This window comes from Streptomyces sp. 7N604, from assembly GCF_052245475.1.
Taxonomy (GTDB): Bacteria; Actinomycetota; Actinomycetes; order Streptomycetales; family Streptomycetaceae; genus Streptomyces.
The window spans coordinates 1-196,635 of the sequence record NZ_JBQQBX010000015.1; the positions used below are offsets into that span (position 1 = coordinate 1).

Genomic DNA, 196,635 nt, shown 5'->3' on the forward strand with positions numbered 1-196,635 from the left:
CCCAGACCATCACGGCCCGGAGACGGGGTATCAACATATCTGGCGTTGACTTTTGGCACGCTGTTGAGTTCTCAAGGAACGGACGCTTCCTTCAAAACCGTTTCACCGGTTTCTCCGGGCGCTTCCCTTCGTGTTCACCACTCTAGCGGATTTCCCCGGCGACTCATAATCGAGCTCTTTCGGACCGAATTTCGGCATGCCGAAATCGTTCCCGATTAGGGAGTTCCTCGTAGTGATGGCTACGCCGCTTGCGGGGATTGGCGTCTGGCCTTTCGGCCGTCGCGGCTCTGCCCGTGTCAAGCGGCTCGGGCTACGTTATGCGGTTCCGGACTGAGAGTCAAGTTGCCTTCTGGCGACGGCGACGAGGCGTATGAACCCGATACGGGCTCACAGTTGGGTCGCCGTCGATCCAGAAGCGCCAGGGGTGGACGGCGCCGTCGCCGCTCACGCCCGTGCGCGGGCCGTTGCGGATGCGGCCTGCGGCCGCGGGCTCGCCCTCGAGGACCGTCAGAAGGGCCTCCGGACCTGCGCAGATGTCGGATCCGTTGAGCGAGCGGTCGATGTCGAGGGCCGTTGCGAGCCGCGCGGGGCCCTTCGCCAGTTCGTTCTCCTTGCGCGCCGTCGGGCGCCGCTTCTGTGCCAGTTCGAGGCCTGTCCTGATTTCACCTGCCCGGAGTAGCACGGCACTCGCGTTGTCCACGGGTCCGCAGACCAGGTTCAGCGAGAACCACATGCCGTAGATGAAGTAGACGTACGCGTGTCCGGGAGGTCCGAACATCGAGGCGTTGCGTGCCGTGCGGCCCCGGTACGCATGGGAGCCGGGGTCGGTCGGGCCGTCGTATGCCTCGACCTCCGTCAGCCGCAGTTCGATCGGACCGTCGGGAGTCGTACGGACGAGGGTGCGGCCGAGGAGGTCCGGGGCAACCTCAAGGACGGGCCGGTCGAAGAAGTCGCGGGTGAGCGGCGTACGGTGCGGCATGCGCTCCGAGCGTAGTGCACGGGGTACGGGCCGGCGGCTGGCCACGGGCGTCCTCTTGCCGCGGTGAAGGCACGGAACCACCCGGGGCTGTGGGGCGTATCTACAGGTCAAGAGCGATCAAGGCGAGACACGGGCTCGCCCGGGGAGGAAGAACCATGGGCTTCAAGAAGCTGCTCGCGAGCTTGGGTGCCGGCGGTGCGTCCGTCGAGACGGTGCTGACCGAGGCGAACGTCGTGCCGGGTGGCGTCGTACAGGGTGAGGTGCGGATCCAGGGCGGGTCGGTCCCCCAGCAGATCGAGGGACTGTCCGTAGGCCTCCAGGCGCGGGTTGAGGTCGAGGGGGGTGACCAGGAGGTCAAGCAGGACATCGAGTTCACCAAGAAGCGGCTGGGCGGCGCCTTTGAGGTGCAGCCGGGTGCGGTGCACGCGGTGCAGTTCGGTCTCGAGATCCCGTGGGAGACGCCGGTCACGATGTTCCTCGGGCGTCATCTGACGGGGATGAACGTCGGTGTGACGACGGAGCTGGAGATCGCGCGGGCCGTGGACTCGGGCGACCTGGACCCCGTCAATGTGCACCCGCTGCCGGCGCAGCAGGCCATTCTGGACGCCTTCGGCGCGCTGGGCTTCGGCTTCAGGAGCGCTGACCTGGAGCGGGGGCACATCCGCGGGACGCGGCAGCGGCTGCCCTTCTACCAGGAGATCGAGTTCTTCGCCCCGCAGCAGTACCGGGGTCTGAACCAGGTCGAGCTGACCTTCGTCGCGGATGACCGGGAGATGGACGTCATCCTGGAGATGGACAAGAAGCCCGGCCTGTTCACCGAGGGCAGCGACTCGTACCGGGCGTTCACCGTCAACCTCCAGTCCTTCCAGGAGACCGACTGGGCCGCCTACCTCAACCAGTGGCTCGCCGAAGTCGGCGGGCGCCGCAACTGGTTCTAGGTTCCAGGTTCTAGGCTCGGAGCGGCAGAGATCCAAGGCGATCCATCCGGACCACCCGATCAGGAGGTTTCGACGTGACCGAGCTCAAGAGGCCGCCGCTTCCGCATGACTTCCACCCTGCGGTGCCGTCGTTCACCGTGGTGAGCGATGACGTGGCGCCGGGGGCGACGCTGGGCGATGCCCAGGTGCTCGCGGCGGGGAACACCTCCCCCCACCTCCGGTGGGAGGGGTTCCCTGCGGAGACCAAGAGCTTCGCGGTGACGTGCTTCGACCCGGACGCGCCGACCGGGAGCGGCTTCTGGCACTGGGTGCTCTTCGACATCCCGGCGACGGTCACGGAACTGCCCGCGGGCGCCGGGAGCGGCAAGTTCGAGGGGCTGCCCGAGGGGGCCGTGCACGTACGGAACGACTACGGGACGCGGGACTTCGGCGGGGCCGCTCCGCCGCCCGGGGAACTGCACCGGTACGTGTTCACGGTGTACGCCGTGGACTCGGAGAAGCTGGGCCCCGACGCGGACGCGTCACCGGCCGTCGTCGGCTTCAATCTGCGGTTCCACACGATCGCGCGGGCCCAGCTGATCGGCGAGTACGCCGCCGCCGACTGACGTCCCGGCGCCCTTTGCGGAGCCGGAACACCGGGAATTGAAACCCGTCTGCCTTGCCACACATTGCGTGGCGGGGCCGGCGGGTTTTCACGTCTTCACTCCCGCGCCCCCTCGCGTACAGGAAATTGCGTTGTTCAGACCGGTGGGCGCCGACAGAGTTGATCCCGGCCCGCCACGGGGGTGGGAGGCCCCGCCGCGGAGCGGCGGATCAACGACTGCCGGGAGGTGGGCCGGGATGCGCGAGACGCTGGTGCTCAACGCGAGCTTCGAGCCGCTGTCGACGGTGTCGCTGCGGCGTGCTGTGGTGCTGGTCATGCAGGACAAGGCGGTCGTCGAGCAGGCCCACCCCGGGCTGCGTATCCGTGCGGCGGCAGTGGATGTTCCGGTGCCGCAGGTGATCAGGCTCTGCCGGTACGTACGGGTGCCGTTCCGAAGACAGGCGCCGTGGTCGCGGCGCGGTGTGCTGGTACGGGACCGGCACCGGTGCGCGTACTGCGGGCGCCGGGCGACGACCGTGGACCACCTGGTGCCGCGTTCGCACGGTGGTCGGGACACGTGGCTGAATACGGTCGCTGCCTGCGCTGAGGACAATCACCGCAAGGCGGACCGTACTCCGGAGCAGGCGGGGATGCGGCTGCTGCGCAAGCCGTTCGAGCCGACGCCCGCTGATGCGCTGGTGCTGGCGCTCGGTGGGTCGGGCCAGGAGGCGCTGCCGGAGTGGCTGGCGCGGCCCGGTGACCGCGTTCCGGCCTGAGACGCCTGAGAGGGGCTTGCTGACGGGCCCGTGGCCGTTCTGCTGACGGGTCGTCCATCTGCTGCTCAGGTGAGGAGCAGATGGACGATCGCGGTGATGCCGACCGCGACGATGACGGCGCGCAGCGCGGTGGGCGGGAGGCGTCGGCCGACGGTGGCGCCGAGCACGCCGCCGAGTGCGGAGCCCCCTGCGATGAGCAGGACGGCGATCCAGTCGAAGTCGGCGACGAAGAGGAAGAAGAGGGCCGCGACGCCGTTGACGAGGGCGGCGAGGACGTTCTTGACGGCGTTGGTCCGCTGGAGGTCCTCGTCGAGCAGCAGGCCCATCAGAGAGAGATAGAGGATTCCCTGAGCCGCGCCGAAGTAGCCGCCGTACGCGCTGGCGAGGAGCAGTCCGCCCAGGAGTACGGGTCCGCCGTCGTGCCGGGCTCCGGTGCCGTTGCGCTCGCGATGGCGCTGGACGGCCCGGGACAGCCAGGGCTGGAGGGCCACCAGCACCACGGCCAGGCCGACGAGGACCGGCACGATGCTGTCGAAGGCCTCGGAGGGCAGGGCGATCAGCAGGGCCGCCCCGGCGAGTCCGCCGATGAGAGCGGTGGTGCCGAAGCGCAGGACGCGGCGGCGCTGGCCGGCGAGTTCACGGCGGTAGCCGATGGCACCGCTGATCGAGCCGGGGACCAGACCGAGGCTGTTGGAGACGTTCGCGGTGATGGGCGGCAGCCCCACGGCGAGCAGCACCGGGAAGGTGATCAAGGTGCCGGAGCCGACGACGGTGTTGATGGTGCCGGCTCCGATGCCCGCCGCGAAGACGGCCAATGCCTCCCACGTGCCCACGCTGCCCCTTCCGGTGATCTGTGCCTACAGCACCGATCATGCCGGACGCGGCCGGGCGCCGGTCGGTCCGTCAGTCGAGCGGGGGCTGCTCGCGGCGCGGGGCGGGGGGCTTGGGGGCCGCGGAGCCCGGTACGGAGCCGCCGCCACCGGCCATCGGGCCGAAGTTGCCGATCGCGCCGCTGAGCCCCTTGAGCGCGTCGCCGATCTCGCTGGGGACGATCCAGAGCTTGTTGGCGTCGCCTTCCGCGATCTTCGGGAGCATCTGCAGGTACTGGTAGGACAGCAGCTTCTGGTCCGGGTCTCCGGCGTGGATGGACTCGAAGACCGTACGGATCGCCTGGGCCTCGCCCTCGGCGCGCAGGGCGGCCGCCCTGGCCTCACCCTCGGCCCGGAGGATCGCCGACTGCTTCTCGCCTTCCGCGGTGAGGATCTGCGACTGCCGGATGCCTTCCGCGGTGAGGATCGCGGCGCGCTTGTCCCGGTCGGCGCGCATCTGCTTCTCCATCGAGTCCTGGATGGAGGTGGGGGGCTCGATGGCCTTGAGCTCGACGCGGTTGACGCGGATGCCCCACTTGCCGGTGGCCTCGTCGAGGACTCCGCGGAGGGCTGCGTTGATCTCCTCGCGCGAGGTGAGGGTCCGCTCGAGGTCCATGCCGCCGATGATGTTGCGCAGGGTCGTGACCGTGAGCTGCTCGATCGCCTGGATGTAACTGGCGACTTCGTAGGTGGCGGCCCGGGCGTCGGTCACCTGGTAATAGATGACGGTGTCGATGTTGACGACCAGGTTGTCCTGGGTGATGACGGGTTGTGGCGGGAACGGGACGACCTGCTCGCGGAGGTCGATGCGGTTGCGGATCGAGTCGATGAACGGGACGACGATGTTGAGGCCCGCGTTGAGGGTTCGGGTGTAGCGGCCGAAGCGCTCCACGATGGCGGCGCTGGCCTGGGGGATGACCTGCACCGTCTTCATGAGTGCGATGAAGACGAGCACCACCAGGATGATCAGGACGATGATGATCGGTTCCATGGATGCTCCCCGTTACCCCTTCGGTTGCTTGATGATCGAGTCTGGCAGAGCGCGGCCCGTCTCGGGCGGAATCCAGCCACCTGACGAGCCGTCATGCGCGGCTGAGGGCCATCACATCACGACGGCTGTCGCCCCGTCGATGTCGACGACATCGACCTGCTGGCCCACCTCGCACACCTGGTCCGCGTCGAGCGTGCGCGCCGACCAGACCTCCCCGGCGAGCTTGATCCGGCCCCCGCTGCCGTCGACCCGCTCGAGCACGACGGCCTGACGCCCTTTCAACGCATCGATACCGCTGGCCAGTTGCGGCCGCTGGCTGCGGTGCCGGGCCGCGACCGGGCGTACGACGGCGATCAGTGCGACCGATACGCCGGCGAACACGAGCACTTGCGTGACCGTCCCGGCGCCCAGCGCGGCGGTCACGGCGCCCGCCACGGCTCCGACCGCGAACATCCCGAATTCGGGCATCGCGGTGAGTACGAGAGGTATGCCAAGCCCGACGGCGGCGATCAGCCACCACACCCATGGATCCACGCGCTCATGGTAGGCGTGATGCCCTCATCGCCGACAGTGGCCGACAGGACAGAGTCGATCAGGGCAGTTGCCCAGTCAGGGTTGATCAGTTCGATCAGGACAGCGGCAGGCCCTGGGCGGTCCAGCGGTCGCCGTTGCGCTCGACGATCAGCGGCAGCCCGAAGCACAGCGACAGATTGCGGGAGTTGAGCGTCGACTCGACGGGACCGGCCGCGAGCACCTTGCCCTGACGGATCATCAGGACGTGGGTGAAGCCCGGCGCGATCTCCTCGACGTGGTGGGTCACCATGATCATGGAGGGCGCGTACGGGTCGCGGGCGAGCCGCCCCAGGCGCCGTACGAGATCCTCCCGGCCGCCGAGGTCGAGCCCGGCCGCCGGCTCGTCCAGCAGCAGCAGCTCCGGGTCGGTCATCATCGCGCGGGCGATCAGGGTGCGCTTGCGCTCGCCCTCGGAGAGGGTGCCGAACTTGCGGTCCAGGTAATCGTTCATGCCGAGCCGGTCGAGGAAGGCGCGGGCGCGCTCCTCGTCCACGGCCTCGTAGTTCTCGTGCCAGTGCGCGGTCATGCCGTACGCGGCGGTGAGCACGGTCTCCAGGACGGTCTGGCTCTTGGGGAGCTTGTCGGCCATGGCGATGCCCGCCATGCCGATGCGGGGGCGGAGCTCGAAGACGTCGACACTGCCGAGCTTCTCGCCGAGGATCTGAGCGGTGCCCGAGGTGGGGAAGAGATAGCTGGAGGCGATGTTGAGCAGCGTGGTCTTGCCGGCGCCGTTGGGGCCGAGGATCACCCAGCGCTCGCCCTCGGCGACCGACCAGGAAACCTGGTCCACCAGAGCCCGGCCCTCGCGGACCACGGATACGTCCACCAGCTCCAGTACATCGCTCATGAGCGCGTTGTCTCCCATGCAATCTCGGATCTCGAGTGCGCCTGTGGGCGCAGCCCCGAGGGAAAACCTACGCCACCGGTCGGCGGCGTCCTTCCTTAGGCTGGTCCCATGCTCACCGAACCGCGTTCAGGGCGCCTGGCCGCCTGGGGAAATGCCCTCATTGCCGGACTCATCTCCCCTGATGAGGCGGTGCACCGGATCGTCGCGGGCGATGCCCGGCACCGGGTCGAGGGGCTCCCGGGCGAGGCGGATCCGGTCGGCCTCAGCCTGGGGCTCGGGCGGCTGCGGGCGCTCGGTGCCACGGGGCTGCGGGTGGCGCTGCCCGCGCCGGGGCATCCGCTGGGGCTGAGCGGGCCGCCGGACTTCAACGCGCGGGCGCTGGAGGCCGAGGAGGCGGTGATCGCCTCGGGCGGGCAGCCGCTGGGGCTCGTACCGGAGGTCTTCGAAGCGGGGCCGGACGGTGATCTGCACGTGGAGGTGGTGTGGCACTGCCTGCCCGTACGGGATGCGCCGCCCGCGGACGTGCCGTCGCTCGGCGAGGCCGAGCGCGAGCTGGCGGAGGCGCTGCGGGAGGCGACCGAGCTGCTGTCCCGGATGGATGTGGCGGGTTCGGGTCCGGTGGCTCAGGCGGCGCTCGAGGCGTACCGGGAGCGGGCCGCCCGCGGGCGGGAGGTGCTGGCGCCGGGCTATCCGCCGCGTGCGGTGCGGGTGCTGGAGCTGGCGCAGCGGGTCGGTGCGCTGATCGCCATCGCGCATGGTCCCGACGGGGCGGGCGGTGGCGGGCGCGAGCATGGGGCGGCGGTGAGTGCGTCGCAGATCGCGGCGCGGGCGGAGGCGCTGCGGCCGGTGGAGCGGACGGCGCGCAGGGCGCAGGTGGCGGCGTACAACGCGTATGTGGAGCACCGGGAGCGCGGCTGATCGCGCTGCGGGCCGCCGATCATGGGGCCGTCGGGGCATGGGACCGTCGGGGCATGGGACCGTCGGGGCATGGGGCGGCCGAGCATGGCAGCGGCCCCCGGGACGTCTCCCGGGGGCCGTGGGCGCTACTTGACGAGGCTGCGCGATCAGAAGTTGGCACTCTCGTTGCCGAAGGTCGGGTTCAGGACCCCAATCACGTTCGCGGAGTTGCCGGTGGCGTTGACCGGCACGTGGACCGGCGCCTGGACCTGGTTGCCCGACCCGGTGCCCGGCGAGAACACGGTCTCGCCGTAGGCGTTCGCACCGTCGGTGGCGGACGCGACGCCGGCACCCGCGGCGACGATTCCACCGGCGATCATGGTGACGACAGCGGCCTTCTTCAGGTTCTTCACGTTCTGGACCCTCCTAGCTTTGCCACGGGCCAATCGCCGCAGCACGCCATGGAGAACGGGCCACCACCGATCCGGTTGCGCCAACTGGGCGACATGCACCCGACAGTATGAATCTCGGCCCGGAACGGAATGGTCCGCCCTCAGCCGGTCACGCCGTGGCGTACCGCCCAGAGGGCCGCCTGGGTGCGGTCCGCGAGGTCCAGCTTCATCAGGATGTTCGAGACATGGGTCTTCACCGTTTTCTCGGACAGCACCAGCGCGCGGGCGATCTCCCGGTTGGACCGGCCGTCGGCGATCAGGGCGAGCACTTCGCGCTCCCGCTCGGTGAGCGAACTGCCCCGTCCCTGGCCGCCTGTCGCCTCCTCCTGGGAGAGCAGGGCCCAGGCCACCTCGGGCTGCAGCAGCACGTGCCCGGCGTGCACGGAGCGGATGGCACCGGCCAGCGCGTCCGGGTCGATGTCCTTGTACACGTATCCGGCGGCGCCGGCCCGGAGTGCGGGCACGACCGTGCGCTGCTCGGTGAAGCTGGTGACGACCAGCACCTTGGCGGGGCTGTCGAGGGCCCGGAGTTTGCGCAGGGCCTCGATGCCGTCGGTGCCGGGCATCTTCACGTCCATGAGGACCACGTCGGGGTGCAGCTCCTCGGCGCGCGCGACGCCTTCCGCGCCGTCGGCCGCCTCCCCCACCACCTCGATGTCGTCCTGCACCTCGAGGAACGTCCGCAGGCCCCGCCGCACGACCTGGTGGTCGTCGACGAGCAGCACGCGGATGCTGCGGCTGCCGCGGCCGGTGCCGTGAGGTTCAGCCACCGGGCACCTCCAACTCGATCACGGTGCCCTTGCCGGGCACCGATTCCACGGTCAGGCTGCCGCCGGCCCCGCTCGCCCGGTCGCGCATCGACACCAGGCCCAGGTGGCGGCCCGCGCGGCGCACCGCGGACGGGTCGAAGCCCTGGCCGTCGTCCTCGACCCGGAGCACCGCGCCCAGGCCGCCGCGTGTGAGGGACACCTCGACCGCCGCGGCGCCGGAGTGCCGCAGCGCGTTGTGCAGCGCCTCCTGGGCGACCCGCAGGACCGCTTCCTCCTGGGCCGCGGGCAGGGCCCGCACGCTCTGCGAGGCGAAGGTGACCTTGGCGGTGTGGGCACGGTCGAGGACCTGGATCTGGGTGCGGAGAGTGGCGACGAGGCCGTCCTCGTCCAGGGCCGCGGGCCGCAGCTCGACCACGGCGGCGCGCAGTTCGTCGGCCGCCTCCGCCGCGAGGTCCGCCACCTGCTGCAGCTCGCCCTGGGCCCGTACCGGGTCGCGGTCGACGAGGGCGGCCGCGGCCTGGGCGGTGAGGCGGAGCGAGAAGAGCTTCTGGGAGACGGCGTCGTGGAGCTCGTGCGCGAGCCGGGCCCGCTCCCCCGCGATGGTCAGCTCGCGGCTGCGCTCGTACAGCCGCGCGTTGGTCAGGGCTATGGCGGCGTGCTGGGCGAGGATGCCGAGCAGCGCCTGGTCCTGCTCGGTGAAGCCGCACCTGCCCCTGGGCTTGGCCGGTGGCCTGGCACACCGCTTGTTGGCCAGGAAGAGCGCGCCGAGGACCTCCTCGCCGTCGGCGACCGGCAGGCCGATGAAGTCGGAGAGCTCCGGGTGGGCGCGCGGCCAGCCCTCGAAGCGGGGGTCCTCGCGGACGTCGGCGAGCCGCTGCGGGGTGGCGTCCTGGAGCATCGCGGCCAGGATGCCGTGCTGCCGGGGCAGCGGGCCGATGGCCTTCCACTGCTCGTCGCTGACTCCGTCCACCACGAACTGGGCGAATCCGCCGTGGTCGTCGGGCACCCCGAGCGCCGCGTACTCGGCGTCCAGCAGCTCGCGCGCCGACGCCACGATCGTCTGGAGCACATCGCGTACTTCGAGGTGTCTGCTCATGGCGAGCAGCGCGGCGCTCACCGCGGCGAGGCCCGATTCGGGTACGGAGCCGGTGGTCATGGCCTCACCGTACCGGCGGGGCGACCGTGCCGGGGGCTTCGAAGGGGCTCGGCCGGGCACTGGCGGAGGCGCTGGCCGGGCGGGGCTGGGATGCCCGCGCTGCTGCACCGGTACGGGCACCCGATCCGCTACGCGTACACGGAGCGCGATCAGCAGCTGTCGGCGTACCAGACGGTGTTCGCGGTGGAGTCGCCGGACGGGGACGGCTCGGCGGAGATGCCGAGCGCGGCCAGGCCGTTCACGGCGCCGCTGGTAGCGGAGCTGGTCAGCAGGGGGTGCAGATCGCGCCGGTCACGCTGCACACGGGGGTCGCGTCGCTGGAGGCGCCCGAGCCGCCGCATCCGGAGCGCTTCGCCGTGCCCGAGTCGACGGCGTGGCTGATGAACGCGGCGCGGGTCGGTGGGGGCCGCATCGTGGCGGTGGGGACGACGGCGGTACGGGCGCTGGAGACGGCCGCCTCGCCGGCGGGGTGGTCCGGGGGTCTCGCGCTGGACGGATCTGGTGGTCACGCCCGAGCGAGGGGTGCAGGCGGTGGATGGGCTGCTGACCGGGCTGCACGAGCCGGAGGCCTCGCATCTGTTGATGCTCGAGGCGGCGGGCCGGGAGGCGCCGGCCCGTGGTTACGAGGCAGCTCTGGCGCGCCACTATCTATGGCACGAGTTCGGGGACATCCATCTCGTTCTGCCCGCTGCACCGCGCTGACCTGCTAGTTCACTGCCCGACGGCTCTCCGACCGCGCTTCGGAGGCCCCTTTCACGCCTCACAGGCTGTCCGATTTGACCCAGAAATGGCTTTTCCGCAGGTCAGGGCAGTTTTAGCGTTGTGCACGCTATGCGCTCCAGTGAATTCAACGGGTGAGACCGATGGCCGTCCGATGTGAGCCCGCCCATGTAACGCATATCACTTACGACCTCTCCTAGTGGAACCGAAAAACCGCTTTGAGCGGGGAGAAAAGGCTCTGGATCACGTTTCAGGGGTTCCCCATTCCACGATCCTGCGTAGTACGTCACACCTTTGCCAGGGCCTTTTTCCGCCGCTAAGAATTCTTCACGTCGCACGGCGCCGCAGATCGAACGCGGCGCTTTTGCCGGAACGGCGAGCGCATCTACCTCCACCGCTCGGGGGGATTCGCGCGCCTTTCACAGATCCGGCCTCTGCGGCACCGAGCGATTGGAAGAGGTCCACGTCATGCCCGTCCCCACGTTTTCCGGTTATCGCCGTCTGACCAAGACCCACAAGCTGTCGGCAGCGGGTATAGCCGCTGCAGGCGCCGCGGCCCTGGCATTCGCGGTCGTACCCGGTTCCGCCGGTGCGGAGCAGGCACCAGAGGCCTCCCAGGCGCTCTCGGCCAAGCCGGTCGCCGAGCTCAAGACCGACAGCGTCGGCAAGATCCAGAAGGACAGCGCGACGCAGAAGTCGGTCGAGGCCGCGAAGAAGGCCAAGGCCGAGGCCGAGAAGAAGAAGCTTGCCGACCTCGCGGCGAAGCAGAAGCAGGCCGCCGCGGAGATGGCCAAGAAGAAGGCCGCGTTCGCGGCCAAGGCCAAGGCCGAGGCCAAGGCGAAGGCCGACAAGGAGCGCGCCGCCAAGGAGGCCGCGAACCGGTCGGCAGCCCGTAAGGCCGCTGCGGCTGCCGCTGCGCCGAAGCAGTACCCGAACAACCTCGACGGCTGGATCCGCGAGTCGCTGGACATCATGAAGAAGCACAACATCCCGGGCTCCTACGAGGGCATCCACCGCAACATCATCCGTGAGTCCGGCGGTAACCCGAACGCCATCAACAACTGGGACATCAACGCCCAGAACGGCGTTCCGTCGATCGGCCTGCTCCAGGTGATCAAGCCGACCTTCGACGCCTACCACGTCCCGGGCACCGCGAACTCCCAGTACGACCCGGTGGCCAACATCGTCGCGGCCTGCAACTACGCTGCCGACCGCTACGGCTCCATGGACAACGTGAACTCCGCGTACTAAGAGACGCTGAGCTCCACCCCAGATCCAAAATACGCACGGGGCGGCGGCACCCCGTGAGGGTGCCGCCGCCCTGGCGGCTTTCCGGCCTCCGGCCCGGCTCGCTGCCGGGCACCCATGCGCCGGGCGCCGAGCGCCGAGCGCCGCGCCTGAAGCAAGCTACTTGCGCATGACCTCCGGCTCGTGCCGTCGCAGCAGCCGGGCCACGGCGAAGCAGCACGCGACACCGATCGCGATCAGCACGGTCATGTTGATGCTCCACTGTGCCGCCGTGTGCTCCCACACCGGGTCCAGATCGTTCGGCTTCTGCGGATCCCACGGCGCCATGAGGTGTGAGAGATCCAGCGTCGCACCGGCCGCACCCAGGGCCCAGCGGGACGGCATCAGCCAGGCGAACTGCTCCAGGCCGGGCTTGCCGAAGATCTGGAACAGCACCCCGGTGAAGACGAGCTGGACGATCGCGAACATCACCAGCAGCGGCATGGTCTTCTCCGCGGTCTTCACCAGCGACGAGATGACCAGGCCGAACATCATCGAGGTGAAGCCGATCGCGATGACCGACAGGCACAGCTCGGCGGCCGGGGAGCCGGTGATGACCAGGCCTTCCTCGGGGAGCTTCCGGGTCGAGAAGCCGATGGCGCAGATGATGACCGCCTGAAGGGAGGTGGTCACACCCAGCACGATCACCTTGGACATCAGGTACGCGGAACGGGACAGGCCGGTGGCGCGCTCCCGCTCGTAGATCACCCGTTCCTTGATCAGCTCACGGACGGAGTTGGCGGCGCCCGAGAAGCACATGCCGACGACGAGGATCATCATGATCATGCCCGCGCCGCCGTTGAAGCGGTCTCCGCCCGTCGGTGCCGCAAGACCGTGTTCCGCCGGGATGACCACGCTCACCCCGCCGAGGATGGCGGGGAGGAGCACCATCAGCCCGATGAAGCCCCGGTCCGAGGCGATCACCGAGACATAGCGCCTGACCAGCGTCCACAGCTGCGAGCCCCAGCCCTGCGGCTTCGGCGGGCGCATCTGCTGCGGCGGCGGCATGTGCACCGACTGCGGGGCCACGGCGTCGATGTCCGCCGCGTACATCTGGTAGTGCTGCGAGCCGCGCCAGCGACCCGACCAGTCGTAGTCGCGGTAGTTCTCGAACGCCGAGAAGACGTCCGCCCAGGTCGAGTAGCCGAAGAAGTTGAGCGCCTCCTCCGGCGGACCGAAGTACGCCACCGAACCGCCCGGGGCCATCACCAGCAGCTTGTCGCAGAGCGCGAGCTCGGCCACGGAGTGGGTGACCACCAGGACCGTACGGCCATCGTCGGCGAGCCCGCGCAGCAGCTGCATGACGTCGCGGTCCATGCCCGGGTCGAGGCCCGAGGTCGGCTCGTCGAGGAAGATCAGCGACGGCTTGGTCAGCAGCTCCAGGGCCACCGACACGCGCTTGCGCTGGCCGCCGGAGAGGGAAGTGACCTTTTTCTCCTTGTGGATGTCGAGCTTGAGCTCGCGCAGCACCTCGTCGATGCGGGCTTCGCGCTCGGCCTCGGTGGTGTCCGCGGGGAAGCGGAGCTTGGCCGCGTACTTGAGCGCGGTCCTTACGGTCAGCTCCTTGTGCAGGATGTCGTCCTGTGGGACCAGGCCGATGCGCTGACGCAGCTCCGCGAACTGCTTGTAGAGATTCCGGTTGTCGTAGAGAACATCGCCCTGGTCGGCGGGGCGGTAGCCGGTGAGCGCCTTCAGCAGCGTGGACTTGCCGGAGCCGGACGGGCCGATGACCGCGACGAGCGACTTCTCGGGGACGCCGAAGGAGACGTCCCTGAGGATCTGCTTGCCGCCGTCGACCGTGACGGTCAGGTGGCGGGCGGAGAAGGAGACCTCACCGGTGTCGACGAACTCCTCGAGCCGGTCGCCGACGACGCGGAAGGTCGAGTGGCCCACGCCCACGGTGTCGTTGGGGCCGATGAGCGCGGAGCCGGACTTGGGGAGCGGCTGACCGTTGACGTACGTGCCGTTGTGGCTGCCGAGGTCGCGGATCTCGAAGCGGCCGTCGGGCGTGGACTGGAACTCGGCGTGGTGGCGCGAGACTTGGAGATCGGAGACGACCAGCTCGTTGTCCAGGGCACGGCCGATGCGCATCACCCGGCCGACGGCGAACTGGTGGAAGCCGGTCGGACCGCGGTCGCCGGGGCCCTGCGGAACTCCCCCGCCATGGAGAGGGTTCACGGAGGGCTGGTGGTGGGCGCCGGCCTGGTGCGGTATGTGGGCGGCGGGGGCCTGCTGTTGCGATATGTGGGGAGTCGACGCCTGCTGTTGCGGCTGTTGCTGCTGCTGCCAGGGCGCCTGATGGGGCTGCTGATGGGCCTGCGGGGGCGGGGCCTGCGGGGCCCAGCCCGCGGGGGCCCGCTGCGGTGCCGCTTGCGGTGCCTGCTGCGGTGCGGCCATCGCGGACTGCGCGCTGGGGGCCTGGGCCGCCCCGGCGGCCGAGCCGGAACCGGCACCGGAGACGGAGCCGGAGACGGAGACGGTCAGCCGCGGGCCGTCGGTCGCGTTGCCGAGGTGGACGGCCGAGCCGGGCCCGATCTCCACCTGCTGGATGCGCCGGCCTTGCACATACGTGCCGTTGGTGCTCCCCTGGTCCTCGATCACCCAACTGCGGCCGCCCCAGTGGACGGTGGCGTGCCGCCACGAGACTCTGGCGTCCTCGACCACCAAGTCGCCCTGCGGATCACGGCCGAGCGTGTACGACCTGGACGAATCGAGCGTCCAGGTCTGTCCGTTCAATTCCAGTACGAGTTCCGGCACTCCATGCCCCATTAGTTGTCCCCCGAGTTACCCCCTGCACAGGGAGTCTAGGGATGGCGAACATCGTGAGGAACTATTTCAGGCTCAGTCGCCGAATCGAAAGCCGGGCCATGACAAGTCCGCGCCCGCGCGCTGTTGACGCATCCAAAACGGATCGGAGAGTAGCAACTGCCCACGGATAGCCATGGGTCACGAGCAATCAGGGCAACTTGCCGTAATGGGTGGGGCGCTGTGATGTGTGCGAGTCGGAGGAGGGATGCCGTCGGGGCGGTGTGCTGCTGCGCTCGGTCGACCTGCGGTGAACTGGTCGTTCATGGCGATGGCGGGCAGCGTGGGGGCGTGCTGCGGTGGGGCGGCGTCGGGCTCCACGGCGGCGGCGGCCGTGGGGCTCGCGGTGAACGGGCGGGGACCCCGGCGGCAGAGGTGGCGGTGTTCGCCGCGGAGCGCGTGGGGGCCGGGCTGCCGTCGATATCACGCCACCGGCAAGGTGCCGTACGGGGCCGGCTGCACCCGCCGGCCCCGGAAGCAGCCAGGCCGGGGCCGGCCTCCAGCCAGCCGCCTCCCACCGGCCGCTTCCGGGGGCTCCACCGGCACCCCCCACCAGGCCCCCACCGGCACCTCCACCGGCACCTCCACCGGGCGCGAAGCGCCCGGTGATTTCCCACCTACCCGCCCTTTTCAGGGCGGGTAGGTGGGAAATCCGCGCCGTAGGCGCGGGGACAGGGCGACGGGGGCGTCGCCGGGTGTACCGACGCCGCCGCACGGCCTCCCGGCGGGACCTGCGCGCGGGCGCCGCCCGCCGTCCTCCCCGCGTGCGGAGGCGCAGGTTGCGCCCATGGGGCGTGCGAGCCGGATGCCCGCCCCGGCGCCCGCCCGGCGGCCCCCGGCGGGCACCCACCGCACCCGCCGGCGTCCGCAGTGCGGGACTGGTGCGCCGGGGGCGCGCGTGTGCGGATACGGTGGAAGAACCATGAGCGCATCGCAGAAGCCGCCCCCCGTCCCGCCTGCCACCGCCATACCGGGCGACGACGTCCCCACCCTCCTCGTCAAGATCTTCGGGAAGGACCGCCCGGGCATCACGGCCGGGCTCTTCGACACCCTCGCCACGTTCTCCGTCGACGTCGTCGACATCGAGCAGGTCGTCACCCGGGGCCGGATCGTGCTGTGCGCCCTGGTCACGGCACCGGCCGCGAAGGGCGTCACCGAGGGTGAGCTGCGCGCCACGGTCCACAACTGGGCCGAGTCGCTCAAGCTGCAGGCGGAGATCATCTCCGGCCGTGGCGACAACCGCCCCCGCGGCACGGGCCGTTCGCACGTCACCGTGCTCGGGCACCCGCTGACCGCCGAGTCAACGGCCGCGATCGCCGCCCGTATCACCGAGGCGGGCGGCAACATCGACCGGATCTTCCGGCTGGCGAAGTACCCCGTGACAGCCGTGGAGTTCGAGGTCTCGGGCGCCGAGACCTCGCCCCTGCGCACCGCCCTCGCCATCGAAGCCGCCGCCCGCGGCGTGGACGTCGCCGTCGTCTCCTCGGGCCTCCAGCGCCGCGCGCAGCGTCTCGTCGTCATGGATGTGGACTCGACCCTCATCCAGGACGAGGTGATCGAACTCTTCGCCGCCCACGCGGGCGTCGAGACCGAGGTCGCCGCGGTGACCGCCGCCGCGATGCGCGGCGAGCTGGACTTCGAGCAGTCGCTCCACGCGCGCGTGGAGCTGCTCGCGGGGCTCGACGCGTCCGTGGTCGACAAGGTGCGTGCCGAGGTCCGGCTCACCCCGGGCGCCCGTACCCTCATTCGCACGCTGAAGCGCCTCGGCTATCAAGTCGGCGTCGTCTCGGGCGGTTTCACCCAGGTCACCGACGACCTCAAGGACAAGCTCGGCCTGGACTTCGCCTCCGCCAACACCCTCGAGGTGGTGGACGGGAAGCTCACCGGCCGGGTGGTCGGCGAGGTCGTGGACCGGGCGGGCAAGGCCCGGCTGCTGCGCCGGTTCGCGGCCGAGGCGGGGGTGCCGCTCGCCCAGACGGTGGCCATCGGCGACGGCGCCAACGACCTGGACATGCTGAACGCGGCAGGCCTCGGCGTGGCCTTCAACGCCAAGCCGGTCGTCCGCCAGGCCGCGCACACCGCCGTGAACGTCCCCTTCCTCGACACCGTGCTCTACCTGCTGGGCATCACGCGCGAAGAGGTCGAGGCCGCGGAGACCCACGCCGACTGAGCGCATCAACACCGCGTGGTCACCACGCGGTCACCACGCAGACACACAGAGAGCGGACACATACAGAAGGGCCCCGGCGCGGCTTCCGCGCCGGGGCCCACCGTCTCCGTGCCAGTAGTGGCCCAGCAGGGGCCGACCGTGGCCTAGTCGTGCGGCGCCCAGTACTCCAGCAGCTTCCCCACGTCGTGTTCCACGGACTTCCACGAGCCGTTGAAGCCGACCACGGCTATCGCCGCCGTCGGAAAGCCGCCCCGGCTCATGCGCGCCCGGGAGTCCCCCTCCGCCTCGCCCGCGAGGGCGTCGGCCAGCGCGTGCATGCCCGGGTTGTGCCCGACGAGCAGCAGATCCCGCACGTCGTCGGGGGTTTCGTTCACCAGCGCGATGAGCTCGCCGAGGGATGCCTCGTACAGCCGCTCCTCGTATACGGTCTTGGGCCGCTGCGGCAGCTCGTGCACGACGAGCTTCCAGGTCTCGCGGGTACGGGCTGCGGTCGAGCAGAGGGTGAGACCGGGGCTGATGCCGGTGCCTGCGAGCCAGCGGCCCGCGATCGGAGATTCCTTCCGGCCACGCTCGGCGAGCGGACGGTCGTGATCGGACACCTGCGGCCAGTCGGCCTTGGCGTGCCGGAGGAGAACGAGTCGGCGAGTCTCCGAGGTTCCTGGGTTGCTTTCCGGGGAAGTTGCAGCGACGCTCATGCGTCCCAGCTTCGCATGAAACCCGCGGCCTGGCGCGGGGTGTTGAGACCCTCTCCGTGACGGATGATCCGCGCTGCGACCCGCGCGTCCGCGCCCCGACCAGCCCGGCAGCCTCACCGGCTCACCGGCTCCGGTGGAGCAGAACCTCCTGGACCCGGTCCAGTACGTGGACGAGTCCCGGCTCGGAGCCGACCGCGGCGTGCGCGTCGGACGGGCCTGCCATGAGGAGCAGCAGCGCGGCGAAGGCGATGGCGGGGAGGGCGATGGCCCACCACGGGAGCCGCATCTCGTACGAGCCCCGCGCCGGGGTGGTCCAGCTCTGCGTACGGGCCGACATGGGGACGCCTCCGTGGGTCGGGGGGGGGCGACGCGGCCGCCTGCCACGGTCGCGTCCACCGCTCCTTCGCGGTCACCGATGAACCTACGGAGCGGGGGCGGCCGGGCCCATCCGGTGATCCACCCACTTCACCCTGACCCCGGCCCCCTAGGGGGAAGTGGTGCTGGCCCTACCCCGCCCCTGCCCGCTGCCCGCTGTCCGCTCATGGCGAGGCGATCGTCGCGACCACGCCGATGACGACGGTGACGAGGAGCATCACACCGAGGATGGTGAGCAGCTTCTTGTGGCTGTTCTGCGGGTTCGGGTCGAGCACTGGCATGCGGACCAGTCTCGCACCCTCGCCGGGTCGCCCGGCACCGCGGGTCGTGCGGCCCGGCACCGCGCCGCGGGTCGTGCGGTCCGGGCCTCTGGGCGCGTTCAGCCCCTCGCCGCCCCGCACTCGTCCTCGACGACCCGGTTGCGCCCGGCGAGGACGCCCAGCGCGATCTGCGGCACCATCAGCGCGGCCATCAGCGCGATCGGCAGCCCCCAGCCGCCGCTGTGCTGGTAGAGCACGCCGATCAGCAGCGGCCCCGGAATGGAGATCAGGTAGCCGGTGCTCTGGACGAAGGCGGACAGCCGTACCTCTCCGGTGCCGGTCCGCGTGCGCATCCCGATCAGTGTGAGGACCAGCGGGAAGGCGCAGTTGGAGACCCCGAGGAGCAGCGCCCAGGCCCACGCGCCCGCGACCGGGGCGAAGGAGAGGCCCGCGTAGCCGGTGAGGCCGCAGACGCCGAGGGCGACGGCGATCAGCCCCTGGTGACGCATGCGGGCGGCGATCTGCGGCAGCACGAAGGAGAGCGGGACGCCGAGCCCCATGGTCGTGGCGAGCAGGACCCCGGCGGTGGAGGCGGGAACTCCGGCGTCCCGGAAGATCTGCGGCAGCCAGCCCATGGTGATGTACGCCGCGGTGGCCTGGAGGCCGAAGAAACAGGCGAGCGCCCAGGCGGTGGGGCTACGGGTGATCCGGACGGCCGGGGGATCCTGCGGGCGCGGCGTGGCCGGTTCCGCGGCCGATCCCGCAGCCGATCCCGCCACCGGTTCTGCGGCCGATTCCGCGGCGGATGCCGATGCGCCGCCGCGGTCGCGCATCAGCGGCAGCCAGGGCAGTACGGCGAGCGCCGCGGGCACCGCCCAGAGCGCGAGCCCGGTGCGCCAACTGCCGCCCGCGGACTCGGCCATGGGGACCGTGACGGCCGCGGCGAGCGCGGTGCCGAGGGCCACGGCCATCGAGTAGAGGCCGGTCATCGAGCCGACCCGGTCGGGGAACCAGCGCTTGACGATCACCGGCATGAGGACGTTGCTCACGGCGATGCCCGCGAGGGCGAGCGCGCTGGCGGCGAGGAAGCCGGCCGTGCCCCCGGCCCACGGCCGTATCAGCAGTCCGCCCGCGATGGCGGCCATGCCTGCGCACACGACGGCGCCCGGGCCCCAGCGGCGCGAGAGACGGGGCGCCGCGACGCCGAACACGGCGAAGCAGAGCGGCGGCACGGAGGTCAGGAGCCCGGCGACGCTGCCGCTCATGCCGAGGCCGGCACGGACCTCTTCCAGGAGCGCGCCGAGGCTGGTGATGGCCGGGCGCAGATTGAGGGCGGCCAGGACGAGCCCGACGACCACGAGCCAGGTCAGCCGGCCGGGGACCGCCCCCGCGGCGCCGGCCGCCTCCGAGGCCGCGCTCCCTCTCGTACGGGTACGCGAGGCCGTACGGCCACGGGCGCGGGTCATCGTCTGGGTCTCGTCGTCGGCCATGGCAGCCACCATAGAATCATGGGATGATTGCCTGTCCAATCCGTTTACGATGTATCCGATGCCGCCGCATCCGACGACGCGTCCCTCGCCCTGGAGAACCATGCCGCTGACCACCACCCGCCGCTCCGCGCTGTCCGACCAGGTGATCACGGCGCTCCGGAACCAGATCACCTCGGGCGAGTGGCCGGTCGGCTCCCGGATCCCGACCGAGCCCGAACTGGTCGAGCAGCTGGGCGTGGCCAGGAACACGGTCCGTGAGGCCGTGCGCGCCCTCGCGCACAACGGCCTGCTCGACATCCGGCAGGGCTCGGGCACGTACGTCGTCGCCACCAGCGAGCTCGCCGGGGTGATGCACCGGCGCTTCGCCGACGCCGACCCGCGCCACATCGCCGAGCTGCGCAGCACCCTGGAGTCCGCCGCCGCGCGGCTGGCCGCCGAGCGCCGCACCGAGCGCGACCTCAAGCAGCTCGACGCGCTGCTGCAGCGGCGCGAGGAGGCGTGGGAGTCGGGGGACGCGGAGGCGTTCGTCACGGCCGACTCGACGCTGCACCTCGCCGTCGTGGCCGCCTCGCACAACGAGGTGATGACGGCTCTCTACGCGGATCTGGGCGATGTGCTGCGCGACTGGCTGCGCAGCGACGTCGGCCGGGAGCTGCGCCCGGAGCGGCATATGGACCACGCGCGGCTGGTGGACGCGATCAGGGCCGGGGACGCGGACACGGCGGGCGCCGAGGCGGCGAGCTACGCGCTCAAGTGCCTGAGCGGTGGTGAGTGACCCGGGCCGGAAAAACGGGCGACGCCCCGGTCCCATGAAGGGCCGGGGCGTCGCGTCGTGCGCGAGGGGTCAGGCGCCGATCGCGTGCAGGCCGCCGTCGACGTGCACGATCTCGCCGGTGGTCTTCGGGAACCAGTCCGAGAGCAGCGCAACGACGCCGCGCGCCGCCGGCTCCGGGTCGGCCAGGTCCCACTTCAGCGGGGCACGGCTGTCCCACACCTCCGCGAGCTCCTCGAAGCCCGGGATGGACTTGGCGGCCATCGACTTGATCGGGCCCGCGGAGATCAGGTTGCAGCGGATGTTCTTCTCGCCCAGGTCGCGGGCGAGGTAGCGGGAGGTGGACTCCAGCGCCGCCTTCGCCACGCCCATCCAGTCGTACTTCGGCCAGGCGACCTGCGCGTCGAAGTCCATGCCGACGACCGAGCCGCCGCGCTTCTCCATAAGGGGAAGAAGCGCCATCGTCAGCGCCTTGAGGGAGTACGCCGAGACCTCGACCGCCGTGGCGACCGACTCCCAGCCGGTGTTGAGGAAGTTGCCGCCGAGGGCGTCCTGCGGCGCGAAACCGATGGAGTGCACGACGCCGTCGAGCGAGGCGTCGGGCCCGAAGTGCTCGCTGACCTTGGCGGCCAGGCTCTCCAGGTGCTCCTTGTCCTGCACGTCCAGCTCGATGACCGGTACGGGCTTGGGCAGCCGTCTGGCGATCCGCTCGACCAGGCTCAGCCGCCCGAAGCCGGTGAGGACGACGTCGGCGCCCTCCTCCTGGGCGAGCTTGGCGACGTGGAAGGCGATCGAGGAGTCGGTGAGGACCCCGGTGACGAGGATGCGCTTGCCGGCGAGGATTCCACTCATATCGGTCAGTGACCCATGCCCAATCCGCCGTCAACCGGAATGACGGCTCCAGTGATGTACGAGGCGTCGTCCGAGGCGAGGAAGCGCACCGTGGCGGCGATCTCCTCGGGCTGCGCGTACCGGCCAAGCGGAACCTGGCCGACGATGTTCTGCCGCTGTTCGTCGGTGAGCGCCTTGGTCATATCGGTGTCGACGAATCCGGGCGCGACGACGTTGAAGGTGATGTTGCGGGAGCCGAGTTCGCGGGCGAGCGAGCGGGCGAAGCCGATCAGACCCGCCTTGGACGCGGCGTAGTTCGCCTGGCCCGCCGAGCCGAGCAGCCCGACTACGGAGGAGATCAGGACGACACGGCCCCTCTTCGCGCGCAGCATGCCCCGGTTGGCCCGCTTGACCACGCGGAACGTGCCGGTGAGGTTGGTGTCGAGGACGGCCTGGAAGTCCTCCTCGGTCATCCGCATCAGCAGCTGGTCCCGGGTGACGCCGGCGTTGGCCACCAGCACCTCGACCGGGCCGTGCCGCTCCTCGATCTCCTTGTAGGCCTGCTCGACCTGCTCGGGGTCGGTGATGTCGCACCTGACGGCCAGGAAGCCCTCTGGCGGCTCACCCGAGCGGTACGTTATGGCGACCTTGTCGCCGGAATCGGCGAAGGCGCGGGCGATGGCGAGGCCGATGCCCCGGTTTCCTCCGGTAACGAGAACCGAGCGGCTCAACAGCGATCACCCTTTCAGTAGTGGTCAGGTACCACGAAAACTATCGGTCCCCGGCCCGTTACGGAGAATCGAGGCCCGACAGGGGCATCCGACACACACTGTCGGGTCCCTACAGAAATCTCCGTGCGGTCGCCGCGGCGACAGGACATGATCGGGGGCGACGACTACGGGAGGATGCCGTGCTCCATTCCATCGACGAGTCCTTCACGGCGTTGCCGCTGCGCGCGCTCGCCGACGCGGCGCTCGCGCGAGCGCGATCGCTGGGCGCCGACCACGCCGACTTCCGCTTCGAGCGGGTGCGCAGCGCCTCATGGCGGCTGCGGGACGCCAAGCCCGCGGGCTCCTCCGACACCACGGACCTGGGGTATGCGGTGCGGGTGGTGCGCGGCGGCACATGGGGCTTCGCCTCCGGCGTGGACATGACGCCGGACGCGGCGGCGCGGGTCGCCGGGCAGGCGGTTGCCATGGCGAGGCTGTCGGCGCAGGTGATCGCGGCCGCGGGGTCGGACGAGAAGGTGGAGCTGGCGGAGGAGCCGGTGCACGCGGACCGGACGTGGGTCTCCTCGTACGAGATCAGCCCGTTCGACGTGCCGGACGCCGAGAAGAGCGGGCTGCTGACGGAGTGGAGCAGGCGGCTGCTGGCCGCCGCGGGCGTCGACCACGTGGACGCCTCGCTGCTGACCGTGCAGGAGAACAAGTTCTACGCGGACACGGCCGGCACCTCGACCACCCAGCAGCGCGTACGGCTGCACCCCCAGCTCACGGCGGTCGCAGTCGACCCGGAGAGCGGTGAGTTCGACTCGATGCGGACCATCGCCCCGCCGGTGGGGCGCGGCTGGGAGTACATGACGGGCACCGGCTGGGACTGGGACGCGGAGCTGGCGGAGATCCCTGAGCTGCTGGCCGAAAAGATGCGGGCGCCGAGCGTCGAGGCGGGCGCGTACGACCTGGTCGTCGACCCGTCGAACCTGTGGCTGACGATCCACGAGTCGATCGGCCACGCCACGGAGCTGGACCGGGCCCTGGGGTACGAGGCGGCGTACGCGGGCACGTCGTTCGCCACCTTCGACCAGCTGGGCAAGCTCAAGTACGGCTCCGAGATCATGAACGTGACCGGGGACAGGACCGCGGAGCACGGGCTCGCCACCGTCGGCTATGACGACGAGGGCGTGGCCGGCCAGTCCTGGGACCTGGTCAAGGACGGGGTGCTCGTCGGCTACCAGCTGGACCGCAGGATCGCCCGCCTCACCGGCTTCGACCGCTCCAACGGCTGCGCGTACGCCGACTCCCCCGCCCACGTCCCCGTACAGCGGATGGCGAACGTCTCGCTGCAGCCCGCGCCCGGCGGCCCGTCCACCGAGGAGCTGATCGCCGGGGTCGAGCGGGGCATCTACGTCGTCGGGGACCGCTCGTGGTCCATCGACATGCAGCGCTACAACTTCCAGTTCACCGGGCAGCGCTTCTTCCGGATCGAGAACGGCAGACTCGCGGGCCAGCTGCGCGACGTCGCCTACCAGGCCACGACCACCGACTTCTGGGGCTCGATGGCGGCGGTCGGCGGCCCGCAGACATACGTGCTGGGCGGCGCGTTCAACTGCGGCAAGGCCCAGCCGGGACAGGTCGCGGCCGTCTCGCACGGCTGCCCGTCCGCGCTGTTCCGCGGCGTCAACATTCTCAACACCACGCAGGAGGCCGGACGATGACCGCTGTGACCAAGCCGCATGAGGTCGTCGAGCGCGCCCTCGAACTGTCCCGGGCCGACGGCTGCGTGGTGATCGCCGACGAGGAGTCGACCGCCAATCTGCGCTGGGCGGGCAATGCGCTGACGACGAACGGCGTGACCCGCGGCCGTACGCTCACCGTCATCGCGACCGTCGACGGCGCGGAGGGCACCGCGGCCGGTGTCGTCTCGCGGACCGCCGTCACCGTCGACGAGCTGGAGCCGCTGGTGCGGGCCGCGGAGGCGGCAGCGCGCGACGCGGGCCCGGCCGAGGATGCCCAGCCGCTCGTCGAGGGCGTCCCCGCGTCGCCCGACTTCACGGACGCGCCCGCCGAGACCTCCTCCGAGGTCTTCTCGGCCTTCGCGCCCGCGCTCGGGGAGGCCTTCGCGCGGGCCCGCGCCGGGGGCAGGGAGCTGTACGGATTCGCCAACCACGAGCTCGTTTCCAGCTACCTCGGCACCTCGACCGGGCTGCGGCTGCGCCACGACCAGCCCAGCGGCACGCTCGAGCTGAACGCCAAGTCCCCGGACCGTACGCGCTCGGCGTGGGCGGGTCAGGCGACGCGCGACTTCAAGGACGTCGACCCGGGGGCCATGGACGCGGAGCTCGCTCAGCGGCTGGCCTGGGCGGAGCGGCGGGTGGACCTGCCCGCGGGCCGGTACGAGACGTTGCTGCCGCCGACGGCCGTGGCCGACCTGCTCGTCTACCAGATGTGGTCGTCGTCGGCGCGGGACGCCGCCGAGGGCCGTACGGTCTTCAGCAGGCCAGGCGGCGGCACGCGCGTGGGCGAGAAGCTCTCGGAGCTGCCGCTGACGCTGCGCAGCGACCCGGGCGAGCCGGGCCTGGAGTCGGCGCCCTTCGTGCTGGCGCACTCCTCGGGCGATGGGTCGTCGGTCTTCGACAACGGCCTGCCGCTCGGGACGACCGAGTGGCTGCGCGAGGGCGAGCTGCACCGGCTGCTCACCACGCGGCACACCGCGGGGCTCACCGGCCTGCCCCTGGCGCCCGCCATCGACAATCTGATCCTGGAGGCGGGCGGGGCGCGCTCGCTCGAGGAGATGGTCGCGGGTACGGAGCGCGGGCTGCTGCTGACCTGCCTCTGGTACATCCGGGAGGTCGACCCGGCGACGCTGCTGCTCACCGGGCTGACCCGGGACGGCGTCTACCTCGTGGAGAACGGCGAGGTCACCGGCGCGGTCAACAACTTCCGGTTCAACGAGTCACCAGTGGACCTGCTGTCCAGGGCCGCCGAGGCGGGCCGCACCGAGCGGACACTGCCGCGCGAGTGGAGCGACTGGTTCACCCGGGCCGCGATGCCCGCCCTGCGTATCCCGGACTTCAATATGAGCTCCGTCAGCCGGGGCGTCTGACCTCATGAATGACCAAATAGAATGCCGGTCATGACACGGCTCGGCGACTCCGTACAGCGCACCAGTGAGCTTCTGGGGCAGGACCTCTCCTCCGACAAGACCGTGGAGCAGCTGCTCTCGGAGACGAAGGCGAGGCGCTATCTCGACCTGTCGGACCTCCCGGCGAAGGAGCAGGCGGAGCTGATCGCCGCCCGCACGGTCGAGGTGCTGCCCGCGGTCGCCAAGCTGGCCGAGCGGATCGAGGAGCGCCGGGCGCAGGGCAAGGGCCTGAGCATCAAGCTCGGCATCGACCCGACCGGGGCCGATGTGCACCTCGGACATGTGGTGCCGATGATCGTCCTCAACCGCTTCCAGCGCATGGGCCACGACGTCACCCTGCTCATCGGCGACTTCACGGCCAAGATCGGCGACCCGTCGGGCCGTACGGCGGAGCGCCCGCCGCTGACCGACGAGGACATCGCCAGGAACCTCGTGGGCTACCGCGAGCAGGTCCGGCCGTTCTTCGACTTCGAGAAGGTGTCCTTCCGGCAGAACAGCGAGTGGCTGGCGCCGTACACCTTCCCCGAGCTGCTGGGCCTGCTCGCCCAGGTCCCGGCCTCGCAGCTGCTGCAGCGCGATGACTTCCGCAACCGGCTCGCGGAGGGCTCGGGCCTGACGATGTCGGAGCTGCTCTACCCGATCGCCCAGGCGCTGGACTCGGTCGCGCTGAACTGCGATGTCGAACTGGGCGGCGCGGACCAGCTGCTGAACCTGCAGATGGGCCGCAAGCTGATGGAGCTGAAGGGCCAGCAGCCGCAGCTGGTCGTCACCATGCCGCTGATCGAGGGCACGGACGGCACCGGCGCCAAGATGTCCAAGTCCAAGGGCAATTACGTGGGTCTGACCGCGTCAGCCGACGATGTCTTCGGGAAGATCATGTCCGTGCCGGACCGGCTGATGGAGCCGTACCTGAAGGCCTGGACCGAGTGGACCGACGAGGAGATCACGCTCGCGCTGGCCCGGATCGAGGACAGGTCGCTGCACCCCATGGATCTCAAGAAGGTCCTCGCGGGCGAGGTCGTGGCCGCGCTCTACGACGTGGACTCCGCGATGGCGGCCCGCGCGGCCTTCGTCGCGCAGTTCTCGAAGAAGAGCTTCACGGAGGTCGGGTCGCTGCCGTCGGTCGACGCCGCGCAGCACGGCGCGGAGAGCGTGGCGGCGGTGCTGACGAAGGTGCTGGAGTTCACCCCGAGCGCGTCGGCCGCCCGCCGGATCGCCAAGCAGAACGGCCTGAGGCTGGTCGTCGAGGCGGACGGCGGCCAGCAGGCGTTCGTGCTGGACGAGGCCGCGGCGACCCGGCCGCTCGCCGAGGCCGTGGCCCAGACCCTCGCCGGCGCCGGTCTCGCCGCCGGATCGGGCAGCGTCTACCTCAAGGCGGGGCGGAAGATCGCCGAGCTGAAGGGGCTGTAGAGGCAGCGGCGCCGCACCGCCCGGCCCGGTCTCGTACGCGGCTGACCAGCGGCGTACGGTGGAGGTGTCCGGGACCGGGCGGGACCGGCTCGAGTCGCAGGTGGTGGAGCGGATGCGGAAGCACAGCGGCCCCCAGGTCTTCCGGATCACCGGGGCGCGCGCGGGGCTGGCCGACGATGTGCGGCACCGGCAGCGGCGCTATGTCATCTCGATGACCGTCCGCACCGTGTCGTTCCTGCTGGCCGTGGCGCTGTGGAACGTCGAACGGCATGTGGCGATCGTCGCCCTTGTGCTGGGCTTCATCCTGCCGTATATCGCCGTGGTGATCGCCAACGCGGGCCGGGAGAACGCCCCTTCAGTCCCCGACTCCTTCATCGCGACGCCCACCGGGCGCATGCTGGGCTCCGGATCGGAGGACGGCTCGCACGAGCGCGTCCCGGAGACGACAGGGGCCGATGAGAACGAGCGGTCGCGTGACCAGAGCTGATTTCGCGCGGGTGTGACCGTAGTCTGCAAAGCTCAAGAAAAGCTCAGATCAATCGTGTGGATCCAGTGCACTGGCCAGGGTCCCCCGTGACATACTGCGTACGCGCTCCGCATCCCCCGTCGGAGCGACGGACCGACGCCGGGCGGCTCCCCCCGTGGCTGCCCGGCGTCGCCATGTCCGGGCCCTGTTTACTGGTGCCTGTGAACGCCGAATCGAACGCCTCGCACGCCGGATCACCGATCTGCTCGGCCAAGGGCTGCCGTGCCTCCGCGGTGTGGGTGCTGGCCTGGAACAACCCGAAGATCCACTCGCCGGAGCGCCGGAAGACCTGGCTGGCCTGCGAGGAGCACCGCGAGCACCTGTCGCAGTTCCTCGGCGTACGGGGGTTCCTGAAGGACGTCGTGCCGTTCGAGGAATGGGAGCGGAAGTCAGCCGCCGATCGCTGACATCGGGCGGTCGGGCTGCAGGAAGGACGGGTCGTCCAGACCGGAACCGGCCTTTTTGCCCCACATCGCGAGCCGCCACAGCTTCGCGATCTCCTCGTCGCCCGCGCCGGACCGCAGCGGACCGCGCAGGTCCGACTCCTCCCTGGCGAACAGGCACGTACGGACCTGGCCGTCCGCGGTGAGCCGGGTGCGGTCGCAGGCCCGGCAGAACGGGCGGGTGACGGAAGCGATGACTCCGACCCGGGCGGGGCCGCCGTCGACCAGCCAGCGCTCGGCAGGCGCGGAGCCGCGGACCTCTTCGCCCTCGGGGGTGAGGTCGAAGCGGGTGCGCAGGCTCGCCAGGATGTCCCCTGCGGTGATCATGCCGTCACGCTTCCAGCCGTGCTGGGCGTCGAGCGGCATCTGCTCGATGAAACGCAGTTCGTAGTCGTGCTCCACGGCCCAGGCGAGCAGGTCGGGGGCCTCGTCGTCGTTGAGCCCGGGCATCAGCACCGCGTTGACCTTGACCGGGGTGAGGCCGGCGGCGCGGGCCGCGTCGAGTCCGTCCAGCACGTCCTGGTGGCGCTTGCGGCGGGTCAGGGCCTGGAAGACGTCGGGCCTGAGGGTGTCCAGCGAGACGTTGACCCGGTCCAGGCCCGCGTCCTTCAGGGCCCGCGCGGTGCGCTGGAGGCCAATGCCGTTGGTGGTCAGCGACATTTTCGGCCGCGGCTCGAGGGCGGCGCACTGCTCGACGATGGAGACCAGTCCGGGGCGCAGCAGGGGCTCGCCGCCGGTGAAGCGGACCTCCGTGACACCGAGGCCGGTGGCCGCGATACGGATCAGCCGGACGATCTCGTCGTCCGTGAGCAGGTCGCTCTTGCCGAGCCACTGCAGGCCTTCCTCCGGCATGCAGTAGGTGCAGCGGAGGTTGCACCGGTCGGTGAGCGATACGCGCAGGTCTGTGGCCACGCGACCGTATGTGTCAATGAGCACTGGGCCCCTCCCCGCTCCGGCAGCAGCAGTTCTTGCGATTCCTCGAGCCTACGCGACGGCTGTGACATCAGCATCGGCCCGATGCCACAAGCAGCGGCGCGGCCGCGTCGTAGATCCCTACGAGCGGCCGCGCACGGAGGGTGACCGAGCTGCTCAGTGGGCTCCCGATCCGGTGAGGGAGCGGACCTCCAGCTCCGCGTACTTGCCCTCGTCCGGCTGCTCCTTGGACAGGACGGAGCCGAGCCAGCCGAGCAGGAAGCCCAGCGGGATCGAGATCAGGCCCGGGTTCTCCAGCGGGAACCAGTGGAAGTCCACGCCCGGGAACATCGAGGTCTCCTTGCCCGAGACGACCGGCGAGAAGAGAACCAGCAGCACGGACGAGGCGAGACCGCCGTAGATGGACCACAGCGCGCCCTGGGTGGTGAACCGCTTCCAGAACAGGCTGTAGAGGATGGTCGGCAGGTTGGCGGACGCTGCGACCGCGAAGGCGAGCGCGACGAGGCCCGCCACGTTGAGACCGCGTGCGAAGACGCCGAGGACGATCGCCACGGCCCCGATCCCGATGGCCGCCCAGCGCGCCGCCGCGACCTCCTCCTTGTCCGAGGCCTGGCCCTTGCGGATGACGTTCACGTACAGGTCGTGCGCGAAGGAGGACGAGGAGGCGAGGGTGAGTCCCGCGACGACGGCGAGGATCGTCGCGAAGGCCACCGCCGAGATCACCGCGAGCAGGATCGCGCCGCCGGTCGAGTCCGCGCCGCCGCCGATCTCCTGGGCGAGCAGCGGAGCCGCCGTGTTGCCCGCCGGGTTGGACGCGATGATCGTCTCCTGCTTGATCAGTGCGGCCGCGCCGAAGCCCAGTGCGAGGGTCATCAGGTAGAAGGCGCCGATGATGCCGATCGCCCAGTTCACGGACTTCCGGGCGGCCTTGGCCGTGGGCACGGTGTAGAAGCGGATCAGGATGTGCGGCAGGCCCGCGGTGCCGAGCACCAGCGCGATGCCGAGCGAGATGAAGTCGATCTTCGAGGTCGCGCTGACCCCGTACTTCAGGCCAGGCTCCAGGAAGGCGGCCCCCTTCCCGCTGTTCTCGGCCGCCGCCCCGAGAAGGGTGGAGATGTTGAAGTTGAACTTGAGCATCACCAGGAACGTGATGAGCAGCGTGCCCGCGATCAGCAGCACCGCCTTGACCATCTGCACCCAGGTGGTCCCCTTCATGCCGCCGATGGAGACGTAGAGGATCATCACGACGCCGACGAGGACGACGATGAGGATCTTCCCGGTCTCGCTGGTGATGCCGAGCAGCAGCGAGACCAGGGCACCGGCGCCGGCCATCTGGGCCAGCAGGTAGAAGATGGACACCACGATGGTGGAGGTGCCCGCGGCCGTACGCACCGGGCGCTGCCGCATGCGGTACGCGAGCACGTCGCCCATGGTGAACCGGCCCGAGTTGCGCAAGGGTTCGGCGACCAGCAGAAGGGCCACCAGCCAGGCGACGAGGAAGCCGATGGAGTAGAGGAAGCCGTCGTAGCCCGCGATGGCGATGGCGCCCGCGATGCCGAGGAAGGACGCCGCCGACATGTAGTCGCCGGAGATCGCGAGGCCGTTCTGGAAGCCGCTGAACTGGCGCCCACCCGCGTAGAAGTCCTCCGCTCCCTTGGTCTGGCGCCCGGCCCACACCGTGATGCCGAGGGTCGCGGCGACGAAGACCGCGAAGAGCGTGATGATGAGGCCGCGGTGCTCGCCCGCGCCCTCGGCGGCGAGCTGGATCGTCGGGCTCATGACGCGTCACCCTCCAGGCGGGACGTGGTGGCCTCGCCGCCCTCCAGGCGGGACTTGATGGCTTCGGCGCGCGGGTCGAGCTTGGCGGCGGCGTGCCGCGAGTACCACCACGCGATGAGGAAGGTGGTGGCGAACTGGGCGATGCCGAAGACGAAGGCGACGTTGATGTTGCCGAGCACCTTGGTACCCATGAAGGCGCCCGCGTAGTTGGACAGCAGGACGTACAGCAGGTACCAGACGATGAAGGCCACCGTGAGGGGGAAGGCGAAGGAGCGGTAGGTGCGGCGCAGTTCCGCGAACTCGGGGCTCGCCTGCACTTCGCGGTACGGCTCGGCGCCTGACGTTCCCTCCCCTGCGGGACTTGAGTCGGTGTACAAGGGATCTCCCGTGGATGCGGCTCGGTTGAACTCGGTTGACGGAGCTTGGTCGTTGCGGCTTGCTGCTGGGGTGAGCTTGGTCACGCACCGGGTTCGGCATCGTAGGCCCGTGTGGCGTGATCCGGCAGGGGGGTTGGTTGAACTCCACAGGATCGGTCGATCGTGACCGACACCCGCCGCTTTCCGGTTCGTTGACCCCGGTGTGAGCGATCCGTCGAACCTCCCGTCCCCCGCGCCCGCCCGCCGGCCTTATGGCATGGTGCGGCTGCCCGGTCCGGTCGCGGTTACACGGACCGAGCCGCGCATCGGGGCGGGCGAGCTCGGCAGGTGGTACGGCCCCCGGGTCCCGCTGCCGCCGCTGAGCATCGAGGCGCTGCAGCGCCCGCCTGTCGATCCGTCAGGTCGCTGAAGTCGCAGCGGACTCGACGCGTCCGCATGGGTGACGTTTTCAGCCGAACGGGCCAGGGCCAAGCGGAATCCGGGCTTTTCACCGGAATCCATTGATCAGATCACCGCATCGGCGCTAGCTTCCGTCGTCATGTACCCGTCCATGCGCACACCCGTGCGTGGACGGTCTCACGGATGATGTGGAGAACCCATGGCTCCTCTCCGGTCCAGACGCACGCGCGCGCTCGCCGTGCCGGTCGGGCTCGCGCTCACCGCCTCCCTCGGCTTCCTTCCCGGCTCCGCCACGGCCGCCGCCCCGCAGACCGCGGACGCGCCGGCCCCCACCGCCGCTGAAGCCGGGCCCGAGCTCTCGTACGTGGTGAACACCGAGACCGGCGCCGGCACGGTCGGCAAGGTGAAGAAGGCCATCGCCAAGGCAGGCGGCACGGTGGTCACCGCCCATGACCGGATCGGGGTGATCGTCGCCCACTCGACGAACCCCGACTTCGCCAAGACCATGCGCACCGCCGAGGGCGTCCAGTCGGCGGGTGCCACCCGCACCGCGCCGCTCAAGCCGGCCGGCACCACCGAGGTCGGCAAGCCCGAGAAGGTGCGGGAGCCACGCTCCGCCGCCGCCCTCGCGGCCGCCAGGGCCTCCGGCCAGGAGCCGCTCGAGTCCCTGCAGTGGGACATCGCGGCCATCAGGGCCGACAAGGCGGCGGAGGTGAACCCCGGCAGCCGGAAGGTGACGGTCGCGGTCATCGACACGGGCGTCGACGACACCCACCCGGACCTCGCGCCGAACTTCTCGGCCAAGCAGTCCGCCAACTGCGTCGGCGGCGTCGCGGACACCGGCAAGGGGGCCTGGCGGCCGTACACCGAGGACGACTACCACGGCACGCACGTGGCGGGCGAGATCGCGGCGGCCCGCAACAACGTGGGCGTCGCGGGCGTCGCGCCGGGCGTGAAGGTCTCCTCCATCAAGGTGAGCGAGGCGGAGACCAGCCTCTTCTACGCCGAGGCCGTCGTCTGTGCCTTCATGTTCGCGGCCGACCAGGGCATCGAGGTCACGAACAACAGCTATTACATCGACCCGTGGATGTTCAACTGCAAGGACGACCCCGACCAGGGAGCCATCGTCGAGGCGGTGAGCAGGGCGGCGAAGTTCGCCGGCCGTAAGGGCGCGATCCATGTCGCCTCCGCGGGCAACTCCGGCTTCGACCTGGCGGCCAAGTCGCTCACCGACACCTCGAGCCCCAACGACACGACACCCGCCGAGCGCACCGTCGACCCGTCGAAGTGCCTGGACATCCCGACCCAGCTGCCGGGCGTCGTGACGGTCTCCGCGACCGGCCCGAAGGCCCTCAAGTCGTATTACTCCAACTACGGCCTGAACCAGATCGACGTGGCAGGCCCGGGCGGGGACAAGTACCAGGTGCCCGAGGCCCCGGCCAAGGACGGCCGGATCCTGTCCACGATGCCCGGGGGCGACTACGCGTACCTGCAGGGCACCTCGATGGCGGGGCCGCACGTCGCGGGCGTCGCCGCGCTCGTCAAGAGCAAGCGGCCGGACGCGAGCCCGCAGGAGATCCAGTGGCTGCTCAAGGCCCACGCGGACAACCCCGGGTGCCCGACGGAGCCGTACGACCCGGACGGTGACGGCAAGGTCAACGCCGAGTGCACGGGCACGCAGCACATCAACAGCTTCTACGGCTTCGGCATCGTCGACGCGCTCGACGCGGTCGAGAAGTGACGCGCCCCGCACCTCCCACCTCCATTGGCACGACCTCCCACGACCGAAGTGGAGAAACCATGACGCCGCGCCCCGCAGCACGCTCGCGCCGCGCAGCCGCGATACCCGTCAGCATGGCCCTGACCACCGCGCTCGCCTTCCTCCCCGCAGCCGCGTCCGCCGCGCCGCTGGAGGACTCGGCCACCGACCCGGGCACCACCGCCGCCGCGGCGCCGGCCGCCACCGCGGACGGTGAGCAGCTCAGCTACGTCGTCAACGTCCGCCCCGGCTCCAGCACATCCCCGTCCCTGAAGAAGGCGATCGCCAAGGCCGGCGGAACGATGGTGCAGGCCTACGACCAGATCGGCGTGATCGTCGTCCACTCCGCCAACTCCGGCTTCGCCAAGGAGATCCGGAAGGTGCGCGGGGTCTCGTCCGCGGGCGCGACCCGTACGGCGCCGCTGCCCGCCCAGGGCACGACCGACACCGGCACGCCGAAGGTGCTGACCGCCGAGCAGGCCAGGGAAGCCGCCAAGCTGGCCGAGGCGGGCCAGGACCCGCTGCAGCCGCTCCAGTGGGACCTGCCCGCCATCAAGGCGGACAAGGCGCACGAGAAGTCCCTGGGCAGCCAGAAGGTCACGGTCGCCGTCATCGACACGGGCGTGGACGACACCCACCCCGACATCGCGCCCAACTTCGACCGCGCCGCATCCGTCAACTGCGTGACGGGCAAGCCGGATACGGCCGACGGCGCCTGGCGCCCGGGAGCCCAGGAGAGCCCGCACGGCACGCACGTGGCGGGCGAGATCGCGGCCGCGAAGAACGGCGTCGGCGTCACCGGCGTCGCCCCGGGCGTCAAGGTCTCCGGCATCAAGGTGTCGACCGAAGCCGGGTTCTTCTACACCGAGGCGGTCGTCTGCGGCTTCATCTGGGCCGCGGAGCACGGCGTGGACGTGACCAACAACAGCTATTACACCGACCCGTGGTACTTCAACTGCTCCGACGACCCGGACCAGAAGGCGCTGCTCGAGGCCATCACGCGGGCCACGCGGTACGCGGAGCGCAAGGGCGCGGTGAACGTCGCCGCGGCGGGCAACGAGAACTACGACCTGGCCGCCGACTCCATCACCGACCCGGTGAGCCCCAACGACACGGCGCCGGTCGAGCGCGAGATCGACCCGAGCGAGTGCCTCGACATACCGACCCAGCTGCCGGGCGTCGTCACCGTCTCCGCAACCGGCGCCAAGGGGCTGAAGTCCTCGTTCTCCAACCACGGCCTGGGCGTTATCGACATCGCAGCCCCGGGCGGCGACAGCACCCGCTACCAGCCCCCGGCCCCGCCCGCGGTCAGCGGCCAGATCCTCGGCCCGCTGCCGGGCGGCACCTACGGCTACATGGCCGGGACCTCCATGGCGTCCCCGCACGTCGCGGGCGTCGCCGCGCTCATCAGGAGCACCCACCCGAAGGCCTCCCCGGCCGTGGTCAAGGCCCTCCTGAAACTCGAGGCCGACGACCGCGCCTGCCAGGACCCGTACGACATCGACGGCGACGGCACGGCGGACGCGGTCTGTGAGGGCAGCGAGGGCGACAACGGCTTCTACGGGGCCGGGATCGCGGACGCCCTGGACGCGGTCGAGAAGTGACGTAGGCAGCGATGGGTGGGCGGTACCCTGCGCTTCTGGGGTGCCGCCCATCGCGCTGGGGGAGTTGTACGGGTGCAGGGTCTCGATGTCGTCATGACACGGCTGGCCACCACGGTCGTGAGCGCGCTGGCGAAATCGCTGCTGACGAAAAGGCCGGGGGCCGGGCTGGCGGAGAAGCCCGCGAGCCCGGGTGGGATCGGGCGCAGGCCCGCTCGCCTGAGTGAGAAGGAGACAGGTCGTCTCGTCGACTCCCTGGCCGGCCGCCTGGGCGAGGTGTGCGGGGAGGCGTGCTCGGAGGCGCCTGAGCACGAGCGGTCGGCCGCGGTGGCGGCCGTCGGCGACGTCTTCTCCGCGGCCGGTCCGCTGGATCAGGACCTGTTGCTGGAACTGGACCTGGAGCCACGCGAGTTACGGGACCACGTGCTGGCCCGTGCGGACGGCGTACGGTCCGGTGCCGCGCTCGGCGAAGCCGGGAATGCGCTCTTCGACCGCCTCCTGGACCTGTGCTGCCTTCATGTCGTGGAGTACGCATCCTCACTGCCGACGTTCCCGGCCCGGAGCCAGGTGGAGTTGGTGCGCCGTACGGCCCGTACGGAGCAGGCTGTGGAGGAGGTGCGGCGGCGTCTTGGCCCCGGCCCGGCGGGCGAGGCGGCACGGTTCGAGTCGCGCTACGCCGATGTCGTGGTGGCCACGCACAGCAGGCTGCAGCTGTTCGGAGTGACGCTGAGCGGCGCCGGAGCCGAGTGGGCGCTCGACACGGCGTACATCAGCCTCGGCGTGAACAATGAGGCCCCCGAAACGGCGTTCCGCCGTGAATTCGCGGCCCCGACGGTCCGTATCGAAGAGGCCCTCGCGGACTCCTCACGGCTACTGCTCCGCGGCCCGGCGGGCTCGGGCAAGAGCACGCTCGTGCAGTGGCTCGCGACGAACGCCGCGCGGCGCAGCTTCGGGACGCAGCTCGCCAACTGGAATGCGTGCGTACCGTTCGTCCTGCGGCTGCGGGCCCTGGGCGGCCGGGATGCGCTGCCGCTCCCCCAGGACTTCCTGACGGCCATGGGCAACCCGCTCGCAGGAGCGGCCCCGGCGGGGTGGGCCGAGGATCTCCTCTCCTCGGGCCGCGCGCTCGTGCTCGTGGACGGCGTGGACGAGGTGCCGCAGCGACTGCGGAAGCGTACGGAGGACTGGCTGCGCACGATGGTCGCGGCATTCCCCGACGCACGGTACGTGGTGACCACGCGGCCGTCGACGGTCCCGGAGGACTGGCTGGCGCAGTGCGGATTCCGCGCGCGCTCACTGCTGCCCATGACGCGCGAGGACGTCCGCTCCTTCATCACCCACTGGCACGACGCGGCGCGGCAGGAGTGCGGGCCTGGCGGTGATCGGGAGACGCTCGACACGTACGAGGAGTCCCTTCTTCAGGCCGTCGGCACCCGCCGCGAACTGGGCAGGCTGTCGACCAATCCGCTGATGTGCGCCCTGCTGTGCGCGCTCAACCGCGACCGCCGGATGCATCTGCCGCGCGCCCGCAAGGAGCTGTACGACGCGGCGCTGGACATGCTGCTCGTACGGCGTGACACGGAGCGGGAGATCGCGGGGGTCGAGGGCGTCGAGCTGACGAAGGACGAACAGACGCTGCTGCTCCAGCAGTTGGCGTACTGGCTGATCAGGAACGGCCAGGTCGAGGCCGAGTGCGGCGAGGCCATCGAAATGATCGACGAGTCGCTGACCGCGATGCCGCAGGTACGGCAGCAGGGCAGCGCGGAACAGGTCTTCCGGCACCTGCTGATCCGCAGCGGCCTGCTGCGCGAGCCGGTCCCGGGCTCGGTGGGCTTCGTGCACCGCACGTTCCAGGACCACTTGGCGGCGAAGGCGGCGGTGGAGGCGCGTGACTTCGGCTTCCTGGTGGGCAGGGCCCACGACGACCAGTGGGAGGACGTCATCCGCATGGCGGTGGGCCACGCCCGCCCGGCGGAGCGGGTACGGCTGCTGCGCGGAATCCTGAAGCGAGCGGACCGCGTGAAGCGGTTCCGAAACCGCCTGAACCTGCTGGCGGCGGCGTGCTTGGAACACGCGCCGCAGCTGGATCCGGAGGTCCGGGGGGAGGTGGAGGGACGGCTGGCTGAGCTGATCCCACCGTGGAACGACGAGGAGGCGGAGGAGCTGGCGAATGCGGGTGAGCTGGTCCTCGATCTGCTGCCCGGACCGGAGAGTGTCGAGGACGAGTGGTCCGCACGGGCCGTTGTGCGAACGGCCGCGCTGATCGGTGGAACCGCCGCCATGGCACTGATTGCCAGATTCTGCGGCGACGAGAGAGTACGAGTCGCTGTCACCCGGGCGTGGAGCCACTTCGACACCCACGCCTATTTCGACGCTGTGCTGTCCCGTGCAGCACTGCGGGATGTATTCCTTACGGTGGATTCGCAAGAGCAGTTGGAAGTCCTACCCCGACTCCCCCAAGTCAATTGCGTAACCGCATATGGTGACCTGCAACCGTTCGATCACCTCGGGAAATTCACCGAGTCTTTGCACATCATCAGGAACAAGGCAATCAGCGACCTGTCTTTCGTCCAGCGGTTCCCGGTGCTGCGCGGTCTCTCGCTGACGCAATGTCCCGAAGTTGCTGACCTCGCCCCGTTGGAAGCCACGAGCATCGAGACTCTGCATCTCCAAGGCTTGTGCCCGTGGCTGAGCTTGGATCCCCTGCGCCCGATCAGCAAACTGACCCGTCTCGACCTAAACTTCGAGGTTCCGATGAGCAGTCTGGAGTCTCTTCCGGTCGGCCCGCAGCTCACAGGCCTCGGGCTCTACACCATGGCCGAGCATGTACGGCTCCATGGCATCGAGCGCTGGCCGCATCTGAATTGGCTCACGCTCACGGGTGAAAGACAGGGCTCCCAACTGGCCCTGCTCGAGGGCATCAGCCAACTTGAACTGCTCCAGTTGTGCATCCTGCGCGATCTCGACCTGGAAGACGTCACCTCTCATCAGCGGCTCGGCACTCTATGGCTGGTGGGCTGCACGATCCCCCGTGGACTCGCGCCGCTGCAGAACCTTCCCCTGCTCGTGGACCTCTCGCTCTCCGCGTGCGAAGGGCCGGACACAGCCCCGCTCGATCTCGCGCCGCTGGCGGAAATGCCCAACTTAGTCATCTCCATCACCGGCGGGACCAAGGTCCTGAACGCCGATCTCATCCCGCCCGAGCGTCTGGTTACCCCAGGCCCCCCGCGCCGCATCAGTTCCTGACCAGCACCTTCAGCGCCGTCCGCTCGTCCATCGCCTTGTAGCCGCCCGGGACGCCCTCCACGTCGACCGTCAGGTCGAAGACGGGCGACAGGTCGATCGTCCCGTCCAAGATGTCCGGCAGCAGTTCCGGGATGTACGTACGGACCGGGGCCAAGCCGCCCCGCAGTGCGATGTTGCGGCCGAACATCACGCCCTGACACCCGCCGACGCGTCCGGGGCGGAGCGGACCATGACTCGGCCGAGTTTGGCCTGACGCGCCGTCATACCAGTTCCCCCGCACGGCGGGCAGCCCGTCAGAGCCTCTGTCAGAGGCGGGCCGTATTCTCATGGACCATGCTCGAAGACCGCACGGCAACCGCACCGTCCATCGCGCAGCAGTCCGCGCCCCCGGTGCCGCGGCCGATGCCGGTGCCGGTGCCTGAAAGCGCGCCCGTGCCCGTACGCGTGCCCGTGCCGCAGTCCGTACCGGCGGACGCGTGGCCGGAGGCGTATCCGCGGGGGTACGCCGTCGTGGACGTCGAGACGACGGGCCTCGCGCGCGACGACCGGATCGTCTCGGCGGCGGTCTACCGGCTCGACGCGCAGGGCAATGTGGAGGACCACTGGTATTCGCCGGTCAACCCGCTGCGCGACCCGGGCCCGGTCTGGATCCACGGCCTGACGAGCGATGTGCTCGCCGGCGCACCGCTCTTCCCCGAGATCGCCGACGCCCTCGCCGAGCGCCTCGATGGACGCGTGCTCGTCGCGCACAACGCCGTCTTCGACTGGTCGATGATCGCCCGTGAGTACGCCCGCGCCGACCGCACGGCCCCCGTCCGGCAGCGGCTGTGCACCATCGCCCTCGCCAAGGAGCTCCGGCTCCCCCTCCCCAACCACAAGCTGGAGTCGCTGGCCGCGCACTACGGCGTCGTGCAGCGGCAGGCCCACCACGCGCTGGACGACGCGCGCGTGCTCGCCGAGGCGTTCCGGCCGAGCCTCCATCTCGCGGCGGAGGCGGGGATGCGGCTGCCGCTGCTGGGCTGCCAGCCGCTCACCGAGTGGTCGGACGCCCCGCGCGCACACGGCCACCAGCGCTCGTACCGCCCGGGCAGCTGGCGTCCGAGCCGCCGGCGTCCCGCGTGCCCGTACCCCAACCCGGGGCGGTACGAGCCGGGCAAGCGGCTCGTCCAGGGCATGCGGGTGGCGTTCTCCGGCGACACCTCGGTCGACCGCGAGCTGCTGGAGGACCGCGCCTTCGACGCGGGGCTGCACATCGCCACCAGCGTCTCCCGGCTCACCAGCCTGCTGGTGACCAACGACCCTGACTCGGGCACCTCCAAGGCCGACAGAGCCCGCGCCTTCGGCACCCCTGTGGTCGACGAGGCGGCGTTCATGCAACTGCTCCAGGACGTGGCCCCGGCACCCTCGTCCGAGTGAACGGCGGACGACGCGCCCGCCGCCCGCTCCCCCTCCGGCGACCCGCACCCGCACCCTGTGGCGCATGGCACGATGTGAGGTTTGCGGAAACGACTATGGTCTGGCCTTCGAGGTCCACGCGCAGGGCGCGGTGCACGTCTTCGACTGCTTCGCTTGCGCCATCCACCGGATGGCCCCGATCTGCGAGCACTGCAATGTGAAGATCATCGGCCAGGGCGTGGAGGCCGAGGGCCACTTTTACTGCTGCGCCCATTGCGCCCGCGAGGAGGGGAAGGTGGGAGTCGTCGACCACGTGTGAGCAGTCCCGGCCCTCCGGCAGCTCCGGCCCTTCCGGCCCCGGCCCCGGACCCCGGCCGCAGGAGAACCCCCACCCGACATGCACCCCACGACCGAGTTGTACGGTCGTGGGGTGTACCGCTTCCTGTTGTCCCGGCAGTGGGTGATCCTCACCCTCGTTGCGCTTGCGCTCATCCCCGTGATGATCGAGCTGGGCTTCTGGCAGCTGCACCGCCACGAGCACCGCGTCGCCCGGAACGGGCAGGTCGCCCGGAGCCTCGACGCCCCGGCCGTCCCGGTCGGCAGGCTCACCTCCCCTGGCCACGAGGTGCCCGGCTCCGACACCTGGCGCACGGTCACCGCCACCGGCTCGTACGACACCGAGCACGAGGTCGTGGTCCGCCAGCGGACCGCCGCCGACGAGCAGACCATCGGCTACTACCTCGTCACCCCGCTGATCATGAAGGACGGCCGGGCGGTCCTGGTCAACCGCGGCTGGATCCCGGCCGGCGGCGATCTCACGAAGTTCCCGAAGGTGCCGGCGGCGCCCCGCGGGCAGGTCACGGTCACCGGCCGCCTCATGCCCGACGAGACGGCCGCGAACAGCGGCATCAAGGACAAGCAGGGCCTGCCGCCGCGTCAGGTCATGATGATCAACAGCAGGGAGCGGGCCGGGGTGCTCCCGCAGCCGCTCCTCGGCGGCTACGTCCAGCTCACCAAGACCTCTCCGAAGGGCCCGGCCGGCCGGCCGGAGACAGTGCCGGCGCCGGACCACAGCGGCATCGGCCCGCACATGGCGTACGCGATCCAGTGGTGGCTGTTCGCGGCCGGCGTCCCGGTCGGCTGGGTCGTCCTGGTCCGCCGCGAGCGCAAGGACCGCCTCGCCGCGCAGCGGAAGCCGGCGCAGGAAACGGCATCCGTCCCCGTCTGACCGACCCGGGCGGGCCCGGTGAACACGACCCTGTGAACACGGCCCTGTGAACACGGCCCTCGCGCCGTCCCGGACCGATAGGACACCATAAGGGCATGGATCTTGAACTGAAGGACCGGGTGTACGTCGTCACCGGGGCCACGCGCGGGCTCGGCCTCGCCGCGGCGCGCGAACTCGTCGCCGACGGGGCGAAGGTGGTGCTCAGCGGCCGCGACGAGGAGGCCGCCACGGCTGCGGCTGAGGTCCTCGGACCGAACGCGGCCGGCCTTGCCGCGAACAACGCAGACCCGAGTACGGCCGACCGCCTCATCGCGACGGCGCGCGCCCGCTTCGGCGGCTTCGACGGCATCCTGATCAGCGTCGGCGGGCCGCCGCCCGGGATGGGCGCTGACAACACGGACGAGCAGTGGCAGGCGGCCTTCGAGTCCGTCTTTCTCGGAGCGGCACGGCTTGCGCGGACGGCCGCGGCCGAGCTGCCGGAGGGCGGCGTGATCGGTTTCGTCCTCTCGGGGTCCGTCTACGAGCCGATTCCCGGGCTGACGATCTCCAACGCCCTGCGGCCGGGGCTCGCGGGCTTCGCCAAGTCCCTTTCTGTGGAGCTGGGGCCGCGGGGCATCCGGGTCATCGGACTCGTTCCGGGGCGTATTGACACGGACCGCATACGCGAGCTGGACGCGCTTTCCGGCGATCCGGACGCGGCGCGGGCGCGCAGCTCGGCCGCGATTCCGCTGCGGCGCTATGGGAGGCCGGAGGAGTTCGGGAAGGCCGCGGCGTTCTTCCTGTCGCCGGCGGCGTCGTACGTCACGGGTGTGATGCTCCAGGTCGACGGCGGCGCCCGCCACGGCTTCTGACCACCTCCGCGGTCATTCGCCCACCGGCGCACGCCGCCGCCCCCGGGCCTCCGGCCGGAACTTGGATCCCCACCCGCCCTTTCAGGGCGGGTGGGCGGGAGGGCCAGCACGGTGCGCGGCACGCGCGCCGCCGGGGCGGCGTCGGGCTAGAGGACGCGTTCTGCCGGGTGGCGGGCCGCGCGGAGGTGGAACTCCGCCGGGAGTTGGTCCAGGCCCGCCGACTCGCGCGCGTGGGTCAGGGCCTCCCCGGTCAGCCGGGCCAGTGCGTCGGCCGGCGCCGCATGCGGTTCCAGCAGGAGCGCCACGCGCGCCTCTGGCGCCGTTCGACGGCGGCCCGTCAGCAGGACGTTCGCCCTGGAGACGCCGTCCAGCGACTCCGCCTCCGCGGCCATCACACCCTCCAGCGCACGCCCCCGCAGCAGCGCCCCCGCCCCGTCCCCGCTGTCCACGAGAACCTCACCGAGGCGGTGCCGCCGCAGCTGGGCGAGGAACCACCACAGCATCAGCACGAGCAGCACGGTCAGCACCGCGAAGACGGTCGGCCACCACCAGCCGTCGTCGCGGAAGCGAGTGCGGCCCTCGTCGCCCAGCACGACGTCGTCCGGCCCCCTGAAGGGCCACCAGCCCGGGAGGTCGAACCCCCAGTGCCGCGACAGGTCGATCGAGCCGATCAGCACCGCGCCGCCCAGAGCGAAGAGCCCGAGCCCGGCCAGTGCCAGCAGTACGCGGTTGACGGTCCTGAGCATGGGTCAGGTCACCTCTTCGCCGGGCGTCGTGCGCGCACGGACAGGTCGAGCTGCCGGACCAGGCCCAGCTCCCCGATGCCGGAGGCCATCGCATCGTCCAGGTCGCGGCGCACCTCGTCGAGGTCGCGGAAGTGGGCCAGGGCGCGGGCCCTGACCCGGCGGCGGCTGACGTCGACCCGTACCGACTGCACGCCGGACACCTCCATCGCCCGGTCGCGCAGCACGAGCGCGGCCGCGGAACGGTGGAGTCCGGCCCGGACGTCAATGGCGCCCGCGACCCCCGAGGGCCGCCGCATGGTCAGCAGCCCGCGCAGTCCAGGGGAGAGCGCGAGCAGCAGCAGCCACAGCCCCAGCACCATCGCGACCGCGGCGCCGCCGATCATCCAGGGGTTGTCCAGCGGGCGCTCCGCCAGCTCGTCGGCGAGCCGGCGGCGCCATTCCATCGCGGTCCGGCCCGCCCGCACCGCGGCGACGTCGTAGAGGAGCAGCCCCAGGCCCGCGGTCGCGAGGGCCGCGACGATCCCCGCCGGGACGCGCCGCTCGGACCAGAAGCGCCGCGGCTGGCCTTCGCCGCCCCCGCCGTCGAAGTCCGCGGCCGACGCGGACTGCTCGAGGTCGGACGACCCGCCGCCCGAGGCCGGTTCGCGCTCCACCGTGGGCATCCGCTGCGTACCGCCGTCGCCGCCCTTCGCGTCCGGATCGTGGTCGCTCATGTGACCCTCCCCTGCTCCGCCGCCCGCGACTGCTCGGAGTGCAGCCGTTCCACAGATACGGACACTTCGGGCACATCCATGCCTGCCAAGGCGCGTACCCGCTCGGAGACCTCATGACGCACAGCGCCGCACCGCGCGCCGATGTCACAGGGGTAGCCCAGCTCCACCGCCACCCGCACGCGCGCCTCGGCGAACGGGGGCCGGGCGCCGCCCTGACCTGGCGCCGGCCGTACGGACACCGTCGCGTGCGGCCAGCGGCCGGCGGGCACGTGGTGCGCCTCGGGCACATCGCGCAGCGCCTCCCTGGCGGCCCGGGCGGCGATCTTCGCGACGACCCGGTCCGCGATACGCGTGGCCCCCCGCTCGCCCGCGGCCACGGGCTCCGGCTCGGGCACCGGCGCCGCCACCGTGGCGGCATCCTCGGGCACCGGCGCTCACCGCCGCCGTTCGCCGCGCTCGCGGGGGCGGAAGAAGTCGCCGAGCTCCAGGTCGCCCTCCAGCAACCGCCCGACGACGAATCCGACGGCGCCCAGCGCCGCCACCAGCAGGAAGGCGCCAAACCCGCCGAAGTACCCGGCGAAGCCCAGCGCCATGCCGGCGATCAAGCCGACCACGGCCATGCTCATCGTGCGCTCCTTCTCTTGCGCCTGTGCCGCCCGGTCCAGTCCGGTCCCCTTCGGCTTCGGCTACTGGATGCGCGGTCCCTCTTCTTCCTCTTCCTCGTCCGGCAGCTTCACATCGCTCACCGCGATGTTGACTTCCACGACGTCGAGGCCGGCCATCCGCTCGACCGCGGAGATCACGTTCTCCCGTACGGCCCGTGTGACGTCGGCGATCGAGACGCCGTAGTCGACGACGATCTCCAGGTCCAGCGCCGTCTGCACCTCGCCGACCTCGGCCCTGACTCCGCGGGTGACGGCGGGCCTCCCGCCCGGCACCCGGTCCCGCACGGCCCCGAAGGTGCGGGAGATTCCGCTGCCCAGCGCGTGGACGCCGACGACGTCGCGGGCGGCGAGCGCGCCGATCTTCTCGACCACGCCGTCGGCGATGGTGGTACGGCCTCGGATCGCGGGATCTCCTCCGCCGCGCTTGGCGCCCAGGGTCTTCCTGGGAGCCTCGCCGACGGAGGGGGGTTCGGGCGTCTCGGGCCGGTTCCGCTGTGCGGTCTCGGACATGGCCGGTCGTCCCTTCGGAGGAGAGAAGCGGCATTCCGCTCCGTTGCCCACACTAAGTGTGAATGCCCCACGCCGCTCCAGGGATGCGGCAGGCGTGGGACGGCACGCTGTGTGGAGCATCCTGGATCGTGGGGACAGCCGGGAAGGGGTGAGCACCGGTGGCCACAGAAGGATGGGCGGACGCCGTACGGCAGCAACTCGGTCTGGGCCGACTGCTGCCGCTGGGCAGCCCCGCGGACGGCGCCTGGATCACGGAGCGCGCCGCGAGCGAGGTGCTGCGGCGGGCGGCGACCCGGCTGGACGACGTACGGCTCGGCCGGCTCCGGATCGGCCTCGCGGACCCGGCGAAGGCAGCCACGCCCGCGGTCCCGCGGCCCGCGAGCGCCCTGCCGCCGGGACCGCTCCGTATCGACGCGGAATTCGCGGCATGGACGCGGCTGCCGCTGCCGGAGTCGGCGGAGCGGCTGCGCGAGATGCTGCTCGGGGCGGCGGAGCACAGCCTCGGCCTGGAGACGACGGCAGTCGATCTGCGGGTCACCGACCTGCTGGAGGTATCGCACGCCGCGGAGGGCATGCGGGAGCCGGAAGCGGCCGGGGAGGGGGCGGCGGACCGGAGCCGGGGCGCGGAGCCCGGCCCGTACGGCCACGTGGCCGACGCGGTGACCGCCGTCCCGGGCGTGACCCGGCTGGCGCCCGTGCTCGGCAGGCCCGCCCGGCCCGTGCGGATCCAGGACGAGGACGCTCCCGAACGGCGCCACGTCGAGGTGCAGTTGGCGGTCGCCGCCAGTCACCGCGCGCTGGAGGTCGCCCGCGCGGTACGGGCAGCCGTGACCGCGGCGGCGGCCGCCGACACGGCCGCGCCGGTGACGGTGGCAGTCGTCGTGACGGCGGTCGAGCAGCCGTGAATCCCGGCCAGGAGTCGCTCGCGCGGCGGCGGCAACCCGAGCCGGTCCGGACTGAGGCCGACCCGCGCCGGACCGAGGCCAACCCGGGCCGGTCCGGGGCAAGCCCGGGCCGGACTCAGGCCGGAGCCCGAGCCGGGGCCCGGGGAGAGCGGCGGCAGCGCCCTCGTCAGTCGGCCGTCAGTCGGCCGTCAGTCGGCGATGCCCGCGAGATCGCGGAGTCGCCGCGCCTGCGCGCCCCGCTCGGCCGCCCGCTGCTCCTCGTACGTGCGGTCAGCGGCACCGCGCAGCAGTGCCTTCGTCTCGATCACGGCGTCGCGCGGGGCGGCGAGCAGAGCCGCGGCCAAGTCCGCGACAGCGGCGTCGAGTTCCGAGGCGGGTACGACCAGGTTGGCGAGGCCGGTCCGCTCGGCCTCCGCGGCCTGGACGTACCGCCCGGTGACGCAGATCTCCAGCGCCCTGGCATAGCCGACGAGCCCGACGAGCGGGTGCGTGCCGGTGAGGTCCGGGACCAGTCCGAGGCTGGTCTCGCGCATGGCGAACTGCACGTCGTCGGCACAGACGCGCAGGTCACAGGCGAGCGCGAGCTGGAAGCCCGCGCCGATCGCATGTCCCTGCACCGCCGCGACGGAGATGAGGTCGTTCCGCCGCCACCAGGTGAACCCCTCCTGGTACTCGGCGATGGCCGCGTCCAGCTCCGCGTCGGAGCCGCGCGCGAGCTCGATGAACGACGGCTCGCCGTCGAAGCCCTCCGGGGTGAAAGCCTGCCGGTCGAGCCCCGCGGAGAAGGACTTGCCCTCTCCGCGCAGCACGGCCACGCGTACGCTCCCCGGCAGCAGGCGCCCCGCCTCGGCCAAAGCGCGCCACAGTGCGGGCGACTGGGCGTTGCGCTTGTCGGGGTTGGCCAGGGTCACCGTGGCGACGGTTGCCGCGTCGTCGACGGTGAGCCGTACGCCGTCCTTGTCCAGCAGGGTCATGGGTGCCTCCGGATGGGCCGCAGTCATGCGGTCGACGAGTTCGCCGTCGACCTTACTGCACAGTAACCACCCGGGCGATCACCGGATCGACCGGGTGGTACTGCCCCACTTCTGCCGGGAGGTGCCTCGTCAGGACGCAGGAGCCTTCTTTCCCCGTGTGGCTCCGCCGCGACCACGGAGGGTCACCCCGGACTCGCTCAGCATCCGGTGAACGAACCCATACGAGCGGCCGGTCTCCTCGGCCAGCGCCCGGATGCTCGCACCGGAGTCGTACTTCTTCTTCAGGTCAGCCGCGAGCTTTTCGCGCGCGGAGCCGGTCACCCGGCTGCCCTTCTTCAGAGTCTCGGCCACCCGTGCCTCCTCATGGGAAGTGCGCTCTGGACTCTCATGATCACCCCTTGAGGGCGTCCTGGCCACCCATTCGGCAAGGTCCGTGCGACAACCTTTGTCCCGCAGAGCCGCACGGACACATCTGGACGCTTCGATTCCGTACGGTCCCGGAATTCGTCACTGTGCGCAGCCGACGGCGAAGGTCCAGGTCAGCGCGGCGCCCGCGCTCCGGAGACGGGCCGGAGACGAGTCGGCGGGTGTATACATCACGAAGTCGGGACCTCGCGGCTGCGGCACGCCGAGGTACGACCCCGGCTCACTCAGATGATGGATCACGCATCGGCCGAATGATCCAGAAGAAGTGGATCAGGTGACAGGACAGAAGTGGATCAGGCAAGCGCGACGAGATCCGCGTAGTCGTCGCCCCACAGGTCCTCGACTCCGTCCGGCAGCAGAATGATGCGTTCCGGCTGGAGCGCGTCCACCGCGCCCTCGTCGTGCGTCACCAGCACGACCGCACCGCTGAAGGTGCGCAGCGCGCCGAGGATCTCCTCGCGGCTGGCCGGGTCGAGGTTGTTGGTGGGCTCGTCGAGGAGGAGCACGTTCGCGGAGGAGACCACGAGGGTCGCGAGCGCGAGCCGGGTCTTCTCACCGCCGGACAGCACACCCGCGGGCTTGTCCACGTCGTCGCCGGAGAAGAGGAACGACCCCAGCGTCTTGCGGATGTCGACCAGGTCCATGTCTGGCGCGGCGGAGCGCATGTTCTCCAGGACCGTACGGTCCGGGTCGAGGGTCTCGTGCTCCTGGGCGTAGTAGCCGAGCTTGAGGCCGTGCCCGGGCGTCACCGCGCCGGTGTCGGGCTGCTCGACCCCGGCGAGCAGCCGCAGCAGCGTCGTCTTGCCCGCGCCGTTGAGGCCGAGGATGACGACCCGGGAGCCCTTGTCGATGGCCAGGTCGACGTCGGTGAAGATCTCCAGCGAGCCGTACGACTTGGACAGACCCGCGGCGGTGAGCGGGGTCTTGCCGCACGGCGCGGGGTCGGGGAAGCGCAGCTTGGCGACCTTGTCGGACTGCCGCGCCTCCTCGAGGCCCGAGAGGAGCTTCTCGGCGCGGCGGGCCATGTTCTGGGCGGCCACGGTCTTGGTGGCCTTCGCCCGCATCTTGTCGGCCTGGGCGTTGAGGGCCGCCGCCTTCTTCTCGGCGTTGGCGCGCTCGCGCTTGCGGCGCTTCTCGTCGGCCTCGCGCTGGAGCTGGTACTGCCTCCAGCCCATGTTGTAGATGTCGATCTGCGACCGGTTGGCGTCCAGGTAGAAGACCTTGTTGACGACCGTCTCCACCAGCTGGATGTCGTGGGAGATCACGATGAAGCCGCCGCGGTAGGTCTTGAGGAAGTCCCGGAGCCAGAGGATCGAGTCGGCGTCGAGGTGGTTCGTCGGCTCGTCGAGCAGCAGGGTGTCGGAGTCCGAGAACAAGATCCTGGCCAGCTCGACGCGGCGCCGCTGGCCGCCGGAGAGGGTGTGCAGCGGCTGACCGAGGACCCGGTCGGGGAGGTTGAGGCTGGCGGCGATGGTCGCGGCCTCGGCCTCCGCGGCGTACCCGCCCTTGGTCAGGAACTCGGTCTCCAGGCGCTCGTACTTCTTCATCGCGCGCTCACGGGTGGCGCCCTGGCCGTTCGCCATCCGGTCCTCGTTCTCGCGCATCATGCGCAGCACGGTGTCCAGGCCGCGCGCGGAGAGGATGCGGTCCCGGGCGAGCACGTCGAGGTCGCCGGTGCGCGGGTCCTGCGGGAGGTAGCCGACCTCTCCGGTACGGGTGACGGTGCCCGCGGCGGGGATGCCCTCACCGGCGAGGACCTTGGTGAGCGTGGTCTTGCCTGCGCCGTTGCGGCCGACGAGGCCGATGCGGTCGCCCTTGGCGATACGGACGGAGGCGGACTCGATGAGGATGCGGGCGCCTGCGCGCAGCTCGAGGCCGGTGGCGGTGATCACGGAAAGACTCCAGGGCAGCAGATGAGGGCGTCGGGACGGACGTGCGGGCGTACGGGTCGGCGACGCCGCCTAATGCACAAGGAGAATTGCCATGACACGGAGTCTAGCGGGGGCGTGCAACCGCATTTTCGCGGTGGGCGACGCGATCCCGCAGGCAGCGCGGCTCCCCGCCGCCGTGCGCAGCAGGACGAGGTGACGCACTTCACCCATACTCGTGGGTGGGCAGCGCGCATCCAGGAGCGGTTCCACAGGTTCCGGAGGAGTGAACGTCATGGCAGACACCGGTGCGGCCCGGCCGACGATCTACCCGACGCTGCTGTACGAGGACGCGCAGGCGGCGATCAAGCTGCTCACGGAAGCCTTCGGCTTCAAGGCGGACGCGGTCTACACGGGCGAGGACGACATCGTCGCCCACGCGGAGCTCAGTTACGGCAACGGCGTGGTCATGCTCGGGTCGAAGGGCAGAGCGGGCGTCTTCGCGGAGACCATGCGGAACGCCGGGCCCGTCGGCATCTACGTCGTCGTCGAGGACGTGGACGCGCACCATCGCAAGGCCGCCTCCCACGGCGTGGAGATCCTGATGCCGCCGACCGACCAGGACTACGGCTCGCGGGACTACATGGCGCGGGATGCCGAGGGCAACGTGTGGAGCTTCGGCACGTACGCCCCGGCCGGCCGGACCCCGGCCGGCGGCGCGGGGTAACTGCGAGGGCTCTTGGGGCGTGACGGCCGGTGCTCCTGCCGCGTCTCCTGGGCGTGACTGCCGGGCTCCTGCGGCGTGGCTGCCCGAGCCCTTCAGGCCTCTCCCGTGTGCACCTGGAAGGCGGCCCGGCGCACGGCCTTGGCGAGCGCCGGGTCGGGGTGGGCGGCCGCCAGGGCGACGAGGACCTGCACGGTGCGCGGGTGGCCGACGGCCCGTACCTCGTCGAGCAGCGCCGGAACCGTGCCCTGCACCGCCGAGTCGAGATGGCGTACGAGCAGCGGGGCTTCGCCGTGGTCGGCGACGGCGGCCGCGGTGTCGACCCACAGCCACGTGGCCTCTTCACGGGTGAGCACCGCCAGCGGGTCCTCCGGGTCGCTGCCCTCCTGCTCGGCCAGCCACAGGAGGGCGTACGGGCGCAGGCGCGGCTCGTCGACGACCGACCGTACGGCGGGCTCGGCGGGCCCGCCGACCACACGCAGCGCCTCGAAGGCGAGTCCGCGCAGCAGGGCGTCGTCGCCGCGGGCGGCGTCGAGGAGTTCGGAGACCGCGGCGGCGGCCGGGCGGGCGGCGAGCCAGGCCCGGTACTCGTCGCGGGCCGGGCCCGGGGTGAGGCGGGCGCAGCCGCGCAGCATGTCCTCCGCGGACCACTCGATGTTCCCTGCGGGGCTCTGCGCAGCCACGCAGATCTGCTCGAGCTTGACCCACACGGCCCAGTTGCCGAGCGGGGTGAGCGTGGCCTGGCCGTCCCCGACGGTCAGCGCGCCGACGGAGGCGAGAGCGTCGAGCGCCCAGTCCAGCAGGGCGCCGGGCCGAGGCCCGTCGGCGTGGGACAGCTCGGTCTCGGGGGTGCTTGTGTCGGGGGTGCCCGTGTCTGGGGCGCTCGTGTCTGGGGCGCTCGTGTCGGGGGCGCTCGTGTCGGGGGCGCTCGTGTCGGGGGCGCTGTTGTCCGGGTAGGGCACCTCGCAGCGCTCGGTGCGCAGTTCGGCGACGCGCTTCTCCAGCAGGTCCTGAAGGGCGGAGACCGGGACGGCGCCGTCCGAGAGCTGGAGGAGCGACAGGAGCTGGGGCGCGGCCTCGACGACTTCCGCGACGGGGGTGGGTGCGAAGGCCGAGGGCGCGGGGTGGGCGAGCGACCACGCGTCGAAGAGCGCGACCCAGCCGCGCAGCGCGGCGCTGTCGTCCCGGTCCCAGGCCTGCAGCCGCCAGCCGGGACGGGCGGTTTCGCCGTACAGCTCGATGAGCCCGGCGAGCCGCGCCCGGTCCCAGTCGGCCAGTACCTGATGTGAAGTCAGGTTCAGTGCGGCCGCGGCGCTTTCTGCGGCGTCGCGGCTGAGCGCGCCGCTGCCGCCGGGCCGCAGGCGGGCACCGCGGCCGCGCTCCGCGTCCGCCCAGCGGGCGATCCGCACGGCTCCGGCGAGCTCCGTCCGTGCCTGGCGGGCGAGTTCGGCCCGCGGCGGCGTGCCCTCGGGCGGCCTGGGCGCGGGCCTGGCGCGCCGGTTAGTCACGGCCCGGCGGGCGGCGGACATCGGTCGTCGGGGGACAAGGCGGAGCCGGGAGTCGCGCGGGGTACGGGACGTCACGGGAGCAGTCTTCCCGTTGACGGCCCGAAAGCCCAATCGGAATCCGCTCGCGCGGATTCCTCACGACCTCGGCCCTGGATGGACGGGGCTCCGCGCCGCGCGGAGGCTGACCACCACGACGGCCGTCCTCCACGCCTGCGGTGCGCAACTTCCCACCCGCCCGCCCATAAGGGGGCGGGCGGGAGCCCCGGCCCGGCACCCCGGGCGGCGGCATCCCTGGGCGGCGGCGCCGCGCGGCGAGCCGCAGTCGGGGCACCCGCGTGGACGCCCGCGTGGCGCAGCCCGCCCCGTGCCGCGCCTGCGGCGCGTGACTTCCCGCCCCTGAAGGGGCGGGGGGTTGGGAACTGCGGCCAGCCGACCGGCCCTAAAGGGTGGGAGGCTACTGCGGCCGTCCGACCCGGGTGGTAGGGACGGGCGGGCGTTCGCCCGTCCCTAAAGGGGGCGGGTGGGGGCGGGGCTACATCAGGGGGGTGAGGAAACGGCGGAGGGCTTCCTCGTAGGACTCGGGGTCGGCGTTCCACATCGACGCGTGGGGGGCGTGTTCGACGGGGAGCAGCGTGACCAGATCCGGGCGGCGTTCCGCGAGGGCGCGCGAAGCGTCCCACGGAGCGATCGTGTCGTCCGGGCCGTGCATGATCAGCACCGGTACGGACAGCCGGTCGGGGTCGGCGGACGCCGAGAGGCGCCCGCTGCCCAGACCCGTACGCCCCTGCGCGGCCCGTACCGCCAGCGGCAGCAGCGGCCGCGGCGCGCCGTCCGCGGCGGCGAGAGCCCGTACGGCCGCCTGCCAGTCCAGGATGGGCGAGTCGAGGACGAGGCCCTTGATCCGGTTCCGCAGGGCGGACTCGGCCGCGGCGTGCAGCGCCATCGTGGCGCCCGTCGACCAGCCGTACAGCACGACCGTCTCCGCCCCGTACCGCACCGCGTAGCGGATCGCCGCGTCCAGGTCGCGCCACTCCGTGTCGCCGAGGTGGCCGATGCCGTCCGGGGAGCGGGGGGCTCCGAGGTCGCCGCGGTAGGCGAGGTCGAGGATCGGGAACCGGTGCCGGTGCAGGAAGGGCATGATGACCATGGGGTGTTCGCGGCTGGTGCCGAGGCCGTGCACGGTGATCACCCAGGTGTCACGGGCGCCGGGTACGAACCACGCGGGCAGCGCGCCGAGTTCGCCGGGCACGTCCACGTCGGCGTGGTCGAGTCCCAGGGCGTCGCGCGGGTTCCCGATGTAGACCTGCGGGGTGAGCCACATCCGGTCGCCGGGCTCCAGCGTGCCGTATGTGACCCGCTCGAGGCGGCGGACGACCGAGTCCGCGGGGTGCGGCGAGTTCCTCAGGACCGCCCCGACGATCGCGTGCCGGTCGCCGCCGGTCAGCCCGTACGTGCCGGGCCGCAGCGACGCCAGGCTGCGGGTGAGCGTGATCTGGTCGGCGGCCGAGGCGTGGACGGTGAGCTGCGGGTCGGTGGGCAGCGGCCGGACGCGCGAGGGTTTCAGGGCAGCGTCACAGGCGTACCGCCCGGCCGCCACGGCGGCCGCGCCGGCACCGAGGAGGGTGGCGGCCGCCACGGCCGCCGCTGTACGCAGGCGCATCCGTACCAGTGTGGTCGGGTGCCAGGCGAGCGGCCAGCGGGCGGACACCGTACGCGTACGCGGATCCGGGACACCTTCGCGGGTCCGGGACGCGGCGGGGTCAGCTCCGCTCGCCGTCGCGCCGGCCGTCGCCCTCGCCATCGCCGTCGCCCTGGCCGTAGCCGCGGAGCTTCTCCGCCACCTCCGCGAGCTGGTCCGGGGACAGCAGGCTGGGTTCACGCCCGGGTACGGCGTGCGCGGCGAGCCAGAGCCTGCACATCCACTCCAGCTGCGCGGTGCGGTCGTACGCCTCGTCGAGGCTGTCGCCGTGGACGACGGTGCCGTGGTTCTGCAGCAGGCATCCGCTGCGGTCGCGGAGTGCGCGGAGCATGTTCTCGGCCAATTCGTCGCTCCCGTAGAGCGCATATCGGGCGACGCGCACCGGTCCGCCGAGCGCCGCCGTCATGTAGTGGATGGGCGGAAGCTCGGGGACGAGGGTGGAGACGGCCGTGGCGTGGACGGCGTGGGTGTGGACGACGGCCGCGGCGCGGGTGTTGCGGTAGACGGCGAGGTGCATGGGCAGCTCGCTGGTCGGCTTGAGTTCACCGAGGACCTGGCGGCCAGAGAGGTCGACGCCGACGGGGTCGTCCGGGGCCAGCCGGTCGTACGGCACGCCGGTCGGGGTCACGAGAACGGTGTCCCCGACGCGGGCGGACACGTTCCCCGAGGTGCCCACGACCAGGCCGTCGGCCACCGTGCGGCGGGCCGTGGCGACCACGTCGGCCCAGGCCTCCACCAGGGGCGCCGAGGGGCTTTGCAGCGACTCCAAAGTTCACCTCAAAGACAGTGATCTGTTTCACAGAATTCAGTGGGGGCGGCACCACCGGTCGGTTTGTGCCGCTCTGCGCCTCGCCGAGATCCAACCTCCATGGATACGACAGCACCCCAACGCCCCATCCAGTTCACCTTCCGTTCACTCAGCATCCCTACGGTCACGGCAGCCACTGACCACCAAACTGATTGCCTGGGTGAATGGAACACATCACGCTTCTCATCGGGATCGTGATCATCACGGCCTTGGTGTTTGACTTTACGAACGGCTTCCACGACACCGCCAACGCCATGGCCACCACCATCTCCACCGGGGCTCTCAGGCCCAAGACCGCGGTGGCGATGTCGGCGGTCCTCAACCTCGTCGGGGCGTTCCTCTCGGTCGAGGTCGCGGCGACCATCTCCAAAGGCATCGTCGATGAATCCGGCATCCAGCCCGAAGTGATCTTCGCGGGTCTGGTGGGTGCCATCGTCTGGAATCTGCTGACCTGGCTGGCCGGTCTCCCCTCCAGCTCCTCGCACGCCCTCTTCGGCGGCCTGATCGGCGCGACCGTCGCCTCGGCGGGCCTCGGCGCCGTCCACGGCGACGAGGTCGTCATGAAGGTCCTGATCCCGGCCGTCGCCGCGCCGGTCGTCGCGGGCATCGCCACCCTGCTGGCGACCCGGCTGTCCTACCGCGCCGCCCGGAACGCCGACCCGGAGGCCACCGCCAAGGGCTACCGCGCCGGGCAGATCGCCTCGGCCGCGCTGGTCTCCCTGGCCCACGGCACCAACGACGCGCAGAAGACCATGGGTGTGATGACGCTGGCGCTGATCACCGGTGGCGCGCTCGCCCCGGACGCCGCCCCGCCGCTGTGGGTCATCGCCTCGGCCGGTCTCGCCATCGCGCTCGGCACCTACCTGGGCGGCTGGCGGATCATCCGCACCATGGGCAAGGGCCTCACCGACATCCAGCCGCCGCAGGGCTTCGCCGCCCAGACCGGCGCCGCGGTCACCATCCTGGCCTCCTCCCACCTCGGCTTCGCCCTCTCCACCACCCAGGTCTGCTCCGGCGCCGTGATGGGCTCCGGGCTCGGCCGCAAGGGCGGCGTGGTGCGGTGGTCCACGGCTGGCCGGATGTTCGCGGCCTGGGGGCTGACCCTGCCGGCCGCGGGTGTGGTCGGCGGCGCCGCTGCGCTGCTGGCGAAGCAGGGCACCGCGGGTGTCGCCGGTGTCGCCGTGCTCGCGCTTGCGGCCTGTGCCGCTATCTGGATCGCCTCGCGCCGCAGGCCGGTCGACCACACCAACGTCAACGACGTCGACGGCGTCGAGGGCGCAGAGCCGGAGGGCGTCGTCACGGCAGCCATCAAGTCCGTCTCCCCGCCGCCGGTGGGCACGGCCGCCGCCGGAGCCCAGGAGTCGGCCGGCCCGCCGCCCCAGTCGCAGTCCAAGTCCCAGTCCGCCACCACCAAGGTCACGGCCTAGGCCCCGGGATCAATCGGGATCAATCGAGATCGGTCGAGAGAAGCAAGAAGGAAGCATCCGCATGGACATCGACTGGGCAGCACTCGGCCAGGTCTTCGGCGTCAGCCTCCTGGTCACCGTCGGGATGGTCGGCCTGTTCACGCTCGGCATCGTCGGCAGCTCCAGGAAGGCGCAGCCGCAGCCGGACGGCACGGTCGCCGCGACCGGTGCACCGCCGGTCCTCGCGCGCGGGGGCGCGTACGCCTGCTACGCGCTGTGCGCTGCGGCCGTCGCGTACGGGATTTACCTGATCGTCGCCTGACGGAGCCCCGCGCCGCTCGCCATGCGCCCATGCGAGCACCGCTCGTCATGCGCCCCACGCGCGCGTGGGCACGTGGGGCGGCGGCAGCGGGCCTCCGCTTCCGTCTCCGCGCAGGGACAACGATGGCCCCACCCGCCCCTGTTGGCGGCAAGCCCTTCGTGCCCGCGGCCGGGGAACGATCGCAGTCGTTCCCCGGCCGCGGGCGTGTGAGGTCCTGCCGCAGGTCAAGGGGCAAGTTGACGGGCGTTCGCGGGCCGTGGTGGACTGCCGGAGCCAAACGGCGGCAGGAGAGGAAGCCGGTGCGAATCCGGCGCGGTCCCGCCACTGTCACCGGGGAGCGCTCCCCCACCCCAGAAGTCACGGCCCTTAACAACGGGTTGGAAGGCCGGGGGAAGCGCCGATCCGGGAGCCAGGAGACTCTCACCGCCGGTCACGTCGAGCCAGGGCGCGGACCCTGAGTGAGGACATATCGCCATGCCCGGCTGCCGCCGTACGCGCCGTTCGCGTCATACCCGCCGTTCCCCAAGAACCGCCGTCGCGCTTTCCCGCCGCCCGTGTTCCCCACGGCCGTGTTCCCTACGCGCGCGTGCCCCCCGCGCGCGTTCCCTCCGAGGCACGACGGCGTCCTGATCCGATGCGTGCCGAACACGCCTCTTTCGTGTACGGCGCCGCGCTGGGCTTCGCCTGCGACCTCGTCGCCGGCGATCCGCGGCGCGGTCACCCCGTCGCCGCCTTCGGGCGGGCCGCGGCCGCCGTCGAGCGGCGCTTGTGGCGCGACCACCGCGCGTACGGCGCCCTGCACGCCGCTGTGTGCGCGGGCGGCGCCGTGGCCGCGGCAGCAGCGCTGTCGCGCGCCGTACGCCGCTCCCCCGCGGCAGCCGTGGCGCTGACCGCCGTCGCCGCCTGGTCGGTGCTGGGCGGCACGTCGCTCGGCCGCGAGGCGCGGGCCGTGGGCGGCGCGCTGGCGGCAGGCGACATCGAGGTGGCCCGCGACCGCCTCCCACACCTGTGCGGCCGGGACCCGCAGGCCCTGGACGAGCGGCAGATCGCGCGCGCCGTCGTGGAGTCCGTCGCCGAGAACACCTCGGACGCGGTCGTGGGCGCCCTGGTCTGGGGCGCGGTGGCGGGCGTGCCGGGGCTGGTGGGGTTCCGGGCGGTCAACACCCTTGACGCCATGGTCGGTCACAAGTCGCCGCGCCATCGGCGCTACGGCTGGGCCTCGGCCCGCCTCGACGACCTCGTGGGCTTCCCGGGCTCCCGGCTCACCGCGGCGCTGGCCGTACTGGCGGGTCCCGACCCGCGGGGCGCGTGGCGCGTCCTGCGCCGCGATGCGCGCAAGCACCCCAGCCCCAATGCCGGTCCTGTGGAAGCCGCGTTCGCGGGCGCGCTGGGCGTACGGCTCGGGGGCACACTCGCGTACGGCGGCCGGGTCGAGCACCGTCCTGTGCTGGGGGAAGGCAACCGCCCGGTGGCGGTGGAGGACATCGAGCGTGCGGTACGGCTTTCGCGGCGCGTGAGCACACTCGCGCTGGCGGCGTGCGTGGCCGCACGGCTGGCGTGGGCTGCCGGCGCACCACCGGCGCCGGGCGCGCTCCGGACCGCGCTGCGCGCCACGTCCGCCGACGCAGCGCGCATCCGCGCGAGAGACCGGCGCGCGGCGAACACCGGCTCTGCGGCACGGTTTTCCCACCCGGACGCCCCTTTCAGGGCGGGCGGGTGGGAAAACCCGGACGCGGAACGCCTGGGGACGGAGGGTCCGGGGCTGAAGGGTCCGGGGCCGCAGCGGCCGGGCGCGGAGGGGCTGGTACCGGCGCGGTCGGAGGCGGGGTTGCCGGGGAGCGGGGTCGTACGGCGGCTTGGGCTCGCGGGGCGGCTCGGTCGGGGCGCGCGCGTTCCCGGGGCCCGGAAGGAGCGGTCATGAATCGCAGGGGCGGCGGGCTGCTGGTCGCCGGGACCACATCCGACGCGGGCAAGAGCGTCGTCACGGCCGGCATCTGCCGCTGGCTGGCCCGCAAGGGCGTATCCGTCGCGCCCTTCAAGGCGCAGAACATGTCACTGAATTCGTTCGTGACACGCGAAGGCGCCGAAATCGGGCGGGCCCAGGCCATGCAGGCCGCGGCCGCCCGTATCGAGCCGACGGCCCTCATGAACCCCGTACTGCTCAAGCCCGGAAGCGACCGCAGCAGCCAGGTCGTCCTGCTCGGCAAGCCGGTGGGCGAGCTGAGCGCCAGCCGCTACCACGGAGGGCGGCAGGAGGAGCTGCTCGGCACCGTCGTGGCGTGCCTGGAGGAGCTGCGGGGCACGTATGACGCAGTGATCTGTGAAGGGGCCGGGAGCCCGGCCGAGATCAATCTGCGGCGCACCGACATCGTCAACATGGGGCTGGCGCGGGCCGCTCGGCTGCCGGTCGTGGTGGTCGGGGACATCGACCGGGGCGGCGTCTTCGCCTCCTTCTTCGGCACGACGGCGCTGCTCGGCCGCGAGGACCAGCCGCTCGTCGCCGGGTATCTGGTCAACAAGTTCCGCGGCGATGTCGCCCTCCTGGAGCCGGGGTTGGAGATGCTGCGCGGCCTGACCGGGCGGCGGACCTTCGGTGTGCTGCCGTACGCGCACGGGCTCGGCATCGACGAGGAGGACGGCCTGCGCGTGTCGCTGCGGGGCGCGGTGCGCGAGTCGGTCGTCGCCCCGCCGCACGGCGAGGACGTGCTGCGGGTGGCGGTCGCCGCGGTCCCGCTGATGTCCAACTTCACCGACGTGGACGCGCTGGCCGCGGAACCGGGCGTGGTGGTGCGGTTCGTCGACCGCCCGGAGGAGCTGGCCGACGCGGATCTGGTCGTGCTGCCCGGCACCCGCGGCACCGTGCGCGCCTTGGAGTGGCTGCGCGAGCGCGGTATCGCCGCCGCCGTCGCCCGGCGTGCCGCCGAGGGCCGCCCGGTGCTCGGCGTCTGCGGAGGCTTCCAGATGCTGGGCGAGCGCATCGAGGACGACGTCGAGTCGCGGGCCGGGGCGGTCGACGGGCTCGGGCTCCTGCCCGTACGGGTCCGCTTCGCGCCGGAGAAGACCCTCGCGCGGCCGGTGGGCGAGGCGCTGGGCGAGCGCGTCGAGGGCTACGAGATCCACCACGGCGTGGCCGAGGTGACCGGCGGAGACGAGGCGTTCATCTCCGATGGCCAGGGCCGCGGTCTCGACGGCTGCAGGGTCGGGTCCGTCTGGGGCACGCACTGGCACGGCTCGCTGGAGAGCGACGGGTTCCGGCGCGCCTTTCTGCGGCGCGTCGCGGAGGCGGCCGGGCGCCGCTTCGTACCCGCTCCTGATACGTCGTTCGGGGCGCTGCGCGAGGAGCAGCTGGACCGCCTGGGCGATCTGATCGAGGAACACGCCGATACGGACGCGCTGCTGCGGCTGATCGAGGACGGCGCGCCGTCCGGGCTGCCGTTCGTTCCGCCGGGGATGCCAGGTCACAGCGTTCCGCCGGGGGCGCCATGAAGGACAACGCACGAATCGAAGGGGCCACCGTGAGCACTGTGCTGCTGCTGTCCACCGCCGATACGGATCTGCTGGCGGCTCGCGCCTCCGGCGCCGCGTACCGGATCGGCAACCCCGCGCGCGTGGATGCCGAGGCCGATCTGCCGGGCCTGCTCGACGGCGCGGACATCGCCGTCCTACGGCTGCTGGGCGGCAAGCGGGCCTGGGAGGACGGGCTCGCGGCGCTGCGCGCCTCGGGCGTGCCGACCGTGCTGCTGGGCGGTGAATCCGTGCCGGACGCGGAGCTGATGGCCGAGTCGTCGGTCCCGGCCGGTGTCGTGGCCGAGGCGCTGCGCTACCTCGTGGAGGGCGGCCCGTCGAACCTCGCCGAGCTCGCGCGGTTCCTGTCCGACACCGTGCTGATGAGCGGTGAGGGCTTCGAACCGCCGCGGCAGATGCCGACGTTCGGCGTGCACACAGCAGGCGCACAAGGGGAGCGCGCGCACGATGCCGCACGCCCCACGGTCGCGGTCCTCTTCTACCGGGCCCACCATCTGTCCGGGAACACCGCCTTCGTCGATGTGCTGTGCGATGCCATCGAGGCGAAGGGCGCCAACGCGCTTCCCGTGTACTGCGGTTCGCTCCGGGGCGCGGACCAGGGCCTCTACGAGCTGCTGGGCCGGGCGGACGCGATCGTGGCGACCGTGCTGGCGGCGGGAGGCACGCGCGCGAGCGACGCGTCGGCCGGGGGCGACGATGAGGCGTGGGACGTGGGCGCGCTGGCGGAGCTGGATGTGCCGGTGCTGCAGGGGCTGTGCCTGACCTCCTCGCGGGCCGCGTGGGAGGAGTCGGACGCCGCGCTGTCCCCGCTGGACGCGGCCATGCAGGTCGCGATCCCGGAGTTCGACGGGCGGCTGGTCACCGTGCCGTTCTCCTTCAAGGAGACGGGCGAGGACGACGTACCGGTGTACGTCGCCGACCCGGAGCGCGCGGCCCGCGTCGCCGGAATCGCCGTACGCCACGCGGCGCTGCGGCACAAGCCGAACGCGGAGAAGAAGCTCGCGGTCGTCTTCACCGCCTACCCGACGAAGCACTCGCGGGTCGGCAACGCCGTGGGCCTGGACACGCCCGCCTCGGCGGTACGGGTGCTCGACGCGCTCCGGGACGCCGGGTACGCGGTCGAGGGCCATCCCGACCAAGGCGACCAGTTGATTCATCGACTTATCGCCGCGGGCGGCCACGACGTCGAGTGGCTGACCGAGGAGCAGCTCGCCGCCGCCCCCGCGCGCGTGCCGCTTGCGGACTACCAGGAGTGGTTCGCGCAGCTGGAGCCCGAGCTGCGCGACAGCATGCTGGAGCACTGGGGAGAGCCGCCGGGCTCGCTCTACGTCGACGGCGACGAAATCGTTCTCGCCTCGCTCCAGTTCGGCAACGTCGTGGTGATGATCCAGCCGCCGCGCGGCTTCGGCGAGAACCCGATCGCGATCTACCACGACCCGGACATGCCGCCCTCGCACCACTACCTGGCGGCCTACCGCTGGCTGGAAAACACCTACCGGGCCGACGCCATCGTCCACATGGGCAAGCACGGCACCATGGAGTGGCTGCCCGGCAAGGGCCTGGGCCTGTCCGCGTCCTGCGGCCCGGACGCCGTCCTGGGTGACCTGCCGCTGGTCTATCCGTTCATCGTCAACGACCCGGGCGAGGGCACCCAGGCCAAGCGCCGCGGCCACGCCACGGTCGTCGACCACCTCGTACCGCCGATGGCGCGCGCCGACACCTACGGCGACCTCGCCAAGCTGGAGCAGCTGCTCGACGAGTACGCGCTCGTGAGCGATCTCGACCCGGCCAAGGCACCGGCCGTGCGGGCGCAGATCTGGACCCTGGTCAAGGCCGCGGAGCTGCACCACGACCTGCACGTCGACGAGCAGCCGGACGACGACGAGTTCGACGAGTTCGTCATGCACATCGACGGCTACCTGTGCGAGATCAAGGATGTGCAGATCCGCGACGGGCTGCACATCCTGGGCGGCGGGCCGGCCGGCGAGGCCCGCGTCAACCTCGTACTGGCCGTGCTGCGCGCCTCACAGGTGTGGGGCGGCAGGGCAGAGGCGCTGCCTGGCCTGCGGGCCGCGCTCGCCCGGCACTTCGGGCTGGTGGAGAAGGAGCTGCTGGCCGAGCCGGGCGGGGCAGTCAAGGTGCCGGTGGAGCTGACGGAGCTGGTGGACGGGCCGTCCCGTACGGCCGCGGACGCGATCGACCTGCTGGAGCAGCTGTGCCGCCGGCTCGCGGAGGGCTTGGAGGCGCGCGGATGGGATGCCGCCGCGGCCCCCGGTCTGGTCTCCGAGGTCCTGGGCGGGCCTGCTGTGGTTTCTGGGGAGGCACCGCCCGGCCCCTCCTGCGCGGACGCCGTGGCCGTGCTGGAGTTCGCCTGCCGCGAGGTCGTGCCGCGGCTGGCCCGTACGACCGACGAGATCGGCAACGTCCTGCACGCCTTGGAGGGCGGCTACGTCCCGGCCGGGCCTTCGGGATCGCCGACGCGTGGTCTGGTCAACGTGCTGCCGACCGGCCGCAACTTCTACTCGGTCGATCCGAAGGCGATCCCCTCCCGGCTCTCCTGGGAGGTCGGCCAGTCGCTCGCGGACTCGCTGATCGCCCGCTACCTGGCCGACACGCGCGCGTACCCGAAGTCCGTGGGCCTCACCGTCTGGGGCACGTCGGCGATGCGTACGCAGGGCGACGACATCGCCGAGATCCTGGCGCTGCTCGGCTGCCGCCCGGTATGGGACGACGCCTCGCGAAGGGTGACCGGCTTCGAGATCGTGCCCCTGGAGGAGCTGGGCCGGCCGCGCGTGGATGTGACCGTCCGGATCTCCGGCTTCTTTCGCGACGCCTTCCCCCATGTGGTGGGGCTGATCGACGACGCGGTACGGGCGGTCGCCGAGCTGGACGAGCCCGCGGAGTCCAACTACGTACGCGCACACGCCGACGAGGACACCGCGCAGCACGGCGACCGGCGCCGGGCCACGGCCCGTATCTTCGGCTCGAAGCCGGGCGCGTACGGGGCCGGCCTGCTGCCGCTGATCGACGCGAGAAACTGGCGCTCGGACGCGGATCTGGCCGAGGTGTACGCGGTGTGGGGCGGCTACGCGTATGGGCGCGGTCTTGACGGGCGCCAGGCGCGGGGTGATATGGAGACCGCCTTCCGCCGCATCCAGGTGGCGGCGAAGAACGTCGACACGCGCGAGCACGACCTCGTCGACGCCGACGACTACTTCCAGTACCACGGCGGCATGGTCGCCATGGTCCGGCACCTGGCGGGCGGCTCCCCCGAGGCGTACGTCGGCGACAGCGCGGTGCCGGACCAGGTGAAGACGCGGACGCTGGGCGAGGAGACGCACCGGGTCTTCCGGGCCCGGGTGGTCAACCCGCGCTGGATGGCGGCGATGCGGCGGCACGGCTACAAGGGCGCGTTCGAGATGGCCGCGACCGTGGACTACCTCTTCGGCTACGACGCGACGGCCGGCGTGGTGGACGACTGGATGTACGAGAAGTTGTCGGCGGAGTACGTCTTCGACCCGGAGAACCGGCAGTTCATGGAGAAGTCCAACCCCTGGGCGCTGCGCGGCATCACGGAGCGGCTGCTGGAGGCCGCGGACCGCGGCCTGTGGGCGGAACCGGACCCGGAGACGCTGGAGCGCCTCCGGGAGACCTACCTCGCGCTCGAAGGCGATCTGGAGGGCGACGCATGAGCACCACGACACCCACGACGGCCGGCGCCGGTGTCCCGAACTACCCGTTCACCGCGATCGTCGGGATGGACGACCTGCGGCTCGGGTTGCTGCTGAACGCGGTCTCCCCCGCGGTGGGCGGGGTGCTGGTGCGCGGCGAGAAGGGCACGGCGAAGTCGACGGCCGTACGCGCCCTGGCCGCGCTGATGCCGCCGGTGGACGTCGTGCCGGGCTGCCGGTTCTCATGCGATCCGGCGGCTCCGGACGCGGCGTGCCCGGACGGGCCGCACGAGGCGGGGCCTGGTGTCGCGCGGCCGGCCCGGATGGTCGAACTGCCGGTCGGCGCCTCCGAGGACCGGCTGGTCGGCGCGCTGGACATCGAGCGGGCACTGTCGGAGGGCAAGAAGGCCTTCGAGCCGGGCCTGCTGGCTGACGCGCACCGCGGCGTGCTGTACGTGGACGAGGTCAATCTGCTCCACGACCACCTGGTGGACCTGCTGTTGGACGCGGCCGCCATGGGCGCCTCATACGTCGAGCGCGAGGGCGTGTCGGTGCGGCACGCGGCCCGCTTCCTGCTGGTCGGGACGATGAACCCGGAAGAGGGCGAGCTGCGGCCGCAGCTGCTCGACCGGTTCGGCCTGACGGTGGAGGTGGCGGCCTCGCGCGAGCCGGACGCGCGCGTGGAGGTCGTACGGCGCCGGCTCGCGTACGACGAGGACCCGGCCGCCTTCGCCGCCCGCTGGGCGGGTGAGGAGCAGGCGCTGCGGGAGCGGATCGCGGCGGCGCGCGCGCTGCTGCCCGCCGTGCGGCTCGGGGACGGGGCGCTGCGGCAGATCGCGGCGGTGTGCGCGGCGTTCGAGGTGGACGGGATGCGCGCGGACATCGTGACGGCGCGGACGGCGACGGCGCTGGCCGCGTGGGCGGGGCGTACGGACGTGCTCGCGGAGGACGTACGGCAGGCGGCGCTGCTGGCGCTGCCGCACCGGCGGCGGCGCAACCCCTTCGACGCGCCGGGCCTCGACGAGGACAAACTCGACGACACGCTCGAGCAGTTCAGTGGCGGGGACGACTCGGATCCGGACCCGGACCGGGGGCCGGACGGGCCGGAGGGCGGGCCCGGCGGCGGGGGCGGACAGCCGCTGCCGGACCAGGACGCGGGTCCGCCGTCCGGCGAGGACAGCCGGTCCGCCGATCCGCCGGTCCCGGAGCCGCGCACGGACGCGGGCTCCGACCACGACAGCGCGCGGGAGCGGCCACACGCGCGTGGCACGGGGGCCGACGCGGAGGGGTCCGACGACGGCGAGCCCGGCTCGGGCCAGGGCCGCGAGCAGGCGGCGGTCGGCGCAGCCGAGCCGTATCGGACGCGGATGCTCAGCGTGCCCGGGATGGGTGACGGCGCGGCGGGCCGACGCTCCCGGGCCCGTACGGAGTACGGGCGCACGACCGGTGCGCGCCGCCCCCAAGGGGCCCTGACCAAGCTGCACTTGGCGGCCACCGTGCAGGCGGCCGCCCCGCACCAGCACGTACGGGGCCGGTCGGGCCCGGGGCTCGTCGTACGGCGGGACGACCTGCGGCAAGCGGTGCGCGAGGGGCGGGAGGGCAATCTCGTGCTGTTCGTCGTGGACGCCTCGGGGTCGATGGCGGCGCGGCAGCGGATGAGCGCCGTCAAGGGCGCGGTGCTCTCACTGCTGCTGGACGCCTACCAGCGCCGCGACAAGGTCGGCCTGATCACCTTCCGGGGCAAGGCCGCCGACCTCGTCCTACCGCCGACCTCATCCGTGGATGCGGCGGCGGCCCGCCTGGAGTCGCTGCCGTCGGGCGGCCGGACCCCACTGGCCGCGGGCCTGCTGAAAGCGCACGAAGTACTGCGGATCGAGCAGCTCCGTGACCCCTCCCGGCGACCGTTGCTGGTCGTGGTCACGGATGGCAGGGCAACTGCTGCGGGCGGAGGCAGCGCTCGCGGCACGGCATCGGACGGCGCGGCATCGGGCGGCGCAGGTTCGGGCGGCGCACCGGGCGGCTCGGCTTCGGGCGACTCGGCTTCGGGCGGCGCGGCTTCGGCCGGCGCACCGGCCAGCTCTGGGCAGCCAGGCGATCCCATCGCACTCGCGCGGCGCGCCGCCCGCCTCCTGGCCGCCGGGGGAACGGCGTCGGTGGTCGTGGACTGCGAGTCGGGGCCGGTGCGGCTGGGGCTCGCGGGTGCGCTGGCCCGCGATCTGGGCGGCACGGCCGTGACCTTGGACGATTTGCGCGCGGACAGCGTCGCGGCGCTGGTCCGCGATGTACGGGGAGCCACAGACGGACGGAGGGCCGCGTAATGCCGCAGGGGAAGCCGAGTGTGGTTCCGGACGATGGGCTGACGACGCGTCAGCGCCGCAACCGGCCGCTGGTCATCGTGCACACCGGGATCGGCAAGGGGAAGTCGACGGCGGCGTTCGGGCTGGCGCTGCGGGCATGGAACCAAAGTTGGCCGGTCGGTGTATTCCAGTTTGTAAAGTCCGCGAAATGGCGGGTCGGCGAGGAGCGCGCGCTGCGCGTTCTCGGCGACTCGGGCGAAGGGGGGACCGTCTCATGGCACAAGATGGGCGAGGGCTGGTCGTGGGTTCAGCGCGACATCGAGTCGAGCGAGGAGGCCGCGAAGGAAGGCTGGGAGCAGGTCAAACGCGACCTGGCCGCGGAGACATACCGGCTCTACGTACTGGACGAGTTCGCGTATCCGATGCACTGGGGCTGGGTCGACACCGACGAGGTGGTGTCGGTGCTGCGGGACCGCCCTGGCACGCAGCACGTGGTCATCACCGGGCGTAACGCTCCGGAGAAACTGGTCGAGGCCGCCGATCTGGTCACCGACATGTCCAAGGTCAAGCACCCGATGGACGCGGGGCAGAAGGGCCAGAAGGGCATCGAGTGGTGACTTCGCCCGGCTCTGCCGTCCCGCGGCTGGTGATCGCCGCACCGGCCTCCGGCAGCGGCAAGACCACCGTTGCCACGGGCCTGATGGCGGCCTTCGCGCAGCGCGGCCTCACCGTGTCACCGCACAAGGTGGGCCCGGACTACATCGACCCGGGCTATCACGCGCTGGCGACGGGGCGGCCGGGCCGCAACCTGGACGCGTACATGTGCGGTCCGGAACTGATCGCACCGCTCTTCCTGCACGGTGCGACAGGGGCGGACCTCGCCGTCGTCGAGGGCGTGATGGGCCTGTACGACGGGGCTGCTGGTCAAGGGGAGCTGGCGTCGACCGCACATGTCGCCAAGCTCCTGCGTGCGCCGGTGGTTCTTGTCGTCGACGGCTCGTCACAGTCGCGGTCGGTGGCGGCGCTGGTGCACGGCTTCGCCTCCTGGGACCCGGAGGTGCGCATCGGCGGGGTGATCCTCAACAAGGTCGGCTCCGAGCGGCACGAGACGATGCTCCGCGAGGCGCTGGACGGGGCGGGCGTGCCGGTGATGGGCGCCCTGCGCCGCGCGGAACAGGTCCGCGCCCCGTCGCGGCACCTGGGCTTGGTGCCGGTGGCCGAGCGCCGCTCGGAGGCGGTCGAGTCGGTGACGGCACTGGCCGAGCGCATACGAGTGGCCTGCGACCTGGAGGCACTTCTACGGCTGGCGCGCAGCGCCCCTGCGCTGACGGCATCCGCCTGGGACCCGACGGCCGAGGCCGCCTGCGGCGAGCCACTCCCCCGTCCCGCCCCTTCCCGGAACCGGGGCTCCGCCCCAGACCCCATTCGGGCGCGGGCCGGTGGCCGGATTGTGCCCACCCTCCCGCAGAGCTTCGAGTGGGTGGGGGTGCCCCCGGCGAAGCCAGGGGGAGTACCCCAAGCCCCGCGGAACGACTGCCCACAGCCCGGGGACCTGGGGCGAAGCCCCAGCTCCGGGAAGGGGCGGCGCCCGCAGGCGGAGCTCGCTGTTGGACAGGAGCGGGGAGCGGCTCGCCGCAGGCGGCCCGTCGTGGCCGTCGCGGGCGGCCCGGCCTTCACCTTCTCGTATGCCGAGCATGCGGAGTTGCTGACCGCGGCCGGGGCCGACGTGCAGACCTTCGACCCGCTGCGAGACCAGGAACTCCCGCCCGACACCGCCGGATTGGTGATCGGCGGCGGCTTCCCGGAGATCTACGCCCCGGAGCTCTCGGCGAACGAGCCCCTCCGCAAGGCCGTCGCCGCCCTGGCGGCATCCGGTGCGCCCGTGGCGGCGGAGTGCGCAGGGCTGCTGTATCTGGCCCGGTCGCTGGACGGCAAGCCGATGTGCGGCGTGCTGGACGCGGAGGCGCGGATGTCGGAGCGGTTGACGCTGGGCTACCGCGAGGCCGTTGCGGTCTCGGACAGCGCGCTGGCCCCGGCAGGAACCCGCCTGCGCGGGCACGAGTTCCACCGGACGGTGATCGAGCCGGGCGCGGGCGCCGCACCTGCGTGGGGCCTGCCCGGGCTCGACGGGGCCGAGGGGTGCGAGGAGCGCGCCGGGCGTGACCGTCGCTTCGGGCGGCGCTTCGAGGGATTCGTCCAGAAGGGGGTGCACGCCTCGTACATCCACGTGCACTGGGCTGCTTCACCGGGCATGGCCCGGAGGTTCGTCGAAAGGTGTGGAGCATGCAGCAGCAGCGTCGTACAGATGCCTGCCGGTTGATCGGGGTCGGGGTCGGCCCCGGTGATCCGGAACTGGTGACCGTGAAGGGTGTGAACGCGCTACGGGACGCCGAAGCCGTCGTCGTACCGGTCATGGAGGACGGCGGCACGGGCCGCGCCGAGGCGACCGTGCTGCACTACGTCGACCCGGCCAAGGTCGTCCGCGTGGTCTTCGCGCTGAACGAGCGCAGCGACCGGACCCGTCGCGAGGCCGCGTGGGACGCGGCGGGCGACCGGGTGGCCGAACTGCTGCGCACGCACGGCACGGTGGCGTTCGCGACGATCGGCGACCCCAATGTGTACTCGACCTTCACCTATCTCGCGCAGACCGCAGGGGCGCTGATACCGGACCTGGTCGTCGAGACGGTGCCCGGCATCACGGCGATGCAGGACCTCGCCGCGCGCAGCGGCGCCGTGCTCACCGAGGGCACGGAACCCCTGACACTCGTCCCGGTGACCGCGGGATCCGCCGTCCTCAAGGAGGCTCTGGAAGGGCCGGGGACGGTGGTGGCGTACAAGTTCGGGCGGCTGGCGGGCGAAGTCGCGGCGGCGCTGCAGGCGACCGGCCGTACGGACGGCGGGGTGTGGGGCTCGGCTCTCGGCCTGCCGGAGGAGTCGATCCGGCCGGCGGCGGAGCTGGAGTCCGGCCCGCTGCCGTATCTGTCCACGCTGATCGCGCCCGCGCGGCGCGACAGCGGACGCGGAGGAAAGCTGTGAACCCCGAGATCCCCCCTGACACTCACGGCGACATGCCCGGTGACACTCCCGACGATCCCCACGCTGACATCCCTGGTGACACCCCTGGTCACACCCCTGGTCACACCCCCGCTGCCCAAAGGAGCCATCCCATGCCCGCCGAGACGACCGGCAAGGTCACGTTCGTCGGCGCGGGCCCGGGCGCAGCCGACCTGCTGACCTTCCGCGCGGCCCGTGCCATCGCCGAGGCGGACGTGGTCATCTGGGCGGCCAGCCTGGTGCAGGCGGAGGTTCTGGAGCACGCCCGCGAGGAAGCGGAGATCCTGGACTCCGCAGCGATGTCCCTGGAGGACGTCCTCGTCGTCTACGAGCGCGCGGTACGGGACGGCCTGCTGGTGGCGCGCATCCACTCCGGCGATCCCGCCCTGTGGGGCGGCACGCAGGAGCAGCTGGACCGGTGCGTCGAGCTCGGCCTCGACGTCGAGATCGTGCCGGGGGTCTCGGCGTTCTCGGCGGTGGCGGCCATAGCCCAGCGGGAGCTGACCATTCCGGAGGTCGCCCAGTCGGTGATCCTCACCCGCCTCGGTGGCGGGAAGACACCGATGCCGCCCGGCGAGGAGGTGCGGGAGTTCGCTCGGCACGGCACGACGATGGCGGTCTTCCTGTCGGCAGCCCGCTCCGGGCAGCTCGCGGTGGAACTGCTGGAGGGCGGTTACCCGACCGAGACACCCGTGGTCATCGCCTACCAGGCGACCTGGCCGGACGAACTGGTCCTGCGCTGCACCATCGGCACGCTGGAGGAGACGGTCAAGGCCCACAAGCTCTGGAAGCACACGCTGTTCCTGGTGGGGTCGGCGCTCTCCGCCTCCGGCACGCGCTCGCACCTCTACCACCCCGGGCACTTCCACGGTTTCCGCCGCGCGGACCCGGCCTCGCGCCGCGCCCTGCGCGCGGCGGCGCAGACGGCGGCACCGGTTGAGGGCTGAACCGCACTCCCCGCAGCCCCCAACTGCCCAGCGCTGAACATCGACCACCCGCCAGCTGAGCACCCCACCACCCGCCACCGATCACCCCGCCACCCACTACCGATCACCGACTCACCGACCGAGAGGAGGAGGTCTCCATGGCCACCGCCGCATCACCGTGCTGTACGGCGCCGTCCGCCGCCGGGACCTCGGCGCGCGCCGGTTCGGCGCGGGCCGGCTCCTCGGCGCACGGCCGTGCCCGGGTATCCCTTGCCCGGTACCGCGCGAGCACGAACCACCACCCCAAGCCCGCGAGAAGCGGCCCGGACAGCCACGCCGGACTTCGGGAACGGCTCGGGCATCCTGCGGCACAGCGCGCGGCGGCCACACGAGCACGACGGGGGCAGATCGCATGATCACGGTCATCGGCACGGGCACGGGCGCGCCCCTTTCCCCTGAATGCCGTGCAGCCCTCGAAACCGCCGAACTCGTGGTCGGTGCCCGCCGCCACCTCGAGGCGGCCGAACTGCCCCCGCAGGCTGCCCGCGTAGTCCTCGGCCCCCTGTCCCCGGCCCTCGACCTGATCGAGGAACACCTCGCGAAGACACCGTCGCCAACCGGTCAGCTGGGCAAGCCAGTTGGCGACAGGAACCAAGGAGCGGCCGCGCGCGAACAACAGCCCGCCGCGGCCCGTGCCGAGGCCCGCCTCGCCTCGCAACTCCCGAAGACCACCGTGCAGGCACCCCTGTCAACCGGTCTCGAACCGAACCTTCGCCCTCACACCGAGGGCCTCGAAGCCACCGGCTCTCCCGGGCGGGCCCGCGCCATCCCGGCCGAGTCCACGGGCGACACCGCATCCCACACCGCATCCGACACTGCATCCCAAGACGCGGAGCAGCCGTCGGCGACCGAGCACATGACGTCGCACACTGAAGCAGCTCACGACCACCCTGCCGCCGTCTCTGGCGGAGCGGCCGCGGCGGCGAGCGTCGTCGTTCTCGCGTCAGGGGACCCCGGGTTCTTCGGGATCGTGCGGGTGTTGGCCGAGCGGTTCGGCGCGGGGGCGCTGGATGTGCGGCCTGGCGCGCCGTCCGTGGCCGTCGCGTTCGCCCGTATCGGGCTGCCGTGGGACGACGCCGTCGTGGTCAGTGCGCACGGCCGCGACATCCGGACCGCCGTCAACGTGTGCCGTGCACACGCCAAGACCGCTGTGCTGACCGGCCCGGGGGCGGGCCCCGCCGAGCTCGGTGCCGCCCTGATGCGCGCGGGTGCGAGGCGGACACTCGTCGTCGCGTCCGCGCTCGGCTCACCCGGCGGCGAGAGCGTGGAGCGGCTCTCGCCCGCCCAGGCCGCCGCGCGCGACTGGCCCGGCACCGTGAGCGTCGTGCTCTGCCTGGACGAGGACCGTGCGCTGTCCCCCGGCCTGCGGACCATTGCAGGGTTGCCGGGCAGCCCGGGCCAATGGGCGCTGCCCGAGGCGGAGTTCGAGCACCGGGACTCGCTCATCACGAAGTACGAGGTGCGGGCGCTCGCGCTGGCCCGGCTCGGGCCCCGCGCGGGCGACCTGGTGTGGGACCTCGGCGCCGGTTCCGGCTCCGTGGCCGTGGAGTGCGCCCGGCTGGGCGCGGCGGCGGTCGCCGTGGAGAAGACCGCCGACGGCGTGGCGCGTATCCGGGCGAACGCCGCGGCCCACGGCGTGGACGTCCAGGCCGTGCACGGCACCGTGCCGGATGCGCTGGATCAACTCCCGGAGCCCGACGCCGTGTTCATCGGCGGTGGGGGCGGCGAGCTGCCCGCGATCGTCGCGGAGTGCGGGCGGCGGGCGCGGCGCAGCGTCGTCGTCACGCTCGCCGCGCTGGACCGGGTGCCCGCGGTGCGGGCCGCGCTGGCCGACGCCGGGCTCATACCGGACGGCGTACTCCTGCAGTCCTCCCGCCTCGCACCCCTGCCCGGTGGAGTGACCCGGCTCGCCGCGACCAACCCCGTCTTCGTGCTGTGGGGCACGCGCCCCACAGGCATCGCTGTCGAAGGAGCACCAACGTGATCGGCCTCATTTCTGCCACCGCGGCGGGCACCGCCGCGCGCGACCGGCTGGCGGCCGCCTGGCCGGACCGCACGCGGGTCTACGAAGGCCCGGTGCGGGAAGCCGTGGAGCGCGCCTTCGAGGAGTGCGAGCAGCTGGTGTGCTTCCTCGCCACCGGCGCGGTCGTACGGCTGGTCGCTCCGCTGCTCGCCGGCAAGGCCGTCGACCCGGGCGTGGTGTGTGTCGACGAGGCACAGCAGCACGCGGTGGCCCTGCTGGGCGGGCACGGCGGGGGCGCGAACGCGCTGGCGCGCGCCGTCTCCGACGCGCTGCCGGGCTGCCGCCCGGTGGTGACGACGGCGACCGACGCGGCCGGTATCCCCGGCCTGGACACGCTGGGTTGGCCCGTCGAGGGCGCGGTCGCGGCCGTGACCCGCGCGATTCTCGACGGCGACCCGGTCGCCCTCCACGCGGACGCCCAGTGGCCGCTGCCCGCCCTGCCGCCCAATATCCGCTCGGCGGCGACCGATCCTGCGCCGGGCCCCGGCTCGGGCACCTCGGGGGACGTGCCGCCCCCGCCCCGGGCGGAGCGGCCGACGCCCGTGGCCACAGTCGCCGGTCCAGGGTCCGATGCGCCCGGCGCAGCTGACGGACTCGCTGCGGCCAGTGCCCCCGCCGTCGACACCACGGGGCCGGCCGACACAACCAGCGCGGCAGTTACCGCAGTAACCGCTGATACCACCGTCGTCGCCGATACTGCCGCGGCCCGGGCGACCGGCGCGGCCCCTGCCTCCCGTACCGCCGACGCCACCAGCACCGCCGTCCTGTGGGTCACGGACCGCACCGTCCCGCTCGGGGAGCGGGCCGCCGTGCTGCGGCCGGCGTCGCTGGCCGTCGGGGTCGGGGCCAGCCGCGGCGTCGGGGCCGAGGAAGTGCTGGAGCTGATCCGCGAGGCGCTGGCGGAGGCCGGGCTGTCGGCGCGGTCCGTCGCCGAGTTGGCGACCGCCGACGCGAAGGCGGACGAGGCCGGGCTCGTCGAGGCGGCGCAGCGGCTCGGCGTGCCACTGCGGACGTACGCGGCCGACGCGCTGTCCGCCGTCGACGTACCCAACCCGTCCGGCGCCCCGCTCGCCGCCATCGGCACGCCCAGCGTCGCCGAGGCCGCCGCGCTGCTGGCCGCGGGCCAAGGCGCCGAACTCCTCGTGCCCAAGCGGAAGTCCACGCCGGAGAACCGCCCGGCCATGGCCACGGCGGCCGTGGCCCGGCGCCGCCCGCGCGGCAGGCTCGCCGTCGTCGGACTCGGTCCGGGGGCCCGGGATCTGCTCACGCCGCGGGCCCGCGAGGAGCTGCGCCGCGCCTCGACGGTCGTCGGCCTCGACCAGTACGTGGACCAGATCCGCGACCTGCTGCGTCCCGGCACCCGCGTCCTCGAGTCCGGGCTCGGCGCCGAGGAGGAGCGGGCCGGTACGGCGGTCGCCGAGGCGCGCGCCGGCCGGGCCGTCGCGCTGATCGGCAGCGGTGACGCGGGCGTGTACGCGATGGCCTCGCCCGCGCTCGCGGAGGCGTCCGACGACATCGACGTCGTGGGTGTGCCGGGCGTGACGGCGGCGCTCGCCGCGGCCGCGATCCTGGGCGCACCGCTGGGCCACGACCACGTGTCGATCAGCCTGTCCGACCTGCACACGCCGTGGGAGGTCATCGAGCGCCGGGTACGGGCCGCGGCCGAGGCCGACATCGTGGTGACGTTCTACAACCCGCGCAGCCGCGGCCGCGACTGGCAGCTGCCGAAGGCGCTCGGCATCCTGGCCGAGCACCGCGCGCCGGCGACGCCGGTCGGCATCGTGCGGAACGCGTCACGGGCGGACGAGAGCAGCCGCCTGACGACGCTTGCCGAACTGGACCCGGCGACCGTCGACATGATGACCGTCGTGGTCGTCGGCAACACCTCGGCCCGCGAGGTGGCGGGCCGCATGGTGACCCCACGCGGCTACCGGTGGCAGACGTGACGCCCGCCGACGGGCAGCGGCCAGGCGCACGACCTGCCCCAGGAGGGGGCGGCTGCACCCGCCGGCAAGGCCGACGGCGCGCAAGGCCGTCAGCCACCGCGAGGCACCGTACAGCCGGGCCCAGCTCAGCACCGCTCAGGCAGCCCAGCCCGCCCAGCTCAGCTCAGCCCGCGCTCAGCCAGCCCGCTCAACCCGCCCGCCCCGCTCAGCCCAGCCAGCGGCATTGCCCTTCCCCGAGCCTTCAGTTGGTCACGGCGCGCTCCTGCCTCCTGGCGGCCTCCCCGCGCCTCCGGCGCGGTCTTCCCACCCATTGGCGCCTTTCAGGGGCGGGCGCGAGTGGAAAGGCCGGGGGCGCAGAGCGCCGCGGCGGGGGCGGCGCTCCGCCGGAAGTCCGCGCTGCGTTCGCGGCGCACCCGCCCTCGCCGCACCCGCACCCGCTCCCGCCGTCCCCTCCGGAGGAGGACCACCCCGTGACCCGCACCGTCCACCCCATCGAAGAGAAGTCGTTCCGCATCCTGCGGTCGCGGCTCGACACCAGCCACTTGCCGCCGCTCACCCGGGCCGTCGTCGAGCGGGTCATCCACTCGAGCGCCGATCTCGAGTACGCCACGGACCTGGTCTGCGACGAGCGATCCCTCGAGGCCGCGCATGCCGCACTGCACGCCGGGGCCCCGGTCGTCGCCGACGTCGAGATGGTGGCGGCGGGCATCACCTCCCGTAAGGCGGTCTGCCGACTGGGCGAGGCGAAGTCCGGCCCCGGTCTTACGCGATCCGCCCACGCCGTGCGCCTGGCGTACGAGAGGGTGGGACCCGGGGCGCTCTGGGTGATCGGCTGTGCCCCGACGGCCCTCGAGGAGCTGCTCGTGCTCGGCGCCGACCCCGCGCTGGTCATCGGCCTGCCGGTCGGTTTCGTCGGGGCGGCGGAAAGCAAGGCGGCCCTGCGTGCGAGTGGTCTGCCCGCCGTCAGTAACGTCTCGGAGAAGGGTGGTTCCGCGGTCGCGGCGGCCGCCCTCAATGCGCTGCTGTACACAGAACCCACCAGATCGGTCAGCCCCGTCCCTACGACCACCCGTAAGACCACCCGCGCCGCCACCCCCCGCACCACAACCACCCGCACCACCCCCCGCACGACCAAGGAGAACTCGTGACCACCCCGCCCGCGCTGCTCATCGCCGGCCACGGAACCCGTGACGAAGCGGGGGCCGAGGCCTTCCGCGACTTTGTACGCGAGCTGGGCCGGCGCAACCCCGGACTGCCCGTCGCGGGCGGGTTCATCGAGCTGTCCCCGCCGCCGCTGGCGGACGCGGTGGCCGAGCTCGTCGAGCAGGGCGTGCACCACTTCGCGGCCGTGCCGCTGATGCTGGTGTCGGCCGGGCACGCGAAGGGTGACATCCCGGCCGCGCTCGCCCGTGAGAAGGAGCGGCACCCCGCGATCTCGTACCAGTACGGCCGCCCGCTCGGCCCGCACCCGAGCCTGCTGAAGGTCCTGGAGCGGCGGCTCGACGAGGCACTGGGCGCGCAGCCGCGTACGCCCGCGGACCGGGCGGAGACGACCGTACTGCTGGTGGGCCGCGGCTCGACCGACCCGGACGCCAATGCCGAGGTGCACAAGGCCGCCCGACTCCTCTGGGAAGGCCGCGGCTTCGCGGGCGTGGAGACCGCCTTCGTGTCGCTGGCCGCGCCCGACGTGCCGTCAGGGCTCGACCGCTGCAAGAAGCTCGGCGCGCGCCGCATCGTCGTGCTGCCGTACTTCCTGTTCACCGGCATCCTGCCCGACCGGGTGCGGATGCAGACGGAGGGCTGGGCGTCGGCGCACCCCGAGATCGAGGTGCTGTCGGCCGATGTCATCGGGCCGACGGACGAGTTGCTGGAGCTGGTCATGGAGCGCTACCGGGAGGCGGTCGAGGGCAACCTGCGGATGAACTGCGACTCCTGCGTCTACCGCATCGCCCTGCCCGGCTTCGAGGACAAGGTGGGCCTGCCGCAGCAGCCGCACCACCACCCCGACGACCCGTCCGGCGACGGTCACGTCCACGGAGAACACGGGCATGCGCACGGGCACGGACATGGCACCCAGCACCATCACCACGACGGCCATGCCCACGCCCACTGACCCGCACCGGGTGCGGGCGGACGCGCCCGCACCCGACTTGCGCCATCACGGCGACGCGGAAATACGGGATGCCGGCGCCGGACTGACCGATCTCGCGGTCAACGTCCGGGCCGGCACCCCACCGGCCTGGCTCAAGGCCCGGATCGCCTCGTCTCTGGACGAGCTCGCCGTCTATCCGGACCCGAGGTCGGCGCGCCAGGCCGTGGCCGTACGGCATGGGCTGCCGGTGGACCGTGTGCTGCTTACGGCCGGGGCTGCGGAGGCGTTCGTGCTGGTGGCACGGGCCTTCCGGACCCGGAGGCCGGTGGTCGTGCACCCGCAGTTCACAGAGCCGGAGGCCGCCCTGCGGGATGCGGGCCACCGGGTGGAGCGGGTGCTCCTGGACGTGCGGGACGGCTTCCGGCTGCGCCCGGACACGGTCCCGGAGGATGCCGACCTCGTCGTGGTCGGCAACCCCACCAACCCCACCTCCGTACTGCACCCGGCGGACGAACTCGCCCGGCTGGCCCGCCCCGGGCGCGTCCTCGTCGTGGACGAGGCCTTCATCGACGCGGTGCCGGGCGAGCGCGAGTCCCTGGCCTCGCGCGCGGACCTGCCGGGCCTGGTCGTGCTGCGCAGCCTCACCAAGACCTGGGGCCTGGCGGGGCTGCGCATCGGCTACGTCCTGGCCGAACCCGAGCTGATCGCCGCACTGGAGCGGAACCAGCCGCTGTGGCCGGTGTCCGCTCCCGCGCTGACCGCCGCGGAGGCGTGCAGTGCGCCCCCGGCGCTCGCCGAGGCCGCGCACGCCGCGCACCGCATCGCCGCCGACCGCGCCCATCTGCTGTCCCGGCTGGCCGAGTTCGATGGCCTGTACGCGTGCGAGCCCGCCGCCGGGCCGTTCGTCCTGATACGGCTGGCGGGCGCGGATGACGTACGGAACCGGTTGCGCGAGGTGGGGTTCGCGGTCCGCCGCGGCGACACGTTCCCGGGCCTGGGCCCCGACTGGCTGCGGGTGGCCGTGCGCGACCGCGACACGACCGACCGTTTCGCCGAGGCCCTGGCGAAGGTCCTCGCCCAACGCTGAGCGGAGGCGCGGCCCGGGTCCCTGTCCCGGAGGGACCCGGCCCCGGGCTCGAGACCCGGGCCGGGACGGGGACCCGGGCCGAGACGGGGTCCCGGCCCGGGCCGCGAACCCGGCCGTCCGACACCGGATCGGGCCCAGCGGCATCAGCTCCGGCGGCGCCGGCGGGTCAGAATCAGCGCCCCGCCGCCCGCGGCGATCAGTACGGCCGCGCCGCCCGCGAGATACGGCGTCGTGGAACTGCCGCCGGTCTCCGCGAGGTTGTCCTTCTCCTTGACCTCGCTGGTCTGGGTGCTGACGCCGGGCTTCTCCTCCTGCGGCTTCTCGTCCCCGGGCTGCGGCTCCTCGGGCTTCGGCTCCTGCGGCTGCTCCTCACCGGGAGCGGCGGCGGGGCTCTCGCAGGTGGCCTGGACGAGCGTGACCCGGCCGTCGACCTCGGCGACGTTCTGCTTCAGCGGGTCGACGGAGACCGACAGTTCCAGGGCTGTGGCCGCGGCCGTACGCGAAGTGGTCGCGGTCTTCGACAGGTCGAGCTGCACCTCGCCCACGTTGGGCACATCGACCCTGGTCGTGCCGGACGCCTTGAGCGTGACCTTCTTGCCGAGCACGAGCACGGTGCCGAGCACGTTCGACTCCGCCGTGGGCTGCTTACCGGCCTCGCACACCGCCTTCGACGTGACCTGCTGGACCTCGATCAGCGACAGCAGTGGCAGACCCGGCACATGGACCTTGGCGTGGACGAGATTGGCGTAGCCCTCGGCCTTGTGCCGGTCCGTCGTAGCGCGGGCGGTGGCAACATCGGCGCGCAGCACGCTGACCGGCCTGCCCTGGTCGACTCCGTCGAGCGTCACGGACAGCGCGGTCTTCTCGGCGCTCTCGGGCGCGCGCACCTCGTTGAGCGAGGCGTTCAGCGGGACGTTGGCCGTCTTGTTTTGCAAGTTGACGTCCAGACCGGTGCGGAGCACGACCGCACCGGCCTTTCCGTCGCCGCCGTCCCCGTCGGTGGCGTGCGCGGGCACGGCGCCGAGAAGGGCCGCGGGGCCTGCGGCCAGGGCGGTGGCGGTCAGCACGGCGGCGGCACGGCGCACGGGCATGCTGAAGGCAGAGCTGTTCACGGTGAGAAAACCCCCACAAGAGACATGGAGCCGACGGCGCCGCCAATGGGGGACACCAAGAGCGCCGACGGCCTCGGTGCCCGCCATCTTCACGCACTGAGGGTGAACAGGCACGCACCTGACGTGAGTTCATCCCAAAGGGTGGTTTCCGTACCTCGTATTCGAATCCGAGGACACAGACGTTCCCGTGCGTCACCCCTGCAACACAAACCGGACCCCGGGCCGCAAACAAGAAAAACGACGCGCGCCCCAGCCGAGTAACGCTCTGTCAACCGCCCGTCGGGCCCCCGGACCCGGCCCCGGAGACCCTCGACCCGGCCCCCGGACCCGCCCGGCCCCCGACCCACGAACTGACCCTGACCCCCGCCCTCCCCGAGACCCCTCAGCTGATCACTCGCCCCCGCAGCACGATGTGCCGCGGAGCGGTCAGTACCCGTACGTCCGCCCGCGGGTCGGTCTCGTAAACCACGAGGTCGGCCGGTGCCCCCTCGGTCAGCCCTGGCCGTCCCAGCCACTCCCTGGCGCCCCAGGTCGCCGCCGACAGCGCCGCGGTGACCGGAATACCGGCCTTGACGAGCTCCTCGACCTCGGATCCGACGAGGCCGTGCGGGAGCGAGCCGCCCGCGTCCGTGCCCGTGTAGACCGGGATCCCGGCGTCGTACGCGGCGCGCACGGTGTCGTAGCGGCGGGCGTGGAGCTGCCGCATGTGGTCGGCCCAGCGCGGGTACTTCGCCGCGCCGCCGTCCGCGAGCGCGGGGAACGTGGCGATGTTGACGAGGGTCGGGACGATCGCGACGCCCCGCTCCGCGAACAGCGGAATGGTCTCCTCGGTCAGCCCCGTGGCGTGCTCGATGCAGTCGATGCCCGCCTCCACCAGGTCGGCGAGGGACTCCTCGGCGAAGCAGTGCGCGGTGACCCGGGCGCCGAGCCGGTGGGCCTCGGCGATGGCCGCCTCAACCGCCCCGCGCGGCCAGCAGGCGCTCAGGTCACCGGTGCCGCGGTCGATCCAGTCCCCCACGAGCTTGACCCAGCCGTCGCCGCGGCGGGCCTCCTGCGCGACGTAGGCGACCAGGTCCTCCGGCTCGATCTCGTGCGCGTAGTTGCGGATGTAACGCCTGGTGCGGGCGATGTGGCGCCCGGCACGGATGATGCGCGGAAGGTCCTCGCGGTTGTCGATCCAGTGGGTGTCGGCGGGGGATCCGGCGTCGCGCAGCAGAAGGGCGCCCGCATCCCGGTCGGTCAACGCCTGCTTCTCGCTGGTCGATTCGTCGACGGCGCCATGGGCGTCCAGGCCGACGTGACAGTGTGCGTCGACCAGCCCCGGCAGTACCCAGCCTGAAGTCGCCCGTACTTCCCGCGCGCGGGTGGGCCGCTCGTACGAGACCCTCCCGTCCACGACCCACAGCTCGTCCCGGACCTCTTCGGGGCCGACCAGAACCCGCCCCTTGATGTGCAGCACCGCGCTCTCACTCATGGCACGCACTGTACGAGCCCCCTGCCCGGCGCGGCACCAGGCCACCGGGCCACCGGGCCACCGGGCCACCGGGGCGCTGGGCGGCGCTGGGCGGCGCTGAGTCACCGGCGCTGGGCCACCAGTCCACCGGGTCTTCCCCGCAACCGGAAATCCGGATATCTTCTCCGGACGCTATTCCAATTCCTCAGAAGCGTAGCTTCCCGTATTCTTCTGCCCGCTTTTCCGCAACCCAAACACCAAACTTCCACTAGCGTGAAGCACCGTAATTCGGGCGGATCTCGCAGCCGTTACAGACGCGTGACACACTTCACAAGGTGTCCGCTTCGTCCCAGAATTACAGGGCAAACCGCCACGATTCGCAACTGCTCAGCGCGCACGCGCGCCCCCGCGCGATACCACAGACCGGCGCGTAGCGGAACCCCGCCTGGCGATGCATTTTCCAATTGCACTGGGTAAATTGAATCTGCATGACCGCCGCACAAGCAGACCTTGCAGGCGCCCATAGTGAATTCCTCGAAATGCCGGAGGGGATCGTGATCGACACCCCGCGGGTCGAGGACGGAGCCGCGATCTGGCGCATCGCCCGTGACTCCCAGGTGCTCGACCTCAACTCCTCGTACAGCTACCTCCTGTGGTGTCGCGACTTCGCGGCCACGTCGGTGGTGGCCCGTGGCGAGGGTGACGAACCCGTCGGGTTCGTCACCGGCTACATACGTCCCGAGCGCCCGCAGACCCTCGTCGTCTGGCAGGTCGCCGTCGATCACGCGCAGCGCGGCCGCGGTCTGGCCGCCGCGCTTCTCGACGGGCTGACCGCCCGGGTCACCCAGCAGCTGGGCGTGCGCCGCGTCGAGACCACGATCACGCCCGACAACACCGCGTCGAACCGCCTGTTCACCTCGTATGCAGAGCGGCACGGCGCCCAGGTCGACCGCGAGGTGCTGTTCGACGGCGGGCTGTTCCCCGACGGCGGCCACGAGCCCGAGGTGCTGTACCGGATCGGCCCCATCGCGGCTCCAGCGCCCCAGCGCTGACCTCCCCCGGACTTCCCGACCCCAGACTTCCGAGCCATCCCGAGACTTCTTCTTCTCCCCCACTCATCTCCCAGGAGCATGCTGTGACCATCACCCAGCCCGACCTGAGTGTCTTCGAGACCCTGGAGTCGGAGGTGCGCAGCTACTGCCGCGGCTGGCCCACCGTCTTCGACCGCGCACAGGGCAGCTACATGTACGACGAGGACGGCCACACGTACCTCGACTTCTTCGCCGGCGCGGGGTCCCTCAACTACGGCCACAACAACCCGGTGCTGAAACGCGCTCTGATCGACTACATCGAGCGCGACGGCGTCACCCACGGCCTGGACATGTCCACCACGGCCAAGCGGGCCTTCCTCGAGGCCTTCCAGAACATCATCCTGCGGCCGCGGGACCTCCCGTACAAGGTCATGTTCCCCGGCCCGACCGGCACCAACGCCGTCGAGTCGGCGCTGAAGCTGGCCCGTAAGGTCAAGGGCCGCGAGGCGATCGTCTCGTTCACCAACGCCTTCCACGGCATGTCGCTCGGCTCGCTCGCCGTCACCGGCAACGCCTTCAAGCGCGCGGGCGCCGGCATCCCGCTGGTGCACGGCACCCCGATGCCGTTCGACCACTACCTCGACGGCCAGGTGCCGGACTTCCTGTGGTTCGAGCGCCTGCTGGAGGACCAGGGCTCCGGCCTGAACCAGCCGGCCGCCGTCATCGTCGAGACGGTCCAGGGCGAGGGCGGCATCAACGTCGCACGCGCGGAGTGGCTGCGCGAGCTGGCCGACCTGTGCGAGCGCCGCGACATGCTGCTGATCGTCGATGACATCCAGATGGGCTGCGGCCGCACCGGCGCCTTCTTCTCCTTCGAGGAGGCGGGCATCGTGCCGGACATCGTGACCGTCTCGAAGTCCATCAGCGGCTACGGGCTGCCGATGGCGCTCACCCTGTTCAAGCCGGAGCTGGACATCTGGGAGCCGGGCGAGCACAACGGCACCTTCCGCGGCAACAACCCGGCCTTCGTCACGGCCGCCGCGACCCTGGACACGTACTGGGCCGACGGCCAGATGGAGAAGCAGACCCTCGCCCGCGGCGAGCAGGTCGAGCAGGCCCTGCGCGCCATCGTCGACGAACTCCCGGAGGAGGCCGAGTACCGCGGCCGGGGCCTGGTCTGGGGCATCGAGTTCGCCGACAAGGAGCGCGCGAGCGCCATCGCGGCCCGCGCCTTCGAACTCGGCCTGCTCATCGAGACCTCGGGTCCCGAGAGCGAGGTCGTCAAGCTGCTCCCCGCGCTGACCATCAGCCCGGAGGAGCTGGACGAGGGGCTGCGCACCCTCGCCCGTGCGGTGCGCGAGACGGCCTGACGGCCCTTGGCCGGCGGCCAGGTAACGCCGTCCTTGACCGCCGGCCCCGTACCGCCGACCGTAGAGACAGAAAGGCACCATCACCGTGATCGTCCGGTCCTTCAAGGACATCGAGGGCACCGACCGGCATGTCAAGTCCGCGTCGGGCACCTGGGAGAGCAAGCGCATCATCCTCGCCAAGGAGCGCGTCGGCTTCTCCCTGCACGAGACCGTCCTGTACGCGGGTACGGAGACCTCCATGTGGTACGCCAACCACATCGAGGCCGTGGTCTGCGTCGAGGGCGAGGCCGAGCTCACCAACGACGAGACCGGCGAGAAGCACATCATCACGCCGGGCACCATGTACCTGCTCGACGGGCACGAGAAGCACACGATGCGGATCAAGCAGGACTTCCGCTGCATCTGTGTCTTCAACCCGCCGGTCACGGGCCGCGAGGACCACGACGAGAACGGTGTGTACCCGCTGCTCACCGAGCCCGCGGACAACTGAACTTCCCCTTGGGGAACCGAGAGATCCCCCATGGGGAGCAGAAAGACAGGGCCGGTACGAGAGGAGAAGGAGCACCACCATGACCATCGCACCCGAGCGAACGGCCGATCTCTATCCGACGCGTGGCGCGACAGAGGTCAGCACCCCGCGTCTGGACCCGGTCGTCTGGTCGGAGCCGGGGGCCCCTGGCCCCATCCAGCCGTCCGAGCTGCGCGACTTCGACCACGACGGCTTCCTCGCGATCGATCAGCTGATCACCCCCGACGAGGTCGCGACGTACGCCGCCGAGCTCAACCGGCTGATCTCCGACCCCGCCATCCGGGCCGACGAGCGCTCCATCATCGAGCCGAAGTCGCAGGATGTGCGGTCGGTCTTCGAGGTGCACAGGATCAGCGAGGTGTTCGCGGAGCTCGTGCGCGACCCGAGGGTGGTCGGCCGGGCCCGCCAGATCCTCGGCTCCGACGTGTACGTCCACCAGAGCCGGATCAACGTCAAGCCGGGCTTCGGAGCCTCGGGCTTCTACTGGCACTCGGACTTCGAGACCTGGCACGCCGAGGACGGCCTGCCCCGGATGCGCACGGTGTCCGTCTCGATCGCGCTGACCGAGAACTACGACACCAACGGCGGCTTGATGATCATGCCCGGGTCGCACCGGACGTTCCTCGGCTGCGCGGGGGCCACGCCGAAGGACAACTACAAGAAGTCGCTGCAGATGCAGGACGCGGGCACGCCGTCGGACGAGGCGCTGACGGGCTTCGCGAGCCGGCACGGCATCAAGCTGTTCACGGGCAAGGCGGGCTCCGCGACCTGGTTCGACTGCAACTGCATGCACGGCTCGGGCGACAACATCACGCCCTTCCCGCGCAGCAACGTCTTCATCGTCTTCAACAGCGTGGAGAACGAGGCCGTGGAGCCGTTCGCGGCGCCGATCCGGCGCCCGGAGTTCATCGGCGCGCGCGACTTCACGCCCGTGAAGTGACGGTGAAGTGAGCGCGACGTGGTGATTGCGGTGACTGCGGTGACCGCGAAGTGAGGCCATAGCGCCACAGCGCCACAGCGCCGCGTGGAACGCGGGAGCCCCGTCCGGCCGTGGGTGCGTCAGCCGGACGGGGCTCCCGTTCGTTCAGGGGCGCTCTTGCTCTTTCACGGGCGGACGCCGGACAGCACGTCGAGCAGACGGTCCACGTCCGCCGAGGTGTTGTAGAGGTGGAAGGCGGCGCGGAGGTTCCCGGCGCGGGCGGAGACGTACACCCCGGCCTCGGCGAGACGCTCCGCGGCGTGGCCGAGGCCGGGCACCGCGACGATCGGCGACCCCGGCGCCGGCACGGGCTCGTGCCCGAGCCCCAGTCCGAGTCCGGCGAGGCCGGTGCGGAACCGGTCGGCGAGAGCCGCGTCGTGGGCGTGAATCGTCTCCGGCCCGAGCTCCTCGACGAGCTCGAGGGAGTGCCGGGCGGCCACGTACGAGAAAGGGCTGGGGCTCTCGTCGAAGCGGCGGGCGGATTGGGCGAGTTGCCCGACTGGTCCGTAGCAGCTGTCCCAGGGCTCCTCACCCGCGACCCACCCCGCGAAGACGGGCGTGAGCCCGCCGAGGTCCTCGGGGACGGTGAGGAAGGTGACGCCCCGCGGGCACATCAGCCACTTGAAGGCCACGGCCACGGTGTAGTCGAAGTCAGCGGCGGTGAGCGGCAGCCAGCCCGCCGCCTGGGAGGCGTCGACGAGCGTACGGGCCCCGTGGGCACGGGCCGCGGTCCGTACGGCCTCCAGGTCCGCGATCCGGCCGTCCGCCGACTGGGCGGCGCTGACGGCGACGAGCGCGGTGGACGGGCGTACGGCATCGGCCAGGTCCTCGAGCGGCGCGCTGCGCACGGTGAGGTCGCGGCGGACGACGAAGGGGTTGACGAGGGAGCTGAAGTCGCCGTCGGCGACGAGGACTTCCGCGCCGGAGGGCAGCGAGGTCGCGATCAGCCCGGCGTACACGGCGACCGAGGCCCCGGCGGCCACGCGGGTGACCGGCACCCCGGCGAGGCGGGCGTACGTGGCGCGGGAGGCCTCGACAGCCTCGAAGCCCTCCTGCGGCTTGCCCGCGGCCGCGTCCTCGACGGCGGCGCGCATGGCGGTGACGGAACGGGCGGGGATGAGCCCGCTGGAGGCGGTGTTGAGATACGTCGTCTGCGGCGCGAACTCGGCGCCGCCGAGGCTCTTCTCCATGCCCCTCACTATGGGCCCCGGCGATCTCCCCGTCCATCGCTCATCTTTGACGGAATTCCCCAAGCGATGCTTATGCATGGGGTCTGACCTGCGGGGCAGCCGGGAGGAGCCGGACCAGCCGGCGCAGCAGCCGTACGTACGGACTCCAGCGGGCGGGGCTCGCGACGTCGCCCGTGCAGGCGCGCGCGGCGCGGTCGAGGCCGTCCTCGATGACGGCGTCGTGGAGGGGGCGGTAGAGCAGCGGCCAGGTGAGGCGGGCTGGGCCACGCGCGGTCATGGCGAGCGTGTGGCGCAGGACTGCCGTGCTGCCCTCCTGGCCGGGGTGGACGCTGTACGAGTGGAAGCCGTGGAAGCCCCGCGGCCCGCTGAAGGCGAAGCGCACCCACTGGCCGGGCGCATAGGCCGTGACCTCATAGCCCCCGGCGCACCGGCAGCACCGCAGAGGCGCGGCCGTGCGCCGGGGCGCGGCCGTGCCCCGCTGGCCCGTGTTCTGGCGGCCGCCGCGTCAGGGCTCTTGGTGGCCGTTTACGCGGCGCGGGAGGCCCAGCGGGTTGGTGTCGCGGAGTTCCGGAGGGAGCAGTGCCTCAGGCGTGGCCTGGAAGGTGACCGGGCGCAGCCAGCGCTCGATCGCCGTGCCGCCGACTGACGTGGACGTCGAAGTCGTCGCCGGGTACGGCCCGCCGTGGTGCTGGGCAGGGGCCACGGCGACGCCCGTCGGCCAGCCGTTGACCAGTACCCGCCCGGCGAGCGGCGTGAGTTCGGCCAGCAGCCGCGCCGCCAGTCCGTCGCCCTCCCCCGCCTCGCCCGCTCCGAGGTGAACGGTCGCGGTGAGATTGCCCGGCAGCCGTCCGAGGACCGCCGTGATCTCGGCCTCGTCCTCGTACCGCGCGACGACCGTCACAGGCCCGAAGCACTCCTCCAGCAGCAGCCCATGCTCGCCCCCATCGGCGAGCCGCCCCGCCGGGACGGTGAGGAAGCCCGCGGCCACGGCATTCTCGCCGGTCTCGCCTGGCGTGACCGGGCTCTCGACACCCGTGAGCGCCGTCCGCGCCCGTACGCCCGCCACGAACGCGTCCCGCATCCGCGCGTCGAGCAGCACGCCCTCCGTGGTGTCGCTGACGGCCTTGGTCAGGGCCTTGACCACCCGGTCCCCCGCCGCGCCCGCGGGCGCGAGTACCAGCCCGGGCTTGGTGCAGAACTGGCCCGCGCCGAGCGTCATCGACCCGGCGAGATCCGCGCCGATCTCCTCCGCGCGCTCCTGCGCCGCGGCCTCCGTGACGACGACCGGGTTGAGGCTGCCCAGCTCGCCGTGGAAGGGGATGGGCACCGGGCGGGCGGCGGCCGCGTCGAAAAGCGCGCGCCCGCCGCGAATCGAACCGGTGAATCCGGCCGCGGAGATCAGCGGGTGCCGCACCAGCTCGACGCCCGCCTCGAAGCCGTGCACCAGACCCACCACGCCCTCCGGCAGGCCGTGCCGCCCCGCGGCCATGCGCAGCAGGGCGGCGCACAGCTCGGAGGTGCCGGGGTGGTCGGGGTGCGCCTTGACGACGACCGGGCAGCCCGCGGCGAGCGCACTCGCCGTGTCGCCGCCGGGGACGGAGAAGGCGAGCGGGAAGTTGCTGGCGGAGTAGACGGCGACGACGCCGAGCGGCACCTTGTAACGCCGCAGGTCGGGCCGGGGGACGGGGCCCGCGGAAAGAGGTGCGCGCGAAGCGCTCGTTGGAGGGGTGGTGGCGGGCGACGGGTGGGAGTGGTCGATGACGATGTCGAGGAACGCGCCCTCGTCCACGACGTCCGCGAACGCGCGCAGCTGGTACGTCGTACGGGCCAGCTCGCCCGTGAGCCGGCCGGGCCCGAGTGCGGTCTCCGCGTCGGCGGCCTCGATGACGTGGTCACCGGCCTCGTCGAGCAGGTCTGCGGCACTCCGCAGGAACGCTGCGCGCACGGCCCGGTCGGCGAGGGCTCCGCGCGCGGCGTGGGCAGCGCGCACCACCCGGTCGACCTCCTCCGCAGTGGCCTCGACCGCAACCTGCTCCCGCTGCTTCCCGGTTCGGGGGTCGACACTCCAGACTGGTGCTGCTGGTGCTGCCACCGCGGATCCTCCTGCTTGCCGCTCACAGGGCATTGTTCGATATGCTGAACATTGTCCCTGATGATGAACTCTTCCGGGACCCTATTTCCGGTCGAACGAAGGGGTCAAGGGCGATGCCGGTTGCGGAGTCGGGCGGGGCCCAGGTCAAGTCGGCGGTACGGACCGTGGAGTTGCTCGAGTTCTTCGCCGGGCGGCCGGGCATGCACAGCCTGGCCGCGGTCCAGGAGGCCGTCGGCTACCCGAAATCCAGCCTCTACATGCTGCTGCGCACCCTGGTGGAGCTGGGCTGGATCGAGACCGACGCGACCGGCACGCGCTACGGCATCGGCGTCCGCGCGCTGCTCGTCGGCACCTCGTACATCGACGGCGACGAGGTCGTGGCCGCCGCCCGCCCGACCCTGGACCGGCTCTCGGACGACACCACAGAGACCATCCACCTCGCCCGCCTCGACGGCACCAACGTCGTCTACCTCGCCACCCGGCAGTCGCAGCACTACCTGCGCCCCTTCACCCGCGTAGGCCGCCGCCTCCCGGCCCACTCCACCTCCCTCGGCAAGGCGCTCCTCGCGACCTACTCCGACGAGCAGGTGCGCAAGCTGCTCCCCGAGACGCTGAGCCCGCTCACCGAGAACACCATCACCGACCGCGAGAAGCTCATCGAGGAGCTGCGCGTGGTCCGCGAGCAGGGCTACGCGGTGGACCGCGAGGAGAACACGATCGGCCTGCGCTGCTTCGGCGTCGCGATCCCCTACCGGACGCCGGCCCGGGACGCGATCAGCTGCTCGGTGCCGGTCGCCCGGCTGACCCCGGCCCACGAGCAGACGATCAAGGACGCGCTGTTCGACGCCCGCGACCGGCTCACCCTCGCGACGCGCCGCCTCTGACGCCGCCTCTGACGCCGGCGCGGATGAGGCGCGCCTCCTCCGCTCGGCGGAGGCGGATCGCCGTACGGGCTGAGGCGCGGTCCGGGAGCCCGGCGGAACGCTGGTGGGCATGGCACAGACACCGCTCGCTTCCACCGCATCCGGCTCCCACGCCTCACAAGGCTCCCCCGCCTCGCCAGGCTCCCCCGGCTCCCCGGGCGACCCCGTACGCACGAGCATCGCCCGCCGGGCTCTCCGTACGGCCGCCATCGCCGCCTGCCTCCCGTATCTCTCGCTCAAGATCGCTTGGATCTCCGGCAGTCACCTCGGCATCCCCGAGGGCAGCTCGCTGCGCAACGCCGGGACCGGCATGGCCCTCGCCAACGGCCTCACCGTCCTCATGGACGGCTGCGTGATCGTGCTCGCGCTGCTGCTCACCCGGCCGTGGGGGCAGCGGACCCCGGCCTGGCTGCTGCTCCTGCCCGTGTGGGTCGGCACCGGGCTGCTCGTGCCGATCATGACCGGATATCCGCTCCAGCTGCTGGTCAAGGCACTTGGCGGATCCGTGAACACGGGCACGGCCACCGCTACGGGCGCCAAGGACCCGTTCCTCGACGAGTGGGTCTTCGGGGTCGTCTACGGCGGCTTCATCGTCCAAGGACTCGCTCTGGGCGCCCTGTTCGTGCTGTACGCGCGGGACCGCTGGGGCCATCTGTGGCGCGGCCCGCTCGGGGACCTGCCCGCGAGCCCAACCCGGCCCGCACAGCAGGCCGCCGCCGTCGCCGCCGCGCTGCTCGCCCTGCTGCCCCTGACCATGCACCTGCTGTGGGCCTGCGGCTCGAACGCCGGGCTCAGCGAGTCCCGGGCCGGGGAGAGGGCGAGCGACTTCTACGCCCTGGAAGCGGTCTTCGTCCTCTTCGCGCTCGGCACGGTCGCGGGCACGCTCATGCTCGCCTTCCGCCTCGGGCGCACCGTACCGCTGCGCGTGCCCCTGGCCCTGGCATGGACCGGATCCAGCGCGCTCGCCTGCTGGGGCGGCTGGCTGACGCTCTCCGCGGCGGTCGCGGACGACCCGGCGAAGGAGGTCCCGTACGCCATGAGCCTGACCTACGCTGTCCAGGTGATCGTCGGGATGCTGGTCGCCACCATCGGCGCCTACTTCCTCGCCGAGGGCGCGGGCGGACGCGGAGGCGAGGGCGGAGGCCAACGACAGGGCCAACGCGGAGGCCCGCGCGGCGGCGAAGGCAGGGGCCGGCGCGGAGGCCGGCGCGGCTTCGAGCGCGCCGCGGCCGCGCAGCGCCGCACGCCGTGAGCGCTCTGCGCCGGACGGCCCGCGCCTTGATCGGGCGGCGTGCCCGGCTGCGCTGGATCCATCTGGTGCTCGGCGGGGCGTTGTTGATGCCGTACTTCCTGCTGGCGAGCGTTGCCGTGGGCCCGCTCGCCCCGGACCGGAACGTCTTCACCGCCCTGCCGCTGCAGCTCGCCGCATACGCCCTGGCGCTGCCGGTCGCCGCGCTGACCGCCTTCTTCCCGCTCGTACGGCCGCTGTCGGTGGCCGCGGTCCGGGCGCTGTGCGGTGTCCCGGCGGAGAGCCTGGCGGGCGGACCGGCGCAGTCACGCGCGGCACGGATCCGCACCGCGGTCTGGTACACCCTGCATCTCGCGCTCGGCGGGGTGATCAGCGGAGCCACCCTGGCCGTACCGCCGTTCTCCGCCGTCCTGGTGGTGCTGCCGCTCTTCGCCGGGCTGCGCGACTCCCGGCTGGGCGTCCCCGAGGTCTTCGACGGCGCGGGCCTGGCGCTCGCGCCGGTCGCGGGCGTCGCCGTACTGATCGCGCTGGCGGCCGTGGCCGCGGCTGCCGGGGCGCTGCTGGCCCGCTGCGCGCCCGCGCTGCTCGGCCCCACGCCCGCCGACCGGCTCGCCGTCGCCGAGGAGCGGGCCGCCGCGCTGGCGCAACGGAACCGGGTCGCCCGCGAACTGCACGACTCCGTGGGCCACGCGCTCAGCGCGGTGAGCCTTCAGGCGAGCGCGGCGCGCAAAGTCCTGGACGCAGACCCGGAGTTCGCCCGGGAAGCGCTGGCCGCCATCGAGGAGACCGCGCGGCGTACAGTCGGCGAGCTCGACACCGTACTGGGCCTGCTGCGCGAGGGGGAGGACCGCGGGGGCGAGGACGACGAGGGCGCGCGGGCTCCCGGACCCACGCTCGCCGAGCTCGGCGGGCTGCTGGACCGGACGCGCGCGGCGGGAGCCGCCGTCGAGCCGACCACGCTCGGGGAGCTGGGCGGGCTGCCCGACGTGGTGTCCCGCGAGGCGTACCGGATCGTGCAGGAGGGGCTCGGCAATGCGCTGCGGCACGCGGGGCAGGTGCCGGTGCGGCTGCGGATCGCCCTGGACGAGGGGGAGTTGGAGATCAGGATGGAGAACCCGGTGGTGGCACGGCGGGATGAGGCGGGGCGCGCTGAGGCCGACCGCGCAAAGGCCGACCGCAGCGCAAAGACCGGGCGCTCAGAGGGGGGCGGTGGACGCGGCCTGCGCGGCATTGCCGAGCGAGCCGCGCTCCTGCACGGCAGCTCGTCGGCCGGGGAGGACGGTGGCGTGTGGCGCCTCACCGTACGGCTGCCCGTGGAGGCCGCCCGGTGACGCTGCGGATCGTGCTCGCCGACGACGAGCGGATGGTGCGGACCGCGCTCCGGGCGATCCTGGAGGCCGAGCCCGGTCTCACGGTCGTCGGAGAGGCGGCGACCGGCGCCGAAGCCGTACCGCTGATCCGCGAACTGCGCCCGGACGTCGTGCTGATGGACGTACGGATGCCGGAGATCGACGGCATCCGCGCCACTGAGCAGCTGCTCGGGTCGATGCCGGAGCCCCCGCGCATCATCGTGGTGACGACCTTCGAGAACGACTCCTACGTCTACGAAGCGCTGCGCGCAGGTGCCAGCGGCTTCCTGCTCAAGCGCTCGACCGCCGACGAACTCGTCCAGGGCGTACGGCTGGTGGCCCGCAGCGACTCGCTGCTCTTCCCCGCCGCCGTCCGCTCCCTGGCCGCCGAGCACGCGACCGCCGTCGGCCCGCGCCAGGCACCGCCCTGGCTCGCCCGGCTCACGGAGCGTGAGGAGGCGGTGCTGCGGCTGATGGCCTCGGGGCTGTCGAACGCGGAGATCTCCGAGCGACTGCGGGTCGGCCCGGCGACCGCCAAGACCCATGTGGCGGCGGTGCTCGCCAAGCTCGGCGTCCGCGACCGCACCCAGGCGGTGATCGCCGCCTACGAGTCCGGCTTCGTACGGCCCCGATGAGCGGTCTCCGGCGCCGCAACGCCAACCCGCCCGAACAACCCGCCCGGACCACCCGCCCCAACGGCCGCCCGAACATGAAGACTTCCTGAGAAGAGCCTCATGCGGGAACGCCCGGCTCTGCCCGGTTCGTCTTCTCCATGATGAACAAGACGATCAGGCGCGCCGCGGCCTTCTGCCTGCTGCTGGCCTTCGCCGTGCTCCTGCGGGCCACGTGGGTGCAGGCTGTCCAGGCCCGGGCGCTCGCGGACAGCTCCGACAACCGGCGGAAGGTCATCGCGCAGTACGCGCAGCCGCTCGGGGACATCATCGTGGCCGGAGAGCCGGTCACCGGGTCGAGGAGGACGGAGAGCGGAGACCTCGCCTACGCGCGCACGTACACCGACGGAGAGCTGTACGCGCCGGTGACCGGCTACAGCTCCCAGGTCTACGGCGCGACGCAGCTCGAGGGCGTCTACCAGGACGTCCTGGACGGCACCGACACCCGGCTGAAGAACCCGGCCGATGTGCCGACCGGCAAGGAGACCGAGCCGGGCGATGTCCTCACCACCATCGACCCGGCTGTGCAGAAGGCCGGTTCCGAGGCACTGGGCAGCAAGAAGGGCGCGGCTGTGGCGCTGGATCCCGCCACCGGCGCCGTCCTCGGCATGGTCAGCACGCCCGGCTACGACCCGGGGCGGATCACCGGCGGCTCGGCGGCGGACACGCGGGCGTGGCGGGAGCTGACGGAAGGCGAGGACAAGCCGATGCTCAATCGCGCGCTGCGGCAGACCTATCCGCCCGGCTCGGCCTTCAAGCTGGTGGTCGCGGCCGCGGCGCTGGAGGACGGGCTCTACGGGTCGGTGACCGAGCCCACCCGCAGCCCGGACCCGTACACCCTGCCGGGCTCCAGCAAGGTGCTGACGAACGAGAACCCCTCGGCGCCGTGCGAGAACGCGAGCATCCGCACCGGACTCCAGTACTCCTGCAACAACGTCTTCGCCAAGATGGCCGTCGACCTGGGGCAGGACAAGGCGAAGGCGATGGCGGAGAAGTTCGGCTTCAACACCGACAAGATGGACATACCCGTGCGGGCCGCCAAGAGCGTCTACCCGTCGGACATGGACAGGGCGCAGACGGCCCTCTCCGGTATCGGGCAGTTCGATGTGACCGCGACCCCGCTGCAGATGGCGATGGTGACCGTGGCCCTCGCGAACGGCGGCGAGCTGGCCGCGCCGCACATGGTGGACCGAGTGACGGACGGCGACGGGAACAGCCTGGAGGACCACTCCGGCCCCGAGACGTCCCGGGTCGTGAGCTCCGGCACCGCAGAGCAGCTGCGGGACGCGATGGTGACCGTCGTGGAGCGCGGCACCGGCAGCAACGCGCGGATCGGCGGCACCGAGGTCGGCGGCAAGACCGGCACGGCGCAGAACGGCGTCGACAACAGCCGGAAGCCGTATGCCTGGTTCGTCTCCTACGCGAAGGCGGACGACGGGAAGCAGGTGGCGGTCGCGGTGGTCGTCGAGGACTCGGACGCGGCCCGCTCGGAGGTCAGCGGCAACGGCCTGGCGGCCCCCATCGCCAGGAAGATGATGGAGGCCGCGCTGACCTAGGTTCGGCGGCCGGGGGGGATCAGCCCGTCACTTGACGCCGAGCAGTTGCTCGACCGGGTCGATCGCGAAGTAGACGGCGAAGAGCACAGACGTCCCCCACAGCAGCGGGTGCACCTGGCGCGCCTTGCCGAGCACCGTCTGGATGACGGCGTAGGCGAGGAATCCCGCGCCGATTCCGTTGGTGATGGAGTACGTGAACGGCATCACGGCGATCGTGAGGAACGCGGGGATCGCGATCTCGTACCGTTCCCAGTCGATGTGCCGGACCTGCGACATCAGCAGGAAGCCGACGACGACCAGCGCGGGGGCCGCGGCCTGGGCCGGGACGACGGTGGCGAGCGGCGTGAGAAAGAGCGCGCCCGCGAAGAGTGCGCCGGTGACGACGCTGGCGAATCCCGTACGGGCGCCCTCGCCGACACCCGCGGCCGACTCGATGTAGCTGGTGTTGGAGGACGCGGAGGCCGCACCACCCGCGACGGCCGCCGCGCCGTCGATGAGCAGCACCCGGCCGAGGTTCGGCACCTTGCCCTTGTCGTCGAGGAGCCCGGCCTCGTTGCTGATACCGACGACGGTGCCCATCGTGTCGAAGAAGTCGCTGAGCACGAGCGTGAAGACGAGCAGCACCAGCGTGATCAGGCCGATCTGCTCGAAGGCCCCGAAGAGGCTGAAGGATCCGATGAGCCCGAAGTCGGGGGCGGACACGATGTCGTCGGGCACGGTCGGCGCGGTGAGGCCCCAGGCGGCCGGCTTGATGGCCGCGATCTCGTTGATGACGATGGCGACGACCGTCATGGCGACGATGCCGAGGAGGATCGCGCCGCGCACCTTGCGGGCCACGAGCGCGACGGTCAGCAGCACGCCGAGACAGAAGACCAGCACGGGCCAGCCGGCCAGTCGGCCGCCGTCCCCGAGCTGGACCGGCACCGCGCCGGTCTCACCTGGGATACGGGTGGCGAAGCCCGCGTCGACAAAGCCGATGAAGCCGATGAAAAGGCCGATGCCGACACTGATCGCCTGCTTCAGCGGCTGCGGGATGGAGTGCATGACCGCCTCGCGCAGGCCCGTCACGACGAGCAGGCAGATGACGAGACCTTCCAGGACCACCAGCCCCATCGCGTCCTGCCAGCTCATCAGCGGTGCGAGCTGGAAGGCGACGACGGCGTTGAGCCCGAGTCCGGCGGCGATGGCCAGCGGAAGGTTGCCGCCGACACCCATGGCGACCGTCATCACGGCCGCCACCAGCGCCGTCGCGGTGACCAGTTGCGGCCCCGACAGGTGGTGACCGAACTTGTCGGTCGCGCCACCCAGGATGATCGGGTTCAGCACCAGGATGTACGCCATGGTGAAGAACGTGGCGAAGCCGCCGCGTATCTCGCGAGCGAAGGTGGATCCGCGCTCGCTGATCCGGAACCAGCGGTCGACCGGCCCCGAGGCGGGGGCCGGCGGCGCTGCGGGCTTGTCGGTGACCTGTCCGGACATGGCACTCCTCGGCGGACGGGCGGGCGGGGTAGCTGGATTGTTCCCGCAGTTGGACCGTTTCAGGTTGTCAACGTGTTACGGAACGACCATCAACCCCATCACGCCACCTCAGCCGCTTCAGCCTCCCTCGGCCCGCCGCACCCCTCGTCACCCCGCGTGCGGCTGAGCACCTCGCCCGGCCGGGGCACCGGGCAGGTCGGGCCGACGCCGCGGACCCGGCCGGGTCGGGCCGCGGGCGGGCGGGGGCGGGCCCCCTCGCCGTCGGCCCCCGGCGCTGTCAGGGGCGTGTCAGGCGAGGATCGACTCGACCATGTCGAGGTCGGCGTTGGATGCCAGTCCGGCGTGGTAGAGGCGGAGTTCGGTCGCGCCGAGTACGCGGGCGTGGGCCGCGTCGACCGCCAGCGTTGCCGGGCTGCCGCCCATCCCGGTGACGACGGTGAAGTTCGCGGCGAGAGTGGTGCGTTCGGTCGCCTGTGCCGCGAAGGGGGCGAGTACGGCAGTCCGTTCTGCCGGCGGCCCCGTGCAGGGGAGTACGGCCCCGTCGGCGTGGGCCAGAAGGCTCGACGGGTCGGTGCCGGCGTTGGCGCCGCAGCGGTGGACGGCCGGGTCGGCGTGCAGCAGTACACGGAACTCCGGCCCGGCCGCCTCCCGTACCGCCGCGACGGCGCCCCTCTGGAAGTCGTCGGCCATCCTCCCGCGCCACGCGCGCGTGGCGGCGGCCAGGTCCGTCCCGAGACGTTCCTCGACCTCGGCCCACTCCCCTGCCCGGTCGCCCGGCCCGGGGCCCGGTTCCCCCGACCACAGCGGCGCCAGCGCCCGTACGACGGCCGCCCGCAGCTCGTCCGGGTCCGCGCCTGCCGCCGCGTACCCCTCCCGGCACACCGCACAGAAGCAGAGCGACATCAGGTACTGGCCCGCGCCGCCCAGCCGCACCCCGGCGGTCTTGTCGTGGGCGTGCAGGTGAGCGAGGCCGTACCAGCCGCAGGACTCCAGCTCCGTCCCGCTCGTGCCGGACCGTACGGCGGCCTCCGCGGCGAGCGTGACGGCGTACTCCCGCACCTCGGGGCGGGCGATGCAGGGCGCCCAGGGGTAGCGGTCGCCGTAGACGTTGCGCACGGAGGTGTCCGGATGCTCGGCGCCGAGCCGGGAGTTGTGGGCGAGGACCACCCAGGAGTGGACCTCGAGCCCTTCGTCCGCGAGGGCTGCTGCGGCCTCGCCGTACGGGTCGGGGCCCGGCACCCAGCTCTGCTCGTACGGGCGCAGCGTCCGGCCCGCCCAGCGCGCCCGGTCCGGCGGGTAGAGCACGGCCGCGTGCTCGGCGGTGACGATCCGGTGGCGGGGGTGGCGCGGTGTCAGGGCGCGGGTGGAGTGGTAGGCGGAGGCGAGGGTGACCTGCCGGACGCCGAGGCGCGCGATGCGGCGCGCGGCGTGCGGGTCGCCGACGACGTCCCAGGGGTAGAGGAAGGCGGAGGCTCGCACATCGGCTCCCGAAGCTCTCGGAGGCGGGTCAGCGGAGGTCGGTCAGTGGTGGCCCAGTCGGTGGAGGTCACGCTCGGTCAGGGACAGTCGGATGGGGCTCGAAGGCTGCCCGGACCGCGCTCAAGTGGAATCAGAGGCCGGTCAGTCGGCGGCCGGCAGAGCCAGGCCGTGCTCGATCAGCTCGGCCAGCGCCTTGATGTGAGCGGGGCTCGGCTCACTGAGCGGGGGCCTGACCTCGCCGACATCGGGGCCGCGCAGCCGGACTCCCGCCTTCACGAGCGAGACCGCGTAACCGCGGCCCTGCCGGCGCAGCTCGACGAGCGGCCGGTAGAAGCCGTCCAGCAGGCGGTTGACCGTCTCGTCGTCGCCGGAGTTCAGCGCCTTGTGGAAGGCGAGGGCGATCTCGGGGACGAAGCAGAAGACGGCCGAGGAATAGAGCAGGACGCCGATGCCGCGGTAGGCGAGGCAGGTGAGCTCGGCGGTGGGCAGGCCATTGAAGTAAAGGAAGTCCCGGCCGGGCAGCTCGGTGCGGACGGCGCTCATGATGCGCTGCATGAGGTCAAGGTCGCCGAGGCCGTCCTTGAGGCCGATGATCCGCGGGATACGGGCGAGTTCGACGACCGTCTCCGGCTCGAAGACGGCGTTGTCGCGCTGATAGACGATCAGGTCGAGGGAGGTGGCGTCGGCGAGCGCGGCGTAATGGCGCAGCAGGCCACGCTGGTCGGGCACGACGAGATACGGCGGCATGGCGAGCAGCCCGTCCGCGCCCGCCACCTCCGCGATGCGCGCGTACGTGACGGCGAGCGCGGTCCCGTAGCCCGCGCCCGCGACGACGGGCACACGGCCGCCCGCCTCCTCGACCGCGGTGTGGACGCAGAGCCGGAACTCCTCGGTGTCGAGCGCGTGGAACTCGCCGGTGCCGCAGCAGACGAAGACGGCTGCGGCACCCGCGTCGATGCCGTTACGGATGTGGGTGCGGAGGACGTCGAGGTCGAGCCCGCCGTCGGGTCCGAAGGGGGTCACGGGGAAGAAGAGCAGGCCGTCGAGGCGCTCGGCGAGTGAGGCTGAGGTCACGGACTCTCCCTGGAGTGCGGCCATGCAGGGCGTACGGCACTCGTACATGTTTCTGATTGACATCCATATCCCTGAACATCGCCACGCTATGGCAGCGCGCTCCCGCAGGTCAAGGCCCAATATCCCCAGCCCGAAGGGGATTTCCCGGAGCCGGAGGCGCCCTTGACGAAGATCGGCAGCGCTCCTTACGTTGTCCATTGTCCATGCACATGAATTGTGTTTACGGATGGGGCCGTGGATGGCCCGCACAGAGCCCGCCGGGCCCGCCGAGTCCGCTGAACCTCCGAGCCCACTGCGTCCGCTGAGTCCAGGCACGAAACCGAGCCGCCCGAGGAGAGACCTTCGATGCCCGCTCCCCGCACCGTTCTGCTCACCGGCGCCGCCGGCGGCCTCGGCACCCTGATGCGGCAGCGGCTCCCGGCGTACGGCTACCGGCTGCGCCTCTTCGACCTCGTCCCGGTCGAGGGCGAGCCCGGCGCGATCACCGCCGACCTGGCCGACACGGACGCGCTGTGCGAGGCCGTGCGCGGCGTCGACGCGATCATCCACCTCGCCGGCATCTCCCTGGAGTCCACCTTCGACAAGATCCTGCACTCCAACCTCCAGGGCACGTACAACCTGTACGAGGCCGCGCGCACCGCGGGGGGCGTGCGCCGGATCGTCTTCGCCTCCAGCAACCACGCAGTGGGCTTCACCCCGCGCCCCGCGGAGGGCGACCCGCTCATCCCCATCGACACCCCGCACCGCCCCGACACCCTCTACGGCCTCTCCAAGTGCTTCGGCGAGGACCTCGCCTCCCTCTACTGGGACCTGCACGGCCTGGAGACCGTCTCGATCCGCATCGGCTCCTGCTTTCCCGAGCCGACCTCGGTCCGGATGCTCTCGGTCTGGATGAGCCCCGACGACGGTGCCCGGCTGCTGCACGCCGCGCTCACCGCCGAGGACGTGGGCCACACGGTCGTCTACGGCAGCTCGGCGAACACCCGGCTGTGGTGGGACCTGTCGAGCGCGCGCGCCCTGGGGTACGAGCCGCAGGACGACTCCGAGCCGTACGCGGCGAAGCTCATCGCGGAACAGGGCGAACTGGACCCCGCCAACCCGGACCACGCCCACCTGGGCGGCCACTTCTGCACCCGCCCGCCCATCTGGCCGCACTGATCCGGAGGTAATGGAACTGCAAAGCGGGGCCGCTCGTTACCCGAGGCATGACGGCAATGACCCCTGGTTCGAACATCCCGCTGCCCGTCGCGCGTGTGACGGTGGACGTCGCCGCACCCGTGCGGCTCGATGTGTCGGGCCTGCTGCTCTCCGGCTCCGGCAAGGTGCGCTCCGACGACGACTTCATCTTCTACAACCAGTCGGCGGGCCCCGGTGTCAGCTACCGCTCGGGCGGCGGCACGGCACCCGACGCGATCACCGTGGACACCGCGGCCGTGCCCGCCGACATCGAGAAGATCGTGATTACCGCGAGCCCCGACGCGGCAGGCCAGACCTTCTCCGGCATCGAGCCGACCGCGACCATCCGCAACGCGGACGACGGCAGCGCGATCGCCACCTTCACACCGCCGCGGCTGGGCAGCGAGACGGCGCTGGTCGTCGTCGAGGTGTACCGGCGCGGCGGAGCGTGGAAGGCCCGCGCCGTCGGGCAGGGGTACGCCAACGGGCTCGCAGGGATCGCGACCGACTTCGGCGTGACCGTCGAAGAGCCCGCCGCCACGCCCGCAGCACCGGCCGCCCCCGCAGCGTCGGCCCCCGCCACACCTGCAGCACCGGCCGCACCCACCTCACCCCCGGCCCCGCCCGCTCCCCAGCAGCCGCCCGCGCAGCCCACCGCTCCTCCCCCGCAGCCCGCGGCTGCTCCGGCCGCTCCCGCCTCGTCCGCACCCGCGCCCGCGGCCGCCCCGGCCCCCGCCCCCGGTGCCGGGAAGATCAGCCTCGACAAGGGCCGGGTCAGCCTCCAGAAGAACCAGACCGTCTCCCTCGTGAAGGGCGGCCGCCCGTTCCTCACGTCCGTGAAGATGGGCCTGGGCTGGGAGCCCGCCTACCGCGGCAAGGACATCGACCTCGACGCATCCGTCATCGCGTACGGCCCCGACCGCAAGAAGATCGACGCGTGCTACTTCGGCAAGCTGGTCATTCTGGGCGGCGTCATCCAGCACTCCGGGGACAACCTCACCGGCGAGGGCGGCGGCGACGACGAGGTCATCACCGTCCACCTGGGCGACGTGCCGCCGAACGTCACAGGGCTGGTCTTCACCGTCAACTCCTTTTCCGGACAGCGGTTCACCGAGGTCGCGAAGGCGTACTGCCGCCTCCTGGACGCCGGTTCCGGCCAGGAACTCGTCCGATTCGACCTCACCGGAGCCGAGCCGCGCACGGGTGTCATGATGTGCAAGCTGATCCGCCAGTACTCCGGGGAGTGGGAGATGACGGCCCTGGGCGAATACGTTGATTCGCGCACCGTGCGTGGCATGGTGAAGCCGGGCGGGAAGGCTCTCTGATGAGGTGACAGCAACGAAGCGAGGGCCGCTCATGGCGCATGAGCCGCGCATACCGGGCCAGGTCGACACGATCTACGGGTCCTGGGATCTCAGCAGCGTGCCCGCGTTCACGGGCGGATTCATCAACTTCGGCTACTGGCGGGGCATCCCGACGGGCCAGCCGCTCACCGAAGGCGACCGGCTGCGCTCCGAGCAGCAGCTCTACCGCGTCGTCCTGCAGGAGTTGGGCCGTACCGAAGGCCTCGACGCCGTCGAAGTGGGCTGCGGTATCGGCCTGGGCTGCGCCCTCGCGCTCCGGGAGTTCGGCTTCCGCGAGGTGTGCGGCATCGATCTGCACCCGGCCCAGCTCGACCGGGCGCGGATCGCCAACGCCGACGCCATGACCGAACACCCCGGCCGGCTCCGTTATGTACGCGGAGGGGCCGAGGCCATGCCCCTGCCAGACTGCTCGGCCGACTGCCTGTACTCGGTCGAGTCCGCACAGCACTTCCCCGACGTGCCGGGCTTCGCCCGCGAGGCGGCCCGCGTGCTGCGCCCGGGCGGGCGGATGGCCCTGGCCACCTTCTTCGCCCGCGACGGGCGCGCGGCCGAGGCGCTGCCCTGGCTGCTGCCCACGTACGCCGACGGCCTCGATCTCCCGCACGTCGTGGGACGCTTCGCCGAGACCCTGTCCTGCAGCGGCTTCACCGGCATCCGGACCCTGTCCATCGGCGAGGACGTCTGGGCGGCCTACGACCGCTGGCTCGCCCGGACGCCGCTGAAGGACCTCTGGCCCCGCCGCTTCCTCGAGGCGTACGAGACCGGACTCCTCGACTACTTCCTGGTCACCGCTGACGCCGCCACGGACCGGTGATCGCCAGCATGATGCCGGGGTCCTGGATGTTGGCGTAGAGGGTCCGCCCGTCCTGCGAGAAGACGACGCCGGTGAACTCGCTGAACTCCGGCTCCGCCTCGGTGCCGATGTTGAGGTCGTTGCGGGCGATCGGGTACGTCCGGCCGTCGTCCGTGGCCCCGAAGAGGTGCTGGATGCCCTCGCCGTCCTCGGCGATGACCAGCCCGCCGTACGGCGACACGGTGATGTTGTCGGGGCCGTCAAGGGCGCCGTCCTTGGACGGGTCCGGGTTGACGCCGAGCAGCACCTTGAGGGTGAGGGTCCGGCGGCGCGGGTCGTAGAACCACACCTGGCCGTCGTGGGCGACCGGGCTCTCCTCGCGGGCGTAGGAGGACACGACGTAGGCGCCGCCGTCGGCCCACCACATGCCCTCGAGCTTGCGGGCCCGGGTCACCTCGCCGATGTCGAACTGCTCGCGCACCGCCACCTCGCGCGCGTCCCGGTCGGGCACGTCCACCCAGTCCACGCCGTAGACCGTGCCGATCTTCGTGGCGCGCGAGAGGTCGTCGACGAACCGGCCGCCCGAGTCGTAGCACTTGGGCGCCTGGAGCACACCGGCGTCGTCGGCCAGCTTCCGCAGCTGCCCGCGGCCGTGCTTGAAGCCGTGCGGCGGCACCCAGCGGTAGAAGAGGCCGTTGGGCTCGGCGTCGTCCTCGGTGAGGTAGAGGTGGCCGCGCTTGGGGTCGACGACCACGGCCTCGTGGTCGTAGCGGCCGAGCGCCTTGATCGGCTGCGGGTTCCGGTTGGCCCGGCGGTCGTAGGGGTCGACCTCGAAGACGTAGCCGTGGTCCTTGGTCATGCCGTTCTCGCCGGCCCGGTCGGAGTTCTCCTCGCAGGTCAGCCAGGTGCCCCAGGGGGTGCGCCCGCCGGCGCAGTTGGTGGACGTACCGGCGATGCCGACCCACTCGGTGATCTGCCCGCCCTGCCGGTGAACCTCGACGATCGTGCAGCCGCCGGAGGCTGCCGGGTCGTAGACCAGGCCCTCGGCGAGCGGCACCGGGTACTTCCACTTCGACCGCGGGCCCTTGAGCTCGTGGTTGTTGACCAGCAGGGTCACATCGCGCGGGCCCTCGAAGGCGGCCGTGCCGTCGTGGTTGGAGGGGGTGAACTCGCCCGATTCCAGCTTGGTGACTCCGCTGTGGGTGATGATCCGGTACGAGAAGCCCGCCGGCAGCGCGAGGATGCCGTCCGGGTCCGGCTCCAGCGGGCCGTAGCCGAACTCGTGGCCACCGTGCCGCTCGGTGCCCTGCTCGTCGCCGTCACCCGCCTCACCGGCCTCCGATCCGATGGCCCCTGCGGTGGACAGCACGCCGACGCTGCCGACGAGGGCGACGCCCGCGCCGGTGTACGCGGAGCGCTTCGCGAAGTCTCTGCGGGTGAGCGGCATCTTCATCTCCTGGATGGCAAGGTCGGTCCCCATCTGTGCTGCGTCAACGGTGCCGCGCCCCGCCGAACTGCGGTTGAACACAACGCGACAGCAGGGGACCGATTGGAGAAGCCGTTCACTGTTCCACAACATCATCCCCGTTGGGCGAGACCGCAAAGAATCATGGCAAACAAGGTCATCAGTGCCATTCAATCAACAAGGCATGATTTACCACCAATCGGCTTGACATGCACCGGGCCAGGGCAATAGACATGCCCTACCTGCATCGCCCGTAAGAGAACGCGGGCCCCCCACGGCTGACCACCGTTATCACCGGCCGCCCGCCGACGCACTGGGGGCCGGCCGCAACGACGGCCGCGCTCCGGCTCAAGGACAGGTCCCGCGCAACGCCCCCCTTGGTTCCGTGCGCCCCAAAACGCGCGAGGCCGCCCAGGCGGAGCCCGGCGGGACCCCTACCGGGAAGAGGTGTTCTGGCATGAGCCAGCCCGAGATGATGCGAGGACCGACCGGGGGTCACGTCAGTGATTCCTCCCGTCAGCAGGCACTCTCCGACTTCCTGCGTCCGCACGCGCCCGTCTCCAACGTCGTCGGCTTCGGCCACGGCGTGAAGTGGACCGACGGGCAGCCGACCGGTGAGGAAGCCGTACTCGTCTTCGTGACCCAGAAGGTCCCCGAGTCGCTTCTGACCGAGCGGGATATGATCCCGCGTCACATGGACGACGGCACCCCGACCGATGTGGTCGCCGTCGGCCAGATCACCGCCCAGCGACAGCAGCACCGGTCCGCGCGTCTCGAGCAGCGGGACATGCCGTACCGGGCCGACGGCAGCCTGTCCGAGCAGCTGACCCCGCCGCTGCTGGAGGAACTGCCGCAGCTCGGCGCCTACGAACCGCAGCTCCTCAGGCGCAGGCTGCGCCCGGCCCCGTCCGGCTTCTCGGTCGGGAACGTACGGGTCACCGCGGGCACGCTCGGCAGCGTGGTGTACGACTTCCAGCCGGGTGCGACCACCGACCCGCCCGGGCCCGGCATCGGCGTGCCGTCCCGCTTCTACATCCTCAGCAACAACCATGTGCTCGCCGACTCCAACCGGGCACAGCTGGGCAGCGCGATCGTGCAGCCCGGGGTGTTCGACGGCGGCACGGACCCGGCCGACCGGATCGCCACACTGGCCCGCTTCGTCACCATCCAGTTCGCGCCGCAGATCCCGCTGGAGCAGCACAACAACGTGGTGGACGCGGCGCTCGGCACCGTGGAGTTCCAGGACGCCACCCGCGAGCAGTACTTCAGCGGCGCACCGCGCGCGTGGCGGCGCAAGTCCAATGTGGCGGTCGGCGACCTGGTGAAGAAGAGCGGCCGGACGACCAACATCAGCCTGGGCCGGATCATCTCGGTCGACGCCACGATCGATGTGAACTACGGGACGGCCGGCACGGCGCGGTTCAAGGACCAGATCCTGACGACGAACATGTCGGCGGGCGGCGACTCCGGCTCGCTGGTCACGAGTTACGACAACGTCGCGGTCGGTCTGCTGTACGCCGGCTCGGCGGTCGTGACCGTGCTCAACCACATCGAGAACGTCCGCACGCTGCTGCGCGTCGAAATCGCCGAGCAGCTGGCCTAGACCGGAGGACGAGTCATGACGACGACCGCACGGAAGAAGAGCCAGACCGAGCACCGCTATCTGAACGCGCAGGGCGCCGAGGTCAAGACGCGCGACGAAGCCTTCGCGACCCCGCTCGGTGCCTCCCCCGAGGCCGTCTCGGCGGAGTGCGCGCTGACCCTGCACAACGGCGCCGTCACCTTCGCGCTGAAGGTGCGGTACAACCCCAACTCCTACCCGCACGTGGTCACTGGGGGCGAGATCACGTCCGGTATCTGCGGCGCTCCGTGGAACATCACGGGCGGCTTCCTCGGCGAGCAGATCAGGATCGACGCGAAGCGGGCGGGCCAGGGCTCGTGCGCCAACACCATCACGATCGTCGGGGAGTTCCAGAACCCACCCGCCTATCGCGGCACCTACGGCTTCGACGGGGCCGCGTCCTCCTTCATGCACACCACGAGATACGAGTGCTGATCCGAAGCTGATCGCCCTCGACCCCAGGTTGATCGCCCTCGACCCGAGGTTGATCGGCCGCGGGGCCCCGGACGGCGGGGCCATGGCGACCCCCGCCGTCCGGCGGTCTTCCCCTCGGGTGGTCAGACTCGGAGTCGTCAGCCTCGGGGTCGTCAGCCTCGGGGTCGTCAGCCTCGGAGTCGTCAGCCGCCGGAACTCGGCTTCGAGCGGGCCTTGAAGGCCGCCTTGCGCGCCTCCTTGGCGATCTTCCTGTCCGGGTGCAGGCGCCCCATCACCTCCAGGACGTCCGCGGTCGCCGGGTGGTCCACCCGCCAGGCCGCCTCGAAGAAGCCGCTGTGCTGCCCGGCGACCCCTTGGATCAGCTCCCGCAGCTCCCCCGCGTCCTCCGCGCTCCCGAGCTGCGCCGCGATGGTGTCGATGGTCAGCCAGAAGACCATGTCCTGGGACGGCGGCGGCACATCCGTCGCGCCGCGCTCCGCGAGCCCCACGCGGGCGAGCCCGCCGAGCCGGGGGTCGTCGAGCACCTCCCGCAGGGCGGGCCCCGCCTCCGCGCCGACCAGCAGGAGCGCCTGCTGGCACGCGAGCCGCCGCCTCGGCGCGTGGGCGTCGTCGCCGCGCGCAGCGGCGAGGAGTTCCCGAGCGGCTTCGGCGGGCTCGCGCCGGGCGAGCCACTGCTCGGCCTCGGCCTGCGCCATGGCCTCCGGGTAGCCGGGCAGCCGGTCGAGCAGGACGTCGGCGCCCTTGTCCGCGAGGTCGCCGACGGCCGGGGCGTCGACCCCGTCGTCGAGCAGCCGGGCCCGTACGCCGTACACCCCGAGCTCCGTCAGCCGGACCATGCCGTAGCGCGAGACCTCCGCCTCGTCGACCTCCTGCGCGCCCTTCCGGGCCCCGCCCTCGCCGCCCCCGCCCGCGGTCTCCTCGCTCTCGTCGAGCTCCTCGATCAGCGACTCGTCCACCGGCTGGTAGTCGACGAGGCCCATGGTCGCGAGCAGCCGGAACTGGTCGTCGAGCCGCATCATCGCCGCGGAGACCTGCTCGAGGACGTCGTCCGTGGGCTCGTCCATGTCGTCGGGGACGATCACGGACGCGGCCAGGGCGGGCAGCGGCACCGCGGACTCGGCGGAGCCGCCTTCGAGGACGGTCAGCAGATAGAGGTTCCGCAGCACACCGTCCAGGAACCCGGCCTCTTCCTCAGGGTTCCAGTCCAGCGCGCCGAGGTCGGGGGCCCCGCCCTCCCCCGCCGCCTCGCCGATGCTCTCGAGAAGGTCGGCGAGGTCGGGCGCCACGGCGTCCCCGAGTACGGTCTCGAGCCCGCTCAGCCAGATGCCGAGTACGTCCTGGGGGCTGCCGGCGGTGATGAGCGCCGCGTCCTCCCCGGCCGTGGCGGTGCCGATCGCGGCGTCGTCCGCCTCGTCCGCGGTCTCGTCCTCGGTGATCTCGACGAGCCCGGTGTCGACGGCGAGCTGCCAGGCCTCGCTCGCGTCCGCCGCAGCGTACTCGTCGCCTTCGAGCCCGAGGTGGACGACCGCCTCGCGGACTCCCTCCTCGAGCAGCTCGCCGCCGGCCCCGACGCGGGTGCGGGGTCCGGCCCAGCGGGCGAGCCGTACGGCACGGGCGAAGAGGGGCGCGGCGAGAGCGTCCCGTGCCAGCTCGGCCTCCGGGGGCAGACGCACCGGGGGCATGGTGGGGCGTTCTCCGGACATCAGCAGGTTCTCCTCGGGACGGGGGCTTCAGCCGCGGGGCCGTGCGCTGCCCAAGCCTAGACGGATATGACCCCAACACCCGGTTCATGTCCCTGTCAGAAGCCGTACATCGGCCATCCCTTGACAACTCCCTTGCGCACACAGGAGATTGACGCGCGTAGAGCAGCAGTCGACACTCAGCATCGGCCGTGCGCCGACGTACGCCTCCGCGCGCCCCTCTACGCCCCGGTACGCCTCCGTCCCTCACCCCCTTCCGGAGACCTCGATGCCCTGGATACCCGCCCGTCCCCTCCGCAGCCCCGTCACCGTGGGCGCCGTCGCCGCCGCCGCCCTGGCGGCCGGACTGCTCGCCGCGCCCGGGTCGGCGACCGCCGCCGAGGTGCGTATCCACGACATCCAGGGCGACACCCGGGTCTCCCCGCTCGCCGGGAAGAAGGTCGCGGACGTCCCCGGCACGGTCACCGCGATACGCGCCTTCGGCTCCTCGCGCGGCTTCTGGGTGCAGGACCCGAAGCCGGACCGCGACCAGGCGACGAGCGAGGGCATCTTCGTCTTCACCGGGTCGAAGACCCCGGCCGTCACGGTCGGCGACTCCGTGCTGGTGTCCGGCAGGGCTGCCGAGTACTACCCGGGCGGAGCCTCCGCGGGCCTCCAGTCGGTCACCGAGATCACCCAGCCCGAGTGGACCGTCGTCTCCTCGGGCAATCCGCTGCCCGCGGCGTTCCGGCTCAACTCCTCGACCGTGCCGGATCGTTACGCCCCGACCGCTCAGGACGCCCCGACCGCCCAGGACGCGGACGGCGGCAGCATCGAGGCCCTGCCGCTGCGCCCGCGCTCGTACGCCCTCGACCGGTACGAGTCGCTGGAGGGCATGCGCACCCAGGTCTCGGATGCCCGGGTGGTCGGCGCGAGCAGCGAGTTCAACGAACTGTGGGTGACGGCGGAGCCGCACCGGAACCGTACGGAGCGCGGCGGCACGCTCTACGCCTCCTACCGCGACCAGAACGGCGGCAGGGTCAAGGTCGCCTCCCTCATCCCCTTCGCCGAGCGGCCGTTCCCGAAGGCGGATGTCGGCGACGAGCTCGACGGCGTCACGGCCGGCCCCCTGGACTACGACCAGTTCGGCGGCTACGAGCTGCAGGCCACCGCACTCGGCGAGCGACACGACAACGGCCTGGACCGGGAGAAGACCAGGAAGCAGGCCGAGTCCGAACTCTCCGTCGCCACCTACAACGTGGAGAACCTCTCCCCGAAGGACTCCACGGCCAAGTTCGAGCGCCTCGCCGAGGCCGTCGTCGCAAACCTCGCCTCGCCCGACATCATCGCCCTGGAGGAGGTCCAGGACGACAACGGCCCCACCAACGACAAGGTCGTCTCCGCGGGCGACACCCTGAAGAAGCTGACCGCGGCGATCGCGACCGCCGGCGGCCCCTCGTACTCCTGGCGCCAGATCGACCCGGCCGACGACCAGGACGGCGGCCAGCCCGGCGGCAACATCCGGGTCGCCTTCCTCTTCAACCCGGAGCGGGTCTCCTTCACGGATGTGGCGGGCGGCGACGCCACGACACCCGTGACGCCGGTCCGCGGGGAGGACGGCGAGGTCACGCTCTCCGCCAACCCCGGCCGTATCGACCCCGCGAACCAGGCCTGGCAGAACAGCCGCAAGCCGCTCGCCGCCCGGTTCACCTTCCGCGGCGAGCCGGTCTTCGTCGTCGCCAACCACTTCAACAGCAAGGGCGGCGACCAGGGCCTGGACAGCCGGTTCCAGCCCCCGGCCCGTACGTCCGAGACCCAGCGCACCGCCCAGGCGACCGCCGTGAACAACTGGGTGAAGTCGCTGCTCGCCCTCGACCCGAAGGCCAGGGTCGTCGTCGCGGGCGACATCAACGACTTCGACTTCTCCCCCGCCCTGAAGACCCTCACCGCGGACGGCGCCCTGACCGACCTGGTCACCCGCCTGCCGCGGAACGAGCGCTACGGCTACGTCTTCAACGGCAACTCCCAGGTCCTGGACCACGTCCTCACCAGCCCGGCCATCCGCCGCGCGGACTACGACATCGTCCACATCAACGCGGAGTTCGCCGACCAGGCGAGCGACCACGACCCGCAGGTGCTGCGGATCCGGCCGTGATCGTCGGGCCGGTCGGGCCGTGCCCGGGCACGGCCGGACCGGCCCGGGCCCCCGGCCTCAACACAAGCCGCATCATCCGTTCGGTCGCACCCCGCATCCGCTCCTCGCGGCGCTCGCGGGACACGACGGCGGCCCGGCAGGCGGAGGGCCGGCCGGGCCGTCGTCGAGGATGCGCCTTGCGCGGGCGCGCGGAGCTTCAGCTGAGCTCAGTTGTGGCTGTGCAGGATCTCGTTGAGGCCGCCCCAGGTCGCCTTGTTCGGGCGGGCCTCGACCGTGCCGGTGGTCGAGTTCCGGCGGAAGAGGATGTTGCTGGCGCCCGACAGCTCCAGCGCCTTGACGACCTGGCCGTCGGGCAGGGTGACACGGGTGCCCGCGGTCACGTACAGCCCCGCCTCGACGGTGCACTCGTCGCCGAGCGCGATGCCGATGCCGGACTCCGCGCCGAGCAGGCAGCGCTCGCCGATCGAAATGATCTGCTGACCGCCGCCGGAAAGGGTGCCCATGGTGGATGCGCCGCCACCGATGTCGGAGCCGTCGCCGATGACGACGCCCGCGCTGATCCGGCCCTCGACCATGGAGGTGCCCAGCGTCCCGGCGTTGAAGTTGACGAAGCCCTCGTGCATGACGGTGGTCCCGGACGCGAGGTGCGCGCCGAGCCGGACGCGGTCGGCGTCGCCGATCCGTACGCCGGACGGGACGACGTAGTCGGTCATCCGCGGGAACTTGTCGATGCTGGTCACATTGAGGCCCAGCCCCTCGGCGCGGGCCGCGAGCCGGGTCTGCTCGATCCGGTCCACGGGCACCGGACCGAGGTTCGTCCAGGCGACGTTGGCCAGCAGCCCGAAGATGCCGTCGAGGCTCTGGCCGTGCGGCTTGACCAGGCGGTGGCTGAGCAGGTGCAGCCGGAGGTAGGCGTCGTGCGCGTCGAGCGGCTTGTCGTCCAGGGAGGCGATGACCGTCCGTACGGCAACGACCTCGACACCGCGCCGGGCGTCCTCGCCCAGCGCCTTGGGCGCGGCCGCACCGAGCAGCTCGGCGGCGCGCTCGGGCGTCAGCCGCTCGGTCCCCGCCGGGCCGGGCTCGGGGGCGAGCTCGGGGGCCGGGAACCAGGTGTCGAGTACGGTGCCGTCGGCGGCGACGGTGGCAAGCCCGGCGGCGACGGCGCCGGTGGTACGGGTAGCGGTAGCAGCATCGGTCATGGTCGAACGCTAACCGGAAGCGGGCCGCCGAGGCGAACCGGTCTCATCGACCAGACGGACGCCGGGGGTGCGCCGGGAGCGGCCCGCACCCTCGTGGCGGGCCGCTCCCTTCAGCGCTGCTCAGGGCCGCTTCCCCCGCTCGCCGACGAGGGCGGCCTCCTTGATGGCCGTGCGCGACGATATCGGCGTCGTCATCGGCCGGTGGTGGTCCGGTCACAGGATCTCCGTATCTGCCGTCCGGCTGAGGGTGTCGCCCTCTGTTGCCCGCAGGAGCACATCCGGTTCACGCAGTCCGGCAGCCGATGACACGGGCCAGCGCCTCGCGGGCCTCGGCTCGGTCGAACGGACGGCCGGTCAGCAGGAGTTGCAGCAGCAGGCCGTCCATCAGGGCGATGAGGGCGCGCGCGGTCGCGGGATCCGCGGTGTAGCCGCTCAGGATCCCGACCGCCGAGTCGAGCCACTCCGCGGCGACCGGCTGCAGCGCCGCGCGGCGCAGGGCCGCGAGGTAGAGCTCGTACTCCACCCGGATGCGGCTGCGGTCGCCCGCCATCACCTCGTCGAGGAGGCCGGCGAGCCGGTCCGCCAGGGGCCCCTCCCGGCCGAGGTGGCGCCGCCAGTCGTCGAGGGCGGTCTGCGGCTCGAGGCACACCTTCCGCAGCGCCGCGACCAGCAGGTCGTCGAGCGTGGCGAAGTGGTACGTGGTGGAGCCGAGGGGGACGTCGGCCTCTGCGGCGACCGACCGGTGGCTGAGGCCGTCGATGCCGCGGTCGCTCACCACCCGGATCGCGGCGTCGATGATCCGCTGCCGGCGGTCGGGGTCGTACCGGCGGCCCATCAGTGCGCCGCCCCTCCGAGGTTGAGCACGAGGACCCCGACGATCACGAGCGCGATGCCGATCAGCTTGGCGGCGGACGCCGCCTCACCGAGGAAGATCATGCCGATCGCGGCGATGGCCGCCGTACCGACACCGGACCAGACGGCGTACGCGGTCCCGACCGACATCGTCTTGAGCGTCTGGGCGAGCAGCGCGAAGGCGACGAGATAGCCGGCCGCGGTGGCCAGTGACGGCCACAGCCTGGTGAAGCCGTCGCTGTACTTCATCGCGGTGGTGCCCAGAACCTCGGCGAGGATCGCGCCGGACAGCATCAGCCACATCATGCGTACGAGCGTACACAACGTTGCGTACGCCCGTACGCAAGCTGGGGCACAGCCGCGGGCGGGATCAGGCGGTGAGCGACCCCTTCGGCCGCAGCACGCAGAACGCGTTGTCCTCCGGCACGGGCAGGAACACGATTACGGGCCAGGCGTTCTCGTCCGCCCCGATGACGATCTCCTCCGGGTCCTCGAAGAGCATCTTCCAGTCCGGGACCTGGCACCAGAAGCTGGCACGACCCGGCAAGTCGTGGGCATGGACTGCGATCTGATACAGCGAAAGAGCCATGCCCGCCGGCGTGCCTGGAATGCAACACCGTCGCCCGCCAGGGCGCCCCTTGAGGGCGGTGGCGGGCGACGGGCGGGAATGGCTCAGTCAGTGCGGCGTACGTAGCCGCGTCCTGGTTGTCAGACGTTGAAGCCGAGGGCGCGGAGCTGTTCGCGGCCGTCGTCGGTGATCTTGTCCGGGCCCCACGGCGGCATCCAGACCCAGTTGATCCGCAGCTCGTTGACGAGGCCCTCGGTCGCGGACCTGGCCTGGTCCTCGATGACGTCGGTCAGCGGACAGGCCGCGGACGTCAACGTCATGTCCAGGGTGGCGACGTTGGCGTCGTCGATGTGGACGCCGTAGACCAGCCCGAGGTTGACGACGTCGATACCCAGCTCGGGGTCGACGACGTCCATCATGGCCTCGCGGACCTCTTCCTCGCTGGCGGGCTTGGTGGTGGTCTCGCTCATACGGTCTCCTTCACAGCGCCGCCGCCCAGAGCCTGGGCGGTGGCGTCCTTCCATGCCATCCAGCTCAGCAGAGCACACTTCACGCGGGCCGGGTACTTGGAGACGCCGGCGAACGCGACACCGTCCTCCAGCACCTCCTCCATCGCATCGTCCGGCTCGATCCGGCCCTTGGACTGCATCAGCTCCAGAAAGGTTTCCTGGATCTTCTGCGCCTCGGCGAGGTCCTTGCCGACCAGCAGCTCGTTGAGCACGGAGGCGCTGGCCTGGCTGATGGAACAGCCCTGGCTCTCGTACGAGATGTCGGCGATGGTCTCGCCGTCGTACCGGACCCGGAGGGTGATCTCGTCGCCGCACGTCGGGTTGACGTGGTGCACCTCGGCGTCGCCGTCCCGGAGCCCCCGCCCGTGCGGGCGCTTGTAGTGGTCCAGGATGACGTCCTGGTACATCGAATCCAGCTTCACGAGCGTCAGCTCCTACCCGAAGAAGTTCCGTACGTGCTCGAGGCCGTCGACGAGGGCGTCGACCTCGGCCGGCGTGGAGTACAGATAGAACGACGCTCGCGTGGTCGCGGGAATTCCGTACCGCAGGCAGACCGGCCGCGCGCAGTGGTGGCCGACCCGGACCGCGATGCCCTGCTCGTCGAGCACCTGGCCCACGTCGTGCGGGTGGATGTCGCCGAGCGTGAAGGAGATCGCGGCGCCGCGGTCCTCGCCCGTCGCCGGGCCGATGATCCGCAGCTCGGGGACCTCCAGGAGCCGCTGCACCGCGTACTCGGTGAGGGCGTGCTCATGGGCCTGTATGGCCTCCATGCCGACCGAGGAGAGGTAGTCCACGGCCGCGCCGAGGCCCACGGCCTGCGCGATCGGCGGCGTACCCGCCTCGAACTTGTGGGGCGCCGGGGCATACGTCGAGGAGTGCATCGAGACGGTCTCGATCATCTCGCCGCCGCCGAGGAAGGGCGGCAGATCCTCGAGGAGCTCCTGGCGGCCCCACAGCACGCCGATACCGGTCGGGCCGCACATCTTGTGGCCGGTGAAGGCCACGAAGTCGGCCTGCAGCGCCTGCACGTCGAGCGGCATGTGCGGGGCGGCCTGCGAGGCGTCGACGACGACCAGCGCACCGACCTCCTGGGCCCGCCGGACGATCTCCTCGACCGGGTTGACCGTGCCCAGGATGTTGGAGACCAGCACGAACGAGACGACCTTGGTCTTCTCGGTGATGATCTCGTCGATGTTGGACAGGTCGAGGCGGCCGTCGTCGGTGAGGCCGAACCACTTCAGCTTCGCGCCCGTGCGCTGCGCGAGCAGCTGCCACGGCACGATGTTGGAGTGGTGCTCCATCTCCGTGATGACGATCTCGGTCTCGCGGTCCACGCGGTAGGGCTCGTCGGCCCAGCCCAGCATGTTCGCCACGAGGTTGAGGGACTCGGAGGCATTCTTGGTGAAGATCACCTCGTCGCGGCTCGGCGCGTTGATGAAGCCGGCGACCGTGTCGCGGGCACCCTCGTACGCGGCCGTGGCCTCCTCGGCGAGAACGTGCACACCACGGTGCACGTTGGCGTTGTACCGCTCGTAGTACGCGCTGAGCACGTCGAGCACCTGGCGCGGCTTCTGCGAGGTCGCCGCATTGTCCAGGTACACGATCTTCTTCCCGTCGTGGACCAGGCGGTCCAGGATGGGGAAGTCCTTGCGGATCGCCTCGGTGTCGAGGAGGCCCGGCAGCTCTGTCACTCGGATGCGCCACCCTTCGTGTAAGCCTCGTAGCCCTCGTCCTCCAGCTTGTCGGCGAGCTCGGCGCCGCCGGACTCGGCGATCCGGCCGTGCGCGAAGACATGCACGTGGTCGGGCTTGATGTAGCGCAGAATGCGCGTGTAGTGGGTGATCAGCAGGGTGCCGACCTCCCCGGTCTCGCGGACCCGGTTGACGCCCTCGGAGACGATCCGCAGCGCGTCGACGTCCAGGCCGGAGTCGGTCTCGTCGAGGATCGCGATCCGCGGCCTGAGCAGCTCCAGCTGAAGGATCTCGTGGCGCTTCTTCTCACCGCCGGAGAAGCCCTCGTTGACGTTGCGCTCGGCGAAGGAGGGGTCGATGTTGAGGCGCTCCATGGCCTGCTTGACCTCCTTCACCCAGGTGCGCAGCTTGGGGGCCTCACCGCGGATGGCGGTCGCGGAGGTGCGCAGGAAGTTGCTCACCGAGACGCCGGGGACCTCGACCGGGTACTGCATGGCGAGGAAGACACCGGCCCGCGCGCGCTCGTCGACGGACATCTCCAGGACGTTCTCGCCGTCGAGCGTGACGGTGCCGCCGGTGACCGTGTACTTCGGGTGACCCGCGAGCGAGTACGCGAGGGTGGACTTGCCGGAGCCGTTCGGGCCCATGATGGCGTGCGTCTCGCCCTGCTTCACGGTCAGGTCGACGCCGCGCAGGATCTCGCGGGGGCCGCCTTCGGCTTCGACGGAGACGTGCAGGTCGTGGATCTCAAGCGTTGCCATGGGTGCCTCAGGACTCCTGGGTGACGGAGACGAGCACGTCGTCCCCTTCGATCTTTACGGGGTATACGGGGACAGGACGCGTCGCGGGCAGGCCGGACGGCTTGCCGGTGCGCAGGTCGAAGCGCGACCCGTGCAGCCAGCACTCGATGGTGCAGTCGTCCACCTCGCCCTCCGACAGCGAGACGTTCGCGTGCGAGCAGATGTCGTAGATCGCGAAGACGTCATCGTCGGTGCGGATAACCGACACCGGCGTGCCCTCGAGCTCGACACGCTTGGGCATGTCCTCCTCGAGCTCGCTCAGCGCGCAGACACGGACGAAGCCTTCGGCTGTCATGCGACGGACGCCTCCAGCTCGGCCTCGATCTTGGTGAGCAGGCGCTCCTGGAGGTCCGGCAGGCCGATCTGCTGGACGAGCTCGGCGAAGAAGCCGCGGACCACCAGGCGGCGGGCCTCCTCGGACGAGATGCCCCGGGACATCAGGTAGAAAAGCTGCTCGTCCTCGAAGCGGCCGGTCGCCGAGGCGTGGCCGGCGCCGACGATCTCACCGGTCTCGATCTCCAGGTTCGGGACCGAGTCGACGCGGGCGCCGTCGGTGAGGACCAGGTTGCGGTTCAGCTCGTAGGTGTCCGTGCCGGTGGCGCTGGCCCGGATCAGCACGTCGCCGATCCACACCGCATGCGCGTCCTGGCCCTGCAGCGCGCCCTTGTACGCGACGTTGCTGCGGCAGTTCGGCGCCTGGTGGTCGACGAACAGCCGGTGCTCCTGGTGCTGGCCGTTGTCGGTGAAGTACAGGCCGTAGAGCTCGGCCTCGCCGCCGGGGCCCGCGTACTGCACGCGCGGGTGGAGACGTACGAGGTCGCCGCCGAAGGTCACGACGACGGACTTGAAGGTGGCGTCGCGGCCGACGAGCGCGGTGTGCTGCCCTGCGTGCACCGCGGTGTCGTCCCAGTCCTGGACGGAGACGACGGTCAGCTTGGCGCCGTCGCCGAGGTGGTACTCGACGTTGGCGGCGAGCACGGCGTCGCCGGTGTGGTCGATCACGACGACGGCCTCGGCGAACGCGCCCAGCTCGATGACCTGGTGGCCGAAGGCGGTGCCGCCCTCGCCGTGCACGGCGATCCGGACCGGCTCGGCCAGCACGGCCTCCTTGGGCACCGTGACGACCGAGGCCTTCTCGAAGCCGGAGAACGCCTGCGCGGCGACCCGGTCCACGGGCTTGCCGGCCTTGCCCACGCGGGCGTCGTCGCGGCCCACGGTCTCGACCGTCACGCCCTCGGGCGCGGTGACCTCGACCTTGATCCCGCCGCCGTCCGCGACGGCGGTGCCGTCGTGGAGCCCCTTCAGCCGCTCGAGCGGGGTGAAGCGCCACTCCTCCTCGCGGCCGTGAGGCACCGGGAAGTCCGCCACGTCGTAGGACGGCGGCGCACTCATCCGGGTGGCGGTGGTGGACTCGGCGGCCACCGCGATGGATCCGGAGGTGGTGGAACCCGCCGGAATGTTCTGAGGCTCGGCCATGGCTGTCGTCGTGCTCACTTTCTGAAGAGGTGCAGCCTGCGTCAGAGAACAGTGCTGCTCGTGGTACGGGCGGGGGGCGTCAGCCGACCGCGCCCTCCATCTGCAGCTCGATCAGCCGGTTGAGCTCCAGCGCGTACTCCATGGGCAGCTCGCGCGCGATCGGCTCGACGAAGCCGCGCACGATCATCGCCATGGCCTCGTCCTCGGAGAGGCCGCGGCTCATCAGGTAGAAGATCTGGTCGTCGCTGACCTTGGAGACGGTCGCCTCGTGGCCCATGGACACGTCGTCCTCGCGGACGTCCACGTACGGGTACGTGTCCGAGCGGGACATGGTGTCGACCAGCAGCGCGTCGCAGAGCACGTTGGACTTCGAGCCCTCGGCGCCCTCGCCGATCTCGATCAGACCGCGGTACGAGGTGCGGCCGCCGCCTCGCGCCACCGACTTGGAGACGATGTTCGACGAGGTGTGCGGGGCCATGTGGACCATCTTGGCGCCGGCGTCCTGGTGCTGGCCCTCGCCAGCGAAGGCGATGGACAGGGTCTCACCCTTGGCGTGCTCGCCCATCAGGTAGACGGCCGGGTACTTCATCGTGACCTTGGAGCCGATGTTGCCGTCGACCCACTCCATGGTCGCGCCCTCGTAGGCCACGGCGCGCTTGGTGACCAGGTTGTAGACGTTGTTCGACCAGTTCTGGATGGTCGTGTAACGGCAGCGGGCGTTCTTCTTGACGATGATCTCGACGACCGCGGAGTGCAGCGAGTCCGACTTGTAGATCGGCGCGGTGCAGCCCTCGACGTAGTGCACATAGGCACCCTCGTCGACAACGATCAGCGTCCGCTCGAACTGGCCCATGTTCTCGGTGTTGATCCGGAAGTAGGCCTGGAGCGGGATCTCGACGTGCACGCCCTTCGGCACGTAGATGAAGGAGCCGCCCGACCACACGGCGGTGTTCAGCGAGGCGAACTTGTTGTCGCCCGCCGGGATGACCGTGCCGAAGTACTCCTTGAAGAGCTCGGGGTGCTCCCGGAGACCGGTGTCGGTGTCCAGGAAGATGACGCCCTGCTCCTCGAGGTCCTCGCGGATCTTGTGGTAGACGACCTCGGACTCGTACTGCGCGGCGACACCGGCGACGAGGCGCTGCTTCTCGGCCTCCGGGATGCCCAGCTTGTCGTAGGTGTTCTTGATGTCCTCGGGGAGCTCCTCCCAGGAAGCGGCCTGCTTCTCGGTGGAGCGCACGAAGTACTTGATGTTGTCGAAGTCGATGCCGGAGAGGTCGGAGCCCCAGTTCGGCATGGGCTTCTTGTCGAAGAGACGCAGGCCCTTCAGACGCAGCTTCAGCATCCAGTCAGGCTCAGACTTCTTCGCGGAGATGTCGCGGACGACCTCCTCCGACAGCCCGCGCTTCGCGGAAGCGCCGGCGAGGTCGGAGTCGGCCCAGCCGTACTCGTAGGTGCCCAGGCCCTCGAGCTCAGGGTGGGCAGTCTCCGTGGGGAGAGTCATTCGGGGTTCCTCCCGGCCGTGCTTGCAGATGCTGTGGTGGTCTTGGTGGTGCGCTTGCCCGGCGGCTGGGGGCCGTGGCCCGCCTTCGGGACGAAGGTGGTGCAGACCCCGTCGCCGTGGGCGATCGTGGCCAGCCGCTGCACATGGGTGCCGAGCAGGCGGGAGAAGACCTCGGTCTCCGCCTCGCACAGCTGCGGGTACTGCTCGGCCACATGGGCGACCGGGCAGTGGTGCTGGCAGAGCTGCTCGCCGACCGGTGCGCTGCGCGCCGTAGCAGCGTACCCGTCCGCAGTCAATGCCTTGGCCAGCGCCTCGGTGCGATCCTCGGGAGCGGCGCTCTCGACGGCTTCGCGGTAGGTCTCGGCCTGGGCGGCGAGGCGGGCGCGGGCGAACGCCGCGACCGCGGCGTCGCCCATCTCACCTCCGCCTGCGGACTGCGCGATCCAGCGCAGGGCGTCGACGGCCAGATTGTCGTAGGCCTGCTCGAAGGCGTCCCGCCCGCAGTCGGTGAGGGCGAACACCTTGGCGGGGCGGCCGCGGCCCCGCGAGCCGTAGACCCGCTGTTCGCGGGGCTCGACGACGCCGTCGGTGACCAGCGAGTCCAGATGCCGGCGGACCGCGGCCTGGGTCAGTTCGAGCCGCAGGGCGAGTTCGGCAGCGGTGGAGGGCCCGTGGTCGAGGATCGACCTGGCCACCCGGTTACGGGTGCTGCGCTGGCCTTCGTCGCCGAACGGCGCTGCGGGCGCGGGCACGCTTGACGCGGCGGTCGCTTCGACCGCCGCAGCCCTCTGAGCCTCGCTCGCGTATTTCACAACGCCATTGTTGCGTAATTCCCTGGGCTGCGACAAGCGGAGATCCATTCGGCCGGGGGTGTGCTCGGTCACTAAGGGTTACCTAAACGGCGAGGTCCGGGCTGCGCACTGGCCGGATCCCGCCGGGCTTTCGCCCCTGACGGCGGCGCGCCCGGCCCCGGTTCGTAGACTTCCCGGCATGCGCAGTGTCCTCCCGGGGGGCGACCCTCCCCCAGCTCATGCTGGGGGCGCCGCCAGGCCCCCCGGCCAAGAGCCCGTCGTCCAGGTCCAAGGGCTGGTCAAGCGGTACGGCCGGAAGACCGCGGTGGACGGCCTCGACCTCTCCGTCGGGGCAGGCACGATCACCGCGATACTCGGCCCCAACGGCGCCGGGAAGACCACCACCGTCGAGACCTGCGAGGGCTACCGGCGGCCCGACGCGGGGAGAGTCCGGGTCCTCGGACTCGACCCGGTCGCCGACGCCGCCGCCCTGCGCCCGCGCATCGGCGTGATGCTCCAATCGGGCGGGGTTTATCCCGGCGCCCGCGCAGAAGAGATGCTGCGCCACATCGCCAAACTGCACGCCCACCCCGTGGACGTCGGTTCGCTCATCGAGCGCCTCGGCCTCGGCGGCTGCGGCCCTACGGCCTACCGTCGGCTCTCCGGCGGCCAGCAGCAGCGGCTCGCGCTCGCCATGGCCGTCGTGGGTCGGCCCGAGCTGGTCTTCCTCGACGAGCCGACCGCCGGACTCGACCCGCAGGCCAGGCACGCCACCTGGGACCTGGTGCGCGAGCTGCGCTCCGACGGCGTGACCGTCGTCCTGACCACCCACTACATGGACGAGGCCGAGCAGCTCGCGGACGATGTCGCGATCATCGACGGGGGGAAGGTCGCGGCACAGGGCAGCCCCGAGGAGCTGTGCCGGGGCGGCGCCGAGAACACCCTGCGCTTCACCGGGCGGCCCGCCCTCGATCTCGCCACGCTCCTCAAGGCGCTGCCCGCCGACACCGTGGCCGCCGAGCTCACGCCGGGCACGTACCGGGTCACCGGCAGGGTCGACCCGCAGCTGCTGGCCACCGTCACCTCCTGGTGCGCACAGCACGGCGTGATGCCGGACCGGATCTCGGTCGAACGGCACACCCTGGAGGACGTCTTCCTGGAGCTGACCGGCAAGGAGCTGCGCGCATGACCGCCACCGGCACGACCGGCGCGACCGGCACGGCCCCCGGCACGTTCGCCCCGCAGCCGGGCCGGGCGCCGCTGGCCCGGATGATCGCCGCGCAGACGGCGCTGGAGACCCGGATGCTGCTGCGCAACGGCGAGCAGCTCCTGCTGACCGTCGTCATCCCGACCCTCCTGCTGACGCTCTTCGGCGCGGTCGACATCGTCGATACGGGTGAGGGCGAGGCGGTGGACTTCCTGGCACCGGGGGTCCTGGCGCTGGCCGTGATGTCCACGGCCTTCACCGGGCAGGCCATCGCCACCGGCTTCGAGCGGCGGTACGGCGTCCTCAAGCGCCTCGGCGCCTCGCCGCTGCCGCGCTGGGCGCTGATGACCGCGAAGACGGGCTCGGTGCTGGTCACCGAAGTGCTGCAGATCGCGCTGCTGACGCTGGTGGCCTTCGCGCTGGGCTGGTCGCCCCGGGGCAATCCGCTGTACGTCCTGCTGCTGCTCGTCCTCGGCACGGCCGCCTTCTCGGGGCTCGGCCTGCTGATGGCGGGCACCCTCAGGGCGGAGGCGACCCTGGCGGCGGCGAACCTGGTCTTCCTGCTCCTGCTGGTCGGCGGCGGGGTCATCGTGCCGCTGGACAAGTTCCCGGAGGCGGCGCAGGGCGTGCTGGAGCTGCTGCCCATCTCGGCGCTGTCGGACGGGCTGCGGGATGTGCTCCAGCACGGAGCCCAGATCCCCTTGGGCGACCTGGGCATTCTCGCGGCGTGGGCGGTGCTCGGCCTGGGCGCCGCGGCCCGCTTCTTCCGCTGGGAATGAGCGCATCCCTCCGGGAATGAGCGCCTCCCTCACGGACCGCCCGCCGTGCCGGCGGCGTGCGGGGGTGGTTGTGAAGCCGTGCACAAGCGCCGCCTACGATAGGCCCGTGCCGAATCTGCTCGAAGTCGTACGCAACCCCGTCGCGTACATCGCCGCCCGCTGGACACCCACCCAGCGCACCGTGGAACGTGCCACCCTCACCGCGCTGCTGATGAGCGTGTTCATCGTCGTCACCGGCGGCGCCGTCCGGCTGACCGCATCCGGACTGGGCTGCGACACCTGGCCGAAGTGCTCGGACAACAGCCTGATCGCCACCTCGGAGATGGGCATCCACGGCGCGATCGAGTTCGGCAACCGGATGCTCACGTACGTGCTGTGCGCGGCCGTCGGCTGGGCGATCATCACGGTACGCGCCGCCAAGCGGCCGACCCGGGGGCTGTCGCGGCTGGCCTGGTCGCAGTTCTGGGTGGTGATGGGGAACGGCGTGATCGGCGGCGTGACCGTGCTCACCGACCTCAACCCGTACACCGTCGCCGGGCACTTCCTTGCCGCCACCGTGCTGCTGACGGTGGCCACGCTGACCTGGCTGCGCTCCCGCGAGGGCGACGCCGAGCCGCGACCGCTGGTCGGTGTGTCGGTGCGGCGGCTGGCGCGGGGGCTCACCGTCTGCGCCGGGCTGCTGATCGCCGCGGGCACGGTCGTCACCGGGTCGGGGCCGCACCCGGGGGACAACAGCCAGGTGCCCCGGATGTTCGAGGACCTGAAGCTGGTGGCGCAGGTCCACGCCGCCATGGCGTGGATCGTCGTCGCGCTCACGCTCGGCCTGTGGATCGTGCTGAAGGCCGTGGACGCCCCCGACGGCCCGCGCCGCCGCACTCGCGATCTCGTCCTGGTCCTGCTGGCGCAGGGCGCCATCGGCTACGTCCAGTACTTCACCGAGCTGCCCGAGGTCCTGGTCGGGCTGCACATGCTGGGCTCGGCCCTGGTGTGGATCGCCGTGCTGCGCGTGCTGCTGTCGCTGCGCGAGCGGCCGGTCTCCGAGCCCGGTGTGCCGGGGCCCGGTCCCGCCCAGGAGGGTTCAGCCGTTCCGGCCGCCGCCGTCTGAGCGGCCCGCCGGGTCCGTGAGCCCGTACACCCGGCGGGCGTTGCCCGCCGCGATCAGCCCCGCGACCCTCCCCGCGTCGGCCCGCGACCACACGCCCTCGGCCACCCACTCGGTCAGCAGCCGGCCCAGCGCCTCGTGGAAGAGCCGCGCACCCACCACGTGCAGCTCCGGCAGCCCGTGCCCGCCGGTCGAGAAGAGCAGCTTCCCGAAGGGCGCGAGCTCCAGCGCCTCCGCGAGGACGGTACGCGCGCGTGGCCCCGTACGGGCGAGCGCGGGCCCGAGGTCCGCGTACACATGCGGGAAGACGTCGGCCAGGCAGGCCGCCTGCCGGTGGTACGGGTAGCCGTGCAGCAGCACCAGATCCGTACCGAGCCCGGCGGTGGCCCGTACGAAGTCGGTCAGCAGCATCGGATCCGTGCGGTCGATACGCAGCTCGGCGCCTCCGACACCGCCGTGCAGCTGGAGCGGCAGCCCCGTCGCGACCGACGTCCAGAGCAGGTGGCTGAGGAGCACGGGGTCGGTGAGGCGGTCGCCGACCCGGCGTCCCGACAGCCAGCGCCCGGCCGACCGGCGCACCCCGCCGGGGCCCGGCGGCTCGGGCGCGAGCGCGAGGCCGTCCCGGCAGCCGGCGACCGAAGCGAAGCCGACGGCCGACTGGGCGGCGCCGTGCACCGCCTCGGCGAGGTTGGTCAGGAAGCCGTCGGCGGTGCCCGAGGTGTCGGCGACCTGCTCCGCGAGCAGCTCGAGGCGCACGATCTCGTGGGCCGCGGCGTCCCCGGCGGCGGCCAGCTCGGACGGCTCCGTGAGGTCCCCGGTCAGCCCGGTGTCCACCAGGTACGTGCCGATGCCGGTGGAGCGCAGCAGCCGCCTGCCCGCCTCCAGGACGCCGAGTTCGCGGCGCCGCGCGAGGTAGCGGGCGGGCATGCAGTGCGGTTCGAGGCCGAGCAGCGGCGGGCACCAGCGCCGGACGGCGAAGCCGGTCTGGGTGTCGAAGAAGGTGGTACCGGGTGCGGCGGGCGAGGCGGACTGGGTGAGGTGCGTCTCGAACGTGCCGAGGCCGAGCTCCGTGCGGAACACGCCATGGCAGTGCTGGTCCACCAGCGGTGGCAATTCGATCACAGCGCCCGCCCTCCGTCGTCAGCCGTCGCACGGTCTAACGGGCGGTGGCGCCTCAGGTGTTGCTCGGACCGCCGACCTGGATGCCCGCCATGCGGGACCACTCGTACGGGCCGGTGCGGACCTTGGCCGCGAGGTCGCCGTCGAAGGACTCGTGGAGGGTGATGCCGGCCTGCTCCGCGGCGCGCTGTGCTATCGCGTGGTCGGGGGCCACGAGGTCGCCCCAGGCGCCGTCCTCGCCGACCAGCACGATGCGGGTGCCCCTCTGGCCGAGGTAGGCGAGCTGGCCCTCGGCGCTGCCGCCGTGGCTCCGGGCGAAGTGCTTGATCTGCTTCGCGAGCCTGCCCGCCTTGCGCTCGGCGCGGGCGTCGTCCCGCTTTGTCTCGTCGACCTGCTGCTGAGTCTCTGCCATGCCTGAATGCTACTCGCCGGTACCGCGTTTTAAGAGGGCGCCCCTCAAAACCGCCGGGTGAGGGCCGCCTCAGCGCGAAACCAGCGCCGCAGCTAACGCAGGAAGGGGTCCACGGCGATGGCCACGAACAGGATCGAGACGTAGGTGATGGACCAGTGGAAGAGCCGCATCTCCTTGAGCTTCGCGCCCGTGATACCGGCCTTGGCGCGGGCCCGCAGCGCGTGCGCCTCCTTGAGCCACCAGGCGCCCGCCACGACCGCGATCAGGGGGTAGAACCACCCGACGTACCCAAGCGGCCAGAGCGCGAGCGAGACGCCCACCATGACCCAGCTGTAGAGCACGATCTGCCGGGCGACCACGGCGTTGGAGGCGACGACAGGAAGCATCGGCACGCCCACGCGCGCGTAGTCCTCCTTCACCTTCATCGACAGCGGCCAGTAGTGCGGCGGCGTCCAGAAGAAGATGACGAGGAAGAGGACCAGCCCGGCCCAGGAAACGGAGTTGGTCACGGCGGACCAGCCGATGAAGACCGGCATGCAGCCCGCGATGCCGCCCCACACGATGTTCTGTGCGGTACGGCGCTTCAGCCACATCGTGTAGACGATGACGTAGAAAAGCAGCGCTGCGAGCGAGAGGGCCGCCGACAGCCAGTTGACCAGAAGGCCGAACCACAGCGTGGAGATCACGGCCAGCGCGAGGCCGAAGACCAGGCTCTCGCGCGGCGAGACCATCCCGGTCACCAGCGGCCGCTGCGAGGTGCGGTCCATGAGCGCGTCGATGTCGCGGTCGATGTACATGTTGAGCGCGTTCGCGCCGCCCGCGGAGAGGTAGCCGCCGACGCAGGTGGCGAGCACCAGCCACAGGTTGGGCACGCCCTGTTCGGCGAGGAACATCACCGGGACCGTGGTGATCAGCAGCAGCTCGATGATCCGCGGCTTCGTCAGCGCCACAAAAGCCTTGGCGCGGGCCCCGAACGGCCGGTGACCGGGAACTTCCGCGAGCTCCCCCACAGCCCTTCGGGCATGGGAGGTGCCCCCTCCCACAGCCCTTCCGGCATGGGGGGTGCCCCCACCCGCAGGACGGGAATCGACGGCCGTCACGCACACCCCTGTAAAGCGACCTCAGCGGCTTGCGCCGCGGGCACGGACCAGCAAGCACCGGACCGGGAGGCCGGTAAAGACTTGCGCGTACCACGCCACTCTAGACGTAGCGGATACGCCGCCCGCCGCGGGGGTCCGTCGTGTTGTCCGCCGCGCTGTCCACGGCTCGTCGCGCAGGCTGACGTACTCCTCATTGCCCCGCAGGGCGGGGCCGGGAGCCGAGGGTAGGCTCAACACCGCCGGTGTGCAGAACGTCACCGGCATTCGACATGTGGAGAGGAGCCCTGACTCAGGGTGAGCACCAAGCCGACCACCACAGACCTCGAGTGGACCGAACTGGACCAGCGGTCCGTCGACACCGTACGCGTCCTGGCCATGGATTCCGTGCAGAAGGTCGGTAACGGCCACCCGGGCACGGCCATGAGCCTCGCTCCCGCCGCGTACATGCTCTTCCAGAAGCTGATGCGGCACGACCCGTCCGACGCTCAGTGGACGGGCCGCGACCGCTTCGTGCTGTCCCCCGGCCACACCAGCCTGACCCTCTACATCCAGCTCTACATGGCCGGTTACGGCCTGGAGCTGGACGATCTGAAGGCCTTCCGCACCTGGGGCAGCAAGACCCCGGGCCACCCGGAGTACGGCCACACGACCGGCGTCGAGACCACGACGGGACCGCTCGGCCAGGGCATCGCCAACGCGGTGGGCATGGCGATGGCCGCCCGCTACGAGCGCGGCCTGTTCGACCCGGAGGCACCCCAGGGCGCCTCTCCCTTCGACCACACCATCTGGACGATCGTCTCCGACGGCGACCTGGAGGAGGGCATCTCGGCGGAGGCCGGCTCGCTGGCGGGCCACCAGAAGCTCGGCAGCATCGTCGCCCTCTACGACGACAACCACATCTCCATCGAGGGCGACACCGCGACCGCGCTCTCCGAGGACGTCCTCAAGCGCTACGAGGCGTACGGCTGGCACGTCCAGCGCGTCGAGCAGGATCCGTCGGGCGACTTCGACGTGCAGGCGCTGTACGCGGCGCTCAGGGCGGCGCAGGCCGAGACCGAGCGCCCCTCGATCATCGCCGCGCGCACGATCATCGCCTGGCCGGCTCCCAACGCGCAGAACACCGAGGCCGCCCACGGCTCGGCGCTCGGCGCGGAGGAGGTCGCGGCGACCAAGCGCGTGCTGGGCTTCGACGCGGAGCGGGACTTCCAGGTCGAGGACGAGGTCATCGCCCACACCCGCAAGGCGCTCGACCGCGGCCGCGAGGCGCGCGCCGCCTGGGACAAGCAGTTCCAGGAGTGGCGCGGCGCCAACCCGCAGCGCGCCGCCGAGTTCGACCGCATCGCGGCGGGCGAACTGCCCGACGGCTGGGAGCAGAAGGTGCCGGTCTTCGAGGCCGGCAAGGACGTCGCCACCCGCAAGGCCTCCGGTGAGGTCCTCAAGGCGCTCGGCGGAGTGATCCCCGAGCTGTGGGGCGGCTCCGCGGACCTGGCCGGCTCGAACAACACCACGATCGACGCCTCGTCGTCCTTCCTGCCCGCGGACAACCCGCTGCCGGAGGCGAACCCGTACGGCCGCACCGTGCACTTCGGCATCCGCGAGCACGCCATGGGCTCGACCATGAACGGCGTGGCGCTGCACGGCAACACCCGGATCTACGGCGGCACGTTCCTGGTCTTCTCGGACTACATGCGCCCGGCCGTCCGGCTGGCCGCCCTGATGAAGCTGCCGGTCACGTATGTCTGGACGCACGACTCCATCGGCCTGGGCGAGGACGGCCCGACCCACCAGCCGGTCGAGCACCTGGCCGCGCTGCGCGCCATCCCCGGCCTGAACATGGTCCGCCCGGCCGACGCCAACGAGACCGCCATCGCCTGGCGCGAGGTCATGCGCCGGCACAGCGCCGATCCCGCCCCGCACGGCCTGGCGCTGACCCGGCAGAACGTGCCGACGTACGAGCTCAACGAGGACGCCGCCAAGGGCGGTTACGTGTTCCTCGAGGCCGACGGCGGCTCGCCCGAGGTGATCCTCGTCGCCACCGGCTCCGAGGTGCAGCTCGCCGTCAGGGCGCGCGAGAAGCTCCAGGCCACCGGCGTCCCGACTCGCGTGGTCTCGATGCCGTGCGTCGAGTGGTTCGAGGAGCAGGACCCGGGGTACCGCGACAGCGTGCTGCCGCCGTCCGTGAGGGCGCGGGTGGCCGTGGAGGCCGGGATCGGCCTGACCTGGCACCGCTACGTCGGCGACGCCGGCCGGGTCGTCTCGCTGGAGCACTTCGGCGCCTCCGCCGACTACAAGGTGCTGTTCCGCGAGTTCGGTCTGACCGCGGACGCGGTCGAGGCCGCAGCCCGGGAATCTCTGGCCGCCGCCGGTCGCTGACGCAGGTATACGACGAGTAGGAGATGCATTTCCCATGGCAGACGCACTCAAGCGGCTCTCCGACGAAGGCGTGGCGATCTGGCTCGACGATCTGTCGCGCCAGCGCATCACGTCCGGCAACCTCGCCGAGCTGATCGACCAGCAGCACGTGGTCGGGGTGACCACGAACCCGACGATCTTCCAGAAGGCGATCTCCAGCGGCGACGGCTATGAGCAGCAGGTCGCCGACCTCGCCGCCCGTAAGGTCACGGTCGAGGAAGCCCTCCGCATGATCACGACTGCGGACGTCAGGGACGCCGCCGACGTGCTGCGCCCGGTCTTCGACGCGACCGGCGGGCGCGACGGCCGGGTCTCCATCGAGGTCGACCCGCGCCTGGCGCACAACACCCGCGCCACGGTCGCCGAGGCCAAGCAGCTGGCCTGGCTGGTCGACCGGCCGAACACCTTCATCAAGATCCCGGCCACCAAGGCGGGCCTCCCGGCGATCACCGAGGCCATCGGCAAGGGCATCAGCGTCAACGTCACGCTGATTTTCTCGCTCGAGCGCTACCGCGAGGTCATGGACGCCTACCTCTCCGGCCTGGAGAAGGCCAAGGCCGCGGGCCTGGACCTGTCGCAGATCGAGTCGGTGGCGTCCTTCTTCGTGTCCCGCGTGGACACCGAGGTCGACAAGCGGCTCGACGCCCTGGGCACCCCGGAGGCCAAGGAGCTGCGCGGCAAGGCCGCCATCGCCAACGCCCGGCTCGCCTACGAGGCGTACGAGGAGGTCTTCGGGTCCGATCGCTGGGCCGCCCTGGAGAGGGACGGCGCCAACCGGCAGCGGCCGCTGTGGGCCTCCACCGGCGTCAAGGACAAGGCGTACAAGGACACGCTGTACGTCGACGAACTCGTCGCCCCGGGCACCGTCAACACCATGCCGGAGGCCACCCTCGAGGCGGTCGCGGACCACGGCCGGATCACCGGTGACACCGTGCGCGGCACCTACGAGCAGGCCAGGGCCGATCTCGACGCGCTCGCGAATCTGGGCATCGACTACGACGAGGTCGTCCAGCTTCTCGAGGACGAGGGCGTCGACAAGTTCGAGGTCTCCTGGAACGACCTGCTGAAGTCCACCGAGGCGGAGCTCAAGCGCCTCGCTCCTCCGGAGGCGTGAATTGACCAGCAGCAACCCGCTGCGTGACGCAAAGGACCGGCGGCTCCCGCGTATCGCGGGGCCGTCCGGCCTGGTCATCTTCGGCGTCACGGGCGATCTGTCCCGTAAGAAGCTGATGCCTGCGGTCTACGACCTGGCCAATCGCGGGTTGCTGCCGCCGGGCTTCTCCCTGGTCGGCTTCGCCCGCCGGGAATGGGACCACGAGGACTTCGCGCAGGTCGTGCACGACGCGGTCAAGGAGCACGCGCGGACCCCGTTCCGCGAGGAGGTCTGGCAGCAGCTGGCCGAGGGCTTCCGCTTCGTACCCGGCCAGTTCTCCGACGACGAGGCCTTCGAGAAGCTGAAGGCGACGATCGACGAGCTGGACAAGGCGCGGGGGACGGGCGGGAACTTCGCCTTCTACCTGTCGGTCCCGCCGAAGTTCTTCCCCACCGTCGTGCAGCAGCTGAAGGGGCACGGCCTCTCGGAGGGCACCGGGGACTCCTGGCGGCGCGCCGTCATCGAGAAGCCCTTCGGCCACGACCTGGCCAGCGCCCAGGAGCTCAATCAGGTCGTCCACGAGGTCTTCCGGCCGTCCGACGTCTTCCGGATCGACCACTACCTGGGCAAGGAGACGGTCCAGAACATCCTGGCGCTGCGCTTCGCCAACACGATGTTCGAGCCGCTGTGGAACCGGTCGTACGTGGACCACGTACAGATCACGATGGCCGAGGACATCGGCATCGGCGGCCGCGCCGGCTACTACGACGGCATCGGCGCCGCCCGCGACGTGATCCAGAACCACCTGCTCCAGCTGCTGGCGCTGACCGCCATGGAGGAGCCCTCCTCCTTCGACGCCAAGGCTCTCGTCACCGAGAAGCTGAAGGTCCTGAAGGCGGTCAAGCTGCCCAGGGAGCTGGGCAAGCACACCGTACGCGGCCAGTACGCGCACGGCTGGCAGGGCGGCGAGGAGGTGCTCGGCTACCTCGAGGAGGAGGGCATCGACCCGGGCTCGCGCACGGACACCTACGCCGCGATCAAGCTGGAGATCGACAACCGCCGGTGGGCGGGCGTTCCCTTCTACCTGCGCACCGGCAAGCGGCTCGGCCGCCGGGTGACCGAGATCGCGGTGGTCTTCCAGCGCGCCCCGCACTCCCCCTTCGACACCACCGACACCCAGGAGCTGGGGCAGAACGCCCTGGTCATCAGGGTGCAGCCGGACGAGGGCGTCACCATTCGGTTCGGCTCCAAGGTGCCCGGCACCTCCATGGAGATCCGGGACGTGACGATGGACTTCGCGTACGGCGAGTCCTTCACCGAGTCCAGCCCCGAGGCGTACGAGCGGCTGCTGCTCGACGTGCTGCTGGGCGACGCGAACCTCTTCCCCCGCCACCAGGAGGTCGAGGAGTCCTGGCGGATCCTCGACCCGGTCGAGGCGTACTGGGACAAGCACGGCACGCCCGAGCAGTACACCGCCGGGACGTGGGGACCGAAGGCGGCGGACGAGATGCTCGCACGAGACGGAAGGTGCTGGCGCCGGCCATGAACATCGATCTCACGGAGACCACGTCCGGCCAGATCAACGCCGCCCTGGTCAAGGCGCGCCGGGCGACCGGATCCCCGGCCGTCGGCATGGTGCTGACCCTCGTCATCGTCACCGACGAGGGAAACCACTACGACGCTCTCAAGGCCGCGAGCGAGGCGTCCAAGGAGCACCCCTCCCGCATCCTCGTGGTCATCAAGCGGCCGGGCCGCTCGCCCCGCGACCGCAAGATGGCCCGGCTGGACGCGGAGGTGCGGGTCGGCGGCGAGACCGGCACCGGGGAGACGGTGCTGCTGCGGCTGCACGGCGAGCTCGCCAACCACGCCCACTCGGTCGTCCTGCCGCTGCTGCTCCCGGACGCCCCGGTGGTCGTGTGGTGGCCCGAGGAAGCCCCCGAAAATCCGGCTGAGGACCTCCTCGGTCAGTTGGCCGCGCGCCGTATCACCGACGCGGCGGCCACCGAGGACCCGGTCGCCGCGCTGGGTCAGCGGGCCAGGACGTACGCGCCGGGCGACACCGACCTGGCCTGGACCCGGATCACCCCGTGGCGGAGCGTGCTCGCGGCCGCCCTGGACCAGCGGCACTCGAAGATCACCTCCGTGGTCGTCGAGGCCGAGGCGTACAACCCGAGCAGTGAGCTGCTGGCGCTGTGGCTCGCCGAAAGGCTCGGGGTGCCGGTCGAGCGCACGGTCTCCGAGGGGCCGGGCCTCACGGCCGTACGTCTCGAGACCGTCGACGGTTCGATCTGCCTGGACCGGTCGAACGGGCGGCTGGCGGAGCTGGCGATGCCCGGACAGCCGGACCGGCACGTGGCGCTGCCCCGCCGCGAGACCTCCGAGCTGATCGCGGAGGAGCTGCGGCGGCTCGACCCGGACGAGATGTACGCGTCGACGGTCAAGTTCGTCGTGACCGCGCACGGCAAGAGGGTCATCGAGGCGGGCGCAGGGATGGCGCCGGGCGGGTCGGCTTCCTCGGCCACCGCGGCCGCTCCGTCGGACGAAGCGGGCCAGGCGTCTGCGGCGGAGCAGGCCGGCAAGCCCGCGGCCAGGGAGGCGACGGCCACGTGAGCGCTCCGCAGGTCGTCGTCCACCGCGACAAGGATCTGATGGCGAAGGCCGCGGCGGCCCGCCTGATCACGAAGATCGTGGACGCCCAGGCGGCCCGCGGCTCGGCCTCCGTGGTTCTCACCGGCGGCCGCAACGGCAACGGCCTGCTCGCCGCGCTCGCCGAGTCCCCGGCCCGGGACGCGGTGGACTGGTCCCGGCTGGACCTGTGGTGGGGCGACGAGCGGTTCCTGCCGGAGGGCGATCCCGAGCGCAACGTCACGCAGGCCCGGAAGGCGCTGCTGGACGCCGTTCCGCTCGACCCGAAGCGGGTGCACCCGATGGCGGCCTCGGACGGGCCGTACGGCACGGACGTGGAGGCCGCGGCGGAGGCGTACGCGTCCGAGCTCGCGGCCGCCGCACGGCCCGAGAACCACGCCTCGGTCCCGTCCTTCGACGTGCTCCTGCTGGGCGTCGGCCCCGACACCCACGTGGCCTCGCTCTTCCCGGAGCTGCCGGGCGTACGGGAGACCGAGCGCACGGTCGTCGGCGTACGCGGCGCGCCCAAGCCGCCGTCCACACGGATCTCGCTCACGCTCCCGGCGATCCGGGCCGCGCGTGAGGTGTGGCTGCTCGCCGCGGGCGAGGACAAGGCGAAGGCGGCCGCGATCGCGCTGTCCGGGGCGGGCGAGATACAGGCCCCCGCGGCCGGGGCGTACGGCCGCGGGCGCACGCTGTGGCTGCTGGACGCGGCCGCGGCCGCCCAGCTCCCCCGCGGCCTGTACCCACCGGCTTCGGCCTGAACTTCTCATAAAGGTGGCCCCCGCACACGCGCTGTGCGGGGGCCACCTCTCTGAGGAGTTCCAAGGGCGGCTCAGCGGCCGCGCAGCCCGCGGTACTTGGCGACCAGGGCGGCCGTCGAGCCGTCCAGGTCCTCTGCCCCCGTGCCCTGCGTGAGCACCGGTTCGATCCGCTTGGCGAGGACCTTGCCGAGTTCGACGCCCCACTGGTCGAAGGAGTCGATGTTCCAGACCGCCCCCTGCACGAAGACCTTCTGCTCGTACAGCGCGATGAGCTGGCCCAGCACGGACGGGCTGAGTTCGCTCGCCAGGATGGTCGTCGTGGGGTGGTTCCCGCGGAAGGTGCGGTGCGGGACCTGCTCCTGCGCGACGCCCTCTGCCCGGACCTCCTCCGCGGTCTTGCCGAAGGCGAGCGCCTGCCCCTGCGCGAACAGGTTGGCCATCAACAGGTCGTGCTGCGCGGCGAGTTCGGGGCTCAGCTCGTCGACCGGCCGGGCGAAACCGATGAGGTCGGCGGGGATCATCTTCGTGCCCTGGTGGAGCAGCTGGTAGTACGCGTGCTGGCCATTGGTGCCGGGGGTGCCCCAGACGACCGGTCCCGTCTGCCAGTGCACCGGGTTGCCCTCGCGGTCCACGGACTTGCCGTTGGACTCCATATCGAGTTGCTGCAGGTACGCGGTGAACTTCGACAGGTAGTGGCTGTACGGCAGTACGGCGTGCGACTGGGCGTCGTGGAAGCCGCCGTACCAGATGCCCAGAAGGCCCAGCAGCAGCGGGGCGTTGGCCTCGGGCGGGGCGGTGCGGAAGTGCTCGTCGACGAGGTGGAAGCCGGCCAGCAGCTCGCGGAAGCGCTCCGGGCCGATGGCGATCATCAGGGAGAGTCCGATGGCCGAGTCGAAGGAGTAGCGGCCGCCGACCCAGTCCCAGAACTCGAACATGTTCTCCGTGTCGATGCCGAACTTCTTCACCTCGGCGGCGTTCGTGGACAGTGCCACGAAGTGGAAGGGCACCGCCGACTCGTCCGCACCGAGGCCGTCCAGCAGCCACGTGCGGGCGGACGTGGCGTTGGTGACCGTCTCGATGGTGGTGAAGGTCTTCGACGCGACGATGAAGAGCGTCTCGGCCGGGTTCAGGTCCCGTACCGCCTCGTGCAGGTCCGCGCCGTCGACATTGGAGACGAACCGGAAGGTCAGCGAGCGGTCGGTGTAGGGGCGCAGCGCTTCGTAGGCCATCGCGGGGCCGAGGTCCGAGCCGCCGATACCGATGTTGACGACGTTCCGGATCCGGACGCCGGTCGAGCCGACCCATTTACCGGCGCGGACCGAGTCGGCGAAGCCGGTCATCTTGTCGAGCACGGCGTGGACCCTGGGCACCACGTTCTCGCCGTCCACCTCGATCACCGTGTCGCGCGGGGCGCGGAGGGCGGTGTGCAGCACGGCGCGGTTCTCGGTGATGTTGATCTTCTCGCCGCGGAACATGGCGTCCCTGAGCCCGGCCACTCCGGTCGCCGCCGCCAGGTCGCGCAGCAGCCCCAGCGTCTCGTCCGTGACCAGGTGCTTGGAGTAGTCCAGGTGCAGATCACCGACCTGCAGGGAGTAGCGCTCGCCACGAGCCGGATCGGCGTCGAACAGCTGACGCAGCGACACCTCCCCGAGCCTTTCCCGGTGCTCGGCGAGCGCGGTCCACTCGGGCATCCGGTCGAGCCTGGTACGGCCTTCTGCGTTCATCTCGGACATCAGCCCACTTCTTCTCGTACCTTGTCCCCGCTGCCCACCCAACCTAATTGATCCGGCCCGGCCCGCAGGGGACAACCCCACGGGCCGGGCCGGTTGATCAGTCCGGTGCGAGCGAGATCCTCAGATCTCGCCGCGGAGCTTGGCGAGCGCCTCCGCGAGGATCGCCTCGCCGTCCGCGTCGCTGCGCCGCTCCCGTACATACGCGAGGTGCGTCTTGTACGGCTCGGTGCGCGGCGGGTCCGGCGGGTTGTCCCGGTCCTTGCCGGCCGGGAAGCCGCAGCGGGGGCAGTCCCACGTGTCGGGAATCTGCGCGTCGCTGGCGAAGCTCGGCTGCGTCTCGTGCCCGTTGGAGCACCAGAAGGAGATGCGCAGGCGCGGCGCGGACTCGCCCCGCTCGGCCTCGCCCATCGGCCCCGCTCCGACCCGACTTCCACGGATCGCGTTGCCACTTGCCACGGTCGTAACTCCCTGCGTGATGGTGCCGCAAAGCATCGATAGGCAGCTCCGCTGCCGGGCGCCCCAGTCTACGTAAGGCCCAACGCGCGTCCAGTGACCGGAGTTACACCCGCCCCCGAGGACGCCGACCCCATGATAAGCCGCGCCTGCGACGGCGTGTCAGTCGGACGGCAGAGGTCAGCTGTCCAGCTTCATCAGCAGACCGAGGGCGACAATGCACGCGAACCACAGCAGACCGACCACGACGGTGATCCGGTCCAGGTTGCGCTCGGCGACCGAGGAGCCGCCGACGGAGGACTGCATGCCGCCACCGAACATGTCGGAGAGACCGCCGCCCTTCCCCTTGTGCATCAGCACCAGCAGCATCATCAGCAGGCTGAAGACGATCAGGGCGATGGAGAACCCTAGAATCACGGCTGGACCAACTCTCTCGGACAGTGACGGTACGGACACGGGCGACGGGGGCCGGGCCGAACGGACCGGATGCGGTCCGCACCACCCGACCCCCGACAGAGTACGACGGAGGAGGCCTTACGGCCTACTCGCCGGTCAGGCTAATGATCGCGGAACCGGACGATCTTGACGAACTCGTCGGCGTCCAGCGAGGCCCCGCCGATCAGCGCGCCGTCCACGTCGGGCTGCGCCATGATCGCCGCGACGTTCCCGGACTTCACCGAGCCGCCGTACTGGATCCGGACCTTGTCGGCCAGCTCCTGGCTGTAGAGCTCGGCCAGGCGGCCGCGGATCGCCCCGCAGACCTCCTGGGCGTCCTCGGGCGTGGCGACCTCGCCGGTTCCGATGGCCCACACCGGCTCGTACGCGATCACGACCGTCTCGGCCTGCTCGGCCGGGACGTCCTTCAGCGCACCGTCGAGCTGGGCGAGGGTGTACGAGACCTGGTTGCCCGCCTTGCGGATGTCCAGGCCCTCGCCGATGCACAGGATCGGAGTCAGACCGTTACGGTACGCAGCCTTCACCTTGGCGTTGACGATCTCCTCGTCCTCGCCGTGGTACTGGCGGCGCTCGGAGTGCCCGACCGCGACGTATGTGCACTTCAGCTTGGCCAGCATCGAGCCCGAGATCTCACCGGTGTACGCGCCGGAGTCGTGCGCGGAGAGGTCCTGGGCGCCGTAGGCGATCTTCAGCTTGTCGCCGTCGACCAGGGTCTGCACCGAGCGCAGGTCGGTGTAGGGCGGCAGGACCGCGACCTCAACGGCCTCGTAGTCCTTGTCGTTCAGCGCGAAGGCGAGCTTCTGGACGTGCGCGATGGCCTCGAGGTGGTTGAGGTTCATCTTCCAGTTGCCCGCCATCAGCGGGGTACGGGTGCTCATGCCCCTCCTTCATTGTTCTCCCCCAGAGCTGTCGCCTGGGCGGTGCCCCCATCTCCGCCCGCGCGGCGCAGAGGTGCGGGTTTCGTGCATGTCTGCGGCCCGGCGGCCGCGCGTGCGTCGCTCACGCAGCTCAGTCCTCCAGTGCTGCGAGGCCGGGAAGCGTCTTGCCCTCGAGGTACTCGAGGCTCGCGCCGCCGCCGGTCGAAATGTGGCCGAAAGCGTTCTCGTCGAAGCCCAGGATCCGGACGGCCGCGGCCGAGTCGCCGCCGCCGACGACGGTGAAGGCAGGGCTGTCGATCAGGGCCTGGGCGACTGCGCGGGTGCCCTCGGCGTAGTCGGGGTGCTCGAAGACGCCCATCGGGCCGTTCCAGAAGACGGTGGCCGCGTCGGCGAGCTTCGAGGCGTACAGCTTGCGGGTCTCCGGGCCGATGTCCAGGCCCTCCTGGTCGGCCGGGATGGCGTCCGCGGCGACGACCGACGGATTCGCCGGCGCCTTGGTCTTCAGGTCCGGGAACTCGGTGGCGATCAGCACGTCGACGGGGAGGACGAACTCCACGCCGCGCTCCTCGGCCCGCTGCAGGTACGCCTGCACGGCCGGGATCTGGTCCTCCTGGAGCAGCGACATGCCGACCTCGTGGCCCTGGGCCTTGAGGAAGGTGTACGCCATGCCGCCGCCGATGAGGATGCGGTCGGCCTTCTCCAGCAGGTGGTCGATGACGCCGAGCTTGTCGGAGACCTTGGCGCCGCCGAGGACGACGGCGTACGGGCGCTTGACGTCCTCGGTGAGCTGCTTCAGGACGCCGACCTCGGCCGCGATGAGTCCGCCCGCGGCGTGCGGGAGGCGGGCCGGGAGGTCGTAGACCGAGGCGTGCTTGCGGTGCACGGCGCCGAAGCCGTCGCCCACGTACACGTCGGCCAGGGCCGCCAGCTGGTCGGCGAAGGCGCCGCGCTCGGCGTCGTCCTTGCTGGTCTCGCCGGGGTTGAAGCGAAGGTTCTCCAGCACCGCGACCTGGCCGTCGGACAGACCCGCGACCGTGCTACGGGCGGACTCGCCGACCGTGTCGGTGGCGAAGGCGACGTCCTTGCCGAGGAGTTCGCCGAGCCGCGCGGCGGCGGGGGCGAGCGAGAACTGCGGGTCAGGGGCGCCCTTGGGGCGGCCCAGGTGAGAGGCGACGATCACCTTGGCGCCGGCGTCGGCGAGCTTGGCGATCGTCGGGAGGACGGCGCGGATCCGGCCGTCGTCGGTGATGATCGTGCCGTCCAGCGGCACGTTCAGGTCGGCGCGGACGAAGACCCGCCTGCCCGCGACCTGGCCCTCCTTGAGGAGGTCGTCGATCGTCTTCATGAGAGTGGACTCCTAGCAGCGGCGCAACGCTTCACGAGGAACAGAGCAACCATGAATTGAGCAACCCGCACGGCGAGCAGCCACCTCCGCGAGAGCGGCGGCGATTCAGCCGCAAAAGGGGTAACAGGGCCCGTGCGGCGCGCTGTGCGCTGCGCGAGCCCTGTCACTCACATCGAGTCGCCTGCTCTGAACTCAGAGCCGGCCGCCGACGAAGACGGTCAGGTCGACGAGGCGGTTGGAGTAGCCCCACTCGTTGTCGTACCAGCCGACGACCTTGACCTGCTTGCCCTGGACCATGGTCAGCTGCGAGTCGAAGGTGCAGGATGCGGGCCAGTTGACGATGTCCGAGGAGACGATCGGGTCCTCGGTGTACTCCAGGATGCCCTTGAGCTGGCCCTCGGCGGCCTTCTGGAAGGCGGAGTTGATCTCGTCCTTGGTGACCTCGCGGTCGAGCTCGATCACGAGGTCGGTGACCGAGCCGGTCGGCACCGGGACGCGCATGGCGATGCCGTCCAGCTTGCCCTTGAGCTGCGGGAGGACCAGCGCGGTGGCCTTGGCGGCACCGGTGGAGGTCGGAATGATGTTCTCCGCGGCGGCGCGGGCGCGGCGCAGGTCCTTGTGCGGGAAGTCCAGGATGCGCTGGTCGTTGGTGTAGGCGTGGACCGTCGTCATCATGCCCTTGACGATGCCGAAGCTCTCGTCGAGGACCTTGGCCATCGGCGCCACACAGTTGGTGGTGCAGGAGGCGTTGGAGATGACGTGGTGGTTGGCGGTGTCGTACTTGTCCTGGTTGACGCCCATCACGATGGTGATGTCCTCGTCCTTGGCGGGCGCGGAGATCAGGACCTTCTTCGCTCCGGCGGCGAGGTGCTTCGCGGCGTCCTCGCGCTTGGTGAAGATGCCGGTGGACTCGATGACGACATCGGCACCGAGCTCGCCCCACGGGAGCTGCGCCGGGTCGCGCTCCGCCATCGTCTTGAAGGTCTGGTTACCCACCGTGATGGTGTCGTCGGTGTGGCTGACCTCGTGCTTCAGCCGGCCCAGGATGGAGTCGTACTTGAGCAGGTGGACCAGGGTGGCGTTGTCGGTCAGGTCGTTGACACCGACGATCTCGATGTCCGCACCCTGCTCCAGGAGCGCCCGGAAGTAGTTGCGGCCGATACGGCCAAAGCCGTTGATGCCTACGCGGATCGTCACGAACCGATCTCCTCGTTGGTACGCCGGTTTGCACTCCGGCGAGCTGTATGGGATGTCCCCGACCACCCCCGACCCTACCCCTCTCCGGCGCATGGGGTGACATCGGGCGGCCGGGGACACGGCCCTGGATTCGGGGGTCAGCGGCGGAGGGCGCGCAGCGCTGCCGCGATCAGCCGAGACCTCTCGTTCACACGGGCGACATGCTCCAGACCGAAGCCGAGGAGCACGGTGTCACGGGTGGTCACCGCGGCCGAGGAGCGGAACAGCTCCTTGGAGCGGGCCCAGTCCGCGCCGGTCACCTGACTGCCGGGCGGCGGTCCCTGAACGGCCCAGGGGCCCAGCGCCGTCTCGAATCCCCCGTCGTCCTGGCCCGCGCCGGGATACCAGAGGACGGTGCGGAAGTGACTCAGGATGCCGAGGTGGTGGAGCGCGCCCTGGGTGGCGACGTCCCAGACGACGGCCTTGTCAGACGACGGCCTTGTGCTTGCTGTCGGCGAGGGCCTTGGTCGGCCCTGCGTCTCATGAGCCCGTTCCTGAGCGCTGAGGAGCGGAGGGCCCGGTTGCGAGGGCACTCTCAGCGGCCCGCCCGAACGGGCCTGGGCGGACTGGGTTTGGCCGACGTCCGTTGGCGTGCCGCATCATGTGCGGGCCTCGTGGAGTCTGCTTTCGCCCTGCTGCGGCCGGCAGACTCGGCTCTTGGGAGTGCGGCTTCGGACGATGGTCCTCCGCGCCACTGGGCCGCGCACGCAACCCAGTTGCTTCCGCCCTCTGGGCGGGGCGCGGTCTTCTCTTCTCGACGTCGCACGGCCAAACCCAGGCGTTCCTCGGGCGGGGCGGGGATCTGCCACGCCGCATCCAAGTAACAACGCCCGTTGTCGAACGAGATCGTGTACTTGATGGCCCAGTTGGCGGCCACGCGGCCTGCCCACTCTCGCTGCGGTATGCGGTAGATGAGAAGAGCGCCTTGGCGTCCAGGACGTACCGCCCCCGGCGATCACACTGGTTCCTGCCACATCGCGGCGGAACAAACGATCCGGAGCCGAATGAGTTACACCACGCGGAGCGACACCGAACGGCTGCCCCCGGCGCCGGATAAGTGCGCCGAGGGCGAATAGGTGGGTGCGGCGACCGGTCAGCCGACCATGCCGTCGGCCATCTCCTCCGTGAGGTTCGACTCCGTGCCCGGGATGCCGAGGTCCTGGGCCCGCTTGTCGGCCATGGCCAGCAGTCGGCGGATACGGCCGGCCACCGCGTCCTTGGTGAGCGGCGGGTCGGCGAGCGCGCCCAGCTCCTCCAGCGAGGCCTGCTTGTGCTCCATCCGCAGCCGGCCCGCGGCCGCGAGATGCTCCGGCACGTCCTCGCCCAGGATCTCCAGCGCCCGCTGCACGCGCGCGCCCGCGGCGACGGCGGCCCGCGCCGACCGGCGCAGGTTGGCGTCGTCGAAGTTGGCGAGCCGGTTGGCGGTGGCGCGGACCTCGCGGCGCATCCGCCGCTCCTCCCAGGCCAGTACGGACTCGTGCGCGCCGAGCCGGGTCAGCAGCGCGCCGATCGCGTCCCCGTCCCGTACGACGACCCGGTCCACGCCCCGTACCTCGCGGGCCTTGGCCGCGATGCCGAGCCGCCGGGCCGCGCCGACCAGCGCCAGCGCCGCCTCCGGGCCCGGGCAGGTCACCTCCAGAGAGGAGGACCTGCCGGGCTCGGTGAGCGAGCCGTGGGCGAGGAAGGCACCGCGCCAGGCGGCCTCGGCGTCGCACGTCGCGCCGGAGACCACCTGCGGCGGCAGGCCGCGGATCGGGCGGCCGCGGCCGTCGACCAGACCGGTCTGCCGGGCCAGTTGGTCACCGCCCGCCACGACCCGTACGACATAGCGGCTGCCGCGGCGCAGCCCGCCGGGCGCCATCACCACGAGGTCGGACGCGTGCCCGAAGATCTCCAGGATGTCCTTGCGGAGCCGCCGGGCCGCGATGCCCGTGTCCAGCTCGGCCTCGATCACGATCCGGCCGCTGACCAGGTGCAGTCCTCCCGCGAACCGCAGGATCGACGAAACCTCCGACTTCCGGCAGCAGGTCCGGGTGACGGGGAGCCGGGAGATTTCATCCTTCACCGCTGCCGTCATCGCCATGGGCCGATCCTTCCATGCATCCGAAAAATACGGTCGTACGCGGCCGCCAACAGCTCCGGATCATGCTTCGGCGAGCCGTCGGGCGAGGCCACGGGAGCCAGCTCGACCGTCCCGCCGAGCCGCTCGGCGGCGTCCGTCAGGCTGTCCCGGTCGGGCACGGCGGCCTCGTCGGCCAGCACCACGTCGAAGGCGAGTTTAGGGGCGTGTCGGGCCAAAACCTCCAAATGACGCTGCGGGGAGAAGCCCGCGGTTTCGCCGGGCTGCGGCGCGAGGTTCAGGGACAGCACCCGGCGTGCCTTGGTCTCCGTGAGCGCGTCGAGCAGCCGCGGCACCAGGAGATGCGGGATCACGGACGAGAACCAGGAGCCGGGGCCGAGCACCACCCAGTCCGCGTCGAGGACCGCCTCGACGGCCTCGGGCACGGCCGGCGGGTCGTTCGGCACCAGGTGGACGGACTGGACCTCGCCGGGAGTCAGGGCGACGGTGGCCTGGCCGCGTACGGTCGTGACCTCGCCGGGCGTGGCCGGGTCGTGGCCCTGGACCAGCGCCTCGAGCTCCAGCGGCACGGCCGACATGGGCAGCACCCTGCCGTGCGCGCCGAGCAGCCTGCCGACCCACTCCAGGGCCTTGACGTGGTCGCCGAGCTGCTCCCACAGGGCGACGATCAGCAGATTGCCGACGGCGTGGCCGTGCAGGTCGCCCTCGCTCGCGAAGCGGTGCTGGATGACCCGGGCCCAGGTCTGGCCCCAGTCGTCGTCGCCGCACAGCGCGGCCAGCGCCTTGCGCAGGTCGCCCGGCGGCAGCACGCCCAGCTCATCGCGGAGGCGGCCGCTCGAGCCCCCGTCGTCGGCGACGGTGACGACGGCGGTCAGATCGCCGGTGATGCGGCGCAGGGCGGCGAGCGAGGCGGACAGTCCCTGGCCGCCGCCGAGCGCGACGACCTTGGGCTGCGTGCCGCGCCTGCGGAACGTACGGGCCTGGGCGCGCCCTTGGGCACGGTCCGTGCCGAAGCCCGTACGCTCCGGGACCAGCCGCCGTACGCGCCCCAGCCGCGAGGACTTACCGGCCGTCACTCGCGCCCCATGTCTCTGTGGACGACGACGGTTTCGACGCCTTCGGCCGCGAGGCGGGCGGCGAGCTTCTCGGACATGGCGACGCTGCGGTGCTTGCCGCCGGTGCAGCCGACGGCGACGGTCACGTAGCGCTTGCCCTCGCGGCGGTAGCCGGTGGCGATGAGCTGGAGGAGCTCGGCGTAGCGGTCCAGGAACTCCTTGGCGCCGGGCTGGTTGAAGACGTAGTTCGCGACCTCGTCGTTGAGGCCGGTGAAGGGTCGCAGCTCCGGCACCCAGTGCGGGTTGGGCAGGAAGCGGCAGTCCACGACCAGGTCGGCGTCCACGGGCAGGCCGTACTTGTAGCCGAACGACATGACGGTGGCGCGCAGCTCCGGCTCCTCCTCGCCCGCGAACTGGGCGTCCAGCTTGGCGCGCAGCTCGTGGACGTTGAGGCTGGAGGTGTCGATCACCAGGTCGGCGTCGCCGCGCAGTTCACGCAGCAGCTCGCGCTCGGCGGCGATGCCGTCGACGATCCGGCCGGAGCCCTGGAGGGGGTGCGGGCGGCGGACGGACTCGAAGCGGCGGACGAGCGCCTCGTCGGACGCCTCCAGGAAAATCACGCGGCGCTTGACGCTCTTGGCGTCGAGTGCGGCCAGGGACTCGCGGAGGTTGTCGAAGAAGCGGCGGCCGCGGACGTCGACGACAACGGCGATACGGGCGACGTTGCCCTGCGAGCGGGCCCCGAGGTCCACCATGGTGGGGATCAGGGCGGGCGGGAGGTTGTCGACCACGAACCAGCCGAGGTCCTCCAGGCACTTGGCCGCGGTGCTGCGGCCCGCGCCCGACATGCCAGAGATGATCACCAGCTCCGGGATGGCCGCCGCCTCGGCGGCGCCCTCGGCTGTCGTGCCCGTACTCACCTGTTCTCCGTCTCCGTCGATGCCGGTCATCTGTCCTGCCCCCGTTCCGATGAGGACGCGGCCGTCGTGGTGGCCTCGTCTTCAATGATCTCCCCGGTCGCGGTGTTCACGGCCGGTGCGGCGGGCGCCGCCTTCGCGAGGGCCACCGCGATCGTCTCGGCCGTCTTGCGCCCGATGCCGGGCACCTCGCAGATCTCGTCGATGGTGGCCGCCCGCAGCCGCTTCAAGGAGCCGAAGTGCTTGAGCAGCGCCTGGCGGCGGGTCTCGCCGAGGCCGGGGACGGTGTCGAGCGGCCCGGCCTTCATCCGCTTGCCGCGCTTGCTGCGCTGGTACGTGATGGCGAAGCGGTGGGCCTCGTCGCGGACCCGCTGGAGGAGGTACAGCCCCTCGCTGGTGCGCGGCAGGACCACCGGGTCGTCCTGGCTCGGCAGCCAGACCTCCTCGAGGCGCTTGGCGAGGCCGCAGACGGCCACGTCGTCGATGCCGAGCTCGTCGAGCGCCTGCTGCGCGGCCGCCACCTGCGGCCGGCCGCCGTCGACGACCACGAGCTGGGGCGGGTAGGCGAAGCGGCGCGGGCGGCCGGTCTCGGGGTCCACGGGGCTGCCGGGCAGGGCTTCGGCGTCCGCGTCGCCGTTCTCGCCGTTCCCGTTCTCACCGTTCTCGCCGGCCGGTTCCTCGTCCCACTCGCCCGTCTTCTGCTTCTCGAGCAGATAGCGGCGGAAGCGACGACTGATCACCTCGTGCATGGACCGCACGTCGTCCTGCCCGGCGAACCCTCGGATCTGGAACCGCCGGTACTCACTTTTGCGGGCCAGCCCGTCCTCGAAGACGACCATGGACGCGACGACGTCCTGCCCCTGGAGGTGGGAGATGTCGAAGCACTCGATGCGCAGCGGCGCGGAGTCCAGCTCCAGCGCCTCGGCGATCTCCTCAAGGGCGCGGGAGCGGGTGGTCAGGTCGGAGGCGCGCTTGGTCTTGTGCAGCGCCAGCGCCTGCTGGGCGTTCCGCTGCACGGTCGCCATCAGGTCCTTCTTGTCGCCGCGCTGGGGGATGCGGAGGCTGACGTTCGAGCCGCGGCGGTCGGAGAGCCACTGGGCGACCGGCTCGACGGGGTCCGGGAGGGCGGGCACGAGGACCTCGCGCGGCACGCCCTCGCCGCTCTCCTCGCCGTACAGCTGCTGGAGCGCGTGCTCGACGAGCCCGGCGGTGTCGACGGCCTCCACCTTGTCGGTGACCCAGCCGCGCTGGCCGCGCACCCGGCCGCCGCGGACGTGGAAGATCTGGACGGCGGCCTCCAGCTCGTCCTCGGCGACCGCGATCAGGTCGGCGTCGGTGGCGTCCGCGAGGACGACGGCGTTCTTCTCCATCGCGCGGCGCAGCGCTTCGATGTCGTCCCGCAGCCGGGCCGCCCGCTCGTACTCCAGCTCTTCCGCGGCCTCCTGCATCTGCTTCTCCAGGCGGCGCAGATAGGTTCCGGTGCGGCCGGCCATGAAGTCGCAGAACTCCTCGGCGAGTTCGCGGTGCTCCTCGGGCGTGACCCGGCCGACGCACGGCGCGGAGCACTTGCCGATGTAGCCGAGCAGGCAGGGGCGGCCGATCTGGTGCGACCGCTTGAAGACCCCGGCGGAGCAGGTGCGTACGGGGAAGACCCGCAGCATCAGGTCCACCGTCTCGCGGATGGCCCAGGCGTGAGCGTACGGCCCGAAGTAGCGCACGCCCTTCCTCTTCGGCCCGCGCATCACCTGGACCCGCGGGAACTCCTCGTTGAGGGTGACGGCCAGGGACGGGTAGCTCTTGTCGTCGCGGTACTTGACGTTGAACCGCGGGTCGAACTCCTTGATCCAGGAGTACTCCAGCTGCAGTGCCTCGACCTCGGTGGAGACGACGGTCCACTCGACGGACGCGGCGGTGGTGACCATGGTCCGGGTGCGCGGGTGCAGCCCGGCGAGGTCCTGGAAGTACGAGGAGAGCCGCTGGCGCAGGCTCTTCGCCTTCCCGACGTAGATCACCCGCCGGTGTTCGTCGCGGAACCTGTAGACCCCCGGCGAGTCGGGGATCTGTCCCGGCTTGGGTCGGTAGCTGCTGGGGTCGGCCATGCTCTCACCCTACTGGCGAGCGGTGACACGAGGTCGCCTGCGGCGAGCGAGCTCGGGAGACGATCGGGAGACGACCTGCGCTGCCGGCCGCGCCCGGGCATGAGCCCCGGCACGAGCCCCCGGCACGGGCCCCGGCAAGGCGATGCCGGAGTCGGCGAATCACGCCGGCCCCCCGCCGCCTCCTGAGGCTGCGCCGGGGCGGCGGCTGAGGCGGCGGCTGCGCCCCGCCCTTATCCCCCGGCCCCGTCGCACCGTCGTACGCCGACCCGGGCAGCTCGCCCCCGTAGGCCTCGCGCACCCGTGCCGGTATGCATCCAACCGTGGTGCCCGCGCCCCACGGCCCGTACGGCGTCGCCGTCCAGCGGCACCACGCGCGCCCCGCGCAGCATGTCCGTGGCGAGGAACTCCAGCCGGGCGACCGGCACATCGGCCCGGCCCGCCACGAACTCGGGTGCGGGAGCGCAGACGGGCACGGTCGCGCCCTCGATCCGCGGATCCGCATCCGCCTTGCCCAGCGCGCTGTGGCGGGCCCCGTCCCCCGCACCATCGCGGGTGCCGTCGCGGCGGGAGCCCTGACCGGTGCCGTGGAGGCCTGAGGTGGTCCGACAGGCGGACCCGCGTGCCGACCAACGGATGGACGAGCGGCCGACTTTCGGGCGTCCCGGCCTGCGGTGCCGGGTCCCTACGGTGCTCGGGTCCGGACGCGGACAGCCATCGCAAGCCGTGCGGAAGGGAGCGCTCGTGAGCGCAGGAATGCGGGAGGCCGGAGGCCTGACCAAGTGCTACGGCAGGAAGGCGGCGGTGGACGACCTCTCGTTCACCGTTCGCGCCGGCCGGGTCACCGTCGCCGTGCTCCCCGCCCCTGGCCCACTCCTGACCGGTTACGCCCGGAGGAGCCCTGCGTCGTGGGCGAGGATCGCGGCCTGGACGCGGTTGGCGCACTGCAGTTTGGCCAGGAGCCGGGTCATGTGGGTCTTCACGGTGGCTTTGCTCACGTGCAGACAGGCGGCGATCTCGGCATTGGACTGGCCGTCGCCGACGAGGCGAAGCACCTCGCGTTCGCGTTCGGTCAGCGCGGACGTACGGCTGCGGGCGTCCGCCTCCCGGGATGTCTCGCGAGCGGCGAACGTGGAGATCAGGCGGCGGGTCACCGACGGGGCGAGCAGGGCGTCCCCGTCGTTGACGGTCCTGACCGCCTGGGCGAGGTCGCGGGGGCGGGTGTTCTTGAGGAGGAAGCCCATCGCCCCGGCCTGCAGGGCCGCGTGCACGTACTCGTCCAGGTCGAACGTGGTGAGCACCACCACCTTGGGGCTGCCGGGCAGTTGGGTGATCTGCCGGGTCGCGGCCAGTCCGTCCATGAGCGGCATCCGGATATCCATCAGGATTACGTCCGGCCGGTGTGCGCGGGTCAACTGCACTGCCTCGGAACCGTTGCAGGCCTCGGCCACCAGGCTGATGTCCGGGTCGGCCTGAAGGATCATGGCGAGGCCGGCTCTGACCAGGTCTTCGTCGTCGGCGAGCAGCACGCGGATGCTCATGGCGCTGTTCCTCTCGTGGGTATGACGGCGGAGACCCGGAAGCCGCCGTCCTCCCGTGGTCCGGCCTCGAAGGATCCGCCCAGCACGGCGACGCGTTCCCGGAGCCCTACCAGGCCGTTGCCGCCACTGGGGAGCAGGGGGGTCAGGGGTGCTGCGGGCACCTCATTGTCCACGGTGAGATGCAGCGCGTCGGCCGCGTAGCGGAGGTGGACGCGGGTGGCGGAGCCTCCCGCGTGTTTGTGCACATTGGTCAGCGCCTCCTGGACGAGGCGGTAGACGGTGCGCTCCGCTGTCACGTCCAGCGGGCGGCACGTACCGGACCGGGCCAGTTCGATCCGCATGCCGGTACCGCGTGACTGCTCGACCAGCGTGGGCAGATCCTCCAGGGTGGGCTGCGGTGTGCGCGGCGCACCGGACTCGCTCTCCGCACTCTCCTCGGGCCGCAGCACACCCAGCACCTGGCGCAGCTCCTCCAGGGCCTGCCGGCCGATCTCGCCGATGAGTTCGGCGGCCTCGGCGGTCTTCCGGTCGCTCACCGAGACCTCCAGAGCCCCGGAGCGGATCACCATGAGGCTCACCCGGTGCGCGACCACGTCGTGCATCTCCCGCGCTATCCGCGTCCGCTCCTCCATGCGGGCCTGGCGGCCGAGCAGTTCCTGTTCCCGTTCCAGTCGCTCTGCCCTCTCCCGCAGGCTCTCCAGCATCAGCCGTCGCGCTCCCGCATACATGCCGGCCAGCACAGGCACGACGACGAGGAGGCCGATGCCGTTCACCAGGAACTCGGGCGCGAAGCCGCGCGCCTCGACGAACACCGCCGTGGCGGTGACGGCGAGGACCGCAACCGTGGAGATCAGCAGGAGCGTGCGGCGGCTGCGACCGTATTTGGCCAGCGAGTACAGGCACACGGGCAGTACGGGGAAGGTGACCTCGAGGGGCGTGACGAGGAGGGCGGCCACGCACAGCGCCAAGGGCATGCGGCGGCGTCCGATCAGTGCGAGACCCAGCACGATCGACAGGACGAAGAAGACGGGCGCCGGAATCCCCCAGGGATGGTCGTCGAATGCCACGAACAGGACGGGGACCACGGCACAGCCCAGCGCGACGCACGCGTCGAACAGCATGGCGCGGCGGCTCTCCCACCACAGCGGGCGCGCGGGCACCGCCACCCGCAGCCGTCCCGGAAGGCGTATGGCGATGCGATCCTCCAGCGTGCTTCACCGGTCGGTCCTGGTGATGCGGCCCGACCCTACCTGCTGACACACTCGCCTCCACGTGCTCGCCGCAGGTGGGCGGACGGACATCTCAGAGGGAGGATGCGGCCGGTGATCGTCGTAGCGGGAGAAGCCCTGATCGACCTCGTCCCGGCTGCGGGGCCCGGGGATGCCGAGCTGCCTGCCCTGCTGCCGCGGCGCGGCGGCGGCCCGTACAACACGGCGGTGGCGCTCGGCCGGCTGGGCTCCCCCGTCGCCTTCTGCTCACGCGTATCGACGGACGCCTTCGGGGAGGCGCTGCTGCGCGGGCTGCGCGCCGACGGGGTGGACACCTCGCTGGTCCAGCGGGGCCCGGAGCCCACTACGCTCGCGCTCGCCGCGATCGGCGCCGACGGCTCGGCGGGCTACGGCTTCTACGTCGAGGGCACGGCCGACCGTCTCTTCGAGCTGCCGCAGCGGCTGCCGGACAGCGCCCGCGCGGTGTCACTGGGCACCTGCTCGCTGGTACTGGAGCCGGGCGCGAGCGCGTACGAGCAATTGCTGCGGCGGGAGGCCGGGCGCGGACTGTTCACCGCCCTCGACCCGAACGTCCGGGCCGCGCTGATCCCCGACGCGGACGCCTACCGGGCGCGCTTCCGCTCCTGGCTGCCGCACACCGCCCTGCTGAAGCTGTCGGAGGAGGACGCGGACTGGCTCGGCGGCACGCCGCGCGAGTGGCTGGCGGCCGGGCCCGCTGCGGTGGTGCTCACGCATGGGGCGGACGGGGTGCGGGTGCTGACCCGGGACGGCGGCGAGTTCGCCGTGCCGGGCGAGAAGGTGGACGTGGTGGACACGATCGGGGCGGGCGACACGGTGAACGCTGCGTTGCTCCACCGGCTGGCCGCGCACGACGCGCTGTCGCCCGGCGCTGTGGCGGGGCTCGGCGCGGACGAGTGGCGGGACATCCTCGGCTTCGCCGCCCGCGCGGCGGCGATCACCTGCTCCCGCGCGGGCGCGGAGCCGCCGTACGCGGCGGAACTGGCGGACTAACGCAGGATGCCCGGGCGCGGCAGGCGCCGCCCCGCCGCACCCCGCTCGCGGTTCCTCCGGTCTCCCCTACGCCCGGCGTGCCTTCGCCGTTCTCGCCGTCTTCTTCGCGACGGCGGGCTTCTTCACCACGGCGGGCTTCTTCGCCGCCGAGCGCTGTTGCGGGACCGCGTCACTGACCCGCTCCCCCAGCAGGTCCCGCAGGAACTTCCCGGTGTGGCTCGCCGGGACCGCCGCGACCTCCTCCGGCGTGCCCTCGGCGACCACCAGGCCGCCGCCGCTGCCGCCCTCCGGGCCCATGTCGACGATCCAGTCCGCCGTCTTGATCACATCGAGGTTGTGCTCGATGACGATCACGGTGTTGCCCTTGTCGACCAGACCCGACAGCACCCTGATCAGCTTGCTGATGTCGTCGAAGTGCAGGCCCGTCGTCGGCTCGTCCAGCACGTACACCGTCCGGCCCGTCGAGCGCTTCTGCAGCTCGCTCGCGAGCTTCACGCGCTGCGCCTCGCCGCCGGAGAGCGTCGGCGCCGGCTGCCCGAGGCGGACGTACCCGAGCCCGACCTCGTTCAGCGTCCGCAGGTGGCGCGAGATGGTCGGCACGGCCTCGAAGAAGTCGAGTGCCTCCTCGATCGGCATGTCCAGCACCTCGGCGATGGACTTGCCCTTGTAGTGGACCTCCAGGGTCTCCCGGTTGTAGCGCGCGCCGTGGCAGACCTCGCACGGCACGTACACATCCGGCAGGAAGTTCATCTCGATCTTGATGGTGCCATCGCCGGAGCAGTTCTCGCAGCGCCCGCCCTTGACGTTGAAGGAGAAGCGGCCCGGCAGATAGCCGCGCACCTTCGCTTCCATCGTCTCCGCGAAGAGCTTCCTGACGTGGTCGAAGACACCGGTGTACGTCGCCGGATTGGACCGGGGGGTGCGGCCGATGGGTGACTGGTCGACGTGCACCACCTTGTCGACCAGGTCATCGCCGTCCACGCGCGTGTGCCGACCGGGCACCGTCCTGGCGCCTTGCAGCTCCCGCGCCAGGTGCGTGTACAGAATGTCGTTCACCAGCGTCGACTTACCGGACCCGGACACGCCGGTCACGGCGGTGAACACGCCGAGCGGGAAGGACACGTCGATGTCCTGGAGGTTGTTCTCCCGGGCGCCGCGCACCGTGAGCCGCTGTGTGCCGTTGACGGGCCGCCGGATGTCCGGCGTCGGGATGGACTTCTTGCCGGCCAGGTACAGCCCGGTCATCGACTTCTCGTTGCCCAGCAGCTCCTTCAGCGGGCCGCTGTGCACCACCTTGCCGCCGTGCTCGCCCGCGCCCGGGCCGATGTCCACCACCCAGTCCGAGGTCTTGATGGTGTCCTCGTCGTGCTCCACGACGATCAGCGTGTTGCCGAGGTCCCGGAGCCGTACGAGGGTCTCGATCAGCCGGTGATTGTCGCGCTGGTGGAGGCCGATCGACGGCTCGTCCAGCACGTACAGCACGCCGACCAGACCGGAGCCGATCTGCGTGGCGAGCCGGATGCGCTGTGCCTCGCCGCCCGACAGTGTGCCCGCCGCGCGGTTCAGCGACAGATAGTCCAGGCCCACGTCGACCAGGAAGCGCAGCCGCTCGTTGACCTCCTTCAGCACCCGCTCGGCGATGGTCTTCTCACGGGCGGTGAGCTTCATCTCCCGCAGGAAGTCGGCACAGTCGCTGATCGACATCGCGGAGATCTCCGCGATGGACCTCCCCTGCAGCGTGACCGCGAGAACGATCGGCTTGAGCCGGGTCCCCTCACAGGTCGGGCAGGGCACCTCGCGCATATAACCCTCGAAGCGCTCCCGGCTGCTGTCGCTCTCCGCCTCCGAGTGCCGCCGCTTGACGAACGGCACCGCGCCCTCGAAGGAGGTCGTGTACGCGCGCTCCCGCCCGTAGCGGTTGCGGTACCGCACCTCGATCTGCGTCCGGTGGCCCTGCAGCAGAGCCTTCTTCGCGCGCTGCGGCAGTCCCTCCCACGGGATGTCCGTACGGAAGCCCAGCGCGTCCGCGAGGGCGCCGGTCAGCCGGGCGAAGTAGTCCTTGGTGTGGCCGTGCGACCACGGGCTGATGGCGCCCTCGTCGAGCGACTTCTCCGGGTCCGGCACGATCAGCTCGGGGTCGACCTCCATGCGCGTGCCGATACCGGTGCAGTCGGGGCAGGCGCCGAAGGGCGAGTTGAAGGAGAAGGAGCGCGGCTCCAGCTCCTCGAAGGACAGGTCGTCGTACGGGCAGTAGAGGTGCTCGGAGAACATCCGCTCGCGCTGCGGGTCGTCCTCGTCGAGGTCGACGAAGTCGAGGATCACCATCCCGCCGGAGAGCCCCAGCGCTGTCTCGACCGAGTCCGTCAGCCGCCGCTTCGCGCTCTCCTTGACGGTGAGGCGGTCCACGACCACCTCGATGGTGTGCTTCTCCTGCTTCTTCAGCTTCGGCGGGTCGGCCAGCTGGATCGTCTGCCCGTCGACCCGGGCCCGGCTGTAGCCCTTGGTCTGGAGGTCGGAGAAGAGGTCGACGAACTCGCCCTTGCGCTCGCGCACCAGCGGCGAGAGCACCTGGAAGCGGCTGCCCTCCTTCAGGCCGAGCACCTTGTCGACGATCGCCTGTGGCGACTGCCGGGAGATCGGGCGGCCGCACTCGGGGCAGTGCGGCTTTCCGATGCGGGCGAAGAGGAGGCGGAGGTAGTCGTAGACCTCGGTGATCGTGCCGACCGTCGAGCGCGGGTTGCGCGAGGTCGACTTCTGGTCGATGGACACGGCCGGGGACAGGCCCTCGATGAAGTCCACATCGGGCTTGTCCATCTGGCCCAGGAACTGGCGCGCGTACGAGGAGAGCGACTCGACGTAACGCCGCTGCCCCTCGGCGAAGATTGTGTCGAAGGCGAGGGAGGACTTGCCGGAACCCGACAGGCCGGTGAAGACGATAAGGGAGTCCCGGGGCAGGTCGAGCGAGACGTTCTTGAGGTTGTGCTCGCGAGCGCCACGGACGATGAGACGGTCGGCCACGCCGGTCGGCACCTTTCTTGAGAGAGGCGGAGGTGCGCCGCACCCCCGCGGTCCAGGGTATGGGGGGCGCCACAGCGATGTCTTATTGATGCCAGAGCTGAGCCTATAGCACGCGCATTCGATTTACGGGGACCCTTCACCTCCTTCACCCGAACGTGTGTCGGCGATAGCGTCGAGTCATGAATGATCACGTGATCGACCACGTCCAGGACACGGCCGCCGTCCAGGAGGCCACCGGCCGGCTGCTCGCGACGGTGCGCAAGCTGGACGACGCGGCGCTCCGTGAGCCGTCCCGGCTCCCGGGCTGGTCGCGCGGCCATGTGCTCGCCCACCTCGCGCGCAACGCCGACGCCATGGTCAACGTCCTCACCTCGGCGCGCACCGGCACCCACATCCCGATGTACGCAAGCGCCGAGATCCGGGCGGCGGACATCGAGCGCGACGCGCAGCGCCCGCTCGCCGCCCACATCGAGGACCTGCTCGCGAGCGCCGACCGTTTCAACACCGCGGCCGCCGCGCTTCATCCCGAGGCGTGGCAGCGGACCGTCGAGTTGCGGGGCGGCGTCACCGACCTCGCCGAGCGGGTGCCCTTCCGCCGCCTCATCGAGGTCGAGCTGCACCATGTCGACCTCGGCACCGGCTGCGAGGTCGAGGACCTCCCGGACTCCTTCGTCGCCCGCGACCTGGAGTACGTCGCGGGCGAGCGGTTCGCGGGCCGCCCCGACGTCCCGGCCCTGGAGATCCGCACGGACGACGGCCGCGCCTGGCGTACGGGGCGTGCGGGCCGTGCGGACGGTGGTGTCGAGGCCGTGGTCAGCGGGCCCGCGGCCGCCCTGCTCGGCTGGCTCACGGGCCGCTCCGACGGCGCCGGACTCGACGCCCACGGCTCCGCCCTGCCCGACCTCCCGCCGCTAGGCTGACGGCATGACGTACAGCGGAGTTGTGACGGTCGGCGGACCCGCGGATGTGCACGAGCTGACGGACCTGATGATCTCCAAGGTGGCGGTCGGCCCCATGGAGAACAACGCCTACCTGCTGCGCTGCCGCGCCACGGATGTGCAGTTGCTGATCGACGCGGCGAACGAGCCGCGGACCCTGCTCACCCTCATCGGGGACGGCGGCATCGCCTCGGTGGTCACCACCCACCAGCACGCCGACCACTGGCAGGCGCTGGCCGAGGTCGTCGAGGCCACCGGAGCGCGGACGTACGCGGGCCGCCACGACGCGGCGGGCATCCCCGTACCGACCGATGTCCTGGTGGACGACGGCGACACGATCCGCGTCGGACGGGTCGAGCTGACCGCGCGCCACCTCGTCGGGCACACCCCGGGAAGCATCGCCCTGGTCTACGACGACCCGCACGGGCACGCGCACGTGTTCACCGGCGACTGCCTGTTCCCGGGAGGGGTCGGGAACACGCACAACGACCCGGACGCCTTCGCCACCCTCATCCACGACGTCGAGACCAAGCTCTTCGACGCGCTCCCGGACGAGACCTGGGTCTACCCCGGCCACGGCAACGACACGACGCTGGGCGCCGAGCGCCCGCACCTGCCGGAGTGGCGCAAGCGCGGGTGGTGACCGCGTTGCGGGCATTCGTTCCGCGGGGCTGCCGTAGACGCGGACGAAACGGGGACCCCCCGGCGGGGGGCGCATCCTCGCCGTGTGCAGCCCGGTGGCCGGGGTGCGCCCACCTGTTCCGCCCTGCGGAACGAATGCCCGCACCCCGGCGAAGCGACGCTCGCCCGTCTCACGCCACCGCTCTCACACCACCGCCAGCCCCGCCTCGTACGCCGCCTCGAAGTGGTCGTCGATCAGGACGACCGTGCGTCCGGCCGCGTCCAGCATCGACGCCGCCGTCGCGGCGCGCATGCCGCTCGCGCAGTGCGTCCAGACCGTCCCGGGCGGCACCTCCGCCAGCCGCCCGTACAGCTCGTGAATCGGGATGTGCACCGAGCCCGCCAGAGCCCGGTCCGCGTACTCGGAGTCCCGGCGCACGTCGAGGACGACCGGCTGATCACCGCGCCGCACCGCCTCCGCCAGGGCACCGAAGCCCGCCCGCCGGAAGCCGCTGGGCCGGTCGTCCCCCGCGACCCAGTCCGCCGGTTCGCCGGTGGCCGCCGCGGCCGGACGGTCGATGCCGACGCGGGCCAGCTCGCGCTGGGCGTCGGCGACCTGTCCTGGCGTCTCGGCCAGCAGCGTGACGGGCTTGCCCCATGGCATCAGCCAGGCCAGGTAGGTGGCCAACTGGCCCTCGCCCTCGAAGTTGTACGAGCCGCGCACGTGCCCCGCGGCGAACGCCACCCGGTTGCGCAGGTCCACGACCCACTCCCCCGCCCTCAGCCGGGCCGCGATACCGGAGGCGTCCGCGGCCTTCGGCGGGGTCAGGTCCACGGGCGGGGGCCCGGTGGCGTTCACGGGCCCCATGTGCGCGTAGTACGCGGGCACGTCGTCCAGGCCCGCCAGCAGCCGCGCCACGAACGTGTCGACGTCCTGGACCAGCGCATCGTTCCTCCTGCGCTCCGCACCCACGGTCGTACGGTCCGCCGCCCGCGACGGGCCGGACGCGCAGAAGCTGCCGAAGCCGTGCGTGGGCAGGACTTGGGTGTCCTCGGGGAGGCGGTCGGCCAGCCGGTGCGCGGAGGCGTGCTGGGCCCGGGCCAGTTGCTCGGTCAGGCGGGGTTCGACCAGGTCGGTGCGGCCGACCGTGCCGATCAGCAGCGAGCCCCCGGTGAAGGCGGCGACCGGGCGGCCGTCGTCGCGCAGGACGTACGTGGTGTGGTGCGGGGTGTGTCCCGGGGTCGCGACGGCCTCGAGCGCCAGGCCGTCGTCGACCGGGATGGTGTCGCCGTCGGCCACCGCGGTCCGCTCGTACGACACCTGGGCGCCGGCGGGTACGAGGTAGCGGGCGCCGGTGACATGGGCCAGTTCGAGGCCGCCGGTGATGTAGTCGTTGTGGACGTGGGTTTCGGCCACGTACGCGATGCGGGCGCCGCAGCGCTCGGCCGCGGCGATCACCCGGTCGATGTCGCGCGGAGGATCCACGACCGCGGCCGTCCGGGGACCGGCGACGAGATAGCTGCGGTTGCCGAGGCCGGCCGTGTCCAGGGTGTCGATGGCGTGCATACGAACCTCTCGTCCGCAGCGAGTACCCCGCGAAGCCGGTCCGCAACGCGGCCGCGGGGGCGAGCGGACGGCGTCAGGCGTCGAGTCTCTCCTCGGCCCGGGCCCCGGTCTCGTCCCGCCCCTGCCCCTGCCCCTGCCCCTGCCCCTGCGCCAGCTTCCTTGACGCACGGAGGCTGGTGATCGTCGTGATGATCAGCACCCCGCAGATCACGCCGAGCGAGACCGGAATGCTGATCTCCGGGACATGGACCCCCGACTCGTGCAGCGCGTGCAGCACCAGCTTCACGCCGATGAAGCCGAGGATGACCGACAGCCCGTACGACAGGTGGACCAGCTTCTTCAGCAGCCCGCCGATCAGGAAGTACAGCTGCCGCAGCCCCATCAGCGCGAAGGCGTTGGCAGTGAAGACGATGTACGGGTCCTGAGTGAGGCCGAAGATCGCCGGTATGGAGTCCAGCGCGAAGAGGACGTCCGTGGTGCCGAGCGCCAGCATGACCACGAGCATCGGGGTCATGACGCGCTTGCCGTGCTGCTGGATGAACAGCTTGGTGCCGTGGTAGCGGTCGGCCACGCCGAAGCGCTTCTCGGCCGCCTTGAGCAGGCGGTTCTCCTCGTACTCCTCGTCGTGCTCCTCCGCGCGCGCCTCCTGGATGAGCTTCCAGGCGGTCCAGATGAGGAAGGCGCCGAAGAGGTAGAAGACCCAGGAGAAGCTGGCGATGATCGCCGCACCGGCTGCGATGAAGACCGCGCGGAGCACGAGCGCTATGAGCACACCCACCAGCAGCACCCGCTGCTGGTACTGCGAGGGCACCGCGAACTTCGCCATGATCAGGACGAAGACGAAGAGGTTGTCGACGCTCAGCGACTTCTCGGTGATGAATCCGGCGAAGAACTCGCCCGCGGGCTGCCCGCCCGCGAAGACCAGCAGGCCGAGGCCGAAGAGGGCAGCCAGAACGACCCAGACGGCCGTCCAGATTCCGGCTTCCTTGACGGACACGTCATGGGGCTTGCGCCCGATGAAGAAGTCGGCCGCGATCAGGGCACACAGACCGGCGATGGTCAGCACCCACAGGGTGAGGGAAACGTCCACTGCTCCTCCGGCAGAGTCGTACGGCAGGTTTCAGCGTCAACAGCTGTCGTAACTGCCGGAGGTCTCTTCCACCCGTGACGGCGCACCGCGCACCACACCGGGCCGACGCCCCGGGATCTGTCACCGATCCGTACTGACGGGAACGTCGCAGCAGGAGTACTCCCCTCCGCGCCAAGAAGAGTACACGGAACACCAAGGAAAGGTAAAGGGATTGGCAAAGGGGAGCCAAGGGCGCAGGTCAGCGGCCCCAGGCCCGACGGGCTTCGGCAACCTGTCCGAGTACCTGATGCAGCACCGCGCTCCCGGCCGGGGCGAGCGCGGGCTCGTACGTCCAGGCGTGACCGACCCACGGGTCGGCCAGGTAGTCGTCGGGGACCGGCGTGATCCGCAGCAATGCCCGCCACAGCGGGTCGAGCACCGGCCCGTACTCCCGCGCGTCCTCCCGGTCGGCGACCATCATCAGATGCACGCCCACGGCGGGACCCTCGTCCGCGAGGTAGCGCAGCTGGGTGACCGCGCGGTCGTCGAAGCCGTGCGGGAAGTCGTTGACGATCAGCAGCTGTTCCGCGGTGTCCAGGTCGGGAGGCAGCGAGTCGGACACCCCGCCGCGGATGGCCATCTGGACGAGGTCGACGCGCTGCGTCAGCCTGGCCAGCACGGCCGTCACTCCCCCGGCGCCGGAGGCGGGCGGCTCGCGGAGCACACCGGACTGCGTCAGCGGAGCGAGCGAGGACGCGGCGGAGCCCGCGGGGTCGATCGCCTGGACCGTGAACTCCCCTGCCGGGTAGACCGCGAGCATACGGGCGGCGTGCGCGACGGCGGTGTCCATGGCCAGCCGGCGCAGCTCGGCGGAGTCGGCCAGCGCCCCTTCGGCCGAGCCGGTCCTGCCGCTGTCCACCCACAGCCCGCGCTCCAGCGGCAGCCGGATGAGCATGGGGATGCGGAGTTCGGGGCGCTCGGGGAGATGCAGGTCGCCGAGGCGCAGCGCCATCGGGGTCTCCATCGGGACGCGGTAGCCCTGCCAGACCGGGCTGTCCCAGCGGGCGAACGCGGGCGGCAGCGCGGGCTCGACGACCTCGGACTCGGCGGTGAGCTGGGCGAGGTCGCGGTCCAGGGCGGCGCGGGCCTGGTCGACGAGCTGGGCGTGCTTGGCGCGGGCCTCGGCGCGGGCGGCGTCGCCCGCACTGCCGATCCGCGAGCGCGGATCGGAGAGCACCCGGTCGAGCTCCTGCTCCATCCGGGATTCGGCGAAGTCAACAGCGCTGCGGTAGGCGGCGGTTGTGCGGGCCAGGTCCTCGAACATGCCCCAGACCTGGTTATAGAGCCGCTCGTCCATGGTCCAGCCGGTGGCGTCGCCGGCGATGGGCTGGGCGGGCTGACCGGGCTGGGCGGGCGGCGCGGGCGGGGGCGGTACGGGCGGCGCCGCCGGAGTACGGCCGGGGTGCTGGTAGTTGACCGGGCCGTTGGTCACCGGTTGAGCGGGCGGGACGGGTTCGGGGCCGGGCGACGGGACGGGCCCCGGCCCGGGCGGTACGGGTGGTATGGGCGCCGGTCCTGAAGGGCCGCCTGAGCCGTCGCCGGTGCTGCCGCCGGCCGCGGCCGTACGGACCCGGCCGCCTCCGTCGGAGGGGCGCGGCGGGGGCGCGGCAACGGAGCGGGCCAGGCCCTGGGCGACGGCCTCGTTGATGACAGCGGCGAGTTGGGCGGCTTGGGTCAGCCCCTGGTCCTGGAGCATGGCGGCGAGCCCGCCCGCATACCCCTGGCCCACGGCTCGTACCTTCCAGGCGCCCTGCCTGCGGTAGAGCTCGAGGGCGACGACGGCGGACTCGCTGTCGAGACCCGTGATCGTGTAGCTGGCGATCTCGGTGCCGTCGAGGCCGGTGACGGCGACGAAGGGCGCGGCGAGGCCGGCGAAGCTCACCGGGCCGCCGACGCCGACCGGGAGCGCCAGCAGCACGTTCACCCGGTGGACGGGCCCGGGCATCGCGTCGAGGTCGACAGCGAGCCGGTGGTCGGCCGCGGCCTGCTTGGAGACCTCGAGGCCGGGGAGGTTCGGCGACGCGGGGTGGGCGACCCACTCGGCGCCTCGTATGGTGCCCTGTTCGTCGCTCAGGGTGGCTCCGGCCACGACAGGCTTGCCCGCCGATACCCGGATCTCCAAACGGGCCTGGGGCAGTGGGTGGTTCTGCCCACGCACCAGCTCGGCCGTCATCGCGTTCCCCTCGTCGTCTCGTACGTGTCGGTGGTGCCACCGGTTCGCGTTCGCGGGTGGTGCTGTTCGGCTCCCGGGGCGCGTGCCGCCGGGAGCCGTTGGCGCGGAACGGGGTGGTGCTACAGGTGGGGCAGGATCGCCGGCATCAGGTCCTGGAAGGTGCGGCCGTTGGCCGGGTTGCCGACGGCGGTCATCTGCCAGCCGCCGCCCGCGCGGTGCACCTTGGCCATGATCTGCGCGGTGTACTGGCCGCCGCCGGTCAGCGTGTAGCGCGCCAGCTCCTGACCGTTGGTCTCGTCGACAAGTCGGCAGAAGGCGTTCTGCACCTCGGCGAAGGTCTGTCCGGTGAAGGAGTTGACCGTGAAGACGATCTGGTCGATGTGAACCGGCACGCGCTGGAGGTCGACGAGAATGGCCTCGTCGTCGCCGCCCTGTCCCGCGCCGCCGACCACGTTGTCGCCGGTGTGCCGGACGGAGCCGTCGTCGCTGACGAGGTGGCGGAAGAAGACCACGTCCACGGGCTGCTTGTCGGCGAACAGCACGGCCGATGCGTCGAGGTCGATCTCCCTCGTGCGGGACCCGAAGAGTCCGCGGCGAGGCGCCGCCTGCCAGCCCAGGCCCATCCGCACCGCGCTCAGGGCGCCCCCGTCGGACTTCTGCAGGCTGATGCCCTGTCCCTTGGACAAGTTGACGCTCACGCGCTGTCCCCTCTCAAACACATTCATCGCAGCCGTTCGTCTGCGCGGCTGGACTGAAACCCTACGCAGCGCCACTGACAGTGAGGCAACGACCACGTCATTTTGTGGCGCTCTTGCAACACACGCCGATCAGGACAGCCCCGCTTCCCTCATCTGCCTCAGCTCCTTCTTCAGTTCGCCGACCTCGTCGCGCAGCCGCGCGGCGACCTCGAACTGCAGCTCCGCCGCGGCGGCCCGCATCCGGTCCGTCATCTCCTCGATGAGCTGGGCGAGCTCGGTGGCCGGCCGGTCCGTGAGCTCCCGGCCGTCCTTCGCGCCCCGGGCCGCCTTGCCCGCCGCCGCCTTGCCGCGGGCAGCGCCGCCCAGCGCGGGCACCGGGGCCTTGCCCTTGAGCTCCTTGCCCTGCCGGAATCCGGTGCCGAGCAGCTGCTCGGTGTCGACCTCTTCGCGGGCGATGGTCGCCACGATGTCGTTGATCTTCTTCCGGAGCGGCTGCGGGTCGATGCCGCGCTCCTTGTTGTACGCGATCTGCTTCTCCCGGCGGCGGTTGGTCTCCTCGATGGCCTTCTCCATCGCCGGGGTCATCTTGTCGGCGTACATATGGACCTGGCCCGAGACGTTGCGCGCCGCACGGCCGATGGTCTGGATCAGGGAGGTGCCGGACCGCAGGAATCCCTCCTTGTCGGCGTCGAGGATCGCCACCAGCGACACCTCCGGCAGGTCGAGGCCCTCGCGCAGCAGGTTGATGCCGACCAGCACGTCGAACTCGCCGGAGCGCAGCTCGCGCAGCAGCTCGACGCGGCGCAGCGTGTCGACGTCACTGTGCAGATAGCGGACCTGGATGTCGAGCTCGAGGAAGTACTCGGTCAGGTCCTCGGCCATCTTCTTGGTGAGGGTGGTGACCAGGACCCGCTCGTCCTTCTCCGCACGCGTACGGATCTCGTGGACCAGGTCGTCGATCTGGCCCTCGGTGGGCTTGACGACCACCTCGGGGTCGACCAGGCCGGTGGGCCGGATGATCTGCTCGACGACACCCCTGGAGCGGGACAGTTCGTACTGCCCGGGGGTGGCGGAGAGGTACACGGTCTGGCCGATCCGCTGCAGGAACTCCTCCCACTTCAGCGGGCGGTTGTCCAGGGCGGACGGCAGCCGGAAGCCGTGCTCGACCAGCGTCCGCTTCCGCGAGGCGTCGCCCTCGTACATCGCGCCGATCTGCGGCACCGTGACATGCGACTCGTCGATGACGAGGACGAAGTCCTCGGGGAAGTAGTCGAGCAGGGTGTGCGGGGCGGAGCCGGACTCGCGGCCGTCGATGTGCAGCGAGTAGTTCTCGATCCCGGAGCAGCTGCCGATCTGCCGCATCATCTCGATGTCGTAGGTGGTGCGCATGCGCAGCCGCTGGGCCTCCAGCAGCTTGCCCTGCTTCTCCAGCTCGGCCAGCCGCACCTCCAGCTCGGACTCGATGCCGGAGATGGCCCGCTCCATCCGCTCGGGACCCGCGACATAGTGGCTGGCCGGGAAGACGTAGAGCTCGTCGTCCTCGGTCATGACCTCGCCGGTGACCGGGTGCAGCGTCGAGAGCGCCTCGATCTCGTCGCCGAACATCTCGATCCGGACGGCCAGCTCCTCGTAGACCGGGAAGATCTCGATGGTGTCGCCGCGGACACGGAAGGTGCCGCGGGTGAAGGCCAGGTCGTTGCGGGTGTACTGGACGTCGACGAAGCGGCGCAGCAGCAGGTCGCGGTCGATCTCCTCGCCGACCTTGAGCGGGACCATCCGGTCCACGTACTCCTGCGGGGTTCCCAGGCCGTAGATGCAGGAGACGGATGCCACCACGATCACGTCCCGCCGGGTGAGCAGGGAGTTCGTCGCCGAGTGGCGGAGCCGCTCGACCTCCTCGTTGATGGAGGAGTCCTTTTCGATGTACGTGTCCGACTGCGGGACGTACGCCTCGGGCTGGTAGTAGTCGTAGTACGACACGAAGTACTCGACCGCGTTGTTCGGCAGGAGCTCGCGGAACTCGTTCGCCAGCTGGGCCGCGAGGGTCTTGTTCGGCGCCATGACGAGGGTCGGCCGCTGGAGCTTCTCGATCATCCAGGCGGTGGTCGCCGACTTGCCGGTGCCGGTGGCGCCGAGCAGCACGACGTCCTTCTCGCCCGCCTTGATGCGCCGCTCCAGCTCGGCGATCGCCGTGGGCTGGTCACCGCTGGGCTGGTAGGGGCTGACGACCTCGAAGGGCGCCACGGTGCGTTCGATCTGGGATACGGGCCGCATGGAACCACCGTACGACTCGGCACTGACAACGGACCCGGCGAGGCTCGCGGGGCCGACGGGGCGGGGGAGGCAGGGAGGCCAGGGCCTCGGGCGGCCGGCCGGCAGGGCCGATGCCTGGAATGCCGCGCCCCGACGTTCCTGAGGTGTCCCGTTCAACTTTTGGCCATTCGGAGCCTGTTCCTCGTTGGCACCCAGCTGGGACTCTCAGCCTGTCCCCGCACAGCCGACGCGAGGAGTCCACGTGCATACACGCACTGTCGCAGCCACTGTTGGCGCGCTTCTGGGTTTCTCCGCACTCGTCCTCCCCACCTCCGCGGCACAGGCCGCGGACTCCGGCATGTCGCATGGTCCGGTGGTCGTCGCGCACCGCGGCGCATCGGCGTACGCCCCCGAGAACACGCTCGAGGCGATCGACAAGGCCGATGAGCTCGGCACGGCCTGGGTGGAGAACGACGTCCAGCGGACCAAGGACGGCGAGTTGGTCGTCATCCACGACACCGATCTGAAGCGCACCACGGACGTGGAGCAGGTCTTCCCCGACCGCTCGCCCTGGAAGGTCGCCGACTTCACCCTGGCGGAGATCAAGCGGCTCGACGCGGGCAGCTGGTTCTCACCCGACTACGCGGGCGCGCGCGTGCCCACGCTCGAGCAGTATCTGAACCGGGTCAGCGCCAACCACCAGAAGCTGCTGCTGGAGATCAAGGCACCGGGGCTGTACCCGGGCATCGAGAGGCAGACGCTGCGGGAGCTGCGCGGCGAGGGCTGGCTCGACTGGTACCACGTCCGGCACAAGCTGATCATTCAGTCGTTCAGCGCCGACTCCGTCAAGACGGTCCACAAACTGCGGCCCGACGTGAAGACCGGCTTCCTGGGCACCCCGGCGGTCGCCGACCTGCCGCAGTACGCCGCGTTCACGGACCAGATCAACCCGAACTACAAGACCGTGACCCCCGAGTACGTGGCCGCCGTCCACGCCCTGCGGGGCGCGCACTGGCGACCGCTCGAGCTGTTCACCTGGACGATCAACGACGGTCCCAACGCGACACGGCTCGCTGGATACGGGGTCGACGGGATCATCACCAACACACCCGACGTCGTCCGCGAGGCTACGGAGGGGGACGCCGCGGACGCCGCTTCCGGCGCGTCCGGCTCCTTCTCCGGCGCCACAGCGCCGTAGCTCCGACTCCCGGGAGCCCACGGCGCTCGTACGGCCGCGCCCCCGAGCGGGGCGCGGCCGCGCCTTTTGCGCGGCGCTTCGCGCGCTTCGCTTCAGCTTCGCCTCACGCGCTTCGGCACGCGCTTCGCCCTCGCGCGCTTCGCCTCACGCCTGCTCACGCGCGCGTGGTGATGGCCTCCCGGGCTACGCTGCGTGAGATGAGCACCGTGACCTGGACCGTGACCGGCACCCCGATCGGACCGCTGCTGCTCGCGGCGACCAACGAGGGCCTGGTCAACGTCGTGTTCCACGCCGACGAGAAGACGGCGCGCAGGGCGCTGGAGCGGCTGGCGGGGCGACTCGGCGGAGAGCCGGTGGAGGCTACGGAGAACCCCTTCCTGGCGGAAACGGTCCGCCAGCTCCGCGCCTACTTCGCGAGCACGCTCCGTGCGTTCGACCTCACCCTGGACTGGTCGCTGTCCGGCGGCTTCAACCGGCGGGTGCTGCGCGAGCTGGCGACCGGCGTCCCGTACGGCACGGTGGTCGGCTACCAGGACCTCGCCGACCGGGTCGGCGAGCCGGGCGCGGCGCGGGCGGTGGGCGTGGCCATGGGGTCCAATCCGCTGCCTGTCGTCGTTCCCTGCCACCGTGTTGTCGAGAGCGACGGAGGGCTCGGGGGCTTCGGGGGCGGCCTGGAGACCAAGCGCGCGCTGCTGGCGCTGGAGGGCGTACTGCCGCAGCCGCTGTTCTGACGGCGCGGTACGTGGAGAGCTCGGCTCAGGGTTTCGACTCGCTCGGCTCAGAACCCGGCTCAGAACCCGGTCAGAGCTCCAGCTGGAGCAGCAGCACCCGGGCTCGCGCGTCTCCCGCGACTGCCGCCCGCTGCGCCCAGTTGCGCGCCCGTGCGGCGTGCGCCTGCTTGTCCCGCTCGCCGCTCGCCGCTTCCGCCCGCTTCAGATACAGCGCGGCCAACTCCCGTGCGCAGCCGCCGTGTCCGCGCTCCGCACCCGGCCGCAGCCACTCCTCGGCCTCATCCGCGCGCCCGCGCTCGCGCAGCGCCACGCCCAGCCGCTCGCGGCTGATGTCGTCGTTCCGCGCCTCGGCGGCCTTGCGCCACCACCCCTCGGCCGCGGGTTTGCGGCCCATGTCGTGCAGCCGTGCGCCGGGCTCGTGGAGCGGGATGTCCACGCCCCGCTCGACGGCCTTGGCCCACCAGATCAGCGCCTCGTCGTACAACCCGTCGGTGGCGCACTCGATCACCAGCTTCGCGGCGGCCGTGGCGTCGCCCGTCCTGGCCAGCTCACGCAACAGGCGTAAGGCGCCGTCGCGGTCCCCTTGATCGAGCAAGTTCTTGGCGTACTCGGCGAGGTCGTTCTCGCGCCGTCCCTGCCGCCGCTTGCGCCGCCAATTCACCGCACACACCCTCCCGCCTTGGCGCCGCACGGCACTGACTGCCCGCGGCCCGGACAACCAGTACGCCAGTCCGGCGGGCCGACGCGAAAGGGAGCACGGCCGGTGCACATGTGCACCGGCCGAAAGGGGCACGGAACCACGGCTGCGCACAGGTCAGGGTGACGGTCACCACCACGGCCGCGGCGCCGAAGCCGCCATCGGACAACTCCGGCTCGGACGACTCGGGTTCAGGCTCTGGCTCGGGCGGCTCCGACTCCGGATCGGGTTCAGGCTCCGACTCCGACTCCGGCTCCGACTCCGGCTCCGGCTCCGGCTCCGGCTCCGGCTCCGGCGGATGGTCCGCCTACTACCAGAACTGCGACGCCGCACACGCGGCTGGCGCCGCCTGCGAGTGGTAGCGAGAGCCACCCACAGACCCACCCGCCAACCGACTGACCGGCCGATTGTCAGTGGCGGCCCCTAGCGTGCGACGACCTCGCCGTCTACCACGGCCATCCCCGCCACATACGCGAGGCGGGCGCGCGCTACGTCGTCGACTCGCTGCACCCGGCTTCCGGGGGCTTCTACCGCGTGCGCGGCGAGACCAGGCGCCTGATCTGGCAACGGCCTCTACCGGACCATCCGTCGACGCCGTCGCAGTCCCCGCGCCCCGCCCCCACCCCTCCCTGAACCGGGGCACCCGCCCCAGGCCCCCCAGCGGGATCCAGGGGGCGTAGAGGCCAAAAGGCGTAGGGGCCCAGAGGCGTAGCCCCTGATTTCGGGGAGGGGCGGGGCAGGGGCGAAGTGCAGCCGGGATGGCCTAGATCGCGGAGGTGTACGGGCGGTCGCGGCGGGCGTCGTGGAGGACCGAGCCCCACCACAGGAGCTGGTCGAGCAGGACCTTCGCCGCGCCGTTGGGGCCTTCGGGTTCCCTGAGAGTGCCGTCGGGGCCGAAGAGCTCGAAGAAGCGGGGGAAGGAGACGTAGTCGCGGACGGTGTGGGCATGCAACTCGCCGAAGATCTGCCGCAGTTGCTCCATCGCCAGAAGGCCTCCGCTCGCGCCGCTGTAGCCGACGAACCCGATCGGCTTGGCCTGCCACTCGGTGAAGTGCCAGTCGATGGCGGCCTTCAGCGAAGCCGGGAAGCTGCGGTTGTAGTCCGGCGTCACGACGACGATCGCGTCCGCGGCCTCGATCCGCCGGGTGAGGTCCGCCATCTCGGCGGGGCGGTCCATCTTGGGCTGGAGCGCCGGGGGCACGGGCGGCAGCTCGACCGGCAGGGGCGTATCCGCCAGGTCGATGAGGTCGACCCTGAACTGGCCGTGCTGCTCGGCCCGCTCGACGAACCAGTTCGCGACCACCGGGCCGAACCGGCCCTGCCTGACGCTGCCGATGATCACTGCAAGGTTGAGGGGCTCACTGGGCATGTCTGTACTCCTTGTTGCCATCTGTCCGAACTGTTCGCGTCACGAGAGGGACCGCGTGGGCCCACCCCTGTGGGACCCAGGTCTCAACCTGCCGGGCGGAGCGGAAGCCAAGAAGACCGGGCTGAGACTGGTAGTGGCAGGGCCACGATCCCGGCGGCCCCGGCTGTTACGTTCGAAACGTGAGCGACAACGAGCTGGGCAGGTTCCTGCGCATCCGCCGTGAAGCCATCACACCCGCAGAGGTGGGGCTGCCCACCGGCCCCCGTCGCCGTACGCCCGGCCTGCGCCGGGCCGAGCTGGCCACGCTCGCCGGGGTCAGCGTCGAGTACGTGACGCGGCTCGAGCAGGGACGCGACCGCCGGCCGTCCGCGCAGGTGCTCTCCGCGCTGGCCGACGCGCTACGGCTCATGCCGAGCGAACGCATCCACCTGCACCGCCTCACCAAGGCCGCCGACGGGGGCTTCGCCTGCATGGGGGGCGCGACACCGACGCGCACCGTACGCCCCACCGTGCGGGCGCTGCTCGACCGCCTCGAACCCGCCCCCGCCGTCCTGCTGAACCGGCTGAGCGAGATCCTCACCTGCACGGCGGGGTACGAGCGGCTGGCGGGCCCCATCGGACTGCTGGACGGCGCGCCCCCGAACCTCGCCCGCTTCGTCTTCACCGACGACCGGGCGCGTACCGCCTACCCCGACTGGGACCGTATCGCCGACGAACAGGTCGCCGCCCTCAAGCAGGGGCCGTTCCGGGCGGACGAGCATGTGGCAGTGCTCGCCGACGAGTTGGCCATCACCGCTGGGGCGGCGTTCACCGAGCGCGTGGACACCCTGCCCGGCCTCCCGAAGTCCAGCGGCATCGTGCGGCTGGTCCACCCCGAGGCGGGCGAGCTGCGCCTGGCGTACGAAACCCTCGAACTGCCCGCGGACGACGACCAGCGCCTCATCGTCCACCTCGCCGCCGACGACGCCACTTCCGCCGCGCTCGACCGCCTCACCGGCCGCCGGCCGGGCGCGCTGCGCGCGGTGTCCGGCTGACGCTGCCGCAGACACGGGCGACCGGGTGTACGAGCGTCCGGGCGGCCTGGGGGCCCGGCGGCCCCGGGCGTACGAGCGTCCGGGCCGCCAGGCCGCCGCCTCGCTGTACGGCCGACCGCCGGCGGCCCCGAACCGCCGGCCGACCGCCACCAGTCACCCGTCCGCGACTCGCAACGAAGCTCGGTCACGGGCCACGGGGTCACGGGGGCACGGAGTTACGGAGCCACCCAGTCCCCCAGTCACCCAGTCACCGAGACCGGTGACGGCGCCTCCGCCAGCGTCCGTTGCCCGCCGGAATCGGTCACGACCAGCCGTGGCAGGTAGGGCCCTTGGCGATCGTAGACGTGGGTGGTCGTCGGCCTGTCGGTCCGCAGGTGGGTCCCGTCACCGAAATACCAGTCGTAGCGGTGTCCGGCGCCCGTCTCCCCGTCGTGCCTGTCCACAGCGAATCGGACCACGGATCCGACCGGCTGCGAGTCCCCGGTGACCGTGAACGACACCCGGTGCCCGTGCGACGGAAGGCCGAACCAGTCGCGCACGCGCGGGTTGAGCAGGAAGCTGTCGGCGTACTGCCGTGCGCCGCGGACATCCGGATGCCCCACCGACGCGGTCAGGCACTGCACCGGCGTCTTGCTGAGCTCCGGGCAGGCGAACTTGCGCAGTGGGTACTGCGCATCGGTCAGCGGGTTCCCCCACACCGTGGACTGCGGGGCGTGGAACGCACTGTCCAGCGTGAACAGACCGTCGGCCGCCACCGCGTAAGGACCGTCGGGGGAGGCGCGGTTGGCGGCCTCGGCTGCCGCGCGGTAGGCCTCGCCCGCAAGCTGCGTGAACTGCTCGTACCGCTCCTCCGCTTTGCCAAGCGCGCCCTTGCACGTGGCCCGCTGTGCGCCACGGAGCCCAGGAGCCGCGCACCACGTCGCCGGGAGCGGGGAGCTCTTGCGGCTCAAGGCGTAGTAGAAGTCCGCCACGATCACCTTGGGGTGGCCGGGAAGGGAGTGCGCCTTCTCGATGGCCTCCCTGATGCCGCGCCCTCCGTACCCGACCTTGGCGCCGCTGAAGTAGGGGACGTCCTTGGCCGGGTTCTCGGGGGCCGCACCGACGCCCTCGCACTCGCGCCCCACGGCCCGGGGCACGCTCTCCGACCCCGGCGTCACGCCGGCGCCGATGCCGAAGAAGGGGTCCATGTCGTTGATGCACCCGTTGAGGATCACCAGGTCGAGACCGTATCCGCCGGACCGTGCCTGCGCTCCGGCCCGTTCGAGCTGGCAGAACACGTCCGGCATCTGCTGTGTGACCTCCCCGAACTCCATCTCGCCGTCGCCGTCCGGGTCCTGCTTCTCCGTGCGCTCCAGGCAGGCGGCGTCCTCGTTGCCGGGCGGGAGGTCCGGCGCGTCGAGCACCGCGCCGGAGATGGCGTAGTCGACGTGCTGATGCCCGCGCCCGGTCTCCCGGCCGAGGAGTTCGCCGGTGAGGTACGGGAACTTCTGGTCGTGGTCGAGCCCCTGGCCCCACACCACCGAGTCGCCGACGGACGCCACACGCACCGGGTCGCAGCCCCGGCCGATCCGGTCCCGCCAGGGCTTGCCGAAGTCACCGGGCGCGCCGCCCGCGGCGGTAGGCAGCACGCGCGCGTCCACCGTCAATGCGGCGTCCGACGGGACCTCCTCGGCGGGAATGCTGAACTCCGCGACGGCAACCGAGCGGGCCATCACGACCGTTCCCCCGGCCAGACGGCCGCCGCCACCGGTCCGGACCCGCCACTCGACCTCCGCTCCGGCCCTGGCGCCCGCCGGGTGGTAGACCTGCACGCGCGCGTGCACCGTACGGGAACACGACGGGTTCGGGGTCAGGTCCACGTCGAGGATCAGGGGGTACGCCGTCCCCGAGGAATCCCGGGCGGCAGCGGTGCCCGGTAGCGCGGCCAGGCTCGTCAGCAGCAGCGTTCCCAGCAGGCCCGCGATCAGTGCTGCCCGCGGCCCGGTCCTCAACCCTGTCCTGGGCCCTGTCCCCGGCCCCTTCCTCGGCCCCTTCCTCGGCTCCTTCCTCGGCCCTGTCCGCGGCCCCTTCCGCAGCCATCCCCGCCGTGCCGTCCGCGGCTTGCGCGCTGTAAGCCCCCATAACAATCTCGCCGATCGCATCAAACAGTGCCCCTCTCCGATCGGTCAGGTCAGAACAGGCAGCGGACGCCACAAAGTTGACACCCGCTCACGTAATTCGGTCCAGACTGGCAGGGCTGCTCCGGACTCAAAAGACGGCCGGACGTGATCACGGTCACTTACTGCCGGTAGCCGTTTCCTCATGCTGTGTCAGCGACTGAAGGGGACGGACCTGCTCACGCCCGCCAACCGCTCCACGCCGGATGCCGGGGGTCGTCCACCCGTACGACGACGTCGGCGGCCTCCCCCGGCCCCACCTCGTCCTCGTAGCGCGCGAACGCGGGCAGCGTCCACCGCTCGCCCTCCTCCGTGCGGCGGGCGAGCGCGGCGGGCGTCAGCATCAGGTGCACCGACAGATCCAGCGGGAACCAGCGCCCGAGGAGCAGGGCCCCGTGCAGGATCAGCACGCCGCCGGGCGGCAGTTCGGCGTAAGGGCTGCGCGTGGCACGGTCGGTGCCGGGGTCCCACAGGTCGGGCAGGATGCGGCCGCTGCCGCCCGGCTCCAGCGGATTGAAGACCTCCCGCCACAGCGCGCCCGTGTCGAGCCAGGCGTCGTAGTACGCGTCCGGGTCCTCCCGCCCGTACTCGTAGCGCAGCGAAGCGGGACGCAGGAAGCCGTCCGCCGCCACGGTCCTGACCGGCCGCCCGAGCACACGCAGGGCTTCGGCCAGCCGCTCCGCAGGCTCCTTGGGGCGGGCCGCCGGTGCGCCGTCGATCGCGACGCGCAGCCACGGGCCACCGTCGGAGGCCTTCAGCTCGGCGATCCGGTCCGCGAGCGCGCCGGTCAGCCGTTCCCAGGAGATCGCTTCGAGCCGCACGCCTCCCATCATGCCCCGAAGGCCCGAACCGGCAGCGGCCCCCCGGCCCCCGCCTCCGCTCCCGGCCCCCCCGAAAGCTCAGCAGCGCGGCACCGGCTTGCTGTACGTCGTATTGCTGGCGTTGGACACGTAGTAGTCGGAGACCCAGCGCCCGGTGTCGAGCTTGTCCCACACCTTCGTTCCGCTCACCGCCGAGCCGCTCGCCTGGCAGACCACCCAGGCCAGCGCGCCGCCGGGCAGCGTGCCCGCGGTCGCGTACGAGGTGCCGGGACCAGTGCGCTGGTTGACCCCGCCGGCCGCCGTCACCTGGTAGGGGTACGTGCAGCGGGGCAGGGGCGCGCTGTAGCCGGTGTTCGAGGGGGTGCTCACGTAGTAGTCGGAGACGTACGTGCCGTCGGAGAGCTTGTCCCAGACGGAGGTCGTACCGACCTTGGAGCCGGGCGCCTGGCATACCGCCTTGACCGGCGATCCGGGCGCGAGGGACCGCACGACGCCGTACGACGTGGACGGCCCGCTGCGCGCCGAGAGGGCAGTGGAGCTGGTCACCTTGTACGTGTACGCGACGGTGGCAACGGGCGCGTCCAGCCGGTCGTTGTCGATATTGATCTTCACGCCGCCGTACGTCTCGTCGTGGCTGTTGGTGTACTGCTTGGCCCGCTGGTGCACGGCCCACTTGGAGTTCGCGATGTTCGCCCAGCCGGTCAGCGATGAGCTGCCGTCGTAGCGGGCGATCCAGAGCGCGTCGGGCCGGGCGTAGGCGGTCGAGTTGTAGACGTCGGAGAGGTCCTTCGCGCCGAGGTTGAGGTTCATGTAGACGCCGGAGACGTACCCGCGGGCGTGCAGCTCCTTGGTCCAGGCGGAGAGGTACTTGAGGACCGCGGTACGGCAGGTGGTGTCGGTCCGCGAGTAGGGCTCGATGTCATTGTAGAAGGCACTGCCGGGGAGGAGGCCGAGCGCCTTGGCCTTGGCGATGGCGTCGGTGGCCGCCGCCTTGCCCTCGGCGGCCGCGCCCGCGGGGGTGATCTTCGCGTCCTGGGGCCGCGCGCCGCAGGGCGGCTGAAGACCCTTGTAGATGGGCAGCAGCCGCCATCCGAGCTTGGTCACTTCGGTGACCCAACTCGCGGTCAGCTGGGGCTGGGCGCAGGTGCGGTTGACACCGCCGAAGTAGATCCCGACGGCGCGGTACGGCGAGGCGCTCCATGCCTTCATCGCGGCGAGGGTGGGTGCGGTGCAGGCGTCGAAGGCGAGGCCGGAGTAGCGGGTCGCGGTCGCGCCGGGGGGATAGCCGATGGGGGTGGCGGGCTCGGCGGAGGCCCGCGGCGCGAGGACGACGAGCGTCAGGGCGGTACTGGTGACGGCGGCGACGAGCAGGCTGAGGCGAGATCTGATGCGTCCGATACCTCTGACGCCGATGGTGAGGCGGGTCCGGAACATGACGACCCCCGGGGAGTCGGCCGAGTCCCGTTCCCAGGGGCGTCTGGACGCCAGGACTCCAGGACGCCAGGACGCATCGAAACGAACTCTCAGCACTTTTCAACTTGTGTCATGTTTTTCCACCCGTATGGTGTTCCGAGTCAAGGGGTGTTGGGGCAAAGGTTTGACTCAGAGGCAGCCATGCCATGGATGGGGAAAGGGCATGCCCCCTTGCCGACCCCCCAACACCCGTACGAGAACCCGTACGAGAATCCGTACGCGAACCGCGAGACCCCCACGTGACAGGAGCAGCGCAGCATGCCCACCCCCCTGATCGCCCTGTCCGACGACGTACGGGAAGCGCTCGCGGGCCACCGTCCTGTCGTGGCCCTGGAGTCGACGATCATCGCCCACGGACTTCCGCGGCCCCGCAATCTGCGCGTGGCGGAGGAGTTGGAGGGCATCGTCCGCGCCGCCGGCGCCGTACCGGCCACCATCGCGGTCCTCGACGGCCGGGCCCATGTAGGCCTCAACAAGACCCAGCTGGAGCGGATCGCCGACGACCGCTCGCTGCGCAAGCTGGGCCACCGCGACCTCGCCCCGGCACTGGCGACGGGCGCGAGCGGGGCGACGACCGTATCCGGTACGGCCTTCCTGGCGGCCCGCGCCGGGATCCGGGTCTTCGCGACGGGCGGCCTGGGCGGCGTACACCGCGAGTGGACGACGACGCAGGACGAGTCCGCGGACCTCGGGCTCCTCGCCCGTACGCGCATCACGGTCGTCTGCGCGGGCGTGAAGTCGATCCTCGACGTGCCCGCGACGCTGCAGCGCCTGGAGACACTGGGGGTGGGGGTGGTGGGCTACCGGACGGATCACTTCCCCGGCTTCTACGTGAGCAGTTCGGGGGAGCCGGTGGACTGGACGGTGCGGGAGCCGGAGGAAGTCGCGGCGATCATGCGGGCCCAGGACGGACTGGGCGGCCCGGAGTCGCGTACGGAACCGGGTACGGGATCGAGTACCGACTCGTGTACGGAACCGGGTACGAGATCGGGTACGGAGTCGGCGCTGATCGTGGCGAACCCGGTCCCGGAGCAGGATCAGCTGAACCCGGAACTCCACGACCGCGTACTGGAGGAGGCTCTTACGGCGTGCGCCCGGGAGGGCGTCACGGGTCAGGCGGTGACCCCCTTCCTCCTGGACTACCTGGTGCGGCATACGGGCGGTGCGTCTCTGGAGGCGAACCTGGCGGCGGTACGCGGCAACGTCCGCCTGGCGGCGCAGATCGCCGCGGCGTGGTCCCGGTCCGAGTGAGGGGCGGGGCTGGGTGACGGGCGGGACTGGGGCTGGGGCTTGGGCCCCGGCTGGGGCAGGGGCCGGGCCCGCCGGCGGCCTGCTGGTCATCGGAGACGTGGTGACGGACATCGTCGCCCGCCACGCCACTCCCCTCGCCGCAGCGACGGACACCGCCGCGGAGATCTCGATCCTGCCGGGCGGCGCGGGCGCGAACGTGGCGTGCTGGGCGGCGCACGCGGGCGTGGGCGGGGGCACGGACAGCGGCAAGGGGACGGGCAGGGGTCAAGGGGCGGACCCCGGCGCGGGCGCGGACCTGCGTGCGGTGGACGTACGCCTCCTGGCGTGCGTCGGCCCGGACTCCGCGGAGTGGCACGAGGAAGCCCTCGTCCGCTCGGGTGTCCGCCCGATCCTGCGGGTGGACCCGGAGGCTCATACCGCCAAGGTCATCTCGCTGGTGGACGCCACCGCCGAACGCACCCTCCTCACCGACAGCGGCGCGGCCCTCCGCCTCACCCCCGACGACTGGTCCGACGACCTCCTGGAGGGCGTCGCCCATCTCCACCTGTCGGGCTACCTGTTCTTCGCGGACTCGTCCCGCGCCCACGCGCGCGTGGCCATGAAGGCGGCCCGAGCGCACAGCATCCCCGTGAGCGTGGACCCGGCATCAGCGGGCTTCATCGAACGCCTCGGAGTCGACCTCTTCCTGCAATCCATCGCAGGAGCGGACCTCCTCACCCCCAACCTCGCCGAGGCCCAGCTGCTGACCGGTCTCTCGGAACCGGCGGACATGGCCCTGAAGTTGAGTCACGACTTCTCACTCGTAGCTCTGACACTGGGCGCCGATGGAGCCCTGCTCGCCGCGGAGGGACAGCTCCTCGCGTGCGTACCGGCCCCGCCCGCCACCCCCGTGGACACCACAGGCGCGGGCGATGCCTTCACCGGAACTCTGCTCGCGGCCCGCCTCTCCGGTGCCACGCCTGTCGCGTCGGCCAGGACGGCATGCCAGGCCGCCTCACGGTCAACCACCTACGCGGGCGCCCGCCCATACCAGCCCAGTGCCCGTGTGCCCCCGATGGACTGAGTCCACCGTCCGACGTCATGAACGCCGGACGGACGGCCTTCGCCACGGACCCGACGGGTGTAACCGTGGGGCTGTGGCAGGGGAAGGACCGCATCGGCTCCACGGTGGTCAACGAGCCGGGCCGTCCGTTGGCGGCACTGCGGGACCCGCAAGGCGCTGCTTTCAGCGTCTGGGCGTTCAACGGGGCCACAACATAAGCCGCTTGGTCCGCCCGTATGCACTTTCCGCCCCCTCACCGGGGGAAGCCGGAGCGGGCCGCCCACTGGATGAGCTCCTTCCGCGCCGCGGCACGCAGTTCCGCCGAGGGGGCCGCCGTACCGTCACTTACCAGCGCGAAATGGAGGTCACCTGAGCCGGACGGCGGTGCGGAGAGCAGTAGGCGCCGGGCGTTCGGGGAGCCACCCGTGTCCCCGATGGCGCTGCCGGCCCCGGCTTCCGGGGCGGCCGCGATGGGGTGATCGGCGGTGTGACCGTGGGCGGTGTAGGGCGGCTGACCGGTGGCCGTACCGAGGTCGGATACGACGGTGGTGGCGGCCGGGTCCCAGCCGCGCGGCAGGTGCAGTTCGGTGGGTGCGTTCGCCGTGCCGTCACCGCCGGAGCGCCAGACCAGCATGCCGTACTGGCCGCTGCCGACGAGCCGGGCGACGTTCGGCAGGTCGCCGGGTATGCGGTCCCACGTCAGCGTCTTCCCGCCGTCGCGGGACCGGTCCTCGTACGTGAACGCGAGGGTGCGGCCCGCCACCGCGCTCGGATAGAGGCGGTCGATCAGCCGCGCGTCCTGGCGCAGGACGGGCTCGCCCGAGTCGCCGAGTTCGACCGAGGAGAGATCCTCGTCGTTCCAGGCATCGGCCTCGGTGAGGACTTTGTCGGGGTTGTCGTTCATCACCTCGTGGTGACGGCCGCTGTAGATGTCCCAATGCCACTGGGTGGAGGACAGTACGGGCCCGGAGCGGGCCGTCTGTTTCCACCAATTCCGGCCGGACAGACGGGATTCGAGGGCTTGGTACATCGCTTTGAGAACGGTCGGCGCCTTGTCGGCGACGTTGCCGCTGAGCGGGTGCCCGAATTCACTGACGACGGCCGGGGTGTCCGTCGCGGAGGAACGCTCGCGCACCGCGCCGAAGTCTCCGGAATACTGGCCGTCCTGAGCCTTGCCCGGCATGAAGATTCCGGAGATCGCCTTCTGGTCGTAGAAGTGCGTGTTGAAGACATACCGCGGACCGAGCTTCCCGCCGGTGTCGGACAGACCGCCCTCCTGCCGCGCGAAGTCCAGGTTGGAGTTCCAGAACAGATTCGGCTCCACGAAGGCCGGCTTGTCCCGCCACCCCGCGGCATCCATGCGGGAGCGGAACCGCTCGTAGAAGGGCCACAGCACGTCCCGCTCCCACGAGCGGCTGTCCTGGCCGTCGTCGTATGTGCCCGCGTACGGCTCGTTGTACGGGTCGAAGCCTACGACGCGGGCGAATTGGTCGGCGGTGAGGTGCTGCGCGACGTAGGTCATCGCCTTCTGCGCTGTGTCCAGAAACGCATCCTGAACGCCGAAGCTACCGGCATCCGTGGCCAGAACGCGGTTGTGCCAGAAGTCGCGGCTCGCGTCCATGACGGGCTTGTTCTGGGTGATGTTCTGGCCCCAGTGGAAGCAGATCCCGCAGAACTCCTTGCCGTAACCTCCCGCTTTCACAACCCACTTGGGGGCGCCGTCGCCGGTGTACCAGCTGTCCTTGTTGAAGAGATGGCGAGAGAAGAGGTCCTGGTGAAAGTCAGGAAAGACCCGCAGCCCGGCGTCGAGGAAAACCTGCATCTGCTCGGTCGCCCTGGCCAGATAGGCGTCATCGACCCGGCCGGGCTCGGGTTGGGCGTGCGCCCAGGACAACAGAAACCGTACGGCGTTCCCACCGGCCAGATTCCGCAGCGCCCGTGCCGACGTGCGGGCATCGTCCGTACTGGCGAAGGGCAGCCCGCCGTTCTCCTCCAGCTTGGCCTCGCCGGACACGTTGAACCCGCGCAGGACGACCTCGCGACCGTACCCGTCGACGAACCGCGTGCCCTGCACGGACACCTCGCCCGCAGCCCGGGTGTCGAACCACAGGGGGCCTGCGGCGGCGTGGGCGGAGGCGGGGCGGGAGCCGGCAGCGGAAGCGAAGGCGCCGGAGCCGGAATCGGAGGCGGCGCCCGCTGGAGCCCCGTAAGCCCCGGCCGCTGCCAGGAGCCCCAGGACTACCCCGAATATTTGGCTCCGCCCGGACCTGCGCGTGCCTGCGTTCACCATGCCCCACACGGTCACCGAAAGCTGACGAGTCGTCAAGTAAACGAGGGACGGGTGGACGCCCAGCCGGGGGCCGACTACTGCTTGCCATTGACCGGAGCCAAGAAGGTACAGGGGGTAAAAACTTCTCATGACGGATCGCCCCCTGCTCCTCCTCGACGTCGACGGCCCGCTCAACCCGTACGGCGCCCGGCTGCGCCGCCCCCGCGGCTACACCACCCACCGCCTCCACCCCGCCAACTGGTCGGCCCGCCAGACCCCGGGCTCCCGCCGCCACCGCCGCGGCCTCCGCGTCCGCCTCAACCCCGCCCACGGCCCGCGCCTGACCGCCCTCCCGTACGAACTCGCGTGGGCCACCACCTGGATGCACCAGGCGAACGAGATGATCGCCCCGGTCCTCGGTCTCCCCAGCGACCTCCCGGTGATCGAATGGCCCGAGCTCTTCACCAGGGACCCCGACGGCCTGTACTGGAAAACCCGCCACGTCCTGAAGTGGGCCGCCGGCCGCCCCTTCGCCTGGGTCGACGACCTGATCACCCACCGCGACACCACCCATGTATCCACCCACCACGACGCCCCGGCCCTGCTGATCCAGATCAACCCGCGCCGCGGCCTGCGCGAGGGGGACTTCGCGACGCTGGAGCGGTGGGCGGCGCGGCTGTGAGCCGAGCCGGCGCAGGGCGGCAGTTGGGAGCAAGCGCGGCCCGCGGCTGCTCGCGCCCCTGCGCACAGGCTTTTGAAGCGCGCCTGCAAGGGCGAAGACACGCTCACCGCGTCTTCCAGAGCCCAGTCAACTCTTTGGCGAAATCGCCGAGATGGGCACGGGGTCGCCGAAGGCGAAATGAGACAACGCCGCACGGGCTGCGTATCGCCTCACAACGAAAGCTGAACGTCCACGGATGTTGGTTGAGGAGGACTGCCGGTGGGAGTCAACGACACCGAAACCCAGCGAGCTCCTGATCCGAGTCATGATGCCGGGCGCGCGATCATGGACTCCTTCCAGGACGTGCTGGACGCCTTGGACGCCGCGCGCGCCCGGCTCCACGAGGACGACGTGGAGGAGGGCCGGGCCGAGAGCCCGCCCCCGTCCGGTCGCCCCCGCCGCGAGCCGGTCAGGGGCACCGTCATCAATCGCCCGTCCCCGTCCCCGTTCTCGCCTCCGCCCCCGATCCCTCTCCGGCGACCGCAACCGGTGGAGCGCGGCCCCGAGAACACGGATCTCTTCCGCCCAAGGAAGATGCGAGCAGCGCCGGACCGTCCGCACGCCGCCCCGTTCCCCCAGGCAGCAGAGCCGGCGTGGCCGGACGTCGAACGCCCGGCAGTCGCTCCGCCGCCCGTGACCGACCGGCGGCCGGTGGCCGACCCACCGCCCGTGAGCGACCGGCGGCCCGTGACCGATCCGCGCCCGGACGCCGACCGGTGGGGCACTGCCCACCAAGCCCCCGACCAGCCCCCGGAGGCGTCACCCCCGCGCTCGGGCTCGCACGCGAGAACCAGAGGCCGAGGGCGCCGGCGCCTCATGGACAGGCGGAGCACACGTGTCGCCGGGGTGTTCGGGGCGGGCGCCGTGAGCGGGTTCATCCTCGCCTCTGCGCTGCTGGGCAACGACCGCCCCACCCTGCCCGTCTCGTCCACACCCATCGCGCAGCCGGACAGACCGCTGTCCGACGACCCGGGCCCGTCAGTCCCCGAGAGCCCCCAACTGGGCAACCCCCAACTGGGCGGAGGTGTCCTGCGCCGGGGCGACAGCGGCCATGGAGTGTACGAACTGCAGGTACGTCTGCTCCAGGTCCCGAACATCTACGGCGACCGCAATATCGACGGCCTCTACGACATCGAGGTCCAGGAGGCCGTGGCCAGATTCCAGGAGTGGTACGGCATCCGCGGCGACGAGAGAGGCGTCTACGGCGACAACACCCGCCAAGACTTGGAATCGCGCACCAAGTAGTCAGCGACAGCCGGCCGGTGCGGGTGTGGCCAACTCCGCCCAGACGGTCTTTCCCGGCGCGCCCTCGCGGGCAGTGACAGCCCAACGGGTGGCGAGCTGCGAGACGAGGAACAGGCCACGACCCGAGTCGGCGTCAGAAGGCGGTGCCTCGGGGAGGTGTCTGGGGATCGGCTTCTCTGCGCGGGTGTCACTCACCTCGATCCGCATGGCGGACGAGGTGAGCGTGAGCCGGAGACCGAAGTCCCGGCCGGGGACGCGCCCGTGGCGGACCGCGTTGGCGACAAGCTCGGCGGCGATCAGCGTCATGGTGCCGTTGGCGTCGGACGCGTACGGGTAGCCCCACTCGTCGAGCCGATGGGACACCATGCGCCGGGCGAGGCGAGCACCCCGCGGGGTGGAGGTGAACCGCATGGTGAACTCGCGTTCGGGCCCGCCGGAGTCCGGTGTGATGGCGGGTTGGCGAGTGCGCTCGGATAGGGGGCTTTCAGTCGTCATGAGAATGAGCCTGTCGGCCCCAGTCCTGCTCTGACCAGCAAAGACGCGGGTACGGAAAGCCGCTGTACGGGCGCGATCGGTGCGCTGTAGGAGCTGTGGGCCACGACCGAACCGCCGGGCGACGTTGACCCAGTCGGCGTCAGCGGACGCGTGACGGCTCCTGCGCGGGAGCCGGCCATAAGCGATGTCGGCGTCAATACCGCTTGCCTTCCCGTGACTCCCGCGCGGAGTCCGCCGTAGCAGCCGGGCCGTCCCTCAGCCCCGGGCTCTCACCTGGGGCAAGCACCTGTTGCCCACCGCATGCAGGCCGGGGATCTTGGGGGGCGTAGGTTGGCGGCATGGTGGAGGGGGCGAAGACCACGACGGGCTTCCCGTTAGCGGGTGAGCGGGCAGCGGGGCGGCGCGCCCCTCGAAGGGCCAAGGCGACCCAGGGCGGACTGGCTCGTTTGTCGTTGCTGATGGCGCTGGGCACGGTGGTGTCCCGGGCGACGGGGCTGATCCGTCAAGTGCTGCAGGCCGCGGTATTGGGCACAGGGCTGCTGGCCAGTACGTACAACACGGCGAATACCGTGCCGACGAGCCTGTACACCCTGCTGATCGGCGGAGCGCTCAATGCCGTGCTCGTGCCTCAGTTAGTACGGGCCAGGTCGACGCAGCCCGACGGAGGGCGGGCCTACGAGCAGCGGCTGGTGACGCTCGTGTTGTGCGTCCTGGGTGTGGGGACGGCGCTGGCGGTGTGGGTGGCCCCGCAGATCGTCGGCTTGTACATGCGCGATACTCCAGAAGGCCACGAGGCGTTCGAGCTGACCGTGATGTTCGCCCGGTTCCTGCTGCCGCAGATCTTCTTCTACGGCCTGTTCAGCATCCTTGGCCAGGTGCTGAACGCTCGCGAGAAGTTCGGCGCGATGATGTGGACTCCGGTGCTGAACAACCTCGTGCTGATCGGCATGTTCGGCGCGTACCTGGGGCTGATGACGATCCCGGACCGGGTGGAAGACATCACCGCGACGCAGGTGCGGCTCCTGGGGCTCGGCACCACGACTGGGATTGCCCTCCAGGCCCTCGCTCTGATCCCGTTCGTGCGCGCTGCCGGCTTCCGGTTCCGGCCGCGGTTCGACTGGCGGGGAACCGGCCTGGGCAAGAGCGTCCATGCCGCGAAGTGGACCTTGTTGTTCGTCCTGGCCAATCAGGTCGCCCTGACCGTGGTCACCAACTACGCCAACGCTGCTGATCAGGAACTGCCGCAGGCCGGTGCCGGCTACTCGGCCTACACGTACGCGCAGACCATCTGGATGCTGCCGCAGTCGATCGTCACTGTCTCTCTGGTGACCGCGCTGCTGCCGCGCATGAGCAAGGCAGCTGCCGAGGGCCGGCTCCCGGATCTGCGCGCAGATCTCTCGCGGGCCTTGCGGATCACCGGCGTCGTCATCGTGCCCGCCGGATTCCTCTTCCTCGCCCTGGGGCCGCAGATCTCGACGCTGCTGTTCGCCCACGGCGCGGCGGACACCGCTTCCGCCGAGCCTCTCGGGCACATGCTGCAGGCGTTCGGCCTCGGGCTGATTCCCTTCTCCGCCCAGTACCTGCTCCTGCGCGGTTTCTACGCCTTCGATGACACCCGAACCCCGTTCTTCATGGCTGCCTGGATCGCCGGGGTGAACATCGCGCTGGCCACGGTCTGCCACGTGCTGCTGCCCGCGCGCTGGGCGGTGACCGGTATGGCAGCTGCATACACCCTGTCCTATCTGGCCGGGCTCGCCCTGACCGCATGGCTGCTGCGCAAGAAGCTCGGCGGCCATCTCGACGACGGAGGGCTGCGCCGCACCTACGCGAAGCTACTGTTTGCCGCCGGTCTCGCTGCGGGGCTGGGCTGGGCTGCCGCTCGTGCTTGTGCCACCACGCTGCACACCGGCACGCTCCCCACCGCGCTCACTCTTGCCGCGGGAACGGTCGCGATGGCGCTGGGGTACCTCGTGCTTGCCCGGCTGATGGGGGTCAGCGAGCTGCGCAGCCTTCCCGGCTTGAGGTAAGAACGCGCACCGAGCGGCTCGGTGCACGCTCATCGCGAGTCTCCCTTACCGGGGGCACGGTGGACAACGCTCGGTCGGGGTCGTCAAGGCGTCGCAGTCGACTTCCAGTGCCTCGCACTCTCCTCGGTGAGCGATTCCACATAAGGCAGCCCGAACAGATGGTTTTCGGCCGACCAGAGGTACGTGACCTTCGCCCCGCGCCTAGCCTGGCTCGCACGGCCCGGTGGACACGGATGGTCGCCGTACGCGCACGATGCGTGCGTTGTACGGGCTGTCGGCCGTGACCGGCGCAGACGAATGACCGTTGGGCCTGGGCTTGTTGATTCGGATTGGGGCCGTGGGCACCGGAGGTGGCGGGGCATGACAGGAGCGGCGGGACGGCCGGAGCTGCCGGACCGGGACGACTCAGGGGCGGGGTTCCTGCAGTGCTTCGGCAAGCAGATGAAACTGCTCCGGGAGCAGGCAGGGCTGACGCAGGCGGAGCTGGGCTCGCGGCTCGGCTATGGGGAAGACCAGGTCGCATCAGTTGAGCAGGGGCGGCGGATCCCGAAGCCGCAGATGATCGACAAGGCGGACGAGGTACTTGGCGCGGGCGGGGTCCTGCGGGCGATGAAGGATGCGGTCGCGCGGGCACGGTATCCGGGGTTCTTCAGGGATGCGGCGCGGCTGGAAGCGGATGCGGTGGAACTCCATGTCTATGCCAGCCAGGCCGTGCCGGGCCTGCTGCAGACGGAGGAGTACGCGCGGGCCGTCTTCGCCATGTGGCGTCCGCTGCTGGACGAGGACACCATCGAGCAGCGGGTCTTGGCCCGAATGGCCCGCCAGGAAATCTTCTCCCGGTGGCCCGCTCCTCTGATGAGCTTCGTGATCGAGGAAGCGGTGTTGCAACGGCCGATCGGCGGTCGGAGGGTTCTGCGTGGGCAGCTGGAACAGATCCTGTTGATCGGCCAAAAGCGCAACGTAGAGATCCAAGTGATGCCGACCGATCGTGAAGACCATGCCGGACTAGGTGGCCCGTTGACGTTGATCGAGACAACAGGACAGCAGAGGATCGCTTACATGGAAGTGCAGGACATCAGCCGCCTGCTTACAGAACGGAAGCCGGTCCGGGAAGCTGAGGCGCGATACGGGATCATCCGAGCCCAGGCCCTCACTCCACGGGAATCGCTGTCCTACATCGAGAAGTTGCTGGGAGCAGTATGAGCGTCGAAGAGTCCGCCCAAGTCAAGCCTGAACTGGCCTGGTTCAAGAGCAGCTACAGCAGCGGGGCAGGCGGCGAGTGCGTCGAGGTCGCCACCTGCCCCGGAACGGTCCACGTGCGCGACTCCAAGGATATGGCGAGTCCAATACTCTCGTTCGCCCTTGAAGAGTGGGCAGCATTCATAGAGTTCGCCGCGCGGGACTGAACCGCTGACACGACGGCGCCCGTCACCGGAGGAATCCGGTGACGGGCGCCGCCGTACGCCACGCCCCCGTGGGGGGCGCGGATAGCCAGGCGCTCAGCCCATGGAGCGCCCGCCTTCGCCTTCGGCTGCCGTACTCGGAGGGGCTCTCCATTTTCTGGATTAGTTCCGGGTTTCGGACATTCCTCCATTTTCTTGACTTACTCCAGAAAACGCCTACATTCGATGGGGAGGCCCAGCCCCCGCCACAAAGGTGACCCATGGACCGCACACAACCCCTCGAGCCGACGTCGGACGGAGCCGCTGCGGGCGCCGCGCTCACACCCCGGCCGCATTACGCGGTCCCGGCGCAGCCGGGGTGGGCGCTACCACCAGGACCGCTCGAGGAGGCCGTCGCCGTCGGCCCCTGGCCGCTGCAGTGGTCGCCCGTGGCCTGCGGGCAGGCCCGGAAGGCTGTACGCGAGGTACTGCCCCGCTGGGGGCTCGGCGAGATCGTCCACGCCGCCGAACTGCTGGTCAGCGAGCTGGTCGGCAACGCGCTGCGGCACGCCTTCGACCCCCTCCGCCTCACGCTGGAGCGGATGTCGGGTCTGCGCTGCACCGTGTCCGACGGATCGCCTGCACGGCCCCGGCAGACCGCCGCCGGACCGGACGACGAGTACGGCCGCGGTCTGGAACTGGTCGATTTGCTCGCCACCCGCTGGGGCTGCGACCGCGCCGCCGTCGGCAAAAACGTCTGGTTCGAGCTGTCCGCCCAGCCCACGAGCCCGGGCGCCCTGTACGACTTGGACGACCTCAACGACCTGAACGACCTCAGCGACCTGAACGACCTGAGCGACGCGGCCTGACCCAGCCGGGCCGGGCAGCGAGGAGTCCTGTGCATCATGCGAATCCTGTGAATCATGCGGCGAACGGAGGCGCGATGACCGAGGAACCCATGGCCGCGGCGGCCTCGCGGTTGCGCGAGGCGGGACTGCGGGTGACCGCTCAACGGATGGCCATGCTCACGGCGATCCACGAGTCGCCCGGCCACCTGGACGCGGACACGCTCCGCGACCGCGCCCAGCAGATCACCGGCGGGCTCTCGCTCCAGGCCACCTACAACGTTCTACGCGCGCTCACCGAGGCCGGCCTGGTACGTACCACCCAGATCCCCGGTCATCCCGCCCGCTTCGAGACCGAGCGCCACGACAACCACCACCACTTCGTGTGCCGCCGCTGCGGCACGATCCGCGACGTGGAGTGCACGGTGGGTGCCGCCCCGTGCATGAAGCCGCGGCTGCCGGCCGGGTTCGGCATCGACGAGGCGGCCGTCACCTTCTGGGGCACCTGCCCGGACTGCCGGGCGGCCGAGAAGCGCGTCGCCTAGCCGGCCGTCGTACGCGCGGCGATCCAGCCGCGCTCGAATACGCGCGGCGGCCCAGCCGCCCTGAAGTACGCGCCGCGGTCCAGCCGCCCTGAGGTACGCGCCGGCCTCTCCGCAGGGGCGTACGCGCGCCACACGCCCCCGGATCGCCCCTGCCTACGCGCCCCAGGGCATGCCCGCAACGTCCAAATCCGGCCGACCCCGTACTCGGCCGGATTTCCCTCCATGGCGGCGGCTTCCCTTCAGATTCTCTTCACAGGTTCGTTTCAGCGTGCTGACATGTCCCCGCAATCTCAGCGAGTCCTTCACGCCCCATCGCCTCATCCCGTCACCGCACGGCAGCGGTGAACGAGCCAATGGAGAAACCCCCCATGCACAGGACTCTGACCATCCTCGGCGCCGCCGCGGCGCTTTTCGCCGGAACGACCTCTGCCCACGCCGCACCGTCGCTCGAAGCACCACCGGACAAGATCGTGATCGAGCTGGCGACCGTCAACGGATCGGGATGCCCCGAGGGCACCGCCGCCGTGGCCGTCGCGCCGGACAACACAGCGTTCACGGTCACGTACAGCGACTACCTCGCCCAGACCGGCGGGAGTTCCGACCCGACCGCCTTCCGGAAGAACTGCCAGCTCAACCTGATCGTGCACGTCCCCCAGGGCTTCACCTACGCCATCGCCAGAGCCGACTACCGCGGGTTCGCGTACCTGGAGTCCGGCGCGACGGGGCGGGAGAGAGCGAACTACTACTTCCAGGGAATGCCGGAGACGGTCTCCAAGAACCACGACTTCACGGGGCCCTACAACGACAACTGGCAGGCGTCCGACGTCACGGAGGTCGCACAGCTGGTGTGGGCGCCCTGCGGCGAGCAGCGCAACTTCAACATCAACACCGAACTGCGCGTCAGCAAGGGCACATCCGACCCGCAGAAGACCAGCTTCATGACGATGGACTCGACCGACGCCAGCGTCAGCACGGTCTACCACCTCGCGTGGAAGGAGTGCCCGCAGCGGTCATAGTCCTGTATGGGCCTGGCCCGTAGGACCCTGGGCGCGTAGTCCCTGGGCCCGTAGGACCCTGGACCGCTGGGCCGTTGGGCGTGTCGGCGGGTCTTTCCCCATCCCGCCCCATCCCGCCCCGCCCCGCCCCATCCCGCAGCATCGATATTGCGGCTCCGCCGCGTGGCAGGGGCTCTGCTCCAGACCCCTGGCCCCCTGGGGTCTGGGGCAGAGCCGCCGGTCAGGGAAGGGGCGGGTCGGGGGGAGAAACCCGTACGCGAGCGGTCAATCGCTCGACCGGTCCGCGGGGCGCCGCCCGCTCGGCTGCCGGGGTTCCGGCTGCGGTGGCACCTGCGGCAGGTGCCGCTCCACCGGATCGGTCGCCGTGACCGTCAGCGGCTCCCCGCAGTGCAGGATCCGCAGCGGCTCCCCCTGGACCAGTGCGTAGCGGACCGACGACCCGTCGATCTCCACCCGTAGCCGCCGCCCCTGTACCAGGACCGTGAACGCCAGCCGGGTCAAGTGCTCGGGCAGCCGTGGCGCGAACTCGACGACCTCGCCGCCCCTCCTGCTGCCGCCGTCACCGGAGCCGTGCCGCCGCATGCCTCCGAAGCCGTGGACCAGCGCGATCCACGTCCCCGCCAGCGACGCGATGTGCAGCCCGTCGCGCGTGTTGTGCTCCAGGTTCTCGAGATCCATCAGGGCAGCCTCGCCCAAGTAGGCGAAGGCCAGCCGCAGATGGCCGGTCTCGGCGGCCATGACCGCCTGCGAGCACGCCGACAGCGACGAGTCCCGTACGGTCAGCGGCTCGTAGTACGCGAAGTTGCGTGCCTTCTCCTCAGGCGTGAACGCGTCCCCGCGCACATGCAGCGCGAGCACCAGGTCCGCCTGCTTGACGACCTGTTTGCGGTACAGGTCGAAGTACGGGAAGTGCAGCAGGAGCGGGTACCGGTCCGGCCCGGTGGCGTCGAAGTCCCAGGCCTGGAAGCGGGTGAACCCCGCCGACTGTTCGTGGACGCCGAGCGTCTCGTTGTACGGCAGCGCGATTCCGGCGGCGGCGTCGCGCCAGGCCGCGGTCTCCTCGTCGTCGACGCCGAGTTCCCGCGCCCGCTCCGGGTACCGTATGGCGGCCTCGGCCGCGGCGACCAGATTCTGTTGTGCCATCAGGTTGGTGTAGAGGTTGTCGCGGGCCACGGCGCTGTACTCGTCGGGGCCTGTGACACCGTCGATGTGGAAGACGCCCTCGGTGTCGTGGTGGCCGAGCGAGCGCCAGAGCCTGGCGGTGTGCACCAGCAGGTCGAGGCCGGGGCCCCGCTCGAAGTCCTCGTCCCCCGTGGCGGTCACATACCGCAGCACGGCGTCGGCGATGTCGGCGTTGACGTGGAAGGCGGCCATGCCCGCGGGCCAGTATGCCGAGCACTCCTCCCCGGTGATGGTCCGCCAGGGGAAAGCCGCGCCGTCGAGCCCGAGCTGGCGGGCCCGGTCCCGCGCCGCCGACAGGGTCGCGTGCCGCCACCGCAGCACCGGCGCGACCGCCTGTGGCGCCGTGTAGGTGAGCACCGGGAGCACGAAGGACTCGATGTCCCAGAACGAGTGCCCGTCGTAGCCCGTCCCGGTCAGGCCTTTCGCGGGAATGGCCCGCTCCTCGCCCCGCGCGGCGGCCTGCAGTACGTGGAACAGGGCGAAGCGCACCGCCTGCTGGATCTTCGCGTCGCCGTGCACCTCGACGTCGGCGGAGGACCAGAAGTCGTCGAGGTAGTCGCGCTGTTGGGCGAGCAGTCCCTCCCAGCCGGTGCTGCGGGCGGCGGCGAGCGCGGCGTCGACCTGGTCGTGGACGGCGGGCAGCGAGCGCCGGCCCGACCAGCCGTGCGCCACGAACTTCACCATGCGGAGCCGCTGTCCCGGCGCGACCGTGCTGGTGATGGTGAGGCGGCTGACGTCCGGCTCGCTCTCCGCCGCCCAGGTCGTGCCGCGCGTGCCGCCCGTCACCGCCGGGCCGTCCGTCATCCCCCTGCCGCTCGTACCGCCCGCGCCGTCCCCGTGGCCCGTACCCTCGGGGCTTCCCTCATCCTCCGGGCCCTCGATCACATGGTCGGCCGCGGCCGCCACCCGCAGCCCGCTGCGCGCGGTCCTGTGCACCAGCCGCAGCCGGGTGTCCTGCGCGAAGTCCTCCTCCGCCCGCAGCGGGCAGTCGATGGCGGCGGCGGTCCGCGGGTCGCCGCCCGTCTGCGGCAGTTGCTCGTTCGCCACCAGCTCGGACTGGATGACGATGTCCGCCGGACCGTTGAGCGGCTCGACCTCGTAGCAAACCGCGGCGATCGCCCGCTGGGTGAAGGAGACCAGCCGGGTCGAGGTGATGCGCACGCTGCGGCCGACCGGTGAGGTCCACTCGGCGGTGCGGCGCAGCACCCCGGAGCGGAAGTCGAGCACCCGCTGATGGGTCGTCAGTTCGCCGTAGCGCAGGTCGTACGGCTCGTCGTCGACCAGGAGCCTGATGATCTTCCCGTTGGTGACGTTGATCATCGTCTGGCCGGACTCCGGGTAGCCGTAGCCCGCCTCGGCGTGCGGCAGCGGGTGCAGCTCGTGAACGCCGTTGAGGTAGCTGCCGGGCAGGCCGTGCGGCTCGCCCTCGTCGAGGTTTCCGCGCCAGCCGACATGGCCGTTGGCCAGGGCGAACACGGACTCGCTCTGCGCCAGCACCTTCAGGTTGAGTTCGGTCTCGCGCAGGCACCAGGGCTCCACCCCGTAGCTCGGGTGACTGATCATCGCTCCTCCAGCAGCTCGGCGAGATCGCGGACCACCACGTCGGCGCCGTGCCGCCGCAGTTCGTCGGCCTGTCCGACCCGGTCCACGCCGACGACGATGCCGAACTTCCCGGCCCGCCCGGCCTCGACTCCGGCCAGCGCGTCCTCGAAGACGGCCGCCTCGCCGGGTTCGGCGCCCAGGGCGCGGGCCGCGGCCAGGTACGTATCCGGTTCGGGTTTTCCCCGCAGGTGCTGCTCGCGCGCGACGAGGCCGTCGATGCGCTCGTCGAAAAGGTCGGCGATGCCCGCGGCGGTCAGCACGGCCTGGCAGTTGGCGCTCGAGGACACCACGGCGCGCCGCAGCCCTGCGTCCCGGGCCGCCCGTACGTACGCGACCGAGCCCTCGTACGCCTGCACGCCCTCCTCCTCGATCTTGCGCAGGACCAGGTCGTTCTTACGCGTACCCAGTCCGTGCACCGTCTCCGCGTCCGGCGGGTCGTCGGGCGCGCCCTCCGGCAGGTCGATGCCACGCGCGGCGAGAAAGGTGCGGACGCCGTCGGCGCGCGGTCGGCCGTCCACGTACTCGTCGTAGTCGCGGACCGCGTCGAACGGTACGAAGGGGGCGCCTTCGCGGTCGGCGCGCTGCCGCAGATAGGCGTCGAACATCTCCTTCCAGGCGGCCGCGTGGACCTTCGCGGTCCGGGTGAGGACGCCGTCGAGGTCGAACAGGCAGGTGTGCACGTGCTCCGGAAGCCCCAGCATGCTGTCGAGCGTAGGAGGGCGCGGCGGGGAGCGGGACCTCGACGCGCGGCCGGCTGAAGTGCCCCCGGGCGGATCCTCCCCCACAGGCGCCCTGGGCCTGGCGGCCGTCCGGCAGGTACCAGTCGTGCGGGGCGATCAGCCGGTGGATGGCCTCGGGACCCCAGGACCCCGGTGCGTACGGCTCGACTTCAGCGGCGCTGGCGCCGATCCCTGCGTCGAAGTGCTCGCGTACGCCGTCGGGGATGTAAAAGTCCGCGTCGGGCGGCATACCGAGAAAGCGCTTTGTCGCTTTACCGCCCTCGTCTCAGCCGTACGCGATGCAGCTGCGACCAGAGGAGGGCTGAGGCGTGGCCTTCGGAGAACACGAAGCGGTCGCGGTTCGGCCAGATCGGATCGGCGGGCAGCCTGCGCCGAGGCCGCGGCGGGAGACTTCACACTCGCCGGGTGAAGTCGCCGCGCCGACCGGATCCGCTGTGCGCCCTGACGTACCTCCGGGCGCCCTGAGCACGCTGAAGCGGACGCCCGGCTCCCTCCTCGGGAAGCCGGGCGTCCGTGATCTCAGTGGGGTCAGTGATCTCAGTGGTCTCAGGCGCTCTCGCCGAAGCGGGCCGCCTCGACGTAGTCCGGGCGCGGGTCCAGCGCCGCGGCCAGGCGGAAGTGGCGGATGGCCTCGCCGGGGCGGTTGGCGCGCTGCAGCGTACGGCCCAGCGCGAAGTGGGCGAACGCGTTGTCCGGCTCGCGGTCCACGATGTGCTGGAACTCGGCCTCCGCCGAGCGGAGTTGGGCCGCCATGAAGTACGCGCGCGCTCGCAGCAGGCGTGCCGCTCTGCTCTCCGGGTGGGCTTCGATCACCGAGTCGAGCAGCTTGATCGCGCCACGCGGGTCGCGCGCAGCCAGCAGATGCTCCGCGGCGCGGAAGTCGATGACATGCGTCTCGGGGGTGCGCTCGGGCACAGCAGCCTCCTTCCACAACACACGACGGCGGATCCTGCCACTCGGTCCGGACAACAACACCGTCCGGCACAGCATTCCCCCGGACGGCGGCCGTGCACACGACAACCCGCACCGACATCGACATGAGACCTGCGGCAGGTCAGGGGGGTGACTTTCCCCGTGTGGCGCACATCCCACCGTCCAGGTTCTTGACTCGCGAGTAAGGGGAGGTAAGCATTCCGTTTCACTGTTCGACACGCCGTCGACCTGCGGATCTTCCTCGGACGACCTCGGACGACCTCCGGGCGACGGCACACCGGCCTTCCGTTCCGCCCGGAACGGCCGGAACGGAAGGCCGCCACCGCCGTCGCCCGGACCCGGGCCCGGCGGTGCCTGGAAGGGAAGTGCCATGCGTCGCCGCTCTCTCGCCGTGCTCCTCGCCTCGGCCGTCATCACCGCGCTGACGGCCTTCGCCACGCCCGCGATCGGCGACACCGTGGACGTCTCCCCGCCCGGCGCCAACGACTGGTCGTGCAAGCCGACGGCCGAGCACCCCGACCCGGTCGTCCTCGTCCATGGGACGTTCGAGAACATGGCGAAGAACTGGAGCACGCTGTCGCCGAAGCTCGCCGACGCCGGGTTCTGCGTCTTCGCGCTCAACTACGGGCACGACGCGACCGACCACGTGGCGGACTCCGCGCGCGAGCTCGCGCCCTTCGTGGACGCCGTGCTCAGCGCCACCGGAGCGCACAAAGCGGACATCGTCGGGCACAGCCAGGGTGGCATGATGCCGCGCTACTACCTCAAGTTCCTGCACGGCGCGAACAAGGTCGACGACCTGGTCGGCATCGTTCCGTCCAACCACGGCACGACCAACCCCCTGGCGGCCGTCACCGGAGCCACGGTCTGCGCGGCATGTGCGGACCAGGTGGCGGGCTCACCGTTCCTGACCGAGCTCAACGCGGGCGGCGACACCGTTTCGGGTCCGGACTACACGGTGATCACGACGAAATACGACGAGGTCGTCACGCCGTACACCAGCGCCTTTCTCGATGGACCGACAAAGCAGGTCACCAACATCACCCTGCAGGACGCGTGCCCGATGGACCCGATCGAGCACGACCAGTCCCCCAACGACCCCGTGGTCGCCCGATGGGTGATCAACGCCCTGGACCGTGAGGGCCCGGCCGACCCCGGCTTCAAGCCGCAGTGCGTGGGCTGACCCGGCTCACCCGCCCGCTCGCTCCCGCAACTCCTCCCAGACCTTCCTGACCTGCGACTCCAGCGCCTCCAGCGGACCGTCGTTGTCGATCACCAGGTCGGCGACGGCCAGCCGCTGCTCGCGCGTCGCCTGAGCGGCCATTCGGGAGCGGGCCTCGGACTCAGTCATACCGCGCAGCCCGACCAGGCGGTCGAGCTGGGTCCCGGGGGACGCGTCCACGACCACCACCAGGTCGTAAAGACCGGCCAGGTCGTTCTCGGTGAGCAGGGGGACGTCGTGCACGACGACGGCGGCGTCGGCGCCCGCGGCCGACGCCTCCAGCTCGGCCGAGCGGGCACCGACGAGCGGGTGGACGATCGCGTTCAACGCGCGCAGCCGCTCCGGGTCGTTGAAGACGACAGAACCGAGCCTGGGGCGGTCCAGGGTGCCGTCCGGGGCGAGAATCTCCGGGCCGAACTCGGCCACAACCGCCGCAAGGCCGGGCGTCCCCGGCTCCACGACCTCCCGCGCGATCTTGTCCGCGTCGACGATCACCGCGCCGTACGACGCGAGCAGCCGCGACACCTCGCTCTTGCCCGCGCCGATACCGCCCGTCAGGCCCACCTTCAGCATGCGATCAGACTAGTTCAGCCCCCGGGCCGGACGCCCTCAGTCGCCGTCGCCCTCGCGCTCGGCGAGGAAGCGCTCGAACTCCCGGCCCAGCTCCTCCGCCGACGGCAGCTGCGCGGGCTCGGCGACGAGGTTGCCGCGGCTCTGGGCGCCGGCCACCGCGTCGTACTGGTTCTCCAGGCCCTGCACAAGCGAGACCAGCTCCTCGTCACCCTCCCCGACCTGCCGGTCGATCTCGGTCTGGGTGCGGTGCGCCGCCGTGCGCAGCGTGTGCACCACGCCCGGCACGACCAGTCCCGTCGCCGCCGTGATCGCCTCGAGCGCGGCCAGCGCGGCGTCGGGGTACGGCGAGCGGGCGATGTAGTGCGGCACGTGCGCGGCGACGCCCAGCACATCGTGTCCCGCCTCGGCGAGCCGGAACTCCACGAGCGACTCTGCGCTGCCGGGCACCTGCGCCTCGTCGAAGAAGCTCTGGTGGCCGGGCATCAGGTCGAGCCGGTTGCCGTGCGGGGTGAGCCCGACCGGGCGGGTGTGCGGAACGCCCATGGGAATGCCGTGAAAGCTCACGGACAGCCGGACGCTCAGCCGCTCGACGATCTGGCGCACGGCGACGGCGAAGCGCTCCCACTCCACGTCCGGCTCGGGTCCGGACAGCAGCAGGAAGGGCGCGCCGGTGGCATCCTGCACCAGCTTCACGTCCAGCCTGGGCATGTCGTACGAGGTCCAGCTGTCGCGCTGGAAGGTGAGCAGGGGACGCCGGGCGCGGTAGTCGACGAGTCGGTCCGCGTCGAAGCGTGCAACCGTCTCGTGGGGCAGCTGGTCGAGCAGCCGTTCCACGACCTGCTCGCCGGTGTCTCCGGCGTCGATGTATCCGTCGAAGTGGTAGAGCATGACGAGCCCTGCCGTGTCCTGGGCGATCGCCATGTCGGCCACTGCGAGCCCCTTGGGCTCCCACTCGTACAGATCCTGCGGATCAAGCACCGTAACCGCGCCTCCTCGTGTTCATAAACGCCCAACGCCCGGGGGCGCACAGGCATTCCCGGCGTCGGGGGGGCCGCCGCATCGTGGCAACGGGGTGTTACGGCCCGTCAGCTTCCGGCGTATCGCCCATATTTCCCCCAGCGGCGGTACGTGTTGACGCAGGTCTTGACGTGTTCGTGCGATGCGCCTAGTTTCGCCAGCCACCAAGGTGTTCAGATTCGCGACTGTCGTTCATATAGAGAAACACGTCGAACGCGCCGCCACGTGAAGCAGGAAGGAACCCGCCATGCGCTCCCCCACGCGCACGCGCCGCCGCATGCTGCTGACCGCCCCACTCGCCGCTGCGCTCGGCTGCAGCGCCTTACTGACCACCGGCACATGCGCGGACGCCGCCCAGGCCGGCCCCGCGGCCGGTCCCGCCTCCGGTCCTCCGGCCAATCCCGCGGCCGTCATCCCGGTGTCCACGGCCGCTCAACTCAAGGACGCGCTCGCCGCCGCCAAGCCCGGCGACACCATCCAGCTGGCCGACGGCACGTACAACGGCAACTTCAAGACCACCGCCACCGGCAGCGCGTCCTCCCGCATCACACTCACCGGCTCCTCGAAAGCCGTGCTCACGGCGGGCGGCGGCTACGGGCTGCACCTCGACGGCGCCTCGTACTGGACGGTGAAGGGCATCACCGTCACCGGCGGCCAGAAGGGGATCATGATGGACGGCGCGAACGACGTCGTCATCGACTCCGTCACCGTCCACGGCCTGGACATGGAGGGCGTGCACTTCCGCAAGTCCAGCAGGAACGGCCTGATCAAGAACTCGACGATCTACGACACGGGGAACAACGACCGCGGCATGGGCGAGGGGGTGTACGTCGGCACCGCCAACACGCTCTCCGACAAGAGCGACAACGTGCGGATCCTCGGCAACACGATCGGCCCCGACGTCGGCGGCGAGGCCATCGACCTCAAGGAGGGCACGACGGGCGGTCTCGTCTCCGGCAACACGTTCGACGGGCGCGGACTGACCGGCAACCACTACGACGACTCGTGGATCGACGTGAAGGGCAACGACTACGTCGTCGAGAACAACTCCGGCAAGAACACGACCAACAACGGCTTCGAGGTGCATACGCAGCAGGAAGGGTGGGGCTGCGGGACGGTCTTCCGCGGCAACCGCTCCGACCTGACCGGAGCCACGGGCTCCGGGCGCTACGCGATCTACGCCTTCAACTACAGCTCGTCCTGCAAGACGACGGTGACCAGCAGCAACACGGTCACCGGTGGCCGCGGCCTGGTCAATCCGGGCGTACCGGTCGACGACTGACCGACCCGCGGGCGGGACATGTACCACCCCACCCCACCCCGCCCCACCCCTGACCCAGGCACCCCCGCGTGCGTGGAAAACACAAGGCCCGCCCCCCTGCCAAGGGGGGCGGGCCTTGTGTTACCGGCTATTGCCTAGCGGCGAGCAGTCAGCTCTGACCGCCGGCCAGCTTCTCGCGGAGCGCGGCCAGGGCCTCGTCCGACGCCAGCGCGCCGGAGTTGTCCTGGGGCTCCGAGGAGTACGAGCCGCCGCCGCCCTGGCCGCCGCCGCCCTGCGGAGCGGCCTGACCGGCCTCGGCCGCGGCCTGCTCGTCGGCCTCGCGGGACTTGATGACCTGCGCCTGGTGCTGCTCGAAGCGCGCCTGCGCCTCGGCGTACTGGCGCTCCCACTCCTCCCGCTGCTTCTCGTAGCCCGGCAGCCAGTCGTTGGCCTCCGGGTCGAAGCCCTCGGGGTAGATGTAGTTGCCCTGGTCGTCGTACGAGGCAGCCATGCCGTACAGGGTCGGGTCGAACTCGACGGCCGCCGGCTCGGCGCCGAACGCCTCGTTCGCCTGCTTCAGCGAGAGGCTGATGCGGCGGCGCTCGAGGTCGATGTCGATGACCTTGACGAAGATCTCGTCGTTGACCTGGACGACCTGCTCCGGGATCTCCACGTGGCGCTCGGCCAGCTCGGAGATGTGGACCAGACCCTCGATGCCCTCGTCGACGCGGACGAACGCACCGAACGGAACGAGCTTGGTGACCTTACCCGGGACGACCTGGCCGATCTGGTGGGTCCGGGCGAACTGCTGCCACGGGTCCTCCTGGGTCGCCTTCAGCGACAGGGAGACGCGCTCGCGGTCCATGTCGACATCCAGGACCTCGACCGTGACCTCCTGGCCGACCTCGACGACCTCGGACGGGTGGTCGATGTGCTTCCAGGACAGCTCGGAGACGTGGACGAGACCGTCGACGCCGCCCAGGTCCACGAAGGCACCGAAGTTGACGATGGAGGAGACGACGCCGGAGCGCACCTGGCCCTTCTGGAGGGTGGTGAGGAAGGTCTGGCGGACCTCGCTCTGGGTCTGCTCCAGCCAGGCGCGGCGGGAAAGAACCACGTTGTTGCGGTTCTTGTCCAGCTCGATGATCTTCGCCTCGAGCTCCTTGCCCACGTAGGGCTGCAGGTCGCGGACGCGGCGCATCTCGACCAGGGAGGCGGGGAGGAAGCCGCGGAGGCCGATGTCGAGGATGAGACCACCCTTGACGACCTCGATGACGGTACCGGTGACGATGCCGTCCTCTTCCTTGATCTTCTCGATCGTGCCCCAGGCCCGCTCGTACTGAGCGCGCTTCTTGGACAGGATGAGGCGGCCTTCCTTGTCCTCCTTCTGGAGAACAAGGGCCTCGATCTCGTCGCCTACGGCCACGACCTCGTTCGGGTCGACGTCGTGCTTGATCGAGAGCTCGCGGGAGGGGATGACCCCCTCGGTCTTGTAACCGATGTCGAGCAGGACCTCGTCCCGGTCGACCTTCACGATGACGCCGTCGACGATGTCGCCGTCGTTGAAGTACTTGATCGTCTCGTCGATCGCGGCGAGGAAGGCATCCTCGTTACCGATGTCGTTGACCGCTACCTGCGGGGTGGCGGGGGTCTCGGTGCTGCTCGTCATGTGGGAAAGGGCTCCGGTACGGACATTGAGTCGTAGGTACTGCTCACGCCGGGAGCCCGTTATCGCACCGCCGAAGCCGGACAGCCAGGAGACGCGATCCTTCCACAGGGTCGGAAATGCGCCTCGACAACCGAGGGGACATACAACAGATGCGAGCGCAGCCTGCTACGTCTGAGGTGCGCAGGCCCGCAGCGCAACTTGTAGCATACGGGGGCAGCCGGGCATGGTCAATGCGCGAAGAGCGCACCAGGGGCATAAGCCAACTCAAGCCCCATACCCGACACAACGCACACTGCTTTGCGCACTGCTCTTAGCAGCTACAGGTTCGAGCGAACATTACGACGACAGGCGCGATGAGCCAAGAGGACGAAGCCCAGGCCACTCGGCGTGGCGCGGGGGACACGGAGAGCAGCCGGGCGAACCGGGGCTGGTGGGACCGCAACGCGGACGAATACCAGCGGGAACACGGCGGGTTCCTCGGAGACGACCGCTTCGTCTGGGGCCCGGAGGGGCTCGACGAGGAGCAGGCCGGGCTGCTCGGCCCGGCGGAGGACCTCAAGGGACGGGGCGTCCTGGAGATCGGGGCCGGCGCGGCGCAGTGCTCGCGCTGGCTGGCCGCCCAGGGCGCCAGGCCGGTCGCCCTGGACATCTCGCACCGGCAGTTGCAGCACGCGCGGCGGATCGGCGGTGACGTTCCGCTGGTGCAGGCCGACGCGGGCGCGCTGCCCTTCGCCGACGGGTCCTTCGACCTGGCGTGTTCCGCGTACGGGGCGCTGCCGTTCGTCGCCGACCCAGTGCGGGTGATGCGGGAGGTACGGCGGGTGCTGCGGCCCGGCGGGCGCTGGGTGTTCTCGGTGACCCACCCGATCCGCTGGGCCTTCCCGGACGAGCCGGGCCCCGAGGGACTGTCGGTGGCGGCCTCGTACTTCGACAGGACGCCGTACGTCGAGCAGGACGAGTCGGGGCGTGCGGTGTACGTGGAGCACCACCGGACGGTGGGCGACCGGGTACGGGACGTGGTGGCGGCCGGTTTCCGGCTGATCGACCTCGTGGAGCCGGAGTGGCCTGACTGGAACGACCAGGAATGGGGCGGCTGGTCCCCGCTGCGGGGGCATCTGATCCCGGGCACGGCGATCTTCGTGTGCGTCAGGGACTGAGGCGCTTCGGCCGGCCTCCGGCCGGGGAGGGCGGGACGCGTTGGGCAGCGCTGGGAGACTGGCGGGGTGATACGGAGGGACGCGCTGGAGCAGCTGCCCGTGAAGGCGGCACTGCCCGCGCTGGAGGAGGCGCTGGACGCGCGCGGCGCCGCCGTGCTGTGCGCGCCGCCCGGGACGGGCAAGACGACGCTGGTGCCGCTGGCTCTGGCGGGGCTGCTGGACGACGGGCCCGCGGGCGAGAGGCCCGTACGGCGCGTGGTCGTCGCCGAGCCGCGGCGCATCGCGGCGCGGGCCGCCGCGCGGCGCATGGCGTGGCTGCTGGGCGAGGAGGTCGGTATGGGGGCACCCCCGGCCGAAGGTTGGGGGAGGGTCGGGTTCAGCGTGCGCGGCGAGCGGCGCGCCGGGCCCGGGACGGTCGTCGAGGTGGTGACGACCGGCGTGCTGCTGCAGCGGTTGCAGCGCGACCAGGAGCTGGCCGGGGTCGACGTCGTCGTCCTCGACGAGTGCCACGAGCGGCACCTCGACGCCGACACGGCGGCCGCCTTCCTGCTGGACGTGCGGGAGGCGCTGCGGCCCGACTTGCGGCTCGTCGCGGCCTCGGCGACGACGGACGCGGCGGGCTGGGCCCGGCTGCTCGGCGGCGGCTCGGGGGACGGGAGCGCGGGTGACGGAGGCGCCGGTGACGGGGGCGCGCCGGTGGTCGAGGCGCCGGGCGTGTCGCACCCGGTGGAGGTGGTATGGGCGCCGCCGCCACGTCCCGTACGCCCGCCGCACGGCATGCGGGTGGACCCCGCCCTGCTGGAGCACGTCGCGGCCGTCGTGCGGCGGGCGCTGAGCGAGCGGGTCGGCGACGTCCTCTGCTTCCTGCCGGGCGTCGGGGAGATCGCGCGCGTGGCGGGGCGGCTGGGCGGGGCGGGCGCCGAGGTGTTGCAGGTGCACGGGCGGGCCCCCGCGGACGTCCAGGACGCGGTGCTGGCGGGCGGCGGGCGCGTACGGCGTGTCGTGCTGGCGACGGCGGTGGCCGAGTCGAGCCTGACGGTGCCGGGCGTGCGGGTCGTCGTGGACGCGGGTCTGGCACGGGAGCCGCGCACGGACCACGCGCGCGGGCTGAGCGCGCTGACGACCGTACGGGCCTCGCAGGCTGCGGCCCGGCAGCGCGCGGGCCGTGCGGGGCGCGAGGCGCCCGGCACGGTCTACCGCTGCTGGGCCGAGGAGGAGGACGCGCGGCTTCCGCGGTGGCCTTCGCCGGAGATCAAGGTCGCGGACCTGACCGCTTTCGCGCTGCAGGCGGCGTGCTGGGGCGAGCCGGACGCCTCGGGGCTCGCGCTGCTCGACCCGCCGCCGGGCGGGGCGATGGCCGCGGCGGGCGAGGTGCTGCGCGCGATCGGGGCCGTGGACGCGGACGGGCGCGCGACCGCGCGCGGCGTCCAGCTGTCCCGGCTGGGCGTCCACCCGCGGCTCGCCCGGGCCCTCCTGGACGGCGCACCCGAGGTGGGCGCGCGCAGGGCGGCGGAGGTGGTCGCGCTGCTGTCGGAGGAGCCGCCCCGTGAGTACGGCGACGACCTGGCCGCGGCCTGGCGTACGGCCCGCCGCGGCGGCGACCCGTACGCGGCCCGTTGGCGCGCGGAGGCCAGGCGCCTGGAGTCCGCACTGCGCTCGGCCGCTCGCGACGGGGCGAAACGCACATCGCCCGTCGCCGCGGGTGGTGAGGACGCCAGCCCCTCCGCCTCGGCGACGCCGCCCGCCGACGACGACGCGTACGCCCCAGCGGAGGCCGGGGCGCCACGCGCGCGTGGGGCGACGGGCGGGTCCTGGTCGGGCGGGACTGCCGGGCCCGGCGGGGCCGCCTCCGAGCCCGGTTCGGGAGGTTGGAACGGCGGCGAACGGGCGGTGCCGCCGCCGGACAGCGGGGCGTCACGCCGCCAGGACACCGCCACCGGCCGGTTGACGGAAGACGACGTCGCGGGGCTGCTCGCCGCGCTCGCGTTCCCCGAGCGGGTGGCGCGGCGGCGTGGGGGCGGGGCGTATCTCATGGCCTCCGGGACCGGGGCCGAGACGGCCGGCGGGTCGCGGCTCGGGGACGCGGAGTGGCTGGCGGTGGCCGTCGCGGACCGGCCCGTGGCCGCCGCGTCCGCGCGCGTGCGGCTGGCGGCCGTGGTCGGTGAGGAGACCGCGCGGATCGCGGCCGCGCCGCTCCTCTCCGGCGGCGAGGAGGTCGTCTGGTCGGCCGAGCGGCGCGACGTGGTCGCGCGGCGGGTGGAGCGGCTCGGCGCGATCGAACTGCTCGTACGGCCGCTGGGCGCGTCCGACCCGGCACAGGTGCGGGCCGCTCTGCTGGACGGGCTGCGGCGCGAAGGGCTCGGGATGCTGCGCTGGCCGCGGGAGGCGGCGGAGCTGCGGCGGCGGTTGGCCTTTCTGCACCGGGAGTTGGGCGAGCCGTGGCCCGACGTGTCGGATGCCGCGCTCCTCGCTCACCCGGACGAGTGGCTCGGGTGTGAACTGGACCGCGCGCAGAAGCGCGGTGATCTGGAGCGGGTGGACGGGGGCAAGGCGCTGGCCCGGCTGCTGCCGTGGACCACCGGTGACGCGGTGCGCTTCGACGAGCTGGCGCCCGAGCGGCTGGAGGTGCCGAGCGGTTCCCGCGTACGCATCGACTACGGCGGCGGTCAGCCGGTGCTGGCCGTGAAGCTGCAGGAGCTGTTCGGGCTGCAGGAGACTCCGCGGATCGCGGGCGGGCGCGTACCGCTGCTCGTCCATCTGCTCTCCCCCGCCGGGCGCCCCGCCGCGGTCACCGCCGACCTCGCGTCCTTCTGGCGCGACGGATACCGGTCCGTACGGGCCGAGCTGCGCGGCCGCTACCCCAAGCACCCGTGGCCGGAGGACCCGGCCTCCGCCGAGCCGACGCGCCATACCACGGCGCGTACCAACCGCCGGCAATAGTCGAGGCGTTCAGGAAGTCCGTTCAGGTATTCAGGCGTTCAGGCGTTGACCGGTTCCGGCTCCGGCGTGCGCTTCCCGGACGCCGCGCCAGGGCCTCCGCGCCGTCGGCTGCGCGCCTCCAGCACCAGAGCGAGCGCGAGCAGGCCGGCCCCGAACCCCAGGAAGCCCCACGGCAGATACGACGTCATCAGCAGGACCAGCTGTCGCTGGGACTTCACGAGGTCGACCGTGTAGTCGATGTAGTCCTCGCGCATCTTCACATGCCCCGCGAACGCCGTGACCTTGTCGCGGTCGCCGAGCAGCGTGCCGCCGCGCAGCTCCTCCTTGTGGATCTCCTGCCCGTTGACCGGTGCGCCCGTGGTGGGGTCGATCCAGAACATGCGCTTGGTGGTGTACCAGCGGGTCGTGCCCGTCTTCGCGACCGACTCCGGCGTGATGCCCTTGACCGGCATCTTCTTCGGCATCGGGACCTTGGTCCACGGGATGGTCTGCTCGAAGTAGTAGACCTCCATGCCGCGGAAGGTCTGGGTGCCCTTGTAGTGGATGGGGGCGGAGATGCGCGCCTGGGCGTCGAAGTAGTTGTAGTCGCGCTTCTCGGTGAGGAAGGGCCACTTGAACTCGATGCCCTCGCGCCGGACCCGGTCGCCGTCGACGTGTTCGCCGTCCGCGTGGACCGGCTCCTGGGTGTGGGCGTCGAAGATGTAGCGCTCGGGGATCCGGGAGACCATCTTGCCGTCCGGGCCCACCACGTACGAGAGGCCGTCCCAGACCACGACGTCGCGGCCGGCGGTCCGCTCGATCTTCTCGGACGCCTCGACGTTGCCCTTCAGCGTCTGCACGATGGTGACCTTGGGGACGGTCTTCGGCAGCATCATGCCGTAGTCGAGGAGGGTGGCGTCCTTCGCCTCGAGGACCATCTCCTGGTACTGGTTCGGGGGGATCTTGGCGAGGCGCGGGAAGGCGTACCAGCGCAGGAGCGGCGACAGGGCGGTACAGAAGACGGCGAGGGCGAGCAGGACCAGGCTCGCTGTGCGGCGCATGGCAGTGTGCCCTCCCTCTACGGGTGTTCGGGAACGGTGGTCAGCAGCGGCTTCGGGGAGGTCCGGCCGCTGGGCGCGCCGATCGCCGTGATGGTGAAGACGAGCGCGAGGGCCGCGGCCAGTCCGATGGCGGCGGCTGCGAGGGCGCGCATGGTCGGCCTCCCGGTGTGTGGGGGCAAGGCAGAAGCCTTCCGGGCACCCTGACGGATCGTCAGGGCGCCCGAATGGGGGCACCGTAGCAACGGGGGGCGCAGAAGAGAACACGTCGCACCGCTCCCCTGCCCTCCGGCGGCCGGTAGGCCGGTGGGGGCAGACGAGCGGTGCGGCGGGGACGGTACGGGCGAGGGGCCGGCCGGGCGCTACTGTCCCGCGGCAGCCGGCTCCGTGACGGTGAGCTCGATGGTCAGCGTCGCGCCGTCCGCTGTGGTCAGCCGCAGGTGGAACGTGCCCGCGTTGCCATCGGTGAAGATCTTCGGCAGCTTCAGGAGGCCGCTGGAGTCCGTCTTGAGGTCCTTGAGGGCACGGACCGTCCTGCCCTCATCGTCCCTGAAGTACGGGCCCTTGTCGTTCACCACCGGCTGGTCCGGGTCGTCGGAGGTGACCATGGTCGCGGTCACCGGCACGCCCGCGGCGGCCTCGCCCTTGTAGGTCGCCTCGACCTCAACCGTCTCCGCGAACTCGCTGGCGGTCTCGGCCTTCAGCGCCTCGTCGCTGGTACGGGCCAGCGCGTCGGCCTGCGGGTCGGGCGCGGGACGGGACGTGACGGTGGCGGCGAAGCCGACGCCGGGCAGACCGCGGCCCACGACCGTGGCCCGTACGGTGAACTGGCCCGCCTTCTCGCCCGCGAGCAGCTTCGGAGCGATGGCAGTGCCATCGCTGCCGGTGAGGACGGTGACGCGGGTCGCCCTGTCGGGGAAGCGCGCCTCCGTCTCGCCGCGGATCTCGTACTGCACGCGCGCTTTGGCGACCGGCTTGCCCGCCGCGTTCTCCGCCCGCACCCGGGGCAGGTCGGCGAACTCGCCTCCGGCCGTGGCGGTCAGCTCCTGCGCGCCGACGCGCTCAAGGGCGGTGACGGATTCGGTGGGTGTGGGCTGGTCCGGCTCACTCGGCTCGCCTGGTTCGCCCGGTTCGCCTGGCCGGGGCGACGGGGTGGGCGTACCGCCCGTCTTCGGGGGCTGCGTGGAGGGGCTCTTGCCGCCTTCCCCGGACGGCGAGCCCGGGGAGCCCTTTCCGGTGCCCTTGCCCCCGCCCTTCGAGCCGTCGCCGTCTCCGCCGGGGCCGGTTCCGGCGGGCAGCACGCCCGTGCCGTCGGGCACCTCGTGCGTGCCCTTCTTGTAGTACTCGAACCACGACAGGACCGTCCGCAGGTACTCCTGCGAGTGGTTGTAGCCGAGGATCGCCCGGTGGAGGTCGGCCTCGACCGACAGATCGCGGCCGCTCGCGCAGAGGTAACGGCCCGCGGCCAGCGCCGCGTCGTAGACGTTGTTGGGGTTCTCGTCGCCGTCGCCGTTGCCGTCGGCGCCCCACTTCGCCCAGGTGGACGGGATGAACTGCATCGGGCCGACGGCGCGGTCGTGCGCGGTGTCGTCGTCGTACGCGCCGTCGTCGGTGTCGCTGATGTTGGCGAAGCCCTTGCCGTTGAGCTGCGGGCCGAGGATCGGCGAGATGGTGGTGCCCTCGGCGTCCACGCGCCCGCCGCGCGCCTGCCCGGACTCGACCTTGCCGATGGCGGCGAGCAGTTCCCAGGGCAGGTGGCAGCCGGGGTGGCTCTGGGCGAGCGCGGCCTCGGCCTTCTTGTACGCATCGAGAACGGTCGCCGGTATGCCCGATTCGGCTGCGCCCGTGCCGTCACCGGGCAGATCTATGGAAGTGCCGGGCTTGTCCGGTGTGTTCAGCGGCGGCAGGTCCGTGTAGTACGGAGAGCCGCCGTCGATGGAGGTGTCGGCGGCGGGCGACGGATCACTCGTCGACTGCCGCTCGGACTTCAGCAGACTGGGTGCCTGGGACGCGGTGAGCGCCGCCATCGCGAGGGCCGCCACGGCTGTCGTGGCCGCTCCCCTCCGCAGCCGCCGGCCGAACTGCGCTGCCATACGTGCGTCCTCCCCTGTACGTGCGGGGGTCCGCCCCCGCCTTGGTCTGCTGCGCCGCGCCCGCCCCGTACTCCCCCGCGCGCGAACGCTGGTGACACTACGGCAACTTCTCGCCCTGAGTCACCGTTCCCTGCCCGGAATTTCACCACTTTGGCGCGGAGTGGGTGCCCAAGGTGGCGAACCCCGCTCACCCGCATACTGGGCGAGACTGCGCAAGGGTGATCAAGACCGATCGAGAACGGGAACGAGGGGGAACGTATGCCGTTCACGCTCAGCCATGCTGCGGCTGTGCTGCCGGGGATACGACGTGACGGTACGGGGCGCGGGCCGCTGGTCGCCTCGGCGCTCGTCGCGGGCTCGTTCGCGCCCGACATGACGTACTTCGCCGACACGGTCCTTCCCGGGGCGATGCTGTACGGGGACTTCACGCACTCGCCCGCCGGTGTGCTCACCGTGGACGCACTCGTGTCGGCGGTGCTGGTGGGGGGCTGGCTGCTGCTGCGCGAACCGCTGGTGGCGCTGTTGCCGCGGGCCTGGCAGGGCCGTGCGTACGCGCTGGCGCGCGGCCGGTCGTGGCGGGGCAGGCCGATCGCGCCGCTGGCCTTCTGGTTCTGGGTGTCGGCCGTGCTCGGGGCGGCGACGCACATCGTGTGGGACGCCTTCACGCACCTGGACCGCTGGGGGATGCGGATCCTGCCGGTGCTGGGCGAGGTGGTGGCGGGCTTTCCGCTCTATCTGTACGCGCAGTACGGCGGTTCCGCGCTCGCGCTGCTGGTGATCGCCGCGTTCCTCGTCGGGGCGGTGCGCGGGCTGCCGGCGGACGCCCCGGCGCCGACGGCCGTACCGGGCCTGACGTCGCGCGAACGGCTGCTCGCGGCGGGGGTGCTGGCGCTGGGCGTCCTCGCGGGCGTCGTGCACCGCTGTGTCCGCTCGTACGCGGCCATCACGGCCATCGCCGAGGACGCCTCGCTGCTCGATTACGTGCCCACGGTGATGTTCGGCGCGGGCGCGGGCCTCGCCCTGAGCCTGCCGCTCTACGCAGCGGCGGTACGGATGCGCCCTGTTGTGGGCATGCGTTCCGCGGGGCGGAACGGATGCCCACAGCCAGACAGGGGCTAGTTGTGCTGACCGGAGAGGTTGGTGACGCGGCTGGCTGGGGTTTGGCCGCTGATTCCGGTGTGGGGTCGGTGGTAGTTGTACCAGTCCAGCCAGTCGGGAAACGCGGCCTGCCGTTCGGCTTCT

General features: G+C 71.4%; 174 protein-coding genes, 3 pseudogenes and 1 riboswitch. Of the genes and pseudogenes, 84 read left to right on the top strand and 93 right to left on the bottom strand.

Features of this window, described 5'->3' with window-relative positions; all coding sequences use genetic code 11:
* Window positions 1-337: 337 nt before the first annotated feature.
* Window positions 338-979 carry a DNA-3-methyladenine glycosylase gene (locus ACTWP8_RS17660; RefSeq protein WP_443323099.1) on the bottom strand — a complete coding sequence of 214 codons (642 nt, stop codon included), beginning with the start codon at window positions 977-979 and terminating at the stop codon, window positions 338-340.
* 155 nt (window positions 980-1,134) lie between these two features.
* Here ACTWP8_RS17660 and ACTWP8_RS17665 point away from each other — a divergent pair, with 155 nt between their 5' ends.
* The 3 genes from ACTWP8_RS17665 to ACTWP8_RS17675 all read left to right on the top strand — a co-directional run bounded on the left by ACTWP8_RS17665 (window position 1,135) and on the right by ACTWP8_RS17675 (window position 3,276).
* Window positions 1,135-1,917 carry a sporulation protein gene (locus tag ACTWP8_RS17665; RefSeq protein WP_443323100.1) on the top strand — a complete coding sequence of 261 codons (783 nt, stop codon included), beginning with the start codon at window positions 1,135-1,137 and terminating at the stop codon, window positions 1,915-1,917.
* 74 nt (window positions 1,918-1,991) lie between these two features.
* Window positions 1,992-2,522 carry a YbhB/YbcL family Raf kinase inhibitor-like protein gene (locus tag ACTWP8_RS17670; RefSeq protein WP_443313631.1) on the top strand — a complete coding sequence of 177 codons (531 nt, stop codon included), beginning with the start codon at window positions 1,992-1,994 and terminating at the stop codon, window positions 2,520-2,522.
* A 235-nt stretch (window positions 2,523-2,757) separates the two neighbouring features.
* Window positions 2,758-3,276, top strand: coding sequence for an HNH endonuclease (locus ACTWP8_RS17675; protein ID WP_443323101.1), 519 nt, complete (start codon window positions 2,758-2,760; stop codon window positions 3,274-3,276).
* A gap of 65 nt (window positions 3,277-3,341) precedes the next feature.
* Here the strand turns inward: ACTWP8_RS17675 and ACTWP8_RS17680 are convergent, their stop codons facing one another.
* The 4 genes from ACTWP8_RS17680 to ACTWP8_RS17695 form a co-directional block, all read right to left on the bottom strand.
* Window positions 3,342-4,109: a sulfite exporter TauE/SafE family protein gene (locus tag ACTWP8_RS17680; protein WP_443323102.1), complete on the bottom strand. Its 768-nt coding sequence runs from the start codon at window positions 4,107-4,109 to the stop codon at window positions 3,342-3,344.
* 70 nt (window positions 4,110-4,179) lie between these two features.
* Complete coding sequence (locus tag ACTWP8_RS17685; RefSeq protein WP_443313628.1) at window positions 4,180-5,136, bottom strand: SPFH domain-containing protein; 957 nt, start codon at window positions 5,134-5,136, stop codon at window positions 4,180-4,182.
* A 111-nt stretch (window positions 5,137-5,247) separates the two neighbouring features.
* Window positions 5,248-5,670, bottom strand: coding sequence for an NfeD family protein (locus tag ACTWP8_RS17690; RefSeq protein ID WP_443323103.1), 423 nt, complete (start codon window positions 5,668-5,670; stop codon window positions 5,248-5,250).
* A gap of 94 nt (window positions 5,671-5,764) precedes the next feature.
* Window positions 5,765-6,556 carry an ABC transporter ATP-binding protein gene (locus ACTWP8_RS17695; protein WP_443323104.1) on the bottom strand — a complete coding sequence of 264 codons (792 nt, stop codon included), beginning with the start codon at window positions 6,554-6,556 and terminating at the stop codon, window positions 5,765-5,767.
* A 108-nt stretch (window positions 6,557-6,664) separates the two neighbouring features.
* Between ACTWP8_RS17695 and ACTWP8_RS17700 the strand changes: the two genes are divergently transcribed.
* The gene (locus ACTWP8_RS17700; RefSeq protein ID WP_443323105.1) at window positions 6,665-7,474 is read left to right on the top strand and encodes a hypothetical protein; all 810 of its coding nucleotides are present in this window, start codon (window positions 6,665-6,667) and stop codon (window positions 7,472-7,474) included.
* 146 nt (window positions 7,475-7,620) lie between these two features.
* Here ACTWP8_RS17700 and ACTWP8_RS17705 read toward each other — a convergent pair whose 3' ends face one another.
* The 3 genes from ACTWP8_RS17705 to ACTWP8_RS17715 all read right to left on the bottom strand — a co-directional run bounded on the left by ACTWP8_RS17705 (window position 7,621) and on the right by ACTWP8_RS17715 (window position 9,831).
* Window positions 7,621-7,866, bottom strand: a complete 246-nt coding sequence (locus ACTWP8_RS17705; RefSeq protein WP_443323106.1) for a chaplin — start codon at window positions 7,864-7,866, stop codon at window positions 7,621-7,623.
* Window positions 7,867-8,006: 140 nt separating this feature from the next.
* Window positions 8,007-8,675: a response regulator gene (locus tag ACTWP8_RS17710; RefSeq protein WP_443313623.1), complete on the bottom strand. Its 669-nt coding sequence runs from the start codon at window positions 8,673-8,675 to the stop codon at window positions 8,007-8,009.
* A complete protein-coding gene (locus ACTWP8_RS17715; RefSeq protein WP_443323107.1) occupies window positions 8,668-9,831 on the bottom strand; it encodes a GAF domain-containing sensor histidine kinase in 1,164 nt (387 codons plus the stop codon). Before ACTWP8_RS17715 ends, ACTWP8_RS17710 begins: the two co-directional genes overlap by 8 nt.
* 81 nt (window positions 9,832-9,912) lie before the next feature.
* Between ACTWP8_RS17715 and ACTWP8_RS17720 the strand changes: the two are divergent.
* Together ACTWP8_RS17720 and ACTWP8_RS17725 are read left to right on the top strand one after the other, a co-directional pair.
* Window positions 9,913-10,533: pseudogene (locus ACTWP8_RS17720) on the top strand (S-adenosylmethionine:tRNA ribosyltransferase-isomerase); the annotation flags it as partial.
* A gap of 486 nt (window positions 10,534-11,019) precedes the next feature.
* Entirely contained in the window at window positions 11,020-11,802 is a 783-nt protein-coding gene (locus tag ACTWP8_RS17725; RefSeq protein ID WP_443323108.1) for a transglycosylase SLT domain-containing protein, read from the top strand.
* Between the two features lie 156 nt (window positions 11,803-11,958).
* Here ACTWP8_RS17725 and ACTWP8_RS17730 read toward each other — a convergent pair whose 3' ends face one another.
* On the bottom strand, window positions 11,959-14,607 hold the full coding sequence (locus ACTWP8_RS17730) for an FHA domain-containing protein (RefSeq protein WP_443323109.1): 2,649 nt from the start codon (window positions 14,605-14,607) through the stop codon (window positions 11,959-11,961).
* Between the two features lie 958 nt (window positions 14,608-15,565).
* Between ACTWP8_RS17730 and serB the strand changes: the two genes are divergently transcribed.
* A complete protein-coding gene (serB, locus tag ACTWP8_RS17735; protein WP_443323110.1) occupies window positions 15,566-16,813 on the top strand; it encodes a phosphoserine phosphatase SerB in 1,248 nt (415 codons plus the stop codon).
* A gap of 143 nt (window positions 16,814-16,956) precedes the next feature.
* Here the strand turns inward: serB and ACTWP8_RS17740 are convergent, their stop codons facing one another.
* The 4 genes from ACTWP8_RS17740 to ACTWP8_RS17755 form a co-directional block, all read right to left on the bottom strand.
* The gene (locus ACTWP8_RS17740; protein ID WP_443313618.1) at window positions 16,957-17,508 is read right to left on the bottom strand and encodes a SixA phosphatase family protein; all 552 of its coding nucleotides are present in this window, start codon (window positions 17,506-17,508) and stop codon (window positions 16,957-16,959) included.
* 121 nt (window positions 17,509-17,629) lie between these two features.
* Window positions 17,630-17,845 (bottom strand): hypothetical protein, encoded by a 216-nt coding sequence (locus ACTWP8_RS17745; RefSeq protein ID WP_443323111.1) that lies wholly within the window; start codon window positions 17,843-17,845, stop codon window positions 17,630-17,632.
* Window positions 17,846-18,047: 202 nt separating this feature from the next.
* The gene (locus ACTWP8_RS17750) at window positions 18,048-18,164 is read right to left on the bottom strand and encodes an SGM_5486 family transporter-associated protein (RefSeq protein WP_443323112.1); all 117 of its coding nucleotides are present in this window, start codon (window positions 18,162-18,164) and stop codon (window positions 18,048-18,050) included.
* 98 nt (window positions 18,165-18,262) lie between these two features.
* Window positions 18,263-19,633, bottom strand: a complete 1,371-nt coding sequence (locus tag ACTWP8_RS17755) for a CynX/NimT family MFS transporter (RefSeq protein ID WP_443323113.1) — start codon at window positions 19,631-19,633, stop codon at window positions 18,263-18,265.
* 100 nt (window positions 19,634-19,733) lie between these two features.
* Here ACTWP8_RS17755 and ACTWP8_RS17760 point away from each other — a divergent pair, with 100 nt between their 5' ends.
* Window positions 19,734-20,408 (top strand): FadR/GntR family transcriptional regulator, encoded by a 675-nt coding sequence (locus ACTWP8_RS17760; protein WP_443313614.1) that lies wholly within the window; start codon window positions 19,734-19,736, stop codon window positions 20,406-20,408.
* Window positions 20,409-20,477: 69 nt separating this feature from the next.
* On the opposite strand, the gene fabI is transcribed toward ACTWP8_RS17760, so the two are convergent.
* Window positions 20,478-21,257 (bottom strand): enoyl-ACP reductase FabI, encoded by a 780-nt coding sequence (fabI, locus tag ACTWP8_RS17765; protein ID WP_443323114.1) that lies wholly within the window; start codon window positions 21,255-21,257, stop codon window positions 20,478-20,480.
* A gap of 5 nt (window positions 21,258-21,262) precedes the next feature.
* Window positions 21,263-21,967, bottom strand: coding sequence for a 3-oxoacyl-[acyl-carrier-protein] reductase (gene fabG / locus ACTWP8_RS17770; RefSeq protein WP_443313612.1), 705 nt, complete (start codon window positions 21,965-21,967; stop codon window positions 21,263-21,265).
* Window positions 21,968-22,146: 179 nt separating this feature from the next.
* Between fabG and ACTWP8_RS17775 the strand changes: the two genes are divergently transcribed.
* From ACTWP8_RS17775 to ACTWP8_RS17795, 5 genes are all read left to right on the top strand, one after another.
* The gene (locus ACTWP8_RS17775; RefSeq protein WP_443323115.1) at window positions 22,147-23,670 is read left to right on the top strand and encodes a TldD/PmbA family protein; all 1,524 of its coding nucleotides are present in this window, start codon (window positions 22,147-22,149) and stop codon (window positions 23,668-23,670) included.
* The gene (locus ACTWP8_RS17780) at window positions 23,667-25,058 is read left to right on the top strand and encodes a metallopeptidase TldD-related protein (protein ID WP_443323116.1); all 1,392 of its coding nucleotides are present in this window, start codon (window positions 23,667-23,669) and stop codon (window positions 25,056-25,058) included. The genes ACTWP8_RS17775 and ACTWP8_RS17780 overlap by 4 nt, the downstream gene beginning before the upstream one ends.
* Window positions 25,059-25,088: 30 nt before the next feature.
* Window positions 25,089-26,507, top strand: a complete 1,419-nt coding sequence (tyrS, locus tag ACTWP8_RS17785; RefSeq protein ID WP_443323117.1) for a tyrosine--tRNA ligase — start codon at window positions 25,089-25,091, stop codon at window positions 26,505-26,507.
* 112 nt (window positions 26,508-26,619) lie between these two features.
* On the top strand, window positions 26,620-26,994 hold the full coding sequence (locus ACTWP8_RS17790; RefSeq protein WP_443323239.1) for a DUF3099 domain-containing protein: 375 nt from the start codon (window positions 26,620-26,622) through the stop codon (window positions 26,992-26,994).
* Between the two features lie 200 nt (window positions 26,995-27,194).
* Window positions 27,195-27,440 (top strand): hypothetical protein, encoded by a 246-nt coding sequence (locus ACTWP8_RS17795; protein WP_443323118.1) that lies wholly within the window; start codon window positions 27,195-27,197, stop codon window positions 27,438-27,440.
* On the opposite strand, the gene moaA is transcribed toward ACTWP8_RS17795, so the two are convergent.
* The 3 genes from moaA to ACTWP8_RS17810 form a co-directional block, all read right to left on the bottom strand.
* The gene (gene moaA, locus ACTWP8_RS17800) at window positions 27,423-28,412 is read right to left on the bottom strand and encodes a GTP 3',8-cyclase MoaA (RefSeq protein ID WP_443323119.1); all 990 of its coding nucleotides are present in this window, start codon (window positions 28,410-28,412) and stop codon (window positions 27,423-27,425) included. The two genes, ACTWP8_RS17795 and moaA, sit on opposite strands and share 18 nt — an antisense overlap.
* 153 nt (window positions 28,413-28,565) lie before the next feature.
* Window positions 28,566-30,188 carry a solute symporter family protein gene (locus ACTWP8_RS17805; RefSeq protein ID WP_443313606.1) on the bottom strand — a complete coding sequence of 541 codons (1,623 nt, stop codon included), beginning with the start codon at window positions 30,186-30,188 and terminating at the stop codon, window positions 28,566-28,568.
* A complete protein-coding gene (locus tag ACTWP8_RS17810; protein WP_443323120.1) occupies window positions 30,185-30,565 on the bottom strand; it encodes a DUF485 domain-containing protein in 381 nt (126 codons plus the stop codon). Before ACTWP8_RS17810 ends, ACTWP8_RS17805 begins: the two co-directional genes overlap by 4 nt.
* A gap of 598 nt (window positions 30,566-31,163) precedes the next feature.
* On the opposite strand from ACTWP8_RS17810, the gene ACTWP8_RS17815 reads away from it, so the two are divergent.
* Genes ACTWP8_RS17815 through ACTWP8_RS17825 form a run of 3 tightly spaced genes read left to right on the top strand, consistent with a single transcriptional unit; the run spans window position 31,164 to window position 37,570 of the window.
* Entirely contained in the window at window positions 31,164-32,705 is a 1,542-nt protein-coding gene (locus tag ACTWP8_RS17815; protein ID WP_443323121.1) for a S8 family serine peptidase, read from the top strand.
* Between the two features lie 59 nt (window positions 32,706-32,764).
* A complete protein-coding gene (locus ACTWP8_RS17820; RefSeq protein ID WP_443323122.1) occupies window positions 32,765-34,327 on the top strand; it encodes a S8 family peptidase in 1,563 nt (520 codons plus the stop codon).
* A gap of 15 nt (window positions 34,328-34,342) precedes the next feature.
* On the top strand, window positions 34,343-37,570 hold the full coding sequence (locus ACTWP8_RS17825) for an NACHT domain-containing protein (protein ID WP_443323123.1): 3,228 nt from the start codon (window positions 34,343-34,345) through the stop codon (window positions 37,568-37,570).
* On the opposite strand, the pseudogene ACTWP8_RS17830 reads toward ACTWP8_RS17825, so the two are convergent.
* Window positions 37,560-37,763, bottom strand: a pseudogene (locus tag ACTWP8_RS17830) (IMP dehydrogenase); the annotation flags it as partial. The gene ACTWP8_RS17825 and the pseudogene ACTWP8_RS17830 overlap by 11 nt on opposite strands.
* Before the next feature lie 140 nt (window positions 37,764-37,903).
* Here ACTWP8_RS17830 and ACTWP8_RS17835 point away from each other — a divergent pair.
* The 4 genes from ACTWP8_RS17835 to ACTWP8_RS17850 all read left to right on the top strand — a co-directional run bounded on the left by ACTWP8_RS17835 (window position 37,904) and on the right by ACTWP8_RS17850 (window position 41,044).
* Entirely contained in the window at window positions 37,904-38,986 is a 1,083-nt protein-coding gene (locus ACTWP8_RS17835) for a DEDDh family exonuclease (protein ID WP_443323124.1), read from the top strand.
* 64 nt (window positions 38,987-39,050) lie between these two features.
* Window positions 39,051-39,284, top strand: a complete 234-nt coding sequence (locus ACTWP8_RS17840; protein ID WP_443323125.1) for a hypothetical protein — start codon at window positions 39,051-39,053, stop codon at window positions 39,282-39,284.
* A gap of 111 nt (window positions 39,285-39,395) precedes the next feature.
* Window positions 39,396-40,193, top strand: a complete 798-nt coding sequence (locus tag ACTWP8_RS17845; protein ID WP_443323240.1) for an SURF1 family cytochrome oxidase biogenesis protein — start codon at window positions 39,396-39,398, stop codon at window positions 40,191-40,193.
* Between the two features lie 95 nt (window positions 40,194-40,288).
* Window positions 40,289-41,044, top strand: coding sequence for an SDR family oxidoreductase (locus ACTWP8_RS17850; RefSeq protein ID WP_443323126.1), 756 nt, complete (start codon window positions 40,289-40,291; stop codon window positions 41,042-41,044).
* Between the two features lie 146 nt (window positions 41,045-41,190).
* Here ACTWP8_RS17850 and amaP read toward each other — a convergent pair whose 3' ends face one another.
* The 5 genes from amaP to ACTWP8_RS17875 are packed head-to-tail and all read right to left on the bottom strand — an operon-like array spanning window position 41,191 to window position 43,678.
* Window positions 41,191-41,790 (bottom strand): alkaline shock response membrane anchor protein AmaP, encoded by a 600-nt coding sequence (amaP, locus tag ACTWP8_RS17855; protein WP_443323127.1) that lies wholly within the window; start codon window positions 41,788-41,790, stop codon window positions 41,191-41,193.
* Window positions 41,791-41,798: 8 nt separating this feature from the next.
* Entirely contained in the window at window positions 41,799-42,503 is a 705-nt protein-coding gene (locus ACTWP8_RS17860) for a DUF6286 domain-containing protein (RefSeq protein ID WP_443323128.1), read from the bottom strand.
* Window positions 42,500-42,931: a hypothetical protein gene (locus tag ACTWP8_RS17865; RefSeq protein ID WP_443323129.1), complete on the bottom strand. Its 432-nt coding sequence runs from the start codon at window positions 42,929-42,931 to the stop codon at window positions 42,500-42,502. The genes ACTWP8_RS17860 and ACTWP8_RS17865 overlap by 4 nt, the downstream gene beginning before the upstream one ends.
* A 6-nt stretch (window positions 42,932-42,937) precedes the next feature.
* On the bottom strand, window positions 42,938-43,129 hold the full coding sequence (locus ACTWP8_RS17870) for a hypothetical protein (RefSeq protein WP_443323130.1): 192 nt from the start codon (window positions 43,127-43,129) through the stop codon (window positions 42,938-42,940).
* Between the two features lie 60 nt (window positions 43,130-43,189).
* The gene (locus tag ACTWP8_RS17875; protein ID WP_443323131.1) at window positions 43,190-43,678 is read right to left on the bottom strand and encodes an Asp23/Gls24 family envelope stress response protein; all 489 of its coding nucleotides are present in this window, start codon (window positions 43,676-43,678) and stop codon (window positions 43,190-43,192) included.
* 158 nt (window positions 43,679-43,836) lie between these two features.
* Between ACTWP8_RS17875 and ACTWP8_RS17880 the strand changes: the two genes are divergently transcribed.
* Window positions 43,837-44,583 (top strand): hypothetical protein, encoded by a 747-nt coding sequence (locus ACTWP8_RS17880; RefSeq protein WP_443323132.1) that lies wholly within the window; start codon window positions 43,837-43,839, stop codon window positions 44,581-44,583.
* A gap of 188 nt (window positions 44,584-44,771) precedes the next feature.
* On the opposite strand, the gene ACTWP8_RS17885 is transcribed toward ACTWP8_RS17880, so the two are convergent.
* From ACTWP8_RS17885 to abc-f, 4 genes are all read right to left on the bottom strand, one after another.
* Window positions 44,772-45,557, bottom strand: coding sequence for an enoyl-CoA hydratase/isomerase family protein (locus ACTWP8_RS17885; protein WP_443323133.1), 786 nt, complete (start codon window positions 45,555-45,557; stop codon window positions 44,772-44,774).
* A gap of 129 nt (window positions 45,558-45,686) precedes the next feature.
* A complete protein-coding gene (locus tag ACTWP8_RS17890) occupies window positions 45,687-45,908 on the bottom strand; it encodes a helix-turn-helix domain-containing protein (protein WP_055472015.1) in 222 nt (73 codons plus the stop codon).
* A gap of 156 nt (window positions 45,909-46,064) precedes the next feature.
* Window positions 46,065-46,223: a hypothetical protein gene (locus ACTWP8_RS17895; RefSeq protein ID WP_443323134.1), complete on the bottom strand. Its 159-nt coding sequence runs from the start codon at window positions 46,221-46,223 to the stop codon at window positions 46,065-46,067.
* Window positions 46,224-46,276: 53 nt separating this feature from the next.
* Complete coding sequence (gene abc-f / locus ACTWP8_RS17900) at window positions 46,277-47,875, bottom strand: ribosomal protection-like ABC-F family protein (RefSeq protein ID WP_443323135.1); 1,599 nt, start codon at window positions 47,873-47,875, stop codon at window positions 46,277-46,279.
* A gap of 271 nt (window positions 47,876-48,146) precedes the next feature.
* Between abc-f and ACTWP8_RS17905 the strand changes: the two genes are divergently transcribed.
* Complete coding sequence (locus tag ACTWP8_RS17905; RefSeq protein ID WP_443323136.1) at window positions 48,147-48,578, top strand: VOC family protein; 432 nt, start codon at window positions 48,147-48,149, stop codon at window positions 48,576-48,578.
* 92 nt (window positions 48,579-48,670) lie between these two features.
* Here the strand turns inward: ACTWP8_RS17905 and ACTWP8_RS17910 are convergent, their stop codons facing one another.
* The 3 genes from ACTWP8_RS17910 to ACTWP8_RS17920 all read right to left on the bottom strand — a co-directional run bounded on the left by ACTWP8_RS17910 (window position 48,671) and on the right by ACTWP8_RS17920 (window position 52,551).
* The gene (locus ACTWP8_RS17910; RefSeq protein WP_443323137.1) at window positions 48,671-50,158 is read right to left on the bottom strand and encodes a hypothetical protein; all 1,488 of its coding nucleotides are present in this window, start codon (window positions 50,156-50,158) and stop codon (window positions 48,671-48,673) included.
* A gap of 457 nt (window positions 50,159-50,615) precedes the next feature.
* Entirely contained in the window at window positions 50,616-51,743 is a 1,128-nt protein-coding gene (locus tag ACTWP8_RS17915; RefSeq protein ID WP_443323138.1) for an alpha/beta hydrolase, read from the bottom strand.
* A 100-nt stretch (window positions 51,744-51,843) separates the two neighbouring features.
* The gene (locus ACTWP8_RS17920) at window positions 51,844-52,551 is read right to left on the bottom strand and encodes a class II aldolase/adducin family protein (RefSeq protein ID WP_443323139.1); all 708 of its coding nucleotides are present in this window, start codon (window positions 52,549-52,551) and stop codon (window positions 51,844-51,846) included.
* Between the two features lie 203 nt (window positions 52,552-52,754).
* On the opposite strand from ACTWP8_RS17920, the gene ACTWP8_RS17925 reads away from it, so the two are divergent.
* From ACTWP8_RS17925 to cobC, 15 genes and pseudogenes are all read left to right on the top strand, one after another.
* Complete coding sequence (locus tag ACTWP8_RS17925) at window positions 52,755-54,017, top strand: inorganic phosphate transporter (RefSeq protein ID WP_443323140.1); 1,263 nt, start codon at window positions 52,755-52,757, stop codon at window positions 54,015-54,017.
* A 61-nt stretch (window positions 54,018-54,078) separates the two neighbouring features.
* Window positions 54,079-54,318 (top strand): hypothetical protein, encoded by a 240-nt coding sequence (locus ACTWP8_RS17930; protein ID WP_443313586.1) that lies wholly within the window; start codon window positions 54,079-54,081, stop codon window positions 54,316-54,318.
* 289 nt (window positions 54,319-54,607) lie between these two features.
* A riboswitch (cobalamin riboswitch) is annotated at window positions 54,608-54,738 on the top strand.
* 214 nt (window positions 54,739-54,952) lie between these two features.
* Window positions 54,953-55,885 (top strand): annotated as a pseudogene (locus tag ACTWP8_RS17935) (cobalamin biosynthesis protein); the annotation flags it as partial.
* Window positions 55,886-56,235: 350 nt separating this feature from the next.
* A complete protein-coding gene (locus ACTWP8_RS17940) occupies window positions 56,236-57,804 on the top strand; it encodes a cobyric acid synthase (protein WP_443323141.1) in 1,569 nt (522 codons plus the stop codon).
* A gap of 29 nt (window positions 57,805-57,833) precedes the next feature.
* Window positions 57,834-61,535, top strand: a complete 3,702-nt coding sequence (gene cobN / locus ACTWP8_RS17945) for a cobaltochelatase subunit CobN (protein WP_443323142.1) — start codon at window positions 57,834-57,836, stop codon at window positions 61,533-61,535.
* Window positions 61,532-63,832, top strand: coding sequence for a putative cobaltochelatase (locus tag ACTWP8_RS17950; protein ID WP_443323143.1), 2,301 nt, complete (start codon window positions 61,532-61,534; stop codon window positions 63,830-63,832). Before cobN ends, ACTWP8_RS17950 begins: the two co-directional genes overlap by 4 nt.
* Window positions 63,832-64,428, top strand: a complete 597-nt coding sequence (gene cobO, locus ACTWP8_RS17955; protein ID WP_443313582.1) for a cob(I)yrinic acid a,c-diamide adenosyltransferase — start codon at window positions 63,832-63,834, stop codon at window positions 64,426-64,428. The genes ACTWP8_RS17950 and cobO overlap by 1 nt, the downstream gene beginning before the upstream one ends.
* Entirely contained in the window at window positions 64,422-66,131 is a 1,710-nt protein-coding gene (locus tag ACTWP8_RS17960) for a cobyrinate a,c-diamide synthase (RefSeq protein ID WP_443323144.1), read from the top strand. Before cobO ends, ACTWP8_RS17960 begins: the two co-directional genes overlap by 7 nt.
* Entirely contained in the window at window positions 66,095-66,847 is a 753-nt protein-coding gene (gene cobI, locus ACTWP8_RS17965) for a precorrin-2 C(20)-methyltransferase (RefSeq protein ID WP_443323145.1), read from the top strand. Before ACTWP8_RS17960 ends, cobI begins: the two co-directional genes overlap by 37 nt.
* A gap of 131 nt (window positions 66,848-66,978) precedes the next feature.
* The gene (gene cobM, locus ACTWP8_RS17970; RefSeq protein WP_443323146.1) at window positions 66,979-67,812 is read left to right on the top strand and encodes a precorrin-4 C(11)-methyltransferase; all 834 of its coding nucleotides are present in this window, start codon (window positions 66,979-66,981) and stop codon (window positions 67,810-67,812) included.
* Between the two features lie 895 nt (window positions 67,813-68,707).
* Window positions 68,708-69,835, top strand: a complete 1,128-nt coding sequence (cbiE, locus tag ACTWP8_RS17975; protein ID WP_443323241.1) for a precorrin-6y C5,15-methyltransferase (decarboxylating) subunit CbiE — start codon at window positions 68,708-68,710, stop codon at window positions 69,833-69,835.
* Window positions 69,832-71,820, top strand: coding sequence for a precorrin-3B C(17)-methyltransferase (gene cobJ / locus ACTWP8_RS17980; protein ID WP_443323147.1), 1,989 nt, complete (start codon window positions 69,832-69,834; stop codon window positions 71,818-71,820). Before cbiE ends, cobJ begins: the two co-directional genes overlap by 4 nt.
* Before the next feature lie 470 nt (window positions 71,821-72,290).
* The gene (locus ACTWP8_RS17985) at window positions 72,291-72,968 is read left to right on the top strand and encodes a precorrin-8X methylmutase (protein ID WP_443323148.1); all 678 of its coding nucleotides are present in this window, start codon (window positions 72,291-72,293) and stop codon (window positions 72,966-72,968) included.
* Window positions 72,965-73,933 (top strand): sirohydrochlorin chelatase, encoded by a 969-nt coding sequence (locus tag ACTWP8_RS17990; RefSeq protein ID WP_443323149.1) that lies wholly within the window; start codon window positions 72,965-72,967, stop codon window positions 73,931-73,933. The genes ACTWP8_RS17985 and ACTWP8_RS17990 overlap by 4 nt, the downstream gene beginning before the upstream one ends.
* Complete coding sequence (gene cobC, locus ACTWP8_RS17995) at window positions 73,917-74,999, top strand: Rv2231c family pyridoxal phosphate-dependent protein CobC (RefSeq protein ID WP_443323242.1); 1,083 nt, start codon at window positions 73,917-73,919, stop codon at window positions 74,997-74,999. The genes ACTWP8_RS17990 and cobC overlap by 17 nt, the downstream gene beginning before the upstream one ends.
* Before the next feature lie 143 nt (window positions 75,000-75,142).
* Here the strand turns inward: cobC and ACTWP8_RS18000 are convergent, their stop codons facing one another.
* Window positions 75,143-76,111 carry an SCO1860 family LAETG-anchored protein gene (locus ACTWP8_RS18000; RefSeq protein WP_443323150.1) on the bottom strand — a complete coding sequence of 323 codons (969 nt, stop codon included), beginning with the start codon at window positions 76,109-76,111 and terminating at the stop codon, window positions 75,143-75,145.
* 382 nt (window positions 76,112-76,493) lie between these two features.
* A complete protein-coding gene (locus tag ACTWP8_RS18005) occupies window positions 76,494-77,585 on the bottom strand; it encodes an amidohydrolase family protein (RefSeq protein WP_443323151.1) in 1,092 nt (363 codons plus the stop codon).
* A 467-nt stretch (window positions 77,586-78,052) separates the two neighbouring features.
* Here ACTWP8_RS18005 and ectA point away from each other — a divergent pair, with 467 nt between their 5' ends.
* The 4 genes from ectA (at window position 78,053) to thpD (ending at window position 81,434) form a co-directional block, all read left to right on the top strand.
* Window positions 78,053-78,616 carry a diaminobutyrate acetyltransferase gene (gene ectA / locus ACTWP8_RS18010; protein ID WP_443323152.1) on the top strand — a complete coding sequence of 188 codons (564 nt, stop codon included), beginning with the start codon at window positions 78,053-78,055 and terminating at the stop codon, window positions 78,614-78,616.
* 83 nt (window positions 78,617-78,699) lie between these two features.
* Window positions 78,700-79,965, top strand: a complete 1,266-nt coding sequence (gene ectB, locus ACTWP8_RS18015) for a diaminobutyrate--2-oxoglutarate transaminase (RefSeq protein WP_443323153.1) — start codon at window positions 78,700-78,702, stop codon at window positions 79,963-79,965.
* 85 nt (window positions 79,966-80,050) lie between these two features.
* Window positions 80,051-80,455: an ectoine synthase gene (locus ACTWP8_RS18020; RefSeq protein WP_443323154.1), complete on the top strand. Its 405-nt coding sequence runs from the start codon at window positions 80,051-80,053 to the stop codon at window positions 80,453-80,455.
* Between the two features lie 79 nt (window positions 80,456-80,534).
* Entirely contained in the window at window positions 80,535-81,434 is a 900-nt protein-coding gene (thpD, locus tag ACTWP8_RS18025) for an ectoine hydroxylase (protein WP_443313571.1), read from the top strand.
* Between the two features lie 164 nt (window positions 81,435-81,598).
* Here the strand turns inward: thpD and ACTWP8_RS18030 are convergent, their stop codons facing one another.
* The 3 genes from ACTWP8_RS18030 to ACTWP8_RS18040 form a co-directional block, all read right to left on the bottom strand.
* On the bottom strand, window positions 81,599-82,663 hold the full coding sequence (locus ACTWP8_RS18030) for an aminotransferase class V-fold PLP-dependent enzyme (protein WP_443323155.1): 1,065 nt from the start codon (window positions 82,661-82,663) through the stop codon (window positions 81,599-81,601).
* 70 nt (window positions 82,664-82,733) lie between these two features.
* A complete protein-coding gene (locus ACTWP8_RS18035) occupies window positions 82,734-83,045 on the bottom strand; it encodes a hypothetical protein (protein WP_443323156.1) in 312 nt (103 codons plus the stop codon).
* A gap of 123 nt (window positions 83,046-83,168) precedes the next feature.
* Window positions 83,169-84,755, bottom strand: coding sequence for an aldehyde dehydrogenase (NADP(+)) (locus ACTWP8_RS18040; RefSeq protein WP_443323157.1), 1,587 nt, complete (start codon window positions 84,753-84,755; stop codon window positions 83,169-83,171).
* Between the two features lie 113 nt (window positions 84,756-84,868).
* Here ACTWP8_RS18040 and ACTWP8_RS18045 point away from each other — a divergent pair, with 113 nt between their 5' ends.
* From ACTWP8_RS18045 to ACTWP8_RS18065, 5 genes are all read left to right on the top strand, one after another.
* Complete coding sequence (locus tag ACTWP8_RS18045) at window positions 84,869-85,639, top strand: IclR family transcriptional regulator (RefSeq protein WP_443313568.1); 771 nt, start codon at window positions 84,869-84,871, stop codon at window positions 85,637-85,639.
* Between the two features lie 109 nt (window positions 85,640-85,748).
* The gene (locus tag ACTWP8_RS18050; protein WP_443323158.1) at window positions 85,749-86,930 is read left to right on the top strand and encodes a hypothetical protein; all 1,182 of its coding nucleotides are present in this window, start codon (window positions 85,749-85,751) and stop codon (window positions 86,928-86,930) included.
* Window positions 86,931-86,935: 5 nt separating this feature from the next.
* On the top strand, window positions 86,936-88,258 hold the full coding sequence (locus tag ACTWP8_RS18055) for a sensor histidine kinase (RefSeq protein WP_443323243.1): 1,323 nt from the start codon (window positions 86,936-86,938) through the stop codon (window positions 88,256-88,258).
* Window positions 88,259-88,290: 32 nt separating this feature from the next.
* Entirely contained in the window at window positions 88,291-88,911 is a 621-nt protein-coding gene (locus tag ACTWP8_RS18060) for a response regulator (RefSeq protein ID WP_443313651.1), read from the top strand.
* A gap of 140 nt (window positions 88,912-89,051) precedes the next feature.
* Entirely contained in the window at window positions 89,052-90,503 is a 1,452-nt protein-coding gene (locus tag ACTWP8_RS18065; protein WP_443323244.1) for a peptidoglycan D,D-transpeptidase FtsI family protein, read from the top strand.
* 27 nt (window positions 90,504-90,530) lie between these two features.
* On the opposite strand, the gene ACTWP8_RS18070 is transcribed toward ACTWP8_RS18065, so the two are convergent.
* The 3 genes from ACTWP8_RS18070 to ACTWP8_RS18080 form a co-directional block, all read right to left on the bottom strand.
* The gene (locus tag ACTWP8_RS18070; protein ID WP_443323159.1) at window positions 90,531-91,982 is read right to left on the bottom strand and encodes an NCS2 family permease; all 1,452 of its coding nucleotides are present in this window, start codon (window positions 91,980-91,982) and stop codon (window positions 90,531-90,533) included.
* Between the two features lie 288 nt (window positions 91,983-92,270).
* On the bottom strand, window positions 92,271-93,461 hold the full coding sequence (locus tag ACTWP8_RS18075) for a hypothetical protein (protein ID WP_443323160.1): 1,191 nt from the start codon (window positions 93,459-93,461) through the stop codon (window positions 92,271-92,273).
* A 141-nt stretch (window positions 93,462-93,602) separates the two neighbouring features.
* A complete protein-coding gene (locus tag ACTWP8_RS18080) occupies window positions 93,603-94,535 on the bottom strand; it encodes a 5-dehydro-4-deoxyglucarate dehydratase (protein WP_443323161.1) in 933 nt (310 codons plus the stop codon).
* 345 nt (window positions 94,536-94,880) lie between these two features.
* Between ACTWP8_RS18080 and ACTWP8_RS18085 the strand changes: the two genes are divergently transcribed.
* The 3 genes from ACTWP8_RS18085 to ACTWP8_RS18095 are packed head-to-tail and all read left to right on the top strand — an operon-like array spanning window position 94,881 to window position 97,889.
* On the top strand, window positions 94,881-95,693 hold the full coding sequence (locus ACTWP8_RS18085) for an NAD-dependent epimerase/dehydratase family protein (protein WP_443323162.1): 813 nt from the start codon (window positions 94,881-94,883) through the stop codon (window positions 95,691-95,693).
* 56 nt (window positions 95,694-95,749) lie between these two features.
* On the top strand, window positions 95,750-97,036 hold the full coding sequence (locus ACTWP8_RS18090; RefSeq protein WP_443323163.1) for a TerD family protein: 1,287 nt from the start codon (window positions 95,750-95,752) through the stop codon (window positions 97,034-97,036).
* A gap of 31 nt (window positions 97,037-97,067) precedes the next feature.
* Window positions 97,068-97,889 carry a class I SAM-dependent methyltransferase gene (locus ACTWP8_RS18095; RefSeq protein ID WP_443323164.1) on the top strand — a complete coding sequence of 274 codons (822 nt, stop codon included), beginning with the start codon at window positions 97,068-97,070 and terminating at the stop codon, window positions 97,887-97,889.
* Here ACTWP8_RS18095 and ACTWP8_RS18100 read toward each other — a convergent pair.
* Window positions 97,861-99,315 (bottom strand): alkaline phosphatase PhoX, encoded by a 1,455-nt coding sequence (locus ACTWP8_RS18100; protein ID WP_443323245.1) that lies wholly within the window; start codon window positions 99,313-99,315, stop codon window positions 97,861-97,863. The two genes, ACTWP8_RS18095 and ACTWP8_RS18100, sit on opposite strands and share 29 nt — an antisense overlap.
* Window positions 99,316-99,790: 475 nt before the next feature.
* Here ACTWP8_RS18100 and ACTWP8_RS18105 point away from each other — a divergent pair, with 475 nt between their 5' ends.
* Both ACTWP8_RS18105 and ACTWP8_RS18110 read left to right on the top strand, forming a co-directional pair.
* A complete protein-coding gene (locus ACTWP8_RS18105) occupies window positions 99,791-100,936 on the top strand; it encodes a hypothetical protein (protein WP_443323165.1) in 1,146 nt (381 codons plus the stop codon).
* A 15-nt stretch (window positions 100,937-100,951) separates the two neighbouring features.
* Window positions 100,952-101,389: a hypothetical protein gene (locus ACTWP8_RS18110; RefSeq protein ID WP_443323166.1), complete on the top strand. Its 438-nt coding sequence runs from the start codon at window positions 100,952-100,954 to the stop codon at window positions 101,387-101,389.
* A gap of 182 nt (window positions 101,390-101,571) precedes the next feature.
* Here ACTWP8_RS18110 and ACTWP8_RS18115 read toward each other — a convergent pair whose 3' ends face one another.
* Window positions 101,572-103,092: a hypothetical protein gene (locus ACTWP8_RS18115; RefSeq protein ID WP_443323167.1), complete on the bottom strand. Its 1,521-nt coding sequence runs from the start codon at window positions 103,090-103,092 to the stop codon at window positions 101,572-101,574.
* Between the two features lie 265 nt (window positions 103,093-103,357).
* Between ACTWP8_RS18115 and ACTWP8_RS18120 the strand changes: the two genes are divergently transcribed.
* Window positions 103,358-105,223, top strand: a complete 1,866-nt coding sequence (locus ACTWP8_RS18120) for an endonuclease/exonuclease/phosphatase family protein (RefSeq protein ID WP_443323168.1) — start codon at window positions 103,358-103,360, stop codon at window positions 105,221-105,223.
* Between the two features lie 206 nt (window positions 105,224-105,429).
* Here ACTWP8_RS18120 and dapD read toward each other — a convergent pair whose 3' ends face one another.
* The 12 genes from dapD to ACTWP8_RS18180 all read right to left on the bottom strand — a co-directional run bounded on the left by dapD (window position 105,430) and on the right by ACTWP8_RS18180 (window position 114,631).
* Complete coding sequence (gene dapD, locus ACTWP8_RS18125) at window positions 105,430-106,422, bottom strand: 2,3,4,5-tetrahydropyridine-2,6-dicarboxylate N-succinyltransferase (RefSeq protein ID WP_443323169.1); 993 nt, start codon at window positions 106,420-106,422, stop codon at window positions 105,430-105,432.
* Window positions 106,423-106,705: 283 nt separating this feature from the next.
* Window positions 106,706-107,257 carry a TetR/AcrR family transcriptional regulator gene (locus ACTWP8_RS18130; protein ID WP_443323170.1) on the bottom strand — a complete coding sequence of 184 codons (552 nt, stop codon included), beginning with the start codon at window positions 107,255-107,257 and terminating at the stop codon, window positions 106,706-106,708.
* Entirely contained in the window at window positions 107,257-107,580 is a 324-nt protein-coding gene (locus tag ACTWP8_RS18135; protein WP_443323171.1) for a DMT family transporter, read from the bottom strand. The genes ACTWP8_RS18130 and ACTWP8_RS18135 overlap by 1 nt, the downstream gene beginning before the upstream one ends.
* A gap of 64 nt (window positions 107,581-107,644) precedes the next feature.
* Window positions 107,645-107,863, bottom strand: a complete 219-nt coding sequence (locus ACTWP8_RS18140) for a hypothetical protein (RefSeq protein WP_443323172.1) — start codon at window positions 107,861-107,863, stop codon at window positions 107,645-107,647.
* 119 nt (window positions 107,864-107,982) lie between these two features.
* Window positions 107,983-108,312, bottom strand: coding sequence for a metal-sulfur cluster assembly factor (locus tag ACTWP8_RS18145; protein ID WP_443323173.1), 330 nt, complete (start codon window positions 108,310-108,312; stop codon window positions 107,983-107,985).
* Window positions 108,309-108,773, bottom strand: coding sequence for a Fe-S cluster assembly sulfur transfer protein SufU (sufU, locus tag ACTWP8_RS18150; protein ID WP_443313550.1), 465 nt, complete (start codon window positions 108,771-108,773; stop codon window positions 108,309-108,311). The genes ACTWP8_RS18145 and sufU overlap by 4 nt, the downstream gene beginning before the upstream one ends.
* Window positions 108,774-108,785: 12 nt before the next feature.
* The gene (locus tag ACTWP8_RS18155) at window positions 108,786-110,042 is read right to left on the bottom strand and encodes a cysteine desulfurase (RefSeq protein ID WP_443323174.1); all 1,257 of its coding nucleotides are present in this window, start codon (window positions 110,040-110,042) and stop codon (window positions 108,786-108,788) included.
* Window positions 110,039-110,803 carry a Fe-S cluster assembly ATPase SufC gene (gene sufC, locus ACTWP8_RS18160; protein ID WP_443323175.1) on the bottom strand — a complete coding sequence of 255 codons (765 nt, stop codon included), beginning with the start codon at window positions 110,801-110,803 and terminating at the stop codon, window positions 110,039-110,041. Before sufC ends, ACTWP8_RS18155 begins: the two co-directional genes overlap by 4 nt.
* Before the next feature lie 7 nt (window positions 110,804-110,810).
* Window positions 110,811-111,137 carry a non-heme iron oxygenase ferredoxin subunit gene (locus tag ACTWP8_RS18165; RefSeq protein WP_443323176.1) on the bottom strand — a complete coding sequence of 109 codons (327 nt, stop codon included), beginning with the start codon at window positions 111,135-111,137 and terminating at the stop codon, window positions 110,811-110,813.
* Window positions 111,134-112,318 carry a Fe-S cluster assembly protein SufD gene (gene sufD, locus ACTWP8_RS18170; protein ID WP_443323177.1) on the bottom strand — a complete coding sequence of 395 codons (1,185 nt, stop codon included), beginning with the start codon at window positions 112,316-112,318 and terminating at the stop codon, window positions 111,134-111,136. The genes ACTWP8_RS18165 and sufD overlap by 4 nt, the downstream gene beginning before the upstream one ends.
* A gap of 79 nt (window positions 112,319-112,397) precedes the next feature.
* Window positions 112,398-113,819 carry a Fe-S cluster assembly protein SufB gene (gene sufB, locus ACTWP8_RS18175; RefSeq protein ID WP_443313545.1) on the bottom strand — a complete coding sequence of 474 codons (1,422 nt, stop codon included), beginning with the start codon at window positions 113,817-113,819 and terminating at the stop codon, window positions 112,398-112,400.
* Window positions 113,816-114,631, bottom strand: coding sequence for a helix-turn-helix transcriptional regulator (locus ACTWP8_RS18180; RefSeq protein ID WP_443323178.1), 816 nt, complete (start codon window positions 114,629-114,631; stop codon window positions 113,816-113,818). The genes sufB and ACTWP8_RS18180 overlap by 4 nt, the downstream gene beginning before the upstream one ends.
* A gap of 178 nt (window positions 114,632-114,809) precedes the next feature.
* Between ACTWP8_RS18180 and ACTWP8_RS18185 the strand changes: the two genes are divergently transcribed.
* From ACTWP8_RS18185 to ACTWP8_RS18195, 3 genes are all read left to right on the top strand, one after another.
* The gene (locus ACTWP8_RS18185) at window positions 114,810-115,799 is read left to right on the top strand and encodes an ABC transporter ATP-binding protein (RefSeq protein ID WP_443323179.1); all 990 of its coding nucleotides are present in this window, start codon (window positions 114,810-114,812) and stop codon (window positions 115,797-115,799) included.
* On the top strand, window positions 115,796-116,596 hold the full coding sequence (locus ACTWP8_RS18190; protein WP_443323180.1) for an ABC transporter permease: 801 nt from the start codon (window positions 115,796-115,798) through the stop codon (window positions 116,594-116,596). The genes ACTWP8_RS18185 and ACTWP8_RS18190 overlap by 4 nt, the downstream gene beginning before the upstream one ends.
* 106 nt (window positions 116,597-116,702) lie before the next feature.
* Window positions 116,703-117,701, top strand: coding sequence for a COX15/CtaA family protein (locus ACTWP8_RS18195; RefSeq protein ID WP_443313541.1), 999 nt, complete (start codon window positions 116,703-116,705; stop codon window positions 117,699-117,701).
* Here the strand turns inward: ACTWP8_RS18195 and ACTWP8_RS18200 are convergent.
* From ACTWP8_RS18200 to ACTWP8_RS18210, 3 genes are all read right to left on the bottom strand, one after another.
* A complete protein-coding gene (locus ACTWP8_RS18200) occupies window positions 117,675-118,820 on the bottom strand; it encodes an amidohydrolase family protein (RefSeq protein WP_443323181.1) in 1,146 nt (381 codons plus the stop codon). The genes ACTWP8_RS18195 and ACTWP8_RS18200 overlap by 27 nt on opposite strands.
* 52 nt (window positions 118,821-118,872) lie before the next feature.
* Window positions 118,873-119,229: a hypothetical protein gene (locus tag ACTWP8_RS18205; protein WP_443323182.1), complete on the bottom strand. Its 357-nt coding sequence runs from the start codon at window positions 119,227-119,229 to the stop codon at window positions 118,873-118,875.
* 92 nt (window positions 119,230-119,321) lie between these two features.
* A complete protein-coding gene (locus ACTWP8_RS18210) occupies window positions 119,322-120,329 on the bottom strand; it encodes a heme o synthase (RefSeq protein ID WP_443323183.1) in 1,008 nt (335 codons plus the stop codon).
* A gap of 294 nt (window positions 120,330-120,623) precedes the next feature.
* On the opposite strand from ACTWP8_RS18210, the gene tkt reads away from it, so the two are divergent.
* From tkt to pgl, 5 genes are read left to right on the top strand one after another with little or no spacing between them, the layout of a single operon-like run.
* On the top strand, window positions 120,624-122,702 hold the full coding sequence (gene tkt, locus ACTWP8_RS18215) for a transketolase (protein WP_443323184.1): 2,079 nt from the start codon (window positions 120,624-120,626) through the stop codon (window positions 122,700-122,702).
* Between the two features lie 34 nt (window positions 122,703-122,736).
* Complete coding sequence (tal, locus tag ACTWP8_RS18220) at window positions 122,737-123,855, top strand: transaldolase (RefSeq protein ID WP_443323185.1); 1,119 nt, start codon at window positions 122,737-122,739, stop codon at window positions 123,853-123,855.
* Between the two features lies 1 nt (window position 123,856).
* Window positions 123,857-125,380 (top strand): glucose-6-phosphate dehydrogenase, encoded by a 1,524-nt coding sequence (gene zwf / locus ACTWP8_RS18225; RefSeq protein ID WP_443313535.1) that lies wholly within the window; start codon window positions 123,857-123,859, stop codon window positions 125,378-125,380.
* On the top strand, window positions 125,377-126,444 hold the full coding sequence (gene opcA, locus ACTWP8_RS18230) for a glucose-6-phosphate dehydrogenase assembly protein OpcA (RefSeq protein ID WP_443323186.1): 1,068 nt from the start codon (window positions 125,377-125,379) through the stop codon (window positions 126,442-126,444). The genes zwf and opcA overlap by 4 nt, the downstream gene beginning before the upstream one ends.
* A gap of 38 nt (window positions 126,445-126,482) precedes the next feature.
* Complete coding sequence (gene pgl / locus ACTWP8_RS18235) at window positions 126,483-127,223, top strand: 6-phosphogluconolactonase (protein WP_443323246.1); 741 nt, start codon at window positions 126,483-126,485, stop codon at window positions 127,221-127,223.
* A 71-nt stretch (window positions 127,224-127,294) separates the two neighbouring features.
* Here the strand turns inward: pgl and pgi are convergent, their stop codons facing one another.
* The 11 genes from pgi to uvrC form a co-directional block, all read right to left on the bottom strand.
* On the bottom strand, window positions 127,295-128,947 hold the full coding sequence (pgi, locus tag ACTWP8_RS18240) for a glucose-6-phosphate isomerase (RefSeq protein ID WP_443323247.1): 1,653 nt from the start codon (window positions 128,945-128,947) through the stop codon (window positions 127,295-127,297).
* Window positions 128,948-129,076: 129 nt separating this feature from the next.
* On the bottom strand, window positions 129,077-129,412 hold the full coding sequence (locus tag ACTWP8_RS18245; RefSeq protein WP_076971064.1) for an RNA polymerase-binding protein RbpA: 336 nt from the start codon (window positions 129,410-129,412) through the stop codon (window positions 129,077-129,079).
* A 177-nt stretch (window positions 129,413-129,589) separates the two neighbouring features.
* The gene (gene secG, locus ACTWP8_RS18250) at window positions 129,590-129,826 is read right to left on the bottom strand and encodes a preprotein translocase subunit SecG (protein WP_443313532.1); all 237 of its coding nucleotides are present in this window, start codon (window positions 129,824-129,826) and stop codon (window positions 129,590-129,592) included.
* A 140-nt stretch (window positions 129,827-129,966) separates the two neighbouring features.
* The gene (gene tpiA / locus ACTWP8_RS18255) at window positions 129,967-130,743 is read right to left on the bottom strand and encodes a triose-phosphate isomerase (protein WP_443323187.1); all 777 of its coding nucleotides are present in this window, start codon (window positions 130,741-130,743) and stop codon (window positions 129,967-129,969) included.
* Between the two features lie 130 nt (window positions 130,744-130,873).
* Window positions 130,874-132,088, bottom strand: coding sequence for a phosphoglycerate kinase (locus ACTWP8_RS18260; protein WP_443323188.1), 1,215 nt, complete (start codon window positions 132,086-132,088; stop codon window positions 130,874-130,876).
* Window positions 132,089-132,280: 192 nt separating this feature from the next.
* Window positions 132,281-133,285 (bottom strand): type I glyceraldehyde-3-phosphate dehydrogenase, encoded by a 1,005-nt coding sequence (gene gap / locus ACTWP8_RS18265; RefSeq protein WP_443323189.1) that lies wholly within the window; start codon window positions 133,283-133,285, stop codon window positions 132,281-132,283.
* Between the two features lie 137 nt (window positions 133,286-133,422).
* Window positions 133,423-133,857, bottom strand: a complete 435-nt coding sequence (locus ACTWP8_RS18270; protein WP_443323190.1) for a hypothetical protein — start codon at window positions 133,855-133,857, stop codon at window positions 133,423-133,425.
* A 560-nt stretch (window positions 133,858-134,417) separates the two neighbouring features.
* Window positions 134,418-135,407 (bottom strand): DNA-binding protein WhiA, encoded by a 990-nt coding sequence (whiA, locus tag ACTWP8_RS18275; protein ID WP_443313528.1) that lies wholly within the window; start codon window positions 135,405-135,407, stop codon window positions 134,418-134,420.
* Window positions 135,398-136,480, bottom strand: a complete 1,083-nt coding sequence (locus ACTWP8_RS18280) for a gluconeogenesis factor YvcK family protein (protein WP_443323191.1) — start codon at window positions 136,478-136,480, stop codon at window positions 135,398-135,400. Before ACTWP8_RS18280 ends, whiA begins: the two co-directional genes overlap by 10 nt.
* The gene (rapZ, locus tag ACTWP8_RS18285) at window positions 136,477-137,409 is read right to left on the bottom strand and encodes an RNase adapter RapZ (protein WP_443323192.1); all 933 of its coding nucleotides are present in this window, start codon (window positions 137,407-137,409) and stop codon (window positions 136,477-136,479) included. The genes ACTWP8_RS18280 and rapZ overlap by 4 nt, the downstream gene beginning before the upstream one ends.
* Entirely contained in the window at window positions 137,406-139,475 is a 2,070-nt protein-coding gene (gene uvrC, locus ACTWP8_RS18290) for an excinuclease ABC subunit UvrC (protein ID WP_443323193.1), read from the bottom strand. Before uvrC ends, rapZ begins: the two co-directional genes overlap by 4 nt.
* 308 nt (window positions 139,476-139,783) lie before the next feature.
* Here uvrC and ACTWP8_RS18295 point away from each other — a divergent pair, with 308 nt between their 5' ends.
* Window positions 139,784-140,071: a hypothetical protein gene (locus tag ACTWP8_RS18295; RefSeq protein WP_443323194.1), complete on the top strand. Its 288-nt coding sequence runs from the start codon at window positions 139,784-139,786 to the stop codon at window positions 140,069-140,071.
* Between the two features lie 285 nt (window positions 140,072-140,356).
* Here the strand turns inward: ACTWP8_RS18295 and ACTWP8_RS18300 are convergent, their stop codons facing one another.
* Entirely contained in the window at window positions 140,357-141,013 is a 657-nt protein-coding gene (locus tag ACTWP8_RS18300) for a response regulator (protein ID WP_443323195.1), read from the bottom strand.
* A complete protein-coding gene (locus ACTWP8_RS18305; RefSeq protein ID WP_443323196.1) occupies window positions 141,010-142,179 on the bottom strand; it encodes a sensor histidine kinase in 1,170 nt (389 codons plus the stop codon). Before ACTWP8_RS18305 ends, ACTWP8_RS18300 begins: the two co-directional genes overlap by 4 nt.
* 156 nt (window positions 142,180-142,335) lie before the next feature.
* Here ACTWP8_RS18305 and ACTWP8_RS18310 point away from each other — a divergent pair, with 156 nt between their 5' ends.
* Complete coding sequence (locus ACTWP8_RS18310; RefSeq protein WP_443323197.1) at window positions 142,336-143,253, top strand: carbohydrate kinase family protein; 918 nt, start codon at window positions 142,336-142,338, stop codon at window positions 143,251-143,253.
* A gap of 66 nt (window positions 143,254-143,319) precedes the next feature.
* Here ACTWP8_RS18310 and uvrA read toward each other — a convergent pair whose 3' ends face one another.
* Complete coding sequence (uvrA, locus tag ACTWP8_RS18315) at window positions 143,320-146,271, bottom strand: excinuclease ABC subunit UvrA (RefSeq protein ID WP_443323198.1); 2,952 nt, start codon at window positions 146,269-146,271, stop codon at window positions 143,320-143,322.
* Window positions 146,272-146,450: 179 nt separating this feature from the next.
* Here uvrA and ACTWP8_RS18320 point away from each other — a divergent pair, with 179 nt between their 5' ends.
* Both ACTWP8_RS18320 and ACTWP8_RS18325 read left to right on the top strand, forming a co-directional pair.
* A complete protein-coding gene (locus ACTWP8_RS18320) occupies window positions 146,451-147,191 on the top strand; it encodes a maleylpyruvate isomerase family mycothiol-dependent enzyme (RefSeq protein ID WP_443323199.1) in 741 nt (246 codons plus the stop codon).
* 4 nt (window positions 147,192-147,195) lie between these two features.
* Complete coding sequence (locus tag ACTWP8_RS18325; protein WP_443323200.1) at window positions 147,196-147,852, top strand: MBL fold metallo-hydrolase; 657 nt, start codon at window positions 147,196-147,198, stop codon at window positions 147,850-147,852.
* Window positions 147,853-148,035: 183 nt separating this feature from the next.
* Here the strand turns inward: ACTWP8_RS18325 and ACTWP8_RS18330 are convergent, their stop codons facing one another.
* The 5 genes from ACTWP8_RS18330 to uvrB all read right to left on the bottom strand — a co-directional run bounded on the left by ACTWP8_RS18330 (window position 148,036) and on the right by uvrB (window position 155,671).
* Complete coding sequence (locus tag ACTWP8_RS18330; RefSeq protein ID WP_443323201.1) at window positions 148,036-149,397, bottom strand: rhodanese-like domain-containing protein; 1,362 nt, start codon at window positions 149,395-149,397, stop codon at window positions 148,036-148,038.
* Window positions 149,398-149,470: 73 nt separating this feature from the next.
* Entirely contained in the window at window positions 149,471-150,487 is a 1,017-nt protein-coding gene (locus tag ACTWP8_RS18335; RefSeq protein WP_443323202.1) for a TerC family protein, read from the bottom strand.
* A 238-nt stretch (window positions 150,488-150,725) separates the two neighbouring features.
* Complete coding sequence (locus ACTWP8_RS18340; RefSeq protein ID WP_443323203.1) at window positions 150,726-152,699, bottom strand: TerD family protein; 1,974 nt, start codon at window positions 152,697-152,699, stop codon at window positions 150,726-150,728.
* A gap of 119 nt (window positions 152,700-152,818) precedes the next feature.
* A complete protein-coding gene (locus ACTWP8_RS18345; RefSeq protein ID WP_443313515.1) occupies window positions 152,819-153,397 on the bottom strand; it encodes a TerD family protein in 579 nt (192 codons plus the stop codon).
* Between the two features lie 129 nt (window positions 153,398-153,526).
* Window positions 153,527-155,671: an excinuclease ABC subunit UvrB gene (uvrB, locus tag ACTWP8_RS18350; RefSeq protein ID WP_443323204.1), complete on the bottom strand. Its 2,145-nt coding sequence runs from the start codon at window positions 155,669-155,671 to the stop codon at window positions 153,527-153,529.
* 241 nt (window positions 155,672-155,912) lie between these two features.
* Between uvrB and ACTWP8_RS18355 the strand changes: the two genes are divergently transcribed.
* Entirely contained in the window at window positions 155,913-156,848 is a 936-nt protein-coding gene (locus tag ACTWP8_RS18355) for a glycerophosphodiester phosphodiesterase (RefSeq protein WP_443323205.1), read from the top strand.
* Between the two features lie 197 nt (window positions 156,849-157,045).
* Entirely contained in the window at window positions 157,046-157,579 is a 534-nt protein-coding gene (locus ACTWP8_RS18360; RefSeq protein ID WP_443323206.1) for a methylated-DNA--[protein]-cysteine S-methyltransferase, read from the top strand.
* Window positions 157,580-157,649: 70 nt separating this feature from the next.
* Here the strand turns inward: ACTWP8_RS18360 and ACTWP8_RS18365 are convergent, their stop codons facing one another.
* Complete coding sequence (locus tag ACTWP8_RS18365) at window positions 157,650-158,240, bottom strand: tetratricopeptide repeat protein (protein ID WP_443323207.1); 591 nt, start codon at window positions 158,238-158,240, stop codon at window positions 157,650-157,652.
* A gap of 158 nt (window positions 158,241-158,398) precedes the next feature.
* Here ACTWP8_RS18365 and ACTWP8_RS18370 point away from each other — a divergent pair, with 158 nt between their 5' ends.
* Window positions 158,399-158,638, top strand: coding sequence for a hypothetical protein (locus ACTWP8_RS18370; protein ID WP_443323208.1), 240 nt, complete (start codon window positions 158,399-158,401; stop codon window positions 158,636-158,638).
* Between the two features lie 401 nt (window positions 158,639-159,039).
* On the opposite strand, the gene ACTWP8_RS18375 is transcribed toward ACTWP8_RS18370, so the two are convergent.
* Window positions 159,040-159,645 (bottom strand): NADPH-dependent FMN reductase, encoded by a 606-nt coding sequence (locus tag ACTWP8_RS18375; protein ID WP_443323209.1) that lies wholly within the window; start codon window positions 159,643-159,645, stop codon window positions 159,040-159,042.
* A gap of 179 nt (window positions 159,646-159,824) precedes the next feature.
* Here ACTWP8_RS18375 and ACTWP8_RS18380 point away from each other — a divergent pair, with 179 nt between their 5' ends.
* On the top strand, window positions 159,825-160,679 hold the full coding sequence (locus ACTWP8_RS18380; RefSeq protein ID WP_443323210.1) for a helix-turn-helix transcriptional regulator: 855 nt from the start codon (window positions 159,825-159,827) through the stop codon (window positions 160,677-160,679).
* Between the two features lie 239 nt (window positions 160,680-160,918).
* Here the strand turns inward: ACTWP8_RS18380 and ACTWP8_RS18385 are convergent, their stop codons facing one another.
* From ACTWP8_RS18385 to ACTWP8_RS18395, 3 genes are all read right to left on the bottom strand, one after another.
* Complete coding sequence (locus ACTWP8_RS18385) at window positions 160,919-162,670, bottom strand: PKD domain-containing protein (protein WP_443323211.1); 1,752 nt, start codon at window positions 162,668-162,670, stop codon at window positions 160,919-160,921.
* Between the two features lie 344 nt (window positions 162,671-163,014).
* Window positions 163,015-163,656: a uridine kinase gene (locus ACTWP8_RS18390; protein WP_443323212.1), complete on the bottom strand. Its 642-nt coding sequence runs from the start codon at window positions 163,654-163,656 to the stop codon at window positions 163,015-163,017.
* Window positions 163,657-163,734: 78 nt separating this feature from the next.
* Window positions 163,735-165,090, bottom strand: a complete 1,356-nt coding sequence (locus ACTWP8_RS18395; RefSeq protein ID WP_443323213.1) for a glycoside hydrolase domain-containing protein — start codon at window positions 165,088-165,090, stop codon at window positions 163,735-163,737.
* 297 nt (window positions 165,091-165,387) lie between these two features.
* Here ACTWP8_RS18395 and ACTWP8_RS18400 point away from each other — a divergent pair, with 297 nt between their 5' ends.
* The 3 genes from ACTWP8_RS18400 to ACTWP8_RS18410 are packed head-to-tail and all read left to right on the top strand — an operon-like array spanning window position 165,388 to window position 167,640.
* Complete coding sequence (locus tag ACTWP8_RS18400) at window positions 165,388-166,380, top strand: pseudouridine-5'-phosphate glycosidase (RefSeq protein ID WP_443323214.1); 993 nt, start codon at window positions 165,388-165,390, stop codon at window positions 166,378-166,380.
* 13 nt (window positions 166,381-166,393) lie between these two features.
* The gene (locus ACTWP8_RS18405) at window positions 166,394-167,443 is read left to right on the top strand and encodes a carbohydrate kinase family protein (protein ID WP_443323215.1); all 1,050 of its coding nucleotides are present in this window, start codon (window positions 166,394-166,396) and stop codon (window positions 167,441-167,443) included.
* 17 nt (window positions 167,444-167,460) lie between these two features.
* On the top strand, window positions 167,461-167,640 hold the full coding sequence (locus tag ACTWP8_RS18410; RefSeq protein WP_443323216.1) for a hypothetical protein: 180 nt from the start codon (window positions 167,461-167,463) through the stop codon (window positions 167,638-167,640).
* Between the two features lie 35 nt (window positions 167,641-167,675).
* On the opposite strand, the gene ACTWP8_RS18415 is transcribed toward ACTWP8_RS18410, so the two are convergent.
* Window positions 167,676-169,712, bottom strand: coding sequence for a cellulase family glycosylhydrolase (locus tag ACTWP8_RS18415; RefSeq protein ID WP_443323217.1), 2,037 nt, complete (start codon window positions 169,710-169,712; stop codon window positions 167,676-167,678).
* A gap of 127 nt (window positions 169,713-169,839) precedes the next feature.
* Here ACTWP8_RS18415 and ACTWP8_RS18420 point away from each other — a divergent pair, with 127 nt between their 5' ends.
* Both ACTWP8_RS18420 and ACTWP8_RS18425 read left to right on the top strand, forming a co-directional pair.
* Window positions 169,840-170,373, top strand: coding sequence for an HAD domain-containing protein (locus tag ACTWP8_RS18420; RefSeq protein ID WP_443323218.1), 534 nt, complete (start codon window positions 169,840-169,842; stop codon window positions 170,371-170,373).
* Window positions 170,374-171,276: 903 nt separating this feature from the next.
* Window positions 171,277-171,657: a peptidoglycan-binding domain-containing protein gene (locus tag ACTWP8_RS18425; protein WP_443323219.1), complete on the top strand. Its 381-nt coding sequence runs from the start codon at window positions 171,277-171,279 to the stop codon at window positions 171,655-171,657.
* Here the strand turns inward: ACTWP8_RS18425 and ACTWP8_RS18430 are convergent, their stop codons facing one another.
* Window positions 171,658-172,152 (bottom strand): ATP-binding protein, encoded by a 495-nt coding sequence (locus ACTWP8_RS18430; protein WP_443323220.1) that lies wholly within the window; start codon window positions 172,150-172,152, stop codon window positions 171,658-171,660.
* A 338-nt stretch (window positions 172,153-172,490) separates the two neighbouring features.
* Here ACTWP8_RS18430 and murJ point away from each other — a divergent pair, with 338 nt between their 5' ends.
* From murJ to ACTWP8_RS18460, 6 genes are all read left to right on the top strand, one after another.
* On the top strand, window positions 172,491-174,179 hold the full coding sequence (murJ, locus tag ACTWP8_RS18435; RefSeq protein WP_443323221.1) for a murein biosynthesis integral membrane protein MurJ: 1,689 nt from the start codon (window positions 172,491-172,493) through the stop codon (window positions 174,177-174,179).
* Window positions 174,180-174,539: 360 nt separating this feature from the next.
* Window positions 174,540-175,382, top strand: coding sequence for a helix-turn-helix domain-containing protein (locus ACTWP8_RS18440; RefSeq protein ID WP_443323222.1), 843 nt, complete (start codon window positions 174,540-174,542; stop codon window positions 175,380-175,382).
* A complete protein-coding gene (locus tag ACTWP8_RS18445) occupies window positions 175,379-175,585 on the top strand; it encodes a DUF397 domain-containing protein (RefSeq protein ID WP_443323223.1) in 207 nt (68 codons plus the stop codon). Before ACTWP8_RS18440 ends, ACTWP8_RS18445 begins: the two co-directional genes overlap by 4 nt.
* Window positions 175,586-175,842: 257 nt before the next feature.
* Window positions 175,843-176,430, top strand: coding sequence for an ATP-binding protein (locus tag ACTWP8_RS18450; protein ID WP_443323224.1), 588 nt, complete (start codon window positions 175,843-175,845; stop codon window positions 176,428-176,430).
* A 74-nt stretch (window positions 176,431-176,504) separates the two neighbouring features.
* Window positions 176,505-176,951, top strand: coding sequence for a Fur family transcriptional regulator (locus ACTWP8_RS18455; RefSeq protein ID WP_443323225.1), 447 nt, complete (start codon window positions 176,505-176,507; stop codon window positions 176,949-176,951).
* A gap of 368 nt (window positions 176,952-177,319) precedes the next feature.
* Window positions 177,320-177,967: a DUF4360 domain-containing protein gene (locus ACTWP8_RS18460; RefSeq protein WP_443323226.1), complete on the top strand. Its 648-nt coding sequence runs from the start codon at window positions 177,320-177,322 to the stop codon at window positions 177,965-177,967.
* A 264-nt stretch (window positions 177,968-178,231) separates the two neighbouring features.
* On the opposite strand, the gene ACTWP8_RS18465 is transcribed toward ACTWP8_RS18460, so the two are convergent.
* From ACTWP8_RS18465 to ACTWP8_RS18480, 4 genes are all read right to left on the bottom strand, one after another.
* Window positions 178,232-180,712: a glycoside hydrolase family 65 protein gene (locus ACTWP8_RS18465; protein ID WP_443323227.1), complete on the bottom strand. Its 2,481-nt coding sequence runs from the start codon at window positions 180,710-180,712 to the stop codon at window positions 178,232-178,234.
* Window positions 180,709-181,452 (bottom strand): HAD family hydrolase, encoded by a 744-nt coding sequence (locus ACTWP8_RS18470; RefSeq protein WP_443323228.1) that lies wholly within the window; start codon window positions 181,450-181,452, stop codon window positions 180,709-180,711. The genes ACTWP8_RS18465 and ACTWP8_RS18470 overlap by 4 nt, the downstream gene beginning before the upstream one ends.
* Window positions 181,453-181,742: 290 nt before the next feature.
* Window positions 181,743-181,856 (bottom strand): hypothetical protein, encoded by a 114-nt coding sequence (locus tag ACTWP8_RS18475; protein ID WP_443323248.1) that lies wholly within the window; start codon window positions 181,854-181,856, stop codon window positions 181,743-181,745.
* 181 nt (window positions 181,857-182,037) lie between these two features.
* Entirely contained in the window at window positions 182,038-182,406 is a 369-nt protein-coding gene (locus ACTWP8_RS18480) for a tetratricopeptide repeat protein (RefSeq protein ID WP_443323229.1), read from the bottom strand.
* Window positions 182,407-182,794: 388 nt separating this feature from the next.
* Here ACTWP8_RS18480 and ACTWP8_RS18485 point away from each other — a divergent pair, with 388 nt between their 5' ends.
* Entirely contained in the window at window positions 182,795-183,607 is an 813-nt protein-coding gene (locus ACTWP8_RS18485) for an alpha/beta fold hydrolase (RefSeq protein WP_443323230.1), read from the top strand.
* 6 nt (window positions 183,608-183,613) lie between these two features.
* Here ACTWP8_RS18485 and coaE read toward each other — a convergent pair whose 3' ends face one another.
* Both coaE and ACTWP8_RS18495 read right to left on the bottom strand, forming a co-directional pair.
* Complete coding sequence (gene coaE / locus ACTWP8_RS18490) at window positions 183,614-184,219, bottom strand: dephospho-CoA kinase (protein WP_443323231.1); 606 nt, start codon at window positions 184,217-184,219, stop codon at window positions 183,614-183,616.
* Between the two features lie 36 nt (window positions 184,220-184,255).
* On the bottom strand, window positions 184,256-185,197 hold the full coding sequence (locus ACTWP8_RS18495; RefSeq protein ID WP_443323232.1) for a PAC2 family protein: 942 nt from the start codon (window positions 185,195-185,197) through the stop codon (window positions 184,256-184,258).
* 286 nt (window positions 185,198-185,483) lie between these two features.
* On the opposite strand from ACTWP8_RS18495, the gene ACTWP8_RS18500 reads away from it, so the two are divergent.
* A complete protein-coding gene (locus tag ACTWP8_RS18500; RefSeq protein ID WP_443323233.1) occupies window positions 185,484-186,518 on the top strand; it encodes a right-handed parallel beta-helix repeat-containing protein in 1,035 nt (344 codons plus the stop codon).
* Window positions 186,519-186,666: 148 nt separating this feature from the next.
* Here ACTWP8_RS18500 and rpsA read toward each other — a convergent pair whose 3' ends face one another.
* On the bottom strand, window positions 186,667-188,166 hold the full coding sequence (gene rpsA, locus ACTWP8_RS18505; protein ID WP_443313482.1) for a 30S ribosomal protein S1: 1,500 nt from the start codon (window positions 188,164-188,166) through the stop codon (window positions 186,667-186,669).
* A 353-nt stretch (window positions 188,167-188,519) separates the two neighbouring features.
* Here rpsA and ACTWP8_RS18510 point away from each other — a divergent pair, with 353 nt between their 5' ends.
* Together ACTWP8_RS18510 and ACTWP8_RS18515 are read left to right on the top strand one after the other, a co-directional pair.
* Window positions 188,520-189,323, top strand: a complete 804-nt coding sequence (locus tag ACTWP8_RS18510; protein WP_443323234.1) for a class I SAM-dependent methyltransferase — start codon at window positions 188,520-188,522, stop codon at window positions 189,321-189,323.
* A gap of 66 nt (window positions 189,324-189,389) precedes the next feature.
* A complete protein-coding gene (locus ACTWP8_RS18515; RefSeq protein ID WP_443323235.1) occupies window positions 189,390-192,263 on the top strand; it encodes an ATP-dependent RNA helicase in 2,874 nt (957 codons plus the stop codon).
* A 38-nt stretch (window positions 192,264-192,301) separates the two neighbouring features.
* On the opposite strand, the gene ACTWP8_RS18520 is transcribed toward ACTWP8_RS18515, so the two are convergent.
* From ACTWP8_RS18520 to ACTWP8_RS18530, 3 genes are all read right to left on the bottom strand, one after another.
* On the bottom strand, window positions 192,302-193,303 hold the full coding sequence (locus tag ACTWP8_RS18520; RefSeq protein ID WP_443323236.1) for a DUF3068 domain-containing protein: 1,002 nt from the start codon (window positions 193,301-193,303) through the stop codon (window positions 192,302-192,304).
* Between the two features lie 17 nt (window positions 193,304-193,320).
* Entirely contained in the window at window positions 193,321-193,455 is a 135-nt protein-coding gene (locus tag ACTWP8_RS18525; RefSeq protein ID WP_443313478.1) for an SPW_0924 family protein, read from the bottom strand.
* Window positions 193,456-193,662: 207 nt separating this feature from the next.
* Window positions 193,663-195,393, bottom strand: coding sequence for a lytic transglycosylase domain-containing protein (locus ACTWP8_RS18530; RefSeq protein WP_443323237.1), 1,731 nt, complete (start codon window positions 195,391-195,393; stop codon window positions 193,663-193,665).
* 258 nt (window positions 195,394-195,651) lie between these two features.
* Between ACTWP8_RS18530 and ACTWP8_RS18535 the strand changes: the two genes are divergently transcribed.
* The gene (locus ACTWP8_RS18535) at window positions 195,652-196,512 is read left to right on the top strand and encodes a DUF4184 family protein (protein WP_443323238.1); all 861 of its coding nucleotides are present in this window, start codon (window positions 195,652-195,654) and stop codon (window positions 196,510-196,512) included.
* On the opposite strand, the gene ACTWP8_RS18540 is transcribed toward ACTWP8_RS18535, so the two are convergent.
* Window positions 196,509-196,635, bottom strand: a 127-nt coding sequence (locus ACTWP8_RS18540; protein ID WP_443323249.1) for an integrase core domain-containing protein, incomplete at its 5' end; no start/stop codon positions are given. The two genes, ACTWP8_RS18535 and ACTWP8_RS18540, sit on opposite strands and share 4 nt — an antisense overlap.

Coding starts and splice junctions, on each gene's coding strand:
- ACTWP8_RS17950 (WP_443323143.1), top strand. CDS start 61,532: ATGAGCACCACGACACCCACGACGGCCGGCGCCGGTGTCCCGAACTAC.
- ACTWP8_RS18030 (WP_443323155.1), bottom strand. CDS start 82,663: ATGGAGAAGAGCCTCGGCGGCGCCGAGTTCGCGCCGCAGACGACGTAT.
- ACTWP8_RS18455 (WP_443323225.1), top strand. CDS start 176,505: ATGACCGAGGAACCCATGGCCGCGGCGGCCTCGCGGTTGCGCGAGGCG.
- ACTWP8_RS17685 (WP_443313628.1), bottom strand. CDS start 5,136: ATGGAACCGATCATCATCGTCCTGATCATCCTGGTGGTGCTCGTCTTC.
- ACTWP8_RS18060 (WP_443313651.1), top strand. CDS start 88,291: ATGGTGCGGACCGCGCTCCGGGCGATCCTGGAGGCCGAGCCCGGTCTC.
- coaE (WP_443323231.1), bottom strand. CDS start 184,219: ATGCTGAAGGTGGGCCTGACGGGCGGTATCGGCGCGGGCAAGAGCGAG.
- ACTWP8_RS18140 (WP_443323172.1), bottom strand. CDS start 107,863: ATGGCTCTTTCGCTGTATCAGATCGCAGTCCATGCCCACGACTTGCCG.
- ACTWP8_RS18045 (WP_443313568.1), top strand. CDS start 84,869: ATGCCGGTTGCGGAGTCGGGCGGGGCCCAGGTCAAGTCGGCGGTACGG.
- ACTWP8_RS18500 (WP_443323233.1), top strand. CDS start 185,484: ATGCGCTCCCCCACGCGCACGCGCCGCCGCATGCTGCTGACCGCCCCA.
- ACTWP8_RS17925 (WP_443323140.1), top strand. CDS start 52,755: ATGGAACACATCACGCTTCTCATCGGGATCGTGATCATCACGGCCTTG.
- ACTWP8_RS17860 (WP_443323128.1), bottom strand. CDS start 42,503: ATGAGCGACCACGATCCGGACGCGAAGGGCGGCGACGGCGGTACGCAG.
- ACTWP8_RS18525 (WP_443313478.1), bottom strand. CDS start 193,455: ATGCGCGCCCTCGCAGCCGCCGCCATCGGACTGGCCGCGGCCCTCGCG.
- ACTWP8_RS17750 (WP_443323112.1), bottom strand. CDS start 18,164: ATGCCAGTGCTCGACCCGAACCCGCAGAACAGCCACAAGAAGCTGCTC.
- murJ (WP_443323221.1), top strand. CDS start 172,491: ATGGTGGAGGGGGCGAAGACCACGACGGGCTTCCCGTTAGCGGGTGAG.
- ACTWP8_RS17715 (WP_443323107.1), bottom strand. CDS start 9,831: ATGACCACCGGCTCCGTACCCGAATCGGGCCTCGCCGCGGTGAGCGCC.
- ACTWP8_RS18340 (WP_443323203.1), bottom strand. CDS start 152,699: ATGACGGCCGAGCTGGTGCGTGGGCAGAACCACCCACTGCCCCAGGCC.
- ACTWP8_RS18400 (WP_443323214.1), top strand. CDS start 165,388: ATGCCCACCCCCCTGATCGCCCTGTCCGACGACGTACGGGAAGCGCTC.
- ACTWP8_RS18185 (WP_443323179.1), top strand. CDS start 114,810: ATGCGCAGTGTCCTCCCGGGGGGCGACCCTCCCCCAGCTCATGCTGGG.
- dapD (WP_443323169.1), bottom strand. CDS start 106,422: ATGACCGATGCTGCTACCGCTACCCGTACCACCGGCGCCGTCGCCGCC.
- ACTWP8_RS18145 (WP_443323173.1), bottom strand. CDS start 108,312: ATGAGCGAGACCACCACCAAGCCCGCCAGCGAGGAAGAGGTCCGCGAG.
- amaP (WP_443323127.1), bottom strand. CDS start 41,790: ATGCTCAGGACCGTCAACCGCGTACTGCTGGCACTGGCCGGGCTCGGG.
- ACTWP8_RS17695 (WP_443323104.1), bottom strand. CDS start 6,556: ATGAGCGATGTACTGGAGCTGGTGGACGTATCCGTGGTCCGCGAGGGC.
- ACTWP8_RS17740 (WP_443313618.1), bottom strand. CDS start 17,508: ATGAGCGTCGCTGCAACTTCCCCGGAAAGCAACCCAGGAACCTCGGAG.
- rpsA (WP_443313482.1), bottom strand. CDS start 188,166: ATGACGAGCAGCACCGAGACCCCCGCCACCCCGCAGGTAGCGGTCAAC.
- ACTWP8_RS18375 (WP_443323209.1), bottom strand. CDS start 159,645: ATGCCCAGTGAGCCCCTCAACCTTGCAGTGATCATCGGCAGCGTCAGG.
- ACTWP8_RS17940 (WP_443323141.1), top strand. CDS start 56,236: ATGAATCGCAGGGGCGGCGGGCTGCTGGTCGCCGGGACCACATCCGAC.
- ACTWP8_RS17725 (WP_443323108.1), top strand. CDS start 11,020: ATGCCCGTCCCCACGTTTTCCGGTTATCGCCGTCTGACCAAGACCCAC.
- ACTWP8_RS18420 (WP_443323218.1), top strand. CDS start 169,840: ATGACGGATCGCCCCCTGCTCCTCCTCGACGTCGACGGCCCGCTCAAC.
- rapZ (WP_443323192.1), bottom strand. CDS start 137,409: ATGACCGGCATCGACGGAGACGGAGAACAGGTGAGTACGGGCACGACA.
- ACTWP8_RS18430 (WP_443323220.1), bottom strand. CDS start 172,152: ATGACGACTGAAAGCCCCCTATCCGAGCGCACTCGCCAACCCGCCATC.
- ACTWP8_RS18360 (WP_443323206.1), top strand. CDS start 157,046: ATGAGCACCGTGACCTGGACCGTGACCGGCACCCCGATCGGACCGCTG.
- ACTWP8_RS18470 (WP_443323228.1), bottom strand. CDS start 181,452: ATGCTGGGGCTTCCGGAGCACGTGCACACCTGCCTGTTCGACCTCGAC.
- ACTWP8_RS18105 (WP_443323165.1), top strand. CDS start 99,791: ATGAGCCAGCCCGAGATGATGCGAGGACCGACCGGGGGTCACGTCAGT.
- ACTWP8_RS18415 (WP_443323217.1), bottom strand. CDS start 169,712: ATGGTGAACGCAGGCACGCGCAGGTCCGGGCGGAGCCAAATATTCGGG.
- ACTWP8_RS18205 (WP_443323182.1), bottom strand. CDS start 119,229: ATGGCAGAGACTCAGCAGCAGGTCGACGAGACAAAGCGGGACGACGCC.
- ACTWP8_RS18530 (WP_443323237.1), bottom strand. CDS start 195,393: ATGGCAGCGCAGTTCGGCCGGCGGCTGCGGAGGGGAGCGGCCACGACA.
- ACTWP8_RS18090 (WP_443323163.1), top strand. CDS start 95,750: ATGACCCCTGGTTCGAACATCCCGCTGCCCGTCGCGCGTGTGACGGTG.
- ACTWP8_RS18005 (WP_443323151.1), bottom strand. CDS start 77,585: ATGAGTGAGAGCGCGGTGCTGCACATCAAGGGGCGGGTTCTGGTCGGC.
- opcA (WP_443323186.1), top strand. CDS start 125,377: ATGAACATCGATCTCACGGAGACCACGTCCGGCCAGATCAACGCCGCC.
- ACTWP8_RS18300 (WP_443323195.1), bottom strand. CDS start 141,013: ATGAGCATCCGCGTGCTGCTCGCCGACGACGAAGACCTGGTCAGAGCC.
- cobO (WP_443313582.1), top strand. CDS start 63,832: ATGCCGCAGGGGAAGCCGAGTGTGGTTCCGGACGATGGGCTGACGACG.
- ACTWP8_RS18135 (WP_443323171.1), bottom strand. CDS start 107,580: ATGATGTGGCTGATGCTGTCCGGCGCGATCCTCGCCGAGGTTCTGGGC.
- ACTWP8_RS17915 (WP_443323138.1), bottom strand. CDS start 51,743: ATGCGCCTGCGTACAGCGGCGGCCGTGGCGGCCGCCACCCTCCTCGGT.
- ACTWP8_RS18085 (WP_443323162.1), top strand. CDS start 94,881: ATGCCCGCTCCCCGCACCGTTCTGCTCACCGGCGCCGCCGGCGGCCTC.
- ACTWP8_RS17840 (WP_443323125.1), top strand. CDS start 39,051: ATGGCACGATGTGAGGTTTGCGGAAACGACTATGGTCTGGCCTTCGAG.
- ACTWP8_RS18100 (WP_443323245.1), bottom strand. CDS start 99,315: ATGCCGCTCACCCGCAGAGACTTCGCGAAGCGCTCCGCGTACACCGGC.
- ACTWP8_RS18190 (WP_443323180.1), top strand. CDS start 115,796: ATGACCGCCACCGGCACGACCGGCGCGACCGGCACGGCCCCCGGCACG.
- sufC (WP_443323175.1), bottom strand. CDS start 110,803: ATGGCAACGCTTGAGATCCACGACCTGCACGTCTCCGTCGAAGCCGAA.
- tal (WP_443323185.1), top strand. CDS start 122,737: ATGGCAGACGCACTCAAGCGGCTCTCCGACGAAGGCGTGGCGATCTGG.
- serB (WP_443323110.1), top strand. CDS start 15,566: ATGAGCGCATCGCAGAAGCCGCCCCCCGTCCCGCCTGCCACCGCCATA.
- ACTWP8_RS18450 (WP_443323224.1), top strand. CDS start 175,843: ATGGACCGCACACAACCCCTCGAGCCGACGTCGGACGGAGCCGCTGCG.
- ACTWP8_RS17660 (WP_443323099.1), bottom strand. CDS start 979: ATGCCGCACCGTACGCCGCTCACCCGCGACTTCTTCGACCGGCCCGTC.
- cobC (WP_443323242.1), top strand. CDS start 73,917: ATGCCCACGCCCACTGACCCGCACCGGGTGCGGGCGGACGCGCCCGCA.
- ACTWP8_RS17760 (WP_443313614.1), top strand. CDS start 19,734: ATGCCGCTGACCACCACCCGCCGCTCCGCGCTGTCCGACCAGGTGATC.
- ACTWP8_RS17885 (WP_443323133.1), bottom strand. CDS start 45,557: ATGACCCTGCTGGACAAGGACGGCGTACGGCTCACCGTCGACGACGCG.
- thpD (WP_443313571.1), top strand. CDS start 80,535: ATGACCATCGCACCCGAGCGAACGGCCGATCTCTATCCGACGCGTGGC.
- ACTWP8_RS18445 (WP_443323223.1), top strand. CDS start 175,379: ATGAGCGTCGAAGAGTCCGCCCAAGTCAAGCCTGAACTGGCCTGGTTC.
- sufD (WP_443323177.1), bottom strand. CDS start 112,318: ATGGCCGAGCCTCAGAACATTCCGGCGGGTTCCACCACCTCCGGATCC.
- ACTWP8_RS17675 (WP_443323101.1), top strand. CDS start 2,758: ATGCGCGAGACGCTGGTGCTCAACGCGAGCTTCGAGCCGCTGTCGACG.
- uvrC (WP_443323193.1), bottom strand. CDS start 139,475: ATGGCCGACCCCAGCAGCTACCGACCCAAGCCGGGACAGATCCCCGAC.
- ACTWP8_RS17755 (WP_443323113.1), bottom strand. CDS start 19,633: ATGGCCGACGACGAGACCCAGACGATGACCCGCGCCCGTGGCCGTACG.
- ACTWP8_RS18410 (WP_443323216.1), top strand. CDS start 167,461: ATGAACGCCGGACGGACGGCCTTCGCCACGGACCCGACGGGTGTAACC.
- ACTWP8_RS17850 (WP_443323126.1), top strand. CDS start 40,289: ATGGATCTTGAACTGAAGGACCGGGTGTACGTCGTCACCGGGGCCACG.
- ACTWP8_RS18070 (WP_443323159.1), bottom strand. CDS start 91,982: ATGTCCGGACAGGTCACCGACAAGCCCGCAGCGCCGCCGGCCCCCGCC.
- ACTWP8_RS18510 (WP_443323234.1), top strand. CDS start 188,520: ATGAGCCAAGAGGACGAAGCCCAGGCCACTCGGCGTGGCGCGGGGGAC.
- ACTWP8_RS18095 (WP_443323164.1), top strand. CDS start 97,068: ATGGCGCATGAGCCGCGCATACCGGGCCAGGTCGACACGATCTACGGG.
- ACTWP8_RS17835 (WP_443323124.1), top strand. CDS start 37,904: ATGCTCGAAGACCGCACGGCAACCGCACCGTCCATCGCGCAGCAGTCC.
- ACTWP8_RS17780 (WP_443323116.1), top strand. CDS start 23,667: ATGACCGCTGTGACCAAGCCGCATGAGGTCGTCGAGCGCGCCCTCGAA.
- ACTWP8_RS18330 (WP_443323201.1), bottom strand. CDS start 149,397: ATGCACGCCATCGACACCCTGGACACGGCCGGCCTCGGCAACCGCAGC.
- ectA (WP_443323152.1), top strand. CDS start 78,053: ATGACCGCCGCACAAGCAGACCTTGCAGGCGCCCATAGTGAATTCCTC.
- ACTWP8_RS18465 (WP_443323227.1), bottom strand. CDS start 180,712: ATGATCAGTCACCCGAGCTACGGGGTGGAGCCCTGGTGCCTGCGCGAG.
- ACTWP8_RS17700 (WP_443323105.1), top strand. CDS start 6,665: ATGCTCACCGAACCGCGTTCAGGGCGCCTGGCCGCCTGGGGAAATGCC.
- whiA (WP_443313528.1), bottom strand. CDS start 135,407: ATGGCGATGACGGCAGCGGTGAAGGATGAAATCTCCCGGCTCCCCGTC.
- ACTWP8_RS18130 (WP_443323170.1), bottom strand. CDS start 107,257: ATGGGCCGCCGGTACGACCCCGACCGCCGGCAGCGGATCATCGACGCC.
- ACTWP8_RS17665 (WP_443323100.1), top strand. CDS start 1,135: ATGGGCTTCAAGAAGCTGCTCGCGAGCTTGGGTGCCGGCGGTGCGTCC.
- pgi (WP_443323247.1), bottom strand. CDS start 128,947: ATGAACGCAGAAGGCCGTACCAGGCTCGACCGGATGCCCGAGTGGACC.
- ACTWP8_RS17805 (WP_443313606.1), bottom strand. CDS start 30,188: ATGAGCCCGACGATCCAGCTCGCCGCCGAGGGCGCGGGCGAGCACCGC.
- uvrB (WP_443323204.1), bottom strand. CDS start 155,671: ATGCGGCCCGTATCCCAGATCGAACGCACCGTGGCGCCCTTCGAGGTC.
- fabI (WP_443323114.1), bottom strand. CDS start 21,257: ATGAGTGGAATCCTCGCCGGCAAGCGCATCCTCGTCACCGGGGTCCTC.
- cbiE (WP_443323241.1), top strand. CDS start 68,708: ATGACGTCGCACACTGAAGCAGCTCACGACCACCCTGCCGCCGTCTCT.
- ACTWP8_RS17815 (WP_443323121.1), top strand. CDS start 31,164: ATGGCTCCTCTCCGGTCCAGACGCACGCGCGCGCTCGCCGTGCCGGTC.
- ACTWP8_RS17905 (WP_443323136.1), top strand. CDS start 48,147: ATGGCAGACACCGGTGCGGCCCGGCCGACGATCTACCCGACGCTGCTG.
- pgl (WP_443323246.1), top strand. CDS start 126,483: ATGGCGAAGGCCGCGGCGGCCCGCCTGATCACGAAGATCGTGGACGCC.
- ACTWP8_RS17875 (WP_443323131.1), bottom strand. CDS start 43,678: ATGTCCGAGACCGCACAGCGGAACCGGCCCGAGACGCCCGAACCCCCC.
- tpiA (WP_443323187.1), bottom strand. CDS start 130,743: ATGAGCACCCGTACCCCGCTGATGGCGGGCAACTGGAAGATGAACCTC.
- ACTWP8_RS18320 (WP_443323199.1), top strand. CDS start 146,451: ATGAATGATCACGTGATCGACCACGTCCAGGACACGGCCGCCGTCCAG.
- ACTWP8_RS18535 (WP_443323238.1), top strand. CDS start 195,652: ATGCCGTTCACGCTCAGCCATGCTGCGGCTGTGCTGCCGGGGATACGA.
- ACTWP8_RS18115 (WP_443323167.1), bottom strand. CDS start 103,092: ATGTCCGGAGAACGCCCCACCATGCCCCCGGTGCGTCTGCCCCCGGAG.
- ACTWP8_RS18485 (WP_443323230.1), top strand. CDS start 182,795: ATGCGTCGCCGCTCTCTCGCCGTGCTCCTCGCCTCGGCCGTCATCACC.
- ACTWP8_RS18065 (WP_443323244.1), top strand. CDS start 89,052: ATGAACAAGACGATCAGGCGCGCCGCGGCCTTCTGCCTGCTGCTGGCC.
- ACTWP8_RS18395 (WP_443323213.1), bottom strand. CDS start 165,090: ATGTTCCGGACCCGCCTCACCATCGGCGTCAGAGGTATCGGACGCATC.
- ACTWP8_RS18260 (WP_443323188.1), bottom strand. CDS start 132,088: ATGAAGACGATCGACGACCTCCTCAAGGAGGGCCAGGTCGCGGGCAGG.
- ACTWP8_RS17730 (WP_443323109.1), bottom strand. CDS start 14,607: ATGGGGCATGGAGTGCCGGAACTCGTACTGGAATTGAACGGACAGACC.
- ACTWP8_RS17820 (WP_443323122.1), top strand. CDS start 32,765: ATGACGCCGCGCCCCGCAGCACGCTCGCGCCGCGCAGCCGCGATACCC.
- ACTWP8_RS18110 (WP_443323166.1), top strand. CDS start 100,952: ATGACGACGACCGCACGGAAGAAGAGCCAGACCGAGCACCGCTATCTG.
- ACTWP8_RS18520 (WP_443323236.1), bottom strand. CDS start 193,303: ATGCGCCGCACAGCGAGCCTGGTCCTGCTCGCCCTCGCCGTCTTCTGT.
- ACTWP8_RS18120 (WP_443323168.1), top strand. CDS start 103,358: ATGCCCTGGATACCCGCCCGTCCCCTCCGCAGCCCCGTCACCGTGGGC.
- ACTWP8_RS18295 (WP_443323194.1), top strand. CDS start 139,784: ATGCATCCAACCGTGGTGCCCGCGCCCCACGGCCCGTACGGCGTCGCC.
- ACTWP8_RS17870 (WP_443323130.1), bottom strand. CDS start 43,129: ATGAGCATGGCCGTGGTCGGCTTGATCGCCGGCATGGCGCTGGGCTTC.
- ACTWP8_RS17930 (WP_443313586.1), top strand. CDS start 54,079: ATGGACATCGACTGGGCAGCACTCGGCCAGGTCTTCGGCGTCAGCCTC.
- ACTWP8_RS17745 (WP_443323111.1), bottom strand. CDS start 17,845: ATGTCGGCCCGTACGCAGAGCTGGACCACCCCGGCGCGGGGCTCGTAC.
- ACTWP8_RS17790 (WP_443323239.1), top strand. CDS start 26,620: ATGCGGAAGCACAGCGGCCCCCAGGTCTTCCGGATCACCGGGGCGCGC.
- ACTWP8_RS18460 (WP_443323226.1), top strand. CDS start 177,320: ATGCACAGGACTCTGACCATCCTCGGCGCCGCCGCGGCGCTTTTCGCC.
- tyrS (WP_443323117.1), top strand. CDS start 25,089: ATGACACGGCTCGGCGACTCCGTACAGCGCACCAGTGAGCTTCTGGGG.
- sufB (WP_443313545.1), bottom strand. CDS start 113,819: ATGACTCTCCCCACGGAGACTGCCCACCCTGAGCTCGAGGGCCTGGGC.
- cobI (WP_443323145.1), top strand. CDS start 66,095: ATGCAGCAGCAGCGTCGTACAGATGCCTGCCGGTTGATCGGGGTCGGG.
- ACTWP8_RS18325 (WP_443323200.1), top strand. CDS start 147,196: ATGACGTACAGCGGAGTTGTGACGGTCGGCGGACCCGCGGATGTGCAC.
- cobM (WP_443323146.1), top strand. CDS start 66,979: ATGCCCGCCGAGACGACCGGCAAGGTCACGTTCGTCGGCGCGGGCCCG.
- ACTWP8_RS18440 (WP_443323222.1), top strand. CDS start 174,540: ATGACAGGAGCGGCGGGACGGCCGGAGCTGCCGGACCGGGACGACTCA.
- ACTWP8_RS18165 (WP_443323176.1), bottom strand. CDS start 111,137: ATGACAGCCGAAGGCTTCGTCCGTGTCTGCGCGCTGAGCGAGCTCGAG.
- ACTWP8_RS18050 (WP_443323158.1), top strand. CDS start 85,749: ATGGCACAGACACCGCTCGCTTCCACCGCATCCGGCTCCCACGCCTCA.